This is a genomic window from Microbacterium sp. Se5.02b, from assembly GCF_019464375.1.
Taxonomy (GTDB): domain Bacteria; phylum Actinomycetota; class Actinomycetes; order Actinomycetales; family Microbacteriaceae; genus Microbacterium.
In genome coordinates this window covers 3186121-3408417 of record NZ_CP080491.1, presented here as the reverse complement: position 1 = coordinate 3408417, position 222297 = coordinate 3186121, and the positions used below count along the sequence as shown (strand labels likewise).

Annotated in this window: 228 protein-coding genes, 1 tRNA gene and 24 pseudogenes (2 of these 253 cut by a window edge); 144 read left to right on the top strand and 109 right to left on the bottom strand. The window is 68.7% G+C overall.

The annotated features are described in order from the left end of the window. Both K1X59_RS17060 and K1X59_RS17055 read right to left on the bottom strand, forming a co-directional pair. Positions 1 to 529 carry the 5' portion of an ABC transporter permease gene (locus K1X59_RS17060; RefSeq protein ID WP_183150917.1) on the bottom strand. The gene continues 488 nt to the left of window position 1, outside the view, so the window shows 529 of its 1017 coding nt (coding positions 1-529); it begins with the start codon at positions 527 to 529; the stop codon falls past the left edge of the window. Then, positions 526 to 1293 (bottom strand): ATP-binding cassette domain-containing protein, encoded by a 768-nt coding sequence (locus tag K1X59_RS17055; protein ID WP_183150916.1) that lies wholly within the window; start codon positions 1291 to 1293, stop codon positions 526 to 528. The genes K1X59_RS17060 and K1X59_RS17055 overlap by 4 nt, the downstream gene beginning before the upstream one ends. A gap of 129 nt (positions 1294 to 1422) precedes the next feature. On the opposite strand from K1X59_RS17055, the gene K1X59_RS17050 reads away from it, so the two are divergent. From K1X59_RS17050 to K1X59_RS21885, 3 genes and pseudogenes are all read left to right on the top strand, one after another. Beyond that, positions 1423 to 2910: an FAD-binding oxidoreductase gene (locus tag K1X59_RS17050; RefSeq protein WP_220173613.1), complete on the top strand. Its 1488-nt coding sequence runs from the start codon at positions 1423 to 1425 to the stop codon at positions 2908 to 2910. Between the two features lie 64 nt (positions 2911 to 2974). After that, a pseudogene (locus tag K1X59_RS17045) lies at positions 2975 to 3499 on the top strand (YhfZ family protein); the annotation flags it as partial. Continuing rightward, entirely contained in the window at positions 3451 to 3921 is a 471-nt protein-coding gene (locus K1X59_RS21885; protein WP_258567233.1) for a YhfZ family protein, read from the top strand. The pseudogene K1X59_RS17045 and the gene K1X59_RS21885, both read left to right, overlap by 49 nt. 16 nt (positions 3922 to 3937) lie before the next feature. Here K1X59_RS21885 and K1X59_RS17035 read toward each other — a convergent pair whose 3' ends face one another. From K1X59_RS17035 to K1X59_RS21865, 14 genes and pseudogenes are all read right to left on the bottom strand, one after another. Further along, positions 3938 to 4708, bottom strand: coding sequence for an SDR family oxidoreductase (locus K1X59_RS17035; protein WP_220173611.1), 771 nt, complete (start codon positions 4706 to 4708; stop codon positions 3938 to 3940). Then, a complete protein-coding gene (locus K1X59_RS17030) occupies positions 4671 to 5741 on the bottom strand; it encodes a zinc-dependent alcohol dehydrogenase family protein (RefSeq protein WP_220174224.1) in 1071 nt (356 codons plus the stop codon). The genes K1X59_RS17035 and K1X59_RS17030 overlap by 38 nt, the downstream gene beginning before the upstream one ends. A 133-nt stretch (positions 5742 to 5874) precedes the next feature. Continuing rightward, a complete protein-coding gene (locus K1X59_RS17025) occupies positions 5875 to 7677 on the bottom strand; it encodes a sigma-70 family RNA polymerase sigma factor (RefSeq protein WP_183150914.1) in 1803 nt (600 codons plus the stop codon). Positions 7678 to 7773: 96 nt separating this feature from the next. Then, complete coding sequence (locus K1X59_RS17020) at positions 7774 to 7992, bottom strand: hypothetical protein (protein WP_183150913.1); 219 nt, start codon at positions 7990 to 7992, stop codon at positions 7774 to 7776. A 17-nt stretch (positions 7993 to 8009) separates the two neighbouring features. Next, positions 8010 to 8477, bottom strand: coding sequence for a response regulator transcription factor (locus tag K1X59_RS17015; protein WP_183150912.1), 468 nt, complete (start codon positions 8475 to 8477; stop codon positions 8010 to 8012). 183 nt (positions 8478 to 8660) lie between these two features. Then, positions 8661 to 9590, bottom strand: coding sequence for a VaFE repeat-containing surface-anchored protein (locus K1X59_RS17010; RefSeq protein WP_183150911.1), 930 nt, complete (start codon positions 9588 to 9590; stop codon positions 8661 to 8663). Continuing rightward, on the bottom strand, positions 9587 to 10177 hold the full coding sequence (locus tag K1X59_RS17005) for a thioester domain-containing protein (RefSeq protein WP_183150910.1): 591 nt from the start codon (positions 10175 to 10177) through the stop codon (positions 9587 to 9589). The genes K1X59_RS17010 and K1X59_RS17005 overlap by 4 nt, the downstream gene beginning before the upstream one ends. A 265-nt stretch (positions 10178 to 10442) precedes the next feature. Continuing rightward, complete coding sequence (locus tag K1X59_RS21880) at positions 10443 to 10571, bottom strand: hypothetical protein (RefSeq protein ID WP_258566908.1); 129 nt, start codon at positions 10569 to 10571, stop codon at positions 10443 to 10445. A 93-nt stretch (positions 10572 to 10664) separates the two neighbouring features. After that, entirely contained in the window at positions 10665 to 11075 is a 411-nt protein-coding gene (locus tag K1X59_RS21875) for a cyclodeaminase/cyclohydrolase family protein (protein WP_396652593.1), read from the bottom strand. A gap of 113 nt (positions 11076 to 11188) precedes the next feature. Beyond that, positions 11189 to 11269: pseudogene (locus K1X59_RS22965) on the bottom strand (hypothetical protein); the annotation flags it as partial. A gap of 57 nt (positions 11270 to 11326) precedes the next feature. Next, positions 11327 to 11494 carry a hypothetical protein gene (locus tag K1X59_RS16990; RefSeq protein WP_183150908.1) on the bottom strand — a complete coding sequence of 56 codons (168 nt, stop codon included), beginning with the start codon at positions 11492 to 11494 and terminating at the stop codon, positions 11327 to 11329. Between the two features lie 75 nt (positions 11495 to 11569). After that, entirely contained in the window at positions 11570 to 11845 is a 276-nt protein-coding gene (locus tag K1X59_RS16985) for a hypothetical protein (protein ID WP_309491593.1), read from the bottom strand. 208 nt (positions 11846 to 12053) lie between these two features. Then, positions 12054 to 12827 (bottom strand): threonine/serine exporter family protein, encoded by a 774-nt coding sequence (locus K1X59_RS21870; RefSeq protein WP_258566906.1) that lies wholly within the window; start codon positions 12825 to 12827, stop codon positions 12054 to 12056. Next, positions 12824 to 14551 carry a substrate-binding domain-containing protein gene (locus tag K1X59_RS21865; protein ID WP_258566905.1) on the bottom strand — a complete coding sequence of 576 codons (1728 nt, stop codon included), beginning with the start codon at positions 14549 to 14551 and terminating at the stop codon, positions 12824 to 12826. The genes K1X59_RS21870 and K1X59_RS21865 overlap by 4 nt, the downstream gene beginning before the upstream one ends. A gap of 113 nt (positions 14552 to 14664) precedes the next feature. Between K1X59_RS21865 and K1X59_RS16970 the strand changes: the two genes are divergently transcribed. The 4 genes from K1X59_RS16970 to K1X59_RS16955 are packed head-to-tail and all read left to right on the top strand — an operon-like array spanning position 14665 to position 20378. Next, entirely contained in the window at positions 14665 to 15966 is a 1302-nt protein-coding gene (locus K1X59_RS16970) for an ABC transporter substrate-binding protein (RefSeq protein WP_183150906.1), read from the top strand. A 55-nt stretch (positions 15967 to 16021) separates the two neighbouring features. Further along, positions 16022 to 16915 carry a carbohydrate ABC transporter permease gene (locus tag K1X59_RS16965; RefSeq protein WP_183150905.1) on the top strand — a complete coding sequence of 298 codons (894 nt, stop codon included), beginning with the start codon at positions 16022 to 16024 and terminating at the stop codon, positions 16913 to 16915. Continuing rightward, positions 16912 to 17772, top strand: a complete 861-nt coding sequence (locus K1X59_RS16960; RefSeq protein WP_183150904.1) for a carbohydrate ABC transporter permease — start codon at positions 16912 to 16914, stop codon at positions 17770 to 17772. Before K1X59_RS16965 ends, K1X59_RS16960 begins: the two co-directional genes overlap by 4 nt. 26 nt (positions 17773 to 17798) lie before the next feature. Then, on the top strand, positions 17799 to 20378 hold the full coding sequence (locus K1X59_RS16955; RefSeq protein WP_220173609.1) for a glycoside hydrolase family 78 protein: 2580 nt from the start codon (positions 17799 to 17801) through the stop codon (positions 20376 to 20378). A 15-nt stretch (positions 20379 to 20393) separates the two neighbouring features. Here K1X59_RS16955 and K1X59_RS16950 read toward each other — a convergent pair whose 3' ends face one another. Further along, complete coding sequence (locus K1X59_RS16950) at positions 20394 to 21416, bottom strand: LacI family DNA-binding transcriptional regulator (protein ID WP_220173608.1); 1023 nt, start codon at positions 21414 to 21416, stop codon at positions 20394 to 20396. 93 nt (positions 21417 to 21509) lie between these two features. Continuing rightward, complete coding sequence (locus K1X59_RS16945) at positions 21510 to 22538, bottom strand: alcohol dehydrogenase catalytic domain-containing protein (protein WP_183150902.1); 1029 nt, start codon at positions 22536 to 22538, stop codon at positions 21510 to 21512. Positions 22539 to 22732: 194 nt separating this feature from the next. On the opposite strand from K1X59_RS16945, the gene K1X59_RS16940 reads away from it, so the two are divergent. The 7 genes from K1X59_RS16940 to K1X59_RS16910 all read left to right on the top strand — a co-directional run bounded on the left by K1X59_RS16940 (position 22733) and on the right by K1X59_RS16910 (position 31029). Then, entirely contained in the window at positions 22733 to 23740 is a 1008-nt protein-coding gene (locus K1X59_RS16940) for a substrate-binding domain-containing protein (protein WP_183150901.1), read from the top strand. 27 nt (positions 23741 to 23767) lie between these two features. Continuing rightward, complete coding sequence (locus tag K1X59_RS16935) at positions 23768 to 25270, top strand: sugar ABC transporter ATP-binding protein (protein ID WP_210274190.1); 1503 nt, start codon at positions 23768 to 23770, stop codon at positions 25268 to 25270. 26 nt (positions 25271 to 25296) lie between these two features. Continuing rightward, on the top strand, positions 25297 to 26307 hold the full coding sequence (locus tag K1X59_RS16930) for an ABC transporter permease (RefSeq protein WP_183150899.1): 1011 nt from the start codon (positions 25297 to 25299) through the stop codon (positions 26305 to 26307). 48 nt (positions 26308 to 26355) lie between these two features. Continuing rightward, positions 26356 to 27810, top strand: a complete 1455-nt coding sequence (locus tag K1X59_RS16925) for an L-fucose/L-arabinose isomerase family protein (RefSeq protein ID WP_183150898.1) — start codon at positions 26356 to 26358, stop codon at positions 27808 to 27810. 42 nt (positions 27811 to 27852) lie between these two features. Further along, positions 27853 to 29310: an L-fucose/L-arabinose isomerase family protein gene (locus tag K1X59_RS16920; protein WP_183150897.1), complete on the top strand. Its 1458-nt coding sequence runs from the start codon at positions 27853 to 27855 to the stop codon at positions 29308 to 29310. A 67-nt stretch (positions 29311 to 29377) separates the two neighbouring features. Continuing rightward, positions 29378 to 30694, top strand: a complete 1317-nt coding sequence (locus K1X59_RS16915; protein ID WP_183150896.1) for an MFS transporter — start codon at positions 29378 to 29380, stop codon at positions 30692 to 30694. Beyond that, positions 30691 to 31029: an L-rhamnose mutarotase gene (locus K1X59_RS16910; RefSeq protein ID WP_183150895.1), complete on the top strand. Its 339-nt coding sequence runs from the start codon at positions 30691 to 30693 to the stop codon at positions 31027 to 31029. Before K1X59_RS16915 ends, K1X59_RS16910 begins: the two co-directional genes overlap by 4 nt. A gap of 28 nt (positions 31030 to 31057) precedes the next feature. On the opposite strand, the gene K1X59_RS16905 is transcribed toward K1X59_RS16910, so the two are convergent. After that, complete coding sequence (locus tag K1X59_RS16905; protein ID WP_183150894.1) at positions 31058 to 31363, bottom strand: NIPSNAP family protein; 306 nt, start codon at positions 31361 to 31363, stop codon at positions 31058 to 31060. Between the two features lie 80 nt (positions 31364 to 31443). Here K1X59_RS16905 and K1X59_RS16900 point away from each other — a divergent pair, with 80 nt between their 5' ends. Together K1X59_RS16900 and K1X59_RS16895 are read left to right on the top strand one after the other, a co-directional pair. After that, positions 31444 to 32337, top strand: coding sequence for a formylglycine-generating enzyme family protein (locus K1X59_RS16900; protein ID WP_183152880.1), 894 nt, complete (start codon positions 31444 to 31446; stop codon positions 32335 to 32337). Positions 32338 to 32421: 84 nt separating this feature from the next. Then, positions 32422 to 33921, top strand: a complete 1500-nt coding sequence (locus K1X59_RS16895; protein ID WP_183150893.1) for an arylsulfatase — start codon at positions 32422 to 32424, stop codon at positions 33919 to 33921. A gap of 7 nt (positions 33922 to 33928) precedes the next feature. On the opposite strand, the pseudogene K1X59_RS16890 reads toward K1X59_RS16895, so the two are convergent. The 8 genes and pseudogenes from K1X59_RS16890 to K1X59_RS21850 all read right to left on the bottom strand — a co-directional run bounded on the left by K1X59_RS16890 (position 33929) and on the right by K1X59_RS21850 (position 39851). After that, positions 33929 to 34929 (bottom strand): annotated as a pseudogene (locus tag K1X59_RS16890) (transketolase family protein). Next, positions 34926 to 35786, bottom strand: a complete 861-nt coding sequence (locus tag K1X59_RS16885; protein WP_183150892.1) for a transketolase — start codon at positions 35784 to 35786, stop codon at positions 34926 to 34928. The pseudogene K1X59_RS16890 and the gene K1X59_RS16885 overlap by 4 nt, the downstream one beginning before the upstream one ends. Further along, a complete protein-coding gene (locus K1X59_RS16880) occupies positions 35783 to 37135 on the bottom strand; it encodes an MFS transporter (protein ID WP_183150891.1) in 1353 nt (450 codons plus the stop codon). The genes K1X59_RS16885 and K1X59_RS16880 overlap by 4 nt, the downstream gene beginning before the upstream one ends. Before the next feature lie 41 nt (positions 37136 to 37176). Then, positions 37177 to 38052 carry an NAD(P)-dependent oxidoreductase gene (locus K1X59_RS16875; protein ID WP_220173607.1) on the bottom strand — a complete coding sequence of 292 codons (876 nt, stop codon included), beginning with the start codon at positions 38050 to 38052 and terminating at the stop codon, positions 37177 to 37179. A gap of 118 nt (positions 38053 to 38170) precedes the next feature. Then, positions 38171 to 38875 (bottom strand): FadR/GntR family transcriptional regulator, encoded by a 705-nt coding sequence (locus tag K1X59_RS16870; protein ID WP_258566904.1) that lies wholly within the window; start codon positions 38873 to 38875, stop codon positions 38171 to 38173. 42 nt (positions 38876 to 38917) lie between these two features. Next, positions 38918 to 39328: a substrate-binding domain-containing protein gene (locus K1X59_RS21860; protein ID WP_258566903.1), complete on the bottom strand. Its 411-nt coding sequence runs from the start codon at positions 39326 to 39328 to the stop codon at positions 38918 to 38920. A gap of 5 nt (positions 39329 to 39333) precedes the next feature. Continuing rightward, a complete protein-coding gene (locus K1X59_RS21855) occupies positions 39334 to 39741 on the bottom strand; it encodes a substrate-binding domain-containing protein (RefSeq protein WP_244632133.1) in 408 nt (135 codons plus the stop codon). Further along, entirely contained in the window at positions 39672 to 39851 is a 180-nt protein-coding gene (locus K1X59_RS21850; RefSeq protein ID WP_244632615.1) for a hypothetical protein, read from the bottom strand. Before K1X59_RS21850 ends, K1X59_RS21855 begins: the two co-directional genes overlap by 70 nt. A 205-nt stretch (positions 39852 to 40056) precedes the next feature. Between K1X59_RS21850 and K1X59_RS16860 the strand changes: the two genes are divergently transcribed. From K1X59_RS16860 to K1X59_RS16835, 7 genes are all read left to right on the top strand, one after another. Further along, positions 40057 to 41295: an amino acid ABC transporter substrate-binding protein gene (locus K1X59_RS16860; protein ID WP_202045322.1), complete on the top strand. Its 1239-nt coding sequence runs from the start codon at positions 40057 to 40059 to the stop codon at positions 41293 to 41295. Between the two features lie 7 nt (positions 41296 to 41302). Then, positions 41303 to 42187 (top strand): branched-chain amino acid ABC transporter permease, encoded by an 885-nt coding sequence (locus K1X59_RS16855; RefSeq protein ID WP_183150889.1) that lies wholly within the window; start codon positions 41303 to 41305, stop codon positions 42185 to 42187. Next, positions 42171 to 43286, top strand: a complete 1116-nt coding sequence (locus K1X59_RS16850) for a branched-chain amino acid ABC transporter permease (RefSeq protein WP_244632132.1) — start codon at positions 42171 to 42173, stop codon at positions 43284 to 43286. Before K1X59_RS16855 ends, K1X59_RS16850 begins: the two co-directional genes overlap by 17 nt. Beyond that, positions 43283 to 44047 (top strand): ABC transporter ATP-binding protein, encoded by a 765-nt coding sequence (locus K1X59_RS16845; protein WP_183150888.1) that lies wholly within the window; start codon positions 43283 to 43285, stop codon positions 44045 to 44047. The genes K1X59_RS16850 and K1X59_RS16845 overlap by 4 nt, the downstream gene beginning before the upstream one ends. Beyond that, complete coding sequence (locus K1X59_RS16840) at positions 44037 to 44789, top strand: ABC transporter ATP-binding protein (protein WP_183150887.1); 753 nt, start codon at positions 44037 to 44039, stop codon at positions 44787 to 44789. Before K1X59_RS16845 ends, K1X59_RS16840 begins: the two co-directional genes overlap by 11 nt. A 261-nt stretch (positions 44790 to 45050) precedes the next feature. Next, positions 45051 to 45842 carry a hypothetical protein gene (locus K1X59_RS21845; RefSeq protein ID WP_258566902.1) on the top strand — a complete coding sequence of 264 codons (792 nt, stop codon included), beginning with the start codon at positions 45051 to 45053 and terminating at the stop codon, positions 45840 to 45842. Continuing rightward, positions 45839 to 49168: a PQQ-dependent sugar dehydrogenase gene (locus tag K1X59_RS16835; RefSeq protein WP_244632130.1), complete on the top strand. Its 3330-nt coding sequence runs from the start codon at positions 45839 to 45841 to the stop codon at positions 49166 to 49168. Before K1X59_RS21845 ends, K1X59_RS16835 begins: the two co-directional genes overlap by 4 nt. Before the next feature lie 78 nt (positions 49169 to 49246). Here K1X59_RS16835 and K1X59_RS16830 read toward each other — a convergent pair whose 3' ends face one another. Next, on the bottom strand, positions 49247 to 49612 hold the full coding sequence (locus K1X59_RS16830) for a hypothetical protein (protein ID WP_183150886.1): 366 nt from the start codon (positions 49610 to 49612) through the stop codon (positions 49247 to 49249). Between the two features lie 75 nt (positions 49613 to 49687). Between K1X59_RS16830 and K1X59_RS16825 the strand changes: the two genes are divergently transcribed. The 3 genes and pseudogenes from K1X59_RS16825 to K1X59_RS16820 all read left to right on the top strand — a co-directional run bounded on the left by K1X59_RS16825 (position 49688) and on the right by K1X59_RS16820 (position 50938). Beyond that, the gene (locus K1X59_RS16825; RefSeq protein WP_183150885.1) at positions 49688 to 50056 is read left to right on the top strand and encodes a hypothetical protein; all 369 of its coding nucleotides are present in this window, start codon (positions 49688 to 49690) and stop codon (positions 50054 to 50056) included. A gap of 55 nt (positions 50057 to 50111) precedes the next feature. After that, positions 50112 to 50312, top strand: a pseudogene (locus tag K1X59_RS21840) (glycosyltransferase family 2 protein); the annotation flags it as partial. Continuing rightward, positions 50249 to 50938, top strand: a complete 690-nt coding sequence (locus K1X59_RS16820; RefSeq protein ID WP_258566901.1) for a glycosyltransferase — start codon at positions 50249 to 50251, stop codon at positions 50936 to 50938. The pseudogene K1X59_RS21840 and the gene K1X59_RS16820, both read left to right, overlap by 64 nt. 1 nt (position 50939) lies before the next feature. Here K1X59_RS16820 and K1X59_RS16815 read toward each other — a convergent pair whose 3' ends face one another. Both K1X59_RS16815 and K1X59_RS16810 read right to left on the bottom strand, forming a co-directional pair. Next, positions 50940 to 51830, bottom strand: a complete 891-nt coding sequence (locus tag K1X59_RS16815; protein ID WP_220173606.1) for an alpha/beta fold hydrolase — start codon at positions 51828 to 51830, stop codon at positions 50940 to 50942. A 103-nt stretch (positions 51831 to 51933) separates the two neighbouring features. Next, the gene (locus K1X59_RS16810; RefSeq protein WP_202045320.1) at positions 51934 to 52143 is read right to left on the bottom strand and encodes a LacI family DNA-binding transcriptional regulator; all 210 of its coding nucleotides are present in this window, start codon (positions 52141 to 52143) and stop codon (positions 51934 to 51936) included. Between the two features lie 190 nt (positions 52144 to 52333). Between K1X59_RS16810 and K1X59_RS16805 the strand changes: the two genes are divergently transcribed. After that, positions 52334 to 55129 (top strand): hypothetical protein, encoded by a 2796-nt coding sequence (locus K1X59_RS16805; protein WP_220173605.1) that lies wholly within the window; start codon positions 52334 to 52336, stop codon positions 55127 to 55129. Positions 55130 to 55162: 33 nt separating this feature from the next. On the opposite strand, the pseudogene K1X59_RS22960 reads toward K1X59_RS16805, so the two are convergent. Together K1X59_RS22960 and K1X59_RS16795 are read right to left on the bottom strand one after the other, a co-directional pair. Further along, positions 55163 to 55618, bottom strand: a pseudogene (locus tag K1X59_RS22960) (substrate-binding domain-containing protein); the annotation flags it as partial. Beyond that, positions 55561 to 56181, bottom strand: a pseudogene (locus K1X59_RS16795) (LacI family DNA-binding transcriptional regulator); the annotation flags it as partial. The pseudogenes K1X59_RS16795 and K1X59_RS22960, both read right to left, overlap by 58 nt. Before the next feature lie 116 nt (positions 56182 to 56297). On the opposite strand from K1X59_RS16795, the gene K1X59_RS16790 reads away from it, so the two are divergent. The 8 genes from K1X59_RS16790 to K1X59_RS16755 all read left to right on the top strand — a co-directional run bounded on the left by K1X59_RS16790 (position 56298) and on the right by K1X59_RS16755 (position 64656). Beyond that, the gene (locus tag K1X59_RS16790; RefSeq protein WP_210274188.1) at positions 56298 to 57575 is read left to right on the top strand and encodes an ABC transporter substrate-binding protein; all 1278 of its coding nucleotides are present in this window, start codon (positions 56298 to 56300) and stop codon (positions 57573 to 57575) included. Positions 57576 to 57717: 142 nt separating this feature from the next. Then, positions 57718 to 58524, top strand: coding sequence for a carbohydrate ABC transporter permease (locus K1X59_RS16785; protein ID WP_183152876.1), 807 nt, complete (start codon positions 57718 to 57720; stop codon positions 58522 to 58524). Then, entirely contained in the window at positions 58521 to 59363 is an 843-nt protein-coding gene (locus K1X59_RS16780; protein ID WP_183150880.1) for a carbohydrate ABC transporter permease, read from the top strand. The genes K1X59_RS16785 and K1X59_RS16780 overlap by 4 nt, the downstream gene beginning before the upstream one ends. After that, positions 59360 to 60118 carry an SDR family NAD(P)-dependent oxidoreductase gene (locus K1X59_RS16775; protein ID WP_183150879.1) on the top strand — a complete coding sequence of 253 codons (759 nt, stop codon included), beginning with the start codon at positions 59360 to 59362 and terminating at the stop codon, positions 60116 to 60118. The genes K1X59_RS16780 and K1X59_RS16775 overlap by 4 nt, the downstream gene beginning before the upstream one ends. Further along, a complete protein-coding gene (dgoD, locus tag K1X59_RS16770) occupies positions 60115 to 61263 on the top strand; it encodes a galactonate dehydratase (RefSeq protein WP_183150878.1) in 1149 nt (382 codons plus the stop codon). Before K1X59_RS16775 ends, dgoD begins: the two co-directional genes overlap by 4 nt. A gap of 53 nt (positions 61264 to 61316) precedes the next feature. Beyond that, on the top strand, positions 61317 to 62468 hold the full coding sequence (locus tag K1X59_RS16765; protein WP_183150877.1) for a glycoside hydrolase family 99-like domain-containing protein: 1152 nt from the start codon (positions 61317 to 61319) through the stop codon (positions 62466 to 62468). Further along, positions 62465 to 63079, top strand: coding sequence for an SGNH/GDSL hydrolase family protein (locus K1X59_RS16760; RefSeq protein ID WP_183150876.1), 615 nt, complete (start codon positions 62465 to 62467; stop codon positions 63077 to 63079). Before K1X59_RS16765 ends, K1X59_RS16760 begins: the two co-directional genes overlap by 4 nt. Next, the gene (locus K1X59_RS16755) at positions 63076 to 64656 is read left to right on the top strand and encodes an alpha-amylase family glycosyl hydrolase (RefSeq protein ID WP_183150875.1); all 1581 of its coding nucleotides are present in this window, start codon (positions 63076 to 63078) and stop codon (positions 64654 to 64656) included. Before K1X59_RS16760 ends, K1X59_RS16755 begins: the two co-directional genes overlap by 4 nt. Positions 64657 to 65059: 403 nt before the next feature. Here K1X59_RS16755 and K1X59_RS16750 read toward each other — a convergent pair whose 3' ends face one another. Further along, positions 65060 to 65713: a TetR/AcrR family transcriptional regulator gene (locus K1X59_RS16750; RefSeq protein ID WP_183150873.1), complete on the bottom strand. Its 654-nt coding sequence runs from the start codon at positions 65711 to 65713 to the stop codon at positions 65060 to 65062. A 34-nt stretch (positions 65714 to 65747) separates the two neighbouring features. Between K1X59_RS16750 and K1X59_RS16745 the strand changes: the two genes are divergently transcribed. From K1X59_RS16745 to trpS, 3 genes are all read left to right on the top strand, one after another. Next, a complete protein-coding gene (locus K1X59_RS16745) occupies positions 65748 to 66695 on the top strand; it encodes a DMT family transporter (RefSeq protein ID WP_220173603.1) in 948 nt (315 codons plus the stop codon). A gap of 312 nt (positions 66696 to 67007) precedes the next feature. Further along, positions 67008 to 68135, top strand: a complete 1128-nt coding sequence (gene aspS, locus K1X59_RS16740) for an aspartate--tRNA(Asn) ligase (protein WP_258566900.1) — start codon at positions 67008 to 67010, stop codon at positions 68133 to 68135. Between the two features lie 162 nt (positions 68136 to 68297). Continuing rightward, positions 68298 to 69338 carry a tryptophan--tRNA ligase gene (trpS, locus tag K1X59_RS16735; RefSeq protein ID WP_183150871.1) on the top strand — a complete coding sequence of 347 codons (1041 nt, stop codon included), beginning with the start codon at positions 68298 to 68300 and terminating at the stop codon, positions 69336 to 69338. A 140-nt stretch (positions 69339 to 69478) separates the two neighbouring features. Here the strand turns inward: trpS and K1X59_RS16730 are convergent, their stop codons facing one another. Beyond that, complete coding sequence (locus K1X59_RS16730) at positions 69479 to 70060, bottom strand: hypothetical protein (RefSeq protein WP_183150870.1); 582 nt, start codon at positions 70058 to 70060, stop codon at positions 69479 to 69481. A 30-nt stretch (positions 70061 to 70090) separates the two neighbouring features. Next, complete coding sequence (locus tag K1X59_RS16725; protein ID WP_183150869.1) at positions 70091 to 70621, bottom strand: hypothetical protein; 531 nt, start codon at positions 70619 to 70621, stop codon at positions 70091 to 70093. 231 nt (positions 70622 to 70852) lie between these two features. Between K1X59_RS16725 and K1X59_RS16720 the strand changes: the two genes are divergently transcribed. From K1X59_RS16720 to K1X59_RS16700, 5 genes and pseudogenes are all read left to right on the top strand, one after another. Further along, entirely contained in the window at positions 70853 to 71128 is a 276-nt protein-coding gene (locus K1X59_RS16720; protein ID WP_183150868.1) for a helix-turn-helix transcriptional regulator, read from the top strand. 139 nt (positions 71129 to 71267) lie between these two features. Next, positions 71268 to 72983 carry an MDR family MFS transporter gene (locus K1X59_RS16715; protein ID WP_244632125.1) on the top strand — a complete coding sequence of 572 codons (1716 nt, stop codon included), beginning with the start codon at positions 71268 to 71270 and terminating at the stop codon, positions 72981 to 72983. 1 nt (position 72984) lies between these two features. Then, positions 72985 to 73440, top strand: a complete 456-nt coding sequence (locus K1X59_RS16710) for a MarR family winged helix-turn-helix transcriptional regulator (protein WP_183150866.1) — start codon at positions 72985 to 72987, stop codon at positions 73438 to 73440. A 54-nt stretch (positions 73441 to 73494) separates the two neighbouring features. After that, positions 73495 to 73992, top strand: coding sequence for a MarR family winged helix-turn-helix transcriptional regulator (locus tag K1X59_RS16705; RefSeq protein ID WP_183150865.1), 498 nt, complete (start codon positions 73495 to 73497; stop codon positions 73990 to 73992). Positions 73993 to 74030: 38 nt separating this feature from the next. Beyond that, positions 74031 to 75118 (top strand): annotated as a pseudogene (locus K1X59_RS16700) (alkene reductase). Positions 75119 to 75139: 21 nt separating this feature from the next. Here K1X59_RS16700 and K1X59_RS16695 read toward each other — a convergent pair. Then, on the bottom strand, positions 75140 to 76657 hold the full coding sequence (locus tag K1X59_RS16695; protein WP_183150864.1) for a glycoside hydrolase family 76 protein: 1518 nt from the start codon (positions 76655 to 76657) through the stop codon (positions 75140 to 75142). A 195-nt stretch (positions 76658 to 76852) separates the two neighbouring features. Between K1X59_RS16695 and K1X59_RS16690 the strand changes: the two genes are divergently transcribed. The 5 genes from K1X59_RS16690 to K1X59_RS16670 all read left to right on the top strand — a co-directional run bounded on the left by K1X59_RS16690 (position 76853) and on the right by K1X59_RS16670 (position 82601). Further along, positions 76853 to 78178: a glycoside hydrolase family 125 protein gene (locus K1X59_RS16690; protein WP_183150863.1), complete on the top strand. Its 1326-nt coding sequence runs from the start codon at positions 76853 to 76855 to the stop codon at positions 78176 to 78178. 110 nt (positions 78179 to 78288) lie between these two features. Beyond that, a complete protein-coding gene (locus K1X59_RS16685) occupies positions 78289 to 79140 on the top strand; it encodes a carbohydrate ABC transporter permease (protein WP_183150862.1) in 852 nt (283 codons plus the stop codon). After that, entirely contained in the window at positions 79140 to 80093 is a 954-nt protein-coding gene (locus K1X59_RS16680; RefSeq protein ID WP_210274186.1) for a carbohydrate ABC transporter permease, read from the top strand. The genes K1X59_RS16685 and K1X59_RS16680 overlap by 1 nt, the downstream gene beginning before the upstream one ends. Before the next feature lie 82 nt (positions 80094 to 80175). After that, complete coding sequence (locus K1X59_RS16675) at positions 80176 to 81423, top strand: ABC transporter substrate-binding protein (protein WP_183150861.1); 1248 nt, start codon at positions 80176 to 80178, stop codon at positions 81421 to 81423. A gap of 95 nt (positions 81424 to 81518) precedes the next feature. Then, the gene (locus tag K1X59_RS16670) at positions 81519 to 82601 is read left to right on the top strand and encodes a glycoside hydrolase family 76 protein (protein WP_183150860.1); all 1083 of its coding nucleotides are present in this window, start codon (positions 81519 to 81521) and stop codon (positions 82599 to 82601) included. An 89-nt stretch (positions 82602 to 82690) separates the two neighbouring features. On the opposite strand, the gene K1X59_RS16665 is transcribed toward K1X59_RS16670, so the two are convergent. The 4 genes from K1X59_RS16665 to K1X59_RS16650 form a co-directional block, all read right to left on the bottom strand. Beyond that, entirely contained in the window at positions 82691 to 83794 is a 1104-nt protein-coding gene (locus K1X59_RS16665; RefSeq protein WP_183150859.1) for a GntR family transcriptional regulator, read from the bottom strand. Between the two features lie 103 nt (positions 83795 to 83897). Next, the gene (locus tag K1X59_RS16660; RefSeq protein WP_258566898.1) at positions 83898 to 84587 is read right to left on the bottom strand and encodes a DNA/RNA non-specific endonuclease; all 690 of its coding nucleotides are present in this window, start codon (positions 84585 to 84587) and stop codon (positions 83898 to 83900) included. A gap of 146 nt (positions 84588 to 84733) precedes the next feature. Next, positions 84734 to 85441: a cache domain-containing protein gene (locus tag K1X59_RS16655; protein WP_183150857.1), complete on the bottom strand. Its 708-nt coding sequence runs from the start codon at positions 85439 to 85441 to the stop codon at positions 84734 to 84736. Positions 85442 to 85478: 37 nt separating this feature from the next. Next, positions 85479 to 86111 carry a FadR/GntR family transcriptional regulator gene (locus K1X59_RS16650; RefSeq protein WP_258567232.1) on the bottom strand — a complete coding sequence of 211 codons (633 nt, stop codon included), beginning with the start codon at positions 86109 to 86111 and terminating at the stop codon, positions 85479 to 85481. On the opposite strand from K1X59_RS16650, the gene K1X59_RS21835 reads away from it, so the two are divergent. From K1X59_RS21835 to K1X59_RS16630, 5 genes are all read left to right on the top strand, one after another. Beyond that, positions 86097 to 86348, top strand: coding sequence for a hypothetical protein (locus K1X59_RS21835; RefSeq protein WP_244632123.1), 252 nt, complete (start codon positions 86097 to 86099; stop codon positions 86346 to 86348). The genes K1X59_RS16650 and K1X59_RS21835 overlap by 15 nt on opposite strands. A gap of 36 nt (positions 86349 to 86384) precedes the next feature. Continuing rightward, positions 86385 to 87455 carry an ABC transporter ATP-binding protein gene (locus tag K1X59_RS16645; RefSeq protein ID WP_183150856.1) on the top strand — a complete coding sequence of 357 codons (1071 nt, stop codon included), beginning with the start codon at positions 86385 to 86387 and terminating at the stop codon, positions 87453 to 87455. Positions 87456 to 87520: 65 nt separating this feature from the next. After that, complete coding sequence (locus tag K1X59_RS16640; RefSeq protein ID WP_183150855.1) at positions 87521 to 88705, top strand: extracellular solute-binding protein; 1185 nt, start codon at positions 87521 to 87523, stop codon at positions 88703 to 88705. Between the two features lie 74 nt (positions 88706 to 88779). Continuing rightward, on the top strand, positions 88780 to 89607 hold the full coding sequence (locus K1X59_RS16635; protein ID WP_183150854.1) for an ABC transporter permease: 828 nt from the start codon (positions 88780 to 88782) through the stop codon (positions 89605 to 89607). 7 nt (positions 89608 to 89614) lie between these two features. Then, a complete protein-coding gene (locus K1X59_RS16630; RefSeq protein ID WP_183150853.1) occupies positions 89615 to 90427 on the top strand; it encodes an ABC transporter permease in 813 nt (270 codons plus the stop codon). A 36-nt stretch (positions 90428 to 90463) separates the two neighbouring features. Here the strand turns inward: K1X59_RS16630 and K1X59_RS16625 are convergent, their stop codons facing one another. The 8 genes and pseudogenes from K1X59_RS16625 to K1X59_RS16595 all read right to left on the bottom strand — a co-directional run bounded on the left by K1X59_RS16625 (position 90464) and on the right by K1X59_RS16595 (position 96237). Further along, complete coding sequence (locus K1X59_RS16625; RefSeq protein WP_258566897.1) at positions 90464 to 90649, bottom strand: CDGSH iron-sulfur domain-containing protein; 186 nt, start codon at positions 90647 to 90649, stop codon at positions 90464 to 90466. 14 nt (positions 90650 to 90663) lie between these two features. Beyond that, on the bottom strand, positions 90664 to 91716 hold the full coding sequence (locus K1X59_RS16620; protein WP_220173602.1) for an iron-containing redox enzyme family protein: 1053 nt from the start codon (positions 91714 to 91716) through the stop codon (positions 90664 to 90666). Positions 91717 to 91829: 113 nt separating this feature from the next. Further along, a complete protein-coding gene (locus K1X59_RS16615) occupies positions 91830 to 92600 on the bottom strand; it encodes an endo alpha-1,4 polygalactosaminidase (protein WP_309491592.1) in 771 nt (256 codons plus the stop codon). A 41-nt stretch (positions 92601 to 92641) separates the two neighbouring features. Beyond that, positions 92642 to 93321, bottom strand: a pseudogene (locus tag K1X59_RS16610) (DUF899 domain-containing protein). Positions 93322 to 93393: 72 nt separating this feature from the next. Next, entirely contained in the window at positions 93394 to 94791 is a 1398-nt protein-coding gene (locus K1X59_RS16605; protein ID WP_183150851.1) for an MFS transporter, read from the bottom strand. A gap of 41 nt (positions 94792 to 94832) precedes the next feature. Beyond that, positions 94833 to 95060, bottom strand: coding sequence for a hypothetical protein (locus tag K1X59_RS21830; protein ID WP_244632122.1), 228 nt, complete (start codon positions 95058 to 95060; stop codon positions 94833 to 94835). Next, positions 95057 to 95962 carry a YbdK family carboxylate-amine ligase gene (locus K1X59_RS16600; RefSeq protein WP_244632121.1) on the bottom strand — a complete coding sequence of 302 codons (906 nt, stop codon included), beginning with the start codon at positions 95960 to 95962 and terminating at the stop codon, positions 95057 to 95059. Before K1X59_RS16600 ends, K1X59_RS21830 begins: the two co-directional genes overlap by 4 nt. An 8-nt stretch (positions 95963 to 95970) precedes the next feature. Next, positions 95971 to 96237: a Rho termination factor N-terminal domain-containing protein gene (locus K1X59_RS16595; protein WP_183150850.1), complete on the bottom strand. Its 267-nt coding sequence runs from the start codon at positions 96235 to 96237 to the stop codon at positions 95971 to 95973. Positions 96238 to 96357: 120 nt separating this feature from the next. On the opposite strand from K1X59_RS16595, the gene K1X59_RS16590 reads away from it, so the two are divergent. Continuing rightward, positions 96358 to 96522 carry a hypothetical protein gene (locus tag K1X59_RS16590; RefSeq protein ID WP_017201713.1) on the top strand — a complete coding sequence of 55 codons (165 nt, stop codon included), beginning with the start codon at positions 96358 to 96360 and terminating at the stop codon, positions 96520 to 96522. Between the two features lie 78 nt (positions 96523 to 96600). Here the strand turns inward: K1X59_RS16590 and K1X59_RS16585 are convergent, their stop codons facing one another. Next, positions 96601 to 96810: a CsbD family protein gene (locus K1X59_RS16585; RefSeq protein ID WP_183150849.1), complete on the bottom strand. Its 210-nt coding sequence runs from the start codon at positions 96808 to 96810 to the stop codon at positions 96601 to 96603. 238 nt (positions 96811 to 97048) lie between these two features. On the opposite strand from K1X59_RS16585, the gene K1X59_RS16580 reads away from it, so the two are divergent. Continuing rightward, complete coding sequence (locus K1X59_RS16580; protein ID WP_258566896.1) at positions 97049 to 97405, top strand: hypothetical protein; 357 nt, start codon at positions 97049 to 97051, stop codon at positions 97403 to 97405. A gap of 30 nt (positions 97406 to 97435) precedes the next feature. Here K1X59_RS16580 and K1X59_RS16575 read toward each other — a convergent pair whose 3' ends face one another. After that, positions 97436 to 97783: a hypothetical protein gene (locus K1X59_RS16575; RefSeq protein ID WP_220173600.1), complete on the bottom strand. Its 348-nt coding sequence runs from the start codon at positions 97781 to 97783 to the stop codon at positions 97436 to 97438. A 294-nt stretch (positions 97784 to 98077) separates the two neighbouring features. Between K1X59_RS16575 and K1X59_RS16570 the strand changes: the two genes are divergently transcribed. Then, a complete protein-coding gene (locus tag K1X59_RS16570) occupies positions 98078 to 98572 on the top strand; it encodes an FBP domain-containing protein (RefSeq protein WP_183150847.1) in 495 nt (164 codons plus the stop codon). Here the strand turns inward: K1X59_RS16570 and K1X59_RS16565 are convergent. The 7 genes from K1X59_RS16565 to K1X59_RS16535 all read right to left on the bottom strand — a co-directional run bounded on the left by K1X59_RS16565 (position 98569) and on the right by K1X59_RS16535 (position 104144). Beyond that, a complete protein-coding gene (locus K1X59_RS16565) occupies positions 98569 to 99408 on the bottom strand; it encodes a PaaX family transcriptional regulator C-terminal domain-containing protein (protein WP_220173599.1) in 840 nt (279 codons plus the stop codon). The two genes, K1X59_RS16570 and K1X59_RS16565, sit on opposite strands and share 4 nt — an antisense overlap. Beyond that, entirely contained in the window at positions 99398 to 100636 is a 1239-nt protein-coding gene (locus K1X59_RS16560; RefSeq protein WP_220173598.1) for a kynureninase, read from the bottom strand. The genes K1X59_RS16565 and K1X59_RS16560 overlap by 11 nt, the downstream gene beginning before the upstream one ends. Positions 100637 to 100645: 9 nt before the next feature. Beyond that, positions 100646 to 100867, bottom strand: a complete 222-nt coding sequence (locus K1X59_RS16555) for a hypothetical protein (protein WP_220173597.1) — start codon at positions 100865 to 100867, stop codon at positions 100646 to 100648. Continuing rightward, the gene (locus K1X59_RS16550) at positions 100819 to 101586 is read right to left on the bottom strand and encodes a hypothetical protein (RefSeq protein ID WP_183150845.1); all 768 of its coding nucleotides are present in this window, start codon (positions 101584 to 101586) and stop codon (positions 100819 to 100821) included. The genes K1X59_RS16555 and K1X59_RS16550 overlap by 49 nt, the downstream gene beginning before the upstream one ends. Before the next feature lie 8 nt (positions 101587 to 101594). After that, positions 101595 to 102446 carry a tryptophan 2,3-dioxygenase gene (locus tag K1X59_RS16545; RefSeq protein WP_183150844.1) on the bottom strand — a complete coding sequence of 284 codons (852 nt, stop codon included), beginning with the start codon at positions 102444 to 102446 and terminating at the stop codon, positions 101595 to 101597. A 54-nt stretch (positions 102447 to 102500) separates the two neighbouring features. Continuing rightward, positions 102501 to 103556: an alpha/beta hydrolase gene (locus K1X59_RS16540; protein ID WP_183150843.1), complete on the bottom strand. Its 1056-nt coding sequence runs from the start codon at positions 103554 to 103556 to the stop codon at positions 102501 to 102503. A gap of 63 nt (positions 103557 to 103619) precedes the next feature. Beyond that, on the bottom strand, positions 103620 to 104144 hold the full coding sequence (locus tag K1X59_RS16535; protein WP_183150842.1) for a TetR/AcrR family transcriptional regulator: 525 nt from the start codon (positions 104142 to 104144) through the stop codon (positions 103620 to 103622). Positions 104145 to 104224: 80 nt separating this feature from the next. Here K1X59_RS16535 and K1X59_RS21825 point away from each other — a divergent pair. Further along, a pseudogene (locus tag K1X59_RS21825) lies at positions 104225 to 104473 on the top strand (MBL fold metallo-hydrolase); the annotation flags it as partial. 638 nt (positions 104474 to 105111) lie between these two features. Here the strand turns inward: K1X59_RS21825 and K1X59_RS16525 are convergent. Beyond that, the gene (locus tag K1X59_RS16525) at positions 105112 to 105957 is read right to left on the bottom strand and encodes a LysR substrate-binding domain-containing protein (RefSeq protein ID WP_183150840.1); all 846 of its coding nucleotides are present in this window, start codon (positions 105955 to 105957) and stop codon (positions 105112 to 105114) included. 81 nt (positions 105958 to 106038) lie between these two features. Here K1X59_RS16525 and K1X59_RS22955 point away from each other — a divergent pair. Beyond that, a pseudogene (locus K1X59_RS22955) lies at positions 106039 to 107369 on the top strand (MFS transporter). Between the two features lie 71 nt (positions 107370 to 107440). On the opposite strand, the gene K1X59_RS16515 reads toward K1X59_RS22955, so the two are convergent. From K1X59_RS16515 to K1X59_RS16505, 3 genes and pseudogenes are all read right to left on the bottom strand, one after another. Further along, on the bottom strand, positions 107441 to 108010 hold the full coding sequence (locus K1X59_RS16515) for a cysteine hydrolase family protein (RefSeq protein WP_183150838.1): 570 nt from the start codon (positions 108008 to 108010) through the stop codon (positions 107441 to 107443). Continuing rightward, the gene (locus tag K1X59_RS16510) at positions 108007 to 109449 is read right to left on the bottom strand and encodes a cytosine permease (protein ID WP_183150837.1); all 1443 of its coding nucleotides are present in this window, start codon (positions 109447 to 109449) and stop codon (positions 108007 to 108009) included. Before K1X59_RS16510 ends, K1X59_RS16515 begins: the two co-directional genes overlap by 4 nt. Before the next feature lie 67 nt (positions 109450 to 109516). After that, a pseudogene (locus K1X59_RS16505) lies at positions 109517 to 110799 on the bottom strand (M18 family aminopeptidase). A gap of 758 nt (positions 110800 to 111557) precedes the next feature. Here K1X59_RS16505 and K1X59_RS21815 point away from each other — a divergent pair. Beyond that, the gene (locus K1X59_RS21815; protein WP_244632117.1) at positions 111558 to 111929 is read left to right on the top strand and encodes an EamA family transporter; all 372 of its coding nucleotides are present in this window, start codon (positions 111558 to 111560) and stop codon (positions 111927 to 111929) included. 30 nt (positions 111930 to 111959) lie between these two features. On the opposite strand, the gene K1X59_RS16495 is transcribed toward K1X59_RS21815, so the two are convergent. After that, positions 111960 to 112616, bottom strand: a complete 657-nt coding sequence (locus K1X59_RS16495; protein ID WP_244632116.1) for a response regulator transcription factor — start codon at positions 112614 to 112616, stop codon at positions 111960 to 111962. Between the two features lie 271 nt (positions 112617 to 112887). On the opposite strand from K1X59_RS16495, the gene K1X59_RS16490 reads away from it, so the two are divergent. After that, a complete protein-coding gene (locus tag K1X59_RS16490; protein WP_244632115.1) occupies positions 112888 to 113985 on the top strand; it encodes a sensor histidine kinase in 1098 nt (365 codons plus the stop codon). Positions 113986 to 114233: 248 nt separating this feature from the next. Here K1X59_RS16490 and K1X59_RS16485 read toward each other — a convergent pair whose 3' ends face one another. Beyond that, a complete protein-coding gene (locus K1X59_RS16485; RefSeq protein WP_244632114.1) occupies positions 114234 to 114977 on the bottom strand; it encodes a GntR family transcriptional regulator in 744 nt (247 codons plus the stop codon). A 171-nt stretch (positions 114978 to 115148) separates the two neighbouring features. Here K1X59_RS16485 and K1X59_RS16480 point away from each other — a divergent pair, with 171 nt between their 5' ends. The 6 genes from K1X59_RS16480 (at position 115149) to K1X59_RS16455 (ending at position 121748) form a co-directional block, all read left to right on the top strand. Then, positions 115149 to 116078, top strand: coding sequence for a phosphate/phosphite/phosphonate ABC transporter substrate-binding protein (locus tag K1X59_RS16480; RefSeq protein WP_183150835.1), 930 nt, complete (start codon positions 115149 to 115151; stop codon positions 116076 to 116078). Between the two features lie 141 nt (positions 116079 to 116219). Continuing rightward, a complete protein-coding gene (gene phnC, locus K1X59_RS16475; protein WP_183150834.1) occupies positions 116220 to 117044 on the top strand; it encodes a phosphonate ABC transporter ATP-binding protein in 825 nt (274 codons plus the stop codon). Beyond that, a complete protein-coding gene (phnE, locus tag K1X59_RS16470) occupies positions 117041 to 118813 on the top strand; it encodes a phosphonate ABC transporter, permease protein PhnE (protein ID WP_244632113.1) in 1773 nt (590 codons plus the stop codon). Before phnC ends, phnE begins: the two co-directional genes overlap by 4 nt. Further along, positions 118810 to 119949, top strand: coding sequence for a TIGR03364 family FAD-dependent oxidoreductase (locus tag K1X59_RS16465; protein ID WP_220173596.1), 1140 nt, complete (start codon positions 118810 to 118812; stop codon positions 119947 to 119949). The genes phnE and K1X59_RS16465 overlap by 4 nt, the downstream gene beginning before the upstream one ends. Beyond that, on the top strand, positions 119946 to 120653 hold the full coding sequence (locus K1X59_RS16460) for an HAD family hydrolase (RefSeq protein ID WP_220173595.1): 708 nt from the start codon (positions 119946 to 119948) through the stop codon (positions 120651 to 120653). The genes K1X59_RS16465 and K1X59_RS16460 overlap by 4 nt, the downstream gene beginning before the upstream one ends. A 75-nt stretch (positions 120654 to 120728) precedes the next feature. Continuing rightward, positions 120729 to 121748, top strand: coding sequence for an alcohol dehydrogenase catalytic domain-containing protein (locus K1X59_RS16455; RefSeq protein WP_220173594.1), 1020 nt, complete (start codon positions 120729 to 120731; stop codon positions 121746 to 121748). Here the strand turns inward: K1X59_RS16455 and K1X59_RS16450 are convergent. The 4 genes and pseudogenes from K1X59_RS16450 to K1X59_RS16435 all read right to left on the bottom strand — a co-directional run bounded on the left by K1X59_RS16450 (position 121742) and on the right by K1X59_RS16435 (position 123702). Then, positions 121742 to 122202, bottom strand: a pseudogene (locus K1X59_RS16450) (CinA family protein). The gene K1X59_RS16455 and the pseudogene K1X59_RS16450 sit on opposite strands and share 7 nt — an antisense overlap. Positions 122203 to 122264: 62 nt before the next feature. After that, entirely contained in the window at positions 122265 to 122678 is a 414-nt protein-coding gene (locus tag K1X59_RS16445; RefSeq protein ID WP_183150833.1) for a CBS domain-containing protein, read from the bottom strand. 91 nt (positions 122679 to 122769) lie between these two features. Beyond that, positions 122770 to 123276: a hypothetical protein gene (locus tag K1X59_RS16440; protein ID WP_183150832.1), complete on the bottom strand. Its 507-nt coding sequence runs from the start codon at positions 123274 to 123276 to the stop codon at positions 122770 to 122772. A gap of 69 nt (positions 123277 to 123345) precedes the next feature. After that, a complete protein-coding gene (locus K1X59_RS16435; RefSeq protein ID WP_183150831.1) occupies positions 123346 to 123702 on the bottom strand; it encodes a hypothetical protein in 357 nt (118 codons plus the stop codon). 80 nt (positions 123703 to 123782) lie between these two features. On the opposite strand from K1X59_RS16435, the gene K1X59_RS16430 reads away from it, so the two are divergent. Continuing rightward, positions 123783 to 124130 (top strand): ATP-dependent DNA ligase, encoded by a 348-nt coding sequence (locus tag K1X59_RS16430; protein ID WP_183150830.1) that lies wholly within the window; start codon positions 123783 to 123785, stop codon positions 124128 to 124130. Here K1X59_RS16430 and K1X59_RS21810 read toward each other — a convergent pair. Genes K1X59_RS21810 through K1X59_RS16420 form a run of 4 tightly spaced genes read right to left on the bottom strand, consistent with a single transcriptional unit; the run spans position 124127 to position 125896 of the window. Beyond that, positions 124127 to 124600, bottom strand: coding sequence for a 5'/3'-nucleotidase SurE (locus tag K1X59_RS21810; RefSeq protein ID WP_258566894.1), 474 nt, complete (start codon positions 124598 to 124600; stop codon positions 124127 to 124129). The genes K1X59_RS16430 and K1X59_RS21810 overlap by 4 nt on opposite strands. Further along, positions 124597 to 124899, bottom strand: coding sequence for a 5'/3'-nucleotidase SurE (locus K1X59_RS21805; RefSeq protein ID WP_258566893.1), 303 nt, complete (start codon positions 124897 to 124899; stop codon positions 124597 to 124599). Before K1X59_RS21805 ends, K1X59_RS21810 begins: the two co-directional genes overlap by 4 nt. Further along, positions 124896 to 125060 carry a hypothetical protein gene (locus tag K1X59_RS21800; protein ID WP_244632110.1) on the bottom strand — a complete coding sequence of 55 codons (165 nt, stop codon included), beginning with the start codon at positions 125058 to 125060 and terminating at the stop codon, positions 124896 to 124898. The genes K1X59_RS21805 and K1X59_RS21800 overlap by 4 nt, the downstream gene beginning before the upstream one ends. Before the next feature lie 2 nt (positions 125061 to 125062). After that, positions 125063 to 125896 (bottom strand): PfkB family carbohydrate kinase, encoded by an 834-nt coding sequence (locus K1X59_RS16420; protein WP_244632109.1) that lies wholly within the window; start codon positions 125894 to 125896, stop codon positions 125063 to 125065. A gap of 174 nt (positions 125897 to 126070) precedes the next feature. Here K1X59_RS16420 and K1X59_RS16415 point away from each other — a divergent pair. Together K1X59_RS16415 and K1X59_RS16410 are read left to right on the top strand one after the other, a co-directional pair. After that, positions 126071 to 126969: pseudogene (locus K1X59_RS16415) on the top strand (SDR family oxidoreductase). Between the two features lie 64 nt (positions 126970 to 127033). Further along, on the top strand, positions 127034 to 127951 hold the full coding sequence (locus K1X59_RS16410; RefSeq protein ID WP_220173593.1) for a DMT family transporter: 918 nt from the start codon (positions 127034 to 127036) through the stop codon (positions 127949 to 127951). Here the strand turns inward: K1X59_RS16410 and K1X59_RS16405 are convergent. Next, complete coding sequence (locus K1X59_RS16405) at positions 127923 to 128702, bottom strand: YidC/Oxa1 family membrane protein insertase (protein WP_220173592.1); 780 nt, start codon at positions 128700 to 128702, stop codon at positions 127923 to 127925. The genes K1X59_RS16410 and K1X59_RS16405 overlap by 29 nt on opposite strands. A 62-nt stretch (positions 128703 to 128764) precedes the next feature. Then, positions 128765 to 129037, bottom strand: coding sequence for a DUF6412 domain-containing protein (locus K1X59_RS16400; RefSeq protein WP_183150827.1), 273 nt, complete (start codon positions 129035 to 129037; stop codon positions 128765 to 128767). Positions 129038 to 129134: 97 nt separating this feature from the next. On the opposite strand from K1X59_RS16400, the pseudogene K1X59_RS22950 reads away from it, so the two are divergent. Next, positions 129135 to 130187, top strand: a pseudogene (locus K1X59_RS22950) (NAD(P)H-dependent flavin oxidoreductase). Between the two features lie 63 nt (positions 130188 to 130250). Here the strand turns inward: K1X59_RS22950 and purU are convergent. Then, entirely contained in the window at positions 130251 to 131102 is an 852-nt protein-coding gene (purU, locus tag K1X59_RS16390) for a formyltetrahydrofolate deformylase (protein WP_047524587.1), read from the bottom strand. Between the two features lie 86 nt (positions 131103 to 131188). Here purU and K1X59_RS16385 point away from each other — a divergent pair, with 86 nt between their 5' ends. After that, positions 131189 to 132403 carry a cation:proton antiporter gene (locus K1X59_RS16385; protein WP_183150826.1) on the top strand — a complete coding sequence of 405 codons (1215 nt, stop codon included), beginning with the start codon at positions 131189 to 131191 and terminating at the stop codon, positions 132401 to 132403. Positions 132404 to 132701: 298 nt separating this feature from the next. Beyond that, positions 132702 to 132869 (top strand): hypothetical protein, encoded by a 168-nt coding sequence (locus K1X59_RS21795; protein ID WP_244632105.1) that lies wholly within the window; start codon positions 132702 to 132704, stop codon positions 132867 to 132869. A gap of 1 nt (position 132870) precedes the next feature. Here K1X59_RS21795 and K1X59_RS16375 read toward each other — a convergent pair whose 3' ends face one another. The 7 genes from K1X59_RS16375 to K1X59_RS16355 form a co-directional block, all read right to left on the bottom strand. Next, the gene (locus tag K1X59_RS16375) at positions 132871 to 133587 is read right to left on the bottom strand and encodes a glutamine amidotransferase-related protein (protein ID WP_220173591.1); all 717 of its coding nucleotides are present in this window, start codon (positions 133585 to 133587) and stop codon (positions 132871 to 132873) included. A gap of 35 nt (positions 133588 to 133622) precedes the next feature. Beyond that, positions 133623 to 133994 (bottom strand): LysR substrate-binding domain-containing protein, encoded by a 372-nt coding sequence (locus K1X59_RS21790; RefSeq protein WP_258566892.1) that lies wholly within the window; start codon positions 133992 to 133994, stop codon positions 133623 to 133625. After that, positions 133964 to 134182, bottom strand: coding sequence for a substrate-binding domain-containing protein (locus tag K1X59_RS21785; protein ID WP_258566891.1), 219 nt, complete (start codon positions 134180 to 134182; stop codon positions 133964 to 133966). Before K1X59_RS21785 ends, K1X59_RS21790 begins: the two co-directional genes overlap by 31 nt. Positions 134183 to 134371: 189 nt before the next feature. Further along, positions 134372 to 134515, bottom strand: a complete 144-nt coding sequence (locus tag K1X59_RS21780) for a hypothetical protein (protein ID WP_244632103.1) — start codon at positions 134513 to 134515, stop codon at positions 134372 to 134374. Further along, positions 134512 to 134679, bottom strand: a complete 168-nt coding sequence (locus tag K1X59_RS21775) for a hypothetical protein (RefSeq protein ID WP_244632102.1) — start codon at positions 134677 to 134679, stop codon at positions 134512 to 134514. Before K1X59_RS21775 ends, K1X59_RS21780 begins: the two co-directional genes overlap by 4 nt. Beyond that, entirely contained in the window at positions 134676 to 136184 is a 1509-nt protein-coding gene (locus K1X59_RS16360; RefSeq protein ID WP_183150824.1) for a PspC domain-containing protein, read from the bottom strand. Before K1X59_RS16360 ends, K1X59_RS21775 begins: the two co-directional genes overlap by 4 nt. Continuing rightward, positions 136142 to 136333 (bottom strand): hypothetical protein, encoded by a 192-nt coding sequence (locus K1X59_RS16355; protein ID WP_220173590.1) that lies wholly within the window; start codon positions 136331 to 136333, stop codon positions 136142 to 136144. Before K1X59_RS16355 ends, K1X59_RS16360 begins: the two co-directional genes overlap by 43 nt. A 112-nt stretch (positions 136334 to 136445) precedes the next feature. Between K1X59_RS16355 and K1X59_RS16350 the strand changes: the two genes are divergently transcribed. Together K1X59_RS16350 and K1X59_RS16345 are read left to right on the top strand one after the other, a co-directional pair. Next, positions 136446 to 137690 (top strand): ATP-binding protein, encoded by a 1245-nt coding sequence (locus tag K1X59_RS16350; RefSeq protein ID WP_220173589.1) that lies wholly within the window; start codon positions 136446 to 136448, stop codon positions 137688 to 137690. Next, positions 137683 to 138341, top strand: a pseudogene (locus tag K1X59_RS16345) (LuxR C-terminal-related transcriptional regulator). The gene K1X59_RS16350 and the pseudogene K1X59_RS16345 overlap by 8 nt, the downstream one beginning before the upstream one ends. Positions 138342 to 138412: 71 nt before the next feature. Here the strand turns inward: K1X59_RS16345 and K1X59_RS16340 are convergent. After that, positions 138413 to 138820: a DapH/DapD/GlmU-related protein gene (locus tag K1X59_RS16340; RefSeq protein ID WP_183150821.1), complete on the bottom strand. Its 408-nt coding sequence runs from the start codon at positions 138818 to 138820 to the stop codon at positions 138413 to 138415. Between the two features lie 179 nt (positions 138821 to 138999). Here K1X59_RS16340 and K1X59_RS16335 point away from each other — a divergent pair, with 179 nt between their 5' ends. Together K1X59_RS16335 and K1X59_RS16330 are read left to right on the top strand one after the other, a co-directional pair. After that, positions 139000 to 139572 (top strand): hypothetical protein, encoded by a 573-nt coding sequence (locus tag K1X59_RS16335; protein ID WP_183150820.1) that lies wholly within the window; start codon positions 139000 to 139002, stop codon positions 139570 to 139572. A 49-nt stretch (positions 139573 to 139621) separates the two neighbouring features. Beyond that, positions 139622 to 139840, top strand: coding sequence for a hypothetical protein (locus K1X59_RS16330; RefSeq protein WP_220173588.1), 219 nt, complete (start codon positions 139622 to 139624; stop codon positions 139838 to 139840). A gap of 71 nt (positions 139841 to 139911) precedes the next feature. Here K1X59_RS16330 and K1X59_RS16325 read toward each other — a convergent pair. After that, a pseudogene (locus K1X59_RS16325) lies at positions 139912 to 140373 on the bottom strand (hypothetical protein). 109 nt (positions 140374 to 140482) lie between these two features. On the opposite strand from K1X59_RS16325, the pseudogene K1X59_RS16320 reads away from it, so the two are divergent. Then, positions 140483 to 140898, top strand: a pseudogene (locus K1X59_RS16320) (helix-turn-helix transcriptional regulator). Positions 140899 to 140929: 31 nt separating this feature from the next. Here the strand turns inward: K1X59_RS16320 and K1X59_RS16315 are convergent. The 8 genes and pseudogenes from K1X59_RS16315 to K1X59_RS16280 form a co-directional block, all read right to left on the bottom strand. Continuing rightward, positions 140930 to 141703 carry an Fpg/Nei family DNA glycosylase gene (locus K1X59_RS16315; RefSeq protein WP_183150819.1) on the bottom strand — a complete coding sequence of 258 codons (774 nt, stop codon included), beginning with the start codon at positions 141701 to 141703 and terminating at the stop codon, positions 140930 to 140932. After that, on the bottom strand, positions 141703 to 142542 hold the full coding sequence (locus tag K1X59_RS16310; protein WP_244632099.1) for an EI24 domain-containing protein: 840 nt from the start codon (positions 142540 to 142542) through the stop codon (positions 141703 to 141705). The genes K1X59_RS16315 and K1X59_RS16310 overlap by 1 nt, the downstream gene beginning before the upstream one ends. 22 nt (positions 142543 to 142564) lie before the next feature. Beyond that, a pseudogene (locus K1X59_RS16305) lies at positions 142565 to 147168 on the bottom strand (ATP-dependent helicase). Positions 147169 to 147228: 60 nt separating this feature from the next. After that, a complete protein-coding gene (locus tag K1X59_RS16300; RefSeq protein ID WP_183150818.1) occupies positions 147229 to 148911 on the bottom strand; it encodes an ABC-F family ATP-binding cassette domain-containing protein in 1683 nt (560 codons plus the stop codon). Positions 148912 to 149152: 241 nt separating this feature from the next. Then, positions 149153 to 149926, bottom strand: coding sequence for an ABC transporter ATP-binding protein (locus K1X59_RS16295; protein WP_183150817.1), 774 nt, complete (start codon positions 149924 to 149926; stop codon positions 149153 to 149155). Beyond that, positions 149923 to 150857, bottom strand: a pseudogene (locus K1X59_RS16290) (FecCD family ABC transporter permease). Before K1X59_RS16290 ends, K1X59_RS16295 begins: the two are co-directional and overlap by 4 nt. A gap of 109 nt (positions 150858 to 150966) precedes the next feature. Beyond that, a pseudogene (locus K1X59_RS16285) lies at positions 150967 to 152015 on the bottom strand (iron chelate uptake ABC transporter family permease subunit). A 179-nt stretch (positions 152016 to 152194) separates the two neighbouring features. Continuing rightward, positions 152195 to 152812, bottom strand: a complete 618-nt coding sequence (locus tag K1X59_RS16280; RefSeq protein ID WP_202045316.1) for an AraC family transcriptional regulator — start codon at positions 152810 to 152812, stop codon at positions 152195 to 152197. A 153-nt stretch (positions 152813 to 152965) separates the two neighbouring features. Between K1X59_RS16280 and K1X59_RS16275 the strand changes: the two genes are divergently transcribed. The 3 genes from K1X59_RS16275 (at position 152966) to K1X59_RS16265 (ending at position 155711) form a co-directional block, all read left to right on the top strand. Then, a complete protein-coding gene (locus K1X59_RS16275) occupies positions 152966 to 153958 on the top strand; it encodes an ABC transporter substrate-binding protein (RefSeq protein WP_183150815.1) in 993 nt (330 codons plus the stop codon). A 1-nt stretch (position 153959) separates the two neighbouring features. Further along, positions 153960 to 154970, top strand: coding sequence for a siderophore-interacting protein (locus K1X59_RS16270; RefSeq protein WP_220173587.1), 1011 nt, complete (start codon positions 153960 to 153962; stop codon positions 154968 to 154970). Between the two features lie 96 nt (positions 154971 to 155066). After that, complete coding sequence (locus K1X59_RS16265) at positions 155067 to 155711, top strand: hypothetical protein (RefSeq protein ID WP_220173586.1); 645 nt, start codon at positions 155067 to 155069, stop codon at positions 155709 to 155711. Positions 155712 to 155784: 73 nt separating this feature from the next. On the opposite strand, the gene K1X59_RS16260 is transcribed toward K1X59_RS16265, so the two are convergent. Next, a complete protein-coding gene (locus K1X59_RS16260) occupies positions 155785 to 156441 on the bottom strand; it encodes an alpha/beta hydrolase (RefSeq protein WP_183150814.1) in 657 nt (218 codons plus the stop codon). Positions 156442 to 156513: 72 nt separating this feature from the next. Between K1X59_RS16260 and K1X59_RS16255 the strand changes: the two genes are divergently transcribed. The 8 genes and pseudogenes from K1X59_RS16255 (at position 156514) to K1X59_RS16220 (ending at position 163874) form a co-directional block, all read left to right on the top strand. Then, positions 156514 to 157119 (top strand): NUDIX hydrolase family protein, encoded by a 606-nt coding sequence (locus K1X59_RS16255; RefSeq protein WP_183150813.1) that lies wholly within the window; start codon positions 156514 to 156516, stop codon positions 157117 to 157119. A 122-nt stretch (positions 157120 to 157241) separates the two neighbouring features. Continuing rightward, complete coding sequence (locus tag K1X59_RS16250; RefSeq protein WP_183150812.1) at positions 157242 to 158726, top strand: APC family permease; 1485 nt, start codon at positions 157242 to 157244, stop codon at positions 158724 to 158726. Positions 158727 to 158764: 38 nt separating this feature from the next. After that, positions 158765 to 159538: a gamma-glutamyl-gamma-aminobutyrate hydrolase family protein gene (locus tag K1X59_RS16245; RefSeq protein ID WP_220173585.1), complete on the top strand. Its 774-nt coding sequence runs from the start codon at positions 158765 to 158767 to the stop codon at positions 159536 to 159538. 22 nt (positions 159539 to 159560) lie between these two features. Beyond that, entirely contained in the window at positions 159561 to 160325 is a 765-nt protein-coding gene (locus K1X59_RS16240; RefSeq protein ID WP_183150811.1) for an SDR family NAD(P)-dependent oxidoreductase, read from the top strand. After that, positions 160322 to 161694 (top strand): annotated as a pseudogene (locus K1X59_RS22945) (glutamine synthetase family protein). The gene K1X59_RS16240 and the pseudogene K1X59_RS22945 overlap by 4 nt, the downstream one beginning before the upstream one ends. Position 161695: 1 nt before the next feature. After that, entirely contained in the window at positions 161696 to 163138 is a 1443-nt protein-coding gene (locus tag K1X59_RS22940; protein WP_183150809.1) for an aldehyde dehydrogenase, read from the top strand. A gap of 14 nt (positions 163139 to 163152) precedes the next feature. Continuing rightward, positions 163153 to 163377 (top strand): hypothetical protein, encoded by a 225-nt coding sequence (locus K1X59_RS21760; protein WP_258566889.1) that lies wholly within the window; start codon positions 163153 to 163155, stop codon positions 163375 to 163377. Further along, a complete protein-coding gene (locus K1X59_RS16220) occupies positions 163332 to 163874 on the top strand; it encodes a FadR/GntR family transcriptional regulator (RefSeq protein WP_396652592.1) in 543 nt (180 codons plus the stop codon). The genes K1X59_RS21760 and K1X59_RS16220 overlap by 46 nt, the downstream gene beginning before the upstream one ends. Positions 163875 to 163907: 33 nt before the next feature. On the opposite strand, the gene K1X59_RS16215 is transcribed toward K1X59_RS16220, so the two are convergent. Further along, positions 163908 to 164975: a low specificity L-threonine aldolase gene (locus tag K1X59_RS16215; protein WP_183150807.1), complete on the bottom strand. Its 1068-nt coding sequence runs from the start codon at positions 164973 to 164975 to the stop codon at positions 163908 to 163910. Between the two features lie 55 nt (positions 164976 to 165030). Here K1X59_RS16215 and K1X59_RS16210 point away from each other — a divergent pair, with 55 nt between their 5' ends. Then, on the top strand, positions 165031 to 166497 hold the full coding sequence (locus K1X59_RS16210) for an MFS transporter (RefSeq protein WP_183150806.1): 1467 nt from the start codon (positions 165031 to 165033) through the stop codon (positions 166495 to 166497). Between the two features lie 121 nt (positions 166498 to 166618). Here K1X59_RS16210 and K1X59_RS16205 read toward each other — a convergent pair whose 3' ends face one another. Together K1X59_RS16205 and K1X59_RS16200 are read right to left on the bottom strand one after the other, a co-directional pair. Beyond that, positions 166619 to 167278 carry an SDR family oxidoreductase gene (locus tag K1X59_RS16205; RefSeq protein WP_220173582.1) on the bottom strand — a complete coding sequence of 220 codons (660 nt, stop codon included), beginning with the start codon at positions 167276 to 167278 and terminating at the stop codon, positions 166619 to 166621. A gap of 127 nt (positions 167279 to 167405) precedes the next feature. Then, positions 167406 to 168845 carry a DUF6421 family protein gene (locus K1X59_RS16200; protein WP_183150805.1) on the bottom strand — a complete coding sequence of 480 codons (1440 nt, stop codon included), beginning with the start codon at positions 168843 to 168845 and terminating at the stop codon, positions 167406 to 167408. 72 nt (positions 168846 to 168917) lie between these two features. On the opposite strand from K1X59_RS16200, the gene K1X59_RS16195 reads away from it, so the two are divergent. Then, complete coding sequence (locus K1X59_RS16195) at positions 168918 to 169376, top strand: Lrp/AsnC family transcriptional regulator (RefSeq protein ID WP_183150804.1); 459 nt, start codon at positions 168918 to 168920, stop codon at positions 169374 to 169376. Here the strand turns inward: K1X59_RS16195 and K1X59_RS21755 are convergent, their stop codons facing one another. Both K1X59_RS21755 and K1X59_RS16190 read right to left on the bottom strand, forming a co-directional pair. Continuing rightward, entirely contained in the window at positions 169377 to 169700 is a 324-nt protein-coding gene (locus tag K1X59_RS21755; protein WP_258566888.1) for a helix-turn-helix transcriptional regulator, read from the bottom strand. It lies immediately after the preceding gene. Next, positions 169691 to 170401 carry a hypothetical protein gene (locus tag K1X59_RS16190; RefSeq protein ID WP_258566887.1) on the bottom strand — a complete coding sequence of 237 codons (711 nt, stop codon included), beginning with the start codon at positions 170399 to 170401 and terminating at the stop codon, positions 169691 to 169693. Before K1X59_RS16190 ends, K1X59_RS21755 begins: the two co-directional genes overlap by 10 nt. Before the next feature lie 45 nt (positions 170402 to 170446). Here K1X59_RS16190 and K1X59_RS16185 point away from each other — a divergent pair, with 45 nt between their 5' ends. Genes K1X59_RS16185 through K1X59_RS16175 form a run of 3 tightly spaced genes read left to right on the top strand, consistent with a single transcriptional unit; the run spans position 170447 to position 172140 of the window. After that, positions 170447 to 170809, top strand: coding sequence for a cupin domain-containing protein (locus K1X59_RS16185; protein WP_183150803.1), 363 nt, complete (start codon positions 170447 to 170449; stop codon positions 170807 to 170809). 14 nt (positions 170810 to 170823) lie between these two features. Then, positions 170824 to 171114 carry a DUF4287 domain-containing protein gene (locus tag K1X59_RS16180; protein ID WP_183150802.1) on the top strand — a complete coding sequence of 97 codons (291 nt, stop codon included), beginning with the start codon at positions 170824 to 170826 and terminating at the stop codon, positions 171112 to 171114. 51 nt (positions 171115 to 171165) lie between these two features. After that, positions 171166 to 172140, top strand: coding sequence for a 1,4-dihydroxy-2-naphthoate polyprenyltransferase (locus K1X59_RS16175; protein WP_183150801.1), 975 nt, complete (start codon positions 171166 to 171168; stop codon positions 172138 to 172140). A 15-nt stretch (positions 172141 to 172155) separates the two neighbouring features. Here the strand turns inward: K1X59_RS16175 and K1X59_RS16170 are convergent, their stop codons facing one another. Next, positions 172156 to 172461 carry a DUF4229 domain-containing protein gene (locus K1X59_RS16170; RefSeq protein WP_220173581.1) on the bottom strand — a complete coding sequence of 102 codons (306 nt, stop codon included), beginning with the start codon at positions 172459 to 172461 and terminating at the stop codon, positions 172156 to 172158. A gap of 9 nt (positions 172462 to 172470) precedes the next feature. Then, on the bottom strand, positions 172471 to 173415 hold the full coding sequence (locus tag K1X59_RS16165) for a hypothetical protein (RefSeq protein ID WP_220173580.1): 945 nt from the start codon (positions 173413 to 173415) through the stop codon (positions 172471 to 172473). 406 nt (positions 173416 to 173821) lie between these two features. Between K1X59_RS16165 and K1X59_RS16160 the strand changes: the two genes are divergently transcribed. From K1X59_RS16160 to K1X59_RS16135, 7 genes are all read left to right on the top strand, one after another. After that, positions 173822 to 174802, top strand: a complete 981-nt coding sequence (locus K1X59_RS16160) for a glycosyltransferase family 2 protein (protein ID WP_220173579.1) — start codon at positions 173822 to 173824, stop codon at positions 174800 to 174802. Then, positions 174799 to 175206, top strand: coding sequence for a hypothetical protein (locus tag K1X59_RS21750; RefSeq protein WP_258566886.1), 408 nt, complete (start codon positions 174799 to 174801; stop codon positions 175204 to 175206). The genes K1X59_RS16160 and K1X59_RS21750 overlap by 4 nt, the downstream gene beginning before the upstream one ends. Then, a complete protein-coding gene (locus K1X59_RS21745) occupies positions 175203 to 175562 on the top strand; it encodes an alpha-2,8-polysialyltransferase family protein (RefSeq protein ID WP_258566885.1) in 360 nt (119 codons plus the stop codon). The genes K1X59_RS21750 and K1X59_RS21745 overlap by 4 nt, the downstream gene beginning before the upstream one ends. A 591-nt stretch (positions 175563 to 176153) precedes the next feature. Next, the gene (locus K1X59_RS16150; protein WP_220173578.1) at positions 176154 to 177314 is read left to right on the top strand and encodes an acylneuraminate cytidylyltransferase; all 1161 of its coding nucleotides are present in this window, start codon (positions 176154 to 176156) and stop codon (positions 177312 to 177314) included. Between the two features lie 94 nt (positions 177315 to 177408). Continuing rightward, entirely contained in the window at positions 177409 to 178281 is an 873-nt protein-coding gene (locus K1X59_RS16145; protein WP_183150798.1) for an N-acetylneuraminate synthase family protein, read from the top strand. Next, positions 178278 to 178874, top strand: a complete 597-nt coding sequence (locus tag K1X59_RS16140) for a DUF6716 putative glycosyltransferase (RefSeq protein WP_183150797.1) — start codon at positions 178278 to 178280, stop codon at positions 178872 to 178874. Before K1X59_RS16145 ends, K1X59_RS16140 begins: the two co-directional genes overlap by 4 nt. Next, complete coding sequence (locus tag K1X59_RS16135; protein ID WP_183150796.1) at positions 178871 to 179545, top strand: DUF6716 putative glycosyltransferase; 675 nt, start codon at positions 178871 to 178873, stop codon at positions 179543 to 179545. The genes K1X59_RS16140 and K1X59_RS16135 overlap by 4 nt, the downstream gene beginning before the upstream one ends. A gap of 215 nt (positions 179546 to 179760) precedes the next feature. Here K1X59_RS16135 and K1X59_RS16130 read toward each other — a convergent pair whose 3' ends face one another. Next, entirely contained in the window at positions 179761 to 180540 is a 780-nt protein-coding gene (locus tag K1X59_RS16130) for an ABC transporter permease (RefSeq protein ID WP_183150795.1), read from the bottom strand. Next, complete coding sequence (locus K1X59_RS16125) at positions 180537 to 181583, bottom strand: ABC transporter ATP-binding protein (protein WP_183150794.1); 1047 nt, start codon at positions 181581 to 181583, stop codon at positions 180537 to 180539. The genes K1X59_RS16130 and K1X59_RS16125 overlap by 4 nt, the downstream gene beginning before the upstream one ends. 62 nt (positions 181584 to 181645) lie before the next feature. Here K1X59_RS16125 and K1X59_RS16120 point away from each other — a divergent pair, with 62 nt between their 5' ends. From K1X59_RS16120 to arfB, 3 genes are all read left to right on the top strand, one after another. Then, on the top strand, positions 181646 to 182632 hold the full coding sequence (locus K1X59_RS16120) for a YafY family protein (RefSeq protein WP_183150793.1): 987 nt from the start codon (positions 181646 to 181648) through the stop codon (positions 182630 to 182632). 87 nt (positions 182633 to 182719) lie between these two features. Next, a tRNA-Met gene (locus K1X59_RS16115) sits at positions 182720 to 182795 on the top strand. 55 nt (positions 182796 to 182850) lie between these two features. After that, a complete protein-coding gene (arfB, locus tag K1X59_RS16110; RefSeq protein ID WP_220173577.1) occupies positions 182851 to 183291 on the top strand; it encodes an alternative ribosome rescue aminoacyl-tRNA hydrolase ArfB in 441 nt (146 codons plus the stop codon). Between the two features lie 20 nt (positions 183292 to 183311). On the opposite strand, the gene K1X59_RS16105 is transcribed toward arfB, so the two are convergent. Next, positions 183312 to 183929 (bottom strand): TetR/AcrR family transcriptional regulator, encoded by a 618-nt coding sequence (locus K1X59_RS16105; protein WP_183150792.1) that lies wholly within the window; start codon positions 183927 to 183929, stop codon positions 183312 to 183314. A 70-nt stretch (positions 183930 to 183999) separates the two neighbouring features. On the opposite strand from K1X59_RS16105, the gene tet(42) reads away from it, so the two are divergent. Beyond that, positions 184000 to 185286, top strand: a complete 1287-nt coding sequence (tet(42), locus tag K1X59_RS16100) for a tetracycline efflux MFS transporter Tet(42) (RefSeq protein ID WP_258566884.1) — start codon at positions 184000 to 184002, stop codon at positions 185284 to 185286. Between the two features lie 36 nt (positions 185287 to 185322). Here tet(42) and K1X59_RS16095 read toward each other — a convergent pair whose 3' ends face one another. After that, positions 185323 to 187326 (bottom strand): bifunctional lysylphosphatidylglycerol flippase/synthetase MprF, encoded by a 2004-nt coding sequence (locus K1X59_RS16095; protein WP_258566883.1) that lies wholly within the window; start codon positions 187324 to 187326, stop codon positions 185323 to 185325. 115 nt (positions 187327 to 187441) lie between these two features. Further along, complete coding sequence (locus K1X59_RS16090) at positions 187442 to 188248, bottom strand: tyrosine-protein phosphatase (protein WP_183150791.1); 807 nt, start codon at positions 188246 to 188248, stop codon at positions 187442 to 187444. Between the two features lie 140 nt (positions 188249 to 188388). Here K1X59_RS16090 and K1X59_RS16085 point away from each other — a divergent pair, with 140 nt between their 5' ends. Next, positions 188389 to 189015: a hypothetical protein gene (locus K1X59_RS16085; RefSeq protein WP_220173576.1), complete on the top strand. Its 627-nt coding sequence runs from the start codon at positions 188389 to 188391 to the stop codon at positions 189013 to 189015. Beyond that, entirely contained in the window at positions 189012 to 189578 is a 567-nt protein-coding gene (locus tag K1X59_RS16080) for an RNA polymerase sigma factor (protein WP_202045307.1), read from the top strand. Before K1X59_RS16085 ends, K1X59_RS16080 begins: the two co-directional genes overlap by 4 nt. Here the strand turns inward: K1X59_RS16080 and K1X59_RS16075 are convergent. Both K1X59_RS16075 and K1X59_RS16070 read right to left on the bottom strand, forming a co-directional pair. Continuing rightward, entirely contained in the window at positions 189568 to 190224 is a 657-nt protein-coding gene (locus K1X59_RS16075) for a thioredoxin domain-containing protein (protein ID WP_183150790.1), read from the bottom strand. The two genes, K1X59_RS16080 and K1X59_RS16075, sit on opposite strands and share 11 nt — an antisense overlap. Before the next feature lie 71 nt (positions 190225 to 190295). Beyond that, on the bottom strand, positions 190296 to 190730 hold the full coding sequence (locus K1X59_RS16070) for a hypothetical protein (protein WP_258566882.1): 435 nt from the start codon (positions 190728 to 190730) through the stop codon (positions 190296 to 190298). A gap of 75 nt (positions 190731 to 190805) precedes the next feature. Here K1X59_RS16070 and K1X59_RS16065 point away from each other — a divergent pair, with 75 nt between their 5' ends. From K1X59_RS16065 to K1X59_RS16055, 3 genes and pseudogenes are all read left to right on the top strand, one after another. Further along, positions 190806 to 191156, top strand: coding sequence for a PLD nuclease N-terminal domain-containing protein (locus K1X59_RS16065; protein WP_183150789.1), 351 nt, complete (start codon positions 190806 to 190808; stop codon positions 191154 to 191156). A 14-nt stretch (positions 191157 to 191170) separates the two neighbouring features. Further along, positions 191171 to 192818, top strand: a pseudogene (gene menD / locus K1X59_RS22935) (2-succinyl-5-enolpyruvyl-6-hydroxy-3-cyclohexene-1-carboxylic-acid synthase). Between the two features lie 16 nt (positions 192819 to 192834). Further along, the gene (locus tag K1X59_RS16055; RefSeq protein ID WP_220173575.1) at positions 192835 to 193677 is read left to right on the top strand and encodes a polyphosphate kinase 2 family protein; all 843 of its coding nucleotides are present in this window, start codon (positions 192835 to 192837) and stop codon (positions 193675 to 193677) included. A 6-nt stretch (positions 193678 to 193683) separates the two neighbouring features. Here the strand turns inward: K1X59_RS16055 and K1X59_RS16050 are convergent, their stop codons facing one another. After that, positions 193684 to 194937, bottom strand: coding sequence for an isochorismate synthase MenF (locus tag K1X59_RS16050; protein WP_220173574.1), 1254 nt, complete (start codon positions 194935 to 194937; stop codon positions 193684 to 193686). A gap of 56 nt (positions 194938 to 194993) precedes the next feature. On the opposite strand from K1X59_RS16050, the gene K1X59_RS16045 reads away from it, so the two are divergent. The 5 genes and pseudogenes from K1X59_RS16045 to K1X59_RS16025 all read left to right on the top strand — a co-directional run bounded on the left by K1X59_RS16045 (position 194994) and on the right by K1X59_RS16025 (position 199878). After that, entirely contained in the window at positions 194994 to 195557 is a 564-nt protein-coding gene (locus tag K1X59_RS16045; RefSeq protein ID WP_183150787.1) for a hypothetical protein, read from the top strand. A 56-nt stretch (positions 195558 to 195613) separates the two neighbouring features. After that, a pseudogene (locus K1X59_RS16040) lies at positions 195614 to 196272 on the top strand (ubiquinone/menaquinone biosynthesis methyltransferase). Positions 196273 to 196317: 45 nt separating this feature from the next. After that, a pseudogene (locus K1X59_RS16035) lies at positions 196318 to 197377 on the top strand (polyprenyl synthetase family protein). A 60-nt stretch (positions 197378 to 197437) separates the two neighbouring features. Beyond that, positions 197438 to 198811: an FAD-dependent oxidoreductase gene (locus K1X59_RS16030; RefSeq protein ID WP_220173573.1), complete on the top strand. Its 1374-nt coding sequence runs from the start codon at positions 197438 to 197440 to the stop codon at positions 198809 to 198811. Positions 198812 to 198870: 59 nt separating this feature from the next. After that, on the top strand, positions 198871 to 199878 hold the full coding sequence (locus tag K1X59_RS16025; RefSeq protein WP_220173572.1) for an alpha/beta hydrolase: 1008 nt from the start codon (positions 198871 to 198873) through the stop codon (positions 199876 to 199878). A 6-nt stretch (positions 199879 to 199884) separates the two neighbouring features. On the opposite strand, the gene K1X59_RS16020 is transcribed toward K1X59_RS16025, so the two are convergent. Next, on the bottom strand, positions 199885 to 200517 hold the full coding sequence (locus tag K1X59_RS16020) for a GntR family transcriptional regulator (protein WP_183150786.1): 633 nt from the start codon (positions 200515 to 200517) through the stop codon (positions 199885 to 199887). Between the two features lie 484 nt (positions 200518 to 201001). Then, positions 201002 to 201490 (bottom strand): YajQ family cyclic di-GMP-binding protein, encoded by a 489-nt coding sequence (locus K1X59_RS16015; protein WP_045264630.1) that lies wholly within the window; start codon positions 201488 to 201490, stop codon positions 201002 to 201004. Between the two features lie 188 nt (positions 201491 to 201678). Here K1X59_RS16015 and K1X59_RS16010 point away from each other — a divergent pair, with 188 nt between their 5' ends. From K1X59_RS16010 to rplF, 30 genes are all read left to right on the top strand, one after another. Further along, the gene (locus K1X59_RS16010; protein ID WP_183150785.1) at positions 201679 to 202887 is read left to right on the top strand and encodes a maltose ABC transporter substrate-binding protein; all 1209 of its coding nucleotides are present in this window, start codon (positions 201679 to 201681) and stop codon (positions 202885 to 202887) included. A gap of 70 nt (positions 202888 to 202957) precedes the next feature. Beyond that, positions 202958 to 204562, top strand: coding sequence for an ABC transporter permease subunit (locus tag K1X59_RS16005; protein WP_183150784.1), 1605 nt, complete (start codon positions 202958 to 202960; stop codon positions 204560 to 204562). Between the two features lies 1 nt (position 204563). Beyond that, positions 204564 to 205487, top strand: a complete 924-nt coding sequence (locus tag K1X59_RS16000) for a sugar ABC transporter permease (protein ID WP_183150783.1) — start codon at positions 204564 to 204566, stop codon at positions 205485 to 205487. A 70-nt stretch (positions 205488 to 205557) separates the two neighbouring features. Further along, a complete protein-coding gene (locus K1X59_RS15995; RefSeq protein ID WP_183150782.1) occupies positions 205558 to 205890 on the top strand; it encodes a PadR family transcriptional regulator in 333 nt (110 codons plus the stop codon). Beyond that, a complete protein-coding gene (locus tag K1X59_RS15990) occupies positions 205887 to 206540 on the top strand; it encodes an HAAS signaling domain-containing protein (protein ID WP_183150781.1) in 654 nt (217 codons plus the stop codon). The genes K1X59_RS15995 and K1X59_RS15990 overlap by 4 nt, the downstream gene beginning before the upstream one ends. Positions 206541 to 206608: 68 nt before the next feature. Further along, complete coding sequence (locus K1X59_RS15985; protein WP_183150780.1) at positions 206609 to 206761, top strand: hypothetical protein; 153 nt, start codon at positions 206609 to 206611, stop codon at positions 206759 to 206761. 112 nt (positions 206762 to 206873) lie between these two features. Continuing rightward, positions 206874 to 207896, top strand: coding sequence for an ABC transporter (locus K1X59_RS15980; RefSeq protein ID WP_220173571.1), 1023 nt, complete (start codon positions 206874 to 206876; stop codon positions 207894 to 207896). Between the two features lie 65 nt (positions 207897 to 207961). Continuing rightward, complete coding sequence (locus K1X59_RS15975) at positions 207962 to 208393, top strand: hypothetical protein (RefSeq protein WP_183150778.1); 432 nt, start codon at positions 207962 to 207964, stop codon at positions 208391 to 208393. 178 nt (positions 208394 to 208571) lie between these two features. Then, positions 208572 to 209219, top strand: coding sequence for a spermidine/putrescine ABC transporter substrate-binding protein (locus K1X59_RS15970; protein WP_183150777.1), 648 nt, complete (start codon positions 208572 to 208574; stop codon positions 209217 to 209219). Positions 209220 to 209459: 240 nt separating this feature from the next. Continuing rightward, positions 209460 to 209828, top strand: a complete 369-nt coding sequence (gene rpsL, locus K1X59_RS15965; protein ID WP_017201609.1) for a 30S ribosomal protein S12 — start codon at positions 209460 to 209462, stop codon at positions 209826 to 209828. Between the two features lie 5 nt (positions 209829 to 209833). Next, positions 209834 to 210304 carry a 30S ribosomal protein S7 gene (rpsG, locus tag K1X59_RS15960; protein WP_017201608.1) on the top strand — a complete coding sequence of 157 codons (471 nt, stop codon included), beginning with the start codon at positions 209834 to 209836 and terminating at the stop codon, positions 210302 to 210304. 87 nt (positions 210305 to 210391) lie between these two features. After that, positions 210392 to 212506 (top strand): elongation factor G, encoded by a 2115-nt coding sequence (gene fusA, locus K1X59_RS15955; protein ID WP_183150776.1) that lies wholly within the window; start codon positions 210392 to 210394, stop codon positions 212504 to 212506. A gap of 150 nt (positions 212507 to 212656) precedes the next feature. Further along, positions 212657 to 213847 carry an elongation factor Tu gene (gene tuf, locus K1X59_RS15950; protein WP_017829210.1) on the top strand — a complete coding sequence of 397 codons (1191 nt, stop codon included), beginning with the start codon at positions 212657 to 212659 and terminating at the stop codon, positions 213845 to 213847. A gap of 155 nt (positions 213848 to 214002) precedes the next feature. Continuing rightward, a complete protein-coding gene (locus K1X59_RS15945; protein ID WP_183150775.1) occupies positions 214003 to 214215 on the top strand; it encodes a hypothetical protein in 213 nt (70 codons plus the stop codon). Positions 214216 to 215059: 844 nt separating this feature from the next. Then, positions 215060 to 215368, top strand: a complete 309-nt coding sequence (gene rpsJ / locus K1X59_RS15940; RefSeq protein ID WP_017201594.1) for a 30S ribosomal protein S10 — start codon at positions 215060 to 215062, stop codon at positions 215366 to 215368. A gap of 8 nt (positions 215369 to 215376) precedes the next feature. Beyond that, on the top strand, positions 215377 to 216036 hold the full coding sequence (gene rplC, locus K1X59_RS15935) for a 50S ribosomal protein L3 (RefSeq protein ID WP_183150774.1): 660 nt from the start codon (positions 215377 to 215379) through the stop codon (positions 216034 to 216036). 2 nt (positions 216037 to 216038) lie between these two features. Continuing rightward, the gene (rplD, locus tag K1X59_RS15930) at positions 216039 to 216701 is read left to right on the top strand and encodes a 50S ribosomal protein L4 (protein WP_183150773.1); all 663 of its coding nucleotides are present in this window, start codon (positions 216039 to 216041) and stop codon (positions 216699 to 216701) included. Continuing rightward, positions 216698 to 217021: a 50S ribosomal protein L23 gene (rplW, locus tag K1X59_RS15925; protein WP_017829206.1), complete on the top strand. Its 324-nt coding sequence runs from the start codon at positions 216698 to 216700 to the stop codon at positions 217019 to 217021. Before rplD ends, rplW begins: the two co-directional genes overlap by 4 nt. Before the next feature lie 20 nt (positions 217022 to 217041). Then, positions 217042 to 217881 carry a 50S ribosomal protein L2 gene (rplB, locus tag K1X59_RS15920; RefSeq protein WP_017201590.1) on the top strand — a complete coding sequence of 280 codons (840 nt, stop codon included), beginning with the start codon at positions 217042 to 217044 and terminating at the stop codon, positions 217879 to 217881. A gap of 12 nt (positions 217882 to 217893) precedes the next feature. After that, positions 217894 to 218175 (top strand): 30S ribosomal protein S19, encoded by a 282-nt coding sequence (gene rpsS, locus K1X59_RS15915; RefSeq protein WP_017829205.1) that lies wholly within the window; start codon positions 217894 to 217896, stop codon positions 218173 to 218175. Then, complete coding sequence (gene rplV, locus K1X59_RS15910; RefSeq protein WP_021201121.1) at positions 218175 to 218573, top strand: 50S ribosomal protein L22; 399 nt, start codon at positions 218175 to 218177, stop codon at positions 218571 to 218573. The genes rpsS and rplV overlap by 1 nt, the downstream gene beginning before the upstream one ends. Then, positions 218573 to 219328, top strand: a complete 756-nt coding sequence (rpsC, locus tag K1X59_RS15905; protein ID WP_017201587.1) for a 30S ribosomal protein S3 — start codon at positions 218573 to 218575, stop codon at positions 219326 to 219328. The genes rplV and rpsC overlap by 1 nt, the downstream gene beginning before the upstream one ends. Then, on the top strand, positions 219328 to 219747 hold the full coding sequence (gene rplP, locus K1X59_RS15900) for a 50S ribosomal protein L16 (RefSeq protein WP_017829203.1): 420 nt from the start codon (positions 219328 to 219330) through the stop codon (positions 219745 to 219747). Before rpsC ends, rplP begins: the two co-directional genes overlap by 1 nt. Continuing rightward, positions 219747 to 220064: a 50S ribosomal protein L29 gene (gene rpmC, locus K1X59_RS15895; RefSeq protein WP_017829202.1), complete on the top strand. Its 318-nt coding sequence runs from the start codon at positions 219747 to 219749 to the stop codon at positions 220062 to 220064. The genes rplP and rpmC overlap by 1 nt, the downstream gene beginning before the upstream one ends. Continuing rightward, positions 220064 to 220396 (top strand): 30S ribosomal protein S17, encoded by a 333-nt coding sequence (rpsQ, locus tag K1X59_RS15890; RefSeq protein WP_047524106.1) that lies wholly within the window; start codon positions 220064 to 220066, stop codon positions 220394 to 220396. Before rpmC ends, rpsQ begins: the two co-directional genes overlap by 1 nt. Beyond that, positions 220393 to 220761: a 50S ribosomal protein L14 gene (rplN, locus tag K1X59_RS15885; protein WP_017201583.1), complete on the top strand. Its 369-nt coding sequence runs from the start codon at positions 220393 to 220395 to the stop codon at positions 220759 to 220761. The genes rpsQ and rplN overlap by 4 nt, the downstream gene beginning before the upstream one ends. A gap of 2 nt (positions 220762 to 220763) precedes the next feature. After that, a complete protein-coding gene (rplX, locus tag K1X59_RS15880; protein WP_017829200.1) occupies positions 220764 to 221123 on the top strand; it encodes a 50S ribosomal protein L24 in 360 nt (119 codons plus the stop codon). Further along, positions 221123 to 221713 (top strand): 50S ribosomal protein L5, encoded by a 591-nt coding sequence (gene rplE / locus K1X59_RS15875; protein ID WP_091029536.1) that lies wholly within the window; start codon positions 221123 to 221125, stop codon positions 221711 to 221713. The genes rplX and rplE overlap by 1 nt, the downstream gene beginning before the upstream one ends. A 132-nt stretch (positions 221714 to 221845) precedes the next feature. Next, positions 221846 to 222244, top strand: a complete 399-nt coding sequence (gene rpsH, locus K1X59_RS15870) for a 30S ribosomal protein S8 (RefSeq protein ID WP_029260924.1) — start codon at positions 221846 to 221848, stop codon at positions 222242 to 222244. A 6-nt stretch (positions 222245 to 222250) separates the two neighbouring features. Beyond that, positions 222251 to 222297, top strand: partial view of a 50S ribosomal protein L6 gene (gene rplF, locus K1X59_RS15865; RefSeq protein ID WP_183150772.1) — the beginning only. It continues 490 nt past the right edge of the window; only the first 47 of its 537 coding nucleotides appear in the window; it begins with the start codon at positions 222251 to 222253; its stop codon lies off the right edge, out of view.

Here is a 222297-nt window from a genome sequence, read left to right as displayed (position 1 = left end):
TCGTGTCGACGAGCTCCGTGGGGATGTTCTTCATGTCGTTGCCGTTGGTGATGATCTGGGCGAGTCCCTGGGCCGCGCCGTACGAGCCGAGCGTCGCGATCAGCGGCGGCACACGCAGCTTGGTGATGACGAGTCCGTTCACGCATCCCCAGGCCGTGCCGGCGAGCAGGGCGGCGCCGATTCCTGCGATGCTCGCACCCCACCCCGCGCTGCCGAACCACTCCATGACCTTGCCGGCGATCACGCCCGAGAACACCAGGACGGATCCGACCGAGAGGTCGACACCGCCGGTGATGAGCACGAACGTGGCGCCGACCGCCATGACGAGCAGCAGTGCGGCGTTGATGAGGATCTGGGTGAAGTTCTGCGGGGTGAAGAACGACCGCGGATCGAGCACGGCGAACACGATGACGATGAGGATGAGGATCGCGGTGATGTCGGTCGCCGAGCCCAGCAGCCGAGGCATCCGGAAGCGGCGGCGTGTGGTGTCGTCGTCGGCGTCCGGCAGGGTGGTGGTGTCTGTGGTCATGCTGCGGCCTCCTGCGTCCAGGCGCCGGTCATGGCGCCGACGATCTGTGCGTCGTTCGTCTCTGCGGTGACCAGCTGCGCGACGCGGCGACCGAGTCGCAGCACCTCGACCCGATCGGCGACCTGCATGACATCAGGCAAGCTGTGGCTGATGAGGATGACCGAACGTCCGGACTCCTTGACCCGTCTGATGAGCGCGAGCACGGCCTGCGTCTGAGGGACTCCGAGCGCTGCGGTCGGTTCGTCCATGATGACGAGCTTGTCCGCCCATGTGACGGCGCGGGCCACGGCGACGCTCTGCTGCTGACCTCCGGACAGGTTGTTCACGGGTGCCCGGACGTCCTTGATCTTCACGTTGAGGTCGGTCAGCACCTTGCCGGCCTCCTCGCGCATCGACCGCCGCGCCAAGACACCGAGGGTCCCCAGCATCCCCGGCATCAGACGCTCGCGTCCGAGGAAGAGGTTGGAAGGGGTGTCGAGATCCGGCGCCAGGGCGAGGTCTTGATACACGGTCTCGATGCCGAGTGCCTGCACGGCCTTCGGGTGCCAGCCGGCGATCGAGCGTCCTTCGAAGAGGATCTCGCCCGTGTCTGGCGTGTTCACGCCGCAGATCGTCTTGATGAGGGTGCTCTTGCCCGCGCCGTTGTCGCCCATCAGCGCGACCACCTCGCCGGGGAAGATCCGGAAGCTCGCGCCGCGCAGCGCCTGCACCGCGCCGAAGTGCTTCGTCACATCGCGCGCTTCAAGAAGAGGTTCAGTCGTCATTGTCGGGTGCCAATCTGCATTGATCAGAATCTTGATGATTGATAGTACGCAGAGATTTGTCGAGAAAACAAGGATTTAGCCGAGGAGAATTCAGTAGACGGAATATTCAACTCTGTGTATGGTGAACGCATGAGCTCGCTCTCGCGTTCGCTCCGCGCCGACACGGTCGTCGGTGCCGCAGCGGGCGCCAGGCGCACGCACGATCCGGACAGGGAGACCCGCAATGACCACGACCAATGCCACCGACGCACTGCTGGATGCGCTGGGGAGCGCGCGGTGGATACCGCCGCGGTCGCTCTCGACGCCGCCAGTCATGACACCTGGCCGGTGTCGACCGTCTGGCAGAAGCTCGATCGGCACCCGCATCGACCGGACGTCGTCGTCCGCGTCAGCACCGTCCGCGAGATCGTCGAGGTCGTCGACATCGCCCGCACCTCCGCGACGCCCCTCACGGTGCGCGGCCTCGGATCCTCCGTCACCGGACAGCCGCTCCCCATGCACGGCGGAATCGTGATGGACCTCTCCGGCCTCGGGGGAGAGCCCGTCCTCGATGAGACCGACGCCACCGTCACGGCCCCCGCAGGGGTCATGGGCGGCGACCTGGAGACCTGGCTCGGAGAGCGGGGCTATACGCTCAACCACTTCCCTCAGTCGCTGTATCGGTCCACCATCGGCGGCTGGATCGCCACCAGGGCCACCGGGCAGTTCTCGTCGCGCTACGGCGGGATCGAGAACCTGGTCGTGTCGTACGAGTGCGTTCTCGCCGACGGGTCGATCGCACGTCTCGGTCAACGCCCCCGTGCGGCGATGGGGCCGGACCTCAAGCAGTTGCTGATCGGCTCGGAGGGGACCCTCGGGATCGTCACCGAGGTGACGCTCAAGGTCTTCCGTGTTCCTGAGGCGCGCTTCATCGAGGCGTTCACCATGCCCAACGTGGCGGCGGGCATCGACGCCATGCGAGAGATGTCGCAGGCCGGGCTGCGGCCGTTCCTCGTGCGGTTCTACGACGCGGACGAGGCGCGTCACGCCGCTCCCGATCGGGAGGGTGATGCGCCGGTGCTGTTCCTCGGCGCGGAGGGCGTCGAGAGCGTCGCCCGCGCGGAGTTCGCCGAACTCTCGCGGATCGCCGAGGCGTGCGGCGGATCTTCGATCGGCAGCGGGCCCGTGGAGGCTTGGCTCGGACGACGGTTCGACTTCTCCACCGTGGAGCGACTCCTCGCGGAGAAGGGCGGTTATGCAGAGACGGTCGAGGTGGCGAACATGTGGAGCCGGCTGCCGGCGATGTACGCCGAGATGAAGGAGGCGCTCCGACCGTTCGCAGACGAGGTGCTCGGACACTTCTCGCATGTGTACGACCAGGGCTCCTCGCTCTACCTGATCCTGCTCGGCCGTGCCGACGACGACGAGACCGCGTTGGCCCGCCTCGAGGCGATCTGGTCGACGGCGATGGAGATCGTGATCGCCCACGACGGCGAGGTCTCCCACCACCACGGCGGGGGCCTGGCACGTCAAGCGTGGGTGGCTCGTTCGTTGGGGACGGGCTTCCCCGTGCTCGAGAAGCTCAAGTCCGCGCTCGACCCCGACGGAATCCTGAATCCCGGCAAGCTCGGGATGTGACCGTGCGGCAGGACGCGACGGCCGTTCGGATGGCGACGGCCACGCAGTGGCGTCAGAATGGGGGATGCCGCCCGCCTCCTCGACATCGAAAGCCGACGTCCGAGCCGTCCTCGCGCGGGTCCTGCTGACACGCGAGGTCGGTCAGCGCATCCCCACGGTGCAGGATCTTCAACACACGTCGCGTGCCGGGGCCGGAACCGTGGTCAAGGCGTTGCGCAGCCTGCAGGACAGCGGGGCGGTCACGTTGTCGTCGCACGGACACCAGGGCACGCTCGTCGTCTCGCGCAACGTCGGGCAGCTGTGGCGCGAGGCGCAGCTCGGCAACTTCTCCCTGATCATGCCGCCTCCGGGTCCGGTGGAGCAGCACGGGATTCTGGAAGCACTGCAGGAACCCCTCGCGCGACAGGGTGTTCCGGTCGTCGTCAGTGCGCTCGCCGGTGCTCGTCGCCGGCTGGAGCGACTCCACCTCGAAAGCGCCGATGCCGTCGTGACGTCGGCCGGTGCGTTCGAACGCCACCGGGACGACTTCCCCGGTCTCCGATCGCTCGACCTCGGCGAGTCGACGTTCTACTCACCTGGATCGCTCGTCGTCGTCGAGGGCCCGAAGCCCGTCAGGGGCGCCGGCTGCGCGTCGGCATCGACCGGGCGTCGCACGACCATCAGCTGCTCACCGAGACCGAGTTCGCCGACCGCGACGTCGAATTCGTCGACTGGCGGTTCGTGTCGGCCCCGGCCGCAGTCCTCCGGGGGCGAGTGGACGCCGCGATCTGGCACGCGATGCCGACCGTGATCTCGCCGGAGCTCGCGGGCCTGAACGTGAGGCCGCTGCGAGACAGCACCCTCGAGGCCGTTCGCGATGTGACCAGGGCGGTGCTCGTGACCCGCGAACTGGACGCGGGGGTCAACGCACTGCTCCGCTTCGTCTCGCCCGCAGATGTCATCAAGATCCAGGAGCGGCTGCTCCGTCTCGCAGCCAGCGCCGAGTCGGAGACCGAGTTCTGGCCGAGGTGACGCCGACGAGGTCGGATCAGCGCAGGGAGTATCCGCCGTCGACGTAGAGGGTGGAACCGGTGGTGTAGCCGTTCGTGAGCAGGTGGATCACGGCATCCGCGACCTCGCCTTCCCGCCCGGGTCGGCCCAGCACCGTGTCGGCGCTGAACTGTGCGAATGAGGCCGCTCTGACGGCTTCGTCGCGATTCGCCCACAGGTTGCCGTCGATGGTCCCGGGCGACACGGCGTTCACTCTGATCGGGGCGAGTTCCACCGCGAGGCCGCGCGCGAGGCCTTCGATCGCGGCATTGGCGGCGACGTAGGCGGGGGCGGCGGCCGGTGGTCGCACGCTGGCGGCTCCCGACATCAGCACGATCGACGCGTCGGACGAAAGTCGATCCAGCGCAGCGCGGACGACGCGGTACTGGCCCCAGAACTTCGATTCGAAGGGCGAGGCCGCGTCGGTCGGATCGAGGTCCCGCATCGGTCCGACGACGTACTCGGCGGCTGTCGTGAAGATGCCGTCGACCACGGGGATCGACGCGAAGAAGGCCTCGACCGATGCGGAATCCGACGTGTCCACCGTCTGCCACCGTGCCCCCTCGCCCAGACGCGCGGATGCCGCTTCCAGGCGAGACGGCGTCCGCCCGCCGAGGACCACGGAGCCGCCGAGCGCGATCACGCGGCGGGCGACCTCGAACCCGATGCCGGAGCCGCCGCCGATCAGGACGACGACGCGGTCCTGCAGGCGGGGAGAGGATCCGCGCCGTTCATGCGCGCTCCTTCGCTGACATCGCCGTGCCCGCATCGACGCGGGCGACGACGATCCCCGTGTTCGACTGCGGGTCGTCCATCGCGACCAGGGCGTCGATGGCGCCCTCCAGGTCGACGACCGAGCCGAGGAGCAGGTCCGGTCGCAGCCGTCCGTCGCTGACCAGATCGAGCAGCGCGGGATAGTCCGCGCCGGGCATGCCGTGCGAACCGATGATCTTCAGTTCCCAGGCGATCACGCGGCCCCACGGCAGAGCCGCTGCCTCGTCGTCGCCGAACATGAGGCCCACCTGCACGTGCGTGCCGCGGCGCCGCAGACTGCGGATTGCCGTCTGCGCCGTGGTCGCGGATCCGATCGCATCGATCGTGACGTGCGCGCCACCGCCCGTCGCGCGACCGACCGCCTCCTCCGTGTCGGCGTCCCTCGCATCCACCGTGTGGGCGGCACCGAGCGCGCGGGCGCGTTCCAGTGCGGCCGGAGAGACGTCGACGGCCGTCACGGTCGCGCCGAGAGCCGTGGCGATCATGACCGCCGACAGGCCGACTCCGCCGCACCCGAACACCGCGACCTCGGTGCCCTCGCTGACCTGACCGTGCGCGGTGACGGCCCGATAGGCGGTGGCGAAACGGCACCCCAGCGACGCCGCGGCGACGGCGTCGACGCTGGCGGGGATCGCGACGAGGTTCGTGTCCGCCGCGCGGACCACGACGTACTCGGCGAAAGAGCCCTGGTGGGTGAAACCCGGCTGGGTCTGGTCCGGGCACACCTGCGCCTGCCCGGAACGGCACCATTCGCATCGCCCGCACCCGTTGACGAAGGGAGCTGTCACGCGATCGCCCGGCGCGAAGCCCCGCACTTCGGCTCCGACCTCGGCGACCACGCCGGCGTACTCGTGCCCTGGCACGTGCGGGAGCGCGACGGGATCGTGTCCCCGCCACGCGTGCCAGTCCGACCGGCACACCCCCGTCGCCTCCACCCGCACGAGGGCTCCATCGGGCGGGCACTCGGGCGTCGGGATGCGGGTGATCACCGGGCGCTCGCCGGTGCGGTCATAGACGACGGCGCGCATGTCGAGAGGAGGCATGGATTCATTCTGCGGCCTCCCGCGAGGCGGGTGAATGTGCAGAACGCTGATCCGGGCGGGCCTGCCGCCGCACTGTGCACATCCGGTCTGCGCAGCGAGCCTTCCGGTACGGGCCGACTCAGGGGTCGACGACCTCGAAGGTCATCTCCTCCGGTCCCGGTCCCCACGGGTCGAAGATGATGTCGGGGTCGTAGACGTCGAGCGGACGCTCCTCCGCTGGTCCCCAGAACCCGTCCGCATCGAGTGCGCGGAAGGTGAACCAGTACCAGCCGCGGGAGTGCATCCGCAGTCGCTTCACGGCGTGACCGGTGTCGTCGAGCGGGAAGATCGCCGTGTGCCCCTGCATCGTGGTGATGTAGATCGAGCCGTTCGCGGGGCCGGTGGCGGCGATCACCAGGCCGGTGGTGCTCGCCTCCGCGATCTGCATGTCTTCGGTGCCGACGATGTCTTCGAAACCCTCGATCACGATGGGGAGGATCGTGAAGCTCCCCGCCGTCGCAGGAGATTGCCCTGCATCATCGAAGGCCCACGCCTGGTAGTCGTACGTGCCGGCAGCGAGTTCGAGGGCGCGCGGGTCGAAGGACCAGGCCCCGTCGGGTGCGACCTCCGGCGTGTAGCGGGCGCCGTCGACGTCGACCCCGACGGCGGAGCCGGGCGTGGCCACCCCGGTCAGGACCGGCGCCAGGTATCCGGACTGCGTGGCGGGCGTCGAGACTCCGGGGCTCAGCGTCGAACCGGGACTCTCTCCCGGGCCAGGGGTCGTCCCCGGCGCGGTCCCCGGGCGTGTGGGGCTGAGGGGCACGGGGGCGTCGGGGTCGTTCACGAGGTCGACGGAGTCGATCGTCGGATCGTCGTTCCAGCGGCCGGTGCGCGAAGTCGGCGGGAGTGTGGCCGGGACTGGCGCCGGCGTCGCATCCGTGCCGGCCGGGGCACCCGCGCCGGGACGAGCGGGCGCTTCGACGGCGGACGTGGTGTCGGTCTCCGCGACGGCGGGCGCGGCGGCGATCGGCGCACCACCGGGGAACAGCAGGGTGCTGAGCAGGAGCGTGCCGGCGGTGAGCACGCCCACCCCGCCGGCGAGAAGAGTCGTGACGCCGACCCCGGCGCCCGTGGCGAGGATCGCGACGGCGGCCGCGGCCGTGCCGGGAGCGAAGGCGCCGGCCGACGGCACCACGACACCCAGGGCGCCGAAGCCGACCGCCGACAGGGTGACCCCGTGCAGACGTCGGGCGTCGCTGCGCAGAGTGAGGAGCAGCTCGCCGCACGAGTCGCACGACGACACATGGTCGGCGACCTCTTGCGCCACGGTCGCGTCCTGCGGCTCCGCGAGATGGCGCGGGAAGAGGCGCGCGGCATGCGCCTCGTCGTCGCGCAGCCCCGCCGGAACCTGCGCCGTGAGCCAGTGCACCTTGAGTCCTGTGCGGGCTCGGCGCTGCAGGGCGGAGACGGCGTTCGGCTTGATGCCGAGTTCGACCGCGATCTCCGGGCGGGGCATCTCGGCGACCTCGGTCAGCCACAGGATCCGCTGCCACCGTTCGGGGAGCGCCTGGAACGCTCCGAGGAGCTGATGCGCGTTCGATCTGCGTTCGACGATGCGGAGCGCGTCCCGGAAGTCGACCTGATCCGCCTCGACGGTGTCGTCGATGTGCTCGGCTTCCTTCCGCCACCGGATCGCCGTGTTGCGGATGACGGCCTTCAGATACGAGCGGAACGCGAACTGCGGTCCTGCGCTCGTCGTCGTCACCTGCTGGTAGACGGCGACGAAGGCCTCGGAGACGAGGTCTTCGGGGTGGGACGGGAGCAGTCGATGCGCGTACCGCAGCGCGGCGCCGACATGGCGTTCCCACAGGGCTGCGTACGCGGCCTGATCGCCTTCTCGGAGTGCACGAAGGAGCTCGGCGTCCCCACGAGAATCTTCCACGCCTTCCCTTTCCAGAAGAACGCCCGCTCATCTCCGACGAGCAGTCGACCGCAGTGTGATTCCCGCGATCGATCAGATTTGAATGTGCCTTCAATATTAGGGTGGACCCGACGCCTCCGGAGGTGCGGAGACAGTCAGCACGTACCCCTCCGCCCACGCGATCCGAGCGAGATCGAGCTTCGAGCGCGCAGGGCGCCCCGGCATCGAGAGCTTGTCGCGGACGCGTTGCAGATACTTGCGCGCGGTGTCGTGCCGCACGCCGATCCGCTCCGCGACCTCGGCGATCGTCAGACCCGATGCGTACAGCGCGAGCACGCGCTCCTCCTGCCTGCTCAACGGGGAGTGCCCTCGGATCCGGGCGCCGGTGGGCGTGCGCCGGCGCTGATCGTCGACCCACCGCTCAACACCGTCTGCGCGGCCGCGAGGAACGCGTCCTCCTCGTCGGAGGTCGCCACCACCGCGTCGATGCCCGACATGACCAGCTGATTCGTGAGGGCACGGCTACGCGACGACAGCAGAGCGAGCACGCGGATGCCGGCGGTTCGGAGCGCCGCGATGACGTTCAGATCGCGCGAGGATCCGGAATGGAGGTCGAGCGCGATCACCAGCAGGTGCGGCCAGCGGGTGCGGTCGGTGCGCTCGATCCAGGCGAGGAACTGACTCAGCGTCGCGGTGGCGTGGACCACCTCCAACCGCAGGTCCTGAGCCAACAGCTGCCCCACGCGCGTGCGCTGGAGCACGGACTCGTCCACGACCGCAGCCCGGCGCACGCGCCGCGCCGCGCTCCCGTCACCGTGCACGTGAGCTCCCTTCGGAAGTGCCCGCCGAAGCGGAAGTGATGCGGAGGTCATACGAGACCCCCGAAAGGGGTCGTCCCAGGCTCGGAGATGAGCGGCACAGCCGACTCGCCCCGAGCGGAACGGGGTGAGGGCAGAGGCGAGGAGACGGATCTCCCCGCCTCTGCCCTCGCAGCGCGGCCGACGTCAGACGCCGGCTCCGCGCCGGCGAACCCGTGTCAGCATCGCACCGGCGAGGAGGGCGAGCACGGCGGCAGCGGTGGCCGCGATCGGAACCGTGCCGCCGGTGGCGGCGAGATTCCCCGCGCCTCCGGTCGTCGGTGTCGTCGGGGCTGCGGGCGTCGGGGTCGGGGAGACGACGACCGGTGCCGCCTCCACCGTGACGGTCTGCGCCGCGTCGTCGATGTCCTGGTGCACCGCGAGCGGTTCGCCGGAGGCCTCCGCGCCTTCGAAGAGCGCCTCGAACGCGACGAGCACCTCTCCGTCGAACCCTTCCGGCACGATGAAGTTCACATCCACCGAGCCCTCCGGCGTGGTGGGCGTGAACGTCGTCGATCCGGTGATGCCGGTGGGCTGGCCGTCGGACTTGCGCATCAGCTCTCCCCAGAGCGTGTACGTGGTCCCCGGCACCAGGTCCTGATAGGCCACGGTGTCGATCACCGTTCCGCCGTTCCAGTCCAGCACCCGGTCGCCGTCGGCGGCGTCGACCAGCGAGGTGCCGATGGCGGGCTGGGCGGCGCCCGGCTGAGCGGTCCACTGCACGGTGGCTTCCGCGGTCGTCTTCGTCGTGTCGGGTGCGACGAGGATGATCGACTGCGCGTGGTCGGCCGCGGTCGGCGTCCCACCCGGGGTGTTCGGCACCGAGATCACCGTGCCGGTGCTGCTCGACCCCTGTGCCGCGACCTGCACCGTGGCGCTTCCTGCCGCCGTGCCGCCGCGAAGGTCGAGGTAGAGCTCCTGACCATCGGCGACGGCGCTCAGGTCGAGTGCTGTCCCGTTGCCGTCGGTGACCGACACCGCAGGGTCGACCGTGACGGCGACCGACGTCTGGTTGGTGTTCACCACGAACGGCCCCACCAGCGTCCCGGCCGTCTGCGCCACGGTCGGCGCCGTCACGGCGGCGGTGACCTCGAAGTCCTCGGGGAGAGCCCTGGGCTCGCGTTCGCGCCGTTCACGAGGTACCAGTAGGCGGCCTCCGAGTCGGGGGTCTCCCACGCCCATGCGGCATCGAAGGTCAGGTCGGTGTACCGCCAGAGGGCGTACTGGGTGGCCTCGATGGCATCGTTCCGCGTGATCGCCGGCACGCCGGCAGCCGCCCCGAACTCCTCCAGGCTCACCGCGGGATAGCTGTTCGCCAGCACCCACAGCACCTTCCCTGCCACAGCAGGGTCGGTGAAGTGGTTGCTGCCCAGGTAGCTGTCGATGTCGCCGGCGGTTCCCACGAGTCCCGTCCGTGCCGAGACGTCGTGCTCGATGCAGTACGCCCAGTAGTCGGGGTCGCCGGTCTGGACGCCGTCAGACCAGATCGGGAACACCCCGGTACCGCCGTACCCCTGCTTGCTGCCGATGTAGACCGCATCCCCGGGTTCGACCTCCGCCGCCGTGGCCGCGCCGAGTCCGACGGGGGCGACGACGGCCCCGAGTGCGAGCAGTGCGCCCGCGACCCACCGCCCCGCGCGCATCGCGCTCTTCGTGCTCCTCATCGCTCGTCTCCCGTGCCGGTCATGCCTGGCACGCGGGGTTCACGGCCGTGAAGGTGAACGGTCCGACCCAGATGTTCTGGACCGTCCTGCGCGACAGACCATTCCCCGGCACTCGCGCCTCTGTCTTTTCCATCTATCCAACTCCCCTTCGATTCGGACGACCATGGGTCGATACATGAAGAAGGAGTCGGAGGGGTCGGAAAGGTGACGCGAGGGGTCAGAACTTTTTCCGAGAGTCCGGGGCACAGTGCCGGGGCGGTCTTCGCTACGGAAGCTCGGCGAGGTCGATATCGTCGTCCTCTTCGTCTGCGTCGTCGGTCGACGGCATATCCGGATCGATGCCTTCTGCCTCGACGGCCGGTTCGTCGTTCGTGTCGTTCTGCGGGTCGGACATAGGGGCTTCCTCTCGCGGTGGGTGGGCGACCAGTGTTCCTCCAGAGCCGGTCCTGCGCCTTCCCGTTGACAGGACGCGCGACCGGGCCCACAATCAGTCGTCGAACTCCGAGGAGAGGGCCGCGCTGAACTGCTCGACTTCTTGCTGCGCGTGCGACAGTCGAGAGGCCTCGGCGCCGATCTCGCTCAACGCCGTCGGTGACGCGTGGTGTGCGCGGGCCGTGCGGAGATTCGCCCGGAGGGTGACCGATGCTCCGGCGATCCCCGAGGCGAGCGCGGCGGCGCCCACGGCGAGGTCAGCACTCAGATGAGGGTTCCCGATCTCGCGAAGCAGCCTCATCTCGCGGATCAGTTCGACCCCGACACGACCGATTCTCCCTGCGGAGTGAGCGGCGCCGAGCGCGGATTCGCGGACTCGCACGTCGCGATCCGGGTGATCCGGAGCGAGCCCGAGGGCCGCTCCGAAGTCCGCGGAGACCGCACCGTCGGCCTCGGCTGCGCGCAGCGCGTCGGCGCGAAGCTCGACCAGACGACCCGCGGATGCCGCTGCGCGGGGTCGTCGGGCGTGTACGCCGCGACCATCCTGAAGAGGGACGCGGCGACGCCCAACAGGATTCCCGAGGCCGCGCCGCCTCCCGGAGCGCCGGTCGAGTCGCCGAGCTCCGCCAGCCAATCGTCGACAGGGAGTGAGGTCGGCACCTCGCTGCTCTGACCCCCGCTGCTCACCTCACGCGAGTCGACGTCGCCCCACGGATCTCATCCGTCTTCGGGGTCGTCGGCAAGGACATCGCCGTCCGCGTCGTCCCCATCGGTCGGCGGGACGGTCGGCGGAGTGCCCTTGCCGTCTTCGGCTCCCAGGTTGTCGTTCTCCTCGGGGCCGGGCGACCCCTCGGTGCTGATGTCGTTCCGGTCGTTGCTGCTCATGTCGCGCTCCTCTCGTGTATCCCACGATCGTGGGGGGTGCAGCCGAGGAAGGCGAGCGGGTTGACAAGCCCGTCGTCAGGCGGTGGCGAGGGGAGGCAGGTGCGGGATGGGGACCGGGCGTTCGGCGCGGCGTCCGGAGTGGAACCGCTGCACGTCTTCGAGCACGTCGGCCGCGGACATGTACGAGCTCGCGAGCGGGAGGTCGCGCAGCCATACGGCTTCGACCTCCACCGCGTCGACCTGATACACGCAGGCGACGGTACGGCGTGAGTCGTCGGCTGCGTAGCGGTGATCGAGGATCAGCCACTCGGTATCGGTGATCTTCCTGAGCTCGAATCGGGGATCGGGCATCGTGAACATCTCAACACTCCCATCAAGGTCAGCATCAGCCGCTGAGGAGCGCACCGCACCCGAGGACGCAGAATCCTGCACCAGGTGGTCGAACGGGCGCCCGTCAGCCCGCCAGAATTCACCGAATATTCTACGATGAGCCAGCATATTGCTCAACTCGGTCGGGGGTGCCGGGCGGTCGGCTCGGGGCGGAGTCGCCGGTCCGTCGTCAGCGACGCACCCGCGCGCGGGTCTTCGCGACGCTCGCGAGGGTCGCGCGCATGGGGGTCCCCAGATACAGGCCCAGGGAGGCGCCGGAGGCGAGGCCGATGCCGATGACGGCGGCGTCGATGAGCGATCCGCCGGCGAACAGCATCCCGGTCGAGGTGCCGGCCGCGTGCACCATCTCGAGAAGTCCTTGGAACACCGCCACACCGGGAACCAGGGGAACGATCGCCGCGGTCGTCACCGCGACCGACGGCACGTGCAGGTTGCGGGCGATCAGCATTCCGACGACGCTCGCGAGGAGGGCGCCGAGCGCGCTCGCCGCAGCGGAGTGGAGGTTGAGCGCGACTGCCCCCGAATATCCGGCGATGGTGAGGGCGCTCAGCAACGCGCTCACCAGGATGATCCGAATTCCCGCGCCGTTGAACACGGCCACGGCCACGGCGATGATGATCGCCCCGGCGAACTGGCCGAGGAGCGGGCCGAACGGCGCAGGGTCGTCGGGGAGGTCCATCGTGAAGCCCAGGACGCTTCCGAGTTCGAGCCCGACGAGAATGCCGATCACCACTCCGAGGGTCTGCATCGTGAGGTCGAGGATGCGTCCGCCCGCGGTGAGGGCGAAGCCGTCGATCGCGTCCTGCGCGGCTCCGACGACCGTGAGACCTGCCAGCATCAGCACGATGCCCGACGCCACGATGATCGACGGGCGGATGCCGACGAAAGGCTCGATCCCAGCGGCCCCGAGCGCCGACACGGCGACCGCGACGACGGTGGTCACGAAGCCTCCCGCGATCTGGCTGAAGAACAGGGGACGCGCAGTCGCGCGAGACCGGCCTGGGTCAGGGCGGCGCACAGTGCGGCCACGAATGTGAGACCCACGATGAGCGGGGAGGCGCCGAGCATGATGCTCACTCCGACCGCGAGCAGCGCGCGTGCCACGATGACGACCGGCTGCTGGTAGCGGAACGGCATCCGACGGATCACCCGGAAGGCCGTGCGGGCCGACTCGAGGTCGAGTCCGTCATCGATGTCGGCGACGAGCGCCTGCACGCGCTGCAGCTTCGCGTGGTCCGGCGCCGTCACCCGCACGACGCGGACCAGCGTCTCTGGCCAGACCTCGCCGCTCAGGTGGAACGACACGGTGATCGAGTTGTAGGTGACGTCGACCTGGACGCCCTTCATCCCGTACGCGTCGCACACCCGTGTGATGGCGAGCGTGACCTCATGGGCGGAGGCGCCGACCGCGAACATCGATTCGCCGATCCTGGTCGCCAGATCGAGCACGCGAGGGACGGTGCGCTCGTCGATGACCGGCATGGCCTCGGTGTGCGCGACGGCCGAGGGGTCGGTGTGCAGCAGGCGGCGCACGGACGTGAGCAGCGGCCGACGGGATCTCGCGGACATGTCGTCCATTCTCCCGGCCTCCGCGGGCTTCCGTGCGACGCGACAGGGGTGTCCCCGCCCGGACTCAGACCGCGGCGGAACTCGTGCGAGGGAACAGCGTGGGGGTGAGGGTGATCGTGCGGTGGCGGTGCTCGGCGGGGAGGAGATCTCCTCGTAGAGCACCTGGGCGGCGATGCGGCCCATCTCGTGTCCCGGCTGTCCGACGCTGGTGATCGGCACGGAGCTGTCCTGCGCGAAGTGGTTGTTGTCGTAGCCGACCACGGCGATGTCCGCCGGGACGCGGACCCCGGCGAGCTGCAGGGTCTGGATCGCTCCGGCCGCCAGCGCATCCGAGGCGGACACGAGTCCTTCCGGGCGCTCCGCCGCAGGGCGGGAGCTGAGCTGCTCGCCCAGCGCGTACCCTCCCCGCACGGTGATGCTGTGCGTCTCGATCGTCTCCAGATCGGCGCCGTCGACCTCGGCGACGGCTCGACGTGCGCCGGTGTGGCGCTGGGCGATCGCGGAGAGCGAGAACGGCCCGCCGGCGAACGCGAGGCGACGAAGGCCCTGGTCGAGCAGGTGCCTTGCCGCCAGGTAGCCGCCCAGCTCTTCGTCGACGACCACGCCGCAGGAGTCTTCGTCGCCGGGCCAGTTCACGTGCACGACGGGCATGCCGCGATGCCGTGCGGCGCGGGCGGCGTCGAGCGGCGCGTCGAGCGGGGCGAGGAGGATCCCTGCCACCTTGGCCTCTTCGAAGACGCCGATGTACGAATCCTGCTTCGCGAGGTCGACGTCGCTGTTGGCGAGCAGGAGGCGGATGTCGTGCTCGTCGAGCTCTTCCTCGACGCCTCGCGCCATCTCGACGAAGAACGAGTTCCCGACGTCGACGATCACGAAACCGACCGTGTCGGCGCGTCCGGTGACGAGGGAGCGCGCCGCGTTGTTGCGCACGAACCCGAGTTCGTCGATCGCCCGGAGCACCCGCTCCCTGGTCTCCTGCGCCACGATCTGCGGGTTGTTGAGCACGTTCGACACGGTGCCGAGGGCGACTCCCGCGTGCCGAGCGACATCCGCCATCACGGGCCGGGGTCGTCCGGTGTCGGGGGAGGAGCCTGTCATGCGTGTCCGTTCGTCATCGATTCTGCATTTGCGTCTTGGAGCGCTTCAAGCGTACTATCTGAAGCGCTTCAAGTGTGTGATCAACGCGGCTCGCCCGTTTCAAGGAGGAAAGAATGAAGCTGACCACAGCACAGCTCTGGAGGCGCGGTGCGTTCACCGCGATCGCCGGAGCATCGGCCCTCGCCCTCACCGCCTGTGGCGGCGGTGGCGGATCGACGGCGGGCACCGACTCGCTGTCCCTGTTCGTGAACGTCGAGAACACCGAGGTTCCCGCCGTCCTGGAGACGCTCGCCGGCGGCGCGTGCTCCGCCGAAGGAGAGACGCTCCCGCTCGACGTCGAGACCGTCCCGCAGTCCAACCTCGACCAGCAGCTGCAGCTGAAGGCCGGACAGGGCGACCTGCCCGTGCTGTTCAGCGCCGGCAACGCGCCCGCCCTGACCAAGACACTCGCCGACTCGGGCAACGTCGCCGACTTCGAGGAACTCCTCACCGACCTCGACGTGATCGACGACATCGAGCCGGCGGCCATCTCCACGATCGAGAACCTGTACGGCGGATTCCGCGCGCTGCCGTTCGAGTACAACGTCGAGGGCATCTGGTACAACAAGCAGATCTTCGCCGAGCAGGGCATCGACGAGCCCCAGACGTTCGACGACCTGGTCGCCGCCGCCGACACGCTCGACGCCGCGGGCATCCAGCCGTTCTCGGCCAGCGGCGAGCAGGGCTGGCCCATCACGCGCCTGATCTCCAGCTACCTGTTCCGCGACCTCGGACCGGATGCGCTCCAGAAGGTCGCCGACGGCGACGCGAAGCTCACCGACCCCGAGTACGTCGCGGCCGCACAGGCGATCGCCGACCTCGGCACCAAGGGCTACTTCGGTCAGGGCGTCGGCAGCATCGACATGGCGACCAGCGAGAACCAGTTCCTGAACGGCTCCGCAGCGATGTTCTACATGGGCTCGTGGTTCCTGAGCCAGGCGAACGACCCCGAAACCAACCAGATCGGCGCCGAGAACGTCGGCTTCATGCCGTTCCCCGGCGTCGACGGCGGCAAGGGCGACCGCTCGCAGTTGGCCGCCAACGTCGGACTGCCGATCACCATGAACGCCAAGGCCGTGAACGACGACACCGAGGCGTGGCTGAGCTGCATCACAGAGAACTACGGTTCGGTCGCGCTCGAGCAGGAGAACCGTGTCTCGGGCTTCGCTCTGAACACCGAGGTCTCCGACGTGCCGCCGCTCACCCAGATGGTGCAGGAGCAGGTGGCCGACACCGAGACCACCGTGCTGTGGTTCGAGGCGCTCTTCTCCGCGGAGGCCACCACGACCAGCCAGCGCAACGCGGCTCCCCTCATCAGCGGCAGTGTCTCCGCCGAGGACTTCATGTCGATGGTCCAGGCGGACCTCGACCAGTAACAGCCCCGAGGGGGCGGCGACCCGAACGCCGCCCCCTCATCCTTCAGGAGAACGTATGCAGAACGTGCTGGGCGATCGCAAGGCGATCGCCATCCTTCTCGGTCCCGCCCTGCTCATCTACTCGGTGGTGATGCTCATACCGGTCGTGTGGTCGATGGGCTACACGCTGTTCGAGGGCAACGCCATCATCGGGTTCGAGTTCGTCGGCTTCGACAACTTCGCGCGCCTGATCGGCGACTCCGAGGTGCACGCGGCGCTGCTGTTCACCCTGAAGTACGCGGTCGTCGTCACGATCGGCCAGGTTCTGCTCGGCTACCTCCTCTCCCTCCTCTACGTGTTCGCGCTCAAGCGCGCCTCCGGCATCGTCCGCACCCTCGTGTTCTTCCCCGTGGTCATGCCGACCGTGGCGGTGGCGCTGCTCTTCCAGCAGCTCTTCTCGATCGCCCCCACCGAGGGCGTCGTGAACTCGGTGCTGTCGGGCCTCGGCGGCGTCCCCGTCGACTGGTTCGGCGACGGCGGCAGTGCGTTCATCGTGATCGCGATCATGGACATCTGGCGCTCGATGGGCTTCTACGGTGTGCTGCTGTACGCGGGCCTGATCGACATCCCCGAAGACGTGCTGGAGTCGGCACGCCTCGACGGGGCGAGCGGCTGGAAGCTCGTGCGCCACATCGTGCTGCCCCTCTCCGCACCGGTGCTCGTCTCGTCGCTGATCTTCTCCATCAACGGCACCCTGAAGGTGTTCGACAGCGTGCTCGCCCTCACCAACGGCGGGCCGGGCACCTCGACGAGCCCGCTCACCATCTCGATGTTCGACAACGCGTTCACGTACGGCAACTACGGCTACGGCTCGACCATCGCCATGCTGCTCACCATCATCTGCCTCGTGGTGACGGTGTTCATCTTCCGCGCCAATGCGCGCACCGCGAAGAAGGGAGGCGTGGCATGAGCACCTCGATGACCGCATCCCGCCGCGCGACGAGAATCCTCCGCAAGGCCCCCATCGCGATCCTCGTGGCCGTGCTGCTCGTCGTCGTCGGCTACCCGCTGATCTGGCTGCTGCTGGGCTCGTTCAAGTCGCAGCGCGAGTTCCTCGAGGCGCCGACGTGGGCATTGCCCGAGCAGTGGAACTTCGACAACTACGTCATCGCGTGGGACACGGCCGGGCTCGGCCAGTCGCTCTTCAACAGCGCGATCACCGTGCTGCCCTCGCTCTTCCTGATGCTGCTCCTCGGCACCGCAGCCGCCTTCGCGCTCGAGGTGCTCGTGTGGAAGGGACGCAGCGGTGTGCTGATCGTGTTCCTCGCCGGCATCATGGTGCCGACGCAGATGATCCTGCTGCCGCTGTTCAGCACCTACTTCCAGCTCGGGCTCACCGGGTCGCTCTGGCCCCTCATCATCACGTACACCGCGACGGGCATGCCGCTGACGGTGTTCCTGATGGCGACCTACTTCCGGGCGATCCCGCGCGAGGTGTTCGAGGCCGCGACCCTCGACGGCGCGAGCATCTACCGGCAGTTCTTCTCGGTGGCCCTGCCGATGATGAAGAACGGTCTGTTCACGGTCGGGCTCGTGCAGTTCTTCTTCTTCTGGAACGACCTGCTCATCGCGCTCACCTTCGCGAACTCCGGAAACCTGCGCACGTTGCAGGTCGGACTCCTCAACTTCAACGGTCAGTTCGGCACCACCCAGTACGGTCCGCTGTTCGCCGCGATCAGCATCAACGTGTTCGCGCTGCTGATCATCTACCTCGTGCTCAACCAGCGCATCCAGAAGGGCCTGACGGCCGGAGCGGTCAAGGGATGAGCGCCCGTACCCCTGAAAGGTCAACAGTGAAGGTCTCCCTCCCTCGTTTCGAGCACGTCGACGACGCCCTCGGCCTCGGTTCGCGCACCCCGCGCATCTCGTGGCGCACGCAGGCGCCGGAGGGGTGGACGCAGCACGGGTGGCAGCTCGAGTGCACACGGGACGGCGATGTCGTGGTCGCCTCGGGCTCCGACGCGGAACAGGTGCTGGTGGCCTGGCCGTTCGAGCCGCTCGAGTCCCGCGAGCGGGTGCAGGTGAGGGTCCGGGTCCGCGGTGCGGATGGCGCGTGGTCCCCGTGGAGCGACGCGGCCGAGGCCGAGACCGGACTCCTGGAGCCCACGGACTGGGTCGCCGCTCCGGTCGGCGCGAGCTGGCCTGAGGCGCCCGACACCGAGCGCCGCCCCGCGCTCGTGCGCCGCACCTTCACGGTCGACCGGCCCATCGCCCGTGCGCGCCTGTATGTCACGGCCCACGGCCTGTACGAGGCGGAGATCAACGGCGCCAGGGTCGGCGACCACGAGTTCTCACCGGGCTGGACGAAGTACGACGAGCGCCTCGTGTACTGGACGTTCGACGTGACAGGCCACCTCACCGAGGGTGAGAACACCCTCGGCGCCTGGCTCGGCGACGGGTGGTACCGCGGACGCCTCGGCTTCAACGGCGGGTACCGCGACCTCTACGGCACCGATCAGGCCCTCATCGCCCAGCTGGAGATCACCCACGACGACGGCAGCCGCACGACCGTGGCGACCGACGCCGACTGGTCGGCGGCCCCCAGCCCGATCCTCGTGTCCGGGCTCTACGACGGCGAGAAGCACGATGTCCGCGCCGAGCAGCCCGGCTGGTCGACGCCGGGAGCGGAGGCGGAAGGATGGACGCCCGTGCGCGTCGGACACCGCGACCCGCGGACGCTCGTCGCCCCCGTCCTGCCGCCGGTGCGGTGCACGGAGGAGCTCGCGCCGGTGACGGTCTCCCGCATCGACACGACGACCCACCTGCTCGACTTCGGGCAGAACCTCGTCGGCCGGCTGCGGGTGCGGGTGCTCGGCGCGGCGGGGCACACGATCGAGCTGCGGCACGCCGAGGTGCTCGAAGACGGCGAGCTCGGCATCCGTCCGCTGCGTCTGGCCGCCGCCCACGACACGATCACCCTCGACGGCGGACCCGCGCGGATCTGGGAGCCGAAGTTCACCTTCCACGGCTTCCGGTATGCGACCGTGACCGGGCTCGACGAGATCGAGGAGGGCGACGTCGTCGCCCGGGTCATCCACAGCGACATGCGACGCACCGGCTGGCTGGAGACCTCGAACCCCGACCTGAACCGGCTGCACGAGAACGTGCGCTGGGGCATGCGCGGCAACTTCCTCAGCATCCCGACGGACTGCCCGCAGCGCGACGAGCGCCTGGGATGGACGGGTGACGTGCAGGTGTTCGCCCCGACCGCGTCGTTCCTGTACGACTCCGCGGGGTTCCTCGAGAACTGGTTGACCGACGTCGCGCTGGAGCAGCTGCCGGACGGGACCATCCCGTGGTTCGTCCCCGTGATCCCCGGCGGTCCCACGTGGAACCCGATCCGCACGGGGGCCGTGTGGGGCGACGTCTCGGTGCTCACGCCGTGGACCCTGCATGAGCGGTTCGGCGACCTCGACGTGCTGCGCCGGCAGTACGACAGCGGGCGCGCCTGGGTCGAGCGGATGATCGCGCAGTCCGGACCCTCCCGGCTCTGGCGGGACGGACATCAGCTGGGCGACTGGCTCGACCCCGCCGCGCCGCCGCACGACCCCGCGGACGCCCGCACCGATCGATACCTCGTCGCCGCCGCGTACTTCGCGTTCTCGACGCGGCGACTCGCCGACACGGCACGCCTCCTCGGGCTCGCGGCCGACGCCGACCGTTATGCGCGGGTCGCCGACGAGGCCCGCGACGCATTCCGCGCGGAGTACGTGCGGCCCGACGGCACGCTCACGTCCGACGCGCAGACCGCGTACGCCCTCGCGATCCGATTCGGTCTCCTGAGTGCGGCCGAGGAAGAGGCGGCGGGTCACCGCCTGGCCGCGCTGGTCCGCGAAGCGGGCAACCGCATCGCCACGGGCTTCGCCGGCACTCCGGTGATCAGCGATGCACTGACCGCGACCGCGCACGTCGATACCGCGTACGACCTGATCCTCGAGACCGAGTGCCCGTCGTGGCTGTACACGGTCAGGATGGGCGGTACCACGATCTGGGAGCGCTGGGACTCCATGCTGCCGGACGGGACCATCAACCCGGGGGAGATGACGAGCTTCAACCACTTCGCCCTGGGCAGCGTGGCCGACTGGATGCACCGGGTGATCGGCGGACTGTCGCCGGCGGCTCCCGGCTATCGCAGGATCGATTGGGCGCCGCAGCCCGGCGGCGACCTCGACCACGCTCGGCTCGCGTTCGACTCGCCGTACGGTCTGATCGAGGGGTCCTGGGAGCGCGTGGCCGACGGGATCCGCTACTCCCTCTCGGTGCCGACGGGCGTCGAGGGCACGATCCGCCTGCCCGGCCAGGACGAGGTCCGCATCGCGTCGGGCGGCCGCTTCGACACGGTCGTTGCCGTCCCCTCCGCGGTGGCCGCCTGAGGCGCGGTCAGCGCGTCATCGACTGCCGATCGATGCGGTCGACTCGCGAGCGATCAGCTGCGGGGTGATGACCTTCGCGGAGTGGACGTGGTGGGAGCCGTCGTCGAGCTCGTCGAGAAGCAGCTCGACGGCGTCCAGACCCATCGACTGCTTCGGCTGCCCGATGGTGGAGAGCGCGTGCCGCCCGTCGAGGCCGAGGTCGCCGTAGCCGATGACACGAGCGTCGCGCGGGGCGGAGATGCCGTGCCGGGAAAGACCCTCGAGGACTCCGGTCGCCAGCTGGTCGTTGATGCAGAAGATCCGTCGGGGGGCACCGCTCGCGATGATCTGCTCCGCGGCCGCTATCCCCGCCTCCACGGTCATCTCGTCGACGATGATCTCGACCAGCTCGCCCTCGGAGCGTCCGGCGTCCCGCAGGGCAGCGAGCGAACCCTCGTAACGGTCGCGGCATTGCGTGATCGAGTGGTGGCTGTTGATCAGGGTGACCCCCGTGCCGGGTGTGCTCAGCAGGTGCTCGACGGCCAGCCTGCCGCCGTGTACATCGTCGACGGCGACCGAGCACCCCTGGGCGGTGTCGATCAGGCGGTCGACGAGGACGATGTGCGTGCCGATGCTGCGCAGCATCGCGAGCCGCTCGGCTTCGGGGTTGATCGGGACCACGAGCGCACCGGCGGCGCGCTGCTGCGCCAGCAACTCGAAGTGACGCCGTTCGCGTGCGGGGTCCTCGTGGGTGACGCACAACGAGACGGCGTAGTTGTGCTGGTCGGCGGCATCGACGACCGCATCCGCGATCGCCGCGTAGAACGCGTTCGTCACCTCGGGGATGATGAGCCCGAGCACGCGGCTGGCGCCGCCGCGCCGGAGCGTGGCGGCGGAACGGTTCGGGACGTAGCCGAGCTCGTCGATCGCGGCCTGGACGCGGCGGCGCATCGCTTCGGAGACGAGGTCCGGTCGGTTGATCGCCGTCGACACGCTGCCGACGGAGACGCCGGCCAATCGCGCGACATCGATCTGATCCGGTTGTCGCTCAGTGTTCACGTGCTCTCCAGAAAATGCGGTCGCCGCCCGCCAGCGCCGCTGTCCACGCCGACGACGTACCCGCCGGACCGTCCCTAAACCTACCGCCCGCGATCAGCGATTCACGTGAATCATCGTCTTGACCTCCGTCGTCAGCGGAACCGTCCACGCTTCGATCGCGCGATCGAAGGGGAGTGTGCGGCTCACCAGGGAGTCCGCGTCGATCCGCCCTGTCGCCACCGCATCGATGACCGTCGGCCAGGTGAATGCGTACCTCATGACGCCCTGCACCGACACCTCTCGCTCGATGATCGCCGGCATCGGGATGGAGGCGTCCTGGGCGCCGACACCGATGAAGATCGCTCGGCCGCCCGGCGCGACTTTGAGGCAGCTGTCGTGCCGGACGACTCCGACCCCGGTGCACTCGATCACGGCGTCGAACAGCTCGTCGACGGATGCGAGGTCGGCAGAGACCTCGCATCCGAAGCTCGCCGCCTTCGCGCGGCGCTCGCTCTGCGGCTCGACGAGAACCACACGTGAGGCTCCCTGGAGGAAGGCCAGCTGTGCGGCGAAGAGGCCGATCGGTCCGCCGCCGGTGATGAGGATGCGGCTTCCGGCCGAGACGCCTGCCTTGCGGACCCCGTTGAGGGAGACCGAGATCGTCTCGACCATCGCGGCGGCGTCGTCGCTCATGGAGTCGGGGATGTCGAAGGCGTTCTCCGCGGGCACGTTCAAGTACTGCTGGAGAGCCCCGTCGGTGCCCGGAACGCCGAAGAACCTCTGGCCGGGGTCGAGGTTGTAGCTCCCGCGTCGTGCCTGAGGCGAGAGGGGGTCCGCCATGAGCGGTTCGACGGAGACGCGCTGCCCCACGCGCGCCTCATCGCCGCCCGGGCCCACTTCGACGATGCGCCCGCCGAACTCGTGGCCCAGCACCAGCGGCTCGGAGACGATATCGCTGCTGGCCCGTCCTTCGAGGTAGAAGTGCTTGTCGGACCCGCACACGCCGACGGAGCCGATCTCGACACGTACTTCGCCCGGACCCGGCCGGAGGACATCCCTCCTCTCGAAGCGCAGATCTTCTTTGCCGTGCAGCACGAGGGCGCGCATCGTGCGGGACGTGTCGGTCAACAACTCTGGTGACATCGTGTTTCCTGTCTTCTCGCGGTTCTCAGGCCGTGATGGCGACTATTTCGGGCCGCCCGCTTGACGAGCTTCCCGCCCTGAGCATAAAGTTGGGGCCGCCACCTGAGACGTTTCAGTTTCAGGGACTATACCGCACCGATGTGGCTGTGGTGAAGAGAGCTTGAAGCGTCGCACGCGACGCGGAAGGGATCATCGTGGATCTCACAGCAACAAGAATCCGAGCGGCGGCAGCCGCCGTCCTCGTCCTCGGTCTCGCCTTGACCGGTTGCGCCGGACAGGCCGGAGGAGGAGGCGGCGCTGAAGACGACACCCTCAAGATCGGTGCGATCTACCTCGACACGCAGGGCTTCTATGCCGGCGTGAAGAAGGGCGTCGAACTCGGTGCCGAAGAAGCAGGCAAGAAGGTGGAGTTCGTCGAGACGAACGCCGCGGCGGATGCCTCCAAGGAGTCCGCCTTCATCGACACGCTCATCTCATCTCAGGTCGACGCCATCCTGCTGTCGGCGGTCTCCGCCGATGCTTCCGCGCCAGCGCTGCGCAACGCCTCGAACGCCGACATCCCGGTCGTCTGCTACAACACCTGCATCAACGAGGCCGACGCCGAGGAATACGTGAAGGCGTATGCCTTCGGCGATCCGGTCGAGTTCGGGTACAAGACCGGAGAGGCGGCCGCCGACTACTTCGAGGCGAACGCCGTCGCCGACCCTCGGATCGCCGTGCTCAACTGCGAGTTCGTCGAGGTGTGCGTCGACCGCCGCGAAGGCTTCGAGAAGGCGCTCACCGACCGCGGCATCGCCTATGAGATCGTCGCGAACCAGGAGGGGACCGATCCGACCGAGTCCATCGGCGTGGCGGAGAACATCCTCACAGCCAACCCCGACATCGACGCCTTCTACGGCGAATCCGGCGGCGCGGCCATCGGCGCGGTGAAAGCGGTCGAGAACAAGGGGCTCGCCGGCACGACGGTGGTGTTCGGATCCGACATGACGGCCGACCTCGCGAACGCCCTCGTCGACAACACGATCCTGAAAGCCTCGATCGACGTCTCGGGCATCGCCGTGGGCAAGGCGGCGATCGCTGCCGCCATCGCCATCCTCGACGGCGAGTCGCAGGAGTACTCGGTGCCGGTGCCTATCGACGTCTACACGACGCCCGAGCAGGGGACCGAATGGCTGGAGACGCACCCGGACGGCATCCCGTAAACCCTCATCACCGATCGGGAGAGCACAATGATGGCAATTGATGAGCCTGTCGCCGAAGTCATCGGCGCATCGAAGCACTACGGCCCCGTCGTCGCGCTCGACGACGTGAGCTTCACGATCCGTCGGGGCGAGGTCCGGGCACTGCTCGGCAAGAACGGCGCGGGAAAGTCGACGCTCATCCGCCTGCTGTCCGGGGCCGAGGCCCCGGACAGCGGGGACGTGGTCCTCGGCGGCGAGCGGCTCGGCGCCGGCGGCGTCGAGGGCGCGCATCGGCTCGGGGTCCGCACGGTCTACCAGGAACTCTCCCTCATCGGCAGCATGAGCGTCGCGGAGAACATGTTCATGGGACGGTGGCCGTCCGCCGCGGGAGCGCTGAGCTACCGGCGGATGCACGCCGCGACCCGCGACGCGCTGGCACGTCTCGACCTCGACATCGAGCCGGGACAGGCTGTCGACGATCTGAGCGTCGCCGACCAGCAGCTGGTCGAGATCGCCAGGGCCATCCACGACCAGCCGCGGCTGCTGATCCTCGACGAGCCGACCAGCTCGCTCGCGGCCGCAGAGGTCGGCCGGGTGCTCGACGCCGTGCAGACCATCGCCGCCAGCGGTGTCGCCGTCCTCTACGTCAGCCACCGCCTGAACGAGATCCGGCAGGTCGCGGACACGGCTTCCGTGATGCGCGACGGTCGCCTGATCGACACCCGGCCCCTGGCAGACGTGGACACGCGCGAGGTGGTGCACATGATGATCGGGAACGCCGTCGAGCAGTTCGCCCCCGTGGCGGAGGCTCCGACAGAACTCGGCGAGGTCGTGCTCGATGTCTCGGACATCCACGACGCGCCGTTCCTGCACGGGGTCTCCCTGAGTGTCCGGAAGGGCGAGGTGCTCGGGATCGCCGGGGTGCTCGGAAGCGGTCGGACCGAACTGCTCAAGATCGTCAACGGCGTCACCGCGCCGGCGTCGGGCACGGTGCGTGTGCACGGCCGGGACCTCACCGGCCGGGGACACCGCATCGCGCTGCGCAGCGGCGTCGGCATGACTCCGGAGAACCGCAAGCAGGACGGCATCTTCCCGCAGCTCGGCGTCGACGAGAACATGCTGGTGTCCGACTGGCGAGCGGTCTCGGCAGGCGGATTCACCTCGCCCCGCAAGATGGCCGCATCGGCGACCGCGTTGATCGAGCGTCTGCGCATCAAGACGTCCAGCGCCAGAGCCGAGATCGACACTCTCAGCGGCGGCAACCAGCAGAAGGCGATCATCGGCCGCTGGCTGCATGCCGAGAGCGACATCCTTCTGCTCGACGAGCCGACACGGGGAGTCGACGTGGAGGCCAAGGCGCAGATCTACGCGCTCATCAGGGAGCTCGCGGCCGCCGGCAAGTCGATCGTCTTCGTCTCCAGCGAGATGGAGGAGCTGCCCTCCGTCTGCGACCGCGTCGTCGTGCTCCGCGGCGGACGGATCGTCGAAGAGCACCGCGCGCCGAACATCGACATCGATGCCATCCTCTCGAGCGCCATCGCCGAGCACTGAGCTCTCCCATACCCGAAGGACACCTCATGACCAGCACACTCACCCCCGGCGCACCGGGGACGACACATGGCGTGCCGTTCCTGCGTGCTCTCAACACCCAGCGGATCAACGAGATCGGGCTCGCGGTCGCGATCATCGTGCTCGTGATCATCCTCTCCGTCGTCGCCCCAGGGTTCGCGACCGAGAACAACGTCTGGAGCATCCTCCGCGACGCGGCCACGGTCGGCATCGTCGCATGGGGCGCGACCCTCGTCATCGTCTCCGGCGAGATCGACATCAGCATCGGGCCGGCTGTGGCCTTCTGGTCGGTCATGCTCGCCGAGATGGCCGGCCCCTGGGGAATCGGACTCCCTGGCGGCATGGTCGCCGTGCTCATCGGCGGTCTCGTCGTCGGCGGGCTGGCCGGCTGGCTGCGGGCGGTGCTCGGCATCCCGTCGTTCATCGTCACGCTCGGCCTGTGGAGCGCCTACCGTGGGCTCGCGCAATTCATGACCAACGCCCTGCCCGTCCCCGTCGAGACCAGCGAGTTCATGGACGTGCTCGCGGGCTCGATCGGTCCCGTGCCCACGCCCGTCGTCGTCTTCTTCGTGCTCTTCGTGATCTTCTATTTCGTCTCGACCCGCACGAGCTTCGGCCGCTCGGTCTTCGCGGTGGGCGGCAATGCGCGCGCAGCGATGCTCTCCGGCATCCATGTCACCCGCACGCGCATCGCGGTCTTCGCGATCACGGGCCTGCTCGCCGCGGTGGTCGGCATCCTTCTGACCGCCCGTCTGGGCTCGGGTAACAGCGGTGCGGCGACCGGACTGGAGTTCGATGTGATCGCCGCGGTCGTCGTCGGCGGCACTGCGCTCGCCGGGGGTCGAGGGTCGATGCTCGGAACGCTGTTGGGCGTCATCTTCATCGCGATCATCGGCAACGGCCTGATCCTGCTCGGCGTCAACTCGTACATCCAGGACGTCGTGTCCGGCGCGATCATCGTCGTCTCGGTGCTCATCAACATCCTGCTCAGCCGAAGGGGGAAGAAGAGTGTCGAGTGACCAGACCGTTCCGACCGCCGACCACACCCCGACCCATCGAGGACTCTCATGACCACGCATCCCTTTCCTGTGATCGCTCCCGAACCGCTCTCCCGCGTCACGTACGGGACGCCGAAGATCGCACTCGTGTCCGGCGGTCTCGGCGTCTACTGGGGGCAGTTCGACGGACTGCTCGACACCGTGCGCGCATCCGCGTCGACCATCGCCGACCGCATCGAGGGGATCGGAGCGACCGTCACCGACTTCGGTGTGGTGTCCGATCCGGTCGACGGCGCGGCTGCCGCCGACCGCATCCGACAGGCCGACGTCGACCTGATCGTGCTCTTCGTCTCGACCTACATGACGAGCGCCCAGGTGCTGCCGATCTTCAAGTACGGGGGCGCGCCCGTGCTCCTGGTGTGTCTGCAGCCGGGGCGGAGCATGGACCACGCGAACTTCGGCACGGGGGACTGGCTCGGTTATGCCGGGTCGGCCGGCCTCCCGGAGATGTGCGTGGCGCTGGAGCGCCTCGGTCTCCCGGCCAGGAGCGTGTCCGGATACCTCGACGACGAGCGCGCCTGGACGAAGATCGGCCGCTACGTGCGAGCGACCGGGGTGGTGGCGAACCTGCGCCGCGGTCGCTACGGTCTGCTCGGCCACCTGTACCCGGGGATGTTCGACATCGCCTCCAACATCACGTCGACGTACTCCACGTTCGGGGGGCACGTCGAGATCCTCGAACTCGACGACCTGCGCCGCCTCTACGACGGAGTGACCGACGCCGAGACCGAGGCGGCGCTGACCACGGTGCACCGCGTGTTCGCCGTCGACGAGGAAGCAGACCTGGAGAACATCAGCTTCCAGGCGCGCGTCTCGGTCGCCCTCGATCGCCTGATAGAGGAGTACGACCTCGACACCCTCGCCTACTTCCACATGGGCAACTCCGACGACATCTACAGTCGACTGGCCACGGCGTTCCCCATCGGCGCGACGCTGCTGTCGACCCGCGGCGTTCCTACCGTCACCGAGTTCGAGCTGCGTGCGGGCATCGCGATGTTCATCACCGGGCAGCTGGGTGGCGGCGGCACGTTCACGGAAGGACAGGCGCTCGACTTCGACCGCGGCCACGTCGAACTCGGCCACAACGACGCCGCAGACGCGTCGATCACCTCGGACCGTCCCGTCCTCCGCAACCTCGAGGTGTTCCACGGCAAGTCCGGGGGCGGGGCGTCCGTCGAAGCGACCGTGCGGCCCGGTCCCGTGACCCAGTTCTCGATCGGCGAACTGCACGATGGCCGCCTCCGATTCATCGCGTCGGAGGGCACAGCCGTACCGGGGCCCGCCATCAGGATCGGCAACACGACCACGCGGGTCGACTTCGGGTGCGATCCGGGCGACTGGACCGACGCCTGGGCACAGTCCGGCTCGACTCACCACTGGTCGATGGCCGTCGGCCATCTCGCGAAAGACATCGAGGTTCTCGCCGACCTCCTCGGCGCAGAATTCCGCCTGGTCCAGCCTTAACCCGGACCCCCGACACTTCCCCTCAAGAATCAGGAGATCACCATGAGCGACGTTCGTCGTGCCCGCATCGCAGAACTGCTTCCCCGTAAGAACCGTCGTAAGACCAGGATCGGCCTCGTCGCCGGTGGTCTCGGAGCGTACTGGCCGCAGTTCCCTGACCTGCTCCCTCAGCTGCAGGCGTCGTCGCGCTATGTCAGTGAGCGCTTCCAGAATCTGGATGCCGAGGTCACCGATGTGGGCTTCATCTCGGACGCGAAAGATGCCGCCGCCGCCGCCGAGAAGCTCCGCCTCGCGGACCCGGACCTCATCGTCGTCTTCCTCACCACGTATCTGACGGCATCGATGGTCCTCCCGATCGCACAGCGCTCCGGGGCCCCGGTCCTGGTGATCGACCTGCAGCCCACGGAATCGATGGACCATGCGACCTTCGACACCGGCCAGTGGCTCGCGTACTGCGGACAGTGCGCGGTGCCCGAGGTCGGCAACGTCTTCCGGCGCGGCGGTATCGAGTTCCGCTCGGTCTCGGGATACCTGCGCGATGAGAGCGCGTGGGCGCGCATCGAACGCTGGATCGCCGCTGCGGACGTCCGCGCGACCCTGCGTCACGCGCGTCATGGACTCATGGGACACCTGTATCCGGGGATGCTCGACGTCTCGACGGACCTGACCTCGGTGTCCACCCAGTTCGGCTCGCACGTGGAGGTGGTCGAGTTCGACGACCTGCGGGTGCGCGTGGAAGGCGTCACAGACGGTGAGACCCGCGAGCGCATCGCTCTCGCCAAGGAGGTCTTCGTCCTCGACGAGGCATCCGTGAATGAAGACGACCTGGCCTGGGGTGCGAAGGTGTCGGTCGGACTCGACCGGTTGGTCGATGACTTCGAGCTCGACTCGATGGCCTACTACCACCGCGGCCTCAACGGCGAGCAGCACGAGCGTCTGGGCGCCGGCATGATCCTCGGCGCGTCGTTGCTGACAGCGCGCGGGGTCCCGATGGCCGGCGAGTACGAGCTCCGCAACAGCATCGCCATGCTGGTGGCGGACACGATCGGCGCGGGCGGATCGTTCACCGAGATCCAGGCCCTGAACTTCTTCGACGGCGTCGTGGAGATGGGCCACGACGGTCCGGCGCACCTGGCGATCAGCCAGCGGGACCCGCTGCTGCGCGGACTCGGCATCTATCACGGCAAGCGCGGGTGGGGCGTGAGCGTCGAGTTCGACGTCAGAGAGGGACCGGTGACCACGTTCGGCGTCGGCCAGGAGCGGGACGGCAGCTATGTGTTCGTCGCCTCCGAGGGCGAAGTGGTCCCCGGCCCGCTGCTCGCGATCGGCAACACGACCTCCCGTGTCGACTTCGGGTGCCACCCGGGCGAGTGGGTCGATGCCTGGAGTGCAAGCGGGGTCGACCACCACTGGGCGTTGTCGACCGGACACCGGGCACAGGACTTCCGCGCTGCGGCGAATCTGCTCGGCATCGAGTTCCGGCAGGTGTCGGTCGGCTGATCGCATCCTCCGCAATCCACCTCACCCCCCGACGGCCCTGCCAGGGCCACCTCCGAAGGAGAACACCGTGAAGATCGGCAGCACCTCGACGACGGGATGGCGTGCCACCATCGCCGTCGCCATGTCCAACTACATCGAAGCCGGCTCGATCATCGCGATCGCGACCAGCCTCGGCTTCTGGCAGGCAGAACTCGGGTTCACCGATCTGACCGCCGGGCTGCTCGCGGCCTTCAGCGCGAACGCCTTCGGCGCGGCCATCGGCGCGATGCTCGGCGGCCCGCTGAGCGACCGTCTCGGCCGCAAGTTCATCTACACGTACGACCTCGTCGTGTTCATGATCGGCGTCCTGCTCGCGGCGTTCGCCGTGAACGTGCCGATGCTGTTCCTCGGGTTCATCATCACCGGAATCGCCGTCGGGGCCGGAGTCCCCGCGTCCTGGACCTACATCGCCGAACAGGCGCCGTCGAGGAACCGCGCGAAGCACGTCGGCACGGCGCAGCTCGCGTGGTCGTTCGGGCCGCTGGTCGGGTTCGCGCTCGCCGCCCTGCTCGCGCCGCTCGAGCTCTTCGGCAGCCGGATGATCTTCCTCCATCTCTTCGTCGTGGCCGCCGTCGTCTGGTGGGTCAGGCAGGGGCTGCCGGAGTCTCAGCTGTGGAAGGACCAGAAGGAGAAGAGCGCGAACGAGGTGAAGAGCGGAACGGCTTCTCGCACGGGGCGCGGTTTCGGAGCCCTGCTGTCGAAGAAGGTCAACATCACCGCCCTGCTCTTCCTTTTCGGGATCTACGGCTTCTGGGGGATCGTCGCCGGTCAGGCCGGTATCTTCATGCCCCGGGTCTACGAGGCCGCCGGAGTCGAGAGCGTCGTCGAGCAGGACCTCCTGCAGGTGCTGGTGTGGGGATGCACCGTCATCGCGACCTACTTCGGTTTCATGATGCTGGCCGACCGGATGTCGCGGCGTCTGCTCTACATCATCGGCGCCGTGATGGGGATCCTCGGATGGATGGCGCTCGTCTTCGGTGAGCCGGGGACCGCCACGCTCATCACGTTCGCCGTGCTCTGGGGCCTGTCGGCCGGCATCGGCGCGCAGGCGTTCTACGGGCTGTGGGCGAGCGAGCTGTTCGCCACCCCGTACCGCGCGAGCGCCCAGGGTCTGCTCTTCTTCGCTGCGCGTCTCGCCATCGGCTTCCTCAGCTACTTCTTCCCCGTGCTGCTCGCGACGACCGGAGTCGCCAACGTCGGTCTCATCATGATCGGCTTCCTCGCCGTCGCACTTCTCGTCGGTGCGATCTGGGCTCCGAACACGCGCGGTCGGAGTTTGAAGGAGATCGAGGAGGAGCGCTACGGCGCGGGAGCGTCCGAGCAGCAGGAACCGGTGGTGCGATGAGTGCGGCTGCGTCTCCGACGATCCAGCGGGTCTGCTTCACGATGCGGCTCCGCCCGAGTCGTGTCGACGACTACCTCCGCGACCATGCCGAGGTCTGGCCCGAGATGCTCGCCGCTCTGACCGAAGCCGGGTGGACGAACTACTCGCTGTTCATCCGTCGCGACGAGGGGATCGTGATCGGCTATCTGGAGACCGAGGACTTCGCACGGGCGCAATCCGAGGTGGCCCGCCGCGAGGTCAACACCCGGTGGCAGGCATCGATGGCACCGTACTTCGAGCGGGGTCGACCCGACGGCGCTCTGGACGTGTGGGAGGAGTACTTCCACCTCGACTGAGCGTCGCCGGGCATCGGTTGCGGAGGAATCAGTCGAACACGGGGCTGAGGAAGCGACGCTCGTACCGTCGGATGCACCGCGTGGTGCGGGCGAACTCGAACGCCTCGATGCACTCCGGGTCGGTGCGCGATGCCGTGCGGTAGGTCTCGTACGCCGCCAGGGAGGGGAAGGTGAACAGGGCGAACGCTTCGTCGCTGTCTCCTTCGCTCGGCATGAAGTACCCGTGGTGGGTGCCGCCGTGCTTGGCGACGAGTCGGATCCACGTCCGCCCGTACGTGGTGAAGTCGTCGAGCTTGTCGGGGTCGATCTCGTAGCGGAGGTGGATCGTGATCATGGGACGATCCTTCCAGAGGTCCACCGGCCACCGAACCGCACCCGGTGACTACGCTGAGTCCCGTGACGAACTCGCGCGACATGGTCCACATCCCCGCCGGCCGGTTCCTGATGGGGTCGGACGACTTCTACCCCGACGAGCGGCCGGTGCACGAGCGTGAAGTCGCATCGTTCTTCATCGACCGGTACGAGGTGACCAACGCGCAGTATGCGGAATTCGTCGACGCGACCGGATACGTGACGGTCGCGGAACGTCCGCTCGACCCCGCCGCTTTCCCCGGCGCCGACCCCGCGGATCTCGTCCCCGGCTCGATGGTGTTCACGCCGACCGCGGGCCCGACAGACCTGCGGAATTGGCGCAACTGGTGGCGATGGCAGCCGGGGGCGCACTGGCGTCGACCGTTCGGACCCGATTCCTCGATCGATCAGCTGCTCCAGCATCCCGTCGTCCACATCGCGTTCGAAGACGCCGTCGCCTATGCCGACTGGGCCGGGATGCGACTTCCCACCGAGGTCGAGCACGAGTACGCGGCGCGTGGGGGACAGGAGAGCACGGCTTTCGCGTGGGGCGATGAGGCGTATCCCGGCGGCGTCGCCCAGGCGAACTCCTGGTTGGGACGCTTCCCCTACGACAACCAGGGCGTCGGCGGCACGGCTCCCGTCGGCTCCTACCCGCCCAACGGCTACGGCCTCTACGACATGATCGCGAACGTGTGGGAGTGGACGACCGACTTCTACACGCCGAGGCACATCCGGTTGTCCGACACTCCCGTCGACCAGGGCAAGCGGACGAACCTGCTGGCGGCGGCGAGCGCGCAGGAGGGCTTCCCCGCCATCCCTCGCCGTGTCCTCAAGGGTGGTTCGCACCTCTGCTCGCCGGACTACTGTCTGCGGTTCCGGCCGGCCGCGCGCTCGCCGCAGGCCGAAGACACCGGCATGTCCCACATCGGATTCCGCCTCACCCGCTCCGAGTGAGGGCCCCTTCGCGCGGGGCGCGGAGAATGCTTGGCTCGACCGAGGGCAACCGCCCGCCTCATCGGTCGACGCAAGGAGTCAGGCATGGCTGACAAGCCCAACATCCTCATCATCTGGGGCGATGACATCGGCATCGCCAACCTGAGCACGTACTCCGACGGGCTCATGGGCTACCGGACGCCGAACATCGACCGGATCGCCGACGAGGGCGTGAAGTTCACCGACTACTACGGCGAGCAGAGCTGCACCGCCGGTCGTGCCGCCTTCATCACCGGACAGAACCCGTACCGCACCGGACTCACCAAGGTGGGCATGCCGGGTGCGAAGCTGGGGCTCCAGCCCGAGGACCCCACGATCGCCGACGCGCTCAAGCACCACGGGTACGCCACGGGTCAGTTCGGCAAGAACCACCTCGGCGACCGCGACGAGCATCTGCCGACCGCCCACGGCTTCGACGAGTTCTTCGGCAACCTGTACCACCTCAACGCGGAGGAGGAGCCGGAGCATCCGGACTACCCGACCGACGAGGAGTTCCCCGGCTTCAGCGAGAGGTTCCGTCCCCGTGGTGTCATCCATTCGTGGGCGGGAGAGGACGGGACGCAACGGATCGAGGACACCGGCCCGCTGACGAAGAAGCGCATGGAGACGGTCGACGAGGAGTTCCGCGACGCCGCCGCCGACTTCATCCGCACCCAGGCCGCGGACGACACCCCCTTCTTCGTGTGGTTCAACTCGACGCATATGCACTTCCGCACCCACACGAAGGAGCAGAGCAAGGGACGCGCAGGGCGCTGGCAGTCGAACTACCACGACACGATGCTCGATCATGATGATGTCGTCGGGAGCCTGCTCGACCTGCTCGACGAACTCGGGCTCGCTGAGAACACGATCGTCATGTACTCGACCGACAACGGCCCGCACATGAACAGCTGGCCGGACGCCGGGATGACCCCGTTCCGCAACGAGAAGAACTCCAACTGGGAAGGCGCCTACCGCGTCCCCGCGATGGTCCGCTGGCCGGGACGCATCCCCGCCGGTACGACGCTCAACGGGATCGTGAGCCACAACGACTGGTTCGTCACGCTGTTGGCGGCCGTGGGTGACGATGACATCGCCGAGCGGCTGAAGTCGGGCACGGCGCTGCACGGCACCGACTACAAGGTGCACCTCGACGGGCACAACCAGCTCGACTACATCACGGGGGCCGCCGAGCACAGTCCACGGCGGCACTTCTTCTACGTCTCGGACGACGGAGACCTCACGGCGCTGCGCTTCGAGAACTGGAAGCTCGTGTTCCTCGAGCAGCGCGCCGCGGGCACCCTCCAGGTCTGGCAGGAGCCCTACATCGAGCTGCGCTTCCCGAAGCTCTTCAACCTCCGGACGGATCCCTTCGAACGCGCCGACATCACGTCGAACACGTACTGGGACTGGGTGCTCGACCACGTGTTCCTGATGATCCCCGCGCAGGCGTACGTCGCGAAGATGCTGGGCACTCTCGCCGAGTTCCCCGCCCGACAGGAGTCGGCCTCGTTCACCATCAACCAGGTCATGGCGAAGCTGGATTCGACGGTCGGGAGCTCCTGAGCGTCGGTCAGTCCGCGGCGCGGAGCTCCTCGATGACGCGATCGACGATCACATCGGTCGCGAGGCCATAGCGCTCGTGCAGCGTCGGCAGGGCTCCCGCGTCGAGGAAGCGGTCGGGCAACGCGACGGGCACGACGCGGCGGGTGGCTCCGCGACGCACCAGGGCGGAGGCGACCGTCTCGAACAGCCCCCGACCACGGTGTGGTTCTCGAGGGTGAGCGCGAGCCGCGGGGTGTCGAGTTCGCGCAGGACCGTCTCCTCATCGAACGGCTTGATGGTCGGGGTGTGCACGACGGCGACGTCGATCCGGTGTGCGGCGAGACGCTCCGCAGCCTGCAGAGCGCGCATCGTCATCAGGCCGCTGGAGACGAAGACCACATCGTTGCCCGGACGCACGACCTTGGCCTTGCCGAGCTCGAAGGAGTAGTCGTACTCGTCTAGGATCGTCGGCACCTTCCCCCGGAGCAGGCGGAGGTAGGTCGGCCCCGCGGATGCGGCGAGCTGCGGCACCGCCTGCGCGATGTCGACCGAGTCGCAGGGGTCGACGATCGTGAGGTTGGGCATGCCGCGGAAGATCGCGATGTCCTCGGTCGCCTGGTGGCTGGGTCCGTACCCGGTGGTGAGTCCGGGAAGGCCCCCGACGACGTTGACGTTGAGGTTCGGCTCGGCGATGTCGAGGGCGATGAAGTCGTACGCGCGGCGAGAGGCGAACACGGAGTAGGTCGAGGCGAAGGGGATGAGCCCCACCTCCGCCATGCCGGCGGCAGCGCCGAAGAGCAGCTGCTCGGCCATGCCCATCTGGAAGAACCGCTCGGGGTGCGCGTCGCGGAAGACGTGCATGTCGGTGTACTTGGCCAGGTCGGCGCTGAGGCCGACGACCCGCTGGTCGGTGTCGGCGAGTCGGGCGAGCGCTTCGCCGAACGGCGCGGACGCCGTCTTCTGCCCCGGCTCGGCGAACGACGCGATCATCGCCGATGTCTTCAGCTTCGGCTTCGTGGGGGTGGTCATCTGTTCGCTCCTTCGTAGCCGGCGATGAGCTGCTCGCGGCTGATCGCCCACTCGTGTTCGTCGATGCGCATGAAGTGGTTCTTCTCGCGGTCCTCCAACAGGGGGACGCCCTTGCCGACCTTCACGTCGAAGAGGATCACCTGCGGTGCGCCCACCGGGTCGCGGTCGTCTATCGCGTCGAACGCGGCGAGGATCGCTTCCGGGTCGTTGCCGTCGACACGCTGGGTGCGCCAGCCGAACGACGCCCACTTGTCCTCGGCGGGTTCGAGGGACAGGACGTCGGCGGTCGGGCCGTCGGCCTGCAGCGCGTTCATGTCGACCAGCGCGGTGAGGTTGCCGAGCCGATGCGAGGCAGCGCCCATCGCTGACTCCCACGTCGATCCCTCGTTCAGCTCACCGTCGGAGAGGAAGGTGAACACGCGGGCATCGCTGCCCTGGTGGCGAAGGCCCAGTGCCATGCCCACCGCGACTGTGAGGCCATGGCCGAGCGAGCCGCCGGAGATCTCCATGCCGGGGGTGTAGCTCGCCATCCCCGACATGGGAAGACGCGAGTCGTCGGAGCCGTAGGTGTCGAGTTCCTCCTGCGGGATGACGCCCGCCTCGGCCAGTGCGGCGTAGAGCGCGATCGCATAGTGGCCGGTGGAGAGCAGGAACCGGTCGCGGTCGTCCCAGTGCGGGTCGTCCGCGCGGTGGCGCAGCTGGTCGAGGTACACCGCGGCGAGCACGTCGGCGGCGCCGAGCGCCTGGCCCACGTAGCCCTGTCCCTGCACCTCACCCATGTGGAGGGCGTTCAGGCGGATGCGGTGGGCGCTGTCGCGGATGCGTCGCGCGCGGTCGGATGCGGTGGCGGTCGTCATCGGGTTCCTTCGGTGGCAGGGGCGGCGACGGCGACGGCGACGTCGGACGGTGGGGTCGCGTCGCCGACGCGGATGGGAGCCGTCTCTCGGGTGACGGCTGCGACGGACGTGGAGATGATGCCCAGGGCCACGAAGAGCAGAGCAGGGCCGAGCCATCCCACGCCGGCGTAGAGTGCCGTCGCGAGGAAGGGAAGCAGACCCGCGACGATCGACGCGCCGTTGTAGCCGAGCGAGATGCCGGACGAGCGCACATCCCGGGAGAAGAGTTCGCTGAACCAACTCGACTCGACCGCGAAGATCGGGTCGTGGCTGAAGAGCAGGCTCAGGGCGACCGCGACGATGATCATGATCACGGCGCCGGTGTTGATGAGAAGGAACATCGGGATGCCGAACAGGATCGTGAAGATCGCGCCGATGAGGAAGACGCGCTTGCGCCCGATCCGGTCGCTGAGCGCCCCGTAGAGGAGGTGCGATCCGAGTCCGAGTGCGGAGCCGATCATGGTTCCCCACAGCACGTACTGCGAGTCGCTGATCGCGGCCAGCCCGACGTACGAGAGCACGAAGCTGGTGGTGATGTAGTAGCCGCCGGTCTCGGCCAGACGGAGTCCGATGATCCGCAACACCAGTCGCCAGTCCTGCTTGAGCACCTGGAGGGCGGGCTGCTTGTGGATCTCTCCGGCCTGCTTCATCTTCTCGAACTCGGGGGACTCCTTCACGCCGAGGCGGATCCAGAGACCGATAGCGACCATCACGATCGAGAGCAGGAAGGGCACGCGCCACACCCAGTCACCCTCGAACAGGGCGTTCGAGGCCAGGAAGGTGCCGTTCGCGAGGAGCAGCCCGGCCGGGATGCCGATCTGGGGCACGGAGCCGAAGAACCCGCGACGCTGCGCCGGGGCATGTTCGACGGCCATCAGCACCGCGCCTCCCCATTCGGCGCCGAAGCCGATCCCCTGCACGGCCCGCAGGAGGATCAGCAGGATCGGAGCGAGGACTCCCACCATCTCGTACGTCGGGAGCAGCCCGACGAGGAAGGTGGCGGCGCCCATCACGATGAGCGATGCCAGCAGGACCGTCTTGCGGCCGATGCGGTCACCGAAATGTCCTGCGAGGTAGCCGCCGAGCGGGCGGAAGAAGAAGCCGACAGCCAGCACCGCGAACGACTGCAGCACGCCGACGATCGGGTCTTCGGCATGGAAGAAGACGGAGCCGAAGTAGGCGGCCGACGCGGTGCCGTAGATGAAGAAGTCGTATGACTCGACGGCGGTGCCGATCATCGATGCGATCGACACCTTGACGGGGTTGTCGCGCTGCGGTGTGCGCGCCGGGGGACGGGTGATGTTGACCATGGGTGTTCCTCCTTGAACAGGGCGGTGAGTGGTGGTGGCCGTCAGCGACGGCGGTAGGTCTCGATCACGCGCGAGTCGTCGCGCGTGCCGAGGCCGTCTGCCTGGGCGGCGAGGTAGCGCTCGCGTGCGGCGTCGAGCAGGGGACTCTCGGCTCCGGCGGCGCGGGCGGCGTCGTACACGAGTCCCGAGTCCTTGACGAAGATGTTGATCTGGCTGGTGACCTCGACGTCGGTGCCTTCGAGCATCCGTGGGCCGCGGTCGGACAGCATCCAGGATCCGGCGGCGCCGGATTCGAGCAGGGGCAGCACCTCGGCCGGGTCGAGTCCCAGTGCCGTCGCCAGAGCGAGCGCTTCCGCGGCGGCCACGATGTGCACGGAGCAGCAGAGGTGCTGGTTGACGACCTTGATGGCCTGTCCGCGCCCGACCTCGTCGCCGACGATGCGCACGGCGCCGAACCGCGAGAGGACCGGTTCGAGGCGGGCGATCGACGCTTCCGCTCCGGACGCGAAGATGGTGAGTTCGCCGGTGCGAGCTCGCGCGACACCGCCGGTGACCGGGGCGTCGACCACCGCGGCGCCGGCGTCGGTCAGTCGTGCGGCGGCCGAGACGACGGCCTCGGGTCCGACGGTGCTCATCACGGCCCAGAGCTGTCCGCGCACGGCTCCGGCGGCCAGGGCCTGGTCGACGAGTGTGTCGAGCTGGTCGGGGGTCGCGACCATCGCCACCACGACCGCGGCCGCAGGTGCGTCGCCGATGGCCCCGACCGTCGCGGCTCCGACCGCCTGTGCGCGTTCGCGGGCGCCGGGGAAGGGGTCGACGCCGGTGACGTCGATCCCGCCGTCCACGAGGCGCTGGAGCATGGGGAGTCCGATCGCACCCAACCCGACGAATGTGACTGCTGCGGCGGTGTCCGGCATGACTCGCTGACCTCCATTGGTCCGTGTGGCCGATGATCTGAGAATTGGTTAACCAATCTGTGGATCAGAATACGACCGCGAAGCGGGCATGTCAAGATTGGTTATACCAATCCCGTGCTCAACGGTGTGCGGCGATCGGCAGCGACTGCCAGTTGCGGAAGTGCTCGCGCATCGCGGCTCGCGCCGCCTCGGCGTCTCCGGCCTCGAGCGCGTCCACGATCGGGTAGTGGACGCTGTCCGTGCGCAGGACGCCGTCGGCGTCCGGGGTCTCCACGGCGACCGCATCCAGCCGTCGCACGCGGATCGTCTCGCGCAGCACGTGGCTCAGCCCCTCGTGGATGAGGCGGAGCACCGGATTGTCGACCATGCTCTGGAGGCTCCGGTGAAACGCGACGTCTGCCTCGAAGGCCGCCTCGTGGTCGCCGGACCGCGTCGCGGCGACCATCTGATCGACGAGTTCGCGCAGGTGGGCGACGTCGATCGCGGTCGCGCGTGCGGCGGCGGCCTCGGCGACGGCCTCTTCCAGGAGCACGCGCGATTCGGCGAACTGGCTGTCGGTCAGGTAGCCGAGTTCCCTCGCGATGGTGAAGTAGCTGCGGACGAAGTCGTCGCCCGGAGCGTCGATGTACGTACCGCGACCCTGGGTGCGGTGGAGGAAGCCGAGGCGCTCGAGCACGGCGAGGTGCTCGCGCAGCGCCCCGCGACTCATCCCCAGTGCATCGCCGAGTTCGCGCTCCGGCGGCAGGCGCCGCGCCGAGGAGCCCTCCTCTTCGACGGCGAGGGCGACGAGGCGGGAGACGAGCGTCTCCAAGGTCGTGGTCACGGCGGCTCCGATTGGTCGACCTTTATGATATCCGCGCCGCGGTCAGGCCAGGGGAGGCCCCGACGACTGGCGGATGATCAGTTCATGCGCCGTCGTGATGGTCCGCGCCTCGTCGCTCGCCGGGCGGAGGATGAGCGAGACCGCGTGCTGACCCATCTCGAGCATGGGGATGCGCGCCGTGGTGAGCGCGGGCGCCACGTCCGGCGCGACGGCGATGTCGTCGAAGCCGACCACCGACATCTCCTCCGGCACGCGGATGCCGTGCTGGCGCAGTTCGCTGAGGATGCCGATGGCCATCGCGTCGTTGAGCCCGACGATGGCCGTGAGGCCCCGGTCGAGCAGCTCGCGCGCACCGGCGATGCCGCCCTCGCGCGTGAACGCCTTGGAGACCACGGTGAGCTCGACGCCAGGATCGCTGGTGCCCTCGCGGAGCCCGGCGATGCGATCGGCCACCGTGTTCAGCTCGGGGGCCCTGCGACCACGCCGATCCGGCGATGCCCGAGATCTGCGAGGTGTCGTCCGACGGAGACGCCGGCGCGATGGTTGTCGGGGAGCACCGCATCGACGGGGAGGTGGTGGCGGCCGATCACCGCGACGCGTCCTCCCGCGGCCGTGAAGTCCAGCAGCGCCTCCGCCATCGGCTGCTCGATCGCGGGGTCGGCGTACCCGGAGCCGGCGATGATGATGGAGCCGATGCGCTGTCGCAGCAGCGACTTCACCTGGGCCAGTTCGCTGTCGGGCGTGCGGTCGGCCTGAGCGATCTGCACGGATCGGTTCTGCTGCGTCGCACTGCGGATCACGCCGCTGGCGATGTCGGAGAAGTAGGGGTCGCCGATCTCGTGCACGACGAGTCCGATGGTGGGCACGAGCCCCCGGCGAGGCCGCGCGCATGCATGTTGGGCTCGTAGCCGAGCGCCTGGGCGATGCCGCGGACGTGTTCGGCGACCTCGGGCGAGATCCCCGATCCGCCGGACATCGCTCTCGACGCACTCGCCAGGGAGACGCCGGCGGCTTCGGCCACATCGATGAGTCGTGGCGCGCCCTCACGCTTCACGAAGCCTCCCCCTGAGGAGCAAGATCGACGCTGATTGCGCTGTAGGTTGCTCTTCGTTCTTCCCTCCCACTATAGTGGCGGAAGCGCTTACGAAAGCGCTTTCGCTACGATGACGTAGGAGACTCGGATGACTGCACCCAGACACGGTCGACGGATCGCTGCCGCGATCGGAACGCTTTCGATCGCCGCGCTCACGGTTTCGGCCTGTTCCGGAACCGGAGACCAGGGCGAAGGGGGTGGCGGCTCCGACGATCCGATCGTCATCGGCATCTCCCTCCCGCTCACCGGAGACTTCTCGGAGCCGGGCAAGGGCGTCGAACGCGGCTACGAGGCCTGGCGCGACATCGTCAACGAGAACGGCGGCCTCCTCGGTCGTCAGGTCGAGCTCAAGATCCTCGACGACCAGTCGAACGCCGACCGCGTCGTCTCCGACTACGAGTCCTTGATCGCGCAGGACGGCGTCGACCTCGTGTTCGGTCCGTTCTCCACCCGGCTCGTCGTCCCGTCCGCCCGGGTCGCGCAGGAGTACGGCATGCTCTTCGTCGAGCCGGCCGGAGCCGCGGAGGAGGTCTTCGAGCAGGGCTTCGACAACCTCTTCTACGCCGCGCCCGCGATCGCCAACGACCACTACAACAACCTCGCGGACTACCTGCTGGCCCTCCCCGAGGACCAGCGCCCGGAGACCGCGGCCGTCGCCGCCATGGACGACCCCTTCGCCCAGGGCACCGCCTACGGCCTCAGGGACAAGCTGGAAGAAGCCGGGGTCGAGATCCTCGTGAACGAGGTCTACCCGCCCAACACGACGGACTTCTCCACGATCGCCGCGAAGATCGCGCAGTCCGACGCCGACATCGTCATCGGCGGCACGCAGTACCAGGACGCGGTCAACCTGATCATCGCGCTGCAGCAGCTGAATTATCAGCCCGAGCTCGCCGCGTTCTCGACCGCGCCGACCAACCCGGAGTTCGCCGCAGCCATCGGCGGCGCGACGGAGGGCATCCTGGCGCCGACGGGGTACTCGCCCAAGTCGCAGTTCCCGAGCAACATCGAGTTCGTCGAGAAGTACACCGAGATGCACGGCAACCCGCCGTCGGAGGATGAGGCGAACGCGTACACGACCGGCCAGGTCGTCGCCGCCGCCGTCGAGGCCGTCGGATGCGCCGAGCAGGGCGACTGCCAGCAGGAGCTCATCGACTGGCTGCGCGACAACGAGGTCGAGACCGTGGTCGGACCCCTCAGCTGGGACGAGACGGGCAAGCCCACCGGCGCCCACCTCATCCAGCAGTGGATCGACGGCGAGATCCTGATCGTCCTGCCCGAAGACGTCAAGGAAGCCGACTTCCTGTTCCCGAAGCCGACGTGGTGATCCGCACGTGAGTGGAGCACTGCTGCTGCAAAGCCTGATCCTCGGCGTCCTGCTGGGAGGGCTCTACGCCCTCCTGGCGGCCGGGCTCACGCTGTACTTCGGAATCATGCGCGTCGTCATGATCGCGCACTCCGCCTTCCTGATCCTCGCGGCGTACCTCGCGTGGTGGTTCAACCGCGAGACGGGGATCGACCCGCTGGTGTCGCTCGTCGTCACGGTCCCGCTGTTCTTCCTCACCGGTGTCGTCATGCAACGTCTGCTGGTGTCGAGGCTCAAGCCGTTGACGCTGACCATGATGTCGGTGCTGCTCACCTTCGCGGTGGCGCTCATCATCGAGGGGGCGCTCGGGTTCTTCTTCACCGGCACCCAGCGCCGCATCCCGCTGCCGTACGCGAGTGCGAGTCTGGACTTCTTCGGCGCCCAGGTGCCGGTGGTGAAGCTCATCGCGTTCGGTCTCGCGGCCGTGGCCCTCGCCCTGCTGTTCGTGCTGCTGAAGTACACGAAGTTCGGGCAGGCGCTGCGGGCGACGATCCAGCACCCCGAGGCCGCACGCCTGGTCGGCATCAACACCGACCGGGTCGCCGGCTACGGATTCGGACTCGGACTCGCCACGGCGGCGATCGGCGGCACCGCGCTCTCGCTCGACGCCACGATCTACCCCTCGCTGCACTGGCACTGGATCGGGCCGCTCATGGCGATCATCGTCGTCGGCGGACTCGGCAGCATCCCCGGAGCGGCCATCGCGGCCCTCGTCCTCGGGGTCGCGCAGAGCCTGCTCCAGCTCCCACTGGGACCGACGTGGGCGCAGACGGTCTTCTACGTCGCGCTGTTCGCCACGCTCATGTTCCGTCCGCAAGGATTCTTCGGAGGTCGTCTTGCCCAGCGTTTCTAGCAGAGAGCCGATCGCCACCGAGACGGTCGTGGTCGCCCCGCCCGCACCCGTGCGGCGGAAGTCGAGCAGATGGGTGGGCCTCGTCCTGCTCGTGGTCGGCGCCGCGCTCGTGCTGTCCTTCCCGCTGATCGCCCCGAACCCGTACATCCTGTCGGCGGGCGTCGTCATCCTCAACTACGCCGTGCTGTCGACGGGGTGGAACTTCATGGGCGGCTTCACGGGATACATCTCCCTCGGGCATGCCGCCTACTTCGGACTCGGCGCATACGGCACCGGGCTGCTCATCAAGTACCTGGATCTGCCGGGATTCGTCGCCTGGATCCTCGCGGCGGTGCTCGTCTCGATCATCGCGATCCCCATCGGCATCGCCGCCCTCCGGGTGCGCGGCGCCTCGTTCGTGATCGTGTCGATCGCCTTCGTCCTCATCATGCTGCTGGTGTTCCAGAGCTGGCGCGAGGTCACCGGCGGCTCCGAGGGGCTCAACGTCCCGCGTCCGTTCGACGTGCTGCGGCCCGAGCACCACCGCATCTTCTACTACCTGTTCGCGGGCCTGCTGGCCTTCGCCCTCGTCGTGTGGTGGATCATCGACCGGTCCAAGTTCGGCACCGCACTCAAGTCGGTCCGCGAAGACGAGGACAAGGCGCAGGCGCTCGGCGTGCCCACCACGCGGTACAAGCTGATCGCCTACGTCCTGTCGGCGTTGTTCGTCTCGCTCGGCGGCGGACTCTACGCGCTGTGGTTCGGCGACCTGGACCCCATCTTCCAGTTCTCGATCCTCATCGGCTCGTACATGGTGCTGATGGCCCTGCTCGGCGGAGTGCGCAACCTCTTCGGACCGCTGCTCGGAGCCGTCGTCGTCGGCATCGCGCTCGAGTACTTCAAGCTCGAGTTCGGCGACACGCAGTTCCACCTCATCGCCACCGGCATCCTCCTCGGCATCGTCGTGCTCTTCATGCCCGACGGGATCATCCCCGCCGTGAAGGGACTGTTCACCCGGTCCTCGAACGCCGCGTCGATCCGCGAGGTCACCGCCGGCGAGCTGCTCGAGCAGAACAGGGCCCGAACAGCGGATGCCTCGACGAAGGAGACGTCGTCATGAACGCCCCAACGGCACAGTCCACCCGCACGCTCGAGAGCCTGAGCACGGTCGAGATGACCAAGTCCTTCGGCGGCGTCACCGCCGTCGACGGGGCGACGGTCACCTTCCAGGAGGGCAAGGTCAACGGCCTGATCGGGCCGAACGGCTCGGGCAAGACCACCTTCTTCAACTGCGTGACCGGCATGATCAAGCCCGACTCGGGCGAGGTCCGCTACCGGGGGCAGGCGATCACCCGCAAGTCGCCCGACCGCATCGCCCGCGCCGGCATCGGCCGCAGTTTCCAGCTGTGCCGGGTCTTCCCGCGCATGACCGTGATGGAGAACCTGCTCGTGGCGGTGCGCAGCACGAGCATCCGCCAGCAGTTGCGCTCGGCACACGATCCCGACGAGTTGGAGCGGGCGCGCGGCTGGCTGCGACGCGTCGGCATCGACCACCTCGAGCACGCCGAGGCCCGCAACCTCAGCTACGGCCAGCAGAAGCTGCTGGAGCTGGCGGGCGTGCTCATGGGTGAGCCCGACACGATCATGCTCGACGAGCCGGCCGGTGGGGTGAACCCGGCGCTGATCGGACGCATCGCCACGCTCGTGCGCGAGCTCAACGAGGAGGGCAAGACGTTCATCATCGTCGAGCACAACATGGAGATGGTCATGAGCCTGTGCGACCACGTCGTGGTGTTCGACCGCGGGCGCCAGATCGCCGAGGGAACGCCCGAGATCATCCAGCAAGACCCGCGAGTCCTGGAGGCCTACCTTGGAGTCTGAAGCGAAGAACCTGCTGGAGCTGCGCGACATCGAAGCCGGCTACGGCCGTGCGGCCCTCGTGCTCCGCGGACTCACCGTCGAGGTGCCGCCCGGATCGGTGGTCTGCCTCGTCGGACCCAACGGCGCCGGCAAGTCGACCGTGCTCAAGGTGGCCAGCGGCATGCTCAAGCCCCGGTCGGGCAGCATCCGCGTCGACGGCCGCGACATCACCGGCGAGGGGCCGCAGTCGATGCTGCGTCACGGACTCGCGCACGTGCTGCAGGGGCACAGCGTGTTCCGGGAGATGACGGTCGGCGAGAACGTGATGCTCGGCGCCTTCACCCTCAAGGATCAGAAGGTCATCCAGGAGCGGGTCGAGTTCGTGCAGAACCTCTTCCCGATCGTGGGGGAGCGGTGGAAGCAGCTCGCCGGATTGCTCTCGGGCGGACAGCAGAAGCAGGTCGAGTTCGCGCGGTCGCTCATGGTGAGCCCGAAGGTCGTGCTCCTCGACGAGCCGTCGATGGGCCTCGACCCCAAGACCACCGAGAAGGTGTTCGAGCAGATCGTGCGCATGCGCGATGCGGGCACCGCCGTGCTGCTCGTGGAGCAGAACGCGCGGCGGGCGCTCGAGACCGCCGACATCGGGTGCGTGCTCGACCTCGGCCGGGTGCACATCTCGGGTCCGGCATCCGAGCTGCTCGCGGATCCGACCCTCGCCGCGCTGTATCTCGGCGGCAAGCCCGCCGTCCCCGACGCGGGATGAACCTCCGGCGGGAGGAGGCAGCGACTGCCTCCTCCCGCCCTTCTCGTCCATCTGGCGGAAGCGCTTGCGAAAGCGGTTACGCCCCGACCTGCTGTACCGCTCCACGCCTTCCCCGCTGCAGTGCCGCCCCGGAGAAGGAGCACGACCATCGGCACGACACCACACGACGACGACGTTGAGAGGTCTCTGATGCACGAACGAATCATGCGCCCCGCGAGCTCGAACACTCGATCGGCAGCACCTCCTCCTCGGTCCTTCGGCGTGCGACGAACGGGTGCGCTGGTCGCCGCGGTGGCCGTCGTCGGAGCCCTGCTCACGGCGGCCCCCGCGGCTGCGGCCGAGCCGTTCACCGAGCTGATCGACTTCGAGGCGTACCAGCGTGTCGCGTTGAACGGGCAGGACGGCTGGACGTCGTCCGCGGCTCCCCGGGTGATCGCCGACCCGTTGAACGGCAACAACCAGGTCGTCGAGTCCGTGGGAGGCGGTCAGCAGTCGTATCGCGCGATCCCGGCCATCGCCGAGGGCACCACCGGAACGCTCTTCTTCCGGTTCCTGCGCACCGGCAGCGTCGACACCTCGTTCGGCCTCACCGACGTGGATGCGCCGAACGACTACGTGAACAGTCGCGCCTACGTGAACAACCAGAACGACGACGTGCTGCGCGTGCGCGACGGCGGAGCGTTCAAGCCGGCCGGCGTGTGGTCGAAGGACGCGTGGCAGTGCGTGTGGATCGTCGCCGACAACGCGGCAGACAAGGTCACCGTGTACAGCCAGGGCGGCGCCTATGAGGAGCAGACGCGACTCCCGGAGGGGACCGAGCAGCAGTTCGGCTTCCGCCAGGCGGTGAACGGCGCGCTCGACCGGTTCTTCTGGAAGAACGGCGCCACGAGCACCGGACGCCTGCTGCTCGACGACGTCGCCGTCGACACCACGGGGAGAACCTCGCGATCGCCACCGGCAACCCCGGCGACTGCGCCCCCGGCGGCACGGCCAATGAGCCGCTGCTCAACCCGCTCCCCGACCCCGCGCTCGCCGACCTCGGCATCGAGGTGACCGAGCTCGCGCAGCTGCCGAAGTCGCAGACGACCCCGGCCACGCAGGATCAGCGGCTGGTGCGGCACAACCGCATCACGCACCTCGACGAGGTGCCCGACGACTCCGGCCGGCTGATGGTGCCCGACAACAACGACATCCTGTACCTGGTCGACAAGGAGTCGGGCGAGTACGTGCCGTACCTCAACGTGCGGAACGAGTTCATCGACAACTTCCACAACAGTGCAGGTCTGGGCACGGGTCTCGGGTCCGCGGAATTCCACCCCGACTTCGCCGAGAACGGTCTGTTCTACACCGTTCACACCGAGGGCGGCACGGCGCTGACGGAGGACACCCCCGACTTCCCCGCGTTCGGCACCACCGCGTTCCACAGCGTGATCACCGAGTGGAAGGCGAGCGATCCATCCGCCGAGACCTTCGCCGGCACGCACCGCGAGGTCATGCGCATCCCGTTCGCCGGTCGCGTGCACACCGTGCAGCAGATCGCGTTCAACCCCACCGTCGAGGACGGCGACGCCGACTACGGCAACCTCTACATCCTCGTCGGGGACGGCGGCAACGGCGTCGGCAACGGCAACCCGCAGGACCTCGCCACACCGCAGGGCAAGATCCTGCGCGTGAACCCGACGGGTGACGACAGCGAGAACGGCGAATACGGCGTGCCGGCGGACAACCCGTTCGTCGACGACGCCGATGCGCTGCCCGAGATCTACGCGGTCGGCATGCGCGACCCGCACCGGATCAGCTGGGACACCGAGGGCGACCACACCATGTATCTCGCGCACATCGGCGAGTGGCAGGTCGAGTCGGTCTATGCCGTCGAACCGGGCGACAACTTCGGCTGGTCGGTGCGCGAGGGGTCGTTCCTGGCCGACAACCGGCAGATCTTCCCGCTGCCGGAGGACGATGCCGAGAACGGGTTCACCTACCCGGTTGCCGCCTACGATCACAACCGAGACCCCGGTCAGACCGGTGACGCCGGGGTGGCCGTGAACGGCGGATTCGTCTACCGCGGCGACATCCCCGAACTGCAGGGTCGCTACCTGTTCACCGACCTCGTCCGTGGCTGGGTGCTGTCGACCGACGCCGATGAGATGGTGCGCAACGACGGCGACATCGACGACCTCGCCACGATCGAGGAGCTGCGGGTCTTCGCCGATGGCGAGGAGACCACGTTCCAGGAGCTGGTCGGCGACAAGCGCGTCGACCTGCGATTCGGGTCCGACGCCGACGGCGAGCTCTACCTCGTCTCCAAGGCCAACGGCAAGATCTGGAAGGTGACGGGCGCGCGGGAGGTCGATGAGCCGACCAACCCGTTCGTCCTGCCGGCGCTCGCGCCGAACGTCGTCACGCACCACGACTTCGATCACCCGGATGCCGCGAAGCCGACCGTCGAGGTCGACCAGGGGCGCTCGGGCACCGACATCTCGCTGATCAACGGCGGGGTGGAGATGCGCGTGGCCGACCGCGCCTACCCCGGTGCGGGAGAGGCGCTGCAGACGCAGCAGATGAGTCCGCGGACGGCATCGAACGACGACTGGAAGGCGGGCGTCTACGACGCGAACGGCGTCGATTCGCTCGACGCGTTCGCCGGCACCGACAAGGCCTCTGTCATGGGCTGGTTCAAGCCGACCGGCGATCACCCGGCCCTGAACTCGGGCACGGCGAACCCCGACGACGTGTACAACGCGATCGGTCTCGCGGGCGTGCTCACCGGCACCTCCGACGGACACGCGGTGCGGGCGCTGCTCGAGGTGATCACGGTCGACGGCGAGCTCAAGCTCGTGGCGCTCGGGCGCCGCGTCGACGGTGCAGGGTCGTGGACGTTCGCGGCCGACCTGCCGTGGAACGAGATCCTCAAGAAGGGGCAGTGGGTGCACCTCGCCGCGACCTTCGACTTCGCCGCGGGCGAGATGAAGCTGTTCATGAACGGCGAGGAGCTCGCAGGGAAGTACACCGCGGCCAATCCGTGGGGTGCGGGATCCACATCCGACACCGCACCGGCCGGGATCAAGATCGGCGGCAGCTTCCCGCAGAACACGCGTGAGGCCAACCCGTTCAACGGTCGGATGGACGACATCATGCTGCTCGACACGGTTCCCACCGCCGAGCAGGTCGCCGCGCAGTACGCGCTGTACGCCGTGCCGCCGGTCGAACCGCCGACCCCGCCGACCTGCACCCCGGATGGCCTGGTCATCTCGGACGTCATGTCGGAGGAGGACTGGGCGCCGCGGACACCCGCGAAGTGGGACTTCCCCGGCGACCAGATCGTGCTCACCGAGGCGGGGACCAACCCGAACGACGGCATCCGACGTCCGTTCGAGTACGCGGTCCTCACCGAGGGGCCGGAACTCGGATCGTTCGACCTCACCGGAGAGGTGCGGCTGGACGAGAAGGCGTCGGTCAACAACCGTGATGTGATCCTCGTGTTCGGCTGGAAGTCGGATACGGAGTACTACTACGCGCACCTCTCGCAGGACAACTCGATCTACCCGCACAACGGCATCTTCAAGGTGAACAAGGCCGACCGTGAGCGGATCGACGACCAGTGGGACGGGACCGTGGGGGCGCCGCCGGCCGTCACCGACGAGGAGTGGCACGACGTGCGCCTGGTCCGGTGCGCCGACAGCGGCGACATCGCCGTCTACGTCGACGGGCTCGACACCCCGCTGCTGACCGCGAACGACAAGACGTTCACCGAGGGTCGGGTGGGCTTCGGCTCGTTCGACAACTTCGGACGCCTCCGCGACCTCACCGTCACGGCGGCGAAGACCGACACCACGGCCCCCGTGGCGACGGTCAAGAGCGGCGCGGAGTTCACGGTGGGTCGCGACGGCGTCTACAGCCGGGTGTCGTTCAAGCTCCAGGATGAGGGGAAGATCGATCGGCTGACCCTCAACGGGGTCGAGAAGGATCTGACCGACAACACCTGGTCCGACCTGAACCACGTGAAGCCCGGCGTGTTCGGTGCCGTGGCCGGGACGAACACCCTGGTCGTGTACGACGTGGCAGGCAACGCCACCACGGTGACCTTCACGCTTGACGTGATGGCTCCCACCGTCACGGTCAAGACGGGGGCGCAGTTCACGGTCGGCGCGGACGGGACCTACAGCCTCGTCTCGTACAAGCTGAACGACGCCGGCAAGATCGATCGCCTCACGCTGAACGGTGTGACGAAGGACCTCACCGACAACGTCTGGTCCGACCTCAATGCGGTGAAGCCGGGGGCGTTCGGCGCCGTGGCCGGTGCGAACACGTTGGTCGTGTACGACGTGGCGGGCAACGCCACGACGGTGCCGTTCACGCTGGTCACCGCGGGCGGATAGCGGCTCGGCAGGTCTACGGGCAGGGGGCGGAATCCGCCTCCTGCCCGTGGTGTGTGCGCCGCGCCCGACCCTGTGAGCTCAAGCGCGGTTCCACGGCGGGGTCGGGAACTCGCTGGGCGGCTCCGGCCACCCGATCGCGAGCGCGCACACCGTCACGACCGCCACGACGCTCACGATGGTCAGCACGACAGACGCGATGCGCATGCCCCTGGTCGCCGGGAAGGCGCCGCCGCGCAGCACCGCGAAGGAAGCGCCGAGGAGTCCGAGCCACACCACCAGGCCGAAGATCCCGAACGCGACGCCGATACCGCTCTCGTCGTCCCAGTAGCTCCTCGTGATGAAACCGCCCGACCAGCCGAGTCCGGCGAGGCTGAACCAGCCGGCGCCCATCACGCCGCTCACGGTCGCGACGAGCCAGAGGAGGAGCCCGCTGAAGAGACGCATGAAGGGGACACTACAGGTCGGGCCTGCGCCCAGGACGACCAGGCTCGCCCCAGCAAGCCCGGCTACCCTCGGGGCATGCGCCGAATCGTCGTCCTCCCTCTCGTCCTCGCCATCGGCCTTCTCGCGGGATGCTCGCAGGTGACGCAGCTGGCGGGCGACGCCATGGGCATCGATGTCGAGGCGACCTGCACGACCATCGACGAGGCGTACGGGCAGTATCAGTCGCTGCTGGATCAGGGCCAGGTGTCGGCGGAGCAGGCCGACGCCGCGCGGGATGACCTCGTCGCGTCGCTCGACGGCCTCGCGCAGAACGTCGACGGCCAGTTGGGCGATCTCATCCGCTCGGGCGCCGAGAAGATCGGCGGGATGACCGACCTCACGGCGCCTGAGACCATCGAGGCCATCGAGCAGCTCAAGGACTCGACCGCGGCGTTCTGCGGCTGAGCGGGAGCGACCGCGTTCGCGAAGACCGCGCTCGCCGCTCCTGGCTCAATCCTGCATGCGTGGGTCTGCGCGATGGAGACTGTCTGTGTCTCCGTCGGTCGACGGCGCGGAAGGGAGGACGATGACGACCGTCTTCCCGCTGTCCGTCTCCGTGGTCATCCCTGTGCGCAACGATGCCCGCCTGCTGGAGGTGTGTCTCGCGGCCGTCGAGCGGCAGACACGTCCCGCGGACGAGGTCGTCGTCGTCGACAACGGCAGCACGGACGACACCGTCGTCGTCGCCGAGCGGTTCGGGGCGCGGGTGGTGACGGAACCGGTGCCGGGGATCCCCGGGCGTCGGCCGCGGGGTACGACGCGGCGACGGGCGACATCATCGCGCGGCTGGATGCCGACTCCCGGCCGGGACCGGACTGGGTCGCCCGCATCGAGCGTGCCTTCCGTGAGCGTGACGACCTCGACTTCGTCACCGGTGATCCGCGGTTCTACGGTTCGACCCCGCTCGTGCACTGGGTGGGCGAGCACCTCTACATCGGCGGGATGTACACGGTGCTCACGCCGCTGCTCGGGCACGCGCCGCTGTTCGGCTCGAACATGGCCATGCGCGCCGAGACGTGGAGGACCCTGAGCGGCGAGGTGCATCGCGACGCGCAGAACATCCATGACGACTTCGACCTGTCGTTCCATGTCCGACCGGGCATGACCGTGCTTCGCGACAGAGGGCTCGTCGTCGAGGTCTCGGCGCGACCGTTCCAGGACTGGGCCTCGCTGCGACGGCGACTGAGCTTCGTGCTCCCCACGGTGCGCCTGCATCTGCCGCAGGAGGCGCCGCACCGGCGCAGGCAGGCCCGACGTGACGCTGCGGCACCGACGACGGGCGCGTGAATCAGCCCGGAGCGCGGGCGTAGAGGGCGAGCAGATCGGCCGTCAACTGGTGCGGCGTCGTCTCGCTCGGGCTGTGACCGGTCGGATAGACGCGGAAGTCGGCGCCGATCTCGCGGGCGTACCGTTCGTGCGCGGCGACGGGCCACAGGTCGTGCGTTCCGGTCGCAACCAGCTTCGGCATCGTGAGCGTGCGCACGCCTTCGCGGACGTCAGGGGTCGCCATCATCAGGCCGATGATCTCGTCGACGCTGCGCCGGCTCGTGAGCGCGAAGCGCGACCGCACGAACGCGAGTCGGCGAGGAGGGACGCGGTTCTTGTTCGTCACGATGCCCCAGATCATGAGCCCGGCGCCTCGACGCGGGCTCGTGACCGGTGCGAGCGGCCCGAGCCACCTCATGCTCGCGAAGACGTTCCCGACGCCCGGGGGAGCGGTGAGGAGCGCGAGGGAGCGGACGAGCTCGGGACGACGGACCGTGACGAGCTGCGCGAGCGTGCCGGCGAACGAGTACCCCAGCAGATGCGCCGGTGCGCCCGCTTCGAGGAAGGCGATCAGATCGCCGATGAACAGCTCGGACGAGTATGTCGCATCGGCGCCGGCCGCGTGCGATTCGTACTGCCCTGCGAGGTCGAAGGACTGCACGAAGTAGCCGGCATCGACGAGCAGGGGCAGCATCAGGGTGAAGTCCTCCTTCGAACCCGTGACCCCCGGCACCAGCACGACGCGGGGGTGAGTGGGATCCCCGACTTCGATCACCGCCAGGTCTCCGCTCGGCGCCGGGAACCGCCGGCGCCGGGCCCCGTCGGGCGGGACGGTCCAGTCGATGTCGCCGATCGACGCGTCGAGTGCGGCGGGCGCAAGGGAGGACGGTCCGCGGCGTGAATCTGTCGACACGCTGACACGGTACTCCCGGGCGCGTGGTCGTGGCCGGATCGCGCGCCGCGGTCGGCGGGCTCTCGCCCTGCCGCGGCCTCGCCCGGTGGCGTGTCGCGACGGCTCACAGAGCCGGCGCGGCGACTCCCGGGTCCTGCTCCAGCATCACTCGTGCCAGGACGACGAATCCGACGGTGTCGGCTCGCCCGGTGACGAGGGAGCGGGCCGCGTTGGTGCGGACGAAGCCGAGCCCGTCGATCGCGCTCAACACCCGCTCGCGCATCTCCGCCGCAATGATCTGCCTCTTGACCTTATGGGCAGGAGCCGTCACCATGTGGTGAACCGATTCACCGTGTGAGAGGAAGGGCTCGATGATGAGCGAAGCGTGGGACGTGTGCGGCACTCGGGGCGAGGCGCCGCCTCTGAGCAGGCGAACATTCATGTTGGGCGCGACGGGAATTGTCGTCGCGTCCATGGTGGGGTGGAGTTCTCCGCACACAAATCCGGCCGCGGCCGCGTCGGATGTGATCGTCGAGTTCGACGCGGCCACGAACAGCTGGACGCTCGGGACGGCCGCGATCACCAAGAAGATCTCCCTGGTCGGCGGTGTGTTCCGGATGACATCCCTGGTCTCGAACGCGGGAACGACCGACTTCGTCGGCGGAGCGTCGAACTCGCAGGAGTTCCTGTTCACCTGGAACGGAACGGTGCTCGGGGGCGGGTCAGGGGGCTGGGGGCTGCAGGCGCAGTCGTCGCAGAATCAGCCCGATGGATCCGTCCGACTCGATCTCGTTCTCGTGCGGAGCGGTCTCACCGTCACCCGGAGCTACACCGTGTACCCGGAGACGGGCGTCATCGCCGAGCGGACCATCATCCACAATGTCTCGGGCAGCGCGTCCACCCTCACGAACCCTGCTTTCCTCACGCACTCCCTTCTCGGCGGCGCGGTTGCCGGCACGACCCTCTCCTACATGACGGGTGGTGGGAACTTCACCGGCTCCGGCATCTTGAAGGAGGTGCCGCTCACCTCCAGCTACAGCCGAGCGTTCGACTCTCATGACCAGGCAGAGATCATCGAGGTGGACGGGCACACGACTCCCGGTCTGGGCTCGTACAGCAACGGCACCTCGATCTACGACACGTTCTTCGCCCTGGAGAACGTCGCGACGAAGGATCGACTGTGGTTCACCTTCGACTACAACGGGCACTGGGTGAGCCAGATCGTCAGTCAGACAACCGGTCTCAGTGCCGTCGTCCAGTCCTACACACCGGCGTTGAGCATCCCGGCGAACGGTTCGATCGAACTCCCGCTGGTCACGCTCGGTGTGGCCAGCGGCGATGTCGATGACCTCGGGAACGCCATCGGCGACTACACATACCGCTACCTCTGGGACTACACCCGATCGATCGTTCCCAGTGGTGGTTGGCAGTGGCGCTCCGCACCTCAGCTGCCCAACGCCGTCGCCTCCGCGAACTACACGCGCTACATCGGCGCGGGTCTCGTGCACATCGACGACAACTGGTACGACAGGAAGGGCGACTGGAAGCCTGCACTCGCCAGCGACGACATCACCGCTCTCAGCAGCTACGTCAGAAAGTCCGGCATCCAGCTCAAGATGTGGATGCCGTTCTGGCACATCGATCGTGGGTCGGAGGTGCTCGATGCACACCCGAACTGGCTCGTGAACGGATCGTCTGCCACGTTCTACGGGCTTCACCTCGACCTCGCGAACGGCGATGCGGCCGCGTGGGCGCGGGCGAAAGCGGACGCGGCGCAAGCGGACTGGGGCGGGTACCGATGGCGCTACGACGGGATGCCGTCCTGGCCGGCAGGGGGCGACGAGAGCACCATGCTCCTGCAGTCCCAGGCGTTTCTCGGGTTGCTCAAATCCGTGAAGGACGGCCACAGCGATGCCACCATCGACGGGTGTGCCTCAGGAGGAGAGACACTTCTGATGGGGGCCGTCCGGTTCAGCGACAGCCAGCAGACGACGGACGGCAACGCGCATCACTACTCCGGCTACTACCAGTCTCTGAAGCTGCCGATCGACAAGATCTCTCACACGTTCGCGTCCGAGCCGTCGATCGCGACAGGGTTCAGCCAGGTGACGCAGTATTCCGAATCCGTCGCAGAGAGCACCCGGAAGTACATCGCGCTGCAACGATGGCTCACGGATCAGGGAATGGTGGGCCGCTGGGTCAAGGTTTATCGTCCTCCCGTGGTGGGCGGGGACCACACCTACGTGCTCCAGCGATCCTCGGGTGATCAGAAGCGGTCCTATCTCACCTTCTCGAGCTATACGCCGTACTTCGGCAGTGCGGTGACGGTTCATCCGAAGGGCCTGCTGCCGACTCACAGTTATGCGTTGAGGATGTGGAAGACGCCCGGCTTCGCGCAGACGAAGACGGGCGCGCAGTGGATGACGGATGGTGTGCCGATCGCAGCGCTGAAGGAGGGGGAGATCCTCCTCTTCAATCTCACGGACTATCCGGGATCCGGTCAGCAGACGACGGCGCCGGCGGCCCCGACCGCCGCGACGAAGACCCTGTCGAACTACCTCGGCGCGAGCGGCACGGAGATCAACTGGACGATGGCCTCGGCGACGTCGTGGGTGTCGTATGTGGAGATCGTGAAGAACGGTGCAGTGATCGACAAGGTCTCGCGAGGAACGTTCTGGTTCGGGGCAGGGCACGGGAGCGACGCGTCGTACGCGGTGCGAGCCGTCACCGGTGATGAGGTGCGGTCGAGTGCGACAGCCGTCCCGCTCGCTTCCGGAGGAGTGAGTGGACCCGCGTCGCCGCCCCCGGTCGTGCCGACCACGACGCAACTCGCCACGGCGTTCGCTCTGACTCAGGGCGCGAACAACTGGGCCTACCTCCAGCGCGACAGGCGTTCGTCATCGACGCTCTATCTGACCAACATGAAGGCCGACTCCACCAACAACCGCTGGGTGGGTGACGAGCCGTACACGCTCGCCTTCGCCGGTGCGCTGAGCCCGCAGGCGCCCCATGATGCGGTGGTCAAGTGGTTCGCACCGAAGGCCGGGAGAGTGCGGGTGAGTGGGAAGGCGTCCCTGGCGCAGCCAGGACAGGGAGGAGACGGGACGACGCTCACGATCGCTGCGGGGGGAGAGGTGCCGTCGTACCTGGGGGATGTGCTGTGGGGTCCCCAGGCCATGCCGGGGGACTCGAGCGCGGAGGTGGGTTTCGACCTCGAGAGAGACGTGAACGCCGGAGATGCGATCTACTTCATCGCTGCGCAGAACGACGATCATTACTTCGACGTGACGAACTGGGACCCGAAGATCGAGTACGTCTGATCCGATAGTCCGCACGACGTCCGCGAGTCCCGCCTAGCGGGTGGGGCTCGCGGTCGTCGATTCCCGGACCACGAGGTGCGTGTCCATGACGGTGTGGGAATGCCGGTGGTCTGCGTCGAACTCGGCGAGCAGCAGCGAGGCGGCAAGGGTTCCCATGTCGTATCGCGGCGTGGAGATGGTCGTCACCGGAATGGGGGACAGCTGCGTCTGGTCGATGTTGTTGTACCCGACGATGGCGATGTCGTCGGGCACGAGGACCCCGCGGCGCAGGAGGGCGCCTTGCACGGCGAGTGCGAGGGAGTCGTTCGCGCAGAACAACGCCGAGGGGCGCTGTGGAAGATCGAGGATGCGGTCGCCGACCTCGGTCCGTTGCAGGATGCTGGAGCCGGCGGCGTCGATCCGTTGCATCGCCCGGGGTCCAGTCCAGCGGCCTCCAGCGCTGCGCGTGCTCCGGCCAGGCGCTCTGAGATCTGGCGTTCGCCGCCCGGCCCGCCCACGAACAGGATCTCGCGATGGCCGAGGGCCAGCAGATGGTCTGCCGCAGCCCGCCCGCCGGCGAAGTCGTCGAAGGCGATCGTGCAGGCATCGATGTCCGAGGACGCTTCTCCGAGAAGGACGAATCGTCCACCCGACTGCCGGAGCCGCTGCAGGTGGGGGGCGACCGTCGCCAGCGACGTCGGCATGACGATCGCGCCGGCGACCCTCATCTCCGTCAGGGCCCGCACGTAGCTGATCTCCCTGGCGTCGATGCCGTCGGTGTTGCAGGCGACGACCACGTAGCCGGACTCCCGAGCCTTGTCTTCGACGCCCCTGGCCAGATCCGTGAAGAACGGATCGGGGGAGTCGGGAACGATGAGCCCGATAGCCAGGCTCCGATGGCCGCGCATGACACGGCTCGCGTTGTTGGGCACGAAGCCGAGACGAGCGATCGTCTCCTCGATCCGCTGTCGGGTGTCTGGTGCGATGGGCTTGGTGTCGTTGAGGAAGTTGGAGACGGTGCCGACGGAGACTCCTGCCGCGTGTGCGACATCGCGGATCGTCGCGTTCGTCATGGTGTCCTCTTCGTCTGGAGATTCACATCAGGCTAGCGGTTGCGAACCTCTGTGAGCTAGCATACGGTGAAACGGTTCACCAATGTTCCGCACTCACGAGTCGAAGACGACTCCCGATGAAAGGCACCGCATTGAAGTACGGAAAGAGCTTGACCGCACTGGCGGTGGTCGGCGTCGCTGCCGCGTCACTCTCCGCGTGCGCAAGCGACCAGCCCGCTGGCGACGAGGCCACCACTTTGACCGTCTGGGGCGCCCAGTCGACGCCACAGGCGACCAAAGACATTCTCGACGCCTACGCGGAAGAGAGCGGCGTGGAGATGGAGTTCGTGACCATCCCCGACGGGTTCGAGGCGAACGTCATGACCAAGTGGACCACGGGGCAGCGTCCCGACATCCTCTTCGGGCAGTCGTCGAACCTGTTCCTCAGCCAGCTCGACGCGAAGAAGAACCTCCAGGACCTGTCCGATATGCCGTTCGTCTCGAAGACGCTGTTCGGTCTCGCGGACTCCGGCACCCTCGACGGAGTCCACTACACGGCAACCACCGGGTTCCCGTCCGTCTTCGGCGTCTTCTACAACAAAGACGTGTTTGCCGAGGCGGGCGTCGACGTTCCGGAGACCGCGGAGGAGTTCGCGGCTGCGCTCGAAACCTTCCAGGAGCAGGGTATCGACGGCGTCGCGATCGCCGGGGGTGACACCTGGACCCTGCAGCTGCCGTACATCACAGCGCTGACGGACGCTGTCGATGCCGGATTCGTCGATGACCTCAACGCGAACGAAGCCGGCTACGACAGCAGCGACGCGGTCATCGAGGCCTTGGAGTGGGAGAAGTCCCTCGTCGACGACGGATACTCGAACGCGGACTGGAAGACCGCGACGTTCGCGGACCAGGCGGCGAAGCTGCAGAGCGGCGACGTCGCAATGGTGATCCAGGCGTCCTGGATGCTGCCGTCGCTGACGGGCGACACCGACAACCTCGGCTTCTTCGGATTGCCGAACGAATCGGGCAAGGTGATGTGGCAGACATCCAACCTCACCTCGATCCAAGCTGCGAAGACCGGCGACGAGGCGAAAGAGTCTGCCGCGCGCGACTTCATCGAGTGGGTCACCACGGGTGACGGCTACCCGCAGTACCTGGAGATGACGAAAGAGCCGTCGGTGATCGACGGAGTCGCCGATCCCGAGGGTGTCTCGCCGCTCCAGCAGGAGGTCGCTGCGTCGTTCACAGGAGACGGCATCCCGAGCGACGGAATGCGAGCGCTCTCGAGCCCGTCCGGCCTCGATACCCTGATCTCGCAACTCCTGATCGGCTCGCTCACAGCCGAGGAGGTCGCGACGCAGATGCAGACGACCTTCGTGGACAACGCGAAGATCGCCGGGATCCCCGGCTTCTGAGTGGTGCACCGGATGGGGCGCTGTGCGCCCCATCCGGTCCGAAGAACGGAACACTGTGGTTCACCGCACACCTCGTCGCGCTCACAGCGCGCGGCGCTCGCAGACGCTGCTTCTCGTCATCCCCCTCGCACTCTTGCTGTTCATGTACGTGGTGCCAAACGCACTCAACTTCGTGTACGCCTGGACCGACTGGAATTCATTCCGGCCGGACGTGAACTTCGTCGGCTTCGACAACTTCACCAGCCTCATGAGCGGAGGGGCGCTGGGGCAGGCGCTCCGCGTGACCCTCGTCTACGCCGTGTGCGTGGCGATCTTCCAGAACGTGCTTGCTCTCGCGTTCGCGCTCGGTCTGGAGAGACCCACCAGAGCGCACCGGGCGATGCGGGTGCTCATCTTCATCCCCGTGCTCCTGTCGCCGCTCGCGGCGGGCTACATCTTCAAAGGAATACTCTCCTACGAAGGCGTCTTGAACGAGGTCCTGTCCTTTCTGAGCAGCACCGAGGTGCGCGTGGAGTGGCTCGGGTCGCCGGAATGGACGATCGTCTGGCTCGCGGCGATCCATGCGTGGAAGTTCTTCGGCCTTAGCGCGCTCATCTATCTCGCTGGTCTCTCGGCGATCCCGCAGGAGTACACGGAAGCGGCGACTCTGGACGGCGCGGGGTATTGGAAGACGTTCTTCTCGGTCCGCTGGCGGCTGCTCGCCCCGGCCTTCACGATCAATCTGGTCCTCACCGTCATCGGCGCGCTCAGCGGCATCGACGTGATCCTCGCGACCACTCAGGGCGGTCCAGGCGGCAGCACCCAGGTGCTGAACATGTTCGTCTTCCAACAGTTCGGGTTCGGTGCGTTCGGACGCTCCACCGCGATGACGCTGCTGCTGTTCGTCGTGATCGTCGTCATCGCGATCCCACTCGTGGCCTACCTCCGTCGAAGGGAAATCGAACAATGACGTCCGCGCGCCGCGCTCGGATCACACGATCCGTCGGTCTCGATCTCGTGCTGTGGGTCGGCGTGATCGTGCTCATCGGAATGCCCTTCTACCTCGCTCTCGTCACCGCGTCGAAGTCGGGCGAACAGGCGAAACGCGTGTCGCTCGACTTCCCTGAACCTTTCGTGCTCTGGGAGAACCTGACGCGTGTGGTGACCGACGGGAACGGCCTGATGGGACTGCTGAACAGCATCCTCATCACCGTTCCGGCGATCCTGCTCACCCTGTTCTTCGGTGCCATGGCGGCATGGGTTTTCGCGCGAGGGAAGGCGCGCACGATCCAGGCTCTCTACTACGTGGCCGTGGCCGGGATCCTGCTTCCCCCGTCGATCATCACGACGATCCGTGTGCTCCAGGCCACGGGCCTGTACGGCGGACCGGTCGGTCTGGTCCTCTTCTACTGCGGGGCTTACATGGGGGTGGCCATCTTCCTCATGACCGGATTCGTGAAGGCCATCCCGTACTCGCTCGAAGAAGCCGCGCAGCTCGACGGCGCGGGAACTCTCCGTGTCTTCTGGCACATCATCGTCCCGTCATTGCGGCCGGTTCTGCTCACGTCCGGTGTGTTCCTGGCTCTCGGGATCTGGAACGACTTCTTCTACGCGTACTTCCTGCTGCCGGATCCCGTCAACGCGACTCTGCCGCTCGGACTGTTCAACTTCGCGAGCGCCAACCAGTACGAGCTCAACTGGAACCTGATCTTCGCGCATGCGGTGTTCACGAGTGCACCGCTTCTCATCCTCTTCATGTTCGCCCAGCGCCGGATCATCTCCGGGTTCCTCGGAGGGAGCGTCAAGTGACCGGTATCGCACGCTTTCACGGAAGAACCGCATTGATCACGGGAGGTGCCAGCGGTATCGGGGCGGCAGTGTGTCGGCGCTTCGTCGATGAGGGCGCACGGGTGGCTATCGCCGACATCGACCTCGAAGCGGCACAAGCTCTCGCTGCCTCCATCGGCGGACGTTCCGCGGTCGCGATCCGTCTCGACGTCACTCGACCAGACGAGTGGGTCGCGGCGACGGAGCAGGCTGTCGCCTTCGGCGGTGGTCTCGACGTGCTGCACCACAACGCAGGTCGAACGGAGGCCGCGCCGATCGACGGGACCCCTGACGCGTGGAGCGCACAGCTCGACCTCAATCTCGGCTCGGCCTTCCTCGCGGTGAAGGCGACGCTGCCCGCACTGGTTCGATCGACCGACGCCGCGATCGTCTTCACATCGTCGATCCACGCGGTCCAGGGTTTTCCCGGCGTCCCTGCATACGCGGCCGCGAAGGCGGGCATGGTGGGACTCGCCCGTCAACTGGCAGTGGACCTCGCGGGCCGGGTTCGCGTCAACACGGTGGCCCCCGGCGTCGTCGAGACGGAGGCCTGGGCTGCTCTGGATGACAGCGTCCGGCGATCGTGGCGAGAGACGTCGCCGGCTGGGCGGGCGACCACCCCGGAGAACGTCGCTGCGACCGTCGCCTTCCTCGCCTCTGCGGACGCGCAAGGCATAACGGGGCAGACCGTCGTCGTGGACTCGGGGGCATCGATCTGGGGGAGGGCGGGTTCATGAGGATCACTGACTTCGAACTCTTCCAAGTCGGGCCGAACTGGCAGTTCCTGCGAGTGGGTACCGACGCCGGCATCGTGGGATGGGGCGAGCCGATCATCGAGGGGCGCGCGTCGACCGTAGCTGCCGCCGTGAGCGAAGCGTTCGAATACCTCATCGGACTCGATCCGCTGCGCATCGAAGACCATTGGCAGACGCTGGGCCGCTCGCAGTTCTACAACGGAGGCGCGATCGCGCAGGCGGCGCTCGCCGGAATCGATCAGGCCCTGTGGGACATCGCCGGGAAGTCCTACGGGCAACCGGTGCACGCGCTGTTGGGTGGACATGTGCGAGACAGGGTGCGCGCATACGCCCAGGTGCACGGCGACACTCTTCCCGAGTTGGCCGACGAGGCCGCTGCCGCCGTCGGTCGCGGGATGACAGCCGTGAAGATCGCGCCGGCCGCCGGTCCTCTTGACACCTTCGCGTCTCCCGCCCAGATCCGCGACGTCGTGGATCGGGTCTCGACGGTCCGCGCGACGATCGGCGGCGACGTCGATCTCGCGGTCGACTTCCACGGCAAGCTCGCTCCGGCCGACGCCATCCGGGTGCTGCGGCACCTCGCCGACTTCGGCCTGTTGTTCGCGGAGGAACCCATCGCGCCGGAACACGAGCACGCTCTCAAGGCGGTGATCGAATCGACGGCCATCCCCATCGCCGCCGGCGAGCGCCGTTACTCGCGGGCAGAGTTCGATCCTCTGCTCCGGGCGGGACTCGGAGTGGCTCAGCCTGACCCCAGCCATGCCGGAGGCATATCGGAAGTTCGTCGCATCGGAGCGCTCGCGGAGATGTTCGGAGTCCCTCTCGCCCCGCATTGTCCGCTGGGGCCGATCGCGCTCGCCTCGGCACTCCACCTCGACTTCGCGGTGCCCAACTTCCTGCTTCAGGAACAGCTGATCCACTCCTCGTACGGCGCACGTACCGGATTCCTCTCGCTCGTCGAGGACCCCGCCGTGTTCGAGATGGAGGACGGCCATTTCGCTCTGCCGCTCGGGCCGGGGCTCGGGGTGCAGATCGACGAGGAAGCGGTGCGCCATGCGTCCCGGTCACCGCACGACTGGAGGATCCCCCTTCTTCGCAAGCCAGACGGATCCCGCGCGCCGTGGTGACGCGCAGGATCCGACCAGCATCAGCCCTTCATCACCCGAACAGGAGAGAAACCTTGTCGCGCCCGAAGATCTTGGCCTACTACTTCCCGGACTGGCACGCCGACCCTCGCAACGATGTGTGGTTCGGCGAGAACTGGACGGAGTGGGAGCTGCTGCGTGCGGCGAAGCCGCGCTTCTCCGGCCATCGTCAGCCCCGCGTCTCGGCACTGGGAGAACTCGACGAGGCGGATCCTCGCGACGCGGCGACGCAGATCGCGCTCGCACGCAACTATGGCGTCGACGGATTCCTCGTCGACTTCTACTGGTATCGCGATGGGCCGTACCTCAACGGAGCGCTCGACAGGGGGCTCCTCGGCGCACCGAACGCGAACGATGTCGAGTTCGCCCTGATGTGGGCGAATCATCAACTGCGAGACAACTTCCCGTCGCATGATCCGACGACGCTGGACGCGCCGCTGATGCTCGACGGGGCCATCGACCGGGAAGCCTTCGACCGGATGGTCGATCATGTGATCGAGCACTACTTCTCTCAGGAGAACTACCTCAAGGTCGACGGGAAGCCGTGGTTCTCGATCTACGAGATCGGCAACCTGCTGGAGGGACTCGGCGGGATCGAGGGAACAGCCGATGCGCTCGCGTCGTTCCGCGACCGCTGCATCGAAGCGGGACACGCCGGACTGCACCTGGACGCGGTCGTCTGGGGATTCGGCGTGCTGCCGGCGGCCGTCATGATCGATGACCCGGCGGAGGCGCTCCTCGAGCTCGACTTCGCATCGGCATCGTCGTACGTCTGGGTGCACCATGCCGACGTCGAGGACTTCGATCTCCACCACGCCGACATCGCCCTCCTGCGGGACACGGCGTTCGCGGAGTACGAGAAGTACGCAGAATCCCTGCCTGTGCCCTTCCACCCCAACGTGACCGTGGGATGGGATCCCAGCCCACGCACCGATCAGTCCGTGCCCTTCGTGCGCGGAGAGTATCCGTGGATGCCGATCTGGGATCCGACTCCCGACGAGTTCGAGGCGGGTCTGCGCCGCGCCGCCCAGTTCGTCGAAGCGCACGGGGTCGCGCATCCTGTGATCACCGTGAACGCGTGGAACGAATGGACCGAGGGGTCGTCGCTGCTCCCGGACACCCACCACGGACTCGGCTTCCTGGAGGCTGTCCGGCGCGTGTTCGGCACGAGGAATGATCGCGCATGACCGCTCGCGAACGGTGGGTCTTCCTCGGAGACAGCGTCACCGACTCCGGCCGCACGACAGGGGGCCCTCCGACCGGCGACGGCTATGTGAGCCGGATCGCTCACGCCGTGACCGAACGGGGGCTCGACGTGGAGGTTCTCAACCGCGGAGTGAACGGAGACCAGGCTGCCGACGTCCTGAGGCGAGTCGAATCCGACTGCATCGAGCTCGCGCCCGATCTCGTGTCGATCATGGTCGGCGTCAATGACACGTGGCGTCGCTACGACAGCGATGCGCCGGTGCCTCTCGAGGCGTTCACTGCGGCGTTCGACGCGCTTGTCGACCGTCTCCGCAGTGTCGCCCGGGTGGTCGTGATGACGCCGTTCCTGCTTCCGGTCGCTCCAGGCCAAGGGGAGTGGCTGATCGACGATCTCGGCCCGAAGATCGAGGTGGAACGCGCGTCTGCACGACGCGTGGGTGCTGCGATCGTCGACGCGCAGTCCGCGATGGAGATGAGCGCGTGCGCACCGATGGACCTCGCCTTCGACGGCGTGCATCCCACCGCTGCCGGGTTCGACACGCTCGCTGCCGCCTGGATCGCCGAGGTCCTCCCCGCGGGCACAGCACGATGACCCTGCGGGGAGAGGCGCAGGGTCATCCGTACGACGCGGACTGGTCCGTGATCTACCAGGTCTATCCGCGCTCCTTCCTCGACAGCGACGGTGACGGGATCGGCGACCTGGCCGGGCTGAGGGCGGGCCTGCCGGCCCTGGTCGATCTGGGGGTGAGTGCCATCTGGCTCTCCCCCTTCTATGCGTCCCCGCAGCGGGACGGCGGATATGACGTGGCGGACTATTGCGCGGTCGATCCGGTTCTGGGAACGCTCGACGATGTCGACGGGATCGTCCGCGATGCACACGCGGCAGGGATCAGCGTTCTGATCGACCTCGTTCCGAACCACGTCTCCACCGACCATGCATGGTTTCGGAAGGCTCTCGACGAGGGTCCGTCGAGCGCTGCCGCCAGCCGATTCCACTTCCGCCGCGGCGTTGGATCCGACCAGGGTGCTGCGCCGAACAACTGGGAGTCGGAGTTCGGCGGCAGTGCATGGTCGAGAGTGCGCGAGCACGACGGGCGGTGGCCGGACGACTGGTGGTATCTCCACCTGTTCGACCGCACTCAGGCGGACCTGAACTGGTCGTCTGCCGATGTCCGAGCCGACTTCCTCGGCGTCCTCGACTTCTGGCTCGATCGCGGGATCGACGGCTTCCGCATCGACGTCGCGCATGGTCTCGTCAAGGATGAGGAATTCCCCGACGCCGAGCTCACGGATGACAGTCCGTTCGCCAGCCGTCCTTACTGGCGTCAGCCCGGGGTCTTCGAGATCTTCGAAGGCTGGCGTCAGCACGTGGAGCGTCGAAGAAACCAGGTCATGTTCGTTGCGGAGGCGTGGGCGAGCCCCCCGGCAGCACTGGCGCAATGGGTAGCCCCCGGACGGCTCCATCAGGCGTTCAACTTCGATCTGCTGGAGGCGACGTGGAACGCTCACGAGATTCGGTCCCGCATCGACGAGGCGATCGAGGCGATGGTCGATGTCGGTGCATCGCCGTCGTGGGTCCTCTCGAATCACGACGTTGTCCGTGTCCGGACCCGGCTCGGTGCGTCACATCCGCCGAGGCCGGGGCGTGGTCTGAATCCGACGGACATCGCCGAGATGGATCCGATCCGCGGCGAGCGTCTCGCGCGCGCCGCCGCCGCGGTCGTGATGGCTCTGCCCGGATCCGTTTACGTGTACCAGGGGAGGAGCTGGGGCTTCCGGAGGCGGAGATCGCCGACTCCGCGCGAAAAGACCCCACGTTCCAACGCTCCGCAGGGCGCGTCGTCGGCCGTGACGGCAGCAGGGTGCCGTTGCCGTGGGCATCGGACCGACCTGCCTTCGGGTTCAGCCGGTCGGGAGCATCGTGGTTGCCGCAGCCTCATAAGTGGGCGAGCTTCGCGCGACAGGAGCAGGTCGGTGACGACCAGTCGTTCCTTTCTCTCTACACGACGGCGATTCGTCAGCGCCGTGCGCACGCACTCGATCGTGGCCCGCTTCACTGGAACTCATCCCGCGACGACACGCTGGACTTCTCGGTCGCGGACATCCGTGTGGTCGCAAACCTGGGGGACGAAATCTGGAACGGAGATGGGGGTGGGGAGTGCATCCTGACCTCCTCGGGGCTGGGATTCACGAATCAACTCGCTCCCGGCGAGGCAGCGTGGTTCGTGCAGCCGGGACGCTGACTCGGCGCAGATCAACCCCGGTCCAGTCGGTTCGGTACTCTCGGGGTGTGCGCCGCCCAGACGCCGTCTCCCCTGTTCCTCGCCACCGGTGCGCTCGCCGTCGCAGCTCTGACCGGCTGCTCGCAGGTCACGCACTTGGCCGGCGACGCTCTGAGCGTCGATGTGCAGGCGGCGTGCACGTCGATCGATGACGCGTACGGGCAGTACCCGACGCTGCTCGAGCAGGGTGGGGTGTCGGCCGAGCAGGCGGATGCCGCATGGGACGACCTGGTGTCATCCCTCAACGAGCTAGCGGAGAACGAGGCCTCCTCGATACGGCGACCCGGAGCTCACACGACTGCTCCCGCGGATCCTCCGCGGTGCGTGGGCTCGACCTCGTCGCGTCGTGCCGCGCCGTCGTTCTCCAGCATCGAGACCGCCAGGCGCCTGGCCACCTCGAACGGCTGGGCGAACGTCTCCATGCCGACCGTGACGATCGCGCCCTCGTACAGCAGCATCATCGCCTGCGCGGTGAGCACGGCATCCGCGCAGCCCGCTTCACGGCACAGCGACGTGAACAGGTCGAGGAGCCAGGCCTTCTGTCGAGCCACCTCGGGGAAGACGGGGTGTCCGTCGTGCCCGTCGCCGATCTCGGCGCGCGCATTGATCGCGCTGCACCCTTTCGGGCTGTTCTCGTCCGACCATGTGATCGCTGCATCGAAGACGGCGAGCACCCGGTCGGCTCCGGGTTCGGGCACGCGGGAGAGGTGCTCGGCCACGTGCGCCCTCCATCGGGCGTCGCGGTGCTGCAGGTACGAGACGACCAGCGCCTCTTTGGAGCCGAAGCGGTCGTACAGCGTCTTCTTGGTGACGCCTGCCGCGTCCGCGATCGTGTCGACCCCCACCGCATGGATGCCCCGCTCGTAGAAGAGCTGCGATGCGGCGTCGAGCACGCGGGAGGCGCCCGGAGTGAGCGGGGAGAGTTCGGGAACGGGGACGGCCATGACAAGAAGTATACCAACCTGTATAGTGATGGCGATGAGTAAACAGATCGGTATACTTCGGGTCGGCGTCACGGTAGCCGCATCCGCAGCTTTCGTCCTGAGCTGGAGCTCCGGCTTCCTCGTACCCGCCATGGCCCCCGCCGAGATCTCGCCGCTGGCGCTCCTCGTCTGGCGCTTCGTCCCGCTCGCCGCTGTCCTGCTCGTCGTCGTCGGGCTCACCCGTGCGGCGCGCGGCGTCACGAGTGCGGACGTCCGGCGCCAGGCGCTCATCGGACTGTTCGCCCAGTTCGGCTACTGCACCGCGGTGTACGCGGCCATCGCCTCGGGGGTCGCAGCGGGGACGACGGCATTGATCGACGCCGTGCAGCCGCTCGTCGTCGCCGTGCTCGTCGGGCCGCTGCTCGGGTTGCGCGTACGCGGAGCACAATGGGCGGGGCTCCTGGCGGGTGCGGTCGGTGTCGTGCTCGTCGTCCGTTCCCAGCTCGAAGGCTCCGGCGCGCATCCGGCGGCCTATCTCTGGCCGGCCGCGGCGATGGCCTGCCTGATCGTCGGCACCTTCCTGCAGCGGCGGTCCGCATCGCGCACGGGAACGCTCGTCACGTTGACCATCCACGTGACGGCGACAGCGGCGGCGCTCATCCTCGTCGCCGTGGTCTCGGGCGACCTCGTGCCGCCGGCCTCCGCGTCGTTCTGGCTCGCCGCCGGATTCGCCGCGGCGTTCCCGACGCTCGCGGCGTACGGCCTCTACTGGTGGCTGCTGCGCCGGGTCGGGATCACGGCGCTGAACGCACTGCTCTTCCTGATCGCGCCCACGACCGCGGCGGCGGGCGCCCTCCTCCTCGGCGAGCCCCTCACCCCGGTGACCGTCCTCGGGTTCGGGTTGTGCGCGGCCGGCGTGGCCGCCGTGCTCGTGAGTGAGGCGCGGGGAGGAGCCGACTCCGACCGCGATGCTACGATGGCCGCGGTATCTGCGAGGAAGTGACGCCCCTCCGCCCTCGGGCAGGCAGTTCCCGCGCGTCCGGCGGATCGACGAGAGGCCGATGAGCGATCGGCGAAGGTGTGGTGGCACCGCGATCTAGCCCCCGCCCGCACCTCCAGGGCTTTCGCCACCTGGAGGAATCATGTCGCCATCCGACCCCGCCCGCACGCTCGCCGCTCACCTTCCCGACGCGCCTCCGGGCGCGAGAGTCACCCTCATGGGTCACGTCCATCGCCGCCGCGAGCTCGCGAAGGTGTCGTTCCTGATCGTCCGCGACCGCTCGGGGCTCGCGCAGGTCGTGCTCCGCCCGGGGAGGTGCCCACCGAGGGGCTCCCCGGCGAGGAGACCGTCGTGCGCATCGACGGCACGGCGACGGCGAACCCGCACGCCCCCGGCGGCATCGAGGTGACGGCGCCCATGATCTCCCTGCTCTCGGAGCCGGCTCGCACTCCGGTCGTCGAGCTGTGGCGCCCTGCTCTCGATGCGGCTCTTCCCACCGTGCTCGACCACGCCGCGGTGACCTGGCGGCACCCGGTGCAGCGCGCGAAATGGGAACTCGCGGCGGCGAGCCTGCGTGGGTTCCGGCGCACGCTCGACGCCGCGGGGTTCACCGAGATCCAGACGCCCAAGCTCGTCGACAGCGTGACCGAGTCGGGGGCGAACGTCTTCCCCGTCGAGTACTTCGGCTCGAGGGCCTACCTCGCCCAGAGCCCGCAGTTCTTCAAGCAGCAGCTCGTCGGCGTCTTCGAGCGCGTCTACGAGACGGGGCCGGTGTTCCGCGCGGAGCCTCATGACACCGTGCGGCACCTCGCCGAGTACGTGTCGCTCGACGCGGAGCTCGGGTTCATCCGTGACCACCGCGATGTGCTCACCGTGCTGCACCAGGTGCTGCGCGGGATGGTCGACGGCATGCGCGCTGAGACCCCCGACGCGCTCAAGCGCCTCGACGTGGCGCTCCCGGCGATCCCGGACGAGATCCCCGTGATCCACTTCCGCGATGCGTTGAAACTGGTCGGCGCTCCCGACGACGAACCCGACCTGGCGCCTTCGCACGAGCGCGCACTCGGCGAGTGGGCACGGGAGACGCACGGCAGCGACGTGCTCGCGGTGGAGGGGTACCCGATGCGCAAGCGGCCCTTCTACACGCACCCGCAGCCCGACGACCCGCGGTGGAGCAATAGCTTCGACCTGATCTTCCGCGGCCTGGAGCTCGTCACCGGTGGGCAGCGGCTGCACCGGCACTCCGACTACATCGCCGCCATCGAGGAGCGCGGCGAGTCCCCGGATGCCTACGCCGCCTACCTGTCGGCGTTCGCCCACGGCATGCCGCCGCACGGTGGCTTCGCGATCGGCCTGGAGCGCTGGGTGTCGCGCCTGATCGAGGCGTCGAACATCCGTGAGGTGACACTCTTCCCGCGCGACCTGCATCGTCTCTCGCCCTGACGCTGTGACCGAACAGCGCGATAGCATCGATCCATGAACTTCAACCGCTCCGCATGGTGGTGGCTGCGATAGCGGCCGGTTGAAGCATGTTCACGGGCTGCACGGCAGTTCGTGGCAGCACCAGAGAACTCCGTGTGGCTCCCGATCATCTGGGAGAGACACATGGAGTCATTCATCGCCACTGCGCAGCGCTCGAAGGAAGTCTCGGCTGCCGTCGGTGAGCACCCGGAGAGATTCCGGGTGCTCACCGGCGAGCGGCCGACCGGGCCGCTACATCTGGGGCATTACTTCGGGACCATCGAAGAGCGCGTGCGTCTGCAGCAGGGCGGTGTGGAGACGTTCCTCGTGTTGGCCGACTATCAGGTCATCACGGACCGGGACACCATGGCGAATGTGCGGGAGAACGTCTACGGGGCGGTGCTCGATTATCTCGCCGCGGGGATGGATCCCGCGCGGACGACGATCTTCACGCATTCGTCGATACCCGCTCTGAACCAGTTGCTCGTGCCTTTCCTCAGCCTCGTCACGGAGGCGGAGTTGCATCGGAACCCGACTGTCAAGGCGGAGGCCGAGGCTTCAGGCCGTGCGTTGAGCGGCCTGCTGCTCACGTACCCGGTGCACCAGGCTGCGGACATTCTCTTCTGCAAGGGCAACCTCGTTCCTGTGGGGAAGGACAATCTTCCGCACGTGGAGATGACACGGGTGATCGCCCGGAGGTTCAACGAGCGGTACGGGGCGACCTTCCCCGTTCCTGAGCCGCTGATCGCCGCCGCTCCGGAAGTGCCGGGTCTGGACGGCCGGAAGATGTCGAAGAGCTACGGCAACGCGATCGCCCTGTCGATGACGCCCGATGAGACCGTAGCGGTCATCCGTCGCGCGCGAACGGATCACGAGAGACGCATCACGTTCGATCCCGGACTGCGCCCAGGAGTCTCGGCGCTGTTGTCGACAGCCGCTCTGTGTATGAATACTTCGCCGGAGGAGCTGGCGGGCAGCATCGGGGATGGAGGCAGCGGTGCACTGAAGGCAGTGACGGCCGCTGCGGTGAACGAATTCCTCGCACCGCTTCGGGAGCGCCGCCGAGAGCTCGCCGCGGACGTGGGTCTTGTGCAGTCGGTCCTGCGGCAGGGCAATGCGCGTGCCGCAGCGGTGGCGGAGGCCACGCTCGCGCAGGTGCGCGACGCGATGGGTACGGTGTACTGAGCGAACGTAGAGGAGCGTGGCTATCGTGATCCGACCCGTGCTGACGCGAATCGGGATCCAGGTGTTCGATCATGAGAATGCGCCTCGCACCCGCAATACGGCCAGGCGTGGGGCGCGCTCCTGTCTCAACACATCCCCGGTCAGGGGTTGAGTGGGTGGACGGGGTCGTCGGCGACGATGTCGCAGGTGAAGGTCCACCCTGCGATGGTGACGCTACCGCGGAGGGTGCCGCCGCCTATGGCGCCGCGAGGGACTGAGGCGCCGGTGAGGGAGTTGGAGTAGCTTTCTTGCCCGACAGGGCCTAGGTCGTAGTTTGATCCGGTGTCAAATGGTCCCCAGGTTGCGGTGACTGAACGGGCGATGATCGGACCTGCGGTGGAGTGCAGGCCGTAGGAGATCCGCAGGTTTCCGCCCGAGTTCCGGTCGACGTAGATTGATGAGACGCCGCAGTCTCCCACGGTCTGTGCTTTCTCGGCGTTTGTCGAGCCATCACCTGACAGTGCCCCGCACAGGTTGATGCCCTCGCTGATCGCTCGTTGTCGATCGCTCTCACTGAACGTCTCGCAGTCGATCGTCATGGGAGCGAGCGTCACCGGCGATTCGGTCTCGTCGACCACGTCGATGGGGCCAGTGGTGGTTGCCTGCGCTGCCGTCGGCACCCAGAGAGCCAATGCGAACAGTGTCGCTCCTGCGGCACTGACAGCTGACTTGTGGATCTTCATCGTTCCTCCTTCTCGTGAGGAGCACAGTCCTCACTTCTTAGCTGTGGGGTATGGACCCCACAGTGCTTTCCATTCCTCCACGAGCCCATCGCGGTCACCCATAGGTCGGACCGTGATCTGGGGTGGCAGGGCAGTGAGGGAACGAGCAACGACGGCCACTGTGGTGTCTTCGTCCTCGAACACTGCCAGCGCATCACCGGTGCCGTCGCTATTGAAGATTTCCTCGCGCACCGTGGGGCGCCCGAGGAAGCGCACGGTGTGACCTGTCGAGACTGTCAGGGGGTGGGCAAGACCAAGACGCTCGAGGAGCATTGCGGTACCGGAGCGGTTCGCTGTCGCGATCGTGACCGCAGGCCGGCCGGGTGCGCGCTGACCATCTGGGGTGCTCCAGAAACCTGTCCACACATAGGAGACAGGGACGTGGAGCGGGAAATCGAGAAGCCGTGCGGGCCAGGCCGGCGTCGCGAGCTCGTAGATACGAGCATCAGCGTCATACATCATCGCCTCCTGCTCATTCCGCTGGGCGAGAAGGTCGCTCGGGTTTGCCGGTTGCCGTTGCATGTCAGGTCCATTCGTCGTGCCGGAGGGGACTGCGGGCCCCTTCAACCCATCGTCTCCGACAAGACAGCACTCGGCCGGCGCGAATGCTCTCCAAAGCTGCGACTCGTAGCAACATGTCTTCATCCTTCGTCCTCATTCGAGGAAGTCCAGAAGACGCAGCTTCTGGACTTCCTGAGGAGCGCATGAAATCATGCGCTCTCTCTTGGTCGTGCAACACGGGGGAGGCCGCTGATGCCATCGCGCGTTCTGGCGCTGGTCGCCGAGCAATTACGAGCATTTCGGAACGCCGGCGGATTCTCCCAGGAAGAGATGGCGGAGAAGATCGACTGCTCCATTCCGACATACCGGTGCCTCGAGCAAGCCACTCCTGACCCCACCCACATCCCGGATCCAAAGCTCAGCACCCTCATGCGAGTCCTCCACACACTCGACCTCGACGAAGCGCTCCTCGACGCGCTCAAGGGCATCGACAGCACCGAGCGACCCTTGGACGGGGAAGCCGGATGAGCGATGACGAGGAGCGGGAAGGAACGCTTGCAGTGGCTCGTGTATGGCCGGGGAGAGGGACAAATCCGATAGTTGCGCTTTCGCAACTATCGGAGTATGGTTGACCTCGATCAACTTTCTACGCAGGAGCGTCAACCCCGTGACAAACACCCCATCCGCAATTCCCGAGACGACGCGCTCGGCCCGCGAGGTCTTCACCGCGATCTCCGGCCTCGTCGTCGGCATGTTCGTCGCCGTGCTCTCGGGCACGGTCGTGTCCACCTCGATGCCGGTCATCATCGCCGACCTCGGCGGCACCCAGTCCCAGTACACCTGGGTCATCACCGCGAGCCTTCTGGCGACCGCCGTCTCCACCCCCATCTGGGGCAAGCTCGCCGACCTGGTCGACCGCAAGGTCCTCGTCCAGATCTCCCTCATCCTCTTCACCGTCGGCACGGTGATCGCCGGCTTCTCGACCGACACGAACATGCTCATCGCGGTCCGTGTCATCCAGGGCATCGGCGTCGGCGGTCTGATGTCGCTGGTCATGATCGCGGTGGCCCTCATCATCTCGCCGCGCGAGCGCGGCAAGTACATGGGCGTCGTCGGCGGCATCATGGCCCTCGGCACCATCGGCGGCCCGCTGCTCGGCGGACTCCTCACCGACGTGTGGGGCTGGCGCTCCAACTTCTTCGTCGGCGTCCCGTTCGCGATCCTCGCGCTCGTGCTGCTGCAGTTCACCCTGCACCTGCCGAAGCCCCAGCGCGACAGCAAGGTGTCGATCGACTACTTCGGCATCGTGCTGCTCGCCGTCGGCGTCTCGACGCTGCTGATCTGGGTCTCCATGGGCGGCAACCAGTTCGACTGGGACTCCTCGACGAGCATCATGCTCATCGTCACCGCCGGTGTCGCGATCGCCGCGTTCATCACAGTCGAGTTCTTCGTCAAGGAACCGATCGTCCCGATGTCGCTGTTCCGCAACCGCACCTTCACGCTGTCGGTCATCGCCTCGATCGCCATCGGCGTCTCGATGTTCGCCACCTCGGTGTTCCTCGCGCAGTACTTCCAGCTGGCCCGTGGCGCCACGCCCACCGAGTCCGGCCTCATGACCATCCCGATGATCATCGGCCAGATGGGTGCGTCGATCATCATCGGCCAGCTCGTCAGCCGCTTCGGCAAGTGGAAGGGCTGGATGCTGACCGGCTCTGTCCTCGCGACCGTCGGCGTCAGCCTGATGGCCACCCTGCGCTACGACACCCCGTTCCCGCTCGTCGCGGTCTACATGTTCGTCCTCGGCGCCGGACTCGGCATGGTCATGCAGAACCTGACGCTCATCGTGCAGAACGACACCGCGCCGCAGCAGCTGGGTGCGGCCTCGTCGAACGTGAACTTCTTCCGCACGATCGCCGGCACCATCGGCGTCACCGTGATGGGGTCGCTGCTGTCAACGAGCGTCGCGAACTACATCACGGATGCGCTCGACGGCTTCACGCCGACGACGCCTGACGAGGTCGAGGCGCTGAAGCACCTCGCCTCGGGTGACGTCCCCAAGGTCGGACAGCTGCCCGACACGATCCGCGCGATTGTGGAAGGCGCATACGGCCACGGCATCGCCGACGCGTTCATCATCGCCATCCCGCTCGCCGTGATCGCCATCATCGCGATCGCGTTCATCAAGAACAAGCCGCTGTCGACGAAGAACGCCGCCGAGCAGATGCTCGAGCAGGCCGAGGAGTCGGTGATCGAGGTCTCCGAGGCCGAGGTCGGAGCGTCGCTCTCGACGGGCGCAATCCGCATCGAGACTGCCGCGGGCGCATCGCCCACGACGGGTTCGGTGCGTGTGCTCGAGCGCGAAGATCGGGACCAGGACCGCTGACATGCTGCCCCCGGGAGCGGTCGCCTCGACGGATGTCGACAGTGCGCTCGGTGATCTCCAGGCCGACCTGAACCTCATCTTCGCGAGGACCAGGTCGCTCTGGAGAGAGTCGGCGGCGCGCGTGCACCCCGACCTGCAGGTCGCCGGTTACAAGCTGCTGACCTTCATCGCCCGTGCCGGCACCGCCAACGCCCACGAACTGGCGGAGCGGTTCGAGATGGACAAGTCGGTCATCAGCCGCCAGGTGCGGATGCTCGAGGAACTGGAGCTGCTCGAGTCCCGGCCCGACGAACGTGACGGTCGGCTTCGGGTTCTGACGGCCACCCCGCACGCCTGCACCGCGCTCGCCGAAGTGCGCCGAGAGTACGGCACCCGGCTGCAGGCCGTGATCGACGAGCTGACCGCCGAGGAGATCCACGCGGCCTCCAAGGTCTTCCGGTTGCTCTCCGAGGTCTGAGCCGAAGCCCCGCTGTCACGATCGACAGCGGGGCTTCGCCGTACACTGGCGAGCATGAGCGCCTCCTCCGACGCCCCTGCCGAGACCCCCGCATCCGCCGTCGATGCCGACCGGCTGGGAGACGCGGACCTCGACCAGGCCGTCACCAGGGTCGAGCACGAACTGGGGCGGCTCTTCGCACGGATCCGGGTGAGCTGGCGCGAGGCGGCAGCGACCGTGCACCCCGACCTGCAGCCGCTCGGCTACCAGGTGCTGACATCGATCGCGAGCGGCAAGGCGACATCCGCCGGAGCGATCATCGAGCGCCTGCAGACCGACAAGTCGGCGGTGAGCCGCCAGGTGCGTCAGCTCGAACAGCTGGGACTCGTCGAGAGCGTGCAGGACCCCGATGATCGGCGCGCGCGAGTGCTGGTGGCGACTGATCTCGCTCAGGAGCGCGTCGCCCTTGCCCGCTCGCAGTATGAGGGACGCATCGGGGAGCGGCTCCGCCGATGGACGGCCGCCGACCTCGACCACTTCGCCGACCTGCTCGCCGCCCTCGGGGGCAACTGAGGGGAATACGAGGGGCTGCGCGCGGCTTACCTCCCACTGTGAGTCTCTACGAACCGGCCGTCTTCGGCGCCCTGCAGCTGTCCAACCGCGTCGTGATGGCGCCGCTCACCCGCACGCGTGCGGACGATGACGGCGTGCCCACCGCGACGATGGCGGAGTACTACCGGCAGCGCGCAGAGCAGGGCCTCATCATCTCCGAGGGCACCTGGCCGGCAGCGGAGGGCAAGTCGTACGCGGGCCAGCCGGGCATCGTCACGGCCGCGCAGATCGACGGATGGCGTCCGGTCGCCGACGCGGTCCATGCCGCGGGTGGAACGATCGTGATGCAGCTCATGCACGGCGGTCGAGTCGGGCATCCGGAGATCTCGGGGAGCCGCGGGTCGTCGCGCCCAGTGCTCTCGCCGCTCCGGGGCAGACGCACACGCCGGTGGGCAAGGCCGATCTTCCCGTGGCCCATGCGCTCACCCTCGACGAGATCCCCGTGGTGGTCGAGCAGTTCGCGCAGGCCGCACGCAACGCGATCGCCGCGGGTTTCGACGGCGTCGAGGTGCACGGGGCGAACGGGTACCTCGTCCACGAGTTCCTGTCGCCCGTGTCGAACGTCCGTGACGACCGCTACGGCGGATCGCCCGAGAACCGCGCCCGCTTCGCGATCGAGGTCGCCGCGGCCGTGGCGGCTGCCGTCGGCGCCGACCGCACCGGCATCCGTCTCTCGCCACAGCACGACATCCAGGGTGTCCTGGAGCAGGACGACGCGGATGTCCTGGCGACGTACACCGCTGTCGCCGAGGGGCTCGCACCCCTCGGTCTCGCCTTCATCGACGTGCTCCACATCGACCCGACGGGCGAGCTCATCCAGCACATCCGCCGTACCGCAGGCGCACCCCTCATCGCGAACACCGGCTTCGCCGTCGACACGACCCGGGAGGCGGCCGAGGCGCTCGTCGCCGACGGGTGGGCGGATGCCGTCGCCGCAGGGCGTCCCGTGATCGCGAACCCCGACCTGGTCGAGCGCTGGCGCGAAGACGCGGAGCTCAACGCACCGCGGCCCGAACTGTTCTACGGTCGCACCCCGGAGGGGTACACCGACTACCCCGCGCTGGAGGGCGTGCGCGCCGGCGTGTGATCGGCCGCCCACGCGGCACCGTCAGTTCGCCAGGATCATCCGATCCAGGTTGACGTAGTTCGTGCTGCCGCTGCCGGCATCCATCCGAAGGTCGATCCGGTTGTATCCGGAGACGAGCGGGACGCTGACCGTCTTCGTCTGCCAGTCTCCCCAGCTCGATGTTCCGGGGAAGGCGACCGAGATCGAAGTCCCGTTGACCGTCAGCGCTCTGACCGCGTTCCCGGCAGCCGCCGTGTAGTGGAACCGGAGCTCATAGGTGCCGGGATCGACGACGTTCGCGTGGAAGGTGACGCCGGAGCCGTCGCCGATCCACCCTCCGATGTAACCACGGGCGCTGTACCCGCTCTGGCTGCTCTCCGAGATCACCCCGGAACGCTCGGCGTTCTCGGCTTCGTACGTGCGCGTGCCCTCGACGGGACCGGTGTAGCCGTCGGGTGCGGCCTGATGCATGATGGCGACGCTCGCGGCCGCCGCGAGGCTCTGCGTGGCCGAGGCGCTCAGCTCCGGTGCGGGGGCGGTCCAGTCGTAGGCTCCGATGCCCGCGCTGTTCAGGTGGTTCGCCGCCTGCGTCGCATTGTCGGTGAGCACCTGTTCGTACTGGGTCTGACCGCCCTCGTCGATGAGGGCGCGGATGTTGCGCGTGAGGATCGCCTTGAATCCGCCGGTGTCGTCCACGCCCTCGCGCAGGAACGTGCCTGACGAGGTCAGGTTGTCGACCGCCCAGTCCACGGCGGCGACAGCCCGCGCCAACTGCGTCGGGTCGCCGGAGTCGAGGTACATCTCGAGTGCGGCCCCGGCGTAGTTGCCCTGGTTGTAGGTCCAGTCCCAGTCGACGAACTGCCCCGTGCCCTCGATGTGGTCACGGAGCTTGCCGTTCACGTAGAAGTTCGCGTCGAGCCAGCTGAACAGGCTCTGGGCCGTCGTCTTGTAGGCGACATCGCCGGTGGCGGCGTAGATCCTCATGGCGGTGTAGACGGCGGTCGCATTCGTCGCGACGTTCTTCTCGTTGCGGTCGCCGTCGCCGATGTCGACGTTCTTCCACCAGATGCCTCCGCCGTACGTGGTGTCGGCGTATTGGGCGATGAAGTCGAACATCTCGATCGCGTCGTCGCGGTACTCGACGTCGCCCGTCAGCTCGAAGGCCCGGATGGCTCCCCGGGCCCACCAGCCGATGTCATCGTTCCAATCGTTGTCCCGGAAATCGGGGTACTGCGTCTGGAAGCCGTCGTAGACGTCGTCGATCATCTGCCGCGACTCGGCGCTGCCCGTGCGCTCATAAACGTCCATCACCATCTCCCAGAGCTGCGCCTCCCACCAGTAGTCGGTGTAGAGCCCGCCCTGCGGTCCGTGTGCATGCTCGGGATGGATCTGGTGATCGCTGTAGGTGAAGAAGTAGTTCGCGCTGTCGTCCCAGTAGACATCGACGAAGTCGCTGAACGCGTCGTCGGCCTGCGGCGCGGTGAGCGCCTGGGCCGGCTGGGGCACCAGGAGAGCGCCGACGAGCAGCGCAGCTCCGGCGAGGATGGTGGGTCTCTTCATTGAAATCTCCTCCAGGAATAAACATATTGAATGCGGTCAAGCTATCCCTGTCCTGGCGGGTGCGCAAGCCTTCCGGCGTTGCCGACTCCGCAATCTACATATTTATAGCTTTTAATAGACGGATTCCGATTTTCGTCCTATACTCGGCCGTGTCGTCCAGTGCTGGGCGAGTCCTGACATCTACCGAGGAGCACCGTGGCTCACACCCATTCGGCCTTCGTCCAGTCCGTCGTCGAGCGCGTCGAGGACCGAGTGGATCCGGCGATCGCCGACGTCTTCGCTCGCTGCTTCGCGAACACTCTGGGGACGACACTGACGGAGATGCCGGATGGCACGCTCTTCATGCTCACCGGTGACATCCCGGCCATGTGGCTGCGGGATTCGACGGCTCAGCTCGCGCCGTATCTGCACTTCGCGGCCGAGGATTCGGGCATCTCCGACATGATCGCCGCCGTGTCCCGTCGCCAGATCGAGTACATCCGTCTCGACCCGTACGCCAACGCCTTCAACGCGGAGCCGAACGGCGCCGGACACCAGTCCGACCTGACCGAGCAGTCGCCCTGGGTATGGGAGCGCAAGTATGAGGTCGACTCGCTCTGCTACCCGGTGCAGCTGGCTCACGACCTCTGGAGCGCGACCGGACGGACCGACCATCTCGGGGCGGCGTTCGCGGATGCCGCTCGTCGCATCATCGCGCTCTGGCGCACGGAGCAGGACCACGACGCCCGCTCCCGCTACCGGTTCCAGCGATTCGACTGCCCGCCCAGTGACACCCTCGTTCGTGACGGGCTCGGAGCAGCCACCGTACCGACGGGTCTCACGTGGTCGGCCTTCCGTCCGAGCGACGACGCCTGCACGCACGGGTACAACGTGCCGGGAAACATGTTCGCGGTCGTCGAGCTCTCCCACATCGAGGTCATCGCGAGGGAGGTCCTCGACGACGGCGACCTCGCAGGGAGCGCACGTGACCTCCGCGCCGAGATCGAGCGCGGCATCGCGGAGCACGCGGTGACCGCTGTCGCGGGGCACGGCGACATCTACGCCTACGAGATCGACGGCCGCGGCGAGATGCTCCTCACCGACGACGCGAACGTGCCCAGCCTGCTCTCCCTGCCTCTTCTGGGCTGGTGCGGGACAGACGACCCGCTCTACCTCGCCACGCGCGGCTTCCTGCTGAGCCCGGCGAATCCCACCTACGTTTCCGGTGCGCTCGCGTCGGGCACCATCGCGCGGGGCATCGGCAGCCCGCACACGCCGGACGGCCACATCTGGCCGATCGCGCTGTGCGTGGAAGGACTCACGACCGGAGACCGTGACGAGAAGGAGCGCATCATCCGTCTGCTGCTCGAGACGGATGCCGGCACCGGTCTGATGCACGAGTCGTTCCTCGCCACCGACCCCGAGGTCTACACGCGGCCCTGGTTCTCCTGGGCAAACGCGATGTTCTGCGAACTCGTGCTCGATGTGGCAGGGCTTCGCACCGTGGTGCGTCGCCCGCTCACGGAAGCGCGACCGGCATGAGCGCGCCGACCGCGACACCGCCGCGGCCCGCACCGGGAGCGTCCCCGACGCAGCCGACCGAGGCGGCAGAGCCTCGCCGCCGCAGAGGAGGCAACCCGTCCGCGAGGCAGATGACGCGGAACGCCTGGCTGTTCCTCCTCGTGCCCGGCGTCCTGTTCCTCGTGTTCATGGCGCTGCCGATCGTGATGGCCCTGGTGCTGAGCTTCACCGACTATGCGATCGTCGGCGACTTCGAATGGCTCGGCCTGGAGAACTACGCCGAGATCGCCGTCGACCCGTTCTTCTGGATCGCTCTGCGGAACACCGCCTATTACACGGTCCTCTACGTGCCGGCAGGGCTCGTCGTGGCCTTGGGCACGGCGATGCTCCTCAACCGACGGCACCGCGCGGTCCGCCTCTTCCGCACGCTCTTCTACATCCCGGTGGTCGCGTCGACCGTCGCGACCGCCACCATCTGGTTCTGGATGCTGAACCCGCAGAACGGACTCCTGAACGTGGTCCTCGGCTGGTTCGGCATCGACGGCCCGGCGTGGCTCTACGAATCGCAGTGGGCGATGATCGCGATCGTCATGATGAGCGTCTGGGCAGGTTTCGGCGCGAACATGATCATCTTCCTCGGGGGACTGCAGAGCGTACCCGGCGAGCTCTACGAGGCGGCGCGGCTCGACGGCGCGAACTCCTGGCAGCAGTTCCGATACGTGACGCTGCCATCGCTCACCCGCACGACGTTCCTCGTGTCGACGCTGCTCATCATCGGGGCCTTCCAGGTGTTCGACCAGGCGTACGTCCTGACGAAGGGCGGCCCGGGGAACTCGACCGTCACGATGGTCTACTACATCTACAACAAGGGCTTCGGGGCCCTCGAGATGGGCTACGCATCCGCCCTCTCGTTCGTGCTCTTCCTCATCATCCTCGTGTTCTCCCTGCTCAACGCGAAGCTCACGAACAGGAAGGGCGTCTGATGACCAATACGCTCAACGGCGGTCGGGCACTGGAGACGGCGCTCGCGGCGAGCACCGCCATGCGTCCGATCCCGACGACCCGACGCAAGACACCCCGGCAACGCCTCGGCACGATCGGCTGGTACGTCGGTGTGGTGCTGATCAGCATCGTCACGGTCGCCCCGCTCGTGTGGACCATCTCGACATCGCTGAAGCCGGCCACCGAGATCCTCTCCGGCGCTCTGAACCTCATTCCCGCGAACCCGACGATCGAGAACTACCTCCAGGTGTTCGAGGAGGTGCCGTTCGGGCGCTATTTCGTGAACTCCCTCGTGCTCGGCGTCGGCGGAGCGGCGACGAACATCTTCTTCGGAGCTCTCGGCGGATACGCCCTCGCCAAGCTGCGGTTCCGCGGCCGCGCGGCGGTGTTCGCCGTCTTCCTCTCGTCGCTCATGATCCCCGGGATCATCACCATGATCCCGTCGTTCCTGATCCTGCGTTCGATCCCGTTCGCCGGCGGCAACGACGTCTTCGGCCAGGGCGGACTCGGGCTCATCAACACCTACTGGGCCGTCATCATCCCCGGAGCCGCCGGCGCGTTCGCCGTGTTCTTCATGAAGCAGTTCTTCGAGACGCTGCCCGATGAACTCGGAGAGGCCGCGCGGATCGACGGCGCGAGCGAGTTCCGGATCTTCGCGATCATCTACTTCCCCCTGGCGAAGGCGGGGCTCGCGGTGCTCGGCATCATCAGCTTCCAGGCCGGTTGGAACAACTTCCTCTGGCCTCTCATCGTGCTCAACAGCCAGGACATGATGACCGTCCAGGTCGGACTCGCATCGTTCGTGAACAACTACGAGACCGCCTTCGGCCCTCTCATGGCCGGCACGGTCGTCGCGAGCCTCCCCGTGCTCCTCGTCTTCCTCTTCGCCCAGCGCTACATCATCGAGGGCGTCGCGCACGTGGGGACGAAGTAGCTCTCGTCGGTCGCACCCGCATCCCTGTCCGCACTTTCCCTCAGCACACCCGAACACCATCCGAACCACCAAGGAGATTTCGATGAAGAAGCATCTGCGAGCCCTCGCCCTGCTGGGCGCGGCGACACTGGCGGTGACCGTGGCCGGCTGCTCGGCCGGCGACACCGGCGCGGGCGACGGCCCCGAACCCGTCGTCATGTGGGGGTCCTGGTCCGGCGACCAGGTGAAGCAGCTCGAAGAGCAGGCCGCGCGATTCAATGATTCGCAGGACGAGTACGAGGTCAGCTATGTACCGCAGGAGCTGGTCGAGGAGAAGCTGCTCACCGCGCTGGCCGGCGGGCAGGTGCCGGATGTGGTGCTCTGGGACCGCTATCAGACCTCGCTCTATGCGCCGAAGGGCGCACTCGCGACGATCGACGAGTTCGTGAAGGAAGACGACATCGACACCGGTGTCTTCTACGAGCCGGCGCTCGGCGAGATGGAGGTCGACGGCAAGCTGTACGGCCTGCCCCTCCTCGTGGACAACCGTTCTCTGATCTACAACCAGTCGCTCCTCGATGGCGCAGGGGTGACCGCTCCGACGAACTGGGATGAGCTGCGCACCGCGGCTGAGGCCCTCACCGTGCGCGACGGCGGCAAGCTCACCCAAGCAGGCTTCGACCTCAGCGATCCCGGTCTGTTCAGCATGTATCTCGCCCAGGCGGGCGGAGAGCTGTTGAACGACGACGAGACGAAGACCGCGTTCAACAGCCCCGAGGGGCTCGAGGTGCTCGACTTCTGGCAGAGTCTGCTCGACGCGGGGGTCTACGAGCAGGGCTTCGGCGACACCGGCGACGCCTTCGCCGAGGGACGCACCGCCATGAAGCTCGACGGGCCGTGGGCGCTGTCGACTCTCGACAAGGTGGACGGACTCACCTACGGCGTCGCCCAGCCTCCCGCGGGCCCGGATGGTGACACCGGTGCCTACACGGGTGGCTTCGGGCTCGTCATCCCCGAGGGTGCGAAGAACGCCGAAGGTGCGTGGGAGTTCATGAAGTGGTGGACGACCGAGGCCGAGAACGGCGTCGCATTCGGTGAGATCTCGGGCTGGATCCCCGCCAACATCGATGCCGCGAACGACCCGTACTTCACTGAGGACGAGCATTACGCGGCGTTCATCGAGACGATGAACTACGCCCAGGCCCGCCCGAACGTCCAGGGCTTCTCGGATGTCGAGGGCAAGGCCCTCGTGCCGGCGCTCGAGCGCTTCCTCTCCGGTGAGATCTCCGCGAAGCAGGCGCTGTCGGACGCTCAGACCCAGGGAGATCAGATCCTCGCGAAGAACCGCTAGGCCGGCATCCGCCCGCTCCACCCGGTCGGGCGGCGACCTCGCGGCTCGTCGCCCGACCACCCGCACGTCGCCTCCGCGACACAGGAAAAGGAATCATGACCAGCACTCCCGCGCAGACCTGGTCCGCACATGCGGACGTCGCCCAGCGCAGCCTCGACCACTTCTTCGGGGTGGCGGGCACGCAGTACCTCGCCAACAGCCACCCGCACGATCGCGGGAACACCGAGGTGTTCAACTACTGGTGGCTCGCTCACGTGATCGATGCGCGAGTCGATGCGTGGGCGCGCACCGCCGACCGTGCCTGGCTCGCGGAGGCAGACCGCGCCAGAGCGAACATCATCGAACGCAACGGCGGCCAGCTCTTCAACGACTACTTCGACGACATGCTCTGGTTCGCGCTCGCGCTGGAGCGGATGCATGCGGCGACAGGGGAGCAGCGGTACCTCGATGAGGCCATCGCGATCTGGGACCATGTCGTCGCCGAGGGATGGAACGAGACCCTCGGCTGGAGCCTCGCGTGGCGCAAGCAGCAGCTCGCGTACAAGAACACCCCCGCGAACGGGCCGCTGGCCATCCTCGGAGTGCGGCTCAGCCGCGTGGATGCTTCTCGCGATTCCCTGACGTATGCGCGGACCGCGTTCGACTGGCTGACGACGAACCTCGTCGGCGACGACGGATTCGTCGAGGACGGGATCAACCGGAACGACGACGGAGCCGTCGACGCGCAGTGGCGGTTCACGTACAACCAGGGGCTCTACGTCGGCGCCGCCGTCGAACTGTATGCCGCGACGGGGAGCGCCGCTACCTCGAACGGGCGGTGCAGACCGCGGTCACCGCCGTGCGGGAGCTCAGCGACGGTACGGTGTTCCGCGACGAGGGCGACGGTGGCGACGAAGGGCTGTTCAAGGGCGTCTACTACCGCTACCTCGGTGAGCTCCTCGCCGTGCTGGCGGGTGAGGACGGCTTCGAGGACGAGCGCGTGCTGCTGGAGAGCTTCTTGCGGGCGAGCACCGACGTCCTGTGGGCGAACGGGCAGGTCGACGGCCTGCTGCGTCCGGGCAATGACTGGTCGGAGGCGCCGGCGGAGTGGATCCCGTACTCCACGGCGCTCAGCGCGATCTTCGCCGTCGAGCAACGTGCCCGGCTCGAAGCTCGTGCCGAGGGAGCCGATGCGGTGACGGTCGGGGCGGCTCGCACCGCCGAATAGTCCCCTGTCGTCTCGTCGATGCCCGTCGCGCTGCACTCGCAGCACGATGGGCATCGTGCGTCAGGGGCGAGGGGCGGCGGTCGAGGCGCCGAGCACGAGCTCGGTCGGCAGGACGACCTTCTCGATCGCGTGCGGTGTGGAGAGCTGGCGCTGCACGGACTCCACGCCCTTGATCCCCAGGTCGCGCTGCGCCTGACGGATGTGCGTGAAGCGGAAGATCCCGGTGTCGAAGAAGGCGTCGGGGTGGTCGAAGCAGACCACGGAGATGTCCTCGGGGATGCGCAGTCCGATGCGGTCGCAGGCCTCGCGCATCATCAGGGCGATGTTGTACTCCGCCGCCACGTATCCGGTGATGTCCGGATGCTCTCGCACGAATTCGACCAGACGCTCGATGTCGTCTTCGACGGTGTCGGTGCTCCCGGGGACGGTGGAGCCGATGGTGTGCAGCTCTGCACGGTTCTCGAGCGGGAGGTGATTCGTCGCGTGCGCGTGGATGTACCCGTTGCGTCGATCGTCGCTCGAGGAGACGTGGCTCGCCGAGCTCACGAAGCCGACGGTCTGGTGCCCGAGCCCGAGCAGGTGCTCGGTCGCCGTGCGTCCGCCGCCCAGGTTGTCCGAACACACGGCGGAGACGGGGATGCCGTCGAAGAGGCGGTCGAGGATCACCACGGGGAACCGTCGCGTGACGAGCTCGAGCGCGGCCGGCGGGATGTACTCCGATGAGCTGGGCAGGAGGATGATCCCCTCGACGCCCGCGTCGACGAGGGCCCGGATGCAGGCGTCCTCCTCGGACAGATCGCCGCCGGAGCGCTTGATGATGACGTGCGTGTCGGCGCCGGCAGCCGCGAGGATGCCCTCGATGATCTTGTTGCCGAAGGTGTCGTCGAAGCTCGTCAGGACGCAGCCGATCAGACGCGCCGAGCTCTCCGGATTCGCCCCGGCGCGAGCGATCGTGGGGGCCGAACTCGTCACCACGGTGCCGATGCGGGGGCGGCGCATGATCATGCCGTCGGTGCGGAGCAGCTCGAGCGCGCGCTTGATGGTGATCGGGCTCACATCGAACTGCTTCGAGAGCTCGGCCTCGGAAGGCAGTTTGTCGCCGACCGGGTAGGTTCCCTGAGTGATCGCTTCTCGCAACGACTCGTAGACCTGTTTGTAGAGCACTGTGGACCGTCCCCCTGCGCCGAATAGTTATATTAAATCTACAGCGCGAACTCGCGATCTGTCTCTTCGCGCGCGGATTCGATGAGTCACGCCCGCACCTGCGTCACAGCACGATGTCGCCCGAGGACTCGAGCGCCCGCCATCCGGAGTCACGTGCGCCACGGGCGCCGAGGGCATCCGCGTCGACCAGCGGCCCCAGGTCGATGCCGGTCAGGGCGGCGACGTCGGCGATCGGCACCTGGAACGTGCGGAACGACCCGAGGGGAGGGATCGCGAGAGTCGTCTCGCGCACGTCGACCAGGTCGGACTGATCGAGCACGAAGCCCGCAGCGGCGAGGCCGTCGGCTGCGTGCCAGGCGGCGATCTTCCAGAACCGGAGCGGGATGCGGATGCCCCGATAGGGCGGGTCGGCATCGGCGAGCACCGGAGCCGTGAACACCGACAGGCGCTGATCCGTCGCCTCGGCGTAGGCGAGCACGTGGTCTTCGAGGCCGAGCCAGAGCTCCTTCGACTGGTTAAAGTCGGCCGCCTGCGGTGCGGCGTTGGGGTAGAAGAAAGTCGCCCGGCTCGCAGCCCCGGCTTCGGCGACCTCGCCCCACCCCGGGTCGCGCCGGCGCACGAGGTGACCGCGGTCGAGGTCGTTCCCGGCATACACCGCCGGCCCGGTCTGCTCCTCGGCCGGAGCGCGCTCGTCGAGGCGCCACTCGCCGGTGCGCGGCAGGTCGCGAAGAAGGGCGCCGTCGATGTTGACCGCGGTCACGGCCGCGAGCCGGCGCACCGGATCCAACAGCACGCTGAACCGAGGGTAGGGGAGCGCCCGTACCGGCTGCGAGGGCTGGGGAGCGGCAGTGTCGTCTCGAGGAAGTCCGGGTCGTAGCCGTCGGTCATGCTCCCATGGTGCCCGGGGTCTCCGACGTCCGCATCCTCACTCCGCCTCGCTCACCCCGGATCGACGATGACGTCGAGCGCGACACCCGCGCACGCGACGCGCGGCAGTTCGGCGAGTCCGCTGCCGCGCACCGAGTCGCCGGTCGCCCAACGGGGATCGGTCGACACGACGACGCGACCGACGCCGTTCGTCAGGGTCACCTCGCTCCCGAGGGCGGCGAAGCGGTGCGTCAGGTCCTGTTCGACGGCCGACACCAGCAGGTCGAGCCCGGCGACCCCGATGCGGAAGCCGTCGACCTCGGCGGGCACCGCGATGGTGATCGTGTACTCGTCGCTGCACAGGTAGTCCACGTAGGGTCCCGCGACGTGCGGGTCGCCCGTCGCCATCGGCACCCGGAACCACTCGAGCGCGCTGTAGTCGATGTTCTCCTTGTTGAGCGACTGCGACGCGAGCACGAGCTGTCGCCGATCCTCGCCCTGCCACCAGGCGAGGTGGCTGTGCGCATCGGAGAGCAGGTCGATGGCTGCGATGAACCCCGATCCGTACACGGGCACTCCGGGGAGTGCGAGCGTCTTCAGTGCGTGCGGCTGCACGAGCGCGTCGATCTTCGAGCGCGTCAGCGGGCCCCCGGAACGCGCGTCGGAGACCTGGGCGGCGAAGGGCTCCACCCAGTCGACCAGGGCGCGGACGGGCGTGGAGAAGTAGTCCTCCACGATCGCGGCTGCGGCGTTGAGGGTGGTGTCTGTTGCGGCATTCATCGCGTCCTCCTGTGCACGTCGATGCGGGTCCTGGGGTCTAGCCGGTCGCTTGGATGCGGATCAGGGCGTCGATGGTCTCGGCGACCATGAGTTCGGTCCTCGCTCCGGCGGCATCGGGGTCGGCGGCCTCGACGGCGTCGATCACGGCGGCCAGGTGGGCGCCCTGCCGCCGAAGGTTCTCGGTCTCGTGCGCGACCAGGCGCAGGAACGGCGAGAGCTCCGCCTGCAGCTTCATCTGTTCCCGGGTGAGACGGGCCGACTGGCTCAGCGCGACGATCTCGATCTGCACGTCGTCGAGGAGGCGGCGCTGCGCTTCGGCGTCGAGCTCCTCGATGTGCTCCATGCGCCGCCGCACCCGCTGCGTCTCGCTGGGGTCGGCGCGCCGAGCGGCGAGCCGGACGCACGCGCCGGTGATGGCGGCGTAGTGCGCGCCGAGGTCGCGCAGCGCCAGGCGTGAGGTGCGCCGCACGGCCTCCCGCGCGAACGTCAGCGGGTCGGCGTGTGCGGCGACGAAGCTGCCGCCGTTGCGCCCGCGACGGGTGACGACGAGGCCGCGACCGCGCAACGCGAGCAGCGCCTCGCGCACGGTCACCGGAGCGACTCCGAGGCTCTTGCTGAGGTCGGCCTCGGAGGGGAGCCGCTCGCCGGCACGGAGGTGGCCACGCGTGATCGCATCGACCAGTCGGCGCTCGACGAGTTCGGCCCTGCCCTCGTCGCCGATCGGCTGGAACAGCGCGCCCTGGAGTCGGTGCGGCTGCTGGTGCTCGGGGTCGGGGAGGGGGTGGCAGAAGCGTGCGTCGGATGCGTCGTGGTGCTCGATGCCATGCTGCGATTCTCCCTTCCTCGATCACGATACCCAAGAAAGTCGTTGTTGACATATTACCTCTGGGTTTATATGTTTTGGTGAATCTTCCGAGTTCGACGACGATCCGAGGAGCGCGACATGATCGCCACGGCCCCCGCAGCACCCGCAGCATCCCCCGACGCCGCCCGTCCGGACGGGACGGTGACCCTCCGCGGAGTCACGAAGGCGTTCGGCGAGTTCACCGCCGTGCGCGAGCTCGACCTCGATGTCGCCTCCGGGGAGTTCCTGTCGATGCTCGGCCCCTCGGGCTCCGGCAAGACGACCGTGCTGCGCATGATCGCCGGCTTCGAAGACGTCACCCGCGGCAGCATCCACCTCTCCGGGGTCGACGTGACCCGCACGCCCCCGCACGCCCGGCCGGTGAACACCGTCTTCCAGGACTACGCCCTCTTCCCGCATCTGACCATCGCCGACAACGTCGGCTACGGCCTGCGCGTGCGCGGTGAAGGCAAGAGCGCCCGTGCCGCTCGAGTGCACACGGCACTCGAGCAGGTGCGCCTCGACCACGTCGCCGACCGCCTGCCGCATCAGCTCTCCGGCGGCCAGCGCCAGCGCATCGCTCTGGCCCGTGCGCTCATCCTCCGCCCCCAGGTGCTGCTGCTCGACGAACCGCTGGGTGCGCTCGACAAGCAGTTGCGGGAACAGATGCAGATCGAGCTCAAGCAGATCCAGCGCGAAGTCGGCATCACCTTCATCTTCGTGACGCACGACCAGGAGGAGGCGCTGACCCTGAGCGACAGGGTGGCGGTGTTCAACGGCGGCCGCATCGAGCAGATCGGCACCGCGCGCGACGTATACGAGCGTCCGCAGACCGAGTTCGTCGCCCGGTTCCTCGGCCTGTCGAACCTGATCGGCGGAGACCTCGCCGAAAGCCTCACCGGGGACCGTCGCACCATGAGCGTGCGTCCCGAGCGGATGCGGCTGACGGGTGCGGATGCGCCTGCGGCCACCGGCGAGGTGTCGCTCGCCGGCACCGTCAGCGAGGTCGTCTACACCGGACCGGCCACGCGCTACCTGGTCTCGACCGAGGCGGGCATCGACCTCATCGCCGAACGACCCAACTCCCGACACTCCGCCGAGGACGACCTCGGCCGAGGGCACCGCGTCCGCGCCGTCTGGTCTCCGGACCACGCGGCGCGGCTTCCCTGAAACACACCGCAGCACCCGAACCCCTGAAGAAGCACCCCGCAGCACCGATCACGAAGGAGCGATCCATGCGTAAGAAGATCCTGGCCACCACGGCGATGGCGGCCGTCGCCGTCCTGGCACTGTCCGGCTGTTCCGGCAGCGAAGACACCACCTCGGAGGGCTCCGGCGAGCTCCAGATCGACGTCCCCGACATCGCGATGATGGAGGAGCTCGGCGACAACGAGGGCGAGGTCAACATCGTCGCCTGGAGCGGGTTCGTCGAACCGGCCTGGAGCGATGCGTTCACCGCAGAGACGGGGTGCGTCGTGAACCGCCGTGTCGCGGGCACGAGCGACGAGATGGTGCAGCTCATGCGCACCGGGGACTACGACCTGGTCTCGGCATCCGGCGACGCCAGCCTCCGCCTGATCGCCGGTGGCGACGTGCAGCCGCTGAACCTCGAGCTCATCCCGAACTTCGGCGACGACATCGTCGAGGGCATGAAGGGACAGATCTACGACACCATCAACGGCAAGTCCTATGGCATCCCGATCGGACGCGGCGCGAACATCCTGCAGTACAACAGCGAGGTCGTGACCGAGGAGCCCACGAGCTGGGACGTCGCGTGGGAGAAGGACAGCCCTTACGCGGGCAAGGTCATCGCCTATGACGCGCCCATCTACATCGCCGACGCTGCGGTGTACCTGATGGCGCACGAGCCCGACCTCGGCATCACGAACCCGTATGCGCTCGACGAGGAGCAGCTGGCCGCGGCCGTCGACCTGCTCAAGCAGCAGAACGACCTCGTCTCGGAGTACTGGTCCGACCCCGCGGCGCAGATCACCTCGTTCGCCGGCGGTACCTCGGTTCTCGGCACCTCCTGGGAGGTGCTGCGCAAGCTGACCGAGGACGACAAGTTCAAGAGCATCCTTCCCGAGGAGGGCTCGACGGGATGGTCGGACGCCTGGATGCTGGCGACCGAGTCGAAGAACCCGAACTGCGCGTACGCGTGGATGGACTACTCCTCCTCGCCCGAGGTGAACGGCGCGATCGCGATGAACTTCGGCATGGCGCCGGCGAACGCCGCGTTCTGCGAGACCAGCGACGAGGCGAAGGCGCACTGCGACTACTTCAACGCCACCGACGAGGAGTACTTCGAGAACGTGTGGTTCTGGACGACGCCGATCGAGCAGTGCATCGACGGTCGCACCGACGTCACCTGCACCAACTTCCAGCAGTGGACCGACGCCTGGCTCTCGGTCAAGGGCTGAGCCGTATCGAGGGGCGGGTCGCACGGCCCGCCCCTCGCCCCCGCAGATCTTCCGCACTCACGAACGGGATCGACATGAAGCGCCGCCTCCGGATCGCCGGGCTCCTCGCTCTTCCGATGACCTGGCTCATCGGGATCTACATCTTCTCGCTGGTCATGCTCCTGGTGACCGCCTTCTGGATCACCGACCCCTTCACCTCGAAGGTGAAGCCCGGTTTCACGCTGCGCAACTTCGAGCAGCTCTTCGTGAACCCCGCCTACCTGTCGACGTCGCTGCGCACCCTCGGGATCGCGCTCGCCGTCACGGTGCTCGCGGTGCTCATCTCCGTGCCGCTCGGCATCTTCATGGCGAAGGTCGCCTCGCCGTGGTTGCGTGCGCTGCTCGCCGTCTCGATCACGCTTCCGCTGTGGGCCGGATACCTGGTCAAGGTGCTCGCGATGCGGATCACTTTCACCGAGCAGGGCTTCGCGAACTGGCTGCTCGCTCCGTTCGGACTCAGTGGCCCGGGGTTCACGGTCTTCACGGTCGTGCTCACCCTGACCTACCTGTGGCTGCCGTACATGGCGGTGCCGGTCTATACGGCGATCCGCCAGGTGCCGCCGAACCTCTTCGATGCATCGGCCGACCTGGGCGCGGGCTCGTGGCGCACGATCGTCGCCGTGGTGCTCCCGCTCATCAAGCCGGCGCTGATCGCCGGTTCGGTCTTCACGTTCTCGCTGAGCCTCGGCGATTACCTGGTCGCGCGGTTCGTCGGAGGGGACACGCAGATGATCGGCAGCGTGATCGCGTCGAACATCAACCTCAACCCTCCGCTGGCGGCCGCCTACTCGCTGGTCCCCATCGCGTTCGTCGTCATCTACCTGGTGAGCGTGCAGCGCACCGGCGCCCTGGAAAGGATGTGAGTCGCACATGCTGAGACTGTCCCGCACCTCCAAGATCGTCCTCGGGGTCATCGTCGCGATCGTGCTCGCGTTCATGTACATCCCGCTCGCGCTCGTGGTGCTCAACTCCTTCAACGCGGCCCGCATCGTGAGCTGGCCGGTCGCCGGGTTCTCCCTGGAATGGTGGGGGAAGGCCTTCACGAGCGAGCCCGTGCGCGCCGCACTCCTGAACTCGATCCTCGTGGCGGCGGGGGCGACGGTGATCGCGGTCATCCTCGGCACGCTCGTGGCGTTCGCGCTCCAGCGGTACTCGTTCTTCGGTCAGCGTGCCGTGAACCTCCTGGTGGTGCTGCCGATCGCCCTGCCCGGCATCGTCACGGGCGTCGCCCTGAACAACACCTACAACCAGCTGCTCGAGCCGATCGGCATCCAGGTCGGCTTCTACGGGATGATCATCGCCCACGGCACGTTCTGCATCGTCATGGTGTTCAACAACGTGCTCGCGCGGCTGCGGCGCATGAACCCCGGCATCGAGGAGGCGTCGAAGGATCTCGGGGCGAGCCCGTGGCAGACGTTCGTGCTGGTGACGCTGCCGCAGTTCCGCAGTGCGCTCATCGCCGGCGCCATCCTCGCCTTCGCCCTCAGCTTCGACGAGGTGTACGTGACGATCTTCACGGCCCCGCCCGGCGTCGACACCCTCCCGCTGTGGATCATGAACCAGATGGCCAGGCCCAACGAGGCCAACGTCGTCAACGTCGTCGCGACGGTCGTCATCGTCGCGTCCTTCCTCCCGGTGTGGATCTCGCAGCGGCTCGGCAGAGAGGTCGACGAGCGCGACTGACGGGGAAGGGGCGATCTGCAGGAAGCGCGCCCCTTCTCAGTCGTCGGTGCGGAACCCCGCCGCCTTATGGGTGCCGTCGCAGAACGGCTTGATCGCCGAGAGTCCGCAGCGGCACAGGGCCACGGTGCGTCGGTGGGGCGGGAGCGGTTCACCGTCGCTGGTGCGCAGTTCGACGTCGCCCCGCACCAGCAGAGGACCGTCGGGATACGGTGTGATGGTCACCGGCTCCCTGCCGCTCATGACGACACCCGCGGCCGCAGTGCCGAGGAGCCAGCCGCCCAGGACTCCAGCGTGTGCGCGCCCGCCCAGCCGTCGACCGTCAGACAGGCGGCCGCGCCGAACAGGATGTCGGGGAGCAGGTCGGGGTGATCCTCGGCGAGGCTGCCGGCGAGGTCGCGCGCGGCGATCTGCTCGTGCACCGCGTCCGCCTCGACATGCTCGTCGAAGTACTCGGTGACGTCGTCGCCGAACCCGAGGCGGCGCAGCCCATCGGCGTACAGCTTGCACGGGATCGACGACGTCATCTCGTATGCCGCCAGGTGACCGACGATCGCGCCCACGAGCCGTCGGTTGAGGCCGAACAGCGACATCATGTTGTGCGACGCGAGAGTGATCGCGGGCACGTCGTCGACGTAGGCTCCGTACGTGTCGTCGAGGCCGGCGCCGCGCATGGCCCTCGCGAAGATCTCGGCATGCACGCGCTGCGGTCGTCCTCCGCCGTACTCGTCGGCCTGGATCTCCACGAGCGCGGCCTTCGCCCGGCCCTGCAGGCGCGGAATCGCCCAGGAGTGCGGGTCCGCCTCCCGCAGCGTGTACACCGACCGCAGGATGAACGTCTCCTCCGCCTGCTCCCTGGTCGCCTTGCGCGCGACGTGGCGGGAGAGGCTCGGCCCGGTGTCAGCCGCGGCGAGAGCGAAGAGGGCGCGGCCGACGGCGTCGACGGTCGGCTCCGGAAGCTCCGGCATCGGCACGCTCGCGCGCAGAGCCTGCTCGAAGGCGGCCTCGAGCACACGCCGTGTCGCCAGGAGCGCGGGGTCCCACTCCCGGTCGGCATCGAGCTGCGGGAGCGACCCGTAGGCCGAGGCGTAGAGCACGAAGAGCGCGAGCTGGAGGTCGTCGTCGCGCACGATGTCGGCACTCGACGCGACGGCGTCGGCGGCGAGAGCGGTGTGGTCCGTGACCTCGTGATCGTCGTCTGTGAGGTGCGTGATGATGGCACGGCTCACCGGCCCTCTGTCGCGGAACGGGAGGGCCGTAGCGGAGGTGGTCGCCGGGGCGGAGATGGTCATGATTCTGGCTCCCAAATCGGTGTGGAGTCTCATCCTGCGGGCAGAGTCGACTCGGAACCAGGGACTTGACGCGCGCGCTTGCGCAGGGCAGGAGACGCAGCGGTCGCGATCGATCAGGGGCAGATCTCGAACACGTGGTCGTCGTCCTCCGGGGTGACGAGTTCGCGGTCGCGGAGCACCATCGAGGCGGGCGAGGTGTCGTCGTCGCACATCTCGGCGAACGGGCGGGGGAGTTCGTCGGTGTACTCGATGTCGATCACGTGGTCTCCGTACACGTCGGTGTAGGCATCGCACTCCGTGTAGGCCGCGCACTCCTCGGTGACCGCGAAGTCGAAGCCGGCGCGCTCGTGCAGCACGGCGGCGTCTTCTGCGGCGTTCTTCTGCCCCGCGGCGAGCCCCGACGAGTGGGCGGCATCGACGAACAGCGCGGCCAGCGCCAGGTTGTCGTCGAGGGTGAGCGCTCCTGCCGACCGGGTGTACGAGTCGAGGTTGTCGAACTCGACCGCGTCGAAGCCGGCATCCGCGCAGCCCTCGATCCATGGGGTCACGGTGTCGGCGATCCGCTCCCGCGCGCCGCGGCTCGCCGTGTCGAGCACGGCCTCGTCCGGCCAGTCCGGGTCGAACACGACCTCGCCGTCGCGGTGGAGCAGCAGGTCTTCGGGCCAGGTGTCGAGCTCGCCCGGCTGGGTCTGGAAGCCGTTGACGTAGCAGATCGAGTACACATCCGGTGCAGGGTCCGCGCTCCGGTCTCTCCCGACGATGCCGACCTCGGATGCCGGTTCGTACGAGCCGCCCAGCTGATAGTCGGGCACGGCACCGGCGGGCGGAAGCACGACGGAGTCCATGGTCGAGGTCGCCGCGCAGCCCCCGAGTGCGACCAGCACGACGGCGGCGCACGAGAGCAGGGCGGCCCGTGCCGCCGCGATCAGCTCTTCGCTCCGTACAGCTCCGCGATCTCCTTCGACCCCATGCCCTGGGCATAGGTCGGGTGCTGCGGCCACCCCTCGGGGAGTCCTCCCACTGCTCCTGCCGCCCGAAGGGGAGCAGGTCGACCAGGCCCTGGAGGTGACTGAGTCTCTCGGTGCCGCGGCCCTCGGTGTGCCAGGTCCGGTACACGGTGTCGCCGTCGCGCAGGAAGACGTTCACGCCGAACCCCGCGTTCGGGGGTGCGTCCACGTCGGCGCCGAAGGTGCTCGCGGCGCTCGAGTACCAGTCCATCCGATTCCCGACGCGCTCACGGTAGGCCAGAGCCTCCTCGATCGGACCGTTGGTCACGATCACGAAGCGTGCGTCGTAGTAGCGCTCGAGCACGTCGAGGCGTGTGAACTGCGACGTGAAGCCGGTGCAGCCGGGGCACTGCCACTCGCTGCCGTCCGACCACATGTGGTTGTACACGATGAGCTGCGAACGTCCGTCGAAGATGTCCGCGAGGCGGACCGGTCCTTCTGCCCCCACGAGCGTGTAGTCGGGCAGCTCCACCATCGGCAGCCGTCGTCGCTGTGCCGCGATCGCGTCGAGCTCCCTGGTCGCGGCCTTCTCGCGCACGCGCAGCCGGTCGAGCTCGCTGCGCCAGGTCGCGGCGTCGACGACGGGGGAAGGGTGGATTCTGCGCTGCTCACGGTGACCTCCGGGTGCGGGGCGAGGATGCGTCCAGTCTGCGCGCGGTCACCGACACCGTCAATGCGTGTCCGGCCCCGAGGCGACCACGTCTGCGGGCACGGCCTCCGCCGGATTCCTGCGGATGCCGATCCACGACACCACGCCGCCGACCACGAGCAGTGCCGCCGTGACCCACGCGGCGTTGTGGAACCCGTCGAGATCGAGCGCGCCGCCGACGATGGTCGACAGCATCGCCACCACGAGCAGCCCGGCGACGCGGGAGACGGCGTTGTTCACGGCGGATGCGATGCCGGAACGACTCTCGTCGATCGCGCCGAGGATCGCCGCGGTCAGCGGGGCGACGGTGAGCGAGAGGCCGAGGCCCATCACGATCATCGCGGGCAGCACCTGCCACCAGTAGTCGAAGTCGGCGGAGACGAGGAGCAGCATCAGCGCACCGACGGCCATGATCAGCGGGCCCACCGTCATGAAGATGCGGGGTCCCCACCTGCCGGCCCACTGTCCGGCGCGCGAGCTGATGAGGATCATGAGGATCGTCATGGGGAGGCTCGCGAGTCCTGCCGCGGTCGCGCTCAGCCCCGCGCCCTGCTGCAGGTAGACGCCGACCACGAAGCCGTTCAACGACAGCGCGGCGTAGACGAAGAGCGTGGCGAGGTTGCCCCACCCGAAGTCCCGCACGCGGAACAGCGAGAGCGGCATGAGCGGCGACGCCGAGCGCCGCTGACGCAGCAGGAAGAGCGCGAACAGCACGACGCCCAGGACCGCGGGGATCCAGATGGCCGGTGACTGCCAGCCGAGGTTGGGCTGTTCGATCAGTGCGAACACGACGGCGCCGAGGCCGATCGCGCACAGGGCGCCGCTCCACCAGTCGACCTTGATGCCTCGCGGATGCTCGGGAAGATGGAGCCGGGCGAGGAGCATCAGCGTGACCCCGATCGGGATGACGTTGATGAGGAACACGAACCGCCAAGAGAGGAAGTCGACGAACAGGCCCCCGAGCAGCGGTCCGACCAGCTGGGCGCCCGTGGTGAACGCGGTCCACACCCCGATCGCCCTGGACTGCACATCGGCCCGCATGGTCGCCGTGATCAGCGCGAGGGAGCTCGGGACGAGCAAGGCTCCCGCCGCCCCCTGCGCCGCGCGGGCGACGATCAGCATGAGCGGATCGAAGGCGGCGGCCACGGCGATGGACGAGATGCCGAACGCGATGAGTCCGATGCGCATCACCAGCACACGGCCGTAGGCGTCTGACACCGAGCCGGCCAGCAGGATCAAGGCGCTCAGCGTGATGAGGTACGCGTCGACCACCCACTGCTGCGTGGTGATGCCGCCGCCGAGCTCGCGGCTGATCGCGGGCAGCGCCACGTTCACGACCGTGCCGTCGAGGAAGGTCACGAACGAGGCGAGCACCGCGATCGAGATCACGAGGCGCTGGAGCGGAGCGAAGGATGGCACACGCCGACACTACTCCCGGCCTCGGACGCACGGCCCGCGGTTCAGGGAGCCGGCACCGGCTCCTGGTGGGGTTCCGGGAGCGGGTCGGATCGAGGGGTCGGGTCCGGTGCGGGAGTGCCCGCACGAAGAAGTCGTGCGAGTCCGCGGGTCCCCTCGTCGGCGAGGGCTCGGCGTTGCCGTTCTGCACCGGTTCCGCGAGCGCGCAGCAGGTCGAGCGCGGCGCCGACCCGGTCGTCGTCTCCGAGTTCGTGCAGGGCGGGGGCGATCACCCCCGCATCCGATCGGCGATAGCCCAGGCGTCATCGATCTCGCCCGTGGCGGGGTCGAGCAGCCGGGCGCTCATCCCGTGGCGCGCCGCCGTCCACAGCGAGGCGTCGATGCCGTCGACGCCGACGTCCGTCTGCGGCTGGTCCGTGGTCAGCACGAGCGCCCGTGCGAGGAGCGCGGCGAGCACGGAGTCCTCTGCGGTGAGCTGGGCGTCGAACACCCTCACCTCGACGGTCGGATACCGCTCCGAGATCCGCACGGCCCAGGCCAACGAGGAGGTCTCGGTGATCGCGCGGAGGCCGATGAGCCTGTGCACATGTGTGGAGTAGTCGTCGAAGTCGTGGAACCGTGGAGGAGACCACGAGGTCGGGAGTCTGCGGATCAGGATGCTGCGCCAGCTGGCGAACCCGGAGTCGCGGCCGCTCGCGAACGGGCTGTTCCCGGTGAGGGCGAGCAGGACCGGCAGCCATCCCCGCACGCGGTTCAGCGCGCGGACGCGTTCCTCGTCATCGGTCACCTCGACGTGCACGTGGAGTCCGTTGACCTCGTGGTCGCGGGTGAGGTGCCCGAGTTGCTCCGAGACCTCGTCGTAGTGAGCGGACGGCGAGACGGCCGAGGTGTGCGTGGTGGCGAAGGCCGTGCCCGTTCCCGCGGCGATCGCCTCCTGCTCCTGCGCGTGCCAGCCGATGAGTCCGCGGAGGTGGCGCAGTTGCTCCTCGGCGGCGGCGGCCGTCGACACCGGCTCGGTGAGGCACTCGATCTGGGAGGTCAGATACTCCTGCGTCACCTCGCCGCCGGTCCGCAGCCGCGTGATGCGCTCCCGAGTGCCGGCAGCGAGAGTCACGGGCACCAGAGAGTGCTGATCGAGGAAGAGGAACTCCTCCTCGACGCCGAAACGCGCCATCCGGGGCCTCAGTGATTCCTGAGGGCCGAGATCAACTCGGACTTCCGCTTGCCGCTGTAGCCGGTGAGCCCCAGCTCTTTCGCGCGTTCGCGCAGCTCGGGAACGGTCCAGTCCTCGTAGTCGCCGTGCTCGCCTCCGCGGCGGCCGATCGTGCTGCGGCCCTCCTTCGCGGCCGCGTTCGAGATGCGTGCGGCCTTCTCCTTCGAGGCGCCGTCATCGCGCAGCTCTTCGTAGAGTTCGGGGTCCTTCAGCGAATTGTTCCGTCGTCCAGGCATGTGCTCGTCCTTTCGCGCACTCGGAGGGTGGAAGTCAACCCCCTCTGCGAGATGTCCATTCGTGGATACCGTTGGGTCACCGCAGTCGGGCGCTTGCGCCCCGAAAGAAGGGAAAGACCGATGAACATCCTCCTAATCATCGTCATCGTCGTCGCTGTGATCCTTGCGATCACCGGAGGACTGGTGCAGTCGCTCCAGTTCCTTCTGTGGGTCGGGCTCGTCCTCCTCGCGATCGCCGTGATCGCCTGGTTGATCCGAGCGATCAGCGGCAGCCGCAAGGTCTGACACTGAAGGTCTGATCCTGAAGAGGTGAGGCCCGCCCATCGGCGGGCCTCACCTCTTTCGGCGTCCGGGACCGGGCGCCTACTTCTTGTCGAACGCGTCGCGCACGCTGTCGCCGGTCTTCTCGGCGGCGTCCTTCACGTTCTGACCGGCCTGCTTGGCCGAAGCCTTCACCTGGTCGGCCTGGCCCTCGGCCTCGAGACGCTCGTTGTCGGTGAGCTTTCCGACGCCCTCCTTGACCTTTCCGGAGGCCTTCTCGGCGGCGTTCTTGATGTCGTCTGCAGCACTCATGTCCTGCTCCTCTCATGGGTCGGATTCGACTGATCCCGACCCTCGCATGCGGGCGCGGAAGCAGCCACGGGATTGACAATCGGCGCGGGCCATGTCAGCGTCCCGCCCATCGACGCGAGTCCCCGCGAGCGACTAGCCTGGCGCCAGGCGGGTGGTCCTGCCCGCCGGTCTCTACTCACGGAAGCGGTGTGCGATGGACTCGATGATGATGGGCGCCATGTCGAAGAACATGGAGTCGATGCCCGACATGCAGATGATGGACATGTCGGTCATGCAGGCGTGCATGGATGCGTGTGCCGCGTGCGAGCAGGCCTGTACGGTGTGCTCGACGCAGATGATGGACTGTTCCCCCGCGTGCATGAACTGCGCCGACATGTGCAACACGATGATGCGCTCGATGATGCGGATGCAGGGCATGACCCCGGCGTCGATGATGGCGATGCTGGACGCCTGCATCGCGATGTGCCAGACCTGCATGGACGAGTGCATGGAGCACGCCGACATGAGCGAGGTCTGCCGGATGTGCGCTCAGGCGTGCCAGGCGTGCATGGACGCCTGCATGGCGATGAAGAACATGATGATGGCGGGTGCCTGAGCGGCGAGACCTGTTCGCCGCGCGGGGCCGTCAGAGGGCGGCGACGTTGAACTGGGTGCGTCCGACCGCGAGGACCCCGTAGCGCCCGTGCAGTGCGACGGGGGTGCCCGGCGCCGCTTCGAGTGCGGCGCCGGGCGCGTTCCACAGTGCGTGGACGTCTCCGTCGAGCGTGCGCACGACGAGGTCGCCGGTGAGAGCGTCCGCCGACTCGACGAGAGCGTCGACCCACTCGGCGGGCGTCGCCGAGGCGATCCGCGCCTGGATCAGGTGCAGCGCGTGACCGGGCGCGAAAGAGGAGCACCGGTCGCCGTGGCTGCACATGCACGCCGCACGCTCACGCACCGGGAGGGGCGAGGGGCGGTTCAGCGGCGTGGACACGGCGGTCTCCTTCTTGTTCGACGTTCCGGAAAGACTAAGTCGCCTGTCTGCCGCTGCCCAGGCCGGGCGACACGGAGTGAAACAAACGGGTGTAGGCTCGCCGGGTGCTGTCGTCGATGAGCGCCCTCGGGGCGCAGAGCGGAGCTGCAGGCGCTTCCCGCGCCGCAGACAGAGGCTGAGGACTCACCGGAGGCGGACCCCCGTCGCCGGTGTCGAGTCGTACCCGGCGTCGCGTCGGGATCCTTCCGCCATCGATTCGCCCTCCGTGGGCTTCACCCCGAAAGCACCTCTCTCATGCGTCCCATCGACGAGCGCGATATCCGCGCGTCCTTCCTCAACGCCTCCCGCAAGGAGGTCTCCGACCTGACCCTGCCCGCCGGGTTCGCCGACATCGATTTCGATCGGCTCGACTTCCTGGGCTGGGTCGACCCGAAGATGCCCCGGCGGGCCTATGTCGTCACGTGGATCGACGACGCTCCGGTCGGCGTGTTCCTGCAGCGGGCGGAGCAGCGGGTGATCGCCCGCGCGCAGTGCTCGTGGTGCGAAGACGTCACGCTCCGCAACGACGTCCAGCTGTTCGTGGCGCGCAAGGCCGGCGCGGCGGGCCGCAAGGGCGACTCCGTCGGCGTCCTCACCTGCGCCGAGTTCGGCTGCAACCGCAACGTGCGGATCCTGCCGCCCTTGGCGTATCAGGGCTTCGACCGCGAGTTCGCCCGCGACCTGCGCATCCTGCGACTGCAGGAGCACGTCGCCGGTTTCCTCGCGGAGGTCGCCGGTCGCGCCATCTAGGCGACGTGTGCGCGTCCGCCGACGCGGGCGCGCACGTGTTCCTCGGCCGCACCCGCCAGGTGCGCGGACAGGCGGGCGAACTCGTCGAAGCTGCGTCGGCCGGGCCAGTCGGCCGGCAGCATCGAGGGAGGAAGCCCCGGGTCGGTGTAGGGCAGCACCCTCCAGCGATCGATGAGCTGCACGTACGCGGCGAACGGATCGTCGGGGAGCGTCGTCAGAGACTCCTGGAACGCGAGGTGCTCGGCGCGCAGCGCAGCCAGGTCCCACCACTGCGCCGCGGCCTCGACGAGGGAGCCAGCGACGACGGGGGCGGATGCCTGGAACAGCGTCGCCCATCGACGCGCGTCCAGCTCCTCCAGGATCTGCAGAGCCTCCGCCTGCAGGTGACCGGGACAGATCCACAGCGCGGGTGACACGACCCCTGCGCCGATCCAGTGCAGGCGTCGACGCAGCTGGTGGCGGATGCTCCTGGCGCTCTCGGGGATCGAGAAGGAGACCAGGCACCAGGTGTCGGCGTCCGTCATCTCACGCATCCGGAAGATGCGTCTGTCGCCCCGCTCCAGCATGCTGATGGCGGCCGGATTGAGCCGATAGCCGATCGGCCCCGAGCGTTCGGCGATCAGCAGGCCCTTCTGCTTCAGTCGGGCGATGCCGGTGCGTGCCGCAGCCGATTCGATGCCGAGGTCGCCCGCGAGCGCGACCAGATCGGCCGCGGAGATCCATCCGCCGAGCGGCCGGAGGAAGAGGCCGACCAGGGTGCGCAGCAGCGACGCGGTGCTGCCGGGCCGTGCATCGATGTCGTCCAGCACGGTCGCGGCTGCACGCTCAGAAGTCACCGGACTCCAGGGCGTCCCGAACCGCGATGACCCCCGTGACGGTCTCCAGGTGCGACGTGCTCAAGGGGGAGAGGCCGAGGCGGATGCCGTCGGGGTACCGGAAGTCCGGGATGATCCCGTCCGTCCAGAGTCGTCGGGTCACGTCGCGGAAATCGGGGTGACCGATGGTCACATGGCCGCCGCGCAGGGCGGCATCGCGCGGGCTGAGCAGGCGCACGCCGAGCGGCGCGAGGAGTTCGTCGTACGCCCGCACGGCGAGGTCGGTGAGCGACTGCGACTTCGCCCGCACGCCCTCGATCGAGGACTCCTCGATGAGGTCGAGCATGCCCTGCATCGCCAGCATCGACGTCACCGGCGGGGTGCCGCTGAGCAGTTGGCGGATGTCGCCGGACGGCACGTATTCGGGACCCATCGCGAAGATGTCCGCGGCGCTCCACCAGCCCTGGATCGGCTGACGCAGCACACCCTGGAGCCCGCGTCGGAGGTAGGCGAACGCGGGGGAGCCCGGTCCGCCGTTCAGGTACTTGTACGTGCAGCCGACGGCCAGGTCGACGCCCCACTCGTCGAGCTGCATCGGCACGACGCCGACCGAGTGGCAGAGGTCCCACATCATGAGGGCGCCAGATGCGTGCACGGCTGCGGTGATGGAGGGCATGTCGGCCAGAGCGCCGGAGCGGTAGTCCACGTGGCTCAGCGACACGAGAGCCGTCCGCTCCGTCACGACCGCTGCGACATCGTCGACCGTCACTCCCGACACGGGGTCGGGCTCGAGCCAGCGCAGGGTCATGCCCGTCTCGGCGGCCACGCCCTCGGCGAGGAACCGATCGGTGGGGAAGTTCCCCGCCTCGATCACGAGCTCGGTGCGGGCGGGGTCGGCGGCCGCGGCGGCGCGCATGAGCTTGTAGATCAGCACGCTGGTGGAGTCGGCGACGACGGTCTGGCCTGCGGCAGCACCGAGAGCGACGCGGCCGATGCGGTCCCCGAGCTCCATCGGCAGCGCCATCCACTGCTCGTCCCAGGAGCGGATCAGGCGGGTCCCCCAGTCGTCCCGCACGAAGGCGGCGAGCTTCTCCGGGATGTCGCGCAGCGGGCGGCCGAGCGAGTTGCCGTCGAGGTAGGCGGTGACGCCTGGCGCCTCGGCGAACGCGTCGAGGTGCGCGTGCAGCGGATCGGCCGCATCGAGGGAACGGGCCGTGTCGAGCAGGGAGATGTCGCGGGGATCGGTCATGTCACACCTTCAGGTCTGCGGGGGTGAGGGGCGGGCGTCGAGGGGGTCTGCGCACGCCGGGGTCGCGTGGGGGAGCAGCAGCAGGACGGAGCCGGGGTCGAGCGGATCGACGGGGGCGAGCGCGCGCAGTAGAGCAGTGGTGTCGAGGCCGGCCTCGCGGAGGGCGGCGACCTCGCGCGGGTTCAGGTCGACGGGCATCGGCCCGTTGCCCATGTCGGTGCCGTAGCGCACGGCGCCTCCTGCCGCGTGGAATCGTCGCACGTTGTCGACCGCGATCCCCGTTCGGGGCCGTCGTGGATGGCGAGCGTCGAGATCCAGGAGACCGAGGCCGCCTGGCGTGCGATCTCCTCGTCATCGAGGCGCTCCGTGAAGGGCGCATGTGCGAGGAGGGCTGCTCCGAGCCGGGCCACCTGCGGCGCCTCGCACGGTCCCTCCGCGTGGGCGACGACGGGCAGGCCGCGATGTGCCGCGAGCCGGACGATCGTGCGGAACAGGTCGTCCGAGAGCACCGGGCCGGCGACGCTGTTGCGGGCGACCTTGATGTGCGAGGCCCCGGCATCGGCCATCTCGGCGACGGCCTCTGCCGCGGCGTCGGCGTCGGCGATCTCGCGGACCGAGCCTTTCGGAGCCCACGAGCGATCGGAGGGGTAGCCGCCGGGCGCGGTGAGGAACGCCCCGGCGAAGCCGATCGCGACCGATCCCCTGTGCGCGGCGAGCGTGCGCAGCACGTCGGGGGTGCCGCCGAGGTCGACCACGCGGCCCAGGCGCGACCCGGCGAGCTGGGCATGGTCGACGAGCTGGAGGTGCACATGGTGGTCGGTGAAGCCCCCGACGATCACGCCGTCGAGGGGCGTGAGCCCGGTCGACGGAACATCGTCACGCAGCCGCGCGCGCCCGTCGACGGCCTCGACGACGCCCGCGCGCCAGCCGGAACCGTCGAAGAACGTCACGGAACGCATCAACTGCCGATCTCGGTGCGCACCGTGTAGAGCTCGGGGAAGAACGTCAGATCGAGTGCGCGCTGCAGGAAGCCGACGCCGCTGGAGCCGCCGGTGCCGACCTTCATGCCGATCGTCCTGGCGACGGTCTTCAGGTGCCGGAACCGCCAGAACTGGAAGTTGTCCTCCAGATCGACGAGGTCCTCGCACGCCTCGTACAGGTCCCAATAGCGGCTCGGGTCCTGGTAGATCTCGCGGATCGCCGGCACGAGCTCCGGTGTCTCCCGGTAGGGCTCCCGCACGTCACGCTCGAGGATCTCCGTCGGGATCGGGAGCCCCCGGCGGGCGGCGAAGCGCAGGAATTCGTCGTACAGGGTCGGCTTCTCCCACTCCACGGTGAGCAGGGCGAGGTTGGCCGGGTGGTCGCGGAAGACGCTCAGCATCTTCTCGTTCTTGTTTCCGAGGGCGAACTCCACCGCCCGGTACTGCACGGACTGGAAGCCAGAGGAGTTGCCGAGAGCCCCGCGGAACTGGGCGTATTCGGTGGGGGTCAGGGTCGCGAGCACCGACCACTGCTGCGTCATCACGTCTTGGATGCGCTTGATCCTGGCGATGCGCTTGAGGGCCTCACGCAGGTCGTCGCGAGCCAGCAGTTCGCGCGCGGAGGAGAGCTCGTGCAGGAGCTGCTTGAGCCACAGCTCGGTGGTCTGGTGCTGGATGATGAACAGCATCTCGTCGTGGTGCTGCGGTTCGCTCACCGGGTGCTGCGCCGTGAGCAGCTGGTCCAGCGCGAGGTACGCCCCGTAGGTCATCCGCCCTGACAGATCGGTGACGATCCCGGACTCGAGGGCGCGCTCATTCTCGGTGTGCATGCGCTGAATATATCACTTCTGTGGCGATCGTCACAGGCGTGAAATGTTTGAGACTCAGCGGGTGGTCTGTGCGTCCAGGAACTCGACGGTCTTCTGCAGAGCCGTCCGCGCATCCGGCAGGTCCAGGTGGAACTGGTACTCGTGTGGCAGCTGCGGCTCGTGCGGGGCAGGCCAGAACTGGGTCGTGACGTCGACGCCGAGCTCATCCAGGCGCTTCGCCATCGGAATCGACTGCAGCCAGGTGAGTCCGTCCCCGTTGCCGCCGGAGATGTAGGTGGTCGGGAAGTCTGCGGTGACCCAGTCGATGGTCGACATCGTGGCGCCGGTCGAGTCCTCCGCCCAGGTCTTCGTGCCGGAGTACGCCCACATCGCCGACTTGAATCCCCATCCGGCGATGCCGTCGAGCTGCGCGAGGGCTGCCAGGTCGTACACCCCGCAGTTGAGCACGGTCGCCACCACCTGCTCCGGCTTCAGCGACGGCGTGATGTCCATGATCTCGGCGTAGGCGGGATTCGTGATGAGAGTGGCCATCTGGCTCGCGAGCTGTCCGCCGGCCGAGTCGCCGGCGAGGACGATCTGCTGCGGGTCGACCCCGAGCTCGTCGGCGTGCTCGTCGATGTACGCGAGTGCCGCGTCGAGCTGATGCACGGCGAGTGGATAGACGCCCTCGGGTCCGATCGTGTAGTTCACCGCGATCGTCGTGTACCCCTCGGCGGCGAGGATGCGCATGTACGGGTCGACGTTCTCCTTCGCGCCGGAGATCCAGGCCCCGCCGTGGATCCAGACCACGGTCGGCAGTGCTCCCGTGGCGGATGCGGGGCGGAAGACATCCATCGTGGTGTCCGTGCCGTCATCGCCGTACGAGATGTCCTTCTGCACGTCGAGCTTCGTGTCGGGCACGTGCCTGTCCATCTCGGCGGCGGTCTCATCGCCGCCCTTGGTGAACACCGCGCGGATGATCATCGCCGACGGCCACGGCGTGATGGATCCGATGATCGCGATCACCGCGGCGACGGCGACGATGATCCCCAGGGCGACCTTCGTCCGGTGCCAGGGTTTCCGCGCCTTCTTCGGGCGTGCGGACTCTGCGGTGTGCGCGTCGATGCTCATGGACCCCTCCAGGCAACAGTGTGGCAGCAATCCGTGGCGCCGCAGAGTCCGTCGAGCGGGATCTCAGCGGGCGAGGCCGGCGAGGAGCCGACGTTGGCCGTAGTCGAACGCGCGGTCGACGTCGCCTCCGAGGCGGAACGCGCCGGAGAGCTCCATCTGCAGGAACCCCGTCGCCCATGCGGTGAAGAGGCGGGCCGCGTCGAGGGCGTCGTCCTCGCCGACGACGGCGGCGCATGCGCGGATGACGGGGGCGGCCGAGCGTTCCAGGGCATCGCGGGGGACGGCCGCGGTGAACATGATGCGGAACCCCTCGGGGTGGGCGTGGGCGAAGGCGCGGTAGGCGTCGGCGAGTGCCGTGAGGTCGGCGGCGGCGTCGTCGAGGCGCACGGTCAGGGCGTCGACCGATGCCGTGGCGACGGCGGCGTGCAGGGCGTCGCGATCGCGCACCCGCTTGTACAGCGAAGGGGCGCGCACGCCGACGCGTGCGGCGACGGCCTGCATGGTCAGGCCTGCGGGGCCGGCGATCTCGAGGATCTCGCGTCCTGCCGCGACGATCTCCTCGAGGGATGTGCGTTCCGGTGTGGGCATGCGCGTCCTCTCTGGATGGCTATTGACAATAGCCATAGCTACGTAACGTAGCCATCGCAAACACTCCGAGAGGATCCCCCATGAAGCTCGCCCCGCATCTGCACCGCATCGGCAACGACATCGTCGCCGCGTACCTGGTCGACCTGCCGGAGGGGATCACCCTGGTAGACGCCGGTCTCCCTGGTCACTGGCACGACCTGCAGCGCGAACTCGACGAGATCGGACGGCCGTTGTCCGACGTCCGCGGCCTCGTGCTGACCCACGGCGACAGCGACCACATCGGGTTCGCCGAGCGTCTGCGCCGGGAGGCGGGTGTGCCGGTGTTCATCCATGCGGCCGACAGCCACCGGGTGCGCACGGGCGAGAAGCCCAAGACCCCGATGGGACCGGCGAGACTCGCACCCACCCTGGGGTTCTTCGCCTACGGGCTCCGCAAGAACGCCCTCCGAACGCACTACGTCCACGACGTCGTGGAGGTCGCCGACGGCGATGTGCTCGACCTGCCGGGGCTCCCGTCGTGGTGGGCATGCCGGGGCATTCGCCGGGCAGCATCGCCGTGCACATCCCGGTCGCCGACGCGGTCTTCGTCGGCGATGCGCTCACCACGCGGCACGTGCTCACCGGTCGGACCGGAGCGCAGCCCGCCCCTTCACGGATGCGCCGGACGACGCGCTCGCCTCACTCGACCGGCTGGCCGACCTGCCCGCCTCCTGGGTGCTGCCGGGTCATGGGGCGCCCTGGCAGGGGTCTCCTGCCGACATCGCTGCGGCGGTCCGCGCCGCGGCCTGAGGCATCGTATCGGTGGACGGGGCTCGGGACTGGCGACGGTTCCCGGGACTGGCCACGATTCCCGGGACTGGCGACGATTCCCGGAACTGGCGACGATTCCCCGATCAACCTCGTCGATTCCTCCGCAGAACGTCACCTCCTCCGCAGATCGTCACGGCCCTTCTCACGTCTCGGGCATTCAGTCGCCGGAGTGCCCGACGATGGCGGCGCTCAGCGCGTCGACGGGGCCGCCTGCTGCGCGAGGATTCGTCAACAGCGTGAAGTCGATCTCGCCGAGGCGGGGCAGGCCGAAGGTGGGGCTCACGGGCACGAGGTCGGTCGGCACCATCGCCCGCGGGAGCACCGCGATGCCGATGCCGGCCCTGACGGCGGCGAGAGCCCCGTTGACGTCGCGGACGTTGCAGGTGATGCGCCAGTTGCGGCCGATGGACGCGAGCGCCTCGATAGCGGCGGCACGCGACAGGCTCGGGTCGGGGTAGGCGATCAGGGGGACAGGGGCCCCAGGGTCGAGCCGGGTGCTCTCGTGTGCGACCCAGACGTGCCGGTCCCGGCGGACGAGGCGGCCGGTCGGGAGTCCCGGTTCCTGCTTGACGTACACGAGGTCGAGCTGACCGGCGCGCAGACGGCGGGCGAGCGCCGGGCTCTGTCCCACCGTGAGCACGAGGTCGATCTGCGGGTAGAGGCGGCGGAACTCGCGGAGGATCGCCGGCAGCTCCGTGAGGGCGAGGTCGTCCGCCGAGCCGAAGCGCAGGCGACCGCGCATCGCCGACGTGTCGAAGTATGAGGCGGCGGCGTCGTGCGCGCTCAGGATGACCCGCGCGAAGCCGAGCATCGCCTCGCCGTTGTCGGTCAGCTCGACGGTGCGGGTGTCGCGCACCGCGAGCGTCCTGCCCGCGGCGCGCTCCAGACGGCGGATCTGCTGGCTCACCGTCGACTGGCTGGTCTGCAGCTGCTCGGCTGCGCGCGTGAAGCTGCGCGTCTCGGCGAGGGCCACGAAGGTGCGCAGCAGCTGGGGGTCGAACATCATTCACCTTTCGAATGAGTGATATGGCGATCATGACATGTCTGAATGGAGAGGTCGAGTCCTCCCTAGCCTGGACGCATCATGTCGATGACGCGCGATACCCCGATTCCCGACACCTCTCCCATCCCCGTGATCGTCCAGCGCGGCCGCAAAGACGTCCGCGCCACGCTCGCCGTCCGCAGCTTCCGCTGGGTCTTCGTCTCGATGCTCGTCGGATCGATCGGAGCGTGGGTCTCGCGCATCGCGCTGGACTGGCTGATCCTCGAGCTCACGGGCAGCGTCGCCGCTGTCGGCCTCGCCGTCACCTTCCAGTTCGCACCGATCCTGCTCTTCGGTCTGTGGGGAGGGTCGCTGTCGGACCGCTTCCCGCGGCTGCGTGTCATCCGCATCGCGAACAGCACGGCGGCCGGCGTCATGATCGCGCTCGCCGTGCTGGCTCAGCTCGATGCGCTGATGCTGTGGCACATCTACGCGGCGGCTGCCCTCGGCGGGCTCACGGCGGTGGTGGAGGGCCCGGCACGCTCGGCCCTCATCGCGCAGGTCGTCCCCGAGAGCGGCTGCAGACGGCGATCGGCATCAACGCCGCAGCGTTCCACACCGCCTCGCTGGGCGGCGTCTCGGCGAGCGGCGCTGTCCTCATCCTCTTCGGTGCGCCGTGGGCGCTGTCGATCTCCGCGGTCCTCGCGGTGCTGTCCTTCACCGCGTTGACGCGCCTGCGCGCCGCGGAGATCCCGCGCTTCGTGCGTGTGCCGGAACTCGGCACCGGGATCACGGCGGCGGCGCGCTACGCGTGGCGCAAGCCCGGCATCCGGTGGCCGCTCGTGCTCATGGTGTTCGTCGCGACCTTCGGCATGACGCAGAACGTGCTGTTCGCGGCCGCGGCGAGAGACGTCGGGTTCGACACCGGTCCGGGCGGGTACAGCCTGTACATGGCGGCCGGGGCGTTCGGGGCACTGCTCGGCGCTGTGCTGTCGACGCGGCGGCGGACGGTGGGCGTTCCCGTGGTGGTCACGGGAGCCGTCCTGTTCGCGGCGGCGATGATCGGCACGGCGTTCGCACGCATCGACGCGGTCTTCGTGCTGTCGGTGGTCGTGCTGTCGCTGCTGCGCGTGATGTTCGCGACGAGTGCCGAGGCGCTCGTGCAGCTGTCGACGAACCCGGCGATCCGCGGACGGGTCTCCGGGCTGTACCTCGTCATCGTCGCGGCGGGGCAGACCGTCGGGGCCGTCGTCGTCGGCGGCATCGTGCAGACGTGGGGGCTGTCGGCGGGGTTCCTCGTCGCCGGCGGTGTGCCCTTCGTCGCGGGGTGCGTCGTCGTGGCGCTGACGGTCCGCACGTGGGGTCTGCGGGGATCCGGCTCCGCGTGCGACGTGCGCGGCCCGAGGCGCCGTGACGATTCCCGGGGTCGATGACGATTCCCGGACGATCTCGGCCGATTCCTCCGCAGATCGTCGCCTCCTCCGCCGATCGTCGCGGAGGATCGTCACCGGCCGATGGTCGACAGGATCCCGGCCGTGTCGCTCATCGTGATCTGCGGCGGATACAGCCCCATGACGTGCAGCGCGGCCGCGTGGTTCTCGGCCGTCGAACCCGCGCACGCGTCCGCCGCGACCGTCACATGAGCGCCCGCGTCCGCAGCCGCGAGGGCCGTCGAGATCACGCAGCAGTCGGTCGAGACCCCGACGAGCACCACGTGGGCGCCGTGTCCGACGGCCGCCTCGAGCTCCGGACCCCACTTGCCGAACGTGGGGAGGTCGATGCTCGCGTGCGGGGAGAGTCCGGCGGCGTCGTCGACGAGATCGAACAGCGGATCCTCCGGCGGCTGGTCCGCGAACGGCCAGGCGGCGAAGTAGTCTCCCCACGAGGTGGTGCGGTCGGCGGTGGGCATCCACCGCGTGACCAGCACCCGGTCTCCGAAAGCGTCCGCGAGTGCGCGGATGCGCGGCACGACCTCGGGGAAGAACGGCGAACCCCACGCGGAGTCGGGGGAGGCGAAGATCACCTGCGGATCGATCACCACGAGCCAGGGTTCACCCGGCGCAGAAGAGCTCACACGTTCTCCTGGCGGCGGATCTTGGCGGCTCGTGCGAAGTACGTGACCAGGAACGACAGCACGAGTGCGAAGAACACCCCGAGGTTCGCGTATGCCCACTCGCCGTCCCTGCCGCCGATCAGGAACAGCAGATAGCCCTGCCAGTTGTTCCACGCGGCGTCTTCGGCGAAGTTGTTCACGACCAGGCCCCACCCGATGACGCTGGTCACGACCATCGTGACGATCGAGGTCCAGTCCCAGGCGCCGTAGCGACCCCGGCTGTCGAAGAGTGCCTCCTCGTCGTAGTCCTTCCGCCGGCGGAGGATGTCGGCGATCAGGATGCCCGCCCAGGAGGCCAGCGGAACGCCGAGCGTGATCAGGAAGCTCTGGAACGGCCCGAGGAAGTCGGTGGCGAAGAACACGACGAAGATCGTGCCGATCGTGAGGATCACTCCGTCGATCGCCGCGGCGGACGGGCGCGGGATGCGGATGCCGAGGCTCAGCAGCGTCAACCCTGACGAGTAGATGCCCAGCACCGCGCCGGAGACGAGCGCCAGCACGGCCGTGAGCAGGAACGGCACGAGCACCCACACCGGCAGGATCGACGCGAGCGCACCGATCGGGTCGGCCGCGATCGCGTTCATGAGCTCCTCGTCGGAGCCGCCGAGCAGCAGGCCGAACACCACCAGGATCACCGGGGCGACCGAGCCGCCGATCGTGTTCCACGCGACGATGGCCCCGTCGGATGCCGTGCGCTTCTGGTACCGCGACAAGTCGGCGGCGATGTTGATCCAGCCGAGCCCGAACCCGGTCATCACCATGACGAGAGCGCCGATCACCTGGCCGATGCCGCCGTCGGGGCGGGCCATCACGGCGGCGAGGTCTATCTCTGGCGCCGCGAGGATGATGTAGAGCACGGTCACGACGCCGGTGACCCACGTGAGCACCGACTGCAGCTTCATGATCGTGTGGTAGCCCAGCACGGATGCGGTGACGATCAGCGCGGCGACGATCACGGTCGCGATGATCTTGAGCGCGATGCTGTCGCCGTCACCGCCGAGCTGCGTGATCACGGTGGCGGTGGCGAGCACGGCCATGATCGCCAGGAACGTCTCCCACCCGATCGAGGTCAGCCACGACACGATGCCGGGCACCTTCTGACCCTGCACGCCGAAGGCCGCGCGGGAGAGCACCATGGTCGGCGCCGAGCCGCGCTTGCCCGCGATCGCGATCAACCCGCACAGCAGGAACGACACCACGATGCCGATGACCGACACGACGGTGGCCTGCCAGAACGAGATCCCGAAACCGAGCACGAACGACCCGTACGACATGCCGAAGACCGACACGTTCGCCGCGAACCACGGCCAGAAGAGGTCGCGGGGCTTCGCGGTGCGCTCCGACTCGGGGATGATCTCGATGCCCGCGCGCTCGATGAGTCCCGGCGTGATGTCCGTCATGGTCACATCCTGGCACTGCCGTGACCTCGCAGGGCGGACTTCGTGGAGCGGATCGCTCCCGCGTCGATCAGCCGGCGAAGAACGACTGCGCGGTGCGGGCGAGGTCGTGCAGGTCGGAGACCCCGGCGAGTTCGCGCGCGGAGTGCATCGACAGGATCGGGATGCCGACGTCGACCGTGCGGATGCCCAGGCGTGTCGCGGTGATCGGTCCGATGGTCGAGCCGCATGGAACGCTGTTGTTCGACACGAACTCCTGCGTGACGACTCCCGCACGCTCGCACCAGGTCCGCCATGACGCGGTGCCGACGGCATCCGTCGCGTACCTCTGGTTGGCGTTGAGCTTGAGGATGGGGCCGGAGCCGAGCACCGGCTGCACCACGGGGTCGTGCTTGGCGGCGTAGTTGGGGTGCACGGAGTGACCCACGTCGCTCGACAGGCACCACGATGACGCGTAGGCCTGACGCCGTGCCGACGAGTCGGCGCCGAGCGCCGCGTACAGGCGCTCGAGCACGTCTTCCAGGAAGGGGCCGGCTGCACCGGAGCGCGATGCCGACCCGAGCTCCTCGTGGTCGAAGGCGGCGAGCACGGCGATGGGGCTTCCGGCCTTCGCCTCGTGCGCGGCGAGGGCCACCACGCCGGCGTGCACGGAGGCGAGGTCGTCGAGGCGACCGGATGCGAAGAACGCACGGTCCTTTCCGAACACCGCCCCGCGCGCGGCGTCGGCGACCACCACGTCGTATCCGCGGATCTCGGCTGCGGAGACGTCCGCGGAGGATGCGAGTTCGGCGAGGATGTCGGCCTCGCTCGCGTCGCCGAGTCCCCACACGGGCTGCGTCTCGACCTGCTTGTCGAGCGCGAGGCCGTTGTTCACGCCGCGGTCGAGGTGGATGGCGAGCTGGGGGAGGCGCAGCAGGGGGCCGGTGTCGGCGAGCACGACGCGGCCGTCGGCGAGGGCGAGCCGCCCCGCGAGTCGTAGTTCGCGGTCGAGCCAGGAGTTCAGCAGCGGTCCGCCGTACACCTCGACCGCCGCCTGCAGCCATCCGCGCGACCCGGTGGTCGGCTGCGGCTTGAGCTTGAAGCCGGGGAGTCGGTGTGGGCGCCGAAGATCTGCACGGGAGTCGTCGCCGAGGCGTCTTCGGGTACGGCCCACGCGATCGTCGCGCCGTCGCGCACCACGACGAACCGTCCGCCGGCCTGTGCGGGCCAGGCGTCCTCCTCGTTCAGACGCGTGTACCCGGCGTCTTCGAGCCGTCGGGCGACCTCTGCCGCCGCGTGATAGCTCGAGGGTGAATCCGAGACGAAGTCGGCGAGGTCCTCGGCGTGGGCGAGGGCGACCGGAGTGACGGGCATGACGTGCCTTCCTGGAGACGGGCGTGCTTCGAGCGTAGTCGCGGTGTCCTGCCCTCCGATCCGCCGAGGGTGGCCGGGGCCCTCGTTTGCCGTGCGTTCATCCTGGCGCGTTAGGGTGGTCCCGATAGCGCCTAGGGTTCCGGGGTTCGCGCCCGTCTGGTCCGAGCGGCGCCACGGTCCTCCTCCGCAGGAGGGCCGTCATCTGACAGGACAAAAGCCCGGAGGACCCTGTTCGTCGCGCCGCGCGCCGGACGGAAGGGTCTCGTCGTGTCTCCGCTCGCGTTCGTCCTCGTCTTCGGGGCGGCCATCGCCCACGCCGCATGGAACGTCATCGCGCACGGCATCAGCAGGGCCGGCGCGCCGTTCCTCTGGTGGGGCGCGGTCGCCAGCACGCTCGTGTGGATCGGCGCCGTGCCGTTCACCGGCGGACTCGGCGCCGACGACCTGGGGTCCTTCGCCCTGGGCGTCGGCGTCTCGGCGGCGCTGCACGTGGCGTACATGACCGTGCTGCAGCGGGGGTATCGCGAGGGGAACCTCTCGACCGTCTATGCGACGGCGCGCGGTACCGGCCCTTTCCTGTCGGTGATCGTGGCGGTCCTCCTGCTCGGGGAGCGCCCATCGGCGATCGCGCTGATCGGGGTCGCGGCCGTGATCGTCGGCGTGGTCGCCATCGGCCTGGTCGACCGCGGCGGCTCCGGTCGTCGCGGTCGCATCGACCCCGGCATCCTCTTCGGCCTGCTCACGGGGTCGCGATCGCCGTGTACACGATCTGGGATGCGCACGCGGTGCGCACCTGGAACCTGTCGCCGGTGGCTTTCATGGTCGGCACGACCCTGCTCCAGGTGCCCTTCTACTCGATCGCCGTCCGTCGGAGATGGAACGCGGTGTGGGCGCTCGGCCGCACCCAGTGGCGCCGCATCCTCGTCTTCGGCATCCTGTCGCCGCTGTCGTACATCCTGGTGCTCACGGCCATCCAGATCGCCCCGGTCGCGCTCGTCGCGCCCCTGCGCGAGGTCAGCGTCGTCCTGGTGAGTCTGTTCGGGGTGTTCGTGCTGCGGGAGTCGAAGCCGTGGCGGCGGATCGGCGCGTCGCTCGTCGTCGTCGCGGGGATCGTTCTGCTGGCGATGTGACGGCGGCTGCGCGGCGCGGCGGGGGAGAGGTCAGCGGAAGCTGACGAGCCCGGCGTGCGCGGCGGTGACCAGGATCTGCACGCGGTCGCGCAGGTGCCACTTGGCCATCATGCGCCCGAGATGCGCCTTCACGGTGCCCTCGGAGACGATCAGCGTCTTGGCGATCTCGGCGTTGGACATGCCCTTCGCGAGGCACTGGAGGACTTCGGCCTCACGCTCGGTGAGCGGTTCGAGGGCGTCGGCATCCGCAGCGACGGGGGTGGAGTCGCGGACGTGCTTGATGAGCATCGACGCGATCCGCGGTGACAGCGAACTCGCACCGCTGTGCACCTCGCGGACACCGGTGACGATCTCTTCGGCGCTGGAATCCTTCAGCAGGTAGCCCGAGGCGCCGGCACTCAGCATCGGCAGCACGGTGTCGCTCCCGTCCAGCGTCGTCACCGCGAGAACGCGCACGTGCGGCCAGCGCTCGGCGATCACCCCGGTCGCTTCGATGCCGTCCATCTCGGGCATCTGCACGTCCATCATCACCACGTCGGGCTGCTCCCGCTCGACGGTGGAGATGGCCTCCACGCCGTCCTCCGCCTGCGCGATCACCGTGATGTTCGGGTCGCGCGAGACGAAATGCGACAGTGCCGAGCGCACCAGGGGATCGTCGTCGACGATCACTACACGGATTTCCTGCATGAGGGAAGCCTAACGGCGCGGGCGGCTGGCACACACGATGTGGACCTTTGGCCAAAAAGCTCTAGACGTGAGACAGATGTGCTCGCCGCGGATCGCCGAGAAGATGAATACAGACATCGACGAACAGTTAGAAAATGGAGGTGAACGTTATGACTTTCTGGCAGCAGGTTGGCAAGTTCTTTGGTCTCCACAGCTAGATTAGCTGGCGAATAGGAGATAGTGAAGCATGGCCTTCGACCAGTCGACCCGGGAATCCGCGGACAGTCTCCGCTTGACCCGAGGCGAGAAGCTCAGTGCGATCGAGCGCATCGTCGTTCTGGTGATCGTCACCATCACCATCGCCGCTGACGTCATCGGCTTCTTCACCACACCGGGTGTGAACCCGGTCGCGCTCCTCGTGAGCGTGGCGTCCACCGCGGCGTTCGCGCTCTATCTCTGGAAGCCGCTCATCGCGACATGCGCCCTCGGCGTCGTGTTCGCACTCTCGTTCATCCCCGGATCGGAACTCCAGGTACTGACCGCAGCCGCTGTCGCGGCTGGACTGGTCATGAGGCTGGGGTGGACTTCACTGATCCTCTCCTACACCGGCGCGTTCCTGGTCGCAGCGGCGCTCGTCGCCAACGGCGACGCTGAAGCCAATGTGAACGTCGCCCTCTACCTCGTCTTCGCCACGGTGGCGGGAGCTGTCGGGTTCGCCCTGCGGCTCGCCTTCGCCAGGGGCAGTCGTCTCGAGCGGGAGCTCGAGGAGCGTGCCGAACAGGAACGCCAAGCAGTGCTCGCCGAGCGACGATGGATCGCCGGTGAGCTGCACGACAGCATCGCGCACCACCTCACGGTGGTGGCGTTGCACGTGCAGATGCTCGAAGACCCGCAGACGAGCACCGACTCGCAGGAAGCGATCCGCGTCGCCGCGCGCAAGGCGATGACGGACCTCCGCTTCGTGATCGAACTCGCCGACGATGGACCGCAGTCGTCCAGCGTGCAGACGGGAGACCTCGCGGCGGCCATCGACGAAGCGCAGAGCGAGTTCGAAGCCGCCGGACACTCGGTGGTCCGCGAAGGCGACCCTCGAGACGAGCGCATCCCGCGCGCGGTCGAGATCGTGCTCGCACGCATCACGCGAGAGTCGGCCACCAACATCCTCAAGTACGCCGGCCAGGGGCAGGTGGAGATCCTCCTGTCCGTCGACGACGAGGTCGCGCACCTCACCCTGCGCAGTCCCTTGCCGACGACCCCGCGCCGCGAACTCTCCTCGAGCCGCACCGGCCTCGGGCGCATGGCCGAACGCGTCATGGGCGCAAGTGGCGAGTTCAGCGCCGGAGAGGTGGACGGGCATTGGGTCGTGTCGGCCCGACTTCCCGTCGTCTGATGCTCTAGAGTGGGCGAGCACGCACTTTCGGCGTTCGATAGACCCTAGACGAAAGTCTAGAAGAGTCTCGACGTTCGACTCTTCAGGGCCAGCCGCCTCCCTCCCTATTCTGGAGGTTCCCCAGATAAAGCGTCCCCAGCGCTGCGATCGCGGGCGCGGTCTTTCTGGCTTCTGAAACACTTGCGCGCTCGCGATCGCCTTCTGCGTTAACGGGCGCTTTTTTGCGCCGTGCCCGAGCGCCCGTGCCGCTACGCCCCGACCGCGCGCATGTAGTGCCCGTCCGTCGAGATCCCGGATGCGGCCACCGTGAACCGCACGACCTCGCTCAGATACCGGTCCTCGGAGGCTTCGAAGATCCGCCCCTCCGCGTCCCGAGACGTGCGGGTGAGGCGGAGGATCGGCGTGCCGCGGGGCACGCGGAGCAGCGCGGCATCCTGATCGTCGGCGGCGACCGCGTCGATCACGTGCTGCAGGGTGACGATCGGGTGGCCCACCGACGCCAGGTACTCCGTGATCGACACCTGATCGAGGTCGACGTCGAAGAGTCGGCGACCGGCGACCTCGGTGTAGGTCAGCCGTTCGAGCATCGTCGGGCGTCCGTCGAGCAGGCGCAGACGCACCACGCTGACGATCGTGTCGTCCACCGCGACGCCGAGGGCCGCCGCCCCGTCGCCGGCGCGTCGAAGGCTGAGCTCCTGCGTCTGCGCTCCCGGGGTCACGCCCAACTCGCGTGCCCATCGTGTGAACGGCACCGAGACGTCGACGGCCTGATTCGCCTTGCGCGCGACCACGCGCGCGGGCCGTCCGCGACTCGTCTCGATCAGGCCCTCGCTCCGCAACGCGGCCAGCGCGTTGCGGATCGGACCGCGAGACGTGCGCCACCGCACGGCGAGTTCGGCCTCGGTCGGAACGTCGTCGCCGGGGCGGAGTTCCCCCGCAGCGATCTGCGCGCGGAGGTCCTCGGCGATCTGGGTGTACACAGCTTCAGCCACATAGGTACATTACTTGGTCAGCGGGTCCCGAGGCGTGTGGGTTCCAGGAGTGTTCATTCAGGCGAATGCCGGGTGAACGGGCCCTGAACTCTTCCGAGTTAGGTACATATCTCGCTCCTTCACCTGAGAGAGTCTTCCGTGGATCAGCCCTCACACCCTTGAAAGGTCCTCATGAAGCTTCGCGCTCTCCCCGCCCTCGCCGGCGTCGCGCTCCTCGCCCTCGGTCTCGCGGCCTGTGCCGGCACCGCGGAGGCCACCGGCACCCCGGGAACCGACGAGTCGTCCGCTGCAGGCGGCTTCGCGGTCGACGAGAACACTCTCGTCTTCGGCGTCGTCCCCGACTCGGTCGACACCGAGACCAACTACCAGCCGCTCATGGACTACATCGCCGAGATCACCGGCAAGACCGTCGAGTACCACGAGTCCACCGACTACGCCGCCCTCATCGAGGCCGCGGTGGCCGGCAAGGTCGACGTCGCGTCGTTCTCCGGGTTCACGTACGTGACGGCCACCAACAACGGCGCCAAGCTCACCCCGATCTCCTCGATCGTGACCGCCGAGGGCCAGGAGCCCGGCTACTACTCGCAGGCGATCGTCCCCGCGGGCAGCGACATCAAGAGCATCGACGACTTCAAGGGCAAGAAGGTCTGCTTCGTCGACCCGTCTTCGACGTCCGGCTACCTGTTCCCGTCGTACAACCTCCTCAAGGCGGGCATCGACCCCAAGACCGACATCACACCGGTCTTCGCGGGCAAGCACGACGTCAGCGTCACCAAGGTGGGCGAGGGCGTCGAGTGCGAGGCCGGTTTCGCCGAGGACTCCGAGGTCGAGAAGTCCGACAAGGTGAAGGTCATCGACGAGACGATGGTCCCCGGTGCGCCGCTGGTCTACTCGTCCACGCTTCCGGACGACGTCTCCCAGAAGCTCATCGACGGCCTCTCCGAGATCACGATCGACGACATCATCGCCGCCGGCATCGACGGTGCCGACACCGACGCCTTCCGCAGCGTGTTCTACGCCACGAAGCCGGTGGATGACGCGTACTACGACCTGATCCGCGACATCTGCAAGGAGACCGAAGCGGAGCAGTGCCAGAGCTGATGACGTTCTGACCGGTCGCCGAGCGGGCGGAGGGGGCATGCGCTCCGTTCCGCCCGCTCGACGGCCATCCCTCGCTCGACGCCTCGACCGCCTGCACGACGACCGCTCGCCCCCGAACACCGGAAGATCCAGGAACCTGACATGACTGCATCCGACGCCCTCATCCGACTCGACGGCGTGACGAAGACGTTCGGGACGACCACGGCGCTCCGCGACGTCTCGCTCGAGGTGTCCCGCGGCGAGATCGTCGTGCTCCTCGGGCTCTCGGGCTCGGGGAAGTCGACACTGCTGCGCCACCTCGACGGCCTCGAGACGCCCACCTCCGGTGCCGTCGAGGTGCTCGGATCCGCAGTTCCCACCCTGAAGGGACGTGCCCTGCGCGAACTCCGCCGCAGCGTCGGGTTCATCTTCCAGCAGTTCGAGCTCGTCCCCTCGCTCACGGTGCTCGAGAACGTGCTCACCGGCTCGCTGTCGGGCGTGCGCGGCCCCCGCCTCGGGCTGTGGGGCTACTCGCGCTCCGCGAAGCTCACGGCGCTCGAGCACCTCGACCGCGTCGGGCTGCTCGACCGCGCCTATCAGCGCAGCGACACCCTGTCGGGAGGGCAGCAGCAGCGCGTCGCCATCGCCCGTGCGCTCATGCAGAAGCCGGCGATCCTGCTCGCCGACGAGCCGGTCGCCTCGCTCGACCCCGAGTCGAGCGAACAGGTGATGGCTCTGATCCGTGAGATCGCCGCCGACGAAGGACTCACCGTGGTGTGCAGCCTGCACCAGGTCGACCTCGCGATCTCCTGGGCGGACCGCATCGTCGGGCTCCGCCACGGGGAGGTCGTGCTCGACACCCCGACCGGCGACCTCACGAAGGCGGAGGTCATGGAGATCTACGGACGCGTCGCGACGACGACCGCCGAGATCCGCGCGGTGCAGGAAGAACTCGTCGAGGCGGCAGCGCAGGTGGCCGCATCATGACGACTCTCGGTGCGCCGACAGGGGCGTCGACGCGAGGCGGGGGCCCCGACCCCACCGGCGGGCCTGCAGGCCCTGAGCCGGGCGGCGTCGCGGACCGGGCGCCGAAGCGACCGGTGTCGCCGGAGCGCATCGCGGCATCGCTGACCCTCGTCGCCCTCGTCGTGCTCGGCATCATCGCCGTGCGCGACGTCGACATCTCGATCCCGGCGATGGTGCAGAGCTGGGGCAACGCCGAGAACTTCATGGCCCGCGTCGGCGGACTCTCCTTTCCCGAACCCGCCGACCTCGCGTGGCTGATCGCGCTCACGGTCGGACTCGTGCTCGTCGGCACCCTGCTCGCCGCCGTGCTGTCGGTGCCGATCGCCTACCTCGCCGCGTCGAACACCACGCCAGGGAACGGCTGGCGCGCCGCCGCACGGTTCATCGGCGTGCTCACCAGGGCACTGCCCGACGTCGTGCTCGCGATGGCATTCGTGCTGATGTTCTCGCTCGGAACACTCCCTGGCATTCTCGCGATCGGCATCCACTCCATCGGGATGATCTCCAAGATGTTCGCCGATGCCATCGAGCAGATCGACGAAGGACCTCGCCTCGCGATCCGCGCCGCCGGTGGATCGAAGATGCAGGAGTTCACGGCCGGCATCCTCCCGCAGGTGCTGCCCAGCTGGGTGGCGACCGTGCTGCACCGCAACGACATCAACCTGCGGGGGAGCGTCGTCCTCGGCTACGTCGGCGTCGCCGGCCTCGGCCTCGAGATGTCGTACGCCTTCAAGTCGCTCAACTACGGCAAGGGACTCGGGATCGCGCTGGTGATCTTCATCCTCTGCATCGTGATGGAGATCGTCTCGAGCATGGTGCGCGGCGCGATGCTCGGCGAGCAGAAGCACACCCGCTCGTGGATCGACCGTCTGCTGCACCCGCGTCTCGGCTACCGTACGACTCCGGCGTCCACAGACCGTCCTGCCTGGGCGACATCTCCGCAGACAGCCGTGCGGCGCCCGTGGACCGCCCAGCGTGTGCGCCACACGATCGCCGGCGTCGTCGCCGTGCTCGTCGTGATCGGCAGCGTCGTCGTGAGCCAGATCAACTGGATGGACCTCTTCACCTTCTGGGCCAAGCTGCCGGAGGTCGCTGCGAGGTTCTGGCCGCCGTCGTTCGGCAACTACGACGCGAGCGCCATGTTCCAGGCGATGCGCGAGACCATCGCGATCGCGCTCGCCGCGACCGTGCTCACCCTGCTCCCCTCGCTCCTGCTCGGTTCGCTCGCTGCCCGCAACGTCGCCCCGAACCCCGGAGCGCGCGGCACCGCCCGACTGCTGCTCGTCGGCATCCGCGGCATCCCCGAGCTGATCCTCGCGATCGTGCTCGTGGTCATCACAGGTCTCGGCGCCCAGGCGGGCGTCATCGCGCTGGCGATCGGAGGCATCGGCCTGCTCGGCAAACTCATCGCGGACTCCTTCGAAGAGGTGGACCGTGGACCGGAGCGGGCCCTCCGAGCCGTCGGAGCGACCCGACTGCAGACCTACGCCTCCGCCACCGTGCCGCAGGGGATGCAGGCGCTCATCGGGCACAGCTTCTACATGCTCGACACGAACATCCGCGCCGCGACGATCCTCGGCATCGTGGGCGGCGGCGGCGTCGGGTACTACCTGCTCAACGCCAGCCAGGGCTCGCGGTATGAGACCGTGACCGCGATCGTGCTGATGATCCTCGCCACCGTGCTCGTTGTCGAAGGCCTCGCGATGTGGATGCGGAAGGTGTTCAAGTGACCCGCGCCGTCGATGCGGCCGACGTGGTCGTGGTCGGCTCCGGCATCGTCGGGCTCGGCGCGGCCTATGCCGCCGTCCGTCGCGGGCTGCGCGTGATCGTGCTCGATCGCACCGATGCGCCGGTCGGGGCGACGATCCGCAACTTCGGCCACCTGTGCATCGCTGCGCAGGGAGGAGAGGCGCGGCGCTATGCCGACCTCTCGCGGGAGCTGTGGCTGCGGCTCGCCCGCGATGCGGGATTCTGGCTGCGCGAATCCGGCACCATGGTCGCCGCACGGCACGACGACGAGATCGCGGTGCTCGAAGCTGCGGCACGCGACGGCGGCATACGGATGCTCGACACATCCGAACTCCTGCGCCTCGCGCCGTTGCGCGCAGAGGGGCTCGTCGGCGGCGCGCACATCGAGAGCGATCTGCAGACCGACCCCCGCACCGCTGCCGCCGCGATCGTGCGGCACCTCGCGGCGCTGGGCGTCGACTTCCGCTTCCGCACCGCTGTCACAGCGGTGGGGGCGGGCCACGTCGAGACCACCAGGGGATCGATCAGCTGCGGCGGTGTCGTCGTCGCCGTCAATCACGACATCGACCAACTGCTGCCCGACGTGGCGGAGCGGCACCATGTCGACCGTTGCGCGCTCGACATGGTGCGGGCCGCCGTCTCGTTCCCGCATCCGCTCGCCGCGCCGCTGCTCACGGGCTGGTCTCTCGTGCGGTACGGCCGCTTCGCGGACACCTTCGAGACCGCGGTGCTCCGCGAACGTCTGCACGCCGAGCGCCCTGAGCTCGCCGCCATCGACCTCAACCAGATGTACACGCAACTCCCCGACGGCACCCTCATCATCGGCGACTCGCATGCGACATCGGCCGCGCCGGCGCCGTTCCAGCCCGAGACGGCGTTCGCCGCGTTCCTCGCCGAGGCGGAGGCGCTGTTCGACGCGCCGCCGCCCCGGGTGATCGAGCGCTGGCAGGGCGTGTACGCCAAGGGGCCCCAGGAGTTCCTGATCGACCGGGGCGATGACGGTGTGCTCGTGCTCGCCGCGACGACCGGCATCGGGATGACGACCGGCCTCGGTCTGGCTGAAGAGAACCTCGCCGCCGCCTTCGGGTGGGCAGCAGCAATGGAAGGAACATCATGATCACTCCCCTCGAACTCGTCGTCCTCGACATGGCAGGGACGACCGTGCGCGACGACGGCGTCGTGGAACAGGCGTTCCAGCGGGCGGCCGAGCGCACCGGCGTCGCTGACCGGATGCCGTGGGGCGAAGCCCTCGAGTACGTCCGCGAGACCATGGGGCAGTCCAAGATCGACGTGTTCACGTATCTCGCAGCCGGTGACCGCGCGGCGGCGGCCCGTGCGACCGCCGCGTTCGAGGACGCCTACGCCGAGATCGTCGCCGAGCAGGGTGTCGCCGAGATCCCGGGTGCGGCCGACGCGATCCAGGGGTTGAAGGATGCCGGACTCACCGTCGTGCTCACGACGGGGTTCGCCCCCGTGACCCGCGACGTCCTGATCACGGGCCTCGGGTGGGAGGGCCTCATCGACCTCGCGCTGTCACCCGTCGACGCAGGGCGCGGGCGTCCGGCACCCGACCTCGTGCTCACGGCACTGCTGCGCACGCAGACCTCGTCTGTCGCTGCCGTGGCCATCGCAGGAGACACGGTCAGCGACATCGAGTCCGGGCGCAGGGCCGGTGCGGGATTCGTCGCCGGTGTGCTCACGGGCGCGCACGATCGACCCGCACTGAGCGCGGCGGGAGCCGATGCCGTGTTGAGCGATGTCACCGCTCTCGCCCCGGCTCTCGTCCAGCGCGAGCTGCTTCCGCTCGTCGCGACCTCCTGAGGTCGGCATGGGAACGCTGCTGATCCGTCCCCCGGTCACCGTCGCGACGTCGCTCTGCGCCCGGCGGCGACCGCCATGGTCTGGATCGGCGAGGGCCACCCGCACGAGACGATCGCCGTTCCCGGAGTGGCACTGGCCGACGGCGACGTGCTGGTGGCGGTCGAGATGTCGACGATCTGCGGCTCCGACGTGCACACTGTGCAGGGTCGCCGCCATGCGCCGACGCCCCTCGTGCTCGGGCATGAGAGCGTGGGCCGGGTGATCGCCACGGGCGATGCGGGGGCGACGACGGTCGACGGTACCTCCCTGCGCATCGGCGACCGGGTGGTGTGGTCGGTGACGGTGTCGTGTGCGCACTGCGACCGCTGCACGCAGGGAATGCCGCAGAAGTGCCGCACGCTGGGCAAGTACGGGCATGACCGCGTCGGAGCGCACGGAGACCTCACTGGCGCGTTCGCGAGCCACGTGCAGCTGCGGGAAGGAACCGCGATCGTCCGCGTGCCCGAGGCGCTGCCGGCCTCCGTGCTCGCCCCCGCGTCCTGTGCGACCGCGACGGCGTGGGCCGCGGTGGCGAGGGCTGCACGCGATCGCGACCTCGACGGCGCGGCGGTCCGCGTGCACGGCGCCGGCCTGGTCGGGCTCTCCGCCGCGGCGATCGCGGCCGAGCAGGGTGCGACGGTCGAGGTCCTCGACCCGAACGTCGATCGCCGAGCGTTCGCGGGGCTGTTCGGGGCCACGGCTCTCGACCGCGACCCCGACGTCGTGATCGAAGCCTCCGGACACGCGGTGCGTCAGGCGCTCGATGGCGTGGCCGTCGGCGGCACTGTCGTGCTGGTGGGCAGCGTGTTCCCCGCCGAACCCGTCCCGCTCGACGCGGAGAGCATCGTGCGACGGCTGGTCACCGTCGCCGGCATCCACAACTACACGGGGACGGATCTGGCCGAGGCCGTCGCGTTCTTGGCCGGCCGCGGCCGCGCCTACCCGTTCGGCGACGCCGTCGGTGCGGTGCGCTCGCTGCTCGACGTCGATGCGGCTCTGGTCGAAGCGGCGGCTCCCGGCGCACCGCTGCGGGTGGGGCTGGTGCCCGGTCACTGAGCGGCGGTCTGCTCCGGGTGCGAGCCGCCTCGGCGGGGTCCCGCGGGTCGCAGCGCCTCGGCGTGGAACGCGAGCAGCCGGACGGCGGCCTCGACGCTCGTGTCCAGCACGTCGTCCGGTGCGCCCGTGAGCGCCAGCCGACGATGCCCGACGCCCTCCGCGGTCGCCCAGCCGAGATACACCGTCCCCGGCTCGTGACCTCCCTGGGGGTCGGGACCGCCGACACCGGTCGTCGACACCGCGATGTCGCCGTCGAACAGACGCAGCGCCCCGGTCGCGAGCTGCTCGGCGCAGGCGGACGAACAGGGGTCGGTCCCCGGCGTCAGCCCCAACACCCGTTCCTTGACATCGGTGAAGTACGCGACGATCCCCCGGCGAACCACTCCGAGGCGTCGGCACCCGCACCCACGGTGTTCGCCAGTCGGCCGGAGGTGAGCGATTCGGCGACGCACACGCGGAGGCCGCGCTTCTGCGCGAGTTCGCTCAGGTGATCCAGGGGAGAGTCTTCCGTCGTGCTCACCGCGAGATGCCCTCCACGGTCCGGCCGGTCGTGGCCGCAGACAACGAGCGGGCGATGTCCGCCTGGCTCACGATCCCCACCAGCCGGTGGTCGGCGATCACCGGGAGGCGACGGACCTGGTGCTCCTGCATGCGATCCAGTGCGACGTGGATGTCGTCGTCCGCGTCGACGGTGATGGGCGTGCCCTTGGCGAGTGCGGCGGTCGGAGTGGTCTCCGGATCCATCCCGAGGGCGATGGCCCCCACCACGATGTCACGGTCGGTGAGCATGCCCTTGAGGCGGCTGTCCTCGCCGCAGATCGGCAGCGCTCCGACGTCGAGGTCGGCCATGACCGATGCCGCGATGCTCAGGGAATCGTTCACTCCGATGCAGCGTGGGCTCGTGGTCATGATGTCGCGGGTGATGGTCATCGGCTTCCCCTGTCGTGTGTCTGTCCGTGTCGCCGAGGCTATGACGTCTCGGCGCTGCGCCCGGGGGGATTGACAAGCGGGCGGCGCAGGATCAGGGACCCTTGGTCGAGTCCGCTCCGTCGGAGGCGTCGTCGGCATAGTCCGGGCGCGGCGGTTGCAGCGGCTGGTCGGAGTATTCGCCCCCGAGTCGTCCGCCGTAAGGGCGCCCGTGGTCGGCGAACTCGTCGCGCGCGAAGACGAACTCCCACGGGCCGGCGGTGAACCGCGACCCGGTGCGCAGCGTCTCGGTGCTCTCGCCGGCATGCGTCGCGTCGGCGCCGGGGTTGGAGTTCATCTCGCCCTCGCCGTGCAGAGTCACCACGTACTCGTCCCGTTCGTCGTGCGTGATGGTCGCGTGCACGGGGTCGGTCCCCTCCAGGCGGAGTTCGTTCCCCTCGGCGGACCCGATCCGCACGGTGTCGGCCTCGATCGCGAACTCGGTGCGCTCGTCGTCTCTGGTGATGCGCAGGCGAGGGTTTCCCGCACCCCACTCGGCGTGCGTCGTCGTGGGTGTGTAGCCCTCGTCAGGGCGGTCGTCGATGTGTCGTTCTTCGGTCATGGCATGCCCTCCTCGGCGTCGGGCTTACGACGTTAGGCCTCCGAAGCGACGCCGCCGAGGGGGTTGACTTCACACGGGTGCGATGTCCGCTTCCTCAGTCTCCCCGCCGGCGGTCGCGCCGTGCGGGATCATGTCGGCGGTGAGCAGGGTGATGCCGCCACTGGAGTTGGCCGAGTTGGCCATCGCCGCGATCCATTCGGGGCGGAGCTCCGGCGGCTCCGGCTCGTCGAAGACGAAGCGCAGCGGGATCGACGGATGCAGCCAGATCGTCGAACGCCCTACCGGATGTCCTTCCGGATGCCGCCAGGATAGAGTGAAGCTCTCGTTCCTCCGTAGCTTGGTCGCGATCACCACTTTGAGGTGAGCCAGAGCCAGATCGTCGATCTGTATCGGGTTCTCCGCGCTGTGGTAGTAGAGCATGCCCATGGGCCTACGCTACTCAGAGGAGGACGATTCCGACAGCGCCGTGTCGGGTTAACAGTGGATCGACGGAGGAGTGTTCCGAGATGGGCAAGTTCATCTACGAGGGCGGAGTGAAGACCGAGATCGAGGATCGCGCACTGACGCACCTCCAGCTCGTGATCACCGCAAAGCTGCGGCGCGGCGAGCCGTTCCCGTTCAGCTGGCGCGAAGACGCGAGCGTCGGCGGCGGACGCACGACCGTGTGGATCCAGCCGGGGAGTTCCCTCGTCTTCAAGTACTTCGGCAGCCGCCAGCCCTCGATCAACCGTGCGTGGATCGAAGCGCTCGCCTTCACCGCGAACGCGCCGAGCGGCCTCTACCTCGTGCCCGAGCCGGCCGAGGCGGGAGAGGAACCCGGTTCCGGCGAGGTCCCGGTCACACCACCGGTCTAGTCCGCGCCGATCCGCCCCACGTCCGACAGTCCTTCGACGGCGAATGGACGGGACATGATCGCGTCGATGCCCGTCACGGTCACCCAGCCGTCAGCCAGGAGAGCCGCGTCGCTGCCTTCTTCCGGGGTGTTCGGCAGCTCCTCGACGGCCAGTCGGATGTAGTGCTCCTCGGCTTCGGCCATGGTCGTCTGCACGATGCCGAAGGGGGCGAGCGAGGCCTCGGAGAAGCCGCGTGTGGTGGCACTGTTCGGCGCGTTGACATTGATCACGGTGCGCTCGGGCGCCGACTGGAGCCCGGGGAGCAGTCGCATCGCGGCCGCGGCGGCCGCATCCCAGTGGAACTCCTCGGGGTGCATTCCGACGTCGAGCGACACGGCCATGCCCCTGGCGCCGTTGAGTCCACCGGTGAGGGCCGCGCCGACGGTCCCCGAGTGCAGGATGGCGCGACCGACGTTCGCGCCGTGATTCACGCCGGAGAGCACGAGGTCGACGGCGGCGCCGAACGCCCGCGCGCGGCGATCAGTGCGATGAGCCCAGGACCGCCGTGCACCGCGTAGGCGGGGACCTCCTCGAGACCGGGGAGCGTGCGCGTGTCGACCCGGACGCGGCCGTCCTCCTCGGCGGCGATGATCGAGGCGCCGGCACCGCTGGACTGCCGCACGGGTGCGGCGATCACGATCTCGAGGCCGGCGCTGCGTGCCGCGTGCGCGAGTGCGGCAAGGCCGGGAGCGTCGATGCCGTCGTCGTTCGTGATGAGCGCGCGGGTCATGAGGTCTCCTCTTCGGCGGGTTCGGCCAGGGCGGCGAGTGCGTCCGGACTCACACGGCTGGTGGGGCGGCTGCCGGCATCGTCGAGTTCGCGTACGGCGACGCCCTCCCTGAGCCGCAGGATGGCGTCGGGGTCGCCCGTGCCGAGCCCATGGCGGGTCACGTTCACCGCCCCGGCGGCGGCGCCCAACGAGATCGCCTGCCTGGCCGACTCCCCCGGGCGAGGCCCGCCACGACGCCGGCGGTCAGGGAGTCCCCAGCGCCACGATGCTCGTTCTCCTCGAGACGGGGAAGCGAGACCTCGACGAGGCCCTGATCATCGAGCAGGAGCAGGGATTCGCCCGCTCTGGTCACGATGACGGTGCGCGCGCCGCGGGTGCGCAGCTCGCGCATGGCCTGGGCGAGCGCTTCGATCGAGGAGTCGGCGGCGAGGCCGTCCGAGATGAGTTCCTCATGGCTGACCTTGATGACGTCGGCATGCCCGTCCAGCACGGCGCTCAGGCGCTCGCCGGCGAGGTCGGCGACGACGAGGCGATCCTCCCCGCTCAGGTCGAGCGCGAGACGGCGGTAGATGTCGGCGGGGAGCGCCTCTTCGCCGGCCGGTCCGCTGAGGATGATCACCCGGGAGTCGGAGCCGTTGTGCAGCACCGCGCCGTACAGGTCGTCGAGGGCATGACGGCCGATGGGGTCGCCCTCCTCCTCGGCGATCGGGACCCGGCCCCCATCCCGGCGATCGTGGACGTACGCGGATCCGCGGCCGTCGCGCTCGACCGCGACCACCTCGATGCCCTCGTCGTCCTCCAGCAGGTGTCGCAGCACGCGCCCCACCTCGCCGGTCAGCACACAGCACATCGTGACCGTGACCCCGAGCCGGCGCAGCATCCGTGCCTGCCAGACGCCCTGGCCGCCCGCGTGCACGTGGATCTCAGCTCCCTGCGGGTGGTCCTCGACCGTGATGGTCAGTGTCGGTGACGGCGCGAAGATCGTGACATCGCTCATCTCATCCTCCTGTCCTCCCTCCCCACGGTACGGGTCGCGGTGGCGGCGCATGCAGGGGTTGACCGCGGACGGTCGCGGCACCCAGGGCTGTCAACCCCCTGCCGCGGAGAGCGGGGGTCGAGACAGGCTCGGGAGCACCCATCGAGACGGGCACCAGCGACACGAGGAGCGGACATGACGGACACCACCCCCGACCCCGAGACCACGGATCCCCGGCACGCGCACCGTGAGGACGGTTTCCCCGACCAGCGGCAGGATCAGCCGGGACTCACCGAGCAGACGAGGCCAGAGCCGGATCACGGTGAGAACACCTACGCCGGCCACGGACGCCTCGAGGGCCGTCGCGCGCTCATCACCGGCGGCGACTCCGGTATCGGTCGGGCGGTGGCGATCGCCTTCGCACGCGAGGGCGCCGACGTGGCGATCGCGCACATGCCGGAGGAGCAGGACGATGCGGAGGACACGCTCGCCCTCGTCCGCGAGGCGGGGCGCACCGGGGCGGGATTCGCGGGAGACCTGCGCGACGAGGCCTTCGCGACCGGCGTCGTCTCCGATGCACGCAGCGCCCTCGGCGGACTCGACGTGCTCGTGCTCAACGCCGGTTACCAGCACGACATCGAGGGATTCGAGACCCTGTCGACGGAGCGGATGCGGCGCGTGTTCGACACGAACCTTGCCGGGCTGCTGTTCACCGCCCGCGAGGCGTACCCCGACCTCGAGCCGGGCGCCAGCATCATCGTGACGGCATCCGTCCAGGCCTTCAACCCCTCGCCGGGACTCATCGACTACGCCATGACCAAGGCCGCCCAGGTGGCTTTCGTGAAGGCGCTCGCCGAAGAGGCGGGTCCCCGGGGATCAGGGTCAACGCGGTTGCTCCCGGCCCGATCTGGACTCCGCTCATCCCGGCGACCGGGTGGGACGCGGAGCGACTCGCGACATTCGGTGCCGACACGCCCCTCGGTCGGGCGGGGCAGCCGGCAGAGCTCGCGGGGGCGTACGTGTACCTCGCGTCGACGGAGTCGTCCTACACCTCGGGATCGGTGATCGCGGTCACGGGTGGGAAGGCCCTCTGACGCGGGGCCGCCGACGCGGTACCCCTGGCGGGTGAGGCGCCGGGCGCCGACCTAAGCTTGTCTGGTGCACAAGCCCGCCGCCTCCGGCCCCCTCGTCGGGGTGGCACTCGTCATCGGATCCTGCCTCTCCCTCCCGTTCGGTGCGGCGGTCGCTGCACAGCTCTTCCCCGTGCTGGGGCCGTGGGGCGTGACCTCCTTGCGGGTCGCCATCGCGGCGCTCCTGCTGGTCGTCATCGTGCGGCCGAGACCCGGGAGGTGGACGCGCGCGCAGTGGCTCGCCGCCGTGCTGTTCGGCGTCTCGCTGGCCGCGATGAACGGCTTCTTCTACGCCGCGATCGACCGCATACCGCTCGGCCCCGCGGTGGCGATCGAGTTCCTCGGACCGCTCGTGCTGGCCGCCGTGCTCACACGCCGCCTCGCCGACGCCGCATGGGTGGGAGTCGCCCTGCTGGGCATGGTCGTCCTGGGGGTCGACGGTCTCATCGGGGCCGAACCCCTCGACCCCCTCGGCGTCGTGTTCATCCTGATCGCCGCGGGGTTCTGGGTCATGTACATCCGGATGAGCGCACGCGTCGGGGCGCTGATCCCGGGGAACAGCGGTCTGGCCATGGGACTCGTGGTCGCCGCCGTGCTGCTGATCCCGGTCGGGGTCCCGGCGGCTGCCACGGTCGCGATGGACCCGCAGCTGCTCCTGCTCGCCGCGGTCACCGCTGTGCTCTCCTCGGTGATCCCGTACAGCTTCGAACTCGCGGCGCTGCGACGTCTTCCCCAGCGGGTGTTCGGCGTGCTGCTGAGCCTCGAACCTGCCTTCGCCACTCTGGCGGGCTGGCTGATCCTCGGGCAGGACGCCACGCCGCTGCGCATGCTCGCCGTTGCCCTCGTGATCGCCGCGAGCGTCGGCACCACGCTCGGTGTCCGGAGGGACCGCCGAGACGGCGGCCCCTCCGGACCCTTCACCGCGCCGATACCGCTGCCCGACTGACCGCAGGCGTCGGCAGCGGATGCCGGCGGCGCAGGATGACGCGTTGCACGAGCGTCCACACCACCGTGACCGTGAGGTAGAGCGCCGCAGCGAGCGGGACGAACGCGGCGAACACGGCCGTCAGGTAGTGCATCGCCGAGACCACGCGCAGCATGGTGGGGGAGTTCAGGGGTGAGTCGTCGCCTTCGACCGGCGTGGGCCGGAACACCCGGCGCGTGACCTCGGCGACCGCGATCATCACGGCGAGCAGCACTCCGTACACGAGGAACGTCGCGGGCGTCGCCGTCCCGCCGAAGAGCGCCGACACCAGGCTCGTGCCGAGCGGGGCGCCGAACAGGTCGTGAGCGAGGAGCTCGTTCGGGTGCCCGGCGATCTCGGGGCGGAGGAACAGCGTGTAGAGGATGCCGACGACGGGGGCCTGCGCCAGCACCGGCAGCATGCCGGCGAAGGGAGAGGTGTTCTCGGCGCGGTACAGCGCCATCATCTCCTTCTGCAGACGCTCGGGGTTCTTCTTGTGGCGGCGCTGCAGCTCACGCAGCCTCGGGGCGAGGCGCGCTCTGGTCTGCTCGGCCTTGGCCTGGGAGATGCCGACAGGGATGAGCAGTGCCCGCACAATCAGGGTGACGAGCACGACGGCGAGTGCCGCGGCCGATGCCCCGGCGACGGGGGTGAGGAGGTCGGAGAGTCCGGTCAGCGCACCATAGGCGGCATCGAGGAGGGCGGCGAGTGGGAGAAAGGCAAAGAGGTCCATGGAAGTGTCCGTTCGTGGTGTCGGGAGGGTCGGCGAAGGCCGCGCTGTCCCGAATGAACGGACTACGCGGCGGTCGCGACTCCCGGCGCCCGAGGGCGGGGGTGACCAGCGGCATCGGGGTCGCTCTGCGTGAGGAGCGTGCCGACGTCGATCGCCCGCAACGGATGCGGGGAGTCGGCAGAGGCCTCCGGTCGCACGCTCAGCACGATCGCGAGCGTCAGGGCCGTCACGGCGAGGAGGGCGATCGCGAGGCCGAGAGCCGCGGCGTCGGGCATCGAGACGAGGCCGAGCGCGGTCGCGACGAAGCTCAGCATCTGCCCGAACCACTCGCTCATGTGCGCGCTCCCTCCTGCAGCGAGGGTAGCACCGAGACGTCACCCCCGATCGTCACGGTCGACCGCGCGGGTACGCCGCGGGCGTAACGTCGGAGGCATGACCGAACTTCGCGCCCTGCTCGGCATCGAGCACCCTCTCATCCTCGGCCCGTTCGGCGGGCTGTCCTCGACGAGGCTCACCGCCGCGGTGAGCGATGCGGGCGGACTCGGCTCGTTCGGTCTGTACGGCTACGACGGCGACCGCATCCGTGCCACCGAGGCCGAGCTGCGTGCCCTGACCGGTCGGCCGTTCGCGGTGAACATCTGGCTCCCTCGCGGCGATGAGGTCGAGCCCAACCCGCAGCACACGATCTTCGCGCAGGCGCTCCAGCCGTTCTACGAGGCGGTCGGCGTCGAGTTGCCTGCCCGCCCCGAACGATACGTCCCTTCGCTCGACGAGCAGCTCGACGCGATCTGGGAGATCGAGCCCGCGGTGCTCAGCGTGGTGTTCGGGGTGCCGTCTGCCGCCGTCGTCGCGGAGGCGCATGGCCGCGGCATCCGGATCCTCGGCACCGCGACGACCGTGGCGGAGGCGGTCGCGCTCGCCGAAGCGGGAGTGGATGCGGTCGTGGCGACCGGAGCGGAGGCGGCGGGGCATCGCGTGTCGTTCCTGCGTCCGGCCGAGGAGTCGCTCGTCGGCACGTTCGCCCTGATCCCGCAGGTGGTCGACGCGGTCGACGTGCCCGTGATCGCCGCCGGGGGATCGCCGACCGGCGCGGAGTCGCTGCGGCATTCGCGCTCGGCGCGGCCGGAGTTCAGGTCGGGACGGCATTCCTCGCGACCGCCGAGTCGGCTGCGACCGCGGCGCATCGCGATGCGATCCGCTCGACAGCGGCCGACGAGACCGTGCTCACCCGGGCGATGAGCGGGCGCCTGGCTCGCGGCACGCGCAACCGTGCGGTGCGGGCGATCGAGGCGAGCGGCACGATCGCCCCCTTCCCGATGCAGAACTGGCTCACCGGTCGCTTCCGCACACGCGGCGGGGGAGCAGAACCTCGGTGAGCTGCAATCCCTGTGGATGGGCCAGGCCGCCCCGCTCGCCCGATACGACACCGCATCCGAGATGTTCGCGGAACTCGTGGCGGGGGTGCCGGAAGGCCGGGCCCGCTGATCCGCATCCTCGACCGAACTCGACGAGGGTATCGAGGAGAACCGGAACCGCGGGGGACTCCGTCTAGAGGATGACCGTGGACTTGCCGTGCACGATCACCCGGTCCTCCGCATGCCACTGCACCGCGCGGGCGAGCACCAGACGCTCGACGTCGGCGCCGCGGCTCTGCAGCTCCGCCGCCGACTCCGAGTGGGTCACGCGGGTGACGTCCTGCTCGATGATCGGGCCCTCGTCGAGGTCGGCCGTCGCGTAGTGCGCGGTCGCGCCGATCAGCTTGACGCCGCGATCCTTGGCTCGCGCATACGGGTTCGCGCCGATGAACGCGGGCAGGAACGAGTGGTGGATGTTGATCACCGGTGCCTCGAGGCGGGTGATGAAGTCGTCGGTGAGGATCTGCATGTAGCGCGCGAGCACCACCAGGTCGACGTTGCCGCGCAGCAGTTCGAGCTGACGCTCCTCCATGGCCGCCTTGTCGCCGGACGGGATGTGCACGAACGGCACACCGAACGAGCGGACCGACTCGGCGAGATCGGGGTGGTTCGAGACGACCATCGTGATGTCGATGTCGAGCTGGCCGCGCTGTGTGCGCCACAGCAGCTCCATCAGGCAGTGGTCGTACTTCGACACGAAGATCGCGACGCGCTTGCGCCGGGCGACGTCGTGCAGCGACCACTCCATGCCGAAACGCTCCGCGACGACCGCGATGTCGGCCTCGAGGGCGGGACGTGCGGCGGCGAGGCCGTCGAGGTGGATCACGGTGCGCTGGAAGAACCGTCCACCCTCCGAGTCGGTCGAGTGCTGGTCGAGCGAGATGATGTTCGCCCCGTGCTGGGCGAGCACACCGGCCACGGCGGCGACGATGCCGGGCTGATCGTCGCAGGCGATGAGCAGGCGGGCGGTGTCGGGCTGAGACATGGGGGCTCCTCGAGGGTGTGCATCGATTCTGCCGTGGATGCACACCGGGGGCGAATCGCGGGAGCCCACTCGCTACTCTGAGTCTCGTGGAAGCGAGCGACCTCGGCCTGGTGCTGATCCCCCTGCTGGCTGTCGCCGCGCCCCTGCTCGCCCGGGGTGTCCGGCCGGTCGTCCGCGTACCGATCGTGGTGTTCGAGCTCGTGCTCGGCATCCTCGTCGGTCCTGCCGTGCTCGGATGGGTCGAGCCGGGGCCGCTGCTCGAGAAGCTCAGCGACTTCGGGCTCGCGCTGCTGTTCTTCGTCGCCGGCACCGAGATCGACTTCCGTCAGGTGACGGGGAAGCCCCTCGCTCGGGCCTCGCTCGGGTGGCTCCTCAGCGTGCTGCTCGGCATCGGGCTCGGGTTCTTCTTCGCGCCGGGCGAGGGGATGGTCGTCGTCGGCATCGCCCTCAGCTCCACGGCGCTGGGCACGCTGATGCCGATACTGCGCGATGCGCGGGAGCTCGACACGCCGTTCGGCCGCGCGATCAGCACGGTCGGGGCGGTCGGGGAGTTCCTGCCGCTGATAGCGATCTCGATCTTCCTGAGCACCCGGACCACCCCCATCGCCACCGCCGTGCTGCTCGCCTTCGTGGTGCTGGCGGGTCTCGCCGTCCTGCTCGCGCACCGTGTTCCGCACGGGCGGCTGCATCGCATCGTCCGAGCCACGTTGCACACGTCCGATCAGTTCGGGGTGCGTTTCGTCATCCTTCTGATCGCGGCTCTGGTCGGCCTCAGCGTGATGCTCGATCTCGACATGCTGCTCGGCGCGTTCGTGGCGGGCGCGGTGTGGCGGATCATCATGGCGCGTGCGCCGAAGGAGTCGGCGGAGCAGGTCGAGAGCAAGATCGAGGCGATCGCCTTCGGCTTCCTGGTGCCGATCTTCTTCCTCTACACGGGCGTGACCTTCGATCTGCAGGCGCTGCTCACCTCGCCGGCCGCACTCGCCCTCGTGCCGATCTTCCTGATCGCGCTGCTCGTCATCCGCGGTGCGGCGGCGCAGCTGTCGGCTCCGCAGGGCATGAGCGTCCGCGACCGTGCGGCGCTCGGACTGCTCGCGGCGACGGGCCTGCCGATCATCGTCGCGGTCACGGCGATCGGCGTCGACCAGGACATGCTCGATACCGGAACGGCGGCCGCACTCGTGGGTGCCGGCATGCTCTCCGTGCTGCTGTACCCGTTGATCGGGATGACCCTGCACGGCGATCGCGCCGAGGTCGTGGGTCCTCCGCGCGCGGGTGAGTCCGTGCAGGGGGAGCTGTGACGACGGCGTCGGCTCAGCTGACCGCGGCCGTGGGGAACCTCGCGGGCGCGCCGACGGAAGGCCTGGGCGAGCAGCGCGAATCGCGCTGGCGGGGGCGACGCATCGTGCGCGTCGGAGAGGCCTGGCACCTGGGCGTGCTGCTGCTGACCGAGACCCACGCGTTGGCGACCGCCGAGGTGCTGCGGGCCGCAGACCCGGGACGCCGCGGCTACACGGCCGAATCGGCGAGGGAGCGTGCCGAGCGCCGGGCGGAGGCTCTGCGCGGCGGGTTCGACGAGGGTGAGGTCGTGCACGTGGGGTGGAGCGTGATCGACGTCGATGCCGTGGATGCCGGGGCTCGTCCGGCCCGCTGGCACTGGTCGACGGGGTGCCGTCGGTGCGCTGGAGCGCCGCCGGGGGCTACATGCCGCTGGAGGCGTACCTGCGCGAGCGCGTCGCCCTGCTGCGCGGCTCGGCCGACAGCTGACTCAGGCGAAGGTCTGCGCGAATCGCCGCAGGAGCGCCGCGCCCTCGGTCACGGAAGCCGCGAGCACCTGCTGCTGCACCGCGTCGAACTCCTCCGGGTCGAAGTAGCCGGTGGTGCGGTAGAACGTCATCCGGTCGGCGAAGTCGCGGGGAGTGGGCTCCGGGTGGAACTGGGCCGCGTAGAGGTGCGTGCCCACACGGTAGGCCTGCACAGGGCACACCTCGTTGGTGGCGAGCAGCACGGCACCGGGCGGGGTGCTCTCCGCGCTCTCCTTGTGTGCCGTGAAGACCGTGAGCGCCGGGCCGCTGGGGCCGAAGACGGGGTCGGCGGCGCCGGCTTCGGTCACGTCGATCACGGTGGCGCTCGCGGGCTCCGGGGTGTCGGTGACCACCTCGCCACCGAGCATGCGGGTCACGACGCCGATGCTGAAGCAGGTGAAGAACACGGCGACCTCGGCGTCGATGGCCGCGTCGGCCAGGGTGCGCAGGTCGGCCTCGACACGCAACTGCTCGGCGGACTTCTGCGTGTCGGAGACGTTGTACGGAGACCCGCCGACCACGACCCCGTCGTACCCGCGTACCCGCGCGATTTCGAGCGGCGTCTGCAGCAGGTCGAGCCGGTCGACCACGTCGACGCCGAGTGCCCGCCGGAACGATGCGTGCTCGGCATCCGCCGCCCCGAGCTCGGGGCGCACGCAGACGTAGAGGAGCGAGGCCATCAGGAGATTCTAACGAGCGCGACGAACGTCGCCGGTCACCGGGAGGAGTTCGCGGTGCGACCGCGGACGATGCCGACGAACGTCTCGACGTCGGGCGTGGTGCGCTCGCGCGGCCAGACGAGAGCGACCGTCGAGGTCGGTCCGTCGGCGAGGACACGGTGATCGGCATCCTTGCGGTGATGCATCCGGGCGAGCGACATCGGCACGATCATGATGCCGACACCGGATGCCGCGACCGCGATCGCCTGGTCGGTCGGCAGCGCGGCGAAGCGCGCCGGTGTCGTCCCTGGCAGGTCGGGAGCCCCGAGCACGTCGTCGGTGAGGCCGATCACGACCTCGCCCGCCAGGTCGGCGGCCGTGAGCTCCTCCGCGGCCATCAGGTGCGAGTCGGCTGCGGCGACGACCACCGGGAGTTCGTCGTACAGGGGATGATGTGCAGCGACTCGTCCGTCAGGGGCAGCCGCACCAGAGCGGCATCGACCTCGTCGAGGGCAGCGCGCTGCGTGGCGGCCTCGATCGGGACGAGTTCGAGCGGCACATGGGGCATCCGCTGCTTCCACGCGTCGATCCACTTGCCCGGAGTCGCACCGGGCACCGCGCCGAGTCGGAAGGTGCGCGGTGCCTCGGGTTCCGGGTGTGGGGCGTCGAAGACGACCTTGGCGGTCTTCTTCTTGGGCTTCTGCGGGGGAAACGCTCGGCCGGGGCGGCCTTGTTCCGGCGTACCGGTGTGCCGCGCCCGGCGCCCTTCGCGGGTCGTCTTCCCTGATTCGCCATGGGGTCAAGGCTACTCGGCGAGCGGACTCGGCACTTCTCGTCGCTCATCGGACGCCGCCGCCGACAGCGTGCGCTGCGCACGGCGGATCAGCCCTGCGGCGCCGCCGACGAGCAGCAGCACGCCGGCGGTGAGGAGGAGGAGCGTGGTGATCATGGGGGTGTCATGCCCATCAGGGCGTCCGCGATCGTCTCACGGCGGGTCGCGTCGGCGAGCTGGCCCAGCGCGACGGCGGCGATGGTCGCGAACAGCAGTCCCCAGATGATGGCCGCCCAGCGGGTGCGTGGTGGCGTGGTCGCATCGGTGGTCGTGGTGCTCATCGCTGGTCTTCCTTCTCGGGCTCGACGACGGTCACGGCGATCTCGCCGCTGGTCTGATGGATGGTCACGCGCTGCACCGTCGTCACGGGGGCGCCATCCGCGGTGATCTTCTCGGAGATCACCGACCCTCCGTCCTGCGCCCTGGCGGGCCAGGTGCCGTGACCGAGGATCTCCTCGTTCGTGGCGTCGACCCGCGTCCAGCGCGCCGTCGCGGTGTCGACGGTGGCTCGCAGGTCGAGCTCGACTCCGGGCTGCACGAAGATGTAGACCGTGCCGGTTCCCTTGTCGAAGACGATCGGCTCTGCGGCTTCGCCGGAGGGGCTCAGCGTCAGGAACACATCGCCGAAGGGCTGACGGATGTGCGCCGGCCCGTCGTTGCCCATCACCACGCTGTTCGCCAGCGTGAGTCCGGGGAAGGCGGCGAACCCGCCGGCGATGAGCCCGCCGACCAGGGTGACGACGGTGGTGAAGGCCAGGAAGCCGCTGCGGCGACGGAAGGCACCGGCGACCACCATCCCGAGGGCCAGGATGAGGGCCGCGGCGAGGAGGCCGAGCGCGCCGCCGACCGTGTCTGCGCCCGCGCCGAGTCCGACTGCGGCACCCGTGATGATGGCGAGGCCGATCATCGTCGCGGTGAAGGCGAACCCGGCCCGCGGGTTCGACGCTCGACGGATACGGCGGCGTTCCGTGGCCTCTGCGGCGAACACCGCTGCTTCGGCCTGACGCTCGCGGCGCAGTTGGTCGCGGGCGGCGCGCTCGACGTCCTGCTGCTGGCGTCGCCACGCCTGGTCCTGTTCCCTCCAGGCAGCGTGCTGGGCACGCCAGGCATCGAGCGCGGCCGGGTCGTGCGAGCCGGGAGGCAGGGGAGCCGGAGGCGCGGGTGGAGTGGCGGCGGTGAAGGGGGCCGGGGGCACATCGGGGATCGTGTCATCTCTCGATACGCTCGGGCTCCCGGCGTCATCGGCGTCGGCGTCGGTGCCGCCCGCAGAAGGCTCCGCGACGGGTTCACCGGCCACCGTGTACGCGCCATACGGAAGTGTGGCGTCCGCCCTCTCGGCGACACCCGAATCGCCGAGGGGGACGGACGCGGCCGGGGCCGCCTGATCTGCGGAAGCCATCGGCAGATCAGGCGCGGAAGCACCCGGGGTGCGGCTCGCAGCACGCACGATCAGGAACAGCAGGACGGCGACGAGCACGAGCCCGACGATCCAGCTGAGGAAGGACAGGGCGGACCAGCCGTCGTAGCCGAGACCGAAGAGGCGGCCGGCGAGCGGCGCGGTCGGGAACAGCCCGATGACCGCCATCGCGAGGATTCCCCACTGCACCGGCTGGTAGTCGCGACGCAGCAGGTCGCGGACGTGCACGCGGCCGTCGACGTCGGGCAGCAGCGCCCAGGCTGCGGCGTACAGGAAGATGACCGGAAGGCCGAACAGCGCCGCGACCACGAGGACCCCGCGCACGATCAGCGGGTCGATCCGCAGTCGTGCGGCGATGCCTGCCGCCACACCCCCAGCCAGCCCTCGGTCCGTGCGACGCCGAGACCGGCCACCCAGAGGAGGAATCGCTCGGCGCCACGGGGGATGCCGGTGCCCGCTGTGCCGGTGGCCGGAGCGGCGTGGTCGGCAGGGGGTGGTGGCGCGGTCGGAATCGTCATGCTTCGATCCTGGCGGCAGCGTGTGCTCGCTGCCATGGGGGAACCCCTGAGCGACCCCTGATTCTGCGCCAGGGAGGACCCGGGCAGGGCAGGCGGATGATTGGATGGCGTCATGTCCTCTTCGGCGCACGCTTCTGCGCGACCTCCGCGCGTGGCGGCGCCGCCACGCCCGCCGCTGACCCGCGATCGCGACTGCCTGGTGGCCGGCGTGAGTGCTGGTCTCGCGCGTCACCTCGGCGTGCGCGTGGGCTTGGTGCGGGCGCTGTTCATCGCGCTCACCCTCTGCGGTGGCGCCGGCATCCTGCTCTATACCTGGTGCTGGGTCTTCACGCCGTGGGCCGAGGGCGAGAGCGCCCCGACGAGGCGGATACCGGTGGCCTGGCTGCTGCTCGCCCCTGCCGCCGTAGGGATGCTCGTCGTGCTGGCCTGGCGTGGGGGCAGCGACTGGCTGAGCGGGTCGATCCCGCCGACCCTGGCCGCTGTCGTGGTGGGCGGCACTGCCGCGCTCGCGACCGGTGCCGGGCTGTGGGCCACCCTCGTCGACCGCACCGATACGGCCCGTGGGCCGCGGCACACGTTGACCGTGCGGGTCGTCTCGATCCTGCTGCTCGCGCTGCTGTTCACGGTGTTGCTCTCCTGGCCGGTCGCTCGGTCAGGCGTTGCGCTGGTGCTCCTCCCTCTCGCGGGGCTCGCGGCCGTGGCCTCGTCGGCGATGCCCCGCTGGCGCGAGCTCTCCGGTGAGCGGGTCCGCCGCATCAGGGAGGAGCAGCGCAGTCAGATGGCCGCGCACCTGCACGATTCGGTGCTGCAGACCCTCGCCCTGATCCAGAACAGGGCCGGGGCCTCCAGCGAGGCCGCTCGGCTCGCACGGGCGCAGGAGCGCGAGCTGCGGGCCTGGTTGTACGACGGCGACGCCCCGGCCGACAGCGACCTGCCGACGGATCTGCGCGACTATGCGGGGGCGCTCGAACTCGACTACCCCGTGCGCATCGACGTCGTCTCGGCCGGCCTCTCGGCCGAACGCGCGAGCGGCGAGTTGGCGGCAGCGGCACGAGAGGCGATCCTGAACGCCGCGCGGCACGCGGGAGGCGAGATCTCGGTCTACATCGAGGGCAGCGCGACGAGCGTCGACGTGTTCATCCGTGACCGTGGTGCCGGGTTCTCGCTCGATGACGTGCCGAGCGATCGACTCGGGGTGCGGGAGTCGATCATCGGCCGGATGCGTCGCGCCGGTGGATCGGGAGCCGTGCGCAGCGACGAGCACGGCACCGAGGTGCATCTGAGCATCACCTCGGGCACCCACGGCGAGAGATCGGCCCCTCGCCCCGCATCCACTCGGGAGGAGAACCGTGGCTGACAGCATCCGCGTCGTGATCGTCGACGACCACTCCATCTTCCGCTCCGGTCTGCGTGCCGATCTCGATGCGAGCGTCGACGTCGTAGGTGAGGCGGCGGACGTGCCGTCCGCCATCGCCGTGATCGGCGCCACCCAGCCCGATGTGGTGCTGCTCGACGTGCACCTGCCGGGCGGTCCCGGCGAGGACGCGACCGGGGAGAGGCCGTGATCCGCGGTTCGGGGTCGACCGCGGCACGGTTCCTGGCGCTGAGCGTGTCGGATGCCGCGGCCGATGTCGTGCGGGTGATCCGCGCGGGGGCGAGGGGATACATCACCAAGGGATCGTCGGGCATCGAGGTCAGCAAGGCGGTGCATGCCGTGTCCGACGGCGATGCGGTGTTCTCGCCGCGACTCGCCGGGTTCGTGCTCGACGCGTTCGGGGCGGTGGCGGGCGAGACCGCGACTGCGACCGATGAACTCGACCGTCTCTCGGCGCGCGAGCAGGAGGTCATGCGGCTGATCGCCCGCGGCTACGCCTACAAAGAGGTCGCCTCCGAGCTGTTCATCTCGATCAAGACGGTCGAGACCCACGTGTCATCCGTGCTGCGCAAGCTGCAGCTCTCGTCGCGGCACGAACTCACCGCCTGGGCGTCGGAGCGGCGACTGCTGTAGTCACCGCGTGGCGGTTTGGTCAGGCTGCGAGGCGCGGTGAGCGGAGTGCGATCACGCCGAACGCGGCGCGGTCAGGCTGCGAGCCAGAGGCCCTTCTGGTCCGTCGCGATCGTGAGACCTGCGGCGACGGTCTCGTCGTCGCCGATCCTGGCGCCGCGGACGATGCGTGCTCCGGCGCCGACGTCGGTGCGAACGCCCACGTACGCGTGGTCGCCGATCGCGGCTCCCTGACCGATGTGCGCGTGGGCGTCGACGAACGCACCCTCGCCGATCACGGCGTCTTCGTCGATCCAGGCCCCGCGGGCGATGGTCGCCCCGGCCCCGACGCGCGCACCCGGTTCGATGTAGGCACCCGCCTCGATGTGCGCCTTCGGATGCACCTTCGCGCCATGCGCGACGAGACCTCGGCCGTTCGCGTGCTTGCGGTACCGCAGCGTCGCGCCCTGGTCGTTCTCGATGTCGACGTAGTTCTTGCCCACGATTCCTCCCGTGCTCCGGAGTTCTCCGGATATATCAACAACCACGGCTGGGGCGGATTCATTCCCTCGGATGGATGTAGGGAATGCGGTGGGAGGCTCTGTCCCCCAAAGAGGGGACAGACAGTAACAGGTAACATTTTATACGGTTGGAGTCCTGCGAAAAATAGGAGGTTCGCATCATGAAGATCTACTCACATGCAATCGCTGGAGTCGCTGTATCGCTTTTGGTCGGCGTGATTGCTGCGCCTATGGCGCAGGCGACGGAGATGCCGACCAGCGCCGAGGTCTCCCTTGAACAAGCCGCGCTGGCTCCGGGGGCATACGAGTTCGAGATCGAATCGACAACCGGTGCCAGTGTGACCATGTCATATCGACTCGGCAGCGACTTGACACTGCAGCAGCACGGAGACATTGTTGCGATCCACTCGAACACCACAGGGGAGAGCAGCGCATTCCCGACCACGTTGACCACGAGCTCCGGCAAAACGGTCGATGGGGCCTGGGCCATGGAAGAAGGGGGCACACTCACCTTCACCTTTACTCCAGCGGGGGCGGCGACGGACGGATCAGTCATCACACCTCGCGCGGGTAACTATTGGGACTGCGTGAGAAAGACCGCGATTGGCACGATGGCTGGCGGAGTGATCGCGGGATGCGTGGTCGGAATCGAAACGGGGTGTGTGCCTGGCGCAACACTTGCTGGCGTTGGTGGATTCCTCGGAGGGACCGTCGGTGGACTCATCCAATGCTGAACAGCAGCCGCCGGAGGGATCTGCTCAGAACAGCGGTGTTCCGCCGAGGATGAGCACCAACTCCCCACCCGCCATCTTCATCGCCGGCCTTGTGAGCATGCCCGTCGCCCTCATGCTGTGCCTGCAATATGTACCCGTACCCCTCGCATGGCCCGCCGCGATCACAGGCGTCATCATGCTCGGCTTCGCCACCCGCTGGCTCACTGCACGTCAAGTACGAGAAGAAGCAGATCGAGCGAAGCGCGCGAAGTCGATCCCCCCGGACTAGACAACTCCTGCGACGATCATGGCGTTCCGGTGAAACCCGATCGGGCTGTTAGCGTGGTGCAGCTGCGTGCCCTAGTTCGCTGAGGTCGCCGCGGAACCGATCACCTTCGCGAGATCCTCAGGACGGTTCCACATCGGCCAGCGCCCGGTCGGGAGGTCGATGACCTCGAGATCGCCGAGGGCATCGACCTCGGCGAACATGGGGTGCCCGGCTCGTGCGAGTTCCAGCAGCTGCACGCTGGGGATGGAGCAGCAGACCAGGGTGGTGGGGACTCGGCGGCGCACCTCGTTCGTGAGCTCGACGGGCTGCGGAGCACGGCCTCCGGATGCCGGTCGAGCACGATGCTGAGCGGAGCGTTGGCCCCGCTGTGGCCCACGAGCACCACGGGCCGCTCCGCCGAGACCGGGGAGCGTGAGGGCGATCGCGAGAGCGCCGAGGGACACCAGGCGCTCCCTTACCTCGTCCCAGGCCCACGCACCGAGCCAGTGGCCCGCGATCAGGATGATGGTCGAGTTCCGACTTTCTGTCGTCATGCCTCGATGCTCGCAGCCGCTCCGGACAGCTGTATCGCACTACTCCTGTCATGAATTCCACGAGGCCCCGACGGTGAAGTGATCCGACCGGCTCCATGCCCTCACGGAGATGCTGCGCCGCAACGGCACGCGCGGATACGAGGCGGAGCGCCTCGCCACCGAGTTCGAGGTATCGGTGCGGACGGTGAAGCGAGACCTCGCCGCGCCCAGGACCCGGTGGTGGGTACGGATTGGCGTCGAGTGCATCCCTGCCGCCGGTCACCCTGTCGCCGGCGCAGGATCCGCTGCACCTCCCTCGCCGGTGCCACGGCCGCACGTGAGGTCGAGCCCGTGATGTTCGCCCCCACGAACGGCCAGTGGTACCTGGCCGGCTGGTGCCTTCTGCGCGACGCGATGCTCTGGTTCGTCGTTCCCCGCATCGAGCAGGCCCGCATGACGACCCGCGCCTGCAGCGGTCACACCGTTCAGGAGGTCGGGACCCCGCCGGCGGACGCCCCGCCGGTGCACGGGCGCCGCTGCGAGTGACCGATGCGGTCGAGGTGTCAGCGGCGCGGTGTCAGCGCTGGCAGACCGGGCACCAGAACGTGATGCGTTCGCGAGTCGGATCCGCGCCCTGCTCGCCACGGCGGATGAGGGTTCCGCAGCGGCGGCATGGGCGCCCGGCGCGGCCGTAGACCCAAGTGCCCTGACCAGGGCGATCGATGCCGGTGAAGGTCCGGTGGCGACGGTCGCGGTTGGCGCGGATGGTGCGCACTCCGAGCTCGAGGAGGGCGGGCACGTCGACCTCGGGTGTCGGCCGCGTCGGCAGGATCCCGCGCAGGAACAGGAGCTCTGCGGCGTATTCGTTGCCGAACCCCGCGACGTTGCGCTGATCGAGGAGAGCGACGTGGATGCTCCGCGTGTCGGCGCCGAGTCGTCGGATGGCCTCCGCGGCATCCCAATCGTCGGCCAGGGGATCCGGCCCCAGGTAGCCGACGAGCTGATCCTCGTCTCGGGTGGGGACGACCTCGATCTCGGCGATGTCGACGCCCACGGCCTCGTGCTCGTCCGTTCCGACGATCGCCCGGACCTTGAACGACGGGTGCCGCCACTTCTCACCCGGTCGATACACGAACCAGGCACCGTCCATGCGCAGATGGGAATGAAGCGTGCTGTCGCCGATGCGGGCGAGGAGATGCTTCCCGCGGGGCACGACGGCGTGCACGCGTTGACCCGTGAGGTCGAGCGTCGCGAACCGTGGCACGCGCAGGTCGAAGCGCGTCACATCTGCGCCGGCCAACGCCTCGTCGAGACGCCGTGCGGTGCGGAAGACGGTATCGCCCTCGGGCATCAGGGCGTCCCGTCGGCGGCGGCGGCAGGCGGAGGCGGAGGCGACTCGAGGTGCGGCGACTCGGGGCGCGGCGACACGGGGTGCGGCGACGGGGCCGGTGCGACGATCACGGTGCGGGCGAGCATGTCGCGCGCGAGCATCGTGCTCCCGGCGACCGCGGCCGGCATGACGGCGACGGCTCCGCCGGGGATCAGGAAACAGAGCTGGGTCGCGACACCGAAGCCGAGCACGCGTGCGCGGCTGCCGGAGAACAGCGCGGCCCGGTCGGCCGGACTCAGGTCGCGGGCGTCGAAGGCGCGTCCCGTGAGCTCGCGTGCGAGCAGCCGCCCGGTCAGGACCACCCCGGCGACGGGTCCGAGGAAACCGCCGACGGCAGGGATGAGTCCGATCAGCAGGACGCCGATCGCGATCAGGATGCCGAGCAGCACCAGTCGCAGCCCCTCGCCGAGGGTCGTCCAGAAGCTGCCACCATCGGCAGGCGGGGCCTCGCCGAGATCGAGCTCGACCACGTGCCAGATGCGCTGGTAGAACGGGTCGCCGATCGTCAGGGTCAGGGCGCTGAAGACGACGCTGGCGAGCGCCAGGGCTGCGGCCACCACCACGAAACCGACCGCGGCGCGCAGCAGCCCCTTCCACGGCTCGAGCCATCCCTCCGCGAACGGCGTCAGCCACGATGAGACCGTCGGCAGACCGATCACCAGTGGGACGAGAGCGGCCGCGAGCACGACGAGGGCGATGATCGCGGGGATCAGCCCGAGCACCATGAGCCCCGGCCGGGTGCGCCACAATCCGAACCCGCGCAGCAGGGTGCGGATGCCGGCGGCGAACTCTCGGATCATGGCTTCCAGCGTAGGTGCAGAGTCAGACGACCTTGCGGAGGGTGAAGCCGCGCGGAGTGGCCACGAATCCGGCCTCCTGTAGGGCGACGGCGAGCGGGGTGCCGTACACACCCTCGCCGTTGATCTTCTCGACGGTCAGGGTGTCGAGGCGTCGGGTGCGCGCCGTCGCGGCCAGGTCGGCGGCGGCGGCCCGCAGCACCTCTTCGTCGTCGCTGAACGACAGCACGGTGCGGCCGCCGCGCTCGAGGGAGAGCACGAGGGCGCCGTCGACCAGCACGACCAGTCCTCCCGCCTTGCGCCCCGGCCGGTGCGAGACGCCGTCGAGCTTGGGCCATCCGAGCGCCGCGCCGTAGGGATTCGCGGGGTCGGTCGCCGCGAGCGTCACGGCATGCCGGGGTGGTGGATCGGCGAGCCCGGCGTAGGTGCGCAACCGATCGACCGTGCCGGAGGCGGCGAACTGTGCGGCGCCGAGCTTCTCGATCACGTAGCCGCGGCGGCAGTGCCCTGCTTCTTCGAACCCGGCGAGAACGCGGTACGCCTGGGCGAAACCACCGGGAACGCCCTCGGCCTGCACGGCGCCGCGGGTGACCACGCCGTAGCGGTCGAGCAGGAGGCCGGCGGTGACCGTGGCCCTGCGCGCGGCATCCGTTTCGAGGGCGGGGAGCATCGACCAGCGTCCGCCGATCGACGTGGGGCGGGGTGCAGCGGAACCCGTGAGCGACATGCCCCGATAGGTGCGGGCACGCGGAGCCCTGCGCTTCACCTTGTGGGCTTGGGAGCCGCCGGCCAGCAGCGAGCGGATCGGGGCGAAGGTGTCGTTGGTGACGTAGCCCGACCACGTGAGCGACCACAGCGCCTCGAGCACGGACTGCTCGTTCTCGGCCGCCGCCATCTCTTTCAGCTGACTCGCGAAGTAGGCGCCGCCGACGTCGAGTGCGATGAGGATCCGTGACTCCAGCGAATCGGGAGCGATCTCGGCCTCGCGCTCGGGAAGGGTGAAGGGCGCGAGGTCGACGGGATGCATCGAGACCCAGCCGTCACGTCCCGGAAGGGTGCCGTGTCCGGACCAGATGACCTCGCCGGCGGCCGTGAGCTCGTCGAGCAGGGCGGGGGAGTAGTCGCGCACCCTGGACGGCAGCACGAGCGACTCCCACGCGCTCGCGGGGATCGGCACTCCGGCGAACTGCTCGATCACGCTGAGCACCCCGTCGACGCCCTCGAGCGGTCGGCCGATGTGCTGCCAGTCGGGGAGGAAGCGCGCGTATGCCTCGGGAGACACCGGCTCGACCGAACCGCGGATCGCCGCGAGCGAGCGCATCCTGAGCCGACGCAGCACCTCGGAGTCGCACCACTCGATCGCGTCGCCGCTGCCCGCAGCCTCCGGCAGGAAGTAGCCGCTCGTGAGCCGTCCGGTCGTCTCCAGCCGCTGCAGGGTGTGCCGGGCCACTGCGGCGCCGAGGCCGAACCTCGTGGCGACGGCATCCGTCGTGAACGGGCCGTGCGTGCGCGCGTGGCGGGCGATCAGGTCGCCGAGCGGGTCGGCGACCGGTTCCAGGAAGGCCACGGGGATCCCGGTGGGGAGTGCGGCGCCCAGTGCGTCGCGCAATCGCCCAGCGTCTTCGATCGCGGCGACACGGTGCGCGCCGGCGATCGTCACCGGGATCGCCCGGCGCGCGCTCACGAGCTCGTCCAGCAGGGCGGAGGCGGTGGCCGCGTCGACGGTCTCGCTCGTCTCGCCGGCGATGCTCGCGGGGTCGAGGCGCAGGGCGACCTCTTCGGCGTCGAGGGGTCCGAGCATGCGCAGGAGGTCGGCGACCCCCTCGAGCCCGCGCGCTCTGCGATCGGAGTCGAGGCGCTGGGCCTCGCGCTCGAACTGGGCGATCACGTCGGGGTCGAGCAGCTCACGCAGCTCGACGGTGCCGAGGAGCTCGCCGAGCAGCGCGGGGTCGACCGACAGTGCGGCCGCCCTGCGCTCGGCGAGGGTGAGTCCCCTTCGTACATGAAGGCGCCCACGTAGCCGAACAGCAGGTCTCGCGCGTAGGGCGACGGCTGGCCCGGTTCGGTCTCGACCAGCCGGATGCGGCGGTCGGCGATCGATGTCGCCAGCTTCCGCAGCGACGGGAGATCGTAAACGTCCTGCAGCACCTCGCGCAGGGTCTCGAGGATCACCGGGAACGTCGGATGCCGTCTCGCCACCTCGAGGAGCTGCGCCGACCGCTGTCGCTGCTGCCAGAGCGGGGTGCGCTTGTTCGGGTTCATGCGCGGCATGAGCAAGGCGCGTGCGGCGCACTCGCGGAACCGTGAGGCGAACAGGGCGGAACCGCCCACCTCCTGGGTGACCACATGCTCGAGCTCTTCCGGGTCGAACACGAACAGCTCGGCTCCAGGCGGCTCGGCCTCGGCATCCGGGATCCGCACGATGATGCCGTCGTCGCTCGCGACCGCCGACCCCTCGACGCCGAGCCGTTCGCGCACGCGGGCGTTGATGGCGAGCGCCCAGGGCGCGTGCACCTTCATGCCGTACGGGGAATGCAGGATCACGCGCCAGTCGCCGACCTCGTCGCGGCCGCGCTCGACCGTGAGCGTGCGGTCGGTGGGGAGTGTGCCCGTCGCCTCGCGCTGCTCGGTGAGGTGCGCCATGAGGTTCGCACGTGCCTGCTCGTCGAGGCCCGCGTCGATCAGCCGCTGCTGCTGCGCCTTCTCGGGGACGGCGGACGACACCTCCCGCGAGAACGCCCCCAGCGCCTCACCGAGCTCGAACGGACGCCCGATGCCGTCGCCATGCCAGAACGGCACCTTTCCCGGCTGGCCGTATGCGGGGATCACATTGACGCGGTCGTGGGTGATCTCGGCGATGCGCCAGCTGGTGGTGCCGAGGGTGAACACATCGCCCACCCGAGACTCGTAGACCATCTCTTCGTCGAGCTCGCCCACCCTGGCGCCCGTCGACTCGCCGGCGACGAAGACTCCGAACAGTCCGCGGTCGGGGATCGTGCCGCCACTGGTGACCGCGATGCGCTGAGCGCCGGGGCGCCCGGTGAGAGTGCCGGCATCGCGGTCCCACACCAGTCGTGGCCGCAGCTCGGCGAACTCGTCGGAGGGGAAGCGGCCAGCCAGCAGATCGAGCGTCGCCTCGTAGGCCGATCGCGGAAGCGACTGGAAGGGGGCGGAACGGCGCACGGTCTCGAACCACTCCTCGACGCTGATGGCGCCGAGGGCGCTCGCGGCGACCGTCTGCTGCGCCAGGATGTCGAGCGGATTGCGCGGCACCTGGATGGCCTCGATCTTGCCCGCCAGCATCCGCTCGGTGACGATCGCGGTGTGCAGCACGTCTCCGCGGTGCTTGGGGAAGAGGGCGGCGCGACTGATCTCGCCCACCTGGTGGCCGGCGCGACCCACACGCTGCAGGCCGGAAGCGGCCGACGGGGGAGCCTCGACCTGGATGACGAGGTCGACCGCGCCCATGTCGATGCCGAGCTCGAGGCTGCTCGTCGCGACGACGCACCGCAGCACCCCGACTTGAGCTCCTCTTCGACCTGCGCCCGCTGCTCCTTCGAAACCGAGCCGTGGTGGGCCTTGGCGAGCACGGGGTCGGCACCTGCGGTCGCTCCCGCCTGCGCCATCATGGCCGCAGGCACGGTCGCCGCCGGAAGCTCGACGCCGATGCGCTCGGGTAGATCTCGTTCAAGCGCCCTGTGAGGCGCTCGGCCAGGCGACGGGAGTTGGCGAACACGATGGTCGAATTGTTCTGCAGGATGCGGTCGACGATCGCCTCCTCCACATGCGGCCAGACCGACCCGGTGACCTCGCTGTACTCGGCGTCCGCTGCCTCGCCGGGGACACCGGGAGGCGGCGGTGGATTGGTCATGTCGTCCAACGGCACGACGACACCGAGCTCGAACGTCTTCGACGCCGGCGGTGCGACGATCTCGACCGGCGCCGCGCCGCCGAGGAACCGGGCCACCTCGTCGATGGGGCGGACCGTCGCCGAGAGCCCGATCCGCTGTGCGGGTGCGTCGATGCCGTTCGCGCGGCGGAGGGCGTCGAGACGCTCAAGGCTCACGGCGAGGTGGGCACCGCGCTTGGTCGCCGCGACGGCGTGCACCTCGTCGATGATGACGGTGTGCACGCCGCGCAGCGTCTCGCCCGCGCGGCTCGTGAGCATGAGGTACAACGACTCGGGGGTCGTGATGAGGATGTCGGGCGGATCGGACACGAGCTTGCGTCGATCGCTCGACGTGGTGTCGCCCGACCGCACCCCGACGGTGACAGCGGGCGCGGGCACGCCGAGCCGCCGGGCCGACTGACCGATGCCGATCAGCGGGGAACGGAGGTTGCGCTCGACGTCGACGCCGAGCGCCTTCAGCGGCGAGATGTAGAGGATGCGCGTGCGCGGATCGCCCTTCGCCGGAGGGGCCGCCTCGTCCATGCGCTCGCGGAACACGCTGTCGATCGCCCACAGGAATGCGGACAGGGTCTTGCCCGAGCCCGTGGGCGCGACCACGAGCGCGTGCTTGCCCGCGGAGATGGCATTCCACGCGCCCGCCTGCGCCGGCGTGGGCGCGGGAAACGCCCCCGGAACCAGTCTTGCGTGGCGGGGGTGAAGCGGTCGAGCACATCGCTCATCCCTCCATCATGCTTCCTGCCACCGACATCGGGGCCGCGACGTGCATCGCGACCGGGCCGTCAGACGACTTCGCGCAAGGCTCCCTCCTGGTCGATCTCGAGCGTGAGGTCGAGGTCGAGCCGTGCGAGGAACGCGTCGTCATGGCTCACGATCAGCACAGCGCCGCGGTAGGCGCGGAGCGCTTCGACGAGCTGGTCGACCGTGTCGAGGTCGAGGTTGTTCGTCGGCTCGTCCAGCACCACGAGATGCGGCGCGGGGTCGGCGAGCAGGAGCTTCGCGAGGGCGACCCGGAAGCGCTCGCCGCCGGACAACGAGGCGACCGGTCGCTCGGCCGTCGCCCCACGGATCAGGAACCGTGCGAGCCGGTTGCGCAGCTCCTTCTCCGGCATGTGCGGTGCCGCAGCCGCGATGTTCTCGAACACCGAACGATCCTCGTCGAGGCCGTCGACCCGCTGCGGCAGGTAGCCGATCTGGTCGGTGCGGGCTTCGGCGACGAGCATCGGGCGCTCGCTGCTCGTCGACTCCGCCGCCGAGTCCGTGCCGGCATCCGCCTCCGGGGTGATCGCGGCGGACTCCGACGAGACGACTGCCGCGCTCGCGACCAACCGCTCGAGAAGCGTCGTCTTCCCCGCGCCGTTCCGCCCGATCAGGGCGACGCGCTCCGGGCCCTGGATCACCCAGGTGCGCTCCGCGTCGCCGATCTCGGCGATGCGGCGGGTGCGTGAGACCTGCGGATCGGGTAGCTCGATCTTCATCGAGCTGTCGGACCGCACGCGCCGACCGGCCTCGTCGAGCATCGAACGCGCCGCGTCCTCCTTCGCGCCGACCTCGGTGCGGAGCTTGCCGGCAGACACCTCGGCGGCCATCTTCCGGCCGTGCGCGATGATCTTCGGCACCCGCTTCTCGATCTGTGCTTTCTTCGCCATGCGGGCGCGATGAGCGAGCTTGACCTCGGCCTCGATCCGCTGGCGCTTCTCCTTGCGGAGGGCCTGGGCGGCGGCGACCTCTGCCTGCTTCGCGGCATCCTGCTCCGTATCCAGCCACGCCCGCCACTCGGAGTACGGACCGCCGAACACGCTCAGCGTCTGGGCGTACAGCTCGGCGGTCTCATCCATCAGTTCGAGCAGCGAAAGGTCGTGGCTGACGACGATGAGCGTTCCCTTCCAGGCGCGCACCATCGCCGCGAGCTTCGCCCTGGCGTCGCGGTCGAGGTTGTTGGTCGGCTCGTCGAGGAGGGTGATCGGTGCGCGGCGCAGACGGATGCCGGCGATCGCGACGAGCACCGCCTCGCCGCCGGACAGCTCTCCGACCCTGCGGTCGAGGAACTCCGGGGCGAGGCCGGCCTCCGCCAGCGACGCCTCGGCGCGCGCCTCGATGTCCCAGTCGTCGCCGACCGCGTCGAAGTGCGCGGGATCGACGTCGCCCGCGCCGATGGCACGCACGGCGTCGAGCGCCTCGGACACCCCGAGAAGCTCGGCGACGCGGCGGTCGACGTCGAGGGTCAACTGTTGAGGGAGGTACGCGACCTCGCCGGAGGCCGTGACGGTGCCCGAGGTCGGAGCGAGCTGCCCGGCCATCAGACGGAGCAGCGTCGACTTGCCGGCGCCGTTGCGACCGACGAGGCCCGTGCGGCCGGAGCCGAACGCTCCGGAGATGCCGTCGAGAGCGACCGATCCGTCCGGCCGGGTGAAGGTGAGCCGGTCGAGGACGACCGACGCGTGAAGGGTGGTGGGGGTTGACATGAGTGTCTCCTGTCGAGTGCGAGGGTGCACTGACACCGAGCCCCTGCCGGGCCGTGAACGCATCACGGAATGCGGTGGGGAGGGTCTGCCGTGGAGTCGGCGATCGTCGGGTCAGCGCGCGGAAAGAGGAGCGCGGAGGCGACGGATCAGATCAAAGGACTTCCAGACACGGCGGACAGGACTCCCCGACGATACCCGGGCGTGTCGCCGTTGCGCAACCCGGGCGTGTCGGAGCTGGGTCTCAGCGACCGGGGAGCACGACGGGTGCACCGGTATCGGGGTCGGCGATCACTCGCGCCTCCAGGTCGAACAGCTCGGTGAGCAGCCGCGCATCGACGATGTCGCGCGGTGCGCCCTCGGCGACGATGCGCCCGTCCTTCATCGCGACTAGGTGCGAGGCGTAGCGGGCGGCCTGGTTGATGTCGTGCAGCACCACGACGACCGTCCGCCCCTCCTGGTGCAGCCGGGTGACGAGTTCGAGCACCTCGATCTGATGCCCGATGTCGAGGAACGTCGTCGGCTCGTCCAGTAGCAGGATCGGGGTTTCCTGGGCCAGCGCCATCGCGATCCAGGCACGCTGGCGCTGTCCACCGGAGAGTTCGTCGACGTTGCGCTCGGCGAGGTCGGTGACGTTCGTGGCCGCCATGGCCTCCGTGACCGCCCGCTCGTCGTCGGCCGACCAACTCGAGAGCACGCTCTGATGCGGGTAGCGGCCGCGTCCGACGAGGTCCGCGACCGTGATTCCCTCGGGGGCGAGCGGGCTCTGCGGCAGTAGACCCATCCGCCGTGCCACCTCCTTCGTCGACAGGCGGGTGATGTCGCCGCCGTCCAGGAGCACGCGGCCTCCGGTGGCGGGGAGCAGCCGGGCAAGCGCGCGCAGCAGCGTCGACTTGCCGCAGGCGTTCGGCCCGACGATCACCGTGAGTTCGCCATCGGGGATCCGAACGTCGAGTCCGACGAGCACCCCGCGTCCGCCGTAGCCGGCGCGCAGGTCCTCGGTCGCGAGTCGTGTCATCGTCGTCCTCCTCCGGTGAAGCGCCTGCTCTCGCGCGTGAGCAGCACGAGCAGATAGAGGCCGCCGATGCAGATCGTCACGGCACCGGTCGGCAGGGTCACGTCGGGGATCGCATGCTGGGCGATCACATCCGCGACGAGCAGCAGCACCGACCCGGTCAGCGCGGCCCCGACGAGGTCGACCGAGGTGCCGCGCCCGGTCAGCCGCTGCCCGATCTGCGGGGCGGCCAGGGCCACGAACGCGATCGGCCCCGCGGCGGCGGTCACCGCGGCGATCGCGGCCACCCCGAGCAGCATGAGCATGCCGCGCGTGCGTTCGAGGGGATGCCGAGCATGGCCGCGGCGTCGTCGCCCAGCTCGAGCCGTCGCATCCGGCGCTGAGCGGCGGGTGCGCACAGCAGTACCGCGGCGATCGCGATCGCCGCGAACCCGAGAGTGGTCCAGTCGACCGCCGCGAGGGATCCCGCGCCCCAGACGGCCGCACGCAGCGCGAGGTCGACGTCGGCCCTGGTGCTGAACCATGTGTTCAGGGACTGCAGGAGCGCGCCCATCGCGATGCCGACGATGATGAGCCGGAACCCCTGCATGCCGCGGCGGAACGCCAGCAGGTAGACGATCGTCGCGGGTCAGCACGCCGCCGATCAGCGCCCCGGCGGCGTAGGCGGCATAGCCGGTCGCGCCGGTCAGCATCATCAGGATCACGCCCGAGTACGAGCCGGTGCTGAAGCCGATCACATCCGGGCTGCCCAGGGGTTGCGGGTGAGGGACTGGAAGATGCTGCCCGAGATGCCCAGCGCCGCGCCGAACAGCAGCGCCGCGACCACCCGGGGCGCCCGCCACTCGATGACGACCTTGCGCACCGCACCTTCGGACTGTCCGAGGAAGGCGCCGATCACCTCACCGGCGCTCACTCCGTAGCTGCCGAGCGTCATCGCCCAGACGGCGAGGCCGAGGGAGAGCGCGATGAGCGTCGCGCACACCAGCAGCATCCGGCGGGTGGTGCGCACCGAGAGGGGCCCGCGCGCAGGACGAGGGTCGCGCTCACAGGGCCTTCGCCTTCCGGCCGCGGACGAGCGCGATGAGCACGGGCGCGCCGATCAGCGGCAGCATCACGCCGACCTGCAGCTCGGCGGGGATCACGAGGATCCGTCCGAGGATGTCGGCGCCGAGCACCAGGGCGGGCGCGAGCATGGCGGAGTACAGCGTGATCCAGATCCAGTCGGGTCCGGTGATCCATCGCACGGCGTGGGGGACGACCAGTCCGACGAACACCAGGGGTCCGACGGCCGCCGTCGCCGCGCCGCACAGGAGCGCGACGGCCAGGATGATCGCGACCCGTGTGACGCCGAGCCGTACCCCGACGGCCCGCGCGGTGTCTTCACCGAGTGCGAGGGCGTTCAGCGGACGCGCGCAGAACGCCGCGATCAGGAGTCCGACCGCGATCGGCACGAGGATCGCGTCGATGGTGCCGCTCGGGCGATCGGCGAGCGTGCCCGCACCCCAGAAGCGCATCCGGTCGAACGTCTCGGTGTCGATGAGGGCGAGCGTGTGCGAGAACCCGGTGAGCACAGCCGCGAACGCCACACCGACCAGCGTCAGACGCACTGGAGACCCCGTACCACGACCGGCGCCGGCAGCGAGGTAGACGAGAGCGGACGCCGCGATGGCGCCGACGAACGCGAACGGCAGGTACTGGTCGATCCGGGTGATCCCGAGGAAGGCCACCGCGAGCGTGACCGCGAAGCCCGCTCCGGCGTTCACCCCGAGGATGCCGGGATCGGCGAGCGGGTTCCGGGTGAGAGCCTGGATGAGCGCCCCGAGACTCCCAGCGCGGCGCCCACGAGGAGGCCGAGCACCGTGCGGTCGACGCGGGCGCTGGTGACCGTGACCTGGCTCACCGATCCGTCCGGTGCCACGAACGCCTTCCAGACCACGTCGAGCGGCAGCGCGGCCGACCCCACGACCACGCTCAGCACACACAGTACGGCGAGGAGCAACAGCGAGACGACGAGTCCGAACACCCGGCGCCGGGTACGCGTCTGCCGAACGCCGGATCCGGTGGCCGGCTCGGTGCGCGTGGCGGTGGTCATGGGGCTCCTCTGGACGCCGAAACGCTAACAGCTTCGACCGTCGCGCCGTGCGGTTCAGGCGTCGGTGAGGGCGCCGCGGGCATCGGCAGTGAGGCGGTCGGAGGGGATCCCGGTCTCTCGGCTGAGGGCCTTCACGAGCCCCGACCTGGTGCGGAAACCCGAGAGCCGTGCTGCCGCGGTCAGGTCGCCGCCCCCACCAGGTGCGCGACCGCGGCATTCATGCGAGCCCGACCCCGCCAGCGCGAGAACGACCAGCCCGTCTCCGTGACGAAGATGCGCTGCACCTGGCGGGCGCTCATCCGATGGCGTGCCGACAGCTCGTCGAGGGGGAGAGGCAGACGCAGAGCATCTTTCGCGAGACGCTTGGCGGCCGGATGCTCGGGGTACACGACGGGGAAGTACGGGCGTGACACGGTCTCCAGAACGCGGGCGATCGCCCGGCGGAACGGCAGGATCTGCTCATCGGTGCTGGGCGCTGCGACGAGCGCGGTGGTCATGACGTCGACGAGTGCGGGGACCACACCGAGCACGCGGACGCGCGTCGCGGGCGATGCGGCATCCTCGAGGATCGGCCCCAGGACCGTCCCGCCCTCGCGCACCCTGACCGCGTGAGGGATGTGCGGCTGCAGCCAGGCGGCCTCGTGCCGGCCGAGCGGGATGTCGACGCCGTCGACGGTCAGCACGGCCGACCCCGTCACCACGTAGACGACGTGCGGCTCGTCGTGCTCATGGGTGTCGTGTCCGAGGAAACGGATCGAGTTCTCCGGGACGGTGCCGGCGAGGGCGGTGGATCGCACGCGGTTCCCCTCCGAGACATGTCGTATCCGTCCGCGTCGATGTCGCATGCGTCACGATTCGACCGGTTAGTGAGAATAGCCTTACCTTACCCGAGCGGCGCCGTCCGTCGCCTGCCCGCCGGTCCCTGCACCCGTCGAACCCGAGGTCTCTCCATGTCCAGATCCTTCCGCCTTCTCGCCGCGCTCCCCGTGGTCGCCCTGTTCGCCCTGGCATCGTGCGCCGCCGATCCCGCCCCCGAGTCGGGAGCCGGCGCATCCGAAGAGGCGACGACCCGCGTCGTCACCACCGAGCAGGGCGAGGTCACCGTCCCCGCCGATCCGCAGAAGGTCGTGGTGCTGAACTACGCACTCGCCGGCTACCTCTACGACCTCGACGTGCCGGTCGCGGCGCTCACCTCCGAGGACTTCGGCTACGAGGCGTCGTTCTCCGACTTCTGGGCAGAGGATGCCGAGAAGCAGGGCACCGAGTTCATCACCTGGAGCGGCGACGGCTTCGACCTCGAGGCGATCCTCGCGCTCGAGCCCGACCTGATCGTCGGCGGTGGCATCGGCTTCCCGCTGTTCCTCGCCACCGATGCCTACGACGACCTCAGCGATATCGCGCCCACCGTTCTGGTGAGCGGAGACAAGGCGACATGGCAGGACCAGTACTCGTTCCTCGCCGAGGACGTCTTCGGCAAGGGCGAGCTCTATGACGAGGCGCTCGCGGCGTACGAGGACCGCGTGGACGAGGTCGCGGCGAACATCACGGTCCCGACCGCTCCCTCCGCTTTCCTCTCGATCCTCCCCGACGGCACGGTGTACGTCGCCCGCGAGGACATGGGCCTTCCCGTGGTGTTCGACGCCGTCGGCATCGAGGCCGCACCGCTCTTCGCCGAGGGCGGCTACGAGCCCTACACCCCGGGCGGCGACTCGTTCGAGCTGTCGACCGAGCAGGTCGGCCAGGTCATCACGCAGCCGACTGTCTTCATCACCGGCTTCAACACCGACATCGGCGACATCGACACGCTGTCCGAGAACCCGGTCCTCGCCGCGCTCCCGGCGTTCCAGGACGACGCCGCCTACGTGCTGCCGTACTGGGTCGCCCGTGGCGACTACGACGAGGCGCTGGCTCTGCTCGACATCATCGAGGAGCTGTTCGGCTGAGATGGCACAGCGCGCATTCACCTCCCATCCGCTGGTCGTGCGCCGCGTGGCGGTGCGCCGCATCGAGGAGATCACTCCTCGGATGCGGCGCATCGTCGTCGGCGGAGACGGGCTGGGAGAGGCCACTGTCGACGGGCACGTCCACCGGGCCTTCGCGGCCCCGGGATTCGACGACCACATAAAGCTGATCTTCGCCGCGGACGGCGACCTCGATTCGGCGCTCCCTATCCAGCTCCCGCACGGCATCGAGTGGACCGCCGCCGAGAACCGGCTCGCCCGCGACTACACGCCGCGCTGGGTGGATGTCGGCGGCGGCGAGATGGCGCTCGACTTCGTACTGCACGGCGACGGGCCCGCCGCGTCCTGGGCGCAATCGGCCGCGATCGGCGACGAACTCTCCTTCGTGGGGCCGAAGTCCTCGCTGCGGCTGCCGGAGGAGCTCGATTGGATCGTGCTGATCGCCGACGAGACCGGCCTCCCCGCGGTCGGGCGCTTCCTCGACGAGCGTCCGACCGACGCGGTGGCGCATGTACTGCTGCTGGTCGAGGACGATGCCGCCCGCCAGGAGCTGAGCGTCCGTCCCGGTGACACCGTGACCTGGGTGACCGCGCCCGGCGGCGACGCGGCGGCGCTCGAGGAGGCCGTCCGCAACCTCGTGCTTCCGACCGAGGGCGAGGGCTACGCCTGGGCCGCCGCGGAGAGTCGTGCACTGCTGCCGGTGCGACGCTTCCTGCAGCGCGAGAGGGGACTCGCGAAGGATCGCCTGAACATCACCGGCTACTGGCATGCGGAGACGGCGTCGGTGGGGGATGACGCATCGGCGCCGGAGGATCCCCGGTGGTCGAGCCGGCGTCTCCCGTGCCCTGGCTCGTCGTCAGAGCGGCCGTCCGGCTGGGCGTGGTGGATGCCTTGGCCGACGGCCCGCTCCCGCTGTCGACGCTCGCCGGGGGACTCGGGGTGGCCCCGCGGTCGCTGGACGCGCTGCGCGGCATCCTCACCTCCGCCGAGGTGATCGCCGGGGATGTCGACGCGCTCTCCCTCGGGCGCTTCGGGGAGGAGCTGCTCGAGGAGCATCACCGCGAGGAATTCGGGACTGGAGGCAGAGGCCGTGCTGGCACTGCGCGACCTCGATCACGCGCTGCGCGACGGCGTCTCGCCGTGGCAGCGGGCGCACGGCGACACCCTTGCGGCGCAGGCGCAGACCGATGCCACGCACGTCGAAGTTCTCGTGGAGGATGCCGGCCGGCTCGCGTATCTGCTCGACGGCTTCGTGGCGGACCCGATGTGGGACGACGTCTCCGGCCTGCTCGTCGTCGGTCCAGGCGCTCCTGCCGTCGTGGGCGCTTTCGAGGACGGATCACGGGGCGGCATCGACATCGCGCTTCACGAGCACGGCCTGGTGCGTGACGCGATCGTCGAGGACGCGGGTGACGCCGCGACGGTGTGGGACGGCCGTCCGGTCGAGGTCGCCGTGCTCGCCCTCGCCCTCGCGCACCGGACCGATGCCGAGGCGGTCACGCTGCTCGATGAGCTCGCCCCGCACGCGTCGCGGGTGGTCCTCCTCGAGTCGAGCAGGCCCGATGCGCTCAGCCCCGATGCCGAGGAGCACCGGATCGTCGGCTTCGCGATGACCGGCGCGCCGTTCCGCTCCAGCGAGCGGCTGGGTGAACTGGCAGCGGCTGCGGGATGGACGTGGGAGCGGGCGGAGCCGCTCGGCTGGGGAATCGAGGCGACCATCCTCGTCCGCTCCTGAAAGACCGTCTCGGCGGCGGCACCGCGTTCCTCGGAGGGTGCGCAGCGGTGCCGTCGCCGAACGCCGGACCGGCTCAGTCCTTCGCGATCCCCTCGATCCACTTCGTGAGGAAGCGGTGCACGTCGGCGAGCTCTTCCTCGGAGATGCTGTGCGTGAGCCCCGTGTACACCCGGCCGGACAGGTCGGAATGCGCGGGCAGCCACTGCGCCGTGTGCTCGACGAGTGCGGGCGGGATGACATCGTCGTGCGTGCCGCGGCCCCAGAACACCGGCGGTCGCAGCTCGGCCAGCGCCTCATCGCCCGGAAGCTCGCCCGACGCGGCGTATCCGCTCAAGGCGACCACTGCGCCGAAACGGTCGGGTGCCAGGCGCAAGGCCTGCAGCGACACGGCGGCACCCTGCGAGAACCCGAGCAGCGCGACCGAGGGGGCGTCTCGCGCGACGTCGTCGAGCCAGCGCAGGAACGCCTCGGCTGCGACGGTCACCGCCCCGGGGCTGCGACCGTCGAGTCCCTCGATCGCGTACCAGGAGCGCCCAGGCATGGGCCATGGCGGTGCGAGAGGAGCCGCGACGGATGCGACGGCGATCCCCTTCGGGAGATGGGGGACGAGTCCGAAGAGGTCGTGCTCATCCGCCCCGTACCCGTGCAGCAGCACCAGCAGCGGCATCCGGTCGCGGTCGAGGTGCGACCACCGGGTCGCGCTGTCGTCGATCGTCAGGTTCTCGCTCACACCGCCATCCTGCCAGGGGCCGCCGACGTGCTGCCGGTGTCGATCGGGGGAGGTGGCTGGTAGAAAGGACACATGGCGGTCCGCACACCTGATCCCGAGCCGGAGCCCGAAGACGACGGTCTCGGAGGCTTCCGGGATGCGAACCCGCCCGTTCCGGATGCGAACCCCGGCTGGCTGAGCGAGTTCGAGCTCGAAGAGGCGCGGCGCCGACTGCCCATGCTCTATGTCGAGGCGATCCCGGTGCGCACCGACGGCTCGGGGCAGGTGACCGAGATCGGGATACTGCTGCGCTCGACGCCGATGGGTGAGATGACCCGCACGATCGTGTCCGGGCGCGTCCGGTTCGGCGAGACGATCCGCGATGCGCTGTTCCGGCACGTCGAGAACGACCTCGGGCCGATGGCCTTCCCGCTGCTGCCGCCGCAGCCGCTGCCCTTCACGGTGGCGGAGTATTTCCCGATCCCTGGCGTGAGCGCTTTCCACGACGACAGGCAGCACGCCGTGTCGCTGGCCTTCGTGGTCCCGGTGACCGGCACGTGCGAACCGCGTCAGGACGCGCTGGAGGTCACCTGGTTCTCGCCGGAGGCCGCGGGGTCGGATGCCGTCGCCGCCGAGATGGAGAACGGCAGGGGCACGCTGATCCGTCAGGCGCTCGCCAGCCTCGGCCTCCTCCGCTGACACCCCCTCCTCCGCGCCTCCGCCGAGGGGCGTCGTACCGATCTCACCGTCGACTCTTGCGCCGTCGAATCTAATGGGCTAGAAAGTAGACCATTAGTCCAATCGGCAAAAGGATGCTTGACATGGATGCTTCGACAACGACGTCTCGTGGCACGGAACAGCCCACAGAGCGCAGTCTCCGCGGGAACCTCGGGGCGGTCTCCGTCACCTTCATGGTGATCGCGGCCGCTGCACCGCTCACGGTCGTCGGGGGACTCGTCCCCATCGGCTACCTCGTGGGCAACGGCATCGGGTTCCCGGTCATGTTCCTCGTGGCCACCGTGATCCTGCTGCTCTTCTCGGTGGGCCTCACGGCGATGAGCCGCTACCTCCCCAAAGCGGGATCCTTCTTCGTGTTCGCCACCCACGGGCTCGGCCGTACACCCGGTCTGGCCACGGCGTACCTGGCGCTGGTCTGCTACACCACCGTCCAGATCGCGGTGTTCTCGTACCTCGGTGCGACCATCAGCTCCAGCATCGTCCTCCTCGGGGGTCCGGAGATCCCGTGGTGGCTGCTCACGCTCGCCTCGGTCGCGCTCGTCGGCGCCCTCGGCTACCGGCAGATCGAGCTCAGCTCGCGCGTGCTCGTGGTGGTGCTGCTCGCCGAGATCGGCATCGTGGTGCTGCTGGGCGTGGTGATCCTCCTCACGGGCGGGGCCGACGGTGTGACCTTCGGCTCGTTCCTGCTGCAGAACGTGCTCTCCGGCGCCCCAGCGCTCGGACTCATGTTCGCGATCGCGAGTTTCATCGGGTTCGAGTCGACCGTCGTGTATCGCGACGAGGTGCGCGACCCCGAGCGCACGATCCCTCGCGCCACCTACGCCTCGGCCATCGTGATCGGCGTGTTCTACGCCTTCGCCGCCTGGGCCATCGTGGTCGGGGTCGGGGAGGGCGCGGTGATCGACGAAGCCGCTGCCGACCCGACCACCCTGATCACCCGCGTCACCGAGCAGTACCTCGGACCTATCGGGTCGATCGCCGTCGCGGTGCTGTTCCTCGGGAGCATGTTCGCCGCGGTCCTGTCGCTGCACAACGTGCTGACCCGTTACCACCACTCGATGGCCAATGCGCGTCTGCTCCCCGACCGGGTCGGGGCCGTGCACGGCCGTCACGGCTCGCCGCACGTCGCGTCGATCGTGCAGGTGGCGACCTCCGGCATCGCGATCATCGTGCTCGCCCTGATCGGCTTCGCGCCGGAGAACATCTTCTCCTGGTTCGCGGGCATCGGCACCCTGGCCATCGTGATCCTGATGGCGGTGACCTGCCTCGCTGTGGTCGTCTACTTCGCCCGCACCAGGGCGCTGCGGAGCCCCTGGCACACCGTGATCGCCCCCGCCCTCGGATTCGTCGGACTCGCGGTCTCTGCCGTGCTGATCGCGGCCAACTTCCCGCTGCTCGTGAGCGATGTCGATGCCGACGGCAACCCGGTCTGGGGTCCGATCAGCATCACGCTCGTCGCGGTCGTGGTGATCGCCCCGGTCATCGGCCTCGTACAGGCGGCGATCATGCGCGTGAAGGCCCCGGAGGCGTACGCCCAGATCGTGCGCCGCTTCGACGAGAACGCCTGACCTCGCAACCGCCCGCTCCGCACGCCCGCACTCGAAGGATGGACATCATCAACACCCCCGCCCTGCCCCGCCCCCTGATCGGCGTCTCCGGACGACGCCTGCGCGGCGCCGCGATCGGCGCACCGCACGGCTTCGCCGACGCACCGCTCGAGGCGTACCTCAGCGAGTATGCGACCTCGGTGCTCCGCGCCGGCGGCCTCCCCGTGCATCTGCCGATGGACGCCGAACCGGCCGAGCTCGTCGAACGACTCGACGGCGTCGTGATCGTCGGAGGCGACGACGTCGACCCCCGCCTGTACGGACAGGTGCCCGGTCCGTTCACCCCGCTGGTCGATCCGCAGCGTGATGCGTTCGAGGCCGGGCTGATCGAGGCCGCGATCGAGGGCGGGCTCCCGCTCCTCGGGGTGTGCCGCGGCGCGCAGCTGCTCAACGTCGTCCGCGGTGGCACGCTGCGCCAGCATCTCGCTCCGGGCGAGGGCGAGTCGCACGGCTCCTACGCCTACCCTCGCGCGCATCGTGTGCACGAGGTGAGACTCTCCGCCGGCAGCGTGGCACACGCGCTCTACGGCGAGAGCACACGCGTCAACTCGTTCCACCATCAGGCGGTCGACGTGCCGGGGCATGGCGTGATCGTGACCGGCTGGGCGCCGGACGGGGTGGTCGAGGCCATCGAGCTCGAGGGGCGTCCGGTGGTCGGGGTGCAGTGGCATCCCGAGACGTTCGACGGCGACCCGATCTTCGGGTGGCTGGTCGACCGGGCACAGGCATATGCGGCGCACGGCGCCGCTTCCCAGACGCAGAACGTCGCCTAGGCGACGCAGAACAGGAGAAGAAATGCGACACGCAGAGAAGAACGCCTTCCTCACCGGAGCGGGCTCCGGGATCGGACGCGAGACGGCGCTCCGTCTGGCGAGCGAGGGTGCGCGCGTCCTCGTCACCGACGTCTCCGCCGAGGGGGCGGCCGAGACCGTGCGCCTGATCGAGGCGACCGGGGGCAGCGCGATCTCGGCCGTGGTCGACGTGCGCTCGCGGGAGCAGATCCGGGCGGCGGTCGACCTCGCCCGCGAGACGTGGGGCTCGCTGCACCTGCTCGTCAACAACGCCGGAGTCGTCACGGAGCACTCGTTCGAGACCCTCACCGAGGAGGCCTGGGACTTCGTCTTCGACATCAACCTCAAGGGGCAGTTCCTCGTCGCGCAGGAGGTCGCGCCGCTCATCGCCGCGTCCGGCGGAGGCGCGATCGTGAACCTGTCGACCGTCGAGGCCCTGGTCGTCGTGACGAGCACCGGCACCGCGCAGCCGCACTACAACGCCAGCAAGGGCGGCGTCCCCATGCTCACCAAGGCCCTCGCTGTGGAGCTCGCGGCGAAGGGCATCCGGGTGAACTGCGTCGCCCCGGGCCCCATCGCCACCGACTTCTTCGACTATGAGAGCGTCACGAGCGACGAGGCGCTGGAGTTCATGAAGCAGCGACTGCTCGTGCCCCGCGTCGGCCTGCCCTCCGACATCGCCGCCGCCGTATCCTGGCTGCTCAGCGATGAGGCGTCTTGGATCGACGGCATCCAGCTCCCCGTCGACGGAGGGTGGCTGACGCGATGATCGACGATGTGCGCCTCGCGCCCGACGAGTTGGAGGCGGCCGGCATCCGCACGGTCATCGTGGCCACGCCCGACATGCAGGGCCGGCTGGTCGGCCGTCGCATCCCGGTCGAAGGCTTCGGTCGCGTGGTCGAGAACGGCGTCGACATCTGCACGTGCGCCTGGGCGTGGGACATCGATCAGGGACTCGAGCTGATCGATGCGAACAGGTTCGCGCTGTGCGGCATGCACAACGGGGTGCCGGACGTCACGCTGATCCCCGACCTCGAGACGCTCCGCCCCGCGGCCTGGCTCGAGGGTGTCGCGATCTGCCTCGCCGACCCGGTCGACGTGCACACGCACGAGCCGATGCCCATCTCACCTCGCGTGATCCTGAAGCAGGAGCTGGCGCGGATCCGGGAGCTCGGGCTCACCCCGCTCGCGGGCACCGAGCTGGAGTTCTACCTGTTCCGCAACGACCCTCGGGAGCTGCGACGCTCCGGCTTCCGCGACCTCGATCCGACGACTCTCACCCCGTCGGACTTCATGATCCACGAGGGCAACCTCTACGAGCCGTTCTTCCAGAAGCTGCGCTCCGACCTTCGCGCGAGCGGCATCCTCGTCGAGGCCGCGCAGAGCGAATGGGGACTCGGGCAGTGGGAGATGACCTTCGAGTACGGCGATCCCCTGGAGATGGCCGACAGGCACGCGCTGTACAAACTGGCGGTGCGCGACACCGCGGCGCGCGCCGGCATGTCGGCGACGTTCATGGCCCGGCCTCTCAACGACCAGCCCGGCTCCTCATGCCACGTGCATGTGTCGTTCGTCGACGACGAGGGCACCGCCGTGTTCTGGGACGAGTCGGCATCGGATCGCCTCAGCGGACGGATGCGGTCGGCGATCGCCGGCGCCCTGGAGCACGCACCCGCGCTGATGGCCTGGTACGCGCCGACCGTGAATTCCTATCGGCGCAGCAACTCCTCCGACGTGGCAGGGAGCGGGCGCACCTGGGGTTCGACAACCGCACCACGACCGTGCGTGTGGTCGGGCATTCCGCGAAGGCGCTGCGCTTCGAGTTCCGCTTGCCCGGCGCCGACACCAATCCGTACTTCACCCTCACCGGAGTCCTGGCCTCGGCCCGCGACGGTATGGAGAAGAAGACCGTGCTCGGCGACGCCGTGGTCGGCAGCGCCTACGACCTGCCCGGTGACGACGCCATGCCGACGGATCCTCGGCGGGCGAGCGTCCTGTTCGTCGAGAGCCCGCTCGTGCAGGACCTGTTGGCCCCCGAACTCATCTCGCACCAGCAGGTGCTCCTCGACCACGAGTGGAGCACATTCATGTCTCGCGTCACGGACTGGGACCTGCACCGCTACTTCGATCGGATCTGACATGACCTACCCCGCCCTGCGCACCTGGATCGGCGGCGTCGCCGAAGAGAGCCCGGAGAGCGACGGCACCTGGCTGCTCGACCCGAACACCGGCGAGGCGCTCGCGGCCTCGGCATCGAGCTCGCTCGACCAGGTCGATCGTGCGGTGGCGGCCGCACAGGAGGCGCACGACGACGCGCGGTGGCGCGGCCTCGCTCCGGAGCGCAGGGCCGAGAAACTCACGGCCCTCGCGGACTGGCTCGACGAGCGCGCCGAGGAGATCGCACACCTCGACGCCCTCAACAGCGGGGTGCCGATCGCGGTCACCCGGCTCTTCGGCGGGGCGAACGGTGCGACGCTCCGAGACGCGGCGCGGCGGGCGGTCGCGGTCGGCGATGTGCGCGAGCTGCCGTCCGACCAGGGCGGTGTGCGTCTTCGTCGAGTGCCATGGGGTCCGACGGCTCTGATCCTGCCGTGGAACGCCCCGAGCGCGATGGCCGTGAAGAAGACGGCGTTCGCGCTCGCCGCGGGAGCCCCGGTCGTGCTCAAGCCCTCGTCGTTCTCGCCCTGGAGCGCCCAGCTGCTGCTGGAGGGTGTGCACGAGGCCGGCATCCCCGACGGCGTGGTCGGCCTCGTGCAGGGCAGCGGCGGTGTCGGTCGCGCCCTCGTGGCGGATGAGCGGATCGCAGCCATCTCGATGACGGGCTCGACGCCGACCGGTCGTGCCATCGCCGCGACGGCCGCCCCGCGCTTCGCCCGGCTGCAGTTGGAACTGGGTTCGAACAACGCCGCGATCGTCCGCGCGGATGCCGACCTGGATCAGGCGGCGAGGTCGCTGGCAGACGGCGTCCTCAAGCTCTCCGGCCAGTGGTGCGAGGCGCCGCGCCGGGTGCTGGTCGACCGCGAGCGCCGCGACGAACTCGCGGGACGCCTGATCGCCGAGTTCGGACGCCGCACGATCGGGTCGAGCATCGACGAGACGACGGAGGTCGGTCCCGTGGCCTTCGCGGCGCGCAGAGACGAACTCATCGCGCAGCGCGAGCGGCTGGCTGCTTCCGGTGCCGAGGTGCTGCAGGTGTCGCAGGTGCCGACGCGGGGATGGTTCTTCGAGCCCACCGTGGCGGTGCTCGACGGGTCCGGTCTCCCGGACGAGGTGTTCGGGCCGATGCTCCTCGTGGGCGGATATGCCGACGAAGACGAGGCGGTCGCCCTCGCGAACACCGGTCAGGTCGGACTCGCCGGTTACGTGTTCGGTGCGGATGAACCGGCCGCTGCGGCACTGGGCGAGAGACTCATCGCCGGCGAGGTCAAGGTCAACGGCACGAGTGTGCTCGACATGGCCCCAGACTCGGCGCAGAGCTTCTTCGGGGCGAGCGGCCTTGGCGGGCACGGCGACGCCGATGTGCTTGACTTCTTCGTGGGGAAGCAGGTCGTGGGGCGGGACCGCCCCGGACTTCCCCTGTGATCGGAGGAGCACGGATGAGCGAGCGTGACGACGCGCCGCACGACTTCTCCCGTGCCGTGCTCCAGCCCGTGTCCGGGTACCAGGCCGTCGCCGGGTTCCTCCGCCGCGAGATGGCGCTCGGTCGCATCCGACCGGGTGACCGCCTCCCCCTGAGCGGAAGCTCGCCGAGCAGCTCGGGGTCTCGCGCGAGACGCTGCGGCAGGCGCTGCGCATCCTGGAGGGGAGCGGTCAGATCGTGATCTCGCGCGGGGCGTCCGGCGGGGCGTTCGTGCAGGATGCCGCGCTCGATCCGAGGCTCATCCGCGAAGAGGTGCGCACCCGGTCGGCCGAGATCGGGGAGCTCACCGAGTTCCGTGCGATCGTCGAGTCCGGTGGGGCGGCGTTGGCCGCGACGCGTCGCAGCGACGCCGACCTCGAGGCCATGGCGCAGGCGCAGCGCGACCTCGCGGACGCGGTCACGAAGGCGGAGTCGCGCATCGCCGACACCGACTTCCACATCGCGCTCGCCGAGGCGTCGGGCAACTCGTTCGTGCGGGATGCGGTCGAGGAGGCCAGGGTGCGGATGTTCGAGCCGGTCGACCTCATGAGCTTCGACTTCGTGAAGGAGTCGAGCTGGCACGCGCACGAGCAGATCCTGGATGCGGTGCGCCGCGGCGACGCCGAGGCCGCGGATGCCGCGATGCGCGCACACCTGCACACCACGCGCGAGGAGTTCACCCGCGTCGTGGAGTCCTGACCGCCGGGTCTGAGCTCAGGCCGTGGTGAGCGCTCAGGCGGTGGTGAGCTTGGAGAGCTCGGCGACGAACGCGTCGACGTCGGACTCCTCCGTGTCGAAGCCGCACATCCAGCGCACCTCGCGGCGGGCGGCATCCCAGTCGTAGAAGCGGAACACGTCGCGGAGCTTGTCGGCGACGCCTTCCGGCAGCGTCGCGAAGACGCCGTTGGACTGCGTGGGCTGGGTGAACTCGACGCCCCGGATCGATCCGTCTGCGATGCCGTCCTCGATCTCCGAGCGCAGTCGGGCCGCCATGGCGTTCGCGTGCCGGGCGTTGCGCAGCCACAGGTCGCCCTCGAGCAGCGCGATCAGCTGTGCCGACACGAAGCGCATCTTCGACGAGAGCTGCATGTTGAACTTGCGCGAGAACTTCAGTCCGTCTGCGGCACCGGGGTTCAGCACGACGATCGCCTCGCCGAGCATGGCGCCGTTCTTGGTCCCGCCGTAGGTCAGTACATCGACCCCGGCGTCCCGGGTGAACGCCCGAAGCGGCAGGTCGAGGGCGGCGGCCGCGTTCGACAGACGTGCGCCGTCGAGGTGCAGCTTCATGCCGCGCTCGTGCGCGTGGTCGGCGATCGTGCGGATCTCCTCGGCGGTGTACACGGTGCCGAGTTCGGTGGACTGGGTGATCGAGACCACGAGCGGCTGGGCGCGGTGCTCGTCGCCCCAGCCCCATGCCTCCCGGTCGATGAGCTCGGGAGTGAGCTTGCCGTCGTCGGTGGGAACGGTGAGCAGCTTGAACCCGCCGATCTTCTCGGGCGCGGCCGCCTCGTCGACGTTGATGTGCGCGGTGGACGCCGCGATGACCGCGCCCCAGCGCGGCAGCATCGATTGCAGGCCGGTCACGTTCGCACCCGTGCCGTTGAAGACGGGGAACGCCTCGACGTCGTCGCCGAAGTGCGCCCGGAAGACCTCCTGCAGGCGGACGGTGTAGGCATCCTCGCCGTATGCGCTCTGGTGCCCGCCGTTCGCGGCGGCGATGGCCGCGAGGACCTCGGGGTGGATTCCGGAGTAGTTGTCACTGGCGAAGCCGCGGATCGCGGGATCATGCTGGATGCTCACCTCCCCAGCCTAATTGCCCTACCGGATGTCCCCGGCCCGCCCTACCCTCGAACCCATGGAGCGCACCGCAGCGAAGAGGGCTTTCGGCAACGTCCTCGTCAACACGCTCATCGCGAACGTGACGACGAGCTTCCTCTGGTTCGCCCTCACGTTCTGGGTGTACATCGAGACGCAGTCCGTGCTGGCGACGGGGGTCATCGGCGGCGCCTACATGCTGTTCGTCGCGTTCTTCGCCATGGCCTTCGGCACGATCGTCGACCGCAACCGCAAGCACACCGTCATGGTGATCTCGAGCGTCATCTCGGCTGTCGCCTTCCTCGTCGCCGGCGTGCTGTATCTGTGGCAGCCCGAGGCGGCTCTGCTCGATCTGGGCGGGCCGTGGTTCTGGGTGTTCTCCGGCGTGATCCTGTTCGGCGGAGTGATCGAGCAGCTGCGCAACATCGCGCTGTCCACGACCGTCACGCTGCTCATCCCCGAAGAGAAGCGCGCCAACGCCAACGGTCTGGTCGGCACCGTGCAGGGCATCGCCTTCCTCGTGACGAGCGTGTTCTCCGGGCTCTCCATCGGCTTCCTCGGGATGGGGTGGACGCTCGCGATCGCGATCGCCGCGATGGCGCTGACGTTCGCGCACCTGCTGTTCATCCGCATTCCGGAGGGGACGCCGCAGCCCGACCCCGATGCGTCGAGCGCCCTCGACTTCCGCGGCAGCGTGCGGGCCATCCGGCTTGCGCCAGGCCTGTTCGCGCTGATCATCTTCTCGACGTTCAACAACCTCATCGGCGGCGTCTACATGGCGCTCATGGACCCGTACGGGTTGACGCTCTTCGATGCGCAGACGTGGGGCTTCGCGCTGGCCTTCGCCTCGACGGGATTCCTGATCGGCGGCGGCCTCGTGGCGAAGTTCGGCCTCGGGCCCAAGCCCATGCGCACCATGCTGCTCGTCGTCATCGCCATGGGGCTGCTGGGGTCGGTGTTCATGCTGCGCGAGTGGTGGCCGCTGTATGTCGTGGGCATGTGGGCCTACATGGCGCTCGTGCCTCCGGTCGAGGCCGCCGAGCAGACGGTGATCCAGAAGGTGGTGCCGTTCGAGCGGCAGGGTCGCGTGTTCGGTGTGGCGGCGGCGATGGAGGCCGCGGCGGCGCCGATCACGGCGTTCCTGATCGCGCCCATCGCCGAGTTCCTGATCATCCCGTACATGAACACCTCCGCGGGGCGGCAGCAGTGGGGCTGGCTGCTGGGCGAAGGCGAAGCCCGCGGTATCGCGCTCATCTGCCTGTTCGCCGGACTGATCATGGTCGTGGCCGCCACGCTGGCGTTCTTCACGCGTTCGTACCGCAAGCTCACCGAGCTGTACGCCGAGGCGCCGGAGCAGGACGTCGACCACGGCGAGACGAGCGATGAGGGCGACGACCACGGCGATTCCGGTGCAGGGGTCGAAGAGGAGTCGTCATCTCCGTCCGACCGCATCCGACGGAGTGACGCCCCGCCGGTCGTCCCTGGCATGCCCCCCGAGTCCCGCTGAGCGACGGACGATTCGCCGAGGCCACGACCATTCCCCGAGGTTTTCGCGGGATGGCGTCCGCGGATCGTCGCGCCCTCGGCTGATCGTCGGGCCACGCGGGGTGACCGGAGGGCGGTCGTGCTCAGTCGAGGTCGATCACCCGGTCGTTGAGGGCGGCGGCGTCGTCATCCCACAGCGCGAGGATGCGGGCGGCCAGCGCCTCGGGATCGAGAGTCTTGGCGCGGAACACGACGGCCGCGGCGCGCAGCGGTTCGGCGGCATCCCGCGCAGCCTTGGTGTAGCCCTGGGCGACCGCCCTGGCCCACGCCTCGCTCGCGGCCTTGACCGCGGCATAGTTCGCCCCTCCGGCGAGGGGGCGACCGACCGCGGTGGACGACACGATCGCGAACCGCCCTGCACCGGATGCGCGGAGTGCGTCGTCGAACGCCCGGCTCGTCGCGCGGACGGCGTCGAGCGCCGGCAGCAGTGCGGCGAAGTCCTCGTCCGACTGCCCCGCGAGGCCGCCCCCGCCGCGCCACCCGCCGACCAGCGGGATCACCGCGTCGACCGCGTCGATCCGTTGGGCCAGGGCCGTCATCTCCTCGAGCGAGGTCGCGTCCGCGACCACCACCTGTGCGCCGGCGTCCGCCAGCTCCTGCAGCCGGTGCGTCGAACGGCCGGTCGCGACGACGTGGGCGCCTGCGGCGACGAGTGCGCGCGTCGCGGCCAGGCCGGACGCGCTGGTCGCACCCGCCAGGAGCACGGTGCGGTCGGAGAGTCTCTCGTCGGTGTGTGCAGCCATGTGCTCCACTCTTCCGGATCGAGGGCGTCTGCGGCCGAAACCGGCGGAAGAGTCCGCAGAACAGGTTCCGGCCGCAGCGCGGTGCGCCCCAGCGTCACATCGGGAGCGCGCGCGATGCGCGCACTGGTCAGTCGTCCGTGCCGCGGATGCCGACGGTCGACTCGATGACCGGCTTCATCTTCTTGTCGAGGGTCTCGAAGAACATCGACAGCGGGAACTCGTCGTCCATCACCGCGTCCGTGTAGCCCTTCGGCGCTCCGGCGAGGATCTCGTCCGACAGGCCGCGAGCCCACTGCGATGCCGGATGAGGTGTGAGGGTGCCGCGGACGAGCTCGTATGCCGCGAGCCAGTGCGCGACCTTCGGGCGGTCGATCGAGTGCCAGTACAGGTCGTCGATCGCGTCGCCCAGGGCCACCACGGCGTCCGGCACGTTCTCCCAGTCGAACGCCAGGGCGGTGTCGGTCCAGTGCAGCACGCCGCGCTGGTGCAGCCACGCGAACAGCAGCTGCCCGCCGACCGCGTCGTAGTTGCGCGTCCGGGTGCCCGTGATCGCGAAGCGGAAGATGCGGTCGAAGATCACGGCGTACTGCACGAGGTGCGCGTAGTCGTGCATCTCCTGCTCGGTCGCGGTGAGCTCTTCGCCGGCCTCGATGCGCGCCGCGAGGGCGCGCTCGATCTTCACCGACTCGCGGAACGCCGTCATGTCGCAGCGCATCTCCTCGAGCGAGTAGAGGAAGAACGGCATCCGCTGCTTGATCATGAACGGGTCGAACGGGAGGTCGCCGCGCATGTGGGTGCGGTCGTGGATGATGTCCCACATCACGAAGGTCTTCTCGGCCACCTGCTGGTCGTCGAGCATCGCCGCAGCGCGCTCCGGCAGGTCGAGGTTCGTGATCTCGGCGGCGGCGCGCACCACGCGACGGTAGCGGGCCGCCTCACGGTCCTGGAAGATCGCCCCCCAGGTGAAGGTCGGGATCTCGCGCATCGCGACGGTCTCGGGGAACAGCACGGCCGAGTTCGTGTCGTAGCCGGGCGTGAAGTCGACGAGTCGCAGCGAGACGAACAGCTTGTTGCCGTAGTCGCCGGCTTCGAGAGCCGCGATGAACTCGGGCCAGATCGTCTCGACGATCAGAGCTTCGACCAGGCGGTCGCTCGAGCCGTTCTGCGTGTACATCGGGAAGACGACGAGGTGGCGGATGCCGTCGACCCGGTTCTGCTGCGGCTGGAAGGCCATCAGCGAGTCGAGGAAGTCCGGCACGCCGAAGTCCTCGGATGCCCACCGATCGAAGTCGACCACGGAAGTGGCGAGGTACTCCGCGTCATGCGGGAAGGCCGGGGCGAGGGCGCGGATACCGGCGGTGATGGCGCCGACGAGGTCACGGGCGGCGGCGTGGTGCGCGGCATCCGGGATCGAGCCGTCCTTGATCTGCATCTCTCGGATCGCGATCGCGGCGTCTTTGAGCTGCGCCCACGCGGCGGACTGCTCAGCGGTCGACGCATCCTCGACGACCTCGGGTTCGCCGACGATGGCCTGAACAGCGGAACTGTTGGCGGAAAGAAGGGACATCGGGACCTCCGATCGGAGTATTCAACGGAAAGATTCCTGCATAAACGGAATCCTGACGATAATCTTACAGCTATGGATGATTCTGTCGACCGCGCGATCCTGGCCGCGATCTCCCGAGACGGCCGCGCCACCCTCTCTCAGCTGTCCGACGCCGTCGGGCTATCGGTCTCCGCGGTGCAGTCGCGTCTGCGCAGGTTGGAGACGAGGGGAGTGATCTCCGGATACCGCGCGATCCTCGACCCCGAGCAGGTGGGCACTCCGCTCTCCGCCTTCATCGAGATCACCCCGCTCGACCCAGCGCAGCCCGACAACGCCCCCGACCTCCTCGAACATCTCGCGGCGATCGAGGCCTGCCACTCCATCGCCGGCGACGCCAGCTACATGCTGTTCGTCCGTGTCGCGTCACCGCGGGCGCTCGAGGAACTCGTCCGTGATGTGCGCCTCGCCGCCAACGTCAGCACCCGTACGACCGTGGTGCTGCAGACCTACTACGAGCACCGCCCGATCATCCCGGTGGATTCGGCCGAGTAGTCAGAGCACAGCGCCCACCACCGCCTCGCCCAGCGGGGTGCGCAGATGCAGCATCCTGGTGCCGGCGCGCTCGCTCGCGACCAGCCCTGCTCCGCGGAGCACGGCGAGGTGATGCGACGCGGTCGATACTGCGAGGCCGGCATCCCGGGCGACCTGCGATGTCGTCCTGGCGGTACCCGCTCGGAGCAGGATCCCCGCTCTGGCTGGTCCCAGCAGGGCGCCGAGAGCATCGGCGATGTCGGCCGTGTCCCTGGCCCACCCCGCGGTGACGCCGCGGGCCGGGTAGAACAGGGTGGGTTGCGCCGGAGGCTCGGTCAGCACCATGCAACCCCAGGAGGACATGACAGAGGGGCCAGCACCAGGCCGCTTCCCCGGCAGTCGACCTGTTCGCTGTGGCGCCGCAGCGAGACCCGCACCGCGCCCTCCGACCAGGTGACCTGCCGGTGCAGCTCTCCGGCCATCCCGGCGATGCCTCCGGTCGCGATCCGTTGGGCGCGGACCGCGATGTCGGCTCGCAGCAGGCGTTCGAGCTGCGGCCATACCGGGGCGAGCGCGGCATCCCACACCCCGGCCCAGGCGTCGGCGATCATCGCGCGTGCCCGCACCGGACGCGCCTGCATCTCGCGAAGCGCCTGCTGCCGGGCTCCGGTCGAGCGCAGCACCATCTTGCCGAAGTCGACGCGCATCGGTTCGACAGGCGTGGCGCGCAGTCCCTCGAGCTCGGCCTCCGGAGTCAGGTCCCAGCGCGGCGCGGTCGTCAGGAAGTCGGGCAGGTAGCCGTCGTCGCCGATCACGGTCGACAGCAGCGCGAAGTCGTCACGCGGAAGCCTGTCGCGCACCGTCCGAAGCCATCCCCACTGCAGCGGGTTGGCGGCAGGGCGCCGGAGTGCCCGTACCGCGTGCGCCAGCTCGTGACCGGGGGAGACGCCGAACCGCACGGCCTCGATGTCGCCGGGGCTCAGGTGGAACTCGACGCGGTGGTCGGGATGCTCGACGCCCTCGATCGGCGGCATGTTTCGATCCACATCGAAACTCTAGGGACTGTCCGTGAGGCTGTCGAGACTGAAGCCATGAACAGCACACCATCTCCCTCCGTGGTCGTCGCCGCGGGTGACATCCGGATCGGCTCCGGTCGCAGTCGCCGGTTCGTCGGGGCGGACCATGGCGCCGCCGTCTCCTACTTCTTCGTGGAGAACCACCCGGGCGAGGGTCCGGGACTGCACTGGCATCCCTATCCTGAGACCTGGGTGGTGATCGAGGGTGTCGCCGCGATCACCGTCGGCGACGAGACTCTGGTCGCCAGGGCTGGAGACACCGCGACCGGTCCCGCCTACGTCCCGCACCGCTTCACCAACGTGGGTGACGGCGTCCTCACGATCATCGGCATCCACGCGTCCGCGACCATCATCCAGACCTTCCTCGACGAAGACTGAGCACAGGAGCACACATGTCCTTCCAGGCATACCTCGACAACATCGAGACCAAGACCGGCCTCACTCCGCGGCAGTTCATCGAACGCGCCACCGAGAAGGGGTTCGACCAGACGACCAAGGCTGCGCCCATCGTCGCGTGGCTGAAAGAGGACTACCAGCTCGGTCAGGGGCACGCCATGGCGCTCGTGCACGTGATCACCAAGGGTCCGCAGATCAGCGACAAGCACGTCGGCACGGGCGGAGCGCACGGCGATGCGTCGAACACGCTCTGGCTCGACGGCAAGGACAGCAACCCGAACACCTGATCCCGCGGCCCGCGGAGGTCGGCCATCGGTGCGGCCACTAGGATTCCGTGGGTGGCAGCATCCTCACAGCGCAAGAAGAAGACCCCGAGCGCGAAGCGCACCCCGGCCCGCACCAGCGGCAACCCCGCGAAGCGTCCGGTCGTCGAAGCGGGGCCGGTCACGGTGTCCGACTGGATCGGGGCGGCGCGCCTGCGCACCCTGCCGCTCGCGATCGCCCCGGTGGTCATCGGCACGGGCGCCGCCCGCAGCACAGGACCCGAGTTCCACTGGGTCATCGCGCTCGCGTGCCTCGCTGTCGCGGTGCTGCTCCAGATCGGCGTGAACTTCACGAACGACTACAGCGACGGCATCCGCGGCACCGACGCCCACCGCGTCGGGCCCGCGCGACTCACCGCGTCAGGGCGGGTGGCGCCGCGCACGGTGCTGGTCATCGGGCTGGTGTTCTTCGCGCTCGCGGCACTGGTCGGACTCGCGATCGTGGTGCGCACGGGGCAGTGGTGGATGCTCGCCGTCGGAGCCGCGTGCATCGTCGCCGCCTGGTTCTACACCGGGGGCAAGCGACCGTACGGCTACTACGGGCTGGGCGAGGTGTTCGTGTTCGTGTTCTTCGGACTCGTCGCGACCCTCGGCACCACCTGGGTGCAGGCGTTCGAACTGCCGCAGCAGGCTTGGCTCGGGGCGATCGCGGCCGGTCTGTTCGCATGCGCCGTGCTGTTGGCGAACAATCTGCGCGACATCGATCAGGACCGCGAGGTCGGCAAGCGCACCCTCACGGTGCTGATCGGCCGTCGGGCCACGCAGGTGCTGTTCACACTCTTCGTGCTCGCTCCGTTCGCGATCGCGGTGTTCCTCGCGCTGCTGTTCCCGATCGCGTGGCTCTCGCTGCTGGCGCTCCTCGCCGGGTTGCCCGCGATCCTCATCGTCTGGACCTACCGCCAGCCGAAGGAACTCGTCACCGCGCTCGCGCTCACATCGCTGACGGCGCTGCTCTACGCCGGCGCGCTGTTCTGGGCGTTCGTCGGCTGAGTCCGAGCCGAACCGTCAGGACCGGGGGTCTTCGTCGACGGACGTGCTCGTGTCGTCGATCGCCTGGTCCTCGGCATCCGCATCGGCCTGGCCGCCCGAGGTGCGGCTCTCGCGGCGCTCCTGCAGTCGCGCGGAGGCGTCGGTGAGCGGCGTGCGCAGGAACAGCATCGAGATGCTCATGCCGATGAGCGCGGCGAAGATCGCGGCGAGCCACCAGAATTCCCGGAAGATCGGGAAGAACACCCAGAGGATCGCGAGCGGAACGAGGAACGCCAGCAGCCGCAGCACGGTGTAGACGAGGATCGGCGCGGGTTTCTTCACCCCTCCAGTCTACGTTCGCCTCTCGGTCGACTCTGTGTGCCCGCCGTCGACGCCCAGTCGCGCGAGCGGGATGCCGCGCACCACCCGGCGCCAGGGGTGCTCGCCGAGAGACCAGAGGAGTCCGGCGTCGAGGTCGAGCGCCAGATCCTCGCACCCGACCGGCAACGGGATGCGCTCCCTGAGCAGCGCGTCGCGTCGACCGCTCCACAGGGCGCCGGGGCGCAGATGATCCGACTGCGACACGAAGTAGCGGTCCGCCCAGCGGACGGCGCCCTGCATCTGCGCGATTCCCGGGGTGAAGACATCCTCTTCGGCGAATCCCGCGCTCCCGGCGTCGGGAATCGTGAACTCGCCGATCCTCCCGGTGTCGTCCCGGAGGTACTCGCCGATGAGGACGCGCGGCAGAGGGGTGCCTGCGTCGTCGAACACCCGCCCCAGGTACGAGCAGCGCAGGGGGACCGCATGCACGCGGGTGCGCACGGCGACGAGGGCGGTCGTCCGCCCGCCGCGTGGACGCGCGCCGGCGAGGCGCTGGGCGACGGCTCCGCGCACCGTGCGGATGTCGGACAGGTCGAACTCCCAGATGCCGCGTCGCGTCGCGGCGACGAAGAGCCTGTCTTCGAACCAGGCGAGTCCGCCGGCGTGGATCGGCGCGGGCTCGAGCTCGTCCCCATCGCCGTCGCCGTCGCCGTCGCCAGGGACGGTGAGCAGGATGTCCAGGTGCCGCGAGCGCTCGAGGTCGACGAGCGTCACACGGGAGGCCAGGTGCGTCCCGGCGAGATCCTGCCGGAACCAGCTCACGGCCAGAGTCCGTCGCCCCTGCCATTCGCCCAGATCGATGCCCTGCGGGTACCAGCGCCTGGTCCAGGTCCTGGCGCTCAGCCAACGCAGATCGACGGTGTCGCGTCTCTTCTGCCGCACCGGGCGCCAGGTCGATCCGAAGGGCCACAGCATGCTCCCATCGTCGCCGACATGCGGCCTTCGCGCGAACCTGCCGTGCGGCGACGCGCGCACTGTCGGCATTCGTTCAGACTCACAGCTTCTGACATGTATCATGTTACCGTGCCGCCGCGACCATCTCTGGGGGATGGGCGCGGCGACGAGATCGTCGCGAGGTCCGTTGATGGGGGTCAGCGGAACTCGAGACGGAGGGGATCGTCATCGGCGATCCCTTTCCCCGAACGTCAGGCGTTCGGCAGTGCGATGCACTGGGAGGTGTGGCCCCGTTCGGGTACGGGGTCACACCTCAGTCTGTCTTCGGGGGCGCGCCGTCCGCCGACACCGGTCGTTCACCTCCGCGATGCCGTCCGGCAACGAACGCCTGGCACGATGCCCGGACACCGTCTGCCCCAGGAGTTCCGTGCGCACACCCCTCGTCACCGTCATCCTTCCCGCCAAGGACGCCGGCGAGTACATCGGGACGACGCTCGAGACGCTCACGCGACAGTTCGACGATGCGTCCGCGCTCAAGCTCGTGGCCATCGACGACGGGTCCCGCGACGACACGGGCATGCTCATGCGGCAGTACGCACAGCGGTTTCCGCATGCCGAGGTGGTGCGCAACCCGACGGCACGAGGTCTCGCGACGGCACGCAACCAGGGCCTCGCGCATGTCGAGGGCGATGCGTTCTGCTTCGTCGACGGCGATGACTGGATGCAGCCGAGACGGCTCGAGGTGCTGGCGTCGCGGCTGCGGGAATCGGATGCCGACTTCCTCCGCACCGATCATGTCAGGGTCACCGGCATGCAGCGGACGCTCGTACGTGCGCCGAGCCCCTGGCGCGAGCGGGTCATGCCGCCCCGGGAGGCGATCCTGCCCGAGACCGAGTCCACCATGGTCGACTACCCCTACGCGTGGGCGGGGATCTTCCACCGCCGCCTGATCGACCGCGGTCTGGCCGACTTCCCCGAGGGGCTGTTCACGGCAGAGGACCGCCCCTGGATCTGGCGGCTGCACCTGCAGACGGAGTCGTTCGCGGTGGTCGACGCGCCCGCGCTGCTGTATCGGCGGGGTGTCGGCACCTCCCTCACCCAGGTCAGGGACAGGCGGCAGCTCGACTTCGCCCGAGCGATGAACGAGGTCATCGCCGTGGTCGAGCGCGACCCCGACGCCGAGCGCTTCCTGCCGAAGGTCGTGTGGACCGCGCTCGCGCTCAGCTCCCATCACCTGGTGCGGGCGCGGCGGATGGCCCCGCGCGTGCGGGCCGAGATGCGCTCCGGCATCAGGGACATGCTCCACCGGCTCCCCGCCGCCGAGGTCGCGTCTGTGCTGGCGCGCTTCGACGGATCGCGGCGCCGGGTGCTCGCTCGCATCCTCCGTCAAGCCGGACGAGCATCGTGACGCAGGTCTTCGCGCTCCACAGCGCCTATGGACTCGCCACGGCAGCCGCCGCGATCGACCAGGGCCTTCTCGGTTCCGGTGTCGAGCGGCTGCTCGTGCCGTTCACCTCGTCGCGGGTGCCCGAGACCGCCACCGGCATCGGCGAGGATCCGGTGCTGGCATCGCTGCGCGGCCGATTCGATCGCATGGAGCCCTTGGAGGAGCTGCTCGGCCCGGTGCATCCGAGCTCGTGGGAGCCGGCCGACGGCGACCTGCCCCTGCTCGAGCGGCTGCTCGCCCGCGCATGGCGCCTCGATCCGCGCGAGCTGGAGCTGTTCGTGCAGAGCCCGCAGGTCGCGCCGGCCCGCACGCTCATGACGGTGTTCCCCACGCGCGGATCACGGTCATCGGAGACGGGCTCATGACGTATTCGCCGATGCGGGTACGCCTGCCGTACCCGGTCGCCGCGCGTGTCGAACGTGTCGTGCATGCCGACGTCGTGCCGGGTGTGCGGCCTCTGGTGGGTTCCCCTCGCGCCGAGGTCGTGCCGGTGTCGTCGGCGTCTTTCGCCGCGGCGCTGCACGAGACGGACCCCGGCGATCCCGTCGATGGAGAGGGTGCAGCGACGACCGTGCTCGTGCTCGGTCAGTACCTTTCGGCGCTCGGGCTGATGACGCGTGCGCAGGAGATCGATCTCCAGGGTCGGCTGATCGAGCGTGCGGTGCGGTGGTCGCCGGAGCGGATCGTCTTCAAGCCGCACCCGGCGGCGCCTCCCTCGTGACCGCGGCGGTGCGCGCGCAGGCGGTCGCGCACGGTGTCGAGTTCGTCGAATACCGGGGCCCGCTGGCGGCGGAGCTGCTCGCCGAACGCCTCGATGCCCTGGCCGTCGTGGCCGGTTTCTCGACGGCGCTCCCCACCGTGCAGACTCTCTTCGGTCGCGCCATCGGCTCCGCGGGCAGCGAGACAGTGCTGGCGGCGCTGACGCCGTACGAGAACAGCAATCGGATCCCCGCGGTCCTGGTCGACGCCCTCACGCGCGAGGCGTCGCCATACGCGGATCCTGCTCGACTGCAGCTGCTGATCGACGCGGTCGGGTATGCGATGCAGCCCGTGATCGCCGGACACCTGCGCGGCCGTGCGGAGCAGCTGTTGCGCGGACTCGACCCGCGGGAACGGGATCGATACTTCCCCCGCGTCGCCTCGCCGAACTGCAGCTGCCCGGCGCGCCGACGGAGAGTGCGCTGCGCCGTGCGTTGCGTCCGGCCGGCGGAGTGGGCAGGGTCGAGGAGTGGCGCCTCAACGCCCTGGGTGCGCGGCGACGCGTCGGGCAGGCCTGGCGCGCGATACGAGGACGATGACGAGGATGCAGGACATGGACGAGCACGGGCCCCTCACGGTGGCGATCATCCCCGCACGCGGCGGCTCGAAGCAGGTGCCCCGCAAGAACCTGCAGCGGGTCGGTGGCCTTCCCCTGGTCGCGCGGGCGGTCGGGGCGGCGGCGACGGCGGCCGGCATCGATCTGGTCGTGGTCTCCACCGACGACGACGAGATCGCGACGGTCGCGGCGGCGGCCGGGGCGCGGGTCGTCCGTCGCCCTGCCGAGCTGTCCGGCGACACCGCGACCTCGGAGAGCGCGCTTCTGCACGCGCTGGACGAGCTCGAGACGGCGGGTCTCCGGGTCGAGACCGTGGCCTTCCTGCAGGCGACGTCGCCGTTCATCCCGAGCGAGGCGCTCTCCGCGGCCGTCGACGAGGTGCGGGCGGACCGCGCCGACAGCGTCTTCTCCGCGCACGAGACCTATGGCTTCCTCTGGCGAGAGGGGGAAGAGCGCTCGGCGGAGGCCGTCAACCATGAGGCCGACCGGCGGCCACGCCGACAGGATCGAGAGCCGCACTATCTCGAGACCGGCGCGTTCTACGTGTTCCGTGCCGAGGGCTTCCGTACGCACAGGCATCGCTTCTTCGGTCGGATCCGCATCGCGGCGGTGCCGGAGTGGACCGCGATCGAGATCGATGATGCCGAACAGCTCCGCATCGCCAGGGCGCTGGCACACCTGTACGAGTCGCCGCAGCCGATCCCGGTGCACGCCGTCGTCACCGACTTCGACGGCGTGCACACCGACGACACCGCGATCATCGACGCGGATGGCGGCGAACGGGTGCGCGTCAGTCGCGAGGACGGGATGGGCGTCGCGCTGCTGCGTCGTGCCGGCATCCCGCTGCTGATCCTCTCGACCGAGGTCAACCCCGTCGTCCGTGCCCGTGCCACCAAGCTCCGCGTGCCCGTGCTGCACGGCATCGACGACAAGGAGACGGCTCTGCGCGACTGGGCCAGGGAGAACGAGGTGGCTCTCGCCGACATCGCCTACCTCGGCAACGACGTGAACGATCTGCCGGCGATGCGGATCGTGGGGTGGCCGGTCGCCGTCGCCGACGCGCATCCCCTCGTGCGCGAGGAGGCCAGGGTCGTGCTGCGGCGTCGTGGTGGCGACGGCGCCGTGCGAGAGCTGATCGAACGGGTGTTGTCGAGCTGACCGACATCGGTAACCCGGTCTTCGCCCGGCGTTCACCCTCGGCCCGTAGTCAGGAGGGAGGGGATCGCACCCGCGTTGGACGACCGGAGGAACCATGACTGTCAGCATCGGCTCGCGAGTGATCGGCGGCGGCCGCCCGGCCTACGTCATCGCCGAGATCGGCCTCAACCACAACGGCGACGTCGACATCGCGAAGCGTCTGATCGACGTCGCGGCCCGCGCGGGCGCCGACGCCGTGAAGTTCCAGAAGCGCACGCCGGAGATCTCCACGCCGGAGCACATGCGTGACGTGCCCCGGGAGACGCCCTGGGGTGTCATGAGCTACCTGGACTACCGTCGCCGCGTCGAGTTCGGCCACGACGAGTACGTCGCGATCGGCGACCACGCCACGATGCTCGGACTCGACTGGTTCGCCTCGCCGTGGGACGTCCCCAGCGTCGAGTTCCTCGAAGACCTGAACGTGGTCGCGCACAAGGTCGCCTCCGCCAGCCTCACCGACACCGAGCTGCTGCTCGCTCTCCGCGAGACCGGTAAGCCCGTCATCCTCTCCACGGGGATGTCGACCATCGCCCAGATCGACCGCGCGCTCGACACGCTCGGCACCGACCGTGTCGTGCTGATGCACGCGACCTCCACCTACCCGCTCGAGCCGGAGGAGGCGAACCTGCGCGTGATCGCGACGCTCCGCGACCGGTATCCCGGCATCCCTGTCGGCTACTCCGGACACGAGCGTGGCCTGCAGATCTCCCTCGCGGCAGTGGCGATGGGGGCCGTCGCGGTCGAACGGCACATCACCCTCGACCGCACGATGTGGGGCTCCGATCACGCGGCATCGCTCGAGCCGACGGGTCTCGAGCACCTGGTCCGCGACATCCGAGTGATCGAGCGCGCCGTCGGCGACGGGGTCAAGCGCGTGTTCGACAGCGAGCAGGCCCCGATGGCGAAACTCCGCCGCGTACCCGCATGACGGACGCCGCGGGCATCCGGGTCGTCGCGATCGCCGACGCCGACTCGTTCGTGAAGTGGTCGGCGGCGCTGCTGGGCACCGTCCCCGGTCTGCGGCCGCACCTGCTGCTCGTACGCACCCCGCTGACGGTCAGCGCCGCGCAGGAGCGGACCGCCCTCGCCGGCACGGCTCTCGGGCCGGACGACGTGACCCGCGTCTCGTTCGCGGAAGCGGCCGGCTGGCTCGCAGGGCAGCGCCCCGATGTGGTCGTGCTCGCCGGTCGCGGCCCGTTCGTGCGACTGATGGGACGGATGATCGATGCGCTGGAGCACCGGCCGGTCACCGTCTCCGGGCTTCCCGGCATGGCCATCCCCGCGCAACGCGGTGCACTCGACTACCGCAGGTACACCGACCTGCTGATCCTCCACTCGCATCGCGAGGTGCGGGCGTTCGAGGAGCTCGGCCGACGCATCGGCGTGCAGGTGCCGACGGCGCTCGCGACCCTCCCGTTCGCCCGACGGCGACAGCGGATGCTGCGACCGGAGCGGGTCCGTGTGGAAGCGGTCGTCGGGGAGGCGGAGGTGTCGCGGTCGCCGAACATCCTGGCCCCATGACTCCGGTGCGGCCGCCCGCGACCGACATCGTGTTCGCCGCACAGGCACTGGTTCCCGCGACCCGTGCGGAGCGCGCCGAGATCGCGGCCACGCTCGTCCGTGCGGCGCAGGCCGAGCCGGGTCGCCGCGTCGTCGTGAAGCTGCGGTCCCGGCCGGGCGAGTCGGAGACGCACCTCGAACGCGAGCCCTACCAGGACCTGTTGCCGCATCGCCGACCGCAGAACCTCGTCTACTCGTACGAGCCGATGGCCACGGCGCTGGAGACCGCTGCCGGTCTGGTCACCGTCAGCTCCACGGCCGCGATCGAGGCCACCGCCCTCGGCGTGCCCGTGATCGCCCTCGACTCGTTCGGCGTGAGCAAGAGCCTGCTGAACACGGTGTTCGTCGGCAGTGGTCTGCTGGGCGGCCGCAGCGAGGTCGTCGCCGGTCGGTTCCGGCATCCGCATCCCGACTGGCTGCGCGACAACTACTTCCATCCCGAGGCGGAGTCGACCTGGTGGGAGCGGGTCGAGCGGCTCGTGGCGCTGCGGCGTTCGGGGCCCTTCCCGCGCGCCGTGTGGCGGCTGCCAGGGGCGGTTCGCTGCACGAGGCCTGGCACCGGGCGAGCGTCCTCGGTGGCGAGGACCGCACGGTGCGGGGCACGACGGCGCTCGCGATCGGAGCGCCGGTGACGCGCGCTCGCCGCCGTGCGCGGGCGGCGGGCACCCTCCGACGGCGGCACCTGGGCCGATCCCACCACCGACTACACCCTCGAGCCCAACCCTTTCCACGACTCTCTTCGGCGCTGAGCCGCCTTCAAGGGTCCGCCCGTCACCGGTCAACCCCGGAGCGGCACTCGCGAGTGCCGCCGCGCCCGGGCTCGGTCGCGGCGGCACTCGCGCAGGTCTCAACTGCTGCGACGGATGGCCCTGACCCCGACGACCAGGCCGACGACCGCGACGGCGAGTGCCGAGACCCATCCCCAGAGCACGGTCGCGTCACCGAGGTCTCCCGCGAAGAGCGCGCGTTCCGCCTGCACGACCCAGTTGACGGGGTTCACCGAGGCGACGACCTGCATCCAGTCGGGGGCCGCATCGAGGGGCAAAAGCATCCCCGACAGGATCAGCAGGGGGAAGATCAGCGACTGCTGCACACCCCAGAACAGCCACTCCCGATCCTTCGTGGCGAGTGCCAGGGAGTACGACAGTGATCCAAGGCCGACCCCGAACACGGCGAGCAGTGCCAGCCCGATGAGCAGACCGGGGATGTCGGCCGCGAACCCGAACGGCCAGGCGATCAACACGATCACCAGCGCCTGCACCACGATCGGCGCGATCTCCTTCAGCGCACGTCCGACCAGCAGGGAGGAGCGCGCGAGCGGGGCCACGAGTGTGCGCTCGTGAGAGCCGGTCATCATCTCGTACTGCAGATTCGATCCGGTCGCCCCGGTACCGAAGAGCACGATCATCACGAGCACTCCCGGAACGAACCAGGCCAGGGTCTCTCCGGCCGGCTGCCCCGAGTCGCCGATGAGGAGCGGGGCGAACAGGCCGAGGAAGACGAGCGGCTGCAGCAGGCTGAAGATCAGGGTGAACGGATCGCGGAGCACGGGCTTGAGCTCGCGGCTCAGGACGTTCCTGGTGTCGCGCGCGAGGTTCGGTCGCACGAGCGTGTCGGTGGTGGTCATGAGCGGACTCCTGTCGTGCGGGGTTCGGGGGCGGCGGGTGCCGGCTCCGTGTCGGATGCCTCTTCCGCGGCATCCGTCCCTTCGCCGGCTTCGCGCAGCGTGCGACCGGTGAGGGCGAGGAAGACGTCGTCGAGCGTCGGCGGCACGCCCGTCGCGCGGCGGACCTGGATGCCCGCGGCGTCGAGCTCGCGCACGACCACCGGAAGCAGTCGGTCGCCGTCGGGCACCGCGAGCGAGACCGAGGGGCCGTCGATGGTGACGTCGGCAGCGCTCAGGCGGGCGACCACGGCGCGGGCGCTCGCTGCCTCTGCGGCATCCGCGAAGCCGAAGGTCAGCACGTCGCCGGCGAGGGTGGCTTTGAGGGAGGCGGCGTCGTCGTCGGCGATGATGCGTCCCTTGTCCATGACCATCACCCGCTCGGCGTACCGGTCGGCCTCCTCCAGGTAGTGCGTGGTGAGGAAGACCGTGGTGCCGTGCTGCGTGCGCATATCGAGGATGTGCTCCCAGAGGTTGGCCCTGCTCTGCGGGTCGAGTCCGGTGGAGGGCTCGTCGAGGAAGATGAGCGGCGGCGCGTGCATGAGTCCGAGGGCGATGTCGAGTCGACGTTTCTGGCCGCCGCTGAGCTGTTGCACGGTCCGCGAGGCGAACGAGGCGAGGTCGAGCGAGGCGATCAGCTCGTCGGCGCGGCGGATGCTGTCGCGTTTCGACATCCCGTAGAAGGCGCCCTGGCTGAGCAGCTCGTCGCGCACACGCTGCGAGAAGCTGCCGCTGGTGAGTTGACCGACGTACCCGATGCGGGCGCGGACTCCTGCCGCGTCGGTGTGGATGTCGTGCCCGACCACGCGCGCGCTTCCGGAGGTGGGCGGGATGAGCGTGGTGAGCATCCGCAGAGTCGTCGACTTGCCGGCGCCGTTGGGTCCGAGGAAGGCGACGAGTTCTCCGCGCACGGCGGTGAAGGAGACGTCGGTCACGGCGTTGACCGGCGTCTTCTTGACGGTGAAGACCTTGGTCAGGCCTTCGGTCTCGATGAGGGAATCGTTCATGGGGAGAGCGTAGAAACCACTGCGGACAGATCCTGTCCGCGATGTCTGGCATTCTGAGGCGCATGACCGACACCACCTCCCGCGCACTCGCACTGCTGAACCTGCTGCAGACGCACCGGCACTGGCCGGGGACAGAACTCGCGACGCGGCTGGGCGTGACCGAACGCACCGTTCGTCGCGATGTCGACCGGCTGCGTGACCTCGGATACCGCGTGGAGTCGTCGCCGGGAGCGGCCGGAGGGTATCGGCTCGAGGCCGGGAGCGCGGTGCCGCCGCTGCTGCTCAACGACGACGAGGCCGTGACGATGGCGATCGGGCTCCGGGTCGCCGCCACCCAGCAACTGGTGGGCGGCCCCGATGTCACGCTCACGGCTCTCGCCAAGCTCGAGCAGGTTCTGCCGTCGGCGCTGCGTCAGCGGGTGAACGCGCTCGCCGCATCCGTGCAGGCGCCGCGGATCGGGGACGGGCCGGTGGTCTCACCCGAGGTGCTCGGCGAGATCGCTCTCGCGACCCGTGACACCGAGCGCCTGCGCCTCCGGTACGTCGACGGCGAAGGGCGCGAGAGCATCCGTCGCGTCGAGCCGCATGCGCTCGCTCCCGCCGGGCGAAAGTGGTTCCTGCTGTGCTGGGACCTCGATCGCGCGGACTGGCGCACCTTCCGCGTCGACCGCATCGTCGCGGTCGAGCACACGCGCGTGCTGTTCGCCCGTCGGGAGATCAGCGAGGAGGAGATCGAGGAGCGCGTGCTGATCGCGTCGTCGTGGTCGCCGCAGAAGGTCGAGGCCGCAGCGGTGATGGACCTGCCCCTCGCCGAGATGCAGGACCGCTTCGGGCCGTGGTCGCAGGGGGCCTCGGCCGCCGGACAGGATCGGACGCGGTGGCCCTTCGGCGGCTCCGACTGGCGTGAGGCGATGTATGCGCTGCTCTGGATCCCCGAAGGGGTCGAGTACACGGTCGCGCTGTCGGACCCGCATCGTTCCGAGCTGCGGGAGGCCGTCGAGCGGCTGCGGCGTGCGCTGGACGCCCCCGCTCCGGAAGACCTCGGGTGACCGGAACGCGTCATCCGCAGACTCATAGGGTTATCTCAGGCAACGGTCCTGGCGGGTCAGGTCACGGCCGGGTAACGTCATTCCCATCGCGGCGATCCGGGCGGTCCCGGGCTTCAGTTCATACCTGATGGCGTTGCGGGTTCGACTCCCGCCGTCGCGTCCAACTCTCTCGGGTGGTGCGGGTCGACCTCGTGCTTCCGAGGCCGGATGATGGAGGTATGCCCTCCGCCCATCGTCCAGGACTGCGCGTCTCGGCGGGTCTGACGATCCCCGAGGCGGAGCTGTCGTGGCGCTTCTCGCGGTCCTCCGGTCCCGGAGGGCAGGGGGTGAACACGGCGGACTCCCGCGTGGAGCTGGTGTGGGATGCCGCGAACTCGGCGGCACTGTCGCCCTCGCAGCGGGTCCGCCTCCTCGACCGCTTGAGCGGACGCCTGGTCGGAGGAGTGCTGACGATCGCCGCCTCCGAGCACCGCGCACAGCTGCGCAACAGGGATGCCGCGAGAGATCGGCTGGTCGCCCTGGTGGCCGAGGCCTTGCGTCCCCCGGCCGCGCCGCGCCGGCCGACGAAGCCGAGTCGGGGGTCGAAGGAGCGTCGGCTGCAGGCGAAGCAGCGGCGCACCGACGTCAAGAGCCTGCGTCGTCGCCCCCGCGAGGACTGACGGCGATTCGCGCGCGTTCGTCAGTGCTTCGGTGAGGGGGCGAATCCGCTCTCGACCGGAGCCCAGCCGTTCTCGAGGATGACGAACCCTGCCTCCAGGGTGGCGAACGGATCGTCGTTCTCATTGACGAGAAGCTGCATCTGCAGGATGAAGCGCGCGTACACGCGGATCTCGGCCGTGGGCTCCGGAACTCCGAGTTCGTCGGCGATGGCGTCCGAGAGGGCGTCCTCGTGTCGGAGCCACATCTTGGCCGCGTAGTCGCGCAGCGCGGGGGTCTCGTTCAGGAAGCGCATGAAGGTACGGGTGACCTCGTCGCCGTGCTCGTCGACGTTCATGCGGAGTTCCGCGGCGTAGAAGTCGTGGATCGCGCGGTTGATCGTGCTCCCTGCGGGGCGATCGCGCACGGCGGAGACGAGGCGGTCGCGCTGCTCGTCGTCTTCGTCGAAGACGAGCGCCTCCTTCTGGGGAAAGTGCGCGAAGACCGTCGTCGGTGAGACGTCGGCGGCGTCGGCGACCTCGCGGATGCTCACGTCGTCGAAGCCGCGTTCCAGGAACAACCTCGTCGCGACGTCGGAGATCGTCTTCCGTGTCGCGGCCTTCTTCCGTTCGCGTCGTCCGAGTGGCTCCGTGTTCGTCATGCGCCCAGCATAGCGTGAACCAACTCCAAAACTGGCTTGACACCAAAACTGGTATCACTACACTTTCGGTATGACTTCACCTCAACACCTCACTCGACGCGATCAGAACCGCGCCTGGATCATGCTCATCGTGCTGACGATGCTGACGGTCATCGGCATGACCGTCGTCCTCCCCGTCCTCCCGTTCGTCGTGCTGCAGTACGTCTCGCAGGAGAGCGACCTCGCCATCTGGGTCGGAGTGCTCGAGGCGGTCAACGGGCTGTGCGCCTTCCTCGCCGCACCCTTCCTCGGGCGCCTGTCCGACCGCTTCGGCCGCCGGCCCGTGATCATCGTCGCCGCGTTCGGCGCCGCCTTCTCGATGGCGTTGTTCGGCATCGGCGGCGCCATCTGGATCCTGGTGCTCGCCCGCGTCATCCAAGGCCTGACGGCAGGAGACCTCCCCGCCCTCTTCGCCTACCTCGCCGACATCACTCCGCCAGAGCAGCGCGCGAAGCGCTTCGGGCTCCTCGGCGCCCTCTCCGGCATCGGCACCATGATCGGTCCGGCGATCGGCGGACTCCTCGCCGCCGTGAGCATCCAGCTCCCCGTGTTCCTCACGGCCGCCGTCGCCCTCACGATCGCGATCCTCAGCATCTTCCTGCTTCCGGAGAGCCTCAAGCCCGGCAACCGCATCACATCGATCAGACTGCGCGACGTGCAGCCGTTCGCGGTCTTCACAGACGCGTTCGGTCGCACGGAACTGCGTGGGCTGCTGATCGGCTTCGGCCTGCTCGCGCTGCCGTTCGGCTTCTTCGTGAACAACTTCAGCGTCCTCGCGCTCGACGCCGTGCAGTGGGGCCCGACGCAGATCGGACTCCTCACTGCGGCCGTCGGCATCATCGACATCCTCATCCAGGGGGTGCTGCTCGGCATCCTGCTTCCGCGCATCGGCGAGCGGGGAGTGATCGTGAGCGGCATCGTCGCGCAGATGATCGGCCTCGCGGCTCTCGCCATCGTCGCCTCGATCTTCGCCCAGCCCTGGGTGTTCATCGTCGGAGCCCTCATGCTCGCCGCGGGGCAGGGCGCCTCGCAGGCTGCGATGGACGGAGCGATGTCCAATGCCGTCGGAGACGACGAGCAGGGCTGGCTCGGTGGTGCGACCCAGTCGCTGAACGCGGCGATGGGCACGGTGGCTCCCCTGATCGCGGGAGCGCTGTACGCGCTGGTCAGCCATGCCGCGCCGTACTGGCTCGGCGTCGCGCTCATGATCGTCGCGCTGGTCGTCGTCAGTCGTGCGCACATCGCGAACACCGCAACGCGTCCGATGGCGGCACGCTCCGGCGAGGCGCCGAACGAGTTCGCGGATGCGGTGGGCTAGGGGCGCGACCGGGGAGAGGGGAGAGTCCGCTGACCCTCAGTCCTTCCCTCCACGCACGAGCTCGAGCCCTGCTCCGGCGAACTGCCGCAGCGTCGCATCCGGCAGGAACGCCCGCGTGAGCGCCCCGCCGATCCGGGTGAGGTCGCTCTCGTCGCGGAACAGCAGGTACATGGTCTCGTAGCGCGGGTGGAACTTCTGCTTGAAACGGTGCAGCGACCCGAACCCGTACACCGGCTCGAGAGCATCGGCCAGGCGCTCGCTGAGCGCGGCGATCACGCCCGCGTCCGGAGGGTAGTCGTGGGCGAGCGGGGCGCCGGAGAGCGACATGATCTGCGCTCCCTCCTCGGAGAACTGCTTCGCCGACGAGCCGATCAGGAACTCCATCACCGGGCCGAAGCCGCCCTCGCGTCGCCGCATCAGGTCGAGGGTCCAGCCCCGCACCGCGCCGTCGCCGCCGTACACGGGGAGCCAGGAGAGGAAGCCGTCGACGTCGCCGTTGGGAGCGATCGCCAGGGCGAGGCGCACCTCCGGGTCTTCCGCCTCGTCGAGGGTTCCGAGCGTGAACCGCATCTCCGGCAGATCCTTGTCGCCGACCCACGCCTCCGAGATCCCGCGCAACTGCTGCTGTACGCCCCAGGGCTCCTTCTTGAGCTGCGTCAGGCGGAAGGTCATCTCCTCGCGCCCCGCCCGGTTGAGCGAGGTGCGCACGGGACCCCACCGCTTGCCGGTGAACTCCAGTCCAGGAAGGTCGACGATCGTGTCATCCGCCACGACGAGACTGCGCCACGTGGACGGGACGGCGGCGCGCGTGGCTTCATCCGCACTGAAGAAGCAGGGGACGAGCCCGGCGAGTTCGGCGGTGCGGATGAAGTCGGCGACGGCTTCGGCGCGCGCATCCGCCGGTCCGATCGGGTCTGCCAGGGCGAGCGCGACGCCGTTGCGGCGCTGATACGCGACGATGCCGCCGGCGACCCTGGCGTAGCTGTTGCCCTCCCACGTGGTCATCCACGAGAGGGTGCCGCCCCCATGCGTGCGCAGCTCCCGCTTCATGTCATCCGTCGTCGGGGCCGGCTGGAGCGCGAGCTTCGCCCTGCGCCGTGCGCGGAACGCATGACGCCCCCACACCAGATAGATGAGCATGACGAGCCAGAGGAAGCCGTTCGCGAGCGCGAGCTCGGTCTCGCCGTCCCAGCGGAGGTCGAGCTGGGCCTGGCTGAACACCGTGATGAGGGTCAGCACGAGCGCCGCCACCAGAACGTTGAACAGTCCGAGCAGGAGGGCGAGCACCCAGGTCCAGCGCCGACCGCGACGAAGCCCGTTCACGAGCACGAGGATCACCACGAGGTCGATCGCGAGGTCGATGAAGCCGCCTGACGCCGGATCGGTCGGCCCGAACGGTCCGTCCGTCGGAACGAAGGTGGTGATGATCTCGACCGCCCCGAGGACCAGGATCGAGACCACCGCGATCAGCCTCTGCTCACGGACGGTCGTGTGCCGCACGCGCAGGGTGCGATCGACGACGAGGATCAGCAGCACCGCGAGCAGGTGTTCGAGGTCGGCGACCTTGCCCCAGAACAGCATCGCGATGAACACGAAGCCGAGCAGGATGAGCCAGGCGCGCACCCGCCATGGCGGGCGGAACAGGCCGACGGCCGCGGCGATGCACGCCATGGTGCCGCCGGACGCTCCGACATCGAGCGCCTGCGCCTGTTCGGTGGCCCATGCCCACGGGAACTGCGACAGCACGAGCAGCAGGAGGGCGGTCGCGAAGATGGCGAAGAGCTGCCCGACACCGTAGTACGCGAGCGCGACCCTCGACCCGCGGCGGAACTCCAGGTAGGCCATGCCCCAGAAACCGGCGATCGTGAAGACGTAGACCCATGGCTGGTTGACGAAGAACGTGCCCGTCAGCGGGGTCCACCACATTCCGGCAGCGAGGTTCGGCAAGCCGTAGGCCACGGTCGGGAACAGCGGCGTGTCTTCGAACGGTGCCCAGAGCCCGTGCCAGACCACCCCGACGACGAGGATCAGCAGCACCATGGTCAGCGTCGCCGGGATCCGCCGGATGACGGCGACGGCGCGGCGCGGTCCGGGGAGCGCTGCTCTGTCATGCGCTCAGCGTAGCGAGGGCGTCACCGTGCGGTGCAGTGCCCTCTCACTCGCCGCGCAACACCCGACGCAGATCGGCGATCTCGGCGTCGTCCATGCCGCCGCTGCGGAGATAATCGGCGACATCGCCGTGGTTCGCGGCGATCCAGTCCAGTGCCGCCTCGATCGCCGACGCGGGCGACTCGGTCGCCAGCGTCTTCAGCCCTGGCGTGAGGGGGACGCCGAGGGAGGTGATGAGGAGGGTGAGCGCATCCGCGAGTCCGAGGGCGAGGTTCTTCTCGGTCTGCGTGTAGTCCTCGACGATCACCTCGCGCGGCACCCCGGCGACCGACAGCAGGATGGCCGCGGCGAGGCCCGTGCGATCCTTGCCTGCCGTGCAGTGGAACAGGACGCCGGGGCGATCGGTGCGCGATGCGGCGAGCACGGTGCGAGCCACGGTCGCGAACGGCGTGGCACTGCCCTCCAGGATCGAGACGTACAGCTGCTCCAAGGTGGGCACCTGCTTCAGCGCCTCAGCGACCTGGGTGACGGAGAGACCGGCACCGCGCGCCGATGGGAGCAGGTGCTTCACCATCTCGTCCATGGCGCCGCCCTGCATGGGCAACGGCAGCAGCGTCACGCTCCCGTCGTCGGGCAGGCGATCCGCCGCTCGAGCGCGCTCGCCGTCGGTGCGCAGGTCGATCACGGTGCCGATCCGCAGGTCGACGAGTTCCTGCATCCCTTCGTCGGTGAGCGCGGCAAGCGCGTCCGAGCGGAAGAGGAGGCCGGATGCGAGCGTTCCTCCGCCGGTGAGCGGAAACCCGGAGAGCTCTCGAGCGTTGTGCGTCCCCTGCAGAATCGACGTCAGTTCCATGGTCGTCCGGGCCCTCTCCCTGATTCTGGTCTCAGCGTATCGGGCGTGCACATCCGGCGTTCCCACCGTTTCGGGGTGGTCGTGGACGTTTCGTCCTGTGCTGCACATATACAGGTATGGAGCGAACCGAGGAGAACGAGATGCGCGGCATCGGGGATGACGATCTGGACCGCGCGCTGCACGTCGCGAGCGAGCTGATCGCGCCGCGAACGCCGGAGCTGGAATGGGAGCTGGCGAGGCTCTCGGTCGCGATGAGAACGCGTGGTCGAAGAACTCGGTCCCGTCGTGTCGGAGCGATCGCGGCCGCCGGTGGTATCGCCCTCCTCTTGGCGGGCGGCGCGGCGGCCGCGGCCACAGGCCTCTGGCGGCCGTGGGCGGAGGCGCCGGACGGAACGTTCACCTACGTGCTGCCCAGCGGGATCGAATGCGAGGAGCGGGTGGGCGAGATCGCGGCAGAGAACCCCGAGGTGCGCGTGGCGATCCAGAGCATCTTCCGGGACACCGACGTCGTCGCGGCGGCCGATCCCGCGCAGTGGGAGCGTCGACTGGAAGGGCAGCCCGAAGCCATCGAGACCGCCCGCTCATGGATCGAATCGGGCCGCACCACACTCCCCACAGTCGACGACGTCATCGCGCAGATGGCCATGTCGCGCGCGGTGAACGACGTCGTCATCACCGAGCTCGAGGAGCGCGGGTTCGACCCCGAGCGGCCGGACAACATGATCGCCTCGAGCGGACAGGCGATCTGCACGGAGGAGGGCCGGTGAACTCGGTGTCGGGAGGGGGTGCCGGAGCCCGCGCCCTCGATTGCATCTCGGCGTGCTCGCCGGATCTGCTGGCGTATTTCGAACGGAGAACGGCGAGCGCTGACGCCGCCGATCTCCTGTCCGAGACGATCCTCACGGCATGGCGTCGTATCGACGACCTGCCGAAGGACGACATCGAGGCGCGGATGTGGCTGTTCGGGGTCGCGAGGAGGATCCTCGCGAACGCCGAACGGGCATCCGTGCGGCGGTGGAAGCTCGCGGAGCGACTGCGGAGCCACCTGGCCACCCATCCACAGACACACGACGACGCCCAGGCGAGCGACGTGCGTGATGCGGTCCGCAGGCTCCCGGACGACCTGAGGGATCTGATCGGACTCGTGCATTGGGAAGGCTTCACGCTCGAAGAGGCGGCACGCATCATCGGCATCCCCGCGTCCACGGCGAGGGGAGGTATCGGAATGCGCGGCGCCGGCTCGCTGACGTGCTGCTGTCGCCCGAGGCTGCCGGCTCAACGGCCTCGGTCTCCGAGGGTGGCTGAGCCGGCGTGCCTCCTCAGCCGCTGATCGCCTTCTCGATGGCCTGTTCCAGGTCGTCCCAGTCCTGCAGCACGACCTGCTCGCCGTCGACGAAGAACGTCGGCGTGCTGTTCACCTGCAACTCCTCGCCGTCGGTCTTGTCGGCCTGCACACGTTCCGCCGTGGCAGGGTCGGCGACGGCCGCATCGTAGGCTGCCAGGTCGAGCCCGAGGTCGGCGGCGAAGGCCCGGAACACCTCGGGCGTCTCCTCGGTGTTCTCGCCCCACTGCGACTGGGTCTCGAACAGCCGGTGGTACATGTCCTCGAAGCGATCCTGCTGGGCAGCCGCCTCTGCGGCGATCGCGGCCTGCGTGGAGTTGATGTGCCCCGGGAGGGGGAAGTACCGCACGACATACGTGATGTCGCCCGCGTACTTGTCGCGAAGCTCTTCGACGACGGGGTAGAACGCGCCGCACGCCTCGCACTCGAAGTCCAGGAACTCGACGACGGTCACGGCGTCCGCGCCGCCGTCGTCGAGCACGTGCGAATCGGTGCGGATGGGCTGCGTGGGAGCATCTCCGTCGTCGGCAGAGGGGGATGACGGTCGTTGCGAGAGCGCGATGACGATGGCGGCGATGAGAAGGACGATGACGACGGCGATGGTGATCAGCGTCGCTTTGACAGAGGTTTTCATGGGGTCTCCAGACACACGGGATACGACGGGGAAGGGATGCCGCCGAGGCGGCTCGATGCGCGCGTCGCGGTTCAGGTGCGGGAGATCGAGAGCTGAGCGAGGGTGAGAGCGGGAACGAGGATGTGCGGACCGGCACGCGGCGGTGCCGTCGTCCGGGGTGCGTGCGCGAGGCGGAGGCCACGCCGTCGATCGACGAGTCGACGGAACAGGAGCACGAGCGCGACGACGCAGAGCGCCGCGATCACGCACAGCGCCGCGTCGGATGACACCGCGTCGACCGCAAGGGTGTCCGTCGCGGTGGCCGTGCCCGTGCCTGATGCGGTGGAGGTCGGGTCCGAGACGCCGGCCGCGAGGCACAGCGTCGCGTGCACATCGGCCGTGCCGTGCGAGGTCGACCAGGCGCCGACGACGAGCAGCAGCGCGAGGCCGACGGCGGTGATGATCCGGGCGATCAGCAGCCGCTCGTCCCGCGCTCGCGGTATCCGATCCGGCGATGTGGGCAGCATTTCCCGCGCAGTCTAGCAACGGCGCCTCTGTCCGCTCCGGGGCCGGTACGGCGTCGGCACGCCTACACTGGAGGGGTGGCGAGACTACTGATCATCGGCGGCTTCCTCGCCGCCGTGTTCTGGGTGTACAGCATCGTCGACTGCGCGGTGCAGCCGGCGACGCGGCACCGAGGCGTGTCCAAGACCGCCTGGATCTTCATCGTGGTGCTCCTGCCCGTCATCGGCGGCATCCTGTGGTTCGTGATCGGCCGTCGCCGCGCGAACGATTCCGGGACCCGCCCCGTCATCGCTCCGGATGATGACCCCGCGTTCCTGCGCAGCATCAGCAAGACGGAGCAGGACGCGCGGATCCGCCGGCTCGAGGAGGAGCTCGCCCGCCTGGATGACGAGACCGACGAGCCGCCGGCCACGGACCAGCGCCCGTGACCTCATCGCCGGCCATGGATGCCGCGGCATCCCTGATCGCCGACCTCGTCGCCCACGGTGTGCGCGACCTCGTGCTGTCTCCCGGCTCCCGGTCGCAGGCGCTGGCGCTCGCCGCGGTGCGTCTCGCGGAAGAGGGCCACGTGCGGGTCCACGTCCGCATCGATGAGCGCGTCGCCGGTTTCACCGCGCTCGGCATCGCCCGCGAGACGGGTGTGCCCGCGGCGGTCATCTGCACCTCGGGGACGGCCGTCGCCAATCTGCTGCCTGCCGTGATGGAGGCTTTCCACGCCGGCGTCCCGCTGCTCCTGCTCACGGCCGACCGACCGCCCGAGCTGCGCGGGGTCGGCGCGAACCAGGCCACGCTCCAAGACGGTCTCTTCCACCCGTGGGTGCGCGATCAGGTCGATGCCCCCGTGCCGGGAGACGGCGACTGGTCGGGGCTCGGCGAGCGTGCGGTCGCGGCGGCGATGGGGGTGCGCGAGGTCGAGCACGGGCTGCCGGCGGTCGCGGGTCCCGTGCACCTGAACCTCCCCTCGGGGAGCCCTTGTCCGGCACGCTGACCACCGTGGGGGTGGCTGCCGGTGATGCGCCATGCCCCCGACGGGTGAGCCGCTGGTGCTCGAACGCGGGCCGCGCACCGTCGTGGTCGCCGGCGCGGATGCGGGGCCGGATGCCGAGGAGCTCGCCCACGCGGGCGGCTGGCCCCTGATCGCGGAGATCGTGAGCGGGGCCCGCTTCGGGCGCCAGCTCGTGCACGGCTACCGGCGGCTGCTCGCCCGCGACGATCTCGGCCGCCGCATCGAGCGCGTCGTCGTGCTCGGCCATCCCACCCTCAGCCGGGAGGTCACGGCGCTCCTGTCGCGGACCGATGTCGAGGTCGTCGCCCGGCGTCGCGGCGGCGAAGCACTCGACCTCAACCACCGCACCCGCGGCGTCGGCGCCGTCTCCGTCGCTCCTGGCGCCCCCGACCGCGACTGGCTGGGCGCGTGGCTCCAGGCCTCCACGGCCGAGGTCGTCGACCTGAGCGAGAAAGCGCCAGACCCCGAGGGGCTCGCCTCCACCGACTTCGCCGCTCGTCGGGAGGCCGTCAAGGCCGAGCTCGATGCCGTCCGGCGCCCGCTCGACCGCGAGCTCCTGGTCGATGCCGTGTGGCGCGCCACCTGGCCGCACGATCGACTGGTGTTCGGCTCGTCACGGCTGGTCAGGGTCGCCGATCAGGTGCTGGGCGGCAAGAAGGTCCCGGTGCACGCCAACCGCGGTCTCGCCGGCATCGACGGCACGATCGCCACGGCGACCGGCATCGCTCTCGCCAGTCAGGCGGCCGGAGCACCCGGGGTGACCAGGGTGCTGCTCGGCGACCTCGCCTTCCTGCACGATGTCGGCGCTCTCCTCCTCCCGCCCGACGAGACCGAACCGCGGCTCCAGGTGATCGTCGGCAACGACGGCGGCGGAACCATCTTCGATTCGCTCGAAGTCGCGTCGTCCGCGCGCGCCACCGATCTCGATCGCGCGTTCTACACCCCGCACACGGTCCGCCTCGAGCACCTCGCCCTCGCGTACGGGTGGGAGTACCAGCGGGTCTCGACGCGCACGGCGCTCGACCAGGCGCTGACCTCGCCCCGCGGCGGACGCCAGATCATCGAGGTACCGCTGTCGCGGTGACTGGCAGGATGTGCGTATGAACGCGCACTCCTGGACGCAGACGCTCCGTGTCGGCAGCGGTTTCCGCCTCGCCGACCTCGACCCCGACGGCAAGCCGGGGTACACGCACGGCAAATCGCAGGGCCAGGCCGACCTCGCCGCCGGACTCGACGACCTCAACGAGCTTCAGGAGCGGCTGTTCGCCGAGAGCCGGGTCGGCACGGCGAAGGATTCGGTGCTCCTGGTGCTCCAGGCGATGGACTCGGCAGGCAAGGGCGGCATCGTCAGGCATGTCGTCGGCGGCGTCGATCCGCAGGGCGTGGCGCTGGCGGCCTTCAAGGCGCCGACCGCGGAGGAGCGCGCGCACGACTTCCTGTGGCGCGTCGAGAAGCGCCTGCCCGAGCCCGGCTTCATCGGCGTGTTCGACCGCTCGCACTACGAAGACGTGCTGATCGGACGGGTTCGCAAGCTCGCGCCGCCTGCCGAGATCGAGCGCCGCTACGACGCGATCAACGAGTTCGAGGCGCGTGTGGCCGCGTCAGGGACCCGGATCGTCAAGGTCATGCTGCACATCTCGCCGGAGGAGCAGAAGGAGCGTCTGATGGAGCGCCTCGAGCGCCCGGACAAGCACTGGAAGTACAACCCCGGCGATGTGGACGAGCGGATGCTGTGGCCGCAGTACATGGACGCCTATCAGACCGTGTTCGACCGCACCTCGACCGAGGTCGCCCCGTGGCACGTGGTTCCCGCGAACGCCAAGTGGTATGCGCGGCTCGCGGTGCAGGAGCTGCTGCTCGCGGCGCTCGAGGACATCGACCCGCAGTGGCCCGCCGCCGACTTCGACGTCGAGGCGGAGAAGAAGCGCCTCGCCGCCAGCTGAGCCGCTTCAGGCGAGGGCGTCGACCAGGGGACGGAACTTCACCCGCGTCTCGAGCAGTTCGCTCTCCGGGTCGGAGCCGGCGACGATTCCGGCTCCCGCGTACGCGGTGACCCCGATGGCGTCTTCTCCTGCAGTGAACTGGGCGCAGCGCAGCGCGATGGCCCATTCGCCGTTGCCCTCGGCGTCCACCCACCCCACCGGCCCCGCGTATCGTCCGCGGTCGAAGGGCTCGAGGTCCCGGATCGCGGCGATGGCCGCGGGGGTCGGCGTCCCGGCGACGGCGGCGGTCGGGTGGAGCGCGTGCACGAGGTCGAGCGCGGATTCTCCGTCGGCCAGCTCGCCCTCCACGTCGGTGGCGAGGTGGAAGAGGTTCGGCAGCTTCAGCAGGAACGGCTGCTCGCTCGCAGCCAGCACCCTCGTGTGCGCGCGTAGCGAGGCGAGCACGCTCTGCACCGCGTACTGGTGCTCGTCGAGATCTTTGGTGCTGGAGGCGAGGTGCGTCGACGCCTCGGTGTCGGCATCCGCGTCGGCGCCGCGCCCGATCGTACCGGCGAGCACGCGGGCGGTGACGGTGCCGTGCTGAACGGTGACCAGGGTCTCCGGGCTCGCGCCGATCAGCCCGTCGACCGCGAACGCCCAGGTGTCGGGGTAGCCGGTCGACAGGGCACGCACGAGGCGGCGCAGGTCCGACCCGGCGGGGATCGTCCCGGTGAGGTCGCGGGCGAGCACGACCTTGCTCAGCTCTCCCTCGCCGATGCGCGTCAGGGCTCGACGCACGGAGTCCTGATAGCCCTGCGGGCTCTGCGCTCCTGGCCCGACCGTGCCCGCCCAATGCGGTCCGTACGGGTGCGAGGCGAGCCCCGCCGCAGGCCCGGTGTCGGCCGCGAGTCGGATGCGCGTCTCCCAGAAACGGTGGCCGTGCCGGCCGAGCACCCGCGTCGGCACGATGAGCACGCTGTCGGCTGCTGACTCCTCGTCGAAGGTGAAGGCGCCGAAGGCGACGAGACCGGTGCCGGGGAGGCCGACGGGGTCGGAGATCTCCGCGAGGGCCGAGATCCCGCGCCACACGGTGGCGAGCGCTTCCGTGCGGGCCGTGCCGGCCGCGGGGCGGGGGCGCAGCTCCGTCAGGGGTTCGCCGACCGCGACGATCCCGTCCCCGCGGCGGAGCCAGGCGAGCGGACGGGCGGGGTCGGCGTATGCCAGAAGGTCTTCGACCGGGTCGATCTCGCGGGTCTCCACGACCAGGTGGGTGGTGTGCACGGGTCCAGCCTATGCCGCGTCGACGACCCGGAACTCCTAAGTCGTAGGGTGAACGGATGAGCGACGCGCGCCCCGCACCCGGCACCGAGATGGTCTTCCAGTGGCGGAAGTGGGACGGGTCGCCGCACTGGCGCCACGAGTGCGTGTATCTCGGGGCGGATGGGTGGGGCGACTGGATCGGCCAGCCGATCGGGTGGCACAGCATCCGTCCCGGTGCGGAGTTCCATGCGGCGGGTCCGAACGTGACCCTGGTGCCGGCAAGTGCGGATCATGCCGTGACCGTGAACCGGCGTCATCCCCGGGGCATGCGCGTCTACATCGACCTCGGCTGGGAGATCCGGTGGTCGGACGACCCGTTGCTGGCGACCGGCATCGACATGGACCTCGACGTCGTCCGGGTCGAGGGTGCACGCGGCACCTGGGTCGACGACCGTGACGAATGGGCGGAGCACAGCGTCCGGTACGGCTACCCCGTCGAGGTCATGACGCACCTCGAAGATCTCGCCCTCGACCTCGAGGAGCGGGTGCGCACCCAGGTCGCCCCGTTCGACGACGCCACCGCGGATCCGTGGCTCGACCGCCTCGAGGCGCTGGGCCTCGCGCCTAGACTGAATCCGTGACCCCGAACGAGAAGAACCGCGCCGATCTCGGCAAGGACCCCGCCCGCGTGAGCGGCATGTTCGACCAGGTCGCCGCAGGGTACGACCGCACCAACACGGCCATGACCTTCGGCAACGACGTCCTGTGGCGCGCCGCCACCACGCGCGCCGTCGCGCCGAAACCGGGGAGAAGATCCTCGACCTCGGCGCGGGGACCGCATCGTCGTCCGCATCGCTCGCGCGCAGTGGGGCCGATGTGGTCGCCGCCGACTTCTCGCCCGGCATGCTCGCCGAGGGCGAGCGTCGGCACGGCGCCATGCGCAATCTCTCCTTCGTCCAGGCGGATGCGACGGATCTCCCGTTCGCCGATGCCGAGTTCGACGCGGTGACGATGTCGTACGCGCTGCGCAATGTGAACGATCCGAAGAAGGCGCTGCGTGAGCTGTACCGGGTGACCAAGCCCGGCGGCCGGCTCGTGATCAACGAGTTCTCCACGCCGCCCGGCGCGCTCTTCCGCAGCGCCTATCGCTTCTACAACGCGCAGGTGCTTCCCCGGGTCGCCCGCGTCGCCGGCACCAACGGCGATGCCTACGACTATCTGAACGAGTCGATCCGCGAGTGGCCGGACCAGAAGAAGCTCTCCGCGTGGATCCGCGAAGCGGGATGGGCCGACGTCGCCTACCGCAACCTGTCGTTCGGCATCGTCGCCCTGCACAGAGCGCGCAAGCCCTCGTGATCCGTCCGGCGCGATCGCCGCACACGACGCAGGTAGGCTGAGAACGTGACTTCGAGCCCCATCGCCCCGGGTTCGCGGCTGGCGAGCCGTCTCGGGTTCAGCGACCGCGTCTTCATCGGCCCCGCCGCCCGAAAGGTCGCGCGCGCCATCGAAGAGGGTCTCGAGCTCGTCGAGACCGGGCTGGCCGACGACGTGCGCGTCGCCGATCCCCTGGCCGATGCCGCGAGCCGCTACCTCTACGAGGCGGGGGCAAGCGCATCCGTCCCGTGCTCACGCTTCTCGCCGCCCAGCTCGGTGACGGCAACACCCCGAGGTCGTCGACGTGGCCAAGGCGCTCGAGATCACGCATCTCGGCTCGCTGTACCACGACGACGTGATGGACGGCGCCGACCGCCGTCGAGGGGTGCCCGCCGCGCACGCGGTCTGGGGCAACAACATCGCGATCCTCACCGGCGACATCCTGTTCTCCCGTGCCAGCCAGCTGATGTCGCGGTTGGGCGAGCGGGCCATCCGTCTTCAGGCCGACACGTTCGAGCGTCTGGTCCTCGGGCAGATGCACGAGACTCTGGGTCCGCAGCCCGACGACGACCCGATCGCGTTCTACATCCAGGTGCTCGCCGACAAGACGGGGTCGCTGATCGCCGCTGCCACTCAGGGCGGCGTGATCTTCTCGAACGCTCCGACCGCGTTCGAGGAGCCGCTCCGGGTGTACGGCGAGAAGATCGGCGTCGCGTTCCAGCTGCTCGACGACGTGATCGACCTGTCGGCGAAACCCGAGGAGACGGGCAAGGTCCCGGGCACCGACCTGCGCGCCGGTGTGCCGACGATGCCGTATCTGCTGCTCAAGGCCGAGGGCGATGCCGCGTCTGTCGACCTCGCCGCGCGCATCGACGACGGGGTCGCCCTCATCGCCGACGGTGCGGACCCGGCGATCCTCGACGGGCCGCTGGACGAGCTCCGTGATCACGCGGTGACGCAGAAGACCCTCGAACTCGCACATTCCTGGACGCAGGATGCCGTCGACGCCCTCGAGCCGCTCCCGCGCGGCACGGTGCGCGAGGCGCTGACCCGATTCGCTGAGACCCTCGCCGAACGCTCCAGCTGAACCGGTGCGGGGCGCCTTCTGGTGGCCCGCCGGCTGCGTCGGCATACGAAAGGACCTCCCATGACCAAGCTCAGACTGGCCATCGTCGGCGCGGGACCCGCGGGCATCTACGCCGCGGACATCCTCTTGAAGGCCGAGCGCAAGTTCGACGTGTCGATCGACCTCTTCGAGCAGCTCCCGGCGCCGTATGGGCTCGTGCGCTACGGCGTCGCCCCCGACCACCCGCGCATCAAGGGCATCATCACCGCGCTGCGCGATGTGCTGGATCGCGGTGACATCCGGTTGTTCGGCAATGTCCGCTTCGGCGAGGACATCACTCTCGACGACCTCAAGAAGCACTACAACGCCGTGATCTTCGCGACCGGCGCCATCCGCGACACGACGCTGGACATCCCGGGCATCGACGCGGTCGCGTCCTACGGTGCGGCCGACTATGTCAGCTGGTTCGACGGGCACCCGGATGTTCCGCGCGAGTGGCCGCTGGACGCCGCGTCCGTCGGAGTGCTCGGCAACGGCAACGTCGCGCTCGACGTGGCGCGGATGCTCGCCAAGCACGCCGAGGACCTGCTGGTCACCGAGGTGCCGGCCAACGTCTACGAGGGTCTCCAGGCCAGCGCGGTCACGGATGTGCACGTGTTCGGACGTCGCGGTCCTGCTCAGGTGAAGTTCACGCCTCTGGAGCTCCGCGAACTCGGCGAGCTGCGCGATGTCGACATGGTCGTGTACGACGAGGACTTCGACTACGACGACGCAGCGAGAGATGCCGTCGCCAGCAACAAGCAGGTCATGGTCATCGACCGCATCCTGCAGTCGTGGCGCAAGCGCGACTCGGTGAACAACGCGGGGGGCTCCGCGTCGCGCCGTCTGCACCTGCACTTCTGGGCGCGCCCGGTCGAGGTCCGCAAAGACGATGCCGGACGCGTGGCAGCCCTCGTCTACGAGCGCACGAAGCCCGACGGTCAGGGTGGTGCGGTGGGCACCGGCGAGATGCGCGAGGTGCCGCTTCAGGCGCTGTACCGCGCGATCGGCTACTTCGGCTCGCCGCTGCCGGGGGTGCCGTTCGACAAGAAGCACGGCGTGATCCCGAACCGCGAGGGCCAGGTGCTCGCGAAGGACTCCAACGAGCGCGTCGCCGGCATCTACGCCACCGGCTGGATCAAGCGCGGACCCGTGGGTCTGATCGGGCACACGAAGTCCGATGCGATGGAGACCGTGCGGCACATCATCAACGACCAGGGCTCCTGGTGGCACCCGGAAGACCCCTCGGAGGAGTCGGTCGTCGAACTCCTGCGTGAGCGCGGCGTTCGTTGGACCGACCTGGACGGATGGCACCGCCTCGACGAGCACGAGATCGCCCTCGGCGCGCCGGCGGAGCGGGCGCGCGTCAAGGTCGTCCCGCGCGACGAGATGGTGCGCGTCTCGCGCGGCGAGTAGCCGTGTCACCTGCCCCCGGCGGCCGCGTCGGCTAGCCTGGCGGCGACGGGGAGGAACGCATGGCCGATTGGATCCCGGATGTGCTCGGCGACGAGTTCGAGCAGCTCACCCTCGACCTGGGCGCCGACGAGCAGGGTCCTGTCATGGCCACTCTGGTCCGTGCGCTTCCGGTCGAGCCGGGCTGGTGGGAGCACGTGCGCGGCCGTGGACCCCTGCTCGAAGGCGTCGATGTGCTGTACGTGCACGGGTGGTCCGACTACTTCTTCCAGAAGCGGCTGGCGCGTTTCTGGACCTCCAGAGGCGCCCGCTTCTACGCGCTCGATCTGCGCAAGTACGGTCGTAGCCTGCGCGAGTGGCAGACGCCGGGGTATGTCGCGGATCTCGCCACCTACGACGAAGACATCGCCGCCGCGCTCGAGGCGATGGGGCGTGCGGGCGGGGAGTCCCTGCAGACCCGTCGTCTCGTCCTGCTCGGTCACTCGACGGGCGGCCTCACACTGAGCCTCTGGGCGTCGAGGCACCCCGATGCGGTGGATGCGGTAATTTTGAACAGCCCCTGGTTGGAGTTCCAGTTCGCGCCCGCCCGTGCCGCGATCGCACCGATGGTCGAACTGCAGGCGCGGATCCGTCCGTTGGAGGCAGCGCCCCAGGTCGACCTCGGCTTCTACTCGCGGGCGCAGCAGGAGGTCGCCGATCCGGACGATCCGATGGAGGTTAATCCCCTCTGGCGCCCTGTGCAGACCATGGCGGTGTATGCGGGCTGGCTGCATGCGATCCTGTCGGGTCACAAGACCGTGGCAGCGGGGCTGTCGATCAGCGCGCCGGTGTGCGTGCTGCTGTCGGCGCGGTTCGTTCCCCCGACCCGGTGGTCGGACGACATCACCTCCGCGGACTCCGTGCTCGTCGTCGACGACATCGCCCGCGCGGCGCTCCGGCTCGGTCCGAGCGTCACGGTCGAACGCATCGACGGCGCCCTGCACGACGTCTTCCTCTCCCGGCACGAGGCGCGGGAGGATGCCTACCGACGCCTCGAGCGCTGGGTCACGGGCTGGCGTGCCACCTGGTGAGGTCGCTCACAGGCAGTACATCGCCCTGACGAGGCGTTCGGCCGCGTCGCCGTCTCCGCGTCCCACCGCGTCGGCGAAGTCCGCGTACACCGTGCGCATCCGACCGCGGTCCGCTGCCGGTACCACCCAGTCGCGGAGGTTCCGGAACAGCACGATGCTCGCGTCCTCCATCAGCGTCCGATGCTGCGTGTTCCCGCTCCGGTCGGCCAGGTAGGAGAACACAGCCCACCGCGCCTGGCAGGTCGTCGCCGGATTCTCCAGAGAGGCCGGCAGTGCGGTGATGAGCCTGCCGACGTGCTCGCGCTGCGCAGCGGAGAGACGCGGCACCGCCAGTCGCGCGGCGATACCCGCCTGATAGCCCGCGAAGTCCAGCGACTGCGCGATCGAGTCAGGAGTCACCTCCGTGACCTCGGTGTACCTGCTCGGATACATGGTCACCAACCCGAGTCTCTCGAGGCGTTGGAGCGCCTCGCGGACGGGTGTGCGCGACACGTGCAACTCCTCCGCCACGTCGACGTCGCGGATGCGCTCGCCCCCTGCCAATGTGCCGTCGATGATCAGTCTCCCCACGTGGTGGAAAACCTCTTCGGCGAGGAGTTGCTTGCTCTCGCCGATGCTCGTCGATCCGATACTGCCCATGGATCTGCCCCCAGTAGCCCTTCTCATCCCGAGCGCCCCCGATCCGCCCGGAGGGCGAGTACGTCATGAGGTCGCATCGGATGCCGATAACGCCCATTCGACTCCGTGATCCGCGTGGGGGCGCGGAACAAGGGGCGAACGGGTTCCTTCTTCTTGTTCTCTTCTCGTGGTTTTGCGGCCGGCGGATACGGGACATCCGCCGGCCGCGGAAGACGTGAACGCATGGAACTGCCGTGGCCTCGTCCCCACGAGGGTCGGCCCTCGCGATTCCCGAAATCGCCCAGCCGTACACCGGCAGTGCGTCATCCCACGATCACGTCGTCAGCCGCAGCGAGGCGACCGAATCCAGTCTTGAGCACTGCAACCCAAATATCGGAATGCAATATGGTGAAAGGTAGCATGACACACCTGTGCAGGGCGTGAGAAACCCCCACCCGATCTGTGCCGGATGGGGGTCATCGCCGTCAGTGTCGGCGATGCAGCCTCAGCGGTAGTTGATGAACTGCAGGTCGAGGTCGAGGTCCGCACCCTTGAGCAGGGCGATGACCGACTGCAGATCGTCGCGGCTCTTGGACTGCACGCGCAGCTCGTCTCCCTGGATCTGGCTCTTGACGCCCTTGGGGCCCTCGTCGCGGATGATCTTGTTGATCTTCTTCGCGTTCTCCGAGGAGATGCCGTCCTTGAGCGTCGAGACGATGCGGAACTCCTTGCCGCTGGCGAAGGGATCGCCCGACTCCAGGCTCTTGAGGGAGATGCCGCGCTTGATCAGCTTGGACTGGAACACGTCGAGCACGGCCTTGGCCCGCTCCTCCGAGTTCGCGATGATCAGGATGCTCTCGCCGCTCCAGGCGATCGACGCGCCGGTGCCCTTGAAGTCGTAGCGCTGCTCGATCTCCTTGCGTGCCTGGTTCAGGGCGTTCTCGGCCTCCTGGTGATCCACTTTCGAGACGATGTCAAAGGAACTGTCAGCCATACAGGAAGTGTATCGAGCCTGTCGATTCTCCAGAGTCGTGGAAGCGTTTTCACTCGGCGATCGTCGAAATCACTCGGTCACAGGTTGATATCGCAACTCCTGCTCGTTGCAAAGTCCCATGATTTCGATGCATACTGTAAGCGCTTGCAGTCCATGTAGGCCAACAGCATTGAGAGAGGCACACACCAATGAAGGTGAACAAGAGGGGCATCGTCGCCGCAGGCGCCATCGCCATCGTTTCGACTCTGTCGCTTGCCGGCTGCTCCGCGGGCACCAGCGGCGGCGACGACTCGGGATCGAAGGACGGCAGCACGCTCGTCGTCTGGGTCGATGCGGAGCGCGTCGATGCGCTGCAGGGCGCGGCTGATTCCTACGAAGACAAGACCGGCGTCAAGGTCGACCTCGTCGGCAAGTCCGTCGACGACATGAAGGACGACTTCATCCAGCAGGTGCCGACCGGCAAGGGCCCCGATGTGGTCATGGGGGCGCACGACTGGCTGGGCGAGCTCTCCACCAACGGCGTCGTCGCTCCGATCGAGCTCGGCGACAGCGCCGGGGACTACCTCCCGGTCGCGCTGCAGGCGGCCACCTACGACGGCACCGTCTACATGCTCCCGTACGCGGTCGAGAACATCGCGGTGCTGCGCAACGCCGATCTCGTGCCCGCGGCACCCACCAGCTTCGACGACATGGTCTCGAAGGGCACGTTCGTGGTGGAGCAGGGGTCCGAGGGCAACCCGTATCACCTGTACCCGTTCCAGACCGCGTTCGGTGCTCCCGTCTTCGGCACCGACGACTCGGGCAGCTACGACCCCACCGACCTGCAGCTCGGCAGCGAAGGCGGCTTCGCCTTCGCCGACTGGCTGGGTGCGCAGGGCGCTGCGGGCGTGCTGAACACCGACATCGACGGCGAGATCGCCAAGCAGCAGTTCCTCGATGGCACTGCCGCTTTCTGGCTGACCGGTCCGTGGAACGTCGGCGCGGCCACGGAGGCCGGCATCAACGTCGCGATCGACCCGATCCCGAGCCCGACGGGCGAGACCGCCTCGCCGTTCGCCGGCGTGAAGGGCTTCTTCGTGAGCTCCGAGTCGAAGAACAAGGTCGCCGCGAACGACTTCCTCGTCAACTACATCGGCACCGAAGATGTGCAGCTCGAGCTCTTCAAGGCCGGTAACGTCCTGCCCGCGCTGACCGCCGCAGCGGACACGGCGGCTTCCGACCCGATCATCGCCGGTTTCCAGGCCGTCGGCGCCGACGCGGTGCCGATGCCCGCCATCCCTGCCATGGGTGCGGTCTGGCAGTTCTGGGGTGTCGCCGAGGCGGCGATCATCAACGGCGCGGACCCGGCGACGACGTGGCAGAAGCTCGTCGACGACGTGACCGCCGCGATCAAGTAGCAGACAGCACACTGGCCCTGCCGGGGCGGGCGTCCACCGCTCGCCCCGGCAGGATCATGACGAGGACGACATGACAGACACCGAAGAGCGCATCGCTCCTCCGACCCGACGTCAGAGGCAGGCCGCCAAGATCGCGGAAGCCGCATCCGGACCGGTCGGCTGGATGCTCCTGAAGATCCTGCTCCTGGCCGTGGTCGACGCGATCGCGCTGTACGCGGCGTTCGTGCTCTTCCTGCACCAGGAGTGGCTGATCCTCGGCATCGTCGTCGCGGTCGCCGTGCTCGTCAACTACATCTACTTCTCCCGCAGGCGGATCGCCGCGAAGTACCTCACACCGGGCATCATCTTCCTGATCGTGTTCCAGGTCTTCACCCTGCTCTACACCGGCTACATCGGCTTCACGAACTACGGCACGGGACACAACGGGACGAAGGAGCAGGCCATCTCCTCGCTCCTCGCCTCAGCGCAGGAGCGGGTCGAGGATTCGCCGACCTTCCCCGTCACCGTCGTCGAGCAGTTCGGCACCTACGGCCTGCTGGTCACCGACCCCGACTCCGGCGATGCGCTCGTCGGCACCGCGGAGCAGCCGCTGGAAGAGGTCGACGCCGAGTTCGAGGGCGGCAAGGCCGTCGCGACGGACGGCTGGACCACTCTTCCGCTCGCGACCGTCTTCACGCTCTCGGAAGAGCTGGAGAAGCTGTCGGTTCCGTTCAGCGATGACCCGAACGACGGCAGCCTCCGCGCTCCGGACGGCCAGAAGGGCTATCTCTACGTCTCGACGCTCGCGTACGACGCGAATGCCGACACGATCACCGACACCACGACCGGCACCGTCTACTCCGACACGGGTGACGGCGCGTTCACGTCCGATGCTGGGGAGCAGCTGCTGCCCGGGTGGCAGACCACCGTCGGCTTCGACAACTTCGTGCGGGCCGTCACAGACTCGTCGATCCGCGGGCCGCTCATCTCGGTCACGCTCTGGACCTTCGCGTTCGCCTTGATCTCGGTCGCCACGACGTTCTTCCTCGGCCTGCTCCTCGCGCTGGTCTTCAACAACACCAAGATGCGGTTCCGCAACGGCTATCGGATCATCCTGATCCTCCCGTACGCGTTCCCGGCGTTCCTGTCGGCGCTCGTCTGGGCAGGGATGATGAACGAGAGCTTCGGCTTCATCAACCAGGTCATCTTCGGTGGGGCGTCCATCCCGTGGCTGACCGATCCGGCACTGGCGAAGGTGTCCGTGCTGCTGGTGAACCTGTGGCTCGGCTTCCCCTACATGTTCCTGGTCTGCATGGGGGCGCTGCAGGGAATCCCCGAGGACGTGAACGAGGCGGCCGTGATGGATGGCGCGAATCCGTGGCAGATCTTCCGCCGCATCAAGCTGCCCCTGCTGCTGGTGACGGTCGCGCCGCTGCTGATCTCGTCGTTCGCGTTCAACTTCAACAACTTCAACCTGATCTACATGCTCACCAAGGGTGGTCCACGCTTCAGCGACGTGTCGATCCCGGTCGGGCACACCGACATCCTGATCTCCATGGTCTACAAGGTCGCGTTCACCGGGCAGACCCGCGACTACGGCCTCGCCTCTGCCTTCACGATCCTGATCTTCGTCGTGGTCGCGACGATCTCGATCATCAGCTTCCGAAAGACCAAGGCCCTCGAGGAGCTGAACTGACATGAGCACCGCCGGCCCCGCCACCCCTCGCTCCGCCGGGGATGAGAAGACCCTCGCCCCGCGCCGCCGCAGCTTCGGCGCCTGGTTCGCCGATACCGGATGGCGACACCTGGTCGCGATCGTCGTCAGCGCGTTCGCCCTGTTCCCGTTGCTGTACGTCGTCTCGGCCTCGTTGAACCCCAAGGGAACGCTGACCGGATCCAACCAGCTGTTCTCGGCGGTCGGGATCGACAGCTACGTGCGCATCCTGAGCGATCCGCAGAACCCCTACGGCCAGTGGTTCCTGAACACGCTGCTGATCGCCGTGGTCACGGGAGCCGTGACCGTCTTCATCGGAGCCTGCGCCGCATATGCCTTCTCCCGCATGCGCTTCGCCGGACGTCGTGTCGGGCTCGTCACGATCGTCGTCGTCCAGATGTTCCCGCAGCTGCTCGCCGTGGTCGCGATCTTCCTGCTCATGTCGACGCTGGGGGACTGGTTCCCGGCGATCGGGCTGAACACCCACACCGGACTGATCCTCGTGTACCTCGGTGGTGCCCTCGGTGTGAACACCTACCTCATGTACGGCTTCTTCAACACCATCCCGAAGGAGATCGACGAGGCTGCCAGGATCGACGGCGCCGGCCACGCTCGCATCTTCTTCACGATCATCCTGCGTCTGGTCGCACCGATCCTCGCGGTCGTCGGGCTGCTGTCGTTCATCGGCACGGTCAACGAGTACGTGATCGCGAGCGTGATGCTCGTGGATGTCGAACAGCAGACGCTCGTGGTCGGACTCACCAAGCTCGTCGCGAACCCGCGCTACGCCGACTGGTCCGCGTTCTCGGCCGGTGCCGTGATGGCGGCGATCCCGGTCATGATCCTGTTCCTCTTCCTCCAGAAGTACATCGTCGGCGGACTCACCGCGGGCGCGACGAAGGGTTGACCAGCACCCTCGTGTGCTCTCGCGCCATCCGCCGTCGCGGTAACGTGCATCGCATGCTACCTTGTGATGCATGACAGCTGACATCGGCGCACAGATGCGCAAAGGGGTGGTGGAGTACTGCGTGCTCGGCCTGCTCGCGCGCGAGCCGATGTACGGCTGGCAGCTGGCCGAAGCGCTCACGAGCGCGGGACTGATCGCCAGCATCGGAACGCTCTACCCGCTGCTCGGACGGCTGCGGGACAACGGATGGGTCAGCACCTTCGACCTCCCGTCTGAGAGCGGGCCCGTGCGCAAGTACTACCGCCTCACGGAGGCCGGGACCGAGCAGCTCGACCGGTTCCGCGCCCAGTGGGCACCGTTCGCCCGTGTCGTCACGGGCATCGTCGGAGAGGGACGATCATGACAGAGACCACCGCAGACGCTCTGCGCGACGACTACCTCGCGCGGCTCGACCAGGCGATGCGGGGACTGCCCCACGGCGTCGCGTCCGAGATCCGCGGGGGCATCGTCGAGGAGCTCGATGGCCTCGACGCCGAAGCCACCGCGCTGCGGATCGCGCGGCTCGGCGACCCCGTGGCCATCGCACGCGAGGCGCAGGACGAGGTACCTGGTGCCGTCACGATCGTCACCGCTCCGCCCGTCGCCGCGCCGTCTGCACCTCGTCCGCCGACGACGTCGACCCGCGGCTTCGCGATCACGGCCGCGTTGACGCTCAGTTTCGGCGGGTTCGTCCTGCCCGTCCTCGGCTGGTTCGTCGGTGCGGTGCTGGTCAGCCTGAGCCCGCTCTGGAAGACCTGGGAGAAGGTCGTGGCTATCGTCATCCCGTTCGTGGTGGGCGGGCTTTCCCTCCTCCTCGTGACCACGATGGTCACGTTCGCCGCGTCCGACTCCGGAGGCAGCTCGTCCGGCACCGGAACGCCGCCCGTCGTCAACCCGCTGCTGCCGGCGTGGTACGACCTGTTCTGGATGGGCTTCCTCGTGCTCGGGCTCCTCCTGATCCCCGTGTCCGGGCTCTGGCTGCTCTGGCGTCTCCGCGGCCGCGCAACCCGCTGAACGCACCGTGGGGATGACTCCCGGCGTTGCTCCCCGGCCGCGCAGCCTTGCGGTCGTACCGTGAGACCATGGCACGTGTCGCTGGGCGCAATCTCGTGATGAGCTGGTTCGCGGGCATCGTCTGCGTCGGTGTCATCGGAGCGCTCATCTGGCTCTCGCTGCCGATCCTGCCGACGCTCGCGGAGTTCGCGGGCGACGCCTTGCGCGACGCGCTTCCCTGAGGGGACGCGACCGCCCGCTCCCGTGTATGACGACACGTCGGCACGCCTGCGGGAGCGACGGTCCGCCGAGCGATACCCTCGCAATGCACATTTCCGATGAGAGGCGCACCCCATGAGTGACCCCGACGTTCCCCAGCCCGAGAAGCCGGCTGACGTAGACGACGTCGTCGGCAGCGCGAACGCCGGCCTCGACGCCGCCGCCGCAGCGGGTGCGGATGTCCCCGGTGCCTCCGACGCGCCGAAGGTCGAGCAGGACGATGTCGCCGCCGACCGGCCGGTCGATCCTGACCTCGCTGCATTCGAGGCCGCCGAGCGTGACCACCCGGGCACGTTCGCGTCGCCGCCGCCTGCCGTCTCCCCGGTCGTGGCCGAGGAACCCCGGATTCGCGCCGACGAATCCCGAGACGCCGACGCCACCTCGGTGTTCGCTGCGCCCGCGACGGATCCCGACCGGTACGGACACCAGGACTCGGCGATGGCCGACGCGGCGTACACCCCGTACGGCGACGACTCCGACACTCGCATCGTCCCCTCCGAGCCACTGGTCGCCGCTACCGCCGCAGCGCAGCCGCAGCCCATCTTCGTCCAGGCCCCCGAGCCGCCGCGCGATCGGGGCAACCGAGGGACAGCAGGCCTCATCGGCCTCCTCGCCACGCTCGTCTTCGCCATCCTGTACCTCGGCACGGCCCTCGGCCTCCGAGCGATCGCCGGTGACGTGAACGGTGAGAACATCGGCCAGGAGGCGCTCGCACCGCTGACCACGTGGGGCTACTGGACGCCCGTCGTCGTCTTCTTCCTCGGCTTCTGGCTGCTGGGCGCGATCATCAACCGCGGTCGCTGGGGCCTCTGGGTCGTCTTCGGAATCATCGTCGGCGTCATCGCCTACGCCGGACACATCCTCGGGCAGCTCTTCGAGGCGCCGTTCTGGAAGCTCACGGCGTCGGAGGGCCTCGAACTCGCCGGCGAGCAGCTGCTGGCGCCCCTGGCCATCGCCGCCTTCGTGTTCGCCCGCGAGCTGACCATCTGGTTCGGCGCCTGGGTCTCCCGCAGCGGTGCACGCAAGACCGAGCTGAACGCCGAGGCGCAGCGCGAATACGAGCGCACCCTCGAAGCCGGTCCGACCCTGTCGAGGTAGTCACGGACTCCTCCACGCCGAACCCCCGCGGGCCCGAGTCCGCGGGGGTTTCGGCTGTCCTCGCGGTGGTCCTCGCCACGATCAGCTTCTTCGCCCTCGCGCTCTTCGGGCTCGGGGCGCTGAGCGTGGCCACCGATACGGACATCATCGCGGTGCCGGGTCTGGGCCAGGCCCCGGGGGCGATCGGGATGGCGGTCGCCGTTGCGGTGTTCGCGCTCACGCTGTGGTCGACCCTCCGTCGCGACCGGCCATCGTTCGGGGCGACGATCACGATCGCCCTTCTCACCGCTCTCGCACACCTGGTGGTCGTGTGGATCGTGGTGCTGCTCGGCTCCGGCTTCGTCATCGCGACCTCGGTGGTCGGAGACCTCGTGCGCGGTGGGGCGAGCGTCGTCCTCGTCGTGGCCGGGCTCGTCGCGAGCTGGGGCGGCATCGCTCTGCGTCGCACACGCGCCCAGCATCCGCGCTGGCCCTGGGAGCGCGACGAAGACGAGTGACCGCGCCGGATCCGGCGTCCAGCCGATCCACCGAGGCGGCGACGATCTGCGGACTGTTCCGTGGCACGGAGTCGGACGATCGTCCACACCTCGGCTGATCGTCGGTGCGGAATCGGCGACCGCCTCGCCGAGGCGGGAAATCGTCACCACGATGGGCGCCGCGCCGTACGCTGGTGGGGTGGAGCGCTCACTGGAGACGCAGGTGGACCAGGCCGTCGAGGCCTGGTTGCGCTGGGTGCCGCGCTGGGAGCCGGCGACCCACCGCGGTCGCGTCGCGCCGTGCCGGCGCTGCCTCGGGTCGCCGATCCTCTCCGCGGCCGGCATCGGGGCGAACACCCCGCACGGCGTGCAGCACGGGCTCTCGACGCGGATCAAGACCATCGTCGATCACGCCGTCGCGGACTACACCGCCAGGAACCTGCCGATGCTGCAGCGCGAACTCGATCAGCAGGCCGCGCGCAACCGTGCCCGCAGCTACCGCCCGGCGGAAGACCTCGACCCCGAGTTCGACGGGTTGCCGTTGGATCCCGACCCGGTGCCGGGTGCGCCCTTCCTGTTCACGATCGCGGGACTCGCCGACGACTCAGCCGCAGAGCTGCCGGCGCTGCCGCCGCTGACGGAGGAGGCGAAGATCGCTCTGCGCCAGGAGGTGGCCCTCGCCGACGAGTACGCGAACCTCGTCGGGCGAGAGATCTGCGGCATCCTGTTGCGGCACCGTATCCACATCCAGGCGGCGATCTCGCAGCACGTCGAGCCGCAGATCGAGGCGCTTCTCGCAGAGCTGACCCAGTCCCTGGATTCGCCGTTCGATCCCGACCTGCCCTGAGGGCGCGTCCGGCGCGGAAGGGGCCGCCTCACGGGGCACGCTCATTTGACCGCCACGTTACGCGGCATTACACTTGATCAGGTGTGTGCACGTCTCGACGTGCGCGCTGGGCGTCGGCACCATGCCGGTCCGCCCCCACGGCATACCCACCACACCAAAAGTTCGTCGAATCCGGCGTGCCGGTGGGTCATGATGTGAAACCCATCACGCTGTCACCGTGCAGCACTATGAGGAGAGAACGTGCCAACCATTCAGCAGTTGGTTCGCAAGGGTCGCTCGCCCAAGGTCACCAAGACCAAGGCGCCGGCGCTCAAGTCGAACCCGCAGCAGGCCGGGGTCTGCACCCGCGTCTACACCACCACGCCCAAGAAGCCGAACTCGGCGATGCGCAAGGTCGCTCGTGTGAAGCTCCGCAACGGCACCGAGGTCACCGCGTACATCCCCGGTGAGGGCCACAACCTGCAGGAGCACTCGCTCGTGCTCGTCCGTGGCGGTCGTGTCAAGGACCTCCCCGGTGTGCGTTACAAGATCGTCCGTGGCGCCCTGGACACCCAGGCTGTCAAGAACCGTAAGCAGGCTCGTTCCCGCTACGGCGCGAAGAAGGGTTGAGTTAGATGCCTCGTAAGGGACCAGCCCCCAAGCGCCCCGTCGTCAACGACCCGGTATACGGCGCACCGATCGTCACCTCGCTGGTGAACAAGATCCTCGTCGACGGCAAGAAGTCGCTGGCCGAGTCGATCGTCTACGGCGCCCTCCGCGGTGTCGAGGCGAAGAACGGTCAGGACGCCGTCGCCACGCTCAAGAAGGCGCTCGACAACGTGCGCCCGACTCTCGAGGTCCGCAGCCGCCGCGTCGGTGGCTCGACCTACCAGGTTCCGGTCGAGGTCAAGCCTCACCGTGCCAACACGCTCGCTCTCCGCTGGCTCGTCAGCTACGCGAAGGGCCGCCGTGAGAAGACGATGACCGAGCGTCTCCAGAACGAGATCCTCGACGCGTCGAACGGCCTGGGTGCCGCGGTCAAGCGCCGCGAGGACACGCACAAGATGGCCGAGTCGAACCGCGCGTTCGCTCACTACCGCTGGTAAACAGCTTCGCCCGCCCCTCGGCCACCCGCCGAGGGGCGGGCACCCCCTCTTCGCAGTACGACTGCTCCAAAAGATAAGGACACTCCTGTGGCACAAGACGTGCTCACGGACCTGAGCAAGGTCCGCAACATCGGCATCATGGCGCACATCGATGCCGGCAAGACCACGACGACCGAGCGCATCCTGTTCTACACGGGCGTCAACCACAAGCTCGGCGAGACGCACGATGGCGCCTCGACCACCGACTGGATGGAGCAGGAGAAGGAGCGCGGCATCACGATCACGTCTGCCGCCGTGACCTGCTTCTGGAACAAGAACCAGATCAACATCATCGACACCCCCGGTCACGTGGACTTCACGGTCGAGGTGGAGCGCTCGCTCCGCGTCCTCGACGGTGCCGTCGCCGTGTTCGACGGCAAGGAGGGCGTCGAGCCCCAGTCCGAGACCGTGTGGCGTCAGGCCGACAAGTACAACGTCCCCCGCATCTGCTTCGTCAACAAGATGGACAAGCTCGGCGCGGACTTCTACTTCACCGTCGACACGATCGTCAACCGTCTGGGCGCCAAGCCGCTCGTCATCCAGCTGCCGATCGGCGCGGAGAGCGACTTCATCGGTGTCGTCGACCTGATCGAGATGCGCGCGCTGGTGTGGGCGGGTGACTCCAAGGGTGACGTCACCATGGGTGCCTCCTACGAGATCCAGGAGATCCCGGACGACCTCAAGGAGAAGGCGGCGGAGTACCGCCAGCAGCTCCTCGAGACCGTCGCCGAGACCGACGACGCGCTGCTCGAGAAGTTCTTCGGTGGCGAAGAGCTCACGGTGGCCGAGATCAAGGGCGCGATCCGCAAGCTGACTGTCGCCAGCGAGATCTACCCGGTCCTCTGCGGCTCCGCGTTCAAGAACCGCGGCGTCCAGCCGATGCTCGACGCGGTCGTCGACTTCCTCCCGAACCCGCTCGACGTGGGCTCGATCGAGGCGCACGACCCGAAGGACTACGACACGATCATCGAGCGCCACCCGGACGCGAACGACCCGTTCGCGGCCCTCGCGTTCAAGGTCGCCGTGCACCCGTTCTTCGGTCGTCTCACCTACGTTCGCGTCTACTCGGGTCACCTCGACTCCGGTTCGCCCGTCGTCAACTCGACCAAGAACAAGAAGGAGCGCATCGGGAAGATCTTCCAGATGCACGCCAACAAGGAGATCCCGGTCCCCTCGGTCACCGCCGGCAACATCTACGCGGTCATCGGCCTGAAGGACACCACGACCGGTGACACCCTGACCGACCCGGCTGCACCGGTCGTCCTCGAGTCGATGACGTTCCCCGAGCCCGTCATCGAGGTCGCCATCGAGCCGAAGACCAAGGCCGACCAGGAGAAGCTGGGTGTCGCCATCCAGAAGCTCGCCGAAGAGGACCCGACCTTCCGTACGGAGCTCAACCCCGAGACCGGTCAGACGACCATCAAGGGCATGGGCGAGCTGCACCTCGACATCCTCGTCGACCGCATGAAGCGCGAGTTCAACGTCGAGGCCAACGTCGGCAAGCCGCAGGTGGCGTACCGCGAGACGATCCGCAAGGCCGTCGAGAAGCACGACTACACGCACAAGAAGCAGACCGGTGGATCCGGCCAGTTCGCCAAGATCCAGTTCACGATCGAGCCGCTCGAGCTCGACTCCGAGAAGACCTACGAGTTCGAGAACGCCGTCACCGGTGGTCGCATCCCTCGTGAGTACATCGGGTCGATCGACGCCGGTTTCCAGGACGCGATGAACGTCGGTGTCCTCGCGGGCTACCCGATGGTCGGCGTCAAGGCGATCATCGTCGATGGTGCGGCGCACGACGTCGACTCCTCGGAGATGGCGTTCAAGATCGCGGGCTCCATGGGCTTCAAGGAGGCCGCTCGTCGTGCCAACCCCGTGCTGCTCGAGCCGCTGATGGCCGTCGAGGTCCGCACGCCCGAGGAGTACATGGGCGACGTCATCGGCGACCTGAACTCGCGTCGTGGCCAGATCCAGTCGATGGAAGACGCCGCCGGCGTCAAGGTCGTCCGTGCTCAGGTCCCGCTGTCCGAGATGTTCGGCTACATCGGCGACCTGCGCTCGAAGACCTCGGGCCGCGCCGTGTACTCGATGGAGTTCCACAGCTACGCTGAGGTACCCCGCGCTGTGGCCGACGAGATCGTCCAGAAGACCAAGGGCGAGTAATCGCTCTTCTGGGAGCCGGGCTCCGGTCCGGCTCCCAGGTCACCTACAACTTCACATTCCCTCTCTACTAAACTGAGAACCTAACCCGTAGAGAACCGGTCGCAAACCAGTGCCCGGTCACCTTTACAACGACGTCCTGAGGAGGACCCAGTGGCTAAGGCCAAGTTCGAGCGGACCAAGCCGCACGTCAACATCGGAACGATCGGTCACGTCGACCACGGCAAGACCACGCTCTCCGCAGCGATCTCGAAGGTGCTTGCTGACAAGTACCCGTCCGACACCAACGTGCAGCGTGACTTCGCTTCCATCGACTCGGCGCCGGAAGAGCGCCAGCGTGGTATCACCATCAACATCTCGCACATCGAGTACGAGACCCCGAAGCGCCACTACGCGCACGTCGACGCTCCCGGCCACGCCGACTACGTCAAGAACATGATCACCGGTGCGGCTCAGATGGACGGCGCGATCCTCGTGGTCGCCGCCACCGACGGCCCGATGGCTCAGACGCGTGAGCACGTGCTGCTCGCCAAGCAGGTCGGCGTTCCGTACCTGCTGGTCGCGCTGAACAAGTCCGACATGGTCGACGACGAGGAGATCCTGGAGCTCGTCGAGCTCGAGGTCCGCGAGCTGCTCGCCGGCCAGGGCTTCGACGAGGACGCTCCTGTCGTCCGCGTCTCCGCTCTCAAGGCCCTCGAGGGCGACGAGAAGTGGACCCAGGCGATCCTGGACCTGATGCAGGCTGTCGACGACAGCGTTCCGGACCCGGAGCGTGACCGTGACAAGCCGTTCCTGATGCCCGTCGAGGACGTCTTCACGATCACCGGTCGTGGAACCGTCGTCACGGGTCGCGCCGAGCGTGGCACGCTGGCCATCAACTCCGAGGTCGAGATCGTCGGACTCCGTCCGACCGTCAAGACCACGGTCACGGGTATCGAGATGTTCCACAAGCAGCTCGACGAGGCCTGGGCCGGCGAGAACTGTGGTCTGCTGCTCCGCGGCACCAAGCGTGAGGACGTCGAGCGCGGTCAGGTCATCGTCAAGCCGGGTTCGGTCACGCCGCACACCGACTTCGAGGGCACGGCGTACATCCTGTCCAAGGACGAGGGTGGCCGTCACAACCCGTTCTACACGAACTACCGCCCGCAGTTCTACTTCCGCACCACCGACGTCACCGGCGTCATCTCGCTGCCCGAGGGCACCGAGATGGTCATGCCCGGCGACACCACCGACATGACGGTCGAGCTGATCCAGCCGATCGCCATGGAGGAGGGCCTCGGCTTCGCCATCCGTGAGGGTGGACGCACCGTGGGCGCCGGTACGGTCACGAAGATCATCAAGTAAGCATCTGCTTCCTCGCAGCGGGGTCGGGCCTTCGGGTCCGGCCCCGCTGTCGTATGACGCGATGACACCCCGAGGGTTCCCTTCGCCGTGACGGACATGCACAATGAGTGTGGTCGACCTCCGGTCGACGGCATTCACGTCAGAAGGGGATTCACATGGGTATCGAGGACGCTGTCAACAAGGGCAAAGACCTCTACGAGCAGAACAAGGACAAGATCGCCGACGCGGTCAAGAGCGAGCAGGCGGAGGACATCAGCGACAAGGTCCTCGACGGCGTCGCCGACTTCGCGAAGAAGATCGCCCCCGGTGCTGCCGACAAGATCGATGAGATCCGGGACAGCGCGGACAAGGCCGTCGGCAACGAGTAGCACGAGCTGCACCTGATCTGAGCGGCGATCCACCTCGGGGTGGGTCGCCGCTTTGTGCGTGTGCGGAAGACCATTCGGCGGCAAGCGCCGCGGATGTGGCGAATTCATCGATGTATCGAGTAGGATCGTCTCGACCGCCTGGGGATCTTGCGGTCGGGGAAGCCGAAGGGGTTCGGTTTCCCGAAGCACGCGGCTTTCCGCGTTGAAACTGGGGACAACGATCTTGGGGATCATCGTGCGACGCGCGCACTCTGTGCGCTTGAGCGTCTCCCTGCCTGCGCGGCGGGTCTTCCGTCGCGCCTTCAGTCGAGGAGTTCGGCGTCCCTTCACGCCGGGCTACTCGCGTTCGGTGTGCCCCCTCGCACTGAACGCCCTCCCCAAGCGGGGCGAGGCATGGGGATGCCTCGCCCCGCTATCTCCTGCGATCTGACTCGGGAATCGGGCGTCGGGGCCCTCGCTCCCGGCGGCGCGACACGCCCGGGTTTGCAGAAGTGAAATCGGCCATGGCAGAATAGACAGGTTCGATATTTCGGCGCCGCTCTGCGTGCGCCGGATCACTGCCAGGGCAGTGCATAGACGGCGCCCCCTCAGGGAGGGTGCAGGGTTCTAGGCCGCGGGTAGCAGAACACACCCCGACACCCCTCACGACGAGGGTTCTGCCGTGCGCGGCGGACGTCGGCATCCGTACGCTTCACGGCGTCCGGCTGACAGAAGAACAGTGGTGCAGCAGATCGACTCGCGAGAGCCGTTCTCGTGCCGAGGCGCGAACAGCGCCGACGTGCGTCCAATGCCCCAGGGCCACCCGGTCCCGGACGGTAAGACGCCTAAAGAGAGAGAGCAGACAATGGCGGGACAGAAGATCCGCATTCGCCTGAAGTCGTATGACCACGAGGTCATCGACACGTCCGCACGCAAGATCGTCGACACCGTGACCCGTGCGGGCGCGACCGTCGTCGGACCCGTGCCCCTTCCGACCGAGAAGAACGTCGTGTGCGTCATCCGGTCGCCGCACAAGTACAAGGACAGCCGCGAGCACTTCGAGATGCGCACCCACAAGCGTCTGATCGACATCGTCGACCCGACGCCCAAGGCCGTCGACTCGCTGATGCGTCTCGACCTCCCGGCCGATGTCAACATCGAGATCAAGCTCTGAGGTTCGACATGGCTGACATCAACTCCAAGATTTCCAAGGGCATGCTGGGCACGAAGCTCGGCATGACCCAGGTGTGGAACGAGAGCGGCAAGCTCGTTCCCGTCACCGTGATCGAGCTGGCGCCCAACGTGGTGACCCAGGTCCGCACGCCCGAGAAGGACGGCTACAACGCCGTGCAGATCGCGTACGGCCAGATCGACCCGCGCAAGGTGAACAAGCCGCTCTCCGCGCACTTCGAGGCAGCCGGCGTCACGCCGCGCCGTCACGTCACCGAGATCCGCACCGCGGACGCCGGCGACTACACCCTGGGCCAGGAGCTCACGGTCGACGGCACCTTCGAGGCCGGCCAGCTCGTCGACGTCGTCGGCACGAGCAAGGGCAAGGGCTTCGCCGGTGTCATGAAGCGCCACAACTTCAAGGGCGTCTCGGCTTCGCACGGTTCGCACCGCAACCACCGCAAGCCCGGTTCCATCGGCGCATCGTCGACCCCGAGCCGCGTCTTCAAGGGCATGCGCATGGCCGGCCGTATGGGTGGCGAGCGCGTGACCGTCCTCAACCTCACGGTGCACGCCGTCGACATCGAGAAGGGTCTGCTGCTCGTCAAGGGCGCCGTCCCCGGTGCTCGTGGTCGCATCGTCTACGTCCGCAACGCAGTGAAGGGTGCCTGATCATGGCTGACTCGACTCTCGCGCTCGACGTCCTCAAGGCAGACGGCAAGAAGGCTGGCTCGATCGAGCTTCCCGCCGCGCTGTTCGACGTCAAGACGAACATCCCGCTCATCCACCAGGTCGTCGTCGCGCAGCTCGCGGCGGCTCGCCAGGGCACGCACTCGACCAAGCGTCGTGGCGAGGTCTCGGGTGCCGGCCGCAAGCCCTTCAAGCAGAAGGGCACGGGTAACGCCCGTCAGGGCTCCATCCGCGCGCCGCACATGACCGGTGGTGGCATCGTGCACGGCCCCAAGCCGCGCGACTACTCGCAGCGCACGCCCAAGAAGATGATCGCCGCCGCCCTCCTGGGTGCGCTCAGCGACCGCTTCCGCGGCGACCGCCTGCACGCGATCGACACGTTCGGCACCGAGGGCACGCCTTCGACCAAGGCTGCTGCGGGCTTCCTCGCCCAGGTCGCCACGTCGAAGAACGTCCTCGTCGTCATCGAGCGCGGCGACGAGCTCGCGCTCAAGAGCCTGCGCAACCTCGGCAACGTGCACCTGCTGTCGTTCGACCAGCTCAACGCCTACGACGTGCTCGTCTCCGACGACATCGTCTTCACCCAGGCCGCGCTCGAGGGCTTCATCGCCTCCAAGTCCGGCGCCAACCAGGAGGTCTCCGCATGAGCGAGCAGGCATCTGTTCTCCAGACGGCCCTGAACAAGGACCCGCGCGACATCATCCTGAAGCCGGTCGTGTCCGAGAAGAGCTACGGGCTCATCGACGAAGGCAAGTACACCTTCCTCGTCGACCCGCGTGCTTCGAAGACCGAGATCAAGCTCGCCATCGAGAAGATCTTCGGCGTCAAGGTCGCTGGGGTCAACACCCTCAACCGCGTCGGCAAGGCTCGTCGCACCCGCTTCGGCACCGGCAAGCGCAAGGACACCAAGCGCGCCATCGTCACCCTGAAGTCGGGCACCATCGACATCTTCACGGCAATCGGCTGATCCGGGGGATAAGGACAATAATGGCTATTCGCAAGTACAAGCCCACGACCCCGGGCCGTCGCGGCTCGTCGGTGGCTGACTTCGCCGAGATCACTCGATCGACGCCGGAGAAGTCGCTGCTGCGCCCGCTCTCGAAGACCGGTGGTCGCAACAACCAGGGCCGCATCACGACCCGTCACATCGGTGGTGGCCACAAGCGCCAGTACCGCGTCATCGACTTCCGTCGTAACGACAAGGACGGCGTCAACGCCAAGGTCGCTCACATCGAGTACGACCCCAACCGCACCGCGCGCATCGCGCTGCTGCACTACTTCGACGGTGAGAAGCGCTACATCCTCGCTCCGGCGAAGCTGAAGCAGGGCGACATCGTCGAGTCGGGTGCCGGGGCTGACATCAAGCCGGGCAACAACCTCCCGCTGAAGAACATCCCCACGGGTACGGTCATCCACGCGATCGAGCTCCGCCCCGGCGGCGGCGCGAAGATGGCACGTTCGGCCGGTGCATCCGTCCGTCTCGTCGCCAAGGACGGCCCCTACGCCCAGCTGCGTCTCCCCTCGGGCGAGATCCGCAACGTCGATGCGCGCTGCCGCGCGACCATCGGCGAGGTCGGCAACGCCGAGCAGTCGAACATCAACTGGGGTAAGGCCGGCCGCATGCGCTGGAAGGGCGTCCGCCCGACCGTGCGTGGTGTCGCGATGAACCCGGTCGACCACCCGCACGGTGGTGGAGAGGGCAAGACCTCTGGTGGTCGTCACCCCGTCTCCCCGTGGGGCCAGGCTGAGGGTCGTACCCGTCACGCCAACAAGGAAAGCGACAAGTACATCGTGCGTCGTCGTAACGCCGGCAAGAAGCGTAAGTAGGAGTAAGAGAAGATGCCTCGCAGTCTTAAGAAGGGCCCCTTCGTCGACGATCACCTGCTTCGCAAGGTGGTCGTGCAGAACGAAGCCGGCACCAAGAACGTCATCAAGACCTGGTCCCGTCGGTCCATGATCATCCCGGCCATGCTGGGTCACACGATCGCGGTCCACGACGGACGCAAGCACATCCCTGTGTTCGTGTCCGAGACCATGGTCGGTCACAAGCTGGGCGAGTTCGCGCCCACCCGCACCTTCCGCGGCCACGAGAAGGACGACAAGAAGGGGCGGCGCCGCTAATGGTCGAATCGATCGCACGCGTGCGACACATCCGCGTGACCCCTCAGAAGGCTCGTCGTGTCGTCGCGCTCATCAAGGGCAAGCAGGCCCAGGAGGCTCTGGCGATCCTCAAGTTCGCTCAGCAGAGCGCCAGTGAGCCGATCTACAAGCTTGTTGCGTCGGCCATGGCCAACGCACAGGTCAAGGCAGATCGCGACGGCGAGTTCCTCGACGAGCAGGACCTGTACGTGGCCAACGCGTACGTCGACGAGGGCACGACGCTCAAGCGTTTCCAGCCTCGTGCACAGGGTCGCGCTTTCCAGATCAAGAAGCGCACGAGCCACATCACGGTCGTGCTCTCGACGCCTGAGGCAGCTCCGGCCGCCACGGGCGACAGCAACAAGAAGGCGAGCAAGTAATGGGACAGAAGGTAAACCCGTACGGCTTCCGTCTCGGTATCACGACGGACCACGTCTCGCGCTGGTTCTCTGACTCGACCAAGCCGGGTCAGCGTTACGCCGACTACGTCGCCGAGGACATCAAGATCCGCAACCTGCTCAAGACGCAGCTCGACCGTGCCGGTGTCTCGAACATCGAGATCGAGCGCACCCGTGACCGCGTCCGCGTCGACATCCACACCGCCCGTCCGGGCATCGTGATCGGTCGTCGTGGGGCCGAGGCCGAGCGCATCCGCGGCGACCTCGAGAAGCTCTCGGGCAAGCAGATCCAGCTGAACATCCTCGAGGTCAAGAACCCCGAGGCCGACGCTCAGCTCGTCGCACAGGGCATCGCCGAGCAGCTTTCTGCTCGCGTGGCGTTCCGTCGTGCGATGCGCAAGGGTCTGCAGGGCGCTCAGCGCGCCGGCGCCAAGGGCATCCGCATCCAGGTCTCCGGCCGCCTCGGCGGCGCCGAGATGAGCCGCTCGGAGTTCTACCGCGAGGGTCGTGTGCCGCTGCACACGCTGCGCGCGAACATCGACTACGGCTTCTACGAGGCGAAGACCACCTTCGGCCGCATCGGCGTGAAGGTCTGGATCTACAAGGGCGACCTGACCGCCAAGGAGCTCGCTCGCGAGCAGGCCAACGCACCCAAGGCTCGTCGTGACGACCGTGGTGGCGACCGCCGCCGTGCCCCGCGTAACGAGGCACCTGTCGCAGAAGGAGCGTCGGCATAATGCTCATCCCCCGTAAGGTCAAGTTCCGCAAGCAGCACCACCCGGGTCGCTCGGGTCAGGCCACCGGCGGCACGAAGGTCTCCTTCGGCGAGTACGGTATCCAGGCTCTCACCCCCGCTTACGTGACGAACCGTCAGATCGAGTCCGCTCGTATCGCGATGACCCGTCACATCAAGCGTGGTGGAAAGGTGTGGATCAACATCTACCCCGACCGTCCGCTCACGAAGAAGCCTGCCGAGACCCGCATGGGTTCCGGTAAGGGTTCGCCCGAGTGGTGGGTCGCCAACGTCAAGCCGGGCCGTGTCCTCTTCGAGGTCGCGGGTGTCGACGAGGAGCTCGCTCGCGAAGCTCTGACCCGTGCAATTCACAAGCTGCCGCTCAAGGCACGCATCATCAAGCGCGAGGAGGGCGACGCGTAATGGCGATCGGCACCAAGGAGCTCGCTCCGGCAGAGCTCGACACATTCGAAGACCAGCGCCTCGTCGAGGAGCTGCGCAAGGCCAAGGAGGAGCTGTTCAACCTCCGTTTCCAGTCGGCCACCGGCCAGCTGGAGAGCCACGGCCGCATCCGCGCCGTCAAGCGCGACATCGCACGTCTCTACACGGTGATCCGTGAGCGCGAGCTGGGCATCCGTGCGACGCCCGCTCCGGTCGAGGCTCCCGCGAAGAAGGCGACCAAGTCGAAGGCGAAGAAGGCGGACTCCGCCGACGACGCCGTGAAGGAAGAGGCTGAGTGATGGCCACCAAGAAGGAAGCGACTGCGGAGACGCAGGCCGCAGGACACGAGTCGTCCGAGCACGACGTCCGCGACACCGCTGCCCGCGGTTACCGCAAGGCGCGTCGCGGCTACGTCGTCAGCGACAAGATGGACAAGACCATCGTGGTCGAGGTCGAAGACCGCGTGAAGCACCCGCTTTACGGCAAGGTCATCCGCCGCACCTCGAAGGTCAAGGCGCACGATGAGGCGAACACCGCCGGCATCGGCGACCTGGTCCTGATCAACGAGACCCGCCCGCTGAGCGCCACGAAGCGCTGGCGCCTGGTGGAGATTCTGGAGAAGGCCAAGTGATCCAGCAGGAATCCCGACTCAAGGTCGCCGACAACACCGGCGCCAAGGAGCTGCTCACGATTCGCGTGCTCGGCGGCTCGAAGCGTCGTTACGCCGGTCTCGGTGACACCATCGTCGCGACCGTCAAGGACGCGATCCCCGGTGGCAACGTCAAGAAGGGCGACGTCGTCAAGGCGGTCATCGTCCGCACCAAGAAGGAGGTCCGTCGTCCGGACGGCTCCTACATCAAGTTCGACGAGAACGCCGCAGTGATCCTGAAGAACGACGGGGAGCCCCGTGGCACCCGTATCTTCGGTCCGGTCGGTCGTGAGCTTCGCGACAAGAAGTTCATGAAGATCGTCTCGCTGGCGCCGGAGGTCATCTAATCATGGCGAAGATCAAGAAGGGTGACCTGGTTCAGGTCATCACCGGTGCCACGCAGGAGCGTGGCGGCGACCGCGGCAAGCAGGGCAAGGTCCTCGACGTCCTTGCCGAGAAGAACCGCGTCATCGTCGAAGGCGTGAACTACGTCACCAAGCACACCCGCGTCGGACAGACGCAGCGTGGCACCAAGACCGGAGGCATCGAGACCGTCGAAGCCTCCATCCACATCTCGAACGTCGCACTCGTCGACCCCTCGACCAAGAAGCCGACCAAGGTCGGCCACCGGGTCGAGGAGCAGACCAAGGACGGCGTCAAGCGCACCGTCCGCGTGCGGTACGCGAAGAAGAGCGGTAAGGACCTCTGATGAGCACCGACACTGCCGCGCCGGCTGGCAAGATCCAGCCGCGCCTGAAGCAGAAGTACAACAGCGAGATCAAGAAGGCTCTGCAGGAAGAGTTCGGTTACGCGAACGTCATGCAGATCCCCGGACTGGTCAAGGTGGTCGTGAACACCGGTGTCGGCGAGGCAGCTCGCGACAGCAAGGTGATCGATGGCGCGGTCGACGACCTCACCAAGATCACCGGCCAGAAGCCGATCGTCACGAAGGCCCGCAAGTCCATCGCGCAGTTCAAGCTGCGCGAGGGTCAGGCCATCGGCGCGCACGTCACCCTCCGCGGTGACCGCGCGTGGGAGTTCGTGGACCGTCTCGTGTCGCTGGCCCTGCCCCGTATCCGCGACTTCCGCGGTCTCTCGGGCAAGCAGTTCGACGGCAACGGCAACTACACCTTCGGTCTCCAGGAGCAGAGCGTGTTCCACGAGATCGATCAGGACAAGATCGACCGGGTTCGCGGTTTCGACATCACCGTCGTCACCACCGCGAAGACGGATGACGAGGGTCGGGCGCTGCTCCGTCACCTCGGCTTCCCGTTCCGCTCGGAAGACGCACAGGCGTAACGCCTCTGACGGGCTCAGTGGTCTCATGTCACTGAGCCCGTCGATGTGCACGTACAATTGAAGATTGCGTGTCATCGCAGGCCGTCTGTCGTGTAACGGCAGCCGGAACCTCATGAACAAAGGAAAACAACAATGACAATGACAGACCCGGTCGCAGATCTGCTGACCCGTCTGCGTAACGCGAACTCGGCGCACCACGATTCCGTGACTCTGCCGTCGAGCAAGCTCAAGACGAACATCGCTCAGATCCTCCAGCAGGAGGGCTACATCGCCGGCTGGGAGACCTCTGACGCCCGCGTCGGACAGAACCTCACGCTGACGCTGAAGTACGGCCCCAACCGTGAGCGCTCGATCGCTGGTATCAAGCGCGTCTCGAAGCCCGGTCTCCGCGTCTACGCGAAGTCCACCGAGCTTCCCACGGTCCTCGGCGGTCTCGGCGTGGCCATCCTGTCCACCTCCTCCGGTCTCCTCACCGACCGTCAGGCTGAGCAGAAGGGCGTGGGCGGAGAAGTTCTCGCCTACGTGTGGTAATTCGAAATGTCGCGTATTGGACGACTTCCCATCGACGTTCCCGCGGGCGTGAC

Excerpts from the sequence above, each read along its gene's own strand:
- K1X59_RS17055 (WP_183150916.1), bottom strand. The coding sequence starts at position 1,293 with ATGACGACTGAACCTCTTCTTGAAGCGCGCGATGTGACGAAGCACTTC.
- K1X59_RS17050 (WP_220173613.1), top strand. The coding sequence starts at position 1,423 with ATGAGCTCGCTCTCGCGTTCGCTCCGCGCCGACACGGTCGTCGGTGCC.
- K1X59_RS17035 (WP_220173611.1), bottom strand. The coding sequence starts at position 4,708 with ATGCGGGCACGGCGATGTCAGCGAAGGAGCGCGCATGAACGGCGCGGA.
- K1X59_RS17030 (WP_220174224.1), bottom strand. The coding sequence starts at position 5,741 with ATGCGCGCCGTCGTCTATGACCGCACCGGCGAGCGCCCGGTGATCACC.
- K1X59_RS17005 (WP_183150910.1), bottom strand. The coding sequence starts at position 10,177 with ATGAGGAGCACGAAGAGCGCGATGCGCGCGGGGCGGTGGGTCGCGGGC.
- K1X59_RS21880 (WP_258566908.1), bottom strand. The coding sequence starts at position 10,571 with ATGTCCGACCCGCAGAACGACACGAACGACGAACCGGCCGTCGAGGCA.
- K1X59_RS16990 (WP_183150908.1), bottom strand. The coding sequence starts at position 11,494 with ATGAGCAGCAACGACCGGAACGACATCAGCACCGAGGGGTCGCCCGGC.
- K1X59_RS16985 (WP_309491593.1), bottom strand. The coding sequence starts at position 11,845 with ATGCCCGATCCCCGATTCGAGCTCAGGAAGATCACCGATACCGAGTGG.
- K1X59_RS21865 (WP_258566905.1), bottom strand. The coding sequence starts at position 14,551 with ATGACAGGCTCCTCCCCCGACACCGGACGACCCCGGCCCGTGATGGCG.
- K1X59_RS16970 (WP_183150906.1), top strand. The coding sequence starts at position 14,665 with ATGAAGCTGACCACAGCACAGCTCTGGAGGCGCGGTGCGTTCACCGCG.
- K1X59_RS16965 (WP_183150905.1), top strand. The coding sequence starts at position 16,022 with ATGCAGAACGTGCTGGGCGATCGCAAGGCGATCGCCATCCTTCTCGGT.
- K1X59_RS16960 (WP_183150904.1), top strand. The coding sequence starts at position 16,912 with ATGAGCACCTCGATGACCGCATCCCGCCGCGCGACGAGAATCCTCCGC.
- K1X59_RS16945 (WP_183150902.1), bottom strand. The coding sequence starts at position 22,538 with ATGTCACCAGAGTTGTTGACCGACACGTCCCGCACGATGCGCGCCCTC.
- K1X59_RS16935 (WP_210274190.1), top strand. The coding sequence starts at position 23,768 with ATGATGGCAATTGATGAGCCTGTCGCCGAAGTCATCGGCGCATCGAAG.
- K1X59_RS16930 (WP_183150899.1), top strand. The coding sequence starts at position 25,297 with ATGACCAGCACACTCACCCCCGGCGCACCGGGGACGACACATGGCGTG.
- K1X59_RS16925 (WP_183150898.1), top strand. The coding sequence starts at position 26,356 with ATGACCACGCATCCCTTTCCTGTGATCGCTCCCGAACCGCTCTCCCGC.
- K1X59_RS16920 (WP_183150897.1), top strand. The coding sequence starts at position 27,853 with ATGAGCGACGTTCGTCGTGCCCGCATCGCAGAACTGCTTCCCCGTAAG.
- K1X59_RS16910 (WP_183150895.1), top strand. The coding sequence starts at position 30,691 with ATGAGTGCGGCTGCGTCTCCGACGATCCAGCGGGTCTGCTTCACGATG.
- K1X59_RS16905 (WP_183150894.1), bottom strand. The coding sequence starts at position 31,363 with ATGATCACGATCCACCTCCGCTACGAGATCGACCCCGACAAGCTCGAC.
- K1X59_RS16900 (WP_183152880.1), top strand. The coding sequence starts at position 31,444 with ATGGTCCACATCCCCGCCGGCCGGTTCCTGATGGGGTCGGACGACTTC.
- K1X59_RS16895 (WP_183150893.1), top strand. The coding sequence starts at position 32,422 with ATGGCTGACAAGCCCAACATCCTCATCATCTGGGGCGATGACATCGGC.
- K1X59_RS16885 (WP_183150892.1), bottom strand. The coding sequence starts at position 35,786 with ATGACGACCGCCACCGCATCCGACCGCGCGCGACGCATCCGCGACAGC.
- K1X59_RS16880 (WP_183150891.1), bottom strand. The coding sequence starts at position 37,135 with ATGGTCAACATCACCCGTCCCCCGGCGCGCACACCGCAGCGCGACAAC.
- K1X59_RS16875 (WP_220173607.1), bottom strand. The coding sequence starts at position 38,052 with ATGCCGGACACCGCCGCAGCAGTCACATTCGTCGGGTTGGGTGCGATC.
- K1X59_RS21850 (WP_244632615.1), bottom strand. The coding sequence starts at position 39,851 with ATGTCCGGCGGATCGGGGATCTCGCCCGAGGTCGCCGAACACGTCCGC.
- K1X59_RS16860 (WP_202045322.1), top strand. The coding sequence starts at position 40,057 with ATGACTGCACCCAGACACGGTCGACGGATCGCTGCCGCGATCGGAACG.
- K1X59_RS16845 (WP_183150888.1), top strand. The coding sequence starts at position 43,283 with ATGAACGCCCCAACGGCACAGTCCACCCGCACGCTCGAGAGCCTGAGC.
- K1X59_RS16830 (WP_183150886.1), bottom strand. The coding sequence starts at position 49,612 with ATGCGTCTCTTCAGCGGGCTCCTCCTCTGGCTCGTCGCGACCGTGAGC.
- K1X59_RS16825 (WP_183150885.1), top strand. The coding sequence starts at position 49,688 with ATGCGCCGAATCGTCGTCCTCCCTCTCGTCCTCGCCATCGGCCTTCTC.
- K1X59_RS16810 (WP_202045320.1), bottom strand. The coding sequence starts at position 52,143 with ATGGTGACGGCTCCTGCCCATAAGGTCAAGAGGCAGATCATTGCGGCG.
- K1X59_RS16790 (WP_210274188.1), top strand. The coding sequence starts at position 56,298 with ATGAAAGGCACCGCATTGAAGTACGGAAAGAGCTTGACCGCACTGGCG.
- K1X59_RS16785 (WP_183152876.1), top strand. The coding sequence starts at position 57,718 with ATGTACGTGGTGCCAAACGCACTCAACTTCGTGTACGCCTGGACCGAC.
- K1X59_RS16780 (WP_183150880.1), top strand. The coding sequence starts at position 58,521 with ATGACGTCCGCGCGCCGCGCTCGGATCACACGATCCGTCGGTCTCGAT.
- dgoD (WP_183150878.1), top strand. The coding sequence starts at position 60,115 with ATGAGGATCACTGACTTCGAACTCTTCCAAGTCGGGCCGAACTGGCAG.
- K1X59_RS16760 (WP_183150876.1), top strand. The coding sequence starts at position 62,465 with ATGACCGCTCGCGAACGGTGGGTCTTCCTCGGAGACAGCGTCACCGAC.
- K1X59_RS16755 (WP_183150875.1), top strand. The coding sequence starts at position 63,076 with ATGACCCTGCGGGGAGAGGCGCAGGGTCATCCGTACGACGCGGACTGG.
- K1X59_RS16750 (WP_183150873.1), bottom strand. The coding sequence starts at position 65,713 with ATGGCCGTCCCCGTTCCCGAACTCTCCCCGCTCACTCCGGGCGCCTCC.
- K1X59_RS16745 (WP_220173603.1), top strand. The coding sequence starts at position 65,748 with ATGAGTAAACAGATCGGTATACTTCGGGTCGGCGTCACGGTAGCCGCA.
- trpS (WP_183150871.1), top strand. The coding sequence starts at position 68,298 with ATGGAGTCATTCATCGCCACTGCGCAGCGCTCGAAGGAAGTCTCGGCT.
- K1X59_RS16730 (WP_183150870.1), bottom strand. The coding sequence starts at position 70,060 with ATGAAGATCCACAAGTCAGCTGTCAGTGCCGCAGGAGCGACACTGTTC.
- K1X59_RS16725 (WP_183150869.1), bottom strand. The coding sequence starts at position 70,621 with ATGCAACGGCAACCGGCAAACCCGAGCGACCTTCTCGCCCAGCGGAAT.
- K1X59_RS16720 (WP_183150868.1), top strand. The coding sequence starts at position 70,853 with ATGCCATCGCGCGTTCTGGCGCTGGTCGCCGAGCAATTACGAGCATTT.
- K1X59_RS16710 (WP_183150866.1), top strand. The coding sequence starts at position 72,985 with ATGCTGCCCCCGGGAGCGGTCGCCTCGACGGATGTCGACAGTGCGCTC.
- K1X59_RS16705 (WP_183150865.1), top strand. The coding sequence starts at position 73,495 with ATGAGCGCCTCCTCCGACGCCCCTGCCGAGACCCCCGCATCCGCCGTC.
- K1X59_RS16695 (WP_183150864.1), bottom strand. The coding sequence starts at position 76,657 with ATGAAGAGACCCACCATCCTCGCCGGAGCTGCGCTGCTCGTCGGCGCT.
- K1X59_RS16685 (WP_183150862.1), top strand. The coding sequence starts at position 78,289 with ATGACGCGGAACGCCTGGCTGTTCCTCCTCGTGCCCGGCGTCCTGTTC.
- K1X59_RS16680 (WP_210274186.1), top strand. The coding sequence starts at position 79,140 with ATGACCAATACGCTCAACGGCGGTCGGGCACTGGAGACGGCGCTCGCG.
- K1X59_RS16675 (WP_183150861.1), top strand. The coding sequence starts at position 80,176 with ATGAAGAAGCATCTGCGAGCCCTCGCCCTGCTGGGCGCGGCGACACTG.
- K1X59_RS16670 (WP_183150860.1), top strand. The coding sequence starts at position 81,519 with ATGACCAGCACTCCCGCGCAGACCTGGTCCGCACATGCGGACGTCGCC.
- K1X59_RS16655 (WP_183150857.1), bottom strand. The coding sequence starts at position 85,441 with ATGAATGCCGCAACAGACACCACCCTCAACGCCGCAGCCGCGATCGTG.
- K1X59_RS16645 (WP_183150856.1), top strand. The coding sequence starts at position 86,385 with ATGATCGCCACGGCCCCCGCAGCACCCGCAGCATCCCCCGACGCCGCC.
- K1X59_RS16640 (WP_183150855.1), top strand. The coding sequence starts at position 87,521 with ATGCGTAAGAAGATCCTGGCCACCACGGCGATGGCGGCCGTCGCCGTC.
- K1X59_RS16635 (WP_183150854.1), top strand. The coding sequence starts at position 88,780 with ATGAAGCGCCGCCTCCGGATCGCCGGGCTCCTCGCTCTTCCGATGACC.
- K1X59_RS16630 (WP_183150853.1), top strand. The coding sequence starts at position 89,615 with ATGCTGAGACTGTCCCGCACCTCCAAGATCGTCCTCGGGGTCATCGTC.
- K1X59_RS16620 (WP_220173602.1), bottom strand. The coding sequence starts at position 91,716 with ATGACCATCTCCGCCCCGGCGACCACCTCCGCTACGGCCCTCCCGTTC.
- K1X59_RS16600 (WP_244632121.1), bottom strand. The coding sequence starts at position 95,962 with ATGGCGCGTTTCGGCGTCGAGGAGGAGTTCCTCTTCCTCGATCAGCAC.
- K1X59_RS16595 (WP_183150850.1), bottom strand. The coding sequence starts at position 96,237 with ATGCCTGGACGACGGAACAATTCGCTGAAGGACCCCGAACTCTACGAA.
- K1X59_RS16590 (WP_017201713.1), top strand. The coding sequence starts at position 96,358 with ATGAACATCCTCCTAATCATCGTCATCGTCGTCGCTGTGATCCTTGCG.
- K1X59_RS16585 (WP_183150849.1), bottom strand. The coding sequence starts at position 96,810 with ATGAGTGCTGCAGACGACATCAAGAACGCCGCCGAGAAGGCCTCCGGA.
- K1X59_RS16580 (WP_258566896.1), top strand. The coding sequence starts at position 97,049 with ATGCCCGACATGCAGATGATGGACATGTCGGTCATGCAGGCGTGCATG.
- K1X59_RS16570 (WP_183150847.1), top strand. The coding sequence starts at position 98,078 with ATGCGTCCCATCGACGAGCGCGATATCCGCGCGTCCTTCCTCAACGCC.
- K1X59_RS16560 (WP_220173598.1), bottom strand. The coding sequence starts at position 100,636 with ATGACCGATCCCCGCGACATCTCCCTGCTCGACACGGCCCGTTCCCTC.
- K1X59_RS16545 (WP_183150844.1), bottom strand. The coding sequence starts at position 102,446 with ATGCACACCGAGAATGAGCGCGCCCTCGAGTCCGGGATCGTCACCGAT.
- K1X59_RS16540 (WP_183150843.1), bottom strand. The coding sequence starts at position 103,556 with ATGAGCATCGACGCGCACACCGCAGAGTCCGCACGCCCGAAGAAGGCG.
- K1X59_RS16535 (WP_183150842.1), bottom strand. The coding sequence starts at position 104,144 with ATGCCCACACCGGAACGCACATCCCTCGAGGAGATCGTCGCGGCAGGA.
- K1X59_RS16525 (WP_183150840.1), bottom strand. The coding sequence starts at position 105,957 with ATGTTCGACCCCCAGCTGCTGCGCACCTTCGTGGCCCTCGCCGAGACG.
- K1X59_RS16510 (WP_183150837.1), bottom strand. The coding sequence starts at position 109,449 with ATGACGGACATCACGCCGGGACTCATCGAGCGCGCGGGCATCGAGATC.
- K1X59_RS16495 (WP_244632116.1), bottom strand. The coding sequence starts at position 112,616 with ATGCAGGAAATCCGTGTAGTGATCGTCGACGACGATCCCCTGGTGCGC.
- K1X59_RS16480 (WP_183150835.1), top strand. The coding sequence starts at position 115,149 with ATGAAGCTTCGCGCTCTCCCCGCCCTCGCCGGCGTCGCGCTCCTCGCC.
- phnC (WP_183150834.1), top strand. The coding sequence starts at position 116,220 with ATGACTGCATCCGACGCCCTCATCCGACTCGACGGCGTGACGAAGACG.
- phnE (WP_244632113.1), top strand. The coding sequence starts at position 117,041 with ATGACGACTCTCGGTGCGCCGACAGGGGCGTCGACGCGAGGCGGGGGC.
- K1X59_RS16460 (WP_220173595.1), top strand. The coding sequence starts at position 119,946 with ATGATCACTCCCCTCGAACTCGTCGTCCTCGACATGGCAGGGACGACC.
- K1X59_RS16455 (WP_220173594.1), top strand. The coding sequence starts at position 120,729 with ATGGTCTGGATCGGCGAGGGCCACCCGCACGAGACGATCGCCGTTCCC.
- K1X59_RS16445 (WP_183150833.1), bottom strand. The coding sequence starts at position 122,678 with ATGACCATCACCCGCGACATCATGACCACGAGCCCACGCTGCATCGGA.
- K1X59_RS16440 (WP_183150832.1), bottom strand. The coding sequence starts at position 123,276 with ATGACCGAAGAACGACACATCGACGACCGCCCTGACGAGGGCTACACA.
- K1X59_RS16435 (WP_183150831.1), bottom strand. The coding sequence starts at position 123,702 with ATGGGCATGCTCTACTACCACAGCGCGGAGAACCCGATACAGATCGAC.
- K1X59_RS16430 (WP_183150830.1), top strand. The coding sequence starts at position 123,783 with ATGGGCAAGTTCATCTACGAGGGCGGAGTGAAGACCGAGATCGAGGAT.
- K1X59_RS21805 (WP_258566893.1), bottom strand. The coding sequence starts at position 124,899 with ATGACCCGCGCGCTCATCACGAACGACGACGGCATCGACGCTCCCGGC.
- K1X59_RS16420 (WP_244632109.1), bottom strand. The coding sequence starts at position 125,896 with ATGAGCGATGTCACGATCTTCGCGCCGTCACCGACACTGACCATCACG.
- K1X59_RS16405 (WP_220173592.1), bottom strand. The coding sequence starts at position 128,702 with ATGGACCTCTTTGCCTTTCTCCCACTCGCCGCCCTCCTCGATGCCGCC.
- K1X59_RS16400 (WP_183150827.1), bottom strand. The coding sequence starts at position 129,037 with ATGAGCGAGTGGTTCGGGCAGATGCTGAGCTTCGTCGCGACCGCGCTC.
- purU (WP_047524587.1), bottom strand. The coding sequence starts at position 131,102 with ATGTCTCAGCCCGACACCGCCCGCCTGCTCATCGCCTGCGACGATCAG.
- K1X59_RS16375 (WP_220173591.1), bottom strand. The coding sequence starts at position 133,587 with ATGGCCTCGCTCCTCTACGTCTGCGTGCGCCCCGAGCTCGGGGCGGCG.
- K1X59_RS21780 (WP_244632103.1), bottom strand. The coding sequence starts at position 134,515 with ATGATCACCACGCTCCTCCTCCTCACCGCCGGCGTGCTGCTGCTCGTC.
- K1X59_RS21775 (WP_244632102.1), bottom strand. The coding sequence starts at position 134,679 with ATGAGCACCACGACCACCGATGCGACCACGCCACCACGCACCCGCTGG.
- K1X59_RS16355 (WP_220173590.1), bottom strand. The coding sequence starts at position 136,333 with ATGACGATTCCGACCGCGCCACCACCCCCTGCCGACCACGCCGCTCCG.
- K1X59_RS16350 (WP_220173589.1), top strand. The coding sequence starts at position 136,446 with ATGTCCTCTTCGGCGCACGCTTCTGCGCGACCTCCGCGCGTGGCGGCG.
- K1X59_RS16335 (WP_183150820.1), top strand. The coding sequence starts at position 139,000 with ATGAAGATCTACTCACATGCAATCGCTGGAGTCGCTGTATCGCTTTTG.
- K1X59_RS16330 (WP_220173588.1), top strand. The coding sequence starts at position 139,622 with ATGAGCACCAACTCCCCACCCGCCATCTTCATCGCCGGCCTTGTGAGC.
- K1X59_RS16315 (WP_183150819.1), bottom strand. The coding sequence starts at position 141,703 with ATGCCCGAGGGCGATACCGTCTTCCGCACCGCACGGCGTCTCGACGAG.
- K1X59_RS16310 (WP_244632099.1), bottom strand. The coding sequence starts at position 142,542 with ATGATCCGAGAGTTCGCCGCCGGCATCCGCACCCTGCTGCGCGGGTTC.
- K1X59_RS16300 (WP_183150818.1), bottom strand. The coding sequence starts at position 148,911 with ATGTCAACCCCCACCACCCTTCACGCGTCGGTCGTCCTCGACCGGCTC.
- K1X59_RS16295 (WP_183150817.1), bottom strand. The coding sequence starts at position 149,926 with ATGACACGACTCGCGACCGAGGACCTGCGCGCCGGCTACGGCGGACGC.
- K1X59_RS16275 (WP_183150815.1), top strand. The coding sequence starts at position 152,966 with ATGTCCAGATCCTTCCGCCTTCTCGCCGCGCTCCCCGTGGTCGCCCTG.
- K1X59_RS16270 (WP_220173587.1), top strand. The coding sequence starts at position 153,960 with ATGGCACAGCGCGCATTCACCTCCCATCCGCTGGTCGTGCGCCGCGTG.
- K1X59_RS16255 (WP_183150813.1), top strand. The coding sequence starts at position 156,514 with ATGGCGGTCCGCACACCTGATCCCGAGCCGGAGCCCGAAGACGACGGT.
- K1X59_RS16250 (WP_183150812.1), top strand. The coding sequence starts at position 157,242 with ATGGATGCTTCGACAACGACGTCTCGTGGCACGGAACAGCCCACAGAG.
- K1X59_RS16245 (WP_220173585.1), top strand. The coding sequence starts at position 158,765 with ATGGACATCATCAACACCCCCGCCCTGCCCCGCCCCCTGATCGGCGTC.
- K1X59_RS16240 (WP_183150811.1), top strand. The coding sequence starts at position 159,561 with ATGCGACACGCAGAGAAGAACGCCTTCCTCACCGGAGCGGGCTCCGGG.
- K1X59_RS22940 (WP_183150809.1), top strand. The coding sequence starts at position 161,696 with ATGACCTACCCCGCCCTGCGCACCTGGATCGGCGGCGTCGCCGAAGAG.
- K1X59_RS21760 (WP_258566889.1), top strand. The coding sequence starts at position 163,153 with ATGAGCGAGCGTGACGACGCGCCGCACGACTTCTCCCGTGCCGTGCTC.
- K1X59_RS16210 (WP_183150806.1), top strand. The coding sequence starts at position 165,031 with ATGGAGCGCACCGCAGCGAAGAGGGCTTTCGGCAACGTCCTCGTCAAC.
- K1X59_RS16205 (WP_220173582.1), bottom strand. The coding sequence starts at position 167,278 with ATGGCTGCACACACCGACGAGAGACTCTCCGACCGCACCGTGCTCCTG.
- K1X59_RS16200 (WP_183150805.1), bottom strand. The coding sequence starts at position 168,845 with ATGTCCCTTCTTTCCGCCAACAGTTCCGCTGTTCAGGCCATCGTCGGC.
- K1X59_RS16195 (WP_183150804.1), top strand. The coding sequence starts at position 168,918 with ATGGATGATTCTGTCGACCGCGCGATCCTGGCCGCGATCTCCCGAGAC.
- K1X59_RS21755 (WP_258566888.1), bottom strand. The coding sequence starts at position 169,700 with ATGGTGCTGACCGAGCCTCCGGCGCAACCCACCCTGTTCTACCCGGCC.
- K1X59_RS16185 (WP_183150803.1), top strand. The coding sequence starts at position 170,447 with ATGAACAGCACACCATCTCCCTCCGTGGTCGTCGCCGCGGGTGACATC.
- K1X59_RS16180 (WP_183150802.1), top strand. The coding sequence starts at position 170,824 with ATGTCCTTCCAGGCATACCTCGACAACATCGAGACCAAGACCGGCCTC.
- K1X59_RS16165 (WP_220173580.1), bottom strand. The coding sequence starts at position 173,415 with ATGCTGTGGCCCTTCGGATCGACCTGGCGCCCGGTGCGGCAGAAGAGA.
- K1X59_RS21745 (WP_258566885.1), top strand. The coding sequence starts at position 175,203 with ATGACGTATTCGCCGATGCGGGTACGCCTGCCGTACCCGGTCGCCGCG.
- K1X59_RS16150 (WP_220173578.1), top strand. The coding sequence starts at position 176,154 with ATGGACGAGCACGGGCCCCTCACGGTGGCGATCATCCCCGCACGCGGC.
- K1X59_RS16145 (WP_183150798.1), top strand. The coding sequence starts at position 177,409 with ATGACTGTCAGCATCGGCTCGCGAGTGATCGGCGGCGGCCGCCCGGCC.
- K1X59_RS16140 (WP_183150797.1), top strand. The coding sequence starts at position 178,278 with ATGACGGACGCCGCGGGCATCCGGGTCGTCGCGATCGCCGACGCCGAC.
- K1X59_RS16135 (WP_183150796.1), top strand. The coding sequence starts at position 178,871 with ATGACTCCGGTGCGGCCGCCCGCGACCGACATCGTGTTCGCCGCACAG.
- K1X59_RS16130 (WP_183150795.1), bottom strand. The coding sequence starts at position 180,540 with ATGACCACCACCGACACGCTCGTGCGACCGAACCTCGCGCGCGACACC.
- K1X59_RS16125 (WP_183150794.1), bottom strand. The coding sequence starts at position 181,583 with ATGAACGATTCCCTCATCGAGACCGAAGGCCTGACCAAGGTCTTCACC.
- K1X59_RS16120 (WP_183150793.1), top strand. The coding sequence starts at position 181,646 with ATGACCGACACCACCTCCCGCGCACTCGCACTGCTGAACCTGCTGCAG.
- arfB (WP_220173577.1), top strand. The coding sequence starts at position 182,851 with ATGCCCTCCGCCCATCGTCCAGGACTGCGCGTCTCGGCGGGTCTGACG.
- K1X59_RS16105 (WP_183150792.1), bottom strand. The coding sequence starts at position 183,929 with ATGACGAACACGGAGCCACTCGGACGACGCGAACGGAAGAAGGCCGCG.
- K1X59_RS16095 (WP_258566883.1), bottom strand. The coding sequence starts at position 187,326 with ATGGTGCTGCTGATCCTCGTCGTCGGGGTGGTCTGGCACGGGCTCTGG.
- K1X59_RS16090 (WP_183150791.1), bottom strand. The coding sequence starts at position 188,248 with ATGGAACTGACGTCGATTCTGCAGGGGACGCACAACGCTCGAGAGCTC.
- K1X59_RS16085 (WP_220173576.1), top strand. The coding sequence starts at position 188,389 with ATGCGCGGCATCGGGGATGACGATCTGGACCGCGCGCTGCACGTCGCG.
- K1X59_RS16075 (WP_183150790.1), bottom strand. The coding sequence starts at position 190,224 with ATGAAAACCTCTGTCAAAGCGACGCTGATCACCATCGCCGTCGTCATC.
- K1X59_RS16070 (WP_258566882.1), bottom strand. The coding sequence starts at position 190,730 with ATGCTGCCCACATCGCCGGATCGGATACCGCGAGCGCGGGACGAGCGG.
- K1X59_RS16055 (WP_220173575.1), top strand. The coding sequence starts at position 192,835 with ATGAACGCGCACTCCTGGACGCAGACGCTCCGTGTCGGCAGCGGTTTC.
- K1X59_RS16045 (WP_183150787.1), top strand. The coding sequence starts at position 194,994 with ATGAGCGACGCGCGCCCCGCACCCGGCACCGAGATGGTCTTCCAGTGG.
- K1X59_RS16030 (WP_220173573.1), top strand. The coding sequence starts at position 197,438 with ATGACCAAGCTCAGACTGGCCATCGTCGGCGCGGGACCCGCGGGCATC.
- K1X59_RS16025 (WP_220173572.1), top strand. The coding sequence starts at position 198,871 with ATGGCCGATTGGATCCCGGATGTGCTCGGCGACGAGTTCGAGCAGCTC.
- K1X59_RS16020 (WP_183150786.1), bottom strand. The coding sequence starts at position 200,517 with ATGGGCAGTATCGGATCGACGAGCATCGGCGAGAGCAAGCAACTCCTC.
- K1X59_RS16015 (WP_045264630.1), bottom strand. The coding sequence starts at position 201,490 with ATGGCTGACAGTTCCTTTGACATCGTCTCGAAAGTGGATCACCAGGAG.
- K1X59_RS16010 (WP_183150785.1), top strand. The coding sequence starts at position 201,679 with ATGAAGGTGAACAAGAGGGGCATCGTCGCCGCAGGCGCCATCGCCATC.
- K1X59_RS16005 (WP_183150784.1), top strand. The coding sequence starts at position 202,958 with ATGACAGACACCGAAGAGCGCATCGCTCCTCCGACCCGACGTCAGAGG.
- K1X59_RS16000 (WP_183150783.1), top strand. The coding sequence starts at position 204,564 with ATGAGCACCGCCGGCCCCGCCACCCCTCGCTCCGCCGGGGATGAGAAG.
- K1X59_RS15995 (WP_183150782.1), top strand. The coding sequence starts at position 205,558 with ATGACAGCTGACATCGGCGCACAGATGCGCAAAGGGGTGGTGGAGTAC.
- K1X59_RS15990 (WP_183150781.1), top strand. The coding sequence starts at position 205,887 with ATGACAGAGACCACCGCAGACGCTCTGCGCGACGACTACCTCGCGCGG.
- K1X59_RS15985 (WP_183150780.1), top strand. The coding sequence starts at position 206,609 with ATGGCACGTGTCGCTGGGCGCAATCTCGTGATGAGCTGGTTCGCGGGC.
- K1X59_RS15980 (WP_220173571.1), top strand. The coding sequence starts at position 206,874 with ATGAGTGACCCCGACGTTCCCCAGCCCGAGAAGCCGGCTGACGTAGAC.
- rpsG (WP_017201608.1), top strand. The coding sequence starts at position 209,834 with ATGCCTCGTAAGGGACCAGCCCCCAAGCGCCCCGTCGTCAACGACCCG.
- K1X59_RS15945 (WP_183150775.1), top strand. The coding sequence starts at position 214,003 with ATGGGTATCGAGGACGCTGTCAACAAGGGCAAAGACCTCTACGAGCAG.
- rpsJ (WP_017201594.1), top strand. The coding sequence starts at position 215,060 with ATGGCGGGACAGAAGATCCGCATTCGCCTGAAGTCGTATGACCACGAG.
- rplC (WP_183150774.1), top strand. The coding sequence starts at position 215,377 with ATGGCTGACATCAACTCCAAGATTTCCAAGGGCATGCTGGGCACGAAG.
- rplD (WP_183150773.1), top strand. The coding sequence starts at position 216,039 with ATGGCTGACTCGACTCTCGCGCTCGACGTCCTCAAGGCAGACGGCAAG.
- rplW (WP_017829206.1), top strand. The coding sequence starts at position 216,698 with ATGAGCGAGCAGGCATCTGTTCTCCAGACGGCCCTGAACAAGGACCCG.
- rplB (WP_017201590.1), top strand. The coding sequence starts at position 217,042 with ATGGCTATTCGCAAGTACAAGCCCACGACCCCGGGCCGTCGCGGCTCG.
- rpsS (WP_017829205.1), top strand. The coding sequence starts at position 217,894 with ATGCCTCGCAGTCTTAAGAAGGGCCCCTTCGTCGACGATCACCTGCTT.
- rplV (WP_021201121.1), top strand. The coding sequence starts at position 218,175 with ATGGTCGAATCGATCGCACGCGTGCGACACATCCGCGTGACCCCTCAG.
- rpsC (WP_017201587.1), top strand. The coding sequence starts at position 218,573 with ATGGGACAGAAGGTAAACCCGTACGGCTTCCGTCTCGGTATCACGACG.
- rplP (WP_017829203.1), top strand. The coding sequence starts at position 219,328 with ATGCTCATCCCCCGTAAGGTCAAGTTCCGCAAGCAGCACCACCCGGGT.
- rpmC (WP_017829202.1), top strand. The coding sequence starts at position 219,747 with ATGGCGATCGGCACCAAGGAGCTCGCTCCGGCAGAGCTCGACACATTC.
- rpsQ (WP_047524106.1), top strand. The coding sequence starts at position 220,064 with ATGGCCACCAAGAAGGAAGCGACTGCGGAGACGCAGGCCGCAGGACAC.
- rplX (WP_017829200.1), top strand. The coding sequence starts at position 220,764 with ATGGCGAAGATCAAGAAGGGTGACCTGGTTCAGGTCATCACCGGTGCC.
- rplE (WP_091029536.1), top strand. The coding sequence starts at position 221,123 with ATGAGCACCGACACTGCCGCGCCGGCTGGCAAGATCCAGCCGCGCCTG.
- rpsH (WP_029260924.1), top strand. The coding sequence starts at position 221,846 with ATGACAATGACAGACCCGGTCGCAGATCTGCTGACCCGTCTGCGTAAC.